The sequence below is a fragment of the Oceanobacillus sp. M65 genome (genome assembly GCF_052246275.1).
Lineage (GTDB): Bacteria > Bacillota > Bacilli > Bacillales > Amphibacillaceae > Oceanobacillus_B > Oceanobacillus_B jordanicus.
The window spans coordinates 807401-1038086 of the sequence record NZ_JBQQCJ010000001.1 but is presented as its reverse complement, the minus strand read 5'-3'; the positions used below and the strand labels follow the sequence as shown (position 1 = coordinate 1038086).

At 38.5% G+C, this 230686-nt stretch carries 224 protein-coding genes, 2 pseudogenes and 1 riboswitch (2 of these 227 cut by a window edge); of the genes and pseudogenes, 66 read left to right on the top strand and 160 right to left on the bottom strand.

Features of this window, described 5'->3' with window-relative positions:
* Positions 1–359, bottom strand: the 5' end (the start) of a protein-coding gene (locus ACTWPF_RS04925) for a hypothetical protein (protein ID WP_443148522.1). The gene continues 670 nt to the left of window position 1, outside the view; the window shows 359 of its 1029 coding nt (coding positions 1–359); the start codon lies at positions 357–359; the stop codon falls past the left edge of the window.
* Positions 360–540: 181 nt separating this feature from the next.
* Between ACTWPF_RS04925 and ytvI the strand changes: the two genes are divergently transcribed.
* Positions 541–1689 carry a sporulation integral membrane protein YtvI gene (ytvI, locus tag ACTWPF_RS04920; RefSeq protein WP_443148521.1) on the top strand — a complete coding sequence of 383 codons (1149 nt, stop codon included), beginning with the start codon at positions 541–543 and terminating at the stop codon, positions 1687–1689.
* Positions 1690–1799: 110 nt separating this feature from the next.
* Positions 1800–2999, top strand: coding sequence for a cytochrome P450 family protein (locus ACTWPF_RS04915; protein ID WP_443148520.1), 1200 nt, complete (start codon positions 1800–1802; stop codon positions 2997–2999).
* A gap of 189 nt (positions 3000–3188) precedes the next feature.
* Here ACTWPF_RS04915 and ACTWPF_RS04910 read toward each other — a convergent pair whose 3' ends face one another.
* The 6 genes from ACTWPF_RS04910 to ACTWPF_RS04885 all read right to left on the bottom strand — a co-directional run bounded on the left by ACTWPF_RS04910 (position 3189) and on the right by ACTWPF_RS04885 (position 11672).
* Entirely contained in the window at positions 3189–3932 is a 744-nt protein-coding gene (locus tag ACTWPF_RS04910) for a basic secretory protein-like protein (protein ID WP_443148519.1), read from the bottom strand.
* A gap of 41 nt (positions 3933–3973) precedes the next feature.
* The gene (locus ACTWPF_RS04905; RefSeq protein WP_443148518.1) at positions 3974–7129 is read right to left on the bottom strand and encodes an alpha-mannosidase; all 3156 of its coding nucleotides are present in this window, start codon (positions 7127–7129) and stop codon (positions 3974–3976) included.
* Between the two features lie 66 nt (positions 7130–7195).
* Positions 7196–8032 (bottom strand): carbohydrate ABC transporter permease, encoded by an 837-nt coding sequence (locus ACTWPF_RS04900; RefSeq protein ID WP_443148517.1) that lies wholly within the window; start codon positions 8030–8032, stop codon positions 7196–7198.
* 11 nt (positions 8033–8043) lie between these two features.
* Entirely contained in the window at positions 8044–8964 is a 921-nt protein-coding gene (locus tag ACTWPF_RS04895) for a carbohydrate ABC transporter permease (RefSeq protein ID WP_443148516.1), read from the bottom strand.
* 61 nt (positions 8965–9025) lie between these two features.
* Positions 9026–10321, bottom strand: coding sequence for an ABC transporter substrate-binding protein (locus ACTWPF_RS04890; protein WP_443148515.1), 1296 nt, complete (start codon positions 10319–10321; stop codon positions 9026–9028).
* 205 nt (positions 10322–10526) lie between these two features.
* Positions 10527–11672 carry a GntR family transcriptional regulator gene (locus ACTWPF_RS04885; RefSeq protein ID WP_443148514.1) on the bottom strand — a complete coding sequence of 382 codons (1146 nt, stop codon included), beginning with the start codon at positions 11670–11672 and terminating at the stop codon, positions 10527–10529.
* Between the two features lie 278 nt (positions 11673–11950).
* Between ACTWPF_RS04885 and ACTWPF_RS04880 the strand changes: the two genes are divergently transcribed.
* Entirely contained in the window at positions 11951–12133 is a 183-nt protein-coding gene (locus ACTWPF_RS04880) for a hypothetical protein (protein WP_443148513.1), read from the top strand.
* Between the two features lie 43 nt (positions 12134–12176).
* On the opposite strand, the gene ACTWPF_RS04875 is transcribed toward ACTWPF_RS04880, so the two are convergent.
* Both ACTWPF_RS04875 and ACTWPF_RS04870 read right to left on the bottom strand, forming a co-directional pair.
* Complete coding sequence (locus ACTWPF_RS04875; RefSeq protein ID WP_443148512.1) at positions 12177–13733, bottom strand: zinc ribbon domain-containing protein; 1557 nt, start codon at positions 13731–13733, stop codon at positions 12177–12179.
* Between the two features lie 312 nt (positions 13734–14045).
* The gene (locus ACTWPF_RS04870) at positions 14046–14636 is read right to left on the bottom strand and encodes a TetR/AcrR family transcriptional regulator (protein WP_106897648.1); all 591 of its coding nucleotides are present in this window, start codon (positions 14634–14636) and stop codon (positions 14046–14048) included.
* Between the two features lie 240 nt (positions 14637–14876).
* Between ACTWPF_RS04870 and ACTWPF_RS04865 the strand changes: the two genes are divergently transcribed.
* From ACTWPF_RS04865 to ACTWPF_RS04855, 3 genes are all read left to right on the top strand, one after another.
* Entirely contained in the window at positions 14877–14948 is a 72-nt protein-coding gene (locus ACTWPF_RS04865) for a putative holin-like toxin (RefSeq protein WP_443148856.1), read from the top strand.
* A gap of 504 nt (positions 14949–15452) precedes the next feature.
* Complete coding sequence (locus tag ACTWPF_RS04860) at positions 15453–15947, top strand: DUF2975 domain-containing protein (protein WP_443148511.1); 495 nt, start codon at positions 15453–15455, stop codon at positions 15945–15947.
* Between the two features lie 9 nt (positions 15948–15956).
* Entirely contained in the window at positions 15957–16172 is a 216-nt protein-coding gene (locus tag ACTWPF_RS04855; protein WP_036575782.1) for a helix-turn-helix domain-containing protein, read from the top strand.
* Positions 16173–16245: 73 nt separating this feature from the next.
* On the opposite strand, the gene ACTWPF_RS04850 is transcribed toward ACTWPF_RS04855, so the two are convergent.
* The 22 genes from ACTWPF_RS04850 to ACTWPF_RS04745 all read right to left on the bottom strand — a co-directional run bounded on the left by ACTWPF_RS04850 (position 16246) and on the right by ACTWPF_RS04745 (position 46617).
* Positions 16246–16938 (bottom strand): copper homeostasis protein CutC, encoded by a 693-nt coding sequence (locus tag ACTWPF_RS04850; RefSeq protein ID WP_443148510.1) that lies wholly within the window; start codon positions 16936–16938, stop codon positions 16246–16248.
* A 2-nt stretch (positions 16939–16940) separates the two neighbouring features.
* Positions 16941–18308, bottom strand: coding sequence for a M17 family metallopeptidase (locus ACTWPF_RS04845; RefSeq protein ID WP_443148509.1), 1368 nt, complete (start codon positions 18306–18308; stop codon positions 16941–16943).
* A 56-nt stretch (positions 18309–18364) separates the two neighbouring features.
* A complete protein-coding gene (locus tag ACTWPF_RS04840) occupies positions 18365–19357 on the bottom strand; it encodes an asparaginase (protein WP_161464754.1) in 993 nt (330 codons plus the stop codon).
* 248 nt (positions 19358–19605) lie between these two features.
* A complete protein-coding gene (locus tag ACTWPF_RS04835; RefSeq protein WP_443148508.1) occupies positions 19606–20673 on the bottom strand; it encodes a Gfo/Idh/MocA family protein in 1068 nt (355 codons plus the stop codon).
* 24 nt (positions 20674–20697) lie between these two features.
* Positions 20698–21564, bottom strand: a complete 867-nt coding sequence (locus ACTWPF_RS04830; protein WP_443148507.1) for a sugar phosphate isomerase/epimerase family protein — start codon at positions 21562–21564, stop codon at positions 20698–20700.
* Between the two features lie 24 nt (positions 21565–21588).
* The gene (locus ACTWPF_RS04825; protein WP_443148506.1) at positions 21589–22572 is read right to left on the bottom strand and encodes a Gfo/Idh/MocA family protein; all 984 of its coding nucleotides are present in this window, start codon (positions 22570–22572) and stop codon (positions 21589–21591) included.
* Positions 22553–23521, bottom strand: a complete 969-nt coding sequence (locus tag ACTWPF_RS04820; RefSeq protein ID WP_443148505.1) for a Gfo/Idh/MocA family protein — start codon at positions 23519–23521, stop codon at positions 22553–22555. The genes ACTWPF_RS04825 and ACTWPF_RS04820 overlap by 20 nt, the downstream gene beginning before the upstream one ends.
* A gap of 46 nt (positions 23522–23567) precedes the next feature.
* Complete coding sequence (locus ACTWPF_RS04815; RefSeq protein ID WP_443148504.1) at positions 23568–24869, bottom strand: glycoside hydrolase family 125 protein; 1302 nt, start codon at positions 24867–24869, stop codon at positions 23568–23570.
* Positions 24870–24951: 82 nt separating this feature from the next.
* Positions 24952–27666: an alpha-mannosidase gene (locus tag ACTWPF_RS04810; RefSeq protein ID WP_443148503.1), complete on the bottom strand. Its 2715-nt coding sequence runs from the start codon at positions 27664–27666 to the stop codon at positions 24952–24954.
* Between the two features lie 113 nt (positions 27667–27779).
* Complete coding sequence (locus ACTWPF_RS04805) at positions 27780–30908, bottom strand: alpha-mannosidase (protein ID WP_443148502.1); 3129 nt, start codon at positions 30906–30908, stop codon at positions 27780–27782.
* A gap of 101 nt (positions 30909–31009) precedes the next feature.
* Positions 31010–32602, bottom strand: a complete 1593-nt coding sequence (locus ACTWPF_RS04800; RefSeq protein WP_443148501.1) for an extracellular solute-binding protein — start codon at positions 32600–32602, stop codon at positions 31010–31012.
* Positions 32603–32698: 96 nt separating this feature from the next.
* Positions 32699–33604: a carbohydrate ABC transporter permease gene (locus ACTWPF_RS04795; protein WP_106897658.1), complete on the bottom strand. Its 906-nt coding sequence runs from the start codon at positions 33602–33604 to the stop codon at positions 32699–32701.
* A gap of 16 nt (positions 33605–33620) precedes the next feature.
* A complete protein-coding gene (locus tag ACTWPF_RS04790) occupies positions 33621–34625 on the bottom strand; it encodes an ABC transporter permease (protein WP_443148500.1) in 1005 nt (334 codons plus the stop codon).
* A 268-nt stretch (positions 34626–34893) separates the two neighbouring features.
* On the bottom strand, positions 34894–37149 hold the full coding sequence (locus ACTWPF_RS04785; protein ID WP_443148499.1) for a helix-turn-helix domain-containing protein: 2256 nt from the start codon (positions 37147–37149) through the stop codon (positions 34894–34896).
* Between the two features lie 34 nt (positions 37150–37183).
* Positions 37184–37804: a YesL family protein gene (locus tag ACTWPF_RS04780; RefSeq protein WP_106897661.1), complete on the bottom strand. Its 621-nt coding sequence runs from the start codon at positions 37802–37804 to the stop codon at positions 37184–37186.
* Positions 37805–38381: 577 nt separating this feature from the next.
* A complete protein-coding gene (locus ACTWPF_RS04775) occupies positions 38382–41459 on the bottom strand; it encodes a beta-galactosidase (protein ID WP_443148498.1) in 3078 nt (1025 codons plus the stop codon).
* Between the two features lie 30 nt (positions 41460–41489).
* Entirely contained in the window at positions 41490–42434 is a 945-nt protein-coding gene (locus ACTWPF_RS04770) for an ROK family protein (protein ID WP_443148497.1), read from the bottom strand.
* Between the two features lie 335 nt (positions 42435–42769).
* Positions 42770–43276, bottom strand: coding sequence for a DUF1648 domain-containing protein (locus ACTWPF_RS04765; RefSeq protein ID WP_443148496.1), 507 nt, complete (start codon positions 43274–43276; stop codon positions 42770–42772).
* 120 nt (positions 43277–43396) lie between these two features.
* Complete coding sequence (locus ACTWPF_RS04760; RefSeq protein ID WP_443148495.1) at positions 43397–43579, bottom strand: hypothetical protein; 183 nt, start codon at positions 43577–43579, stop codon at positions 43397–43399.
* Between the two features lie 71 nt (positions 43580–43650).
* On the bottom strand, positions 43651–44109 hold the full coding sequence (locus ACTWPF_RS04755; RefSeq protein WP_443148494.1) for a hypothetical protein: 459 nt from the start codon (positions 44107–44109) through the stop codon (positions 43651–43653).
* 868 nt (positions 44110–44977) lie between these two features.
* Positions 44978–45382, bottom strand: a complete 405-nt coding sequence (locus ACTWPF_RS04750; RefSeq protein ID WP_443148493.1) for a VOC family protein — start codon at positions 45380–45382, stop codon at positions 44978–44980.
* A 287-nt stretch (positions 45383–45669) separates the two neighbouring features.
* The gene (locus tag ACTWPF_RS04745; protein ID WP_443148492.1) at positions 45670–46617 is read right to left on the bottom strand and encodes a helix-turn-helix transcriptional regulator; all 948 of its coding nucleotides are present in this window, start codon (positions 46615–46617) and stop codon (positions 45670–45672) included.
* Positions 46618–47173: 556 nt separating this feature from the next.
* Here ACTWPF_RS04745 and ACTWPF_RS04740 point away from each other — a divergent pair.
* Positions 47174–48478 carry a S8 family peptidase gene (locus ACTWPF_RS04740; RefSeq protein ID WP_443148491.1) on the top strand — a complete coding sequence of 435 codons (1305 nt, stop codon included), beginning with the start codon at positions 47174–47176 and terminating at the stop codon, positions 48476–48478.
* A gap of 452 nt (positions 48479–48930) precedes the next feature.
* Here ACTWPF_RS04740 and ACTWPF_RS04735 read toward each other — a convergent pair whose 3' ends face one another.
* The 6 genes from ACTWPF_RS04735 to ACTWPF_RS04710 form a co-directional block, all read right to left on the bottom strand.
* A complete protein-coding gene (locus ACTWPF_RS04735) occupies positions 48931–49080 on the bottom strand; it encodes a hypothetical protein (protein WP_106897670.1) in 150 nt (49 codons plus the stop codon).
* An 832-nt stretch (positions 49081–49912) separates the two neighbouring features.
* A complete protein-coding gene (locus tag ACTWPF_RS04730; RefSeq protein WP_443148490.1) occupies positions 49913–50992 on the bottom strand; it encodes a DUF4030 domain-containing protein in 1080 nt (359 codons plus the stop codon).
* Entirely contained in the window at positions 50992–51564 is a 573-nt protein-coding gene (locus ACTWPF_RS04725) for a sigma-70 family RNA polymerase sigma factor (RefSeq protein ID WP_443148489.1), read from the bottom strand. Before ACTWPF_RS04725 ends, ACTWPF_RS04730 begins: the two co-directional genes overlap by 1 nt.
* Before the next feature lie 366 nt (positions 51565–51930).
* Positions 51931–52332 carry a hypothetical protein gene (locus ACTWPF_RS04720; protein ID WP_443148488.1) on the bottom strand — a complete coding sequence of 134 codons (402 nt, stop codon included), beginning with the start codon at positions 52330–52332 and terminating at the stop codon, positions 51931–51933.
* Between the two features lie 201 nt (positions 52333–52533).
* Positions 52534–53199 (bottom strand): N-acetylmannosamine-6-phosphate 2-epimerase, encoded by a 666-nt coding sequence (locus ACTWPF_RS04715; RefSeq protein WP_443148487.1) that lies wholly within the window; start codon positions 53197–53199, stop codon positions 52534–52536.
* 53 nt (positions 53200–53252) lie between these two features.
* A complete protein-coding gene (locus ACTWPF_RS04710) occupies positions 53253–53915 on the bottom strand; it encodes an HAD family hydrolase (protein ID WP_443148486.1) in 663 nt (220 codons plus the stop codon).
* 315 nt (positions 53916–54230) lie between these two features.
* Between ACTWPF_RS04710 and ACTWPF_RS04705 the strand changes: the two genes are divergently transcribed.
* The gene (locus ACTWPF_RS04705; protein ID WP_238018375.1) at positions 54231–55151 is read left to right on the top strand and encodes a DnaD domain-containing protein; all 921 of its coding nucleotides are present in this window, start codon (positions 54231–54233) and stop codon (positions 55149–55151) included.
* A 74-nt stretch (positions 55152–55225) separates the two neighbouring features.
* On the opposite strand, the gene ACTWPF_RS04700 is transcribed toward ACTWPF_RS04705, so the two are convergent.
* Complete coding sequence (locus ACTWPF_RS04700; RefSeq protein ID WP_443148485.1) at positions 55226–55885, bottom strand: hypothetical protein; 660 nt, start codon at positions 55883–55885, stop codon at positions 55226–55228.
* 43 nt (positions 55886–55928) lie between these two features.
* Positions 55929–56672 (bottom strand): alpha/beta fold hydrolase, encoded by a 744-nt coding sequence (locus ACTWPF_RS04695; RefSeq protein WP_443148484.1) that lies wholly within the window; start codon positions 56670–56672, stop codon positions 55929–55931.
* Between the two features lie 370 nt (positions 56673–57042).
* On the opposite strand from ACTWPF_RS04695, the gene ACTWPF_RS04690 reads away from it, so the two are divergent.
* A complete protein-coding gene (locus ACTWPF_RS04690; RefSeq protein WP_106897680.1) occupies positions 57043–57225 on the top strand; it encodes a hypothetical protein in 183 nt (60 codons plus the stop codon).
* A 415-nt stretch (positions 57226–57640) separates the two neighbouring features.
* On the opposite strand, the gene celB is transcribed toward ACTWPF_RS04690, so the two are convergent.
* The 8 genes from celB to ACTWPF_RS04650 are packed head-to-tail and all read right to left on the bottom strand — an operon-like array spanning position 57641 to position 67856.
* Positions 57641–58954 carry a PTS cellobiose transporter subunit IIC gene (gene celB, locus ACTWPF_RS04685; RefSeq protein ID WP_443148483.1) on the bottom strand — a complete coding sequence of 438 codons (1314 nt, stop codon included), beginning with the start codon at positions 58952–58954 and terminating at the stop codon, positions 57641–57643.
* A 29-nt stretch (positions 58955–58983) separates the two neighbouring features.
* Positions 58984–59904, bottom strand: a complete 921-nt coding sequence (locus ACTWPF_RS04680; protein WP_443148482.1) for an ROK family protein — start codon at positions 59902–59904, stop codon at positions 58984–58986.
* Between the two features lie 34 nt (positions 59905–59938).
* Entirely contained in the window at positions 59939–61378 is a 1440-nt protein-coding gene (locus ACTWPF_RS04675) for a glycoside hydrolase family 1 protein (protein WP_443148481.1), read from the bottom strand.
* Between the two features lie 31 nt (positions 61379–61409).
* Positions 61410–62972 (bottom strand): response regulator transcription factor, encoded by a 1563-nt coding sequence (locus ACTWPF_RS04670; RefSeq protein WP_443148480.1) that lies wholly within the window; start codon positions 62970–62972, stop codon positions 61410–61412.
* 3 nt (positions 62973–62975) lie between these two features.
* Complete coding sequence (locus ACTWPF_RS04665) at positions 62976–64712, bottom strand: sensor histidine kinase (RefSeq protein WP_443148479.1); 1737 nt, start codon at positions 64710–64712, stop codon at positions 62976–62978.
* A gap of 35 nt (positions 64713–64747) precedes the next feature.
* Complete coding sequence (locus tag ACTWPF_RS04660) at positions 64748–65626, bottom strand: carbohydrate ABC transporter permease (protein WP_443148478.1); 879 nt, start codon at positions 65624–65626, stop codon at positions 64748–64750.
* A gap of 13 nt (positions 65627–65639) precedes the next feature.
* Positions 65640–66515 carry a carbohydrate ABC transporter permease gene (locus tag ACTWPF_RS04655; protein ID WP_443148477.1) on the bottom strand — a complete coding sequence of 292 codons (876 nt, stop codon included), beginning with the start codon at positions 66513–66515 and terminating at the stop codon, positions 65640–65642.
* A 60-nt stretch (positions 66516–66575) separates the two neighbouring features.
* The gene (locus ACTWPF_RS04650) at positions 66576–67856 is read right to left on the bottom strand and encodes an extracellular solute-binding protein (RefSeq protein WP_443148476.1); all 1281 of its coding nucleotides are present in this window, start codon (positions 67854–67856) and stop codon (positions 66576–66578) included.
* A 366-nt stretch (positions 67857–68222) separates the two neighbouring features.
* Between ACTWPF_RS04650 and ACTWPF_RS04645 the strand changes: the two genes are divergently transcribed.
* A complete protein-coding gene (locus ACTWPF_RS04645) occupies positions 68223–68351 on the top strand; it encodes a hypothetical protein (protein ID WP_443148475.1) in 129 nt (42 codons plus the stop codon).
* Positions 68352–68483: 132 nt separating this feature from the next.
* Here ACTWPF_RS04645 and ACTWPF_RS04640 read toward each other — a convergent pair whose 3' ends face one another.
* The 6 genes from ACTWPF_RS04640 to ACTWPF_RS04615 form a co-directional block, all read right to left on the bottom strand.
* On the bottom strand, positions 68484–68927 hold the full coding sequence (locus ACTWPF_RS04640) for a carboxymuconolactone decarboxylase family protein (protein ID WP_443148474.1): 444 nt from the start codon (positions 68925–68927) through the stop codon (positions 68484–68486).
* Between the two features lie 188 nt (positions 68928–69115).
* Positions 69116–69346: a hypothetical protein gene (locus tag ACTWPF_RS04635; RefSeq protein WP_443148473.1), complete on the bottom strand. Its 231-nt coding sequence runs from the start codon at positions 69344–69346 to the stop codon at positions 69116–69118.
* A 359-nt stretch (positions 69347–69705) separates the two neighbouring features.
* Positions 69706–70128 (bottom strand): VOC family protein, encoded by a 423-nt coding sequence (locus tag ACTWPF_RS04630; protein WP_443148472.1) that lies wholly within the window; start codon positions 70126–70128, stop codon positions 69706–69708.
* Between the two features lie 120 nt (positions 70129–70248).
* The gene (locus ACTWPF_RS04625; RefSeq protein WP_443148471.1) at positions 70249–70671 is read right to left on the bottom strand and encodes a GNAT family N-acetyltransferase; all 423 of its coding nucleotides are present in this window, start codon (positions 70669–70671) and stop codon (positions 70249–70251) included.
* Between the two features lie 116 nt (positions 70672–70787).
* Positions 70788–71264, bottom strand: a complete 477-nt coding sequence (locus tag ACTWPF_RS04620) for a GNAT family N-acetyltransferase (RefSeq protein WP_443148470.1) — start codon at positions 71262–71264, stop codon at positions 70788–70790.
* A 243-nt stretch (positions 71265–71507) separates the two neighbouring features.
* Entirely contained in the window at positions 71508–71984 is a 477-nt protein-coding gene (locus tag ACTWPF_RS04615; RefSeq protein ID WP_443148469.1) for a DinB family protein, read from the bottom strand.
* 89 nt (positions 71985–72073) lie between these two features.
* Here ACTWPF_RS04615 and ACTWPF_RS04610 point away from each other — a divergent pair, with 89 nt between their 5' ends.
* Complete coding sequence (locus tag ACTWPF_RS04610) at positions 72074–72766, top strand: ArsR/SmtB family transcription factor (RefSeq protein WP_443148468.1); 693 nt, start codon at positions 72074–72076, stop codon at positions 72764–72766.
* A 120-nt stretch (positions 72767–72886) separates the two neighbouring features.
* Here the strand turns inward: ACTWPF_RS04610 and ACTWPF_RS04605 are convergent, their stop codons facing one another.
* From ACTWPF_RS04605 to ACTWPF_RS04555, 11 genes are all read right to left on the bottom strand, one after another.
* The gene (locus ACTWPF_RS04605; RefSeq protein ID WP_443148467.1) at positions 72887–74443 is read right to left on the bottom strand and encodes an ROK family protein; all 1557 of its coding nucleotides are present in this window, start codon (positions 74441–74443) and stop codon (positions 72887–72889) included.
* A gap of 2 nt (positions 74444–74445) precedes the next feature.
* Complete coding sequence (locus tag ACTWPF_RS04600; RefSeq protein ID WP_161464974.1) at positions 74446–75537, bottom strand: DUF917 domain-containing protein; 1092 nt, start codon at positions 75535–75537, stop codon at positions 74446–74448.
* The gene (locus ACTWPF_RS04595; RefSeq protein WP_443148466.1) at positions 75534–76850 is read right to left on the bottom strand and encodes a purine-cytosine permease family protein; all 1317 of its coding nucleotides are present in this window, start codon (positions 76848–76850) and stop codon (positions 75534–75536) included. The genes ACTWPF_RS04600 and ACTWPF_RS04595 overlap by 4 nt, the downstream gene beginning before the upstream one ends.
* Positions 76843–77439, bottom strand: a complete 597-nt coding sequence (locus ACTWPF_RS04590) for a TetR/AcrR family transcriptional regulator (protein ID WP_443148465.1) — start codon at positions 77437–77439, stop codon at positions 76843–76845. Before ACTWPF_RS04590 ends, ACTWPF_RS04595 begins: the two co-directional genes overlap by 8 nt.
* Before the next feature lie 448 nt (positions 77440–77887).
* The gene (locus tag ACTWPF_RS04585; protein ID WP_443148855.1) at positions 77888–79246 is read right to left on the bottom strand and encodes a glycoside hydrolase family 1 protein; all 1359 of its coding nucleotides are present in this window, start codon (positions 79244–79246) and stop codon (positions 77888–77890) included.
* 26 nt (positions 79247–79272) lie between these two features.
* Complete coding sequence (locus tag ACTWPF_RS04580; RefSeq protein ID WP_443148464.1) at positions 79273–80172, bottom strand: ROK family protein; 900 nt, start codon at positions 80170–80172, stop codon at positions 79273–79275.
* 92 nt (positions 80173–80264) lie between these two features.
* The gene (locus ACTWPF_RS04575; protein WP_443148463.1) at positions 80265–80987 is read right to left on the bottom strand and encodes a GntR family transcriptional regulator; all 723 of its coding nucleotides are present in this window, start codon (positions 80985–80987) and stop codon (positions 80265–80267) included.
* Between the two features lie 15 nt (positions 80988–81002).
* Entirely contained in the window at positions 81003–82016 is a 1014-nt protein-coding gene (locus ACTWPF_RS04570; protein ID WP_443148462.1) for a sugar kinase, read from the bottom strand.
* Positions 82009–82764, bottom strand: a complete 756-nt coding sequence (gene dagF / locus ACTWPF_RS04565; protein ID WP_443148854.1) for a 2-dehydro-3-deoxy-phosphogluconate aldolase — start codon at positions 82762–82764, stop codon at positions 82009–82011. The genes ACTWPF_RS04570 and dagF overlap by 8 nt, the downstream gene beginning before the upstream one ends.
* Positions 82761–83867 carry a DgaE family pyridoxal phosphate-dependent ammonia lyase gene (locus tag ACTWPF_RS04560; protein ID WP_443148461.1) on the bottom strand — a complete coding sequence of 369 codons (1107 nt, stop codon included), beginning with the start codon at positions 83865–83867 and terminating at the stop codon, positions 82761–82763. Before ACTWPF_RS04560 ends, dagF begins: the two co-directional genes overlap by 4 nt.
* Complete coding sequence (locus ACTWPF_RS04555) at positions 83845–84948, bottom strand: amidohydrolase/deacetylase family metallohydrolase (protein WP_443148460.1); 1104 nt, start codon at positions 84946–84948, stop codon at positions 83845–83847. Before ACTWPF_RS04555 ends, ACTWPF_RS04560 begins: the two co-directional genes overlap by 23 nt.
* 681 nt (positions 84949–85629) lie before the next feature.
* Between ACTWPF_RS04555 and ACTWPF_RS04550 the strand changes: the two genes are divergently transcribed.
* On the top strand, positions 85630–86841 hold the full coding sequence (locus ACTWPF_RS04550) for an MFS transporter (protein WP_443148459.1): 1212 nt from the start codon (positions 85630–85632) through the stop codon (positions 86839–86841).
* A 290-nt stretch (positions 86842–87131) separates the two neighbouring features.
* On the opposite strand, the gene ACTWPF_RS04545 is transcribed toward ACTWPF_RS04550, so the two are convergent.
* Complete coding sequence (locus ACTWPF_RS04545) at positions 87132–87806, bottom strand: lysozyme inhibitor LprI family protein (RefSeq protein WP_443148458.1); 675 nt, start codon at positions 87804–87806, stop codon at positions 87132–87134.
* Between the two features lie 264 nt (positions 87807–88070).
* Here ACTWPF_RS04545 and ACTWPF_RS04540 point away from each other — a divergent pair, with 264 nt between their 5' ends.
* From ACTWPF_RS04540 to solA, 3 genes are all read left to right on the top strand, one after another.
* Positions 88071–88820 carry a sulfite exporter TauE/SafE family protein gene (locus ACTWPF_RS04540; RefSeq protein ID WP_443148457.1) on the top strand — a complete coding sequence of 250 codons (750 nt, stop codon included), beginning with the start codon at positions 88071–88073 and terminating at the stop codon, positions 88818–88820.
* A gap of 30 nt (positions 88821–88850) precedes the next feature.
* Positions 88851–89600: a class I SAM-dependent methyltransferase gene (locus tag ACTWPF_RS04535; RefSeq protein WP_443148456.1), complete on the top strand. Its 750-nt coding sequence runs from the start codon at positions 88851–88853 to the stop codon at positions 89598–89600.
* Between the two features lie 145 nt (positions 89601–89745).
* Positions 89746–90900: an N-methyl-L-tryptophan oxidase gene (gene solA, locus ACTWPF_RS04530; protein ID WP_443148455.1), complete on the top strand. Its 1155-nt coding sequence runs from the start codon at positions 89746–89748 to the stop codon at positions 90898–90900.
* A 166-nt stretch (positions 90901–91066) separates the two neighbouring features.
* Here solA and ACTWPF_RS04525 read toward each other — a convergent pair whose 3' ends face one another.
* The 9 genes from ACTWPF_RS04525 to ACTWPF_RS04485 form a co-directional block, all read right to left on the bottom strand.
* The gene (locus ACTWPF_RS04525; RefSeq protein ID WP_443148454.1) at positions 91067–91900 is read right to left on the bottom strand and encodes an SDR family oxidoreductase; all 834 of its coding nucleotides are present in this window, start codon (positions 91898–91900) and stop codon (positions 91067–91069) included.
* The gene (uxuA, locus tag ACTWPF_RS04520) at positions 91884–92975 is read right to left on the bottom strand and encodes a mannonate dehydratase (protein WP_443148453.1); all 1092 of its coding nucleotides are present in this window, start codon (positions 92973–92975) and stop codon (positions 91884–91886) included. The genes ACTWPF_RS04525 and uxuA overlap by 17 nt, the downstream gene beginning before the upstream one ends.
* Positions 92972–93601, bottom strand: a complete 630-nt coding sequence (locus tag ACTWPF_RS04515) for a bifunctional 2-keto-4-hydroxyglutarate aldolase/2-keto-3-deoxy-6-phosphogluconate aldolase (RefSeq protein WP_238018339.1) — start codon at positions 93599–93601, stop codon at positions 92972–92974. Before ACTWPF_RS04515 ends, uxuA begins: the two co-directional genes overlap by 4 nt.
* Before the next feature lie 15 nt (positions 93602–93616).
* Positions 93617–94636 (bottom strand): zinc-binding alcohol dehydrogenase family protein, encoded by a 1020-nt coding sequence (locus ACTWPF_RS04510; RefSeq protein ID WP_443148452.1) that lies wholly within the window; start codon positions 94634–94636, stop codon positions 93617–93619.
* A 12-nt stretch (positions 94637–94648) separates the two neighbouring features.
* A complete protein-coding gene (locus ACTWPF_RS04505; protein ID WP_106897729.1) occupies positions 94649–95923 on the bottom strand; it encodes a TRAP transporter large permease in 1275 nt (424 codons plus the stop codon).
* On the bottom strand, positions 95923–96405 hold the full coding sequence (locus ACTWPF_RS04500) for a TRAP transporter small permease (RefSeq protein ID WP_238018338.1): 483 nt from the start codon (positions 96403–96405) through the stop codon (positions 95923–95925). The genes ACTWPF_RS04505 and ACTWPF_RS04500 overlap by 1 nt, the downstream gene beginning before the upstream one ends.
* A 144-nt stretch (positions 96406–96549) precedes the next feature.
* Positions 96550–97542 carry a DctP family TRAP transporter solute-binding subunit gene (locus tag ACTWPF_RS04495; RefSeq protein WP_443148451.1) on the bottom strand — a complete coding sequence of 331 codons (993 nt, stop codon included), beginning with the start codon at positions 97540–97542 and terminating at the stop codon, positions 96550–96552.
* Positions 97543–97561: 19 nt separating this feature from the next.
* A complete protein-coding gene (gene allD / locus ACTWPF_RS04490) occupies positions 97562–98572 on the bottom strand; it encodes an ureidoglycolate dehydrogenase (protein WP_443148450.1) in 1011 nt (336 codons plus the stop codon).
* A 117-nt stretch (positions 98573–98689) separates the two neighbouring features.
* Entirely contained in the window at positions 98690–99703 is a 1014-nt protein-coding gene (locus ACTWPF_RS04485) for a substrate-binding domain-containing protein (protein WP_443148449.1), read from the bottom strand.
* Positions 99704–99972: 269 nt separating this feature from the next.
* On the opposite strand from ACTWPF_RS04485, the gene ACTWPF_RS04480 reads away from it, so the two are divergent.
* From ACTWPF_RS04480 to ACTWPF_RS04460, 5 genes are all read left to right on the top strand, one after another.
* Complete coding sequence (locus ACTWPF_RS04480; RefSeq protein WP_443148853.1) at positions 99973–100935, top strand: TRM11 family SAM-dependent methyltransferase; 963 nt, start codon at positions 99973–99975, stop codon at positions 100933–100935.
* A gap of 164 nt (positions 100936–101099) precedes the next feature.
* Complete coding sequence (locus ACTWPF_RS04475; RefSeq protein WP_443148448.1) at positions 101100–101801, top strand: response regulator transcription factor; 702 nt, start codon at positions 101100–101102, stop codon at positions 101799–101801.
* A complete protein-coding gene (locus ACTWPF_RS04470) occupies positions 101798–102724 on the top strand; it encodes a sensor histidine kinase (RefSeq protein ID WP_443148447.1) in 927 nt (308 codons plus the stop codon). The genes ACTWPF_RS04475 and ACTWPF_RS04470 overlap by 4 nt, the downstream gene beginning before the upstream one ends.
* A gap of 84 nt (positions 102725–102808) precedes the next feature.
* On the top strand, positions 102809–103735 hold the full coding sequence (locus tag ACTWPF_RS04465) for an ABC transporter ATP-binding protein (protein WP_443148446.1): 927 nt from the start codon (positions 102809–102811) through the stop codon (positions 103733–103735).
* The gene (locus tag ACTWPF_RS04460) at positions 103728–104423 is read left to right on the top strand and encodes an ABC transporter permease (RefSeq protein ID WP_443148445.1); all 696 of its coding nucleotides are present in this window, start codon (positions 103728–103730) and stop codon (positions 104421–104423) included. The genes ACTWPF_RS04465 and ACTWPF_RS04460 overlap by 8 nt, the downstream gene beginning before the upstream one ends.
* A 231-nt stretch (positions 104424–104654) precedes the next feature.
* Here the strand turns inward: ACTWPF_RS04460 and ACTWPF_RS04455 are convergent, their stop codons facing one another.
* From ACTWPF_RS04455 to ACTWPF_RS04410, 10 genes are all read right to left on the bottom strand, one after another.
* Complete coding sequence (locus tag ACTWPF_RS04455) at positions 104655–105383, bottom strand: SIS domain-containing protein (protein ID WP_443148444.1); 729 nt, start codon at positions 105381–105383, stop codon at positions 104655–104657.
* Positions 105383–106099, bottom strand: a complete 717-nt coding sequence (locus tag ACTWPF_RS04450) for a KDGP aldolase (protein ID WP_443148443.1) — start codon at positions 106097–106099, stop codon at positions 105383–105385. Before ACTWPF_RS04450 ends, ACTWPF_RS04455 begins: the two co-directional genes overlap by 1 nt.
* A gap of 50 nt (positions 106100–106149) precedes the next feature.
* On the bottom strand, positions 106150–106869 hold the full coding sequence (locus ACTWPF_RS04445; protein WP_443148442.1) for a creatininase family protein: 720 nt from the start codon (positions 106867–106869) through the stop codon (positions 106150–106152).
* A gap of 69 nt (positions 106870–106938) precedes the next feature.
* Positions 106939–107931, bottom strand: coding sequence for a phosphotriesterase family protein (locus ACTWPF_RS04440; RefSeq protein ID WP_443148441.1), 993 nt, complete (start codon positions 107929–107931; stop codon positions 106939–106941).
* 71 nt (positions 107932–108002) lie between these two features.
* Positions 108003–109298, bottom strand: a complete 1296-nt coding sequence (locus tag ACTWPF_RS04435) for a PTS ascorbate transporter subunit IIC (RefSeq protein WP_443148440.1) — start codon at positions 109296–109298, stop codon at positions 108003–108005.
* Between the two features lie 22 nt (positions 109299–109320).
* Positions 109321–109590: a PTS sugar transporter subunit IIB gene (locus ACTWPF_RS04430; RefSeq protein ID WP_036576616.1), complete on the bottom strand. Its 270-nt coding sequence runs from the start codon at positions 109588–109590 to the stop codon at positions 109321–109323.
* Between the two features lie 6 nt (positions 109591–109596).
* Positions 109597–110037: a PTS sugar transporter subunit IIA gene (locus ACTWPF_RS04425; RefSeq protein WP_106897739.1), complete on the bottom strand. Its 441-nt coding sequence runs from the start codon at positions 110035–110037 to the stop codon at positions 109597–109599.
* Between the two features lie 27 nt (positions 110038–110064).
* The gene (locus ACTWPF_RS04420) at positions 110065–112185 is read right to left on the bottom strand and encodes a BglG family transcription antiterminator (RefSeq protein ID WP_443148439.1); all 2121 of its coding nucleotides are present in this window, start codon (positions 112183–112185) and stop codon (positions 110065–110067) included.
* 358 nt (positions 112186–112543) lie between these two features.
* The gene (locus tag ACTWPF_RS04415) at positions 112544–112924 is read right to left on the bottom strand and encodes a hypothetical protein (protein ID WP_443148438.1); all 381 of its coding nucleotides are present in this window, start codon (positions 112922–112924) and stop codon (positions 112544–112546) included.
* A 215-nt stretch (positions 112925–113139) separates the two neighbouring features.
* Entirely contained in the window at positions 113140–113610 is a 471-nt protein-coding gene (locus ACTWPF_RS04410; protein WP_106897743.1) for an SRPBCC family protein, read from the bottom strand.
* A gap of 252 nt (positions 113611–113862) precedes the next feature.
* Here ACTWPF_RS04410 and ACTWPF_RS04405 point away from each other — a divergent pair, with 252 nt between their 5' ends.
* Positions 113863–114726: an AraC family transcriptional regulator gene (locus ACTWPF_RS04405; protein ID WP_443148437.1), complete on the top strand. Its 864-nt coding sequence runs from the start codon at positions 113863–113865 to the stop codon at positions 114724–114726.
* Between the two features lie 137 nt (positions 114727–114863).
* Here ACTWPF_RS04405 and ACTWPF_RS04400 read toward each other — a convergent pair whose 3' ends face one another.
* A complete protein-coding gene (locus ACTWPF_RS04400; protein ID WP_443148436.1) occupies positions 114864–115130 on the bottom strand; it encodes a hypothetical protein in 267 nt (88 codons plus the stop codon).
* A gap of 17 nt (positions 115131–115147) precedes the next feature.
* A complete protein-coding gene (locus ACTWPF_RS04395; RefSeq protein ID WP_443148435.1) occupies positions 115148–115456 on the bottom strand; it encodes a hypothetical protein in 309 nt (102 codons plus the stop codon).
* Positions 115457–115753: 297 nt separating this feature from the next.
* Positions 115754–115855, top strand: a riboswitch (SAM riboswitch).
* A gap of 121 nt (positions 115856–115976) precedes the next feature.
* Between ACTWPF_RS04395 and ACTWPF_RS04390 the strand changes: the two genes are divergently transcribed.
* From ACTWPF_RS04390 to ACTWPF_RS04380, 3 genes are all read left to right on the top strand, one after another.
* Complete coding sequence (locus tag ACTWPF_RS04390; RefSeq protein ID WP_443148434.1) at positions 115977–116741, top strand: SDR family NAD(P)-dependent oxidoreductase; 765 nt, start codon at positions 115977–115979, stop codon at positions 116739–116741.
* Positions 116742–116793: 52 nt separating this feature from the next.
* Positions 116794–118116, top strand: coding sequence for a Na+/H+ antiporter NhaC family protein (locus tag ACTWPF_RS04385; protein ID WP_443148433.1), 1323 nt, complete (start codon positions 116794–116796; stop codon positions 118114–118116).
* A 257-nt stretch (positions 118117–118373) separates the two neighbouring features.
* The gene (locus ACTWPF_RS04380) at positions 118374–118844 is read left to right on the top strand and encodes an S-ribosylhomocysteine lyase (RefSeq protein ID WP_443148432.1); all 471 of its coding nucleotides are present in this window, start codon (positions 118374–118376) and stop codon (positions 118842–118844) included.
* Between the two features lie 119 nt (positions 118845–118963).
* On the opposite strand, the gene ACTWPF_RS04375 is transcribed toward ACTWPF_RS04380, so the two are convergent.
* Complete coding sequence (locus ACTWPF_RS04375) at positions 118964–119986, bottom strand: alpha/beta fold hydrolase (RefSeq protein WP_443148431.1); 1023 nt, start codon at positions 119984–119986, stop codon at positions 118964–118966.
* Between the two features lie 143 nt (positions 119987–120129).
* Between ACTWPF_RS04375 and ACTWPF_RS04370 the strand changes: the two genes are divergently transcribed.
* Positions 120130–121038 carry a LysR family transcriptional regulator gene (locus ACTWPF_RS04370; protein ID WP_443148430.1) on the top strand — a complete coding sequence of 303 codons (909 nt, stop codon included), beginning with the start codon at positions 120130–120132 and terminating at the stop codon, positions 121036–121038.
* Positions 121039–121087: 49 nt separating this feature from the next.
* On the opposite strand, the gene ACTWPF_RS04365 is transcribed toward ACTWPF_RS04370, so the two are convergent.
* The 4 genes from ACTWPF_RS04365 to ACTWPF_RS04350 all read right to left on the bottom strand — a co-directional run bounded on the left by ACTWPF_RS04365 (position 121088) and on the right by ACTWPF_RS04350 (position 123261).
* Positions 121088–121729: a chloramphenicol phosphotransferase CPT family protein gene (locus ACTWPF_RS04365; RefSeq protein WP_443148429.1), complete on the bottom strand. Its 642-nt coding sequence runs from the start codon at positions 121727–121729 to the stop codon at positions 121088–121090.
* Positions 121730–121784: 55 nt separating this feature from the next.
* Positions 121785–122306, bottom strand: coding sequence for an NUDIX hydrolase (locus tag ACTWPF_RS04360; RefSeq protein WP_443148428.1), 522 nt, complete (start codon positions 122304–122306; stop codon positions 121785–121787).
* Positions 122307–122401: 95 nt separating this feature from the next.
* Positions 122402–122542, bottom strand: coding sequence for a hypothetical protein (locus ACTWPF_RS04355; RefSeq protein ID WP_443148427.1), 141 nt, complete (start codon positions 122540–122542; stop codon positions 122402–122404).
* Between the two features lie 332 nt (positions 122543–122874).
* Complete coding sequence (locus tag ACTWPF_RS04350; RefSeq protein ID WP_443148426.1) at positions 122875–123261, bottom strand: DUF192 domain-containing protein; 387 nt, start codon at positions 123259–123261, stop codon at positions 122875–122877.
* Positions 123262–123524: 263 nt separating this feature from the next.
* On the opposite strand from ACTWPF_RS04350, the gene ACTWPF_RS04345 reads away from it, so the two are divergent.
* A complete protein-coding gene (locus tag ACTWPF_RS04345; RefSeq protein WP_443148425.1) occupies positions 123525–123695 on the top strand; it encodes a CBS domain-containing protein in 171 nt (56 codons plus the stop codon).
* A 136-nt stretch (positions 123696–123831) separates the two neighbouring features.
* Here ACTWPF_RS04345 and ACTWPF_RS04340 read toward each other — a convergent pair whose 3' ends face one another.
* From ACTWPF_RS04340 to ACTWPF_RS04330, 3 genes are all read right to left on the bottom strand, one after another.
* Entirely contained in the window at positions 123832–125004 is a 1173-nt protein-coding gene (locus tag ACTWPF_RS04340) for an MFS transporter (protein ID WP_443148424.1), read from the bottom strand.
* Positions 125005–125079: 75 nt separating this feature from the next.
* Positions 125080–125592, bottom strand: a complete 513-nt coding sequence (locus ACTWPF_RS04335; protein ID WP_443148423.1) for a GNAT family N-acetyltransferase — start codon at positions 125590–125592, stop codon at positions 125080–125082.
* Between the two features lie 147 nt (positions 125593–125739).
* Positions 125740–126501 carry an MBL fold metallo-hydrolase gene (locus ACTWPF_RS04330; protein WP_443148422.1) on the bottom strand — a complete coding sequence of 254 codons (762 nt, stop codon included), beginning with the start codon at positions 126499–126501 and terminating at the stop codon, positions 125740–125742.
* A 130-nt stretch (positions 126502–126631) separates the two neighbouring features.
* Here ACTWPF_RS04330 and ACTWPF_RS04325 point away from each other — a divergent pair, with 130 nt between their 5' ends.
* A complete protein-coding gene (locus ACTWPF_RS04325) occupies positions 126632–127054 on the top strand; it encodes an Lrp/AsnC family transcriptional regulator (RefSeq protein WP_443148421.1) in 423 nt (140 codons plus the stop codon).
* A gap of 802 nt (positions 127055–127856) precedes the next feature.
* On the opposite strand, the gene ACTWPF_RS04320 is transcribed toward ACTWPF_RS04325, so the two are convergent.
* Positions 127857–128519, bottom strand: coding sequence for a DNA alkylation repair protein (locus ACTWPF_RS04320; protein WP_443148420.1), 663 nt, complete (start codon positions 128517–128519; stop codon positions 127857–127859).
* Between the two features lie 168 nt (positions 128520–128687).
* The gene (locus ACTWPF_RS04315; protein ID WP_443148419.1) at positions 128688–129062 is read right to left on the bottom strand and encodes a VOC family protein; all 375 of its coding nucleotides are present in this window, start codon (positions 129060–129062) and stop codon (positions 128688–128690) included.
* A 229-nt stretch (positions 129063–129291) separates the two neighbouring features.
* On the opposite strand from ACTWPF_RS04315, the gene ACTWPF_RS04310 reads away from it, so the two are divergent.
* Both ACTWPF_RS04310 and ACTWPF_RS04305 read left to right on the top strand, forming a co-directional pair.
* Positions 129292–129609, top strand: a complete 318-nt coding sequence (locus tag ACTWPF_RS04310) for a PadR family transcriptional regulator (protein ID WP_443148418.1) — start codon at positions 129292–129294, stop codon at positions 129607–129609.
* Positions 129596–130162: a DUF2812 domain-containing protein gene (locus ACTWPF_RS04305; protein WP_443148417.1), complete on the top strand. Its 567-nt coding sequence runs from the start codon at positions 129596–129598 to the stop codon at positions 130160–130162. The genes ACTWPF_RS04310 and ACTWPF_RS04305 overlap by 14 nt, the downstream gene beginning before the upstream one ends.
* A gap of 112 nt (positions 130163–130274) precedes the next feature.
* Here the strand turns inward: ACTWPF_RS04305 and ACTWPF_RS04300 are convergent, their stop codons facing one another.
* From ACTWPF_RS04300 to ACTWPF_RS04285, 4 genes are all read right to left on the bottom strand, one after another.
* Entirely contained in the window at positions 130275–130817 is a 543-nt protein-coding gene (locus ACTWPF_RS04300; RefSeq protein ID WP_443148416.1) for a hypothetical protein, read from the bottom strand.
* A 46-nt stretch (positions 130818–130863) separates the two neighbouring features.
* Positions 130864–131247: a VOC family protein gene (locus tag ACTWPF_RS04295; protein ID WP_443148415.1), complete on the bottom strand. Its 384-nt coding sequence runs from the start codon at positions 131245–131247 to the stop codon at positions 130864–130866.
* A gap of 39 nt (positions 131248–131286) precedes the next feature.
* Complete coding sequence (locus tag ACTWPF_RS04290) at positions 131287–131565, bottom strand: ArsR/SmtB family transcription factor (RefSeq protein WP_036575890.1); 279 nt, start codon at positions 131563–131565, stop codon at positions 131287–131289.
* A 280-nt stretch (positions 131566–131845) separates the two neighbouring features.
* Positions 131846–132364, bottom strand: coding sequence for a YkvA family protein (locus ACTWPF_RS04285; protein WP_443148414.1), 519 nt, complete (start codon positions 132362–132364; stop codon positions 131846–131848).
* Positions 132365–132613: 249 nt separating this feature from the next.
* Between ACTWPF_RS04285 and ACTWPF_RS04280 the strand changes: the two genes are divergently transcribed.
* The 9 genes from ACTWPF_RS04280 (at position 132614) to ACTWPF_RS04240 (ending at position 136826) form a co-directional block, all read left to right on the top strand.
* Positions 132614–133018 (top strand): RDD family protein, encoded by a 405-nt coding sequence (locus tag ACTWPF_RS04280; RefSeq protein WP_443148413.1) that lies wholly within the window; start codon positions 132614–132616, stop codon positions 133016–133018.
* A 31-nt stretch (positions 133019–133049) separates the two neighbouring features.
* Complete coding sequence (locus ACTWPF_RS04275; protein ID WP_443148412.1) at positions 133050–133469, top strand: hypothetical protein; 420 nt, start codon at positions 133050–133052, stop codon at positions 133467–133469.
* 127 nt (positions 133470–133596) lie between these two features.
* On the top strand, positions 133597–133782 hold the full coding sequence (locus tag ACTWPF_RS04270; RefSeq protein WP_443148411.1) for a hypothetical protein: 186 nt from the start codon (positions 133597–133599) through the stop codon (positions 133780–133782).
* Between the two features lie 69 nt (positions 133783–133851).
* A complete protein-coding gene (locus ACTWPF_RS04265; RefSeq protein WP_379552638.1) occupies positions 133852–134019 on the top strand; it encodes a hypothetical protein in 168 nt (55 codons plus the stop codon).
* Between the two features lie 114 nt (positions 134020–134133).
* A complete protein-coding gene (locus ACTWPF_RS04260) occupies positions 134134–134388 on the top strand; it encodes a hypothetical protein (protein WP_443148410.1) in 255 nt (84 codons plus the stop codon).
* Between the two features lie 124 nt (positions 134389–134512).
* Positions 134513–135001 (top strand): hypothetical protein, encoded by a 489-nt coding sequence (locus tag ACTWPF_RS04255; protein ID WP_443148409.1) that lies wholly within the window; start codon positions 134513–134515, stop codon positions 134999–135001.
* 50 nt (positions 135002–135051) lie between these two features.
* Positions 135052–135351: a DNA-binding protein gene (locus ACTWPF_RS04250; protein ID WP_443148408.1), complete on the top strand. Its 300-nt coding sequence runs from the start codon at positions 135052–135054 to the stop codon at positions 135349–135351.
* A gap of 98 nt (positions 135352–135449) precedes the next feature.
* Complete coding sequence (locus ACTWPF_RS04245) at positions 135450–136271, top strand: hypothetical protein (protein ID WP_443148407.1); 822 nt, start codon at positions 135450–135452, stop codon at positions 136269–136271.
* A gap of 189 nt (positions 136272–136460) precedes the next feature.
* Positions 136461–136826: a hypothetical protein gene (locus ACTWPF_RS04240; RefSeq protein WP_443148406.1), complete on the top strand. Its 366-nt coding sequence runs from the start codon at positions 136461–136463 to the stop codon at positions 136824–136826.
* A gap of 711 nt (positions 136827–137537) precedes the next feature.
* Here ACTWPF_RS04240 and ACTWPF_RS04235 read toward each other — a convergent pair.
* From ACTWPF_RS04235 to bla, 10 genes and pseudogenes are all read right to left on the bottom strand, one after another.
* Positions 137538–138446, bottom strand: a complete 909-nt coding sequence (locus ACTWPF_RS04235; RefSeq protein WP_443148405.1) for an Mph(B) family macrolide 2'-phosphotransferase — start codon at positions 138444–138446, stop codon at positions 137538–137540.
* Between the two features lie 267 nt (positions 138447–138713).
* On the bottom strand, positions 138714–139403 hold the full coding sequence (locus tag ACTWPF_RS04230; protein ID WP_443148404.1) for an alpha/beta fold hydrolase: 690 nt from the start codon (positions 139401–139403) through the stop codon (positions 138714–138716).
* A gap of 165 nt (positions 139404–139568) precedes the next feature.
* Complete coding sequence (locus tag ACTWPF_RS04225) at positions 139569–140048, bottom strand: GNAT family N-acetyltransferase (protein ID WP_443148403.1); 480 nt, start codon at positions 140046–140048, stop codon at positions 139569–139571.
* Between the two features lie 52 nt (positions 140049–140100).
* Positions 140101–140415: a putative quinol monooxygenase gene (locus ACTWPF_RS04220; RefSeq protein WP_443148402.1), complete on the bottom strand. Its 315-nt coding sequence runs from the start codon at positions 140413–140415 to the stop codon at positions 140101–140103.
* A 356-nt stretch (positions 140416–140771) separates the two neighbouring features.
* Complete coding sequence (locus ACTWPF_RS04215) at positions 140772–141266, bottom strand: DinB family protein (protein ID WP_238018260.1); 495 nt, start codon at positions 141264–141266, stop codon at positions 140772–140774.
* A gap of 432 nt (positions 141267–141698) precedes the next feature.
* The gene (locus ACTWPF_RS04210; RefSeq protein WP_443148401.1) at positions 141699–143312 is read right to left on the bottom strand and encodes an ABC transporter permease; all 1614 of its coding nucleotides are present in this window, start codon (positions 143310–143312) and stop codon (positions 141699–141701) included.
* Between the two features lie 25 nt (positions 143313–143337).
* Positions 143338–144219 carry an ABC transporter ATP-binding protein gene (locus ACTWPF_RS04205; protein ID WP_443148400.1) on the bottom strand — a complete coding sequence of 294 codons (882 nt, stop codon included), beginning with the start codon at positions 144217–144219 and terminating at the stop codon, positions 143338–143340.
* Between the two features lie 156 nt (positions 144220–144375).
* On the bottom strand, positions 144376–144768 hold the full coding sequence (locus ACTWPF_RS04200; protein ID WP_443148399.1) for a hypothetical protein: 393 nt from the start codon (positions 144766–144768) through the stop codon (positions 144376–144378).
* A 114-nt stretch (positions 144769–144882) separates the two neighbouring features.
* Positions 144883–144954: pseudogene (locus ACTWPF_RS04195) on the bottom strand (TetR/AcrR family transcriptional regulator); the annotation flags it as partial.
* Between the two features lie 483 nt (positions 144955–145437).
* Positions 145438–146337 (bottom strand): class A beta-lactamase, encoded by a 900-nt coding sequence (gene bla / locus ACTWPF_RS04190; RefSeq protein ID WP_443148852.1) that lies wholly within the window; start codon positions 146335–146337, stop codon positions 145438–145440.
* Positions 146338–146699: 362 nt separating this feature from the next.
* On the opposite strand from bla, the gene ACTWPF_RS04185 reads away from it, so the two are divergent.
* The 4 genes from ACTWPF_RS04185 to ACTWPF_RS04170 all read left to right on the top strand — a co-directional run bounded on the left by ACTWPF_RS04185 (position 146700) and on the right by ACTWPF_RS04170 (position 150147).
* Complete coding sequence (locus ACTWPF_RS04185) at positions 146700–148487, top strand: BlaR1 family beta-lactam sensor/signal transducer (protein ID WP_443148398.1); 1788 nt, start codon at positions 146700–146702, stop codon at positions 148485–148487.
* 42 nt (positions 148488–148529) lie between these two features.
* On the top strand, positions 148530–148925 hold the full coding sequence (gene blaI, locus ACTWPF_RS04180) for a penicillinase repressor BlaI (protein WP_106897793.1): 396 nt from the start codon (positions 148530–148532) through the stop codon (positions 148923–148925).
* 257 nt (positions 148926–149182) lie between these two features.
* Positions 149183–149566, top strand: a complete 384-nt coding sequence (locus tag ACTWPF_RS04175) for a helix-turn-helix domain-containing protein (protein WP_443148397.1) — start codon at positions 149183–149185, stop codon at positions 149564–149566.
* A 74-nt stretch (positions 149567–149640) separates the two neighbouring features.
* Positions 149641–150147 (top strand): sigma-70 family RNA polymerase sigma factor, encoded by a 507-nt coding sequence (locus ACTWPF_RS04170; RefSeq protein ID WP_443148396.1) that lies wholly within the window; start codon positions 149641–149643, stop codon positions 150145–150147.
* 30 nt (positions 150148–150177) lie between these two features.
* Here the strand turns inward: ACTWPF_RS04170 and ACTWPF_RS04165 are convergent, their stop codons facing one another.
* The 8 genes from ACTWPF_RS04165 to ACTWPF_RS04130 form a co-directional block, all read right to left on the bottom strand.
* The gene (locus ACTWPF_RS04165) at positions 150178–151416 is read right to left on the bottom strand and encodes an MFS transporter (RefSeq protein WP_443148395.1); all 1239 of its coding nucleotides are present in this window, start codon (positions 151414–151416) and stop codon (positions 150178–150180) included.
* 487 nt (positions 151417–151903) lie between these two features.
* Entirely contained in the window at positions 151904–152353 is a 450-nt protein-coding gene (locus ACTWPF_RS04160) for an SgcJ/EcaC family oxidoreductase (RefSeq protein ID WP_443148394.1), read from the bottom strand.
* Between the two features lie 157 nt (positions 152354–152510).
* The gene (locus ACTWPF_RS04155; RefSeq protein WP_443148393.1) at positions 152511–153167 is read right to left on the bottom strand and encodes a Type 1 glutamine amidotransferase-like domain-containing protein; all 657 of its coding nucleotides are present in this window, start codon (positions 153165–153167) and stop codon (positions 152511–152513) included.
* A 35-nt stretch (positions 153168–153202) separates the two neighbouring features.
* A complete protein-coding gene (locus tag ACTWPF_RS04150) occupies positions 153203–153382 on the bottom strand; it encodes a hypothetical protein (RefSeq protein WP_443148392.1) in 180 nt (59 codons plus the stop codon).
* A gap of 212 nt (positions 153383–153594) precedes the next feature.
* Complete coding sequence (locus ACTWPF_RS04145; protein WP_379560307.1) at positions 153595–153678, bottom strand: putative holin-like toxin; 84 nt, start codon at positions 153676–153678, stop codon at positions 153595–153597.
* A 190-nt stretch (positions 153679–153868) separates the two neighbouring features.
* The gene (locus ACTWPF_RS04140) at positions 153869–155236 is read right to left on the bottom strand and encodes an FAD-dependent oxidoreductase (RefSeq protein WP_443148391.1); all 1368 of its coding nucleotides are present in this window, start codon (positions 155234–155236) and stop codon (positions 153869–153871) included.
* 363 nt (positions 155237–155599) lie between these two features.
* Positions 155600–156538, bottom strand: a complete 939-nt coding sequence (locus ACTWPF_RS04135; protein WP_443148390.1) for an ROK family protein — start codon at positions 156536–156538, stop codon at positions 155600–155602.
* A gap of 43 nt (positions 156539–156581) precedes the next feature.
* Positions 156582–157484 carry a helix-turn-helix domain-containing protein gene (locus ACTWPF_RS04130; protein ID WP_238018234.1) on the bottom strand — a complete coding sequence of 301 codons (903 nt, stop codon included), beginning with the start codon at positions 157482–157484 and terminating at the stop codon, positions 156582–156584.
* A 350-nt stretch (positions 157485–157834) separates the two neighbouring features.
* On the opposite strand from ACTWPF_RS04130, the gene ACTWPF_RS04125 reads away from it, so the two are divergent.
* The 6 genes from ACTWPF_RS04125 (at position 157835) to ACTWPF_RS04100 (ending at position 166419) form a co-directional block, all read left to right on the top strand.
* Positions 157835–158749, top strand: coding sequence for an ROK family protein (locus ACTWPF_RS04125; protein ID WP_443148389.1), 915 nt, complete (start codon positions 157835–157837; stop codon positions 158747–158749).
* A gap of 81 nt (positions 158750–158830) precedes the next feature.
* A complete protein-coding gene (locus ACTWPF_RS04120) occupies positions 158831–160066 on the top strand; it encodes an ABC transporter substrate-binding protein (protein WP_443148388.1) in 1236 nt (411 codons plus the stop codon).
* A 210-nt stretch (positions 160067–160276) separates the two neighbouring features.
* On the top strand, positions 160277–161167 hold the full coding sequence (locus ACTWPF_RS04115; RefSeq protein ID WP_443148387.1) for a carbohydrate ABC transporter permease: 891 nt from the start codon (positions 160277–160279) through the stop codon (positions 161165–161167).
* Between the two features lie 7 nt (positions 161168–161174).
* Positions 161175–162008, top strand: a complete 834-nt coding sequence (locus ACTWPF_RS04110) for a carbohydrate ABC transporter permease (RefSeq protein WP_443148386.1) — start codon at positions 161175–161177, stop codon at positions 162006–162008.
* A gap of 33 nt (positions 162009–162041) precedes the next feature.
* Positions 162042–164546 (top strand): glycoside hydrolase family 38 N-terminal domain-containing protein, encoded by a 2505-nt coding sequence (locus tag ACTWPF_RS04105; protein WP_443148385.1) that lies wholly within the window; start codon positions 162042–162044, stop codon positions 164544–164546.
* Between the two features lie 139 nt (positions 164547–164685).
* Entirely contained in the window at positions 164686–166419 is a 1734-nt protein-coding gene (locus ACTWPF_RS04100) for a class I mannose-6-phosphate isomerase (RefSeq protein ID WP_443148384.1), read from the top strand.
* A gap of 140 nt (positions 166420–166559) precedes the next feature.
* Here the strand turns inward: ACTWPF_RS04100 and ACTWPF_RS04095 are convergent, their stop codons facing one another.
* The 17 genes from ACTWPF_RS04095 to ACTWPF_RS04015 all read right to left on the bottom strand — a co-directional run bounded on the left by ACTWPF_RS04095 (position 166560) and on the right by ACTWPF_RS04015 (position 184174).
* A complete protein-coding gene (locus ACTWPF_RS04095; protein WP_443148851.1) occupies positions 166560–167099 on the bottom strand; it encodes a restriction endonuclease in 540 nt (179 codons plus the stop codon).
* Between the two features lie 123 nt (positions 167100–167222).
* Positions 167223–168389 carry a nucleotide sugar dehydrogenase gene (locus ACTWPF_RS04090; RefSeq protein WP_443148383.1) on the bottom strand — a complete coding sequence of 389 codons (1167 nt, stop codon included), beginning with the start codon at positions 168387–168389 and terminating at the stop codon, positions 167223–167225.
* A gap of 184 nt (positions 168390–168573) precedes the next feature.
* On the bottom strand, positions 168574–169986 hold the full coding sequence (locus ACTWPF_RS04085) for a lipopolysaccharide biosynthesis protein (RefSeq protein WP_443148382.1): 1413 nt from the start codon (positions 169984–169986) through the stop codon (positions 168574–168576).
* Entirely contained in the window at positions 169976–171211 is a 1236-nt protein-coding gene (locus tag ACTWPF_RS04080) for a polysaccharide pyruvyl transferase family protein (protein WP_443148381.1), read from the bottom strand. Before ACTWPF_RS04080 ends, ACTWPF_RS04085 begins: the two co-directional genes overlap by 11 nt.
* 181 nt (positions 171212–171392) lie before the next feature.
* A complete protein-coding gene (locus ACTWPF_RS04075; protein ID WP_443148380.1) occupies positions 171393–172568 on the bottom strand; it encodes an O-antigen polymerase in 1176 nt (391 codons plus the stop codon).
* 123 nt (positions 172569–172691) lie between these two features.
* Positions 172692–173486 carry a glycosyltransferase gene (locus ACTWPF_RS04070; protein WP_443148379.1) on the bottom strand — a complete coding sequence of 265 codons (795 nt, stop codon included), beginning with the start codon at positions 173484–173486 and terminating at the stop codon, positions 172692–172694.
* Positions 173487–173554: 68 nt separating this feature from the next.
* Entirely contained in the window at positions 173555–174721 is a 1167-nt protein-coding gene (locus tag ACTWPF_RS04065) for a glycosyltransferase family 2 protein (RefSeq protein ID WP_443148378.1), read from the bottom strand.
* A 23-nt stretch (positions 174722–174744) separates the two neighbouring features.
* The gene (locus ACTWPF_RS04060; protein WP_443148850.1) at positions 174745–175377 is read right to left on the bottom strand and encodes an acetyltransferase; all 633 of its coding nucleotides are present in this window, start codon (positions 175375–175377) and stop codon (positions 174745–174747) included.
* Positions 175370–176017, bottom strand: a complete 648-nt coding sequence (locus tag ACTWPF_RS04055; protein ID WP_443148377.1) for a sugar transferase — start codon at positions 176015–176017, stop codon at positions 175370–175372. Before ACTWPF_RS04055 ends, ACTWPF_RS04060 begins: the two co-directional genes overlap by 8 nt.
* Positions 176004–177131: a DegT/DnrJ/EryC1/StrS family aminotransferase gene (locus tag ACTWPF_RS04050; protein ID WP_443148376.1), complete on the bottom strand. Its 1128-nt coding sequence runs from the start codon at positions 177129–177131 to the stop codon at positions 176004–176006. The genes ACTWPF_RS04055 and ACTWPF_RS04050 overlap by 14 nt, the downstream gene beginning before the upstream one ends.
* A 165-nt stretch (positions 177132–177296) precedes the next feature.
* A complete protein-coding gene (gene galU / locus ACTWPF_RS04045; RefSeq protein ID WP_443148375.1) occupies positions 177297–178178 on the bottom strand; it encodes a UTP--glucose-1-phosphate uridylyltransferase GalU in 882 nt (293 codons plus the stop codon).
* 68 nt (positions 178179–178246) lie between these two features.
* Complete coding sequence (locus ACTWPF_RS04040) at positions 178247–180076, bottom strand: polysaccharide biosynthesis protein (RefSeq protein WP_443148374.1); 1830 nt, start codon at positions 180074–180076, stop codon at positions 178247–178249.
* Positions 180073–180723, bottom strand: a complete 651-nt coding sequence (locus ACTWPF_RS04035) for a response regulator transcription factor (RefSeq protein ID WP_443148373.1) — start codon at positions 180721–180723, stop codon at positions 180073–180075. The genes ACTWPF_RS04040 and ACTWPF_RS04035 overlap by 4 nt, the downstream gene beginning before the upstream one ends.
* Before the next feature lie 157 nt (positions 180724–180880).
* Complete coding sequence (locus ACTWPF_RS04030) at positions 180881–181546, bottom strand: response regulator (RefSeq protein ID WP_443148372.1); 666 nt, start codon at positions 181544–181546, stop codon at positions 180881–180883.
* 177 nt (positions 181547–181723) lie between these two features.
* Entirely contained in the window at positions 181724–182488 is a 765-nt protein-coding gene (locus tag ACTWPF_RS04025) for a tyrosine-protein phosphatase (protein ID WP_443148371.1), read from the bottom strand.
* A 245-nt stretch (positions 182489–182733) separates the two neighbouring features.
* Positions 182734–183435, bottom strand: a complete 702-nt coding sequence (locus tag ACTWPF_RS04020) for a CpsD/CapB family tyrosine-protein kinase (RefSeq protein ID WP_443148370.1) — start codon at positions 183433–183435, stop codon at positions 182734–182736.
* Entirely contained in the window at positions 183410–184174 is a 765-nt protein-coding gene (locus tag ACTWPF_RS04015; protein ID WP_443148369.1) for a YveK family protein, read from the bottom strand. The genes ACTWPF_RS04020 and ACTWPF_RS04015 overlap by 26 nt, the downstream gene beginning before the upstream one ends.
* A 350-nt stretch (positions 184175–184524) precedes the next feature.
* Between ACTWPF_RS04015 and ACTWPF_RS04010 the strand changes: the two genes are divergently transcribed.
* Together ACTWPF_RS04010 and ACTWPF_RS04005 are read left to right on the top strand one after the other, a co-directional pair.
* Positions 184525–185613, top strand: coding sequence for a LysM peptidoglycan-binding domain-containing protein (locus ACTWPF_RS04010; protein ID WP_443148368.1), 1089 nt, complete (start codon positions 184525–184527; stop codon positions 185611–185613).
* 15 nt (positions 185614–185628) lie between these two features.
* Complete coding sequence (locus ACTWPF_RS04005; protein ID WP_443148367.1) at positions 185629–185901, top strand: hypothetical protein; 273 nt, start codon at positions 185629–185631, stop codon at positions 185899–185901.
* 8 nt (positions 185902–185909) lie between these two features.
* On the opposite strand, the gene ACTWPF_RS04000 is transcribed toward ACTWPF_RS04005, so the two are convergent.
* Positions 185910–186860: an NERD domain-containing protein gene (locus ACTWPF_RS04000; RefSeq protein ID WP_443148366.1), complete on the bottom strand. Its 951-nt coding sequence runs from the start codon at positions 186858–186860 to the stop codon at positions 185910–185912.
* 266 nt (positions 186861–187126) lie between these two features.
* On the opposite strand from ACTWPF_RS04000, the gene ACTWPF_RS03995 reads away from it, so the two are divergent.
* Positions 187127–188062 carry a type II toxin-antitoxin system SpoIISA family toxin gene (locus ACTWPF_RS03995; protein ID WP_443148365.1) on the top strand — a complete coding sequence of 312 codons (936 nt, stop codon included), beginning with the start codon at positions 187127–187129 and terminating at the stop codon, positions 188060–188062.
* A gap of 114 nt (positions 188063–188176) precedes the next feature.
* On the opposite strand, the gene ACTWPF_RS03990 is transcribed toward ACTWPF_RS03995, so the two are convergent.
* Both ACTWPF_RS03990 and ACTWPF_RS03985 read right to left on the bottom strand, forming a co-directional pair.
* The gene (locus ACTWPF_RS03990) at positions 188177–188758 is read right to left on the bottom strand and encodes a class D sortase (RefSeq protein WP_443148849.1); all 582 of its coding nucleotides are present in this window, start codon (positions 188756–188758) and stop codon (positions 188177–188179) included.
* A 13-nt stretch (positions 188759–188771) separates the two neighbouring features.
* Positions 188772–190151, bottom strand: a complete 1380-nt coding sequence (locus ACTWPF_RS03985; protein WP_443148364.1) for a processed acidic surface protein — start codon at positions 190149–190151, stop codon at positions 188772–188774.
* Positions 190152–190294: 143 nt separating this feature from the next.
* Between ACTWPF_RS03985 and ACTWPF_RS03980 the strand changes: the two genes are divergently transcribed.
* Together ACTWPF_RS03980 and ACTWPF_RS03975 are read left to right on the top strand one after the other, a co-directional pair.
* A complete protein-coding gene (locus ACTWPF_RS03980) occupies positions 190295–190768 on the top strand; it encodes a hypothetical protein (protein WP_443148363.1) in 474 nt (157 codons plus the stop codon).
* A 6-nt stretch (positions 190769–190774) separates the two neighbouring features.
* Positions 190775–192019 (top strand): AGE family epimerase/isomerase, encoded by a 1245-nt coding sequence (locus ACTWPF_RS03975; protein WP_443148362.1) that lies wholly within the window; start codon positions 190775–190777, stop codon positions 192017–192019.
* A gap of 269 nt (positions 192020–192288) precedes the next feature.
* Here ACTWPF_RS03975 and ACTWPF_RS03970 read toward each other — a convergent pair whose 3' ends face one another.
* The 6 genes from ACTWPF_RS03970 to ACTWPF_RS03945 form a co-directional block, all read right to left on the bottom strand.
* On the bottom strand, positions 192289–193041 hold the full coding sequence (locus tag ACTWPF_RS03970) for a carbohydrate ABC transporter permease (protein ID WP_379553672.1): 753 nt from the start codon (positions 193039–193041) through the stop codon (positions 192289–192291).
* Between the two features lie 68 nt (positions 193042–193109).
* Positions 193110–194048 carry a carbohydrate ABC transporter permease gene (locus ACTWPF_RS03965; RefSeq protein ID WP_036576003.1) on the bottom strand — a complete coding sequence of 313 codons (939 nt, stop codon included), beginning with the start codon at positions 194046–194048 and terminating at the stop codon, positions 193110–193112.
* Positions 194049–194231: 183 nt separating this feature from the next.
* Entirely contained in the window at positions 194232–195524 is a 1293-nt protein-coding gene (locus tag ACTWPF_RS03960; RefSeq protein WP_443148361.1) for an ABC transporter substrate-binding protein, read from the bottom strand.
* Positions 195525–195628: 104 nt separating this feature from the next.
* Entirely contained in the window at positions 195629–197038 is a 1410-nt protein-coding gene (locus ACTWPF_RS03955; RefSeq protein WP_443148360.1) for a response regulator transcription factor, read from the bottom strand.
* A complete protein-coding gene (locus ACTWPF_RS03950; protein ID WP_443148359.1) occupies positions 197019–198464 on the bottom strand; it encodes a histidine kinase in 1446 nt (481 codons plus the stop codon). Before ACTWPF_RS03950 ends, ACTWPF_RS03955 begins: the two co-directional genes overlap by 20 nt.
* Positions 198461–199441: a sugar-binding protein gene (locus ACTWPF_RS03945; protein WP_443148358.1), complete on the bottom strand. Its 981-nt coding sequence runs from the start codon at positions 199439–199441 to the stop codon at positions 198461–198463. Before ACTWPF_RS03945 ends, ACTWPF_RS03950 begins: the two co-directional genes overlap by 4 nt.
* Positions 199442–199709: 268 nt before the next feature.
* Here ACTWPF_RS03945 and ACTWPF_RS03940 point away from each other — a divergent pair, with 268 nt between their 5' ends.
* The 7 genes and pseudogenes from ACTWPF_RS03940 (at position 199710) to ACTWPF_RS03910 (ending at position 203670) form a co-directional block, all read left to right on the top strand.
* Positions 199710–199925, top strand: a complete 216-nt coding sequence (locus tag ACTWPF_RS03940; protein WP_238018177.1) for a DUF4037 domain-containing protein — start codon at positions 199710–199712, stop codon at positions 199923–199925.
* A 336-nt stretch (positions 199926–200261) separates the two neighbouring features.
* The gene (locus tag ACTWPF_RS03935; RefSeq protein WP_443148357.1) at positions 200262–200462 is read left to right on the top strand and encodes a hypothetical protein; all 201 of its coding nucleotides are present in this window, start codon (positions 200262–200264) and stop codon (positions 200460–200462) included.
* A 251-nt stretch (positions 200463–200713) separates the two neighbouring features.
* Complete coding sequence (locus tag ACTWPF_RS03930) at positions 200714–201223, top strand: GNAT family N-acetyltransferase (RefSeq protein WP_106897844.1); 510 nt, start codon at positions 200714–200716, stop codon at positions 201221–201223.
* Between the two features lie 165 nt (positions 201224–201388).
* Positions 201389–201868 carry a DUF4306 domain-containing protein gene (locus ACTWPF_RS03925; protein ID WP_443148356.1) on the top strand — a complete coding sequence of 160 codons (480 nt, stop codon included), beginning with the start codon at positions 201389–201391 and terminating at the stop codon, positions 201866–201868.
* Between the two features lie 278 nt (positions 201869–202146).
* Positions 202147–202479: pseudogene (locus tag ACTWPF_RS03920) on the top strand (NIPSNAP family protein); the annotation flags it as partial.
* Between the two features lie 366 nt (positions 202480–202845).
* Positions 202846–203076: a hypothetical protein gene (locus ACTWPF_RS03915; protein WP_443148355.1), complete on the top strand. Its 231-nt coding sequence runs from the start codon at positions 202846–202848 to the stop codon at positions 203074–203076.
* Positions 203077–203115: 39 nt separating this feature from the next.
* Positions 203116–203670 (top strand): hypothetical protein, encoded by a 555-nt coding sequence (locus ACTWPF_RS03910; protein WP_443148354.1) that lies wholly within the window; start codon positions 203116–203118, stop codon positions 203668–203670.
* Between the two features lie 92 nt (positions 203671–203762).
* On the opposite strand, the gene ACTWPF_RS03905 is transcribed toward ACTWPF_RS03910, so the two are convergent.
* Complete coding sequence (locus ACTWPF_RS03905) at positions 203763–205031, bottom strand: S41 family peptidase (protein WP_443148353.1); 1269 nt, start codon at positions 205029–205031, stop codon at positions 203763–203765.
* Positions 205032–205268: 237 nt separating this feature from the next.
* Here ACTWPF_RS03905 and ACTWPF_RS03900 point away from each other — a divergent pair, with 237 nt between their 5' ends.
* The gene (locus tag ACTWPF_RS03900; protein ID WP_443148352.1) at positions 205269–205574 is read left to right on the top strand and encodes a GRAM domain-containing protein; all 306 of its coding nucleotides are present in this window, start codon (positions 205269–205271) and stop codon (positions 205572–205574) included.
* Positions 205575–205869: 295 nt separating this feature from the next.
* On the opposite strand, the gene ACTWPF_RS03895 is transcribed toward ACTWPF_RS03900, so the two are convergent.
* From ACTWPF_RS03895 to ACTWPF_RS03885, 3 genes are all read right to left on the bottom strand, one after another.
* A complete protein-coding gene (locus tag ACTWPF_RS03895; RefSeq protein WP_443148351.1) occupies positions 205870–206283 on the bottom strand; it encodes a MarR family winged helix-turn-helix transcriptional regulator in 414 nt (137 codons plus the stop codon).
* A gap of 43 nt (positions 206284–206326) precedes the next feature.
* Positions 206327–207373, bottom strand: coding sequence for an NADH:flavin oxidoreductase/NADH oxidase (locus tag ACTWPF_RS03890; RefSeq protein ID WP_443148350.1), 1047 nt, complete (start codon positions 207371–207373; stop codon positions 206327–206329).
* Between the two features lie 233 nt (positions 207374–207606).
* Complete coding sequence (locus tag ACTWPF_RS03885; RefSeq protein ID WP_443148349.1) at positions 207607–207822, bottom strand: DUF3888 domain-containing protein; 216 nt, start codon at positions 207820–207822, stop codon at positions 207607–207609.
* 361 nt (positions 207823–208183) lie between these two features.
* Here ACTWPF_RS03885 and ACTWPF_RS03880 point away from each other — a divergent pair, with 361 nt between their 5' ends.
* Together ACTWPF_RS03880 and ACTWPF_RS03875 are read left to right on the top strand one after the other, a co-directional pair.
* Complete coding sequence (locus ACTWPF_RS03880; protein WP_443148348.1) at positions 208184–209221, top strand: serine hydrolase domain-containing protein; 1038 nt, start codon at positions 208184–208186, stop codon at positions 209219–209221.
* A gap of 207 nt (positions 209222–209428) precedes the next feature.
* Positions 209429–209665, top strand: a complete 237-nt coding sequence (locus tag ACTWPF_RS03875; RefSeq protein WP_443148347.1) for a hypothetical protein — start codon at positions 209429–209431, stop codon at positions 209663–209665.
* Positions 209666–209893: 228 nt separating this feature from the next.
* Here the strand turns inward: ACTWPF_RS03875 and ACTWPF_RS03870 are convergent, their stop codons facing one another.
* On the bottom strand, positions 209894–210310 hold the full coding sequence (locus ACTWPF_RS03870; RefSeq protein ID WP_443148346.1) for a universal stress protein: 417 nt from the start codon (positions 210308–210310) through the stop codon (positions 209894–209896).
* A gap of 29 nt (positions 210311–210339) precedes the next feature.
* Entirely contained in the window at positions 210340–211800 is a 1461-nt protein-coding gene (locus ACTWPF_RS03865) for a SulP family inorganic anion transporter (RefSeq protein WP_443148345.1), read from the bottom strand.
* A gap of 301 nt (positions 211801–212101) precedes the next feature.
* On the opposite strand from ACTWPF_RS03865, the gene ACTWPF_RS03860 reads away from it, so the two are divergent.
* Complete coding sequence (locus ACTWPF_RS03860; RefSeq protein ID WP_443148344.1) at positions 212102–212293, top strand: helix-turn-helix domain-containing protein; 192 nt, start codon at positions 212102–212104, stop codon at positions 212291–212293.
* 38 nt (positions 212294–212331) lie between these two features.
* Here ACTWPF_RS03860 and ACTWPF_RS03855 read toward each other — a convergent pair whose 3' ends face one another.
* Entirely contained in the window at positions 212332–213558 is a 1227-nt protein-coding gene (locus ACTWPF_RS03855) for an MFS transporter (protein ID WP_443148848.1), read from the bottom strand.
* A gap of 168 nt (positions 213559–213726) precedes the next feature.
* On the opposite strand from ACTWPF_RS03855, the gene ACTWPF_RS03850 reads away from it, so the two are divergent.
* Positions 213727–213957, top strand: a complete 231-nt coding sequence (locus ACTWPF_RS03850) for a hypothetical protein (protein WP_443148343.1) — start codon at positions 213727–213729, stop codon at positions 213955–213957.
* Positions 213958–213993: 36 nt separating this feature from the next.
* Positions 213994–214869, top strand: coding sequence for an aldose 1-epimerase family protein (locus ACTWPF_RS03845; RefSeq protein ID WP_443148342.1), 876 nt, complete (start codon positions 213994–213996; stop codon positions 214867–214869).
* Positions 214870–215121: 252 nt separating this feature from the next.
* On the opposite strand, the gene ACTWPF_RS03840 is transcribed toward ACTWPF_RS03845, so the two are convergent.
* The 9 genes from ACTWPF_RS03840 to ACTWPF_RS03800 all read right to left on the bottom strand — a co-directional run.
* Entirely contained in the window at positions 215122–219342 is a 4221-nt protein-coding gene (locus tag ACTWPF_RS03840) for a GH92 family glycosyl hydrolase (RefSeq protein ID WP_443148341.1), read from the bottom strand.
* A gap of 291 nt (positions 219343–219633) precedes the next feature.
* Entirely contained in the window at positions 219634–221121 is a 1488-nt protein-coding gene (locus tag ACTWPF_RS03835; RefSeq protein ID WP_443148340.1) for a glycine betaine uptake BCCT transporter, read from the bottom strand.
* A 489-nt stretch (positions 221122–221610) separates the two neighbouring features.
* Complete coding sequence (locus tag ACTWPF_RS03830) at positions 221611–222585, bottom strand: LacI family DNA-binding transcriptional regulator (RefSeq protein ID WP_443148339.1); 975 nt, start codon at positions 222583–222585, stop codon at positions 221611–221613.
* Between the two features lie 50 nt (positions 222586–222635).
* Positions 222636–224591 (bottom strand): beta-galactosidase, encoded by a 1956-nt coding sequence (locus ACTWPF_RS03825; protein ID WP_443148338.1) that lies wholly within the window; start codon positions 224589–224591, stop codon positions 222636–222638.
* Complete coding sequence (locus ACTWPF_RS03820) at positions 224592–226847, bottom strand: alpha-galactosidase (RefSeq protein ID WP_443148337.1); 2256 nt, start codon at positions 226845–226847, stop codon at positions 224592–224594. It lies immediately after the preceding gene.
* Between the two features lie 11 nt (positions 226848–226858).
* Positions 226859–228583, bottom strand: a complete 1725-nt coding sequence (locus ACTWPF_RS03815) for a glycoside hydrolase family 35 protein (RefSeq protein WP_443148336.1) — start codon at positions 228581–228583, stop codon at positions 226859–226861.
* An 18-nt stretch (positions 228584–228601) separates the two neighbouring features.
* The gene (locus ACTWPF_RS03810; protein WP_106897860.1) at positions 228602–229438 is read right to left on the bottom strand and encodes a carbohydrate ABC transporter permease; all 837 of its coding nucleotides are present in this window, start codon (positions 229436–229438) and stop codon (positions 228602–228604) included.
* On the bottom strand, positions 229435–230289 hold the full coding sequence (locus ACTWPF_RS03805; protein ID WP_106897861.1) for a carbohydrate ABC transporter permease: 855 nt from the start codon (positions 230287–230289) through the stop codon (positions 229435–229437). The genes ACTWPF_RS03810 and ACTWPF_RS03805 overlap by 4 nt, the downstream gene beginning before the upstream one ends.
* 227 nt (positions 230290–230516) lie before the next feature.
* Positions 230517–230686, bottom strand: partial view of an ABC transporter substrate-binding protein gene (locus tag ACTWPF_RS03800; protein ID WP_443148335.1) — the 3' portion only. It continues 1108 nt past the right edge of the window; only the last 170 of its 1278 coding nucleotides appear in the window; the start codon falls outside the window, past its right edge — the gene reads right to left on this strand; its stop codon occupies positions 230517–230519.

Sequence of the window (230686 nt, the reverse complement as noted above, 5' to 3'; positions counted from 1 at the left end):
ACAAAGCATATCCATATTGCACTATTGATCACGGCAATAAGTTGCGTAATGAAATCAAATTTAGGGAAATACTTCATTACAACGTCACATATAATCGCAATTCCTGCTATCCAGGATCCAACTAAAAAGGAATTCACTGGATTATGTATAAAAGGGTAGAAAAATCCTTTACGAAAAATCTGTACGGTTAGCAATGTATAAATAACCATACCAAGCATAAAAAAAGCCATGACAAGTACTATTCGCAATCCTTCCTGCAACCCGAAGGCGTCCATAGCAGAAAAGAGAAAGATCCCGATCGCCATTACAATCGTGCCAGCTGCAGGATTTATAATTTTTAATTTATCTATAGATAACATGAATGACACCTAATTTCCTTTACTTGCAGAAATCATTTTATCACAAAAGCTTTTCGGGTATCTATTTTTCATATTTGGTATATCTTATTGTCGTAATTGCTTGTAATACTTTCTTCAGGCCATCTTTGATATGATAATAGAAATACTTAACCGAAGTTTAAAAGAAGTTGGAGGAGTAACCATGACAAAAAACCAAGCTATCATTATGGCAAGATTTATCGTAGTCCTCTTTTCTGTACTGGCATTATGTTGGGTAGCTGCTTGGGTATTTAAAATATCCTATCCTTTTTGGATTGCTGCCCTGCTCGTATGGATGTTTTATCCGCTCGTCCGCCTGATTCGATCGAAAATTCACCTCCCGAATGCGCTAGCTGTATTTGTTGTGTTATTAATTAGTCTCGCCGTACTAGGCGGAGCGATTACTGGGTTGGTCTTCTTAATTATTTGGGGAGTGAAGAGCCTTTCTAAAATTATACCGGATTGGATTCAAAGCACCACTGGCCAGGCTCAAGACTTTTTCAATAATTCCATTCTACCGATTTGGCAAAGACTTGGTGAATTTATGAATGTGTTTTCTAGTGAGCAACAGTCTGCACTTCAGGAGAGCATCTCTTCAATGGGTACACGACTAGCTTCTTCCATAGCTGAGATTGGGACTGGACTAGTTAATGGACTAACACAGCTATTTGTCATCGTTCCATCCTTTCTCCTTGCCTTTCTGTTTGTATTTATTGGCTTTTACTTCATCGGAAAAGACTGGGAGAAAATAGTAACGAGAGTCCGCACAAAAATGCCTGTAAGTGTTTGGGATAAAGCTAAATCCTTCCGAAACATACTGAGGTACCGTGTGTGGGGGCTAATTCGCGCGCAAATATTGCTTATGTTTATTGCCTCCATCATCGTATTTATCGGGTTACTCATACTGGGAACAGACCATACCTTGGCCGTCGCGATCGTAGTAGGGGCTGCAGAAATTCTCCCATATCTCGGCTCGGGAACCATTTTAGGGCCATGGGCCTTGTATATGTTTTTCACAGGAGATATTGGGATGGGCATCGGCCTTGCCATCTTATATGGTGTCACCGCTGGCGTTCGCCAAGCAATCGAGCCAAAGATCCTGTCCTCCAGCATGAACCTTGATGCACTGGCAGTCTTGATCTCCTTATTCGTCGGTTTACAGTTATTTGGAATGGTAGGCGTTTTTCTTGGTCCCATCATCCTTGTCATTTTTATCATATTTAAAGACATCGGAGTCGTTCGAGATCTCATGAATTTTATTAAATTCGGATTTAAAGAAGAACCAGATAGTGTGAAGGAACGTAGGAAGTAGGGCCAATTATAAAGATGCTACAGGCTTTTTAGTTCCGAGGAATCAGGCGTTAAAATGGTAGCGTATGTTATGCTGAAATAGATCGTTTTACCTGAAAGGGGACAATTGAAATGAGCTCCATAGAAACGGTAAAAAGTAACTTATTCACAAAAGCATTCACACCAAATCCCTATCCTGCATACACACAATTAAGAAATGAAGAACCGGTGGCACGAGTATTGTTGCCAGACGGTCAGTATGCCTGGATGATAACACGCTATGAAGACGCATTAGAAGCACTGAAGAACCAGAAGTTCATAAAAGATTATAGGAAGCTTTACGAGGAGGATGACTCCGATTATGGCAGCGTATTTAGCGAAAATATGCTTTTTGCTGATATGCCAGACCATCGCCGTTTGCGCGGCCTAGTTTCCAAAGCGTTCACCCCACAAATGATTGCATGCATGCGAGATCGTATTCAAGAGATTACAGATGAATTACTGGATGAAATCGCCGACAAGAAAACCGTTAATTTAATTGATGCGTTTGCTTTCCCACTGCCGATCATTGTCATTTGTGAAATGTTAGGTATTCCTACAAAGGATCGCGATGATTTTCGCATTTGGTCCAATTCGATGATCGAAGGATCCAATGGAGCATACGCCCAAGATATTCAGAAGCACATGCAAGATTTCATTCAATACCTCAGAGATCGCTTTGAAACGGTAAAGAAAAATCCGGGGGAAGACCTTATTAGTAAATTGATTGTCGCAGAGGAACAAGGCGACCAACTAACCGAGAAAGAGTTATACGGCGTCGTTTCCCTCCTCATTATTGCCGGCCATGAAACAACGGTGAATTTTATCGGGAACAGTATTATGGCGTTGATCGAAAACCCGGATCAACTTGCATTACTAAAGGACCAGCCTGACTTAATCAAATCAGCAATCGAAGAGACCCTTCGATTTAATGACCCTGTTGAATACAGTACATCTCGCTGGGCAAGCGAAGACATGGTGTTTAAAGATCAAGCCATGAAAAAAGGTGATTTAGTAATTGTCATCCTTAACGCAGCCAACCATGATCCCAGCCAATTTGAAAATCCTGATCAACTGGATATCACCCGAGAGAAAAGTAAACACCTCGCATTCGGCAAAGGAATTCATGCCTGCTTAGGCGCACCACTCGCTCGACTAGAAGGGGAAATTGTCATTGCTAGCTTTTTCAAACGATACCCGAATGCCCAGTTGAACATAAACAAAGAAGATTTAGAGTGGCGGACTGGCATGATTGTAAGAGGGGTAAGAGAATTACCGCTTTTATTGAATTAGACAAGTTGTTTATCTTGGAGAAGGTTGCGTAAGTTAAATGTTAGTGGTTTTCCTCACATTAGTTAGAAAAAGCGGATTAACTCCTTTAGAGAATTAATCCGCTTTTCTTATTAACAATTAGGGCATACTCACAGCAAGTATCGATAAAACAAATGGTTCTCCCTTTATAACTATGTTAGTTTATTTCCCTTAATAGTGGGTTCTCACGTTAGGGTTCTGAACGTACTCTTCCCATAAGTCCTCAATTGATTTCCCTGTTATTTCCTCAAACAGTTGAAGATCGAATGTGCCGTTTTGCATCTTCCTATTTACGATGTCAACAGCAAAATGATTCTTATGCTGGGTAATCCATAGGAAAAACCGCGCTGTTACACGATAGCCACTGTCATAGTTGTCAGTGTCTTCTACTTCTTCTGGCAACCTCCAACTCCCATTATGTGGTCCATAAATATATCTAGTATAATCTGCAATTCCCTCGGTAATCCACCATGTTTCATCATCATATGTTGGATACGCTTGAGCTAAATGAGTTAACTCATGTGTAAAAAGAGCCACGTCATCAGGGTTAGTAAGAATCCAATCAGTACTAACAACTATCTTGCCATTGTCTGCATATGCTACACCGTCATACTCAGGATCAAATTCAAGGATCACCTCTTTACTTGCTTCTTTTGGATTATATGCATACTTTTTTATCAATTTCGGATAAACTTTGAAGTACAGGTTAACAAACTCATCAATAATCGGTTCCATAGCTGGATCTGTTTCCCCATTTATAACTTGAAGACTGTAACCTCTTTTTTCATACTCATTTGTTGTCTGGATGGAATTGTTCAGCTCATTCGTTACCCCTTCTGCATGTACACTAGCGAAACCGCCAAAACCACACACCAATAGTCCAGTACAAATTAAACTGCTCACAATTTTCTTCATAAAACTACCTCCTATTTATTTAGTAAGGAATATATTTCTCCCTATTTTTCTAGCAAGGTTTGCTTTCCCCCCTCCTTTAATTCTACTAGAAACGTTTTAATCTCATAGGGAGTAATAGAAAATGTTAAGTTCTCATCCAGTGAAACTTCCCCTGTTGCTTCTTCCATCAAGTTACATTCTTGCCAACTTTTAATAGAGACTCCTGATGTTATCGTTACAGGACCTCTTCTTCCTGTATATTCATGTAGCCGAATTACTATTTTGTTGCTATCTTCTGCTTTCTTTACAGCGTCGACAATAACGTGATCAGTTGATAGCGAAAATAGACTTAAGTCACCCACTGTAGATTTACCTGGAAAATAGGACAAAGGTTGATTTAGATCTGAAGCTTCTTGAACCGTATTTCCTTCTATCCAATCCCCTTTATGTGGAAGTAAGGAATATGAAAAAGTATGCTCTCCCTGATCTTGTGTATAATCTGGGAAAGTTGCACCTTTCAATAGAGTCAACCTCATTGTTCCATCCTTAATGTCATAGCCATATTTGCAATCGTTCAACAAACTAACTCCATATCCCTCCTCGGCTAAATCAGCCCATTGATGACCTACTGTTTCAAATTTGGCTAGATCCCAGCTGGTATTCCAATGGGTTGGGCGCTTTACGTTACCAAACTGAATATCAAAGGTAGCTTCTGTTGAACGAATATCTACCGGGAATGCCACTTTAAGTAACTGGTTAACCTCATGCCACTGTACGCAAGTCTCAAAGTCTATTCGGCGCTTATCGCTATAAACTACCATTCTTTGTTTAATGAGAGACTGGTTGTACTTCCACGTAAATTGGACTACAGCCCGAAGTGAATTGACTTCTAGCACCTTTATTTCTTGCAGTTTCTCTATTTCCTTCATTTTTTCAAGATAGAAAATATCAATTTCCCATGCATCCCAGCGTGTTGGCTTATCTTCAAAAATTTGAAAGACATTTCCGTTTTGGCTGCCTTTTAAAACGTTGCGGTTGTTTTCTATATCAAAAATTCGCGTAAGGTGACCCGACTTATTCCATGCGATTTCATAATAAGGAGTTCTAACTCCATTACCTAATATTTCAATTGGGGTTATTGTCTCTTTACGTTTGTTATGGTTCGATTTGAAGTGTACCGTTGTGATCCCTAGTGAAGGTACCGTTACCTTTACCAACCAATACCCATCCAACTTTTCTGCAAGCAAAGGCTGCTGTGATCCATCAAACCAAGTTCCTGATTCTTCCCCTGGTTTAACTGGTATCTTAACTAGCGACTGGCGATTCCAAGAGGATTGGTTAATGATTGTATAGCAACCAGTCGCTTCGGCCACTACACCCTCTGTTGTTGTGTTTTTGATAGATAATGCTATGTCTTCAGCTTCCTTATATTCAAGTCTACTATCTTCATAAACTTCTTTAATGGATGATCCTGGGAGAATATCATGAAACTGATTTCTTAGAATAACTTTCCACCCTTGGTTTAGTTGTGTCAAAGGGTATTCTTCCCAGTTTTCCGTAATGGCACTCGATAGTACACTTTCTAATTCTACTTCCTTATACAAGAGTTCCAACTTGCGATTTGACTTCTTGTTATATGCTTGAGAGGTATAGGTTCCTCGATGGAATTCTAAATAAAGTTCCCCGTCCCACAAGTGGACATATCCCTCTGTTTCCTCTACATCCTTTTGCAGCTTTTTCAAATAATCCACCGCTTTACTTGGTACTACATTTGGCATCCCAGGCATAGCATCTAAGCGCCGGCGCATTTCTAACATGTCCCGCGTCACTCCGCCTCCTCCATCTCCGTGTCCATAGGTGATCATAATATCTTTTGTTACATTTTTATCACGAAAAGCCTCCCATGCCCCTAGCATTGTTTCAGCACTTATAGACGCATTGTAATCTGCTCCCCATCCTTTTCGTCCAGGATAAGGTGTAGTTATGAAGTAGGTTAGTATTTCTGTTCCATCTATACCGCGCCACTTAAACACATCGTGCGGCATTCGATTGTACTGATTCCAGCTGATTTTTGTTGTAACAAAAGATTGAATGCCTGACTTTTTCAATATTTGGGGCAACGCCCAGCTATAGCCAAACACGTCAGGCAACCAAAGATAGGTACACTCCACATTGAACTCTTCACGCAAAAAGCGGGTACCGTGTAATAATTGACGGACAAATGATTCCCCAGACGGAAGGTTACAATCTGGCTCTAGCCACATTCCTCCTTCAGGTTCCCAACGACCTTCCTTAACACGTTGCCTCATTTGTTCATAGATAAATGGGTAATCCTGTTTAATAAAATCATAAAGTTGGGGCTGTGCCTGTTGAAAGGTGTATTCCGGATATTTCTCCATTAAGCGAAGCACTGTAGAAAAGGAACGAGCAACCTTTTCTCGCGTATGTTTCAAACGCCATAACCAGGCAACATCAATATGTGTATGGCCCACCGCGTGTACGGTAACGGAATGGTGTTTTTTAATCTGCTCCAATCCAGCATGTAAACAATCGACCGCAACTTTAGTAGATTGATAAAATGAGTCCGACCCTGGTAAAACCCAATCCAATAGGTTAACTGCCCGGTTTAGAAATAATAACAGGTCCTCTCGAATCGGGTTGTGCTTATCTAGCATTTCTATGGTTTGCAGGACAGCTTTCCCTGTGTAATATAAATCATCGACATGTTTATCTAGCCAGGATATAAACGCCTTTTGTATTTGATGATCTTGTTTTTTCGGACGCCCTCCTCCCTCCAATCCCGACCATAGATGGAAAGCGAGCTGCACAGAATCTCCTACAAATTCATCTGGAAGGAAAACCTCTCTATGATTTCCATCCACACCCTGGTACGGCGAATTATTCACATATAACAGGGACTCAAAACCAGCATTCGTCCCCCCATCTGTTATTCCAAAGTCAAATACTCCTACTACCTCTTTTTGCTGCCATGTTTTCGGAATTTCCACTTCCGTTGTAAGCCAAGCATATAGATCTCTCCCAGACCACGTATCTCCTAGTTCGATTGTTGTCCATTCCCCTTCAATTGGTGGAGTGACTCCTATTACTCCTTCTGCATCTAACTGAAACCGGAAAATAGGAATCTCTATTTTCTCCCTATAACGATATTGGTTTAATTCAGTAATTCTTGCTAATAGCTTTTTCTCGGTTTGAAACAATTAATCTCCTCTTTTCCTTCTCATTTGTTGTTTATTTCGCCAATTCCATTATTCCATCCCATTTAATTAGCCCTTAATTCCACTAAACGTAATCCCTTTAATAAATGTCTTTTGTAGAAAGAAGAATAATAAAATAATTGGGATTGTCATTAACGTTGAGACAGCCATCATTAAACTCCATTCTGAACCTTGTTTGTTTTGAAATTGCTGCAAAGCAAGGGAGAGCGTATAGGAATCTTCATTTGTTAAATATAATAATGGCCCAAGAAAATCGGTCCAACTCGCCATTAATTGAAATAGCCCAACTGCAAGGACTGCTGGTTTGGCTAATGGCAGCATGATCTGCCAATAAACTCGAAGCTCGCTTGCACCATCCATTTTGGCTGCTTCCCTTAAGGAATCTGGTAATCCCATAAAAAATTGTCTTAACAAAAATATGTAAAATGGAACACCAAAGAACTGCGGAATAATGAGCGGCAGCGACGTCCCGACCCAACCTAATTTGTTAAACAGAAGAAATAAAGGAATCATCGTAACTTGAGCAGGAATCATCATAACAGCCAGCGTTAAAGCGAAAAGGACATTCCTCCCCCTCCACTTTAATTTAGAAAAACTGTAGGCAACGAGTGGACATGATAGAACGACTCCTAATGTACTTAATACCGTGATGACGGAGGTATTAAACAAATACTTCCAAAAAGGAATGTATTCAATTGCTCTACTATAGTTCTCCCATTCGAACGGTTTTGGAATCCATTCAGGCGGAAAGGTAAATACTTGATCAATTGGTTTTAATGATGTGGAAACTAACCAAATAAACGGCACTAAAAAAAATATAGAGGCAATAATTAAAAAGACATGTGCAACAGCGTTCTTTCCTTTTTTTACATGAGTAGGGTTCATTACTCTCCTCCTTATTTACCTTGATAGTGTACCCAGCGCTTGGAAGACCAGAATATTAGGACCGTTAACAGCATGATGACAACAAATAGAATCCACGCCATTGCGGAGGCATATCCCATCTTAAAATATTTGAACCCATTGTCATAAAGGTACATGACATAAAAGGTTAGGGAATTAGCTGGTTTTCCCTGCCCTTGTGTAAGGGTGTATGGCAAAGTAAACTGTTGAAATGCTCCAATTACACCCATTACAAGATTAAAGAATATAACTGGTGTAAGTAATGGAATGGTGATATGAAAGGTTTTTCGAAACCAGCTTGCTCCGTCGACTTCTGCAGCTTCATAATACTCATCTGAGATATCGCCAAGTCCCGCTAAATAAATCACAACAGCTTGCCCAATTCCCCAGAGCGACATAAAAATCAAGGATGGTTTTGACCACTCCTCACTTCCTAACCAGGCAGGTCCACTAATGCCAATCATATCGAGAAACCCATTGACAAGCCCGAACCCAGGGTTTAGAAGCCACATCCAAAGAACAGCAATAGCTACATGGGGAACCAAGGTCGGTAAAAAGAAGATGGTTCTATAAACTGTCATACCTTTGATTTTCAAATTCAACAGCATGGCTAAAGCTACACCTGAAATAATACTCAATGGGACAAAGAAAATAGCGAAATATACTGTATTATAGATAGATTTAAAGAATAGCTGGTCATTCATTAATTCTTTATAATTCTGGAAACCGATAAATTCACCAGGCTGTAGTATAGAATAAGAGGTAAAGCTAAAATAAATTGATACAACTAATGGTAGAATGTAAAACAAAAGTAGACCGATAATCCAAGGTGTTGCGAATAACCATCCACTTGTCTCCTTGTTTACTTGATTGCCTCTCCTTTTCTTATTTCCATTATTGGCTAACTGTCTCATTGTGTTCACCCCTTGCATTGTGAAGTGGGAGAAAGGAATAACCCCATCCCCCACTTTTCATTTATTCGAGTGCTGCATTTACCTTTTCATTAGCAGATTTTAAAAGATCTTTTGGGTTCTCATTTCCATGGATGGCATTATCTACCGCATTAGATAGTTCATTCCATAAAAGCTCACCCTCTGGAAGTACAGGGCGGTTGTGCGATTCGGGTAGAATGTTAATAAATTCACTGAATATCGGATCATCCTTATACCCTAGCTTCTCATTAACTGAATCAATAACAGACAACGTTTTATACTTACCGTTGTATATTTCTTGCCCTTCTTCTGAACCAAAGAATTTAACAAATTCCCATGCTTCATCTGGATGCTCTGCTCCCTTAGGAATTACCACAGCCATCCCTCCAGACCAAGAAGTAAAGTTTTCGCCTGTAGGTGTCGGGATTGGTGTAACACCGTAATTTAAATCAGGCTTGTACTTTAGATAACCGGAGATGCTCCAATTTCCACCAATGTGCATCGCAAGTTGACCAGTGAGAAAAGGATCCATCTCCCCAGAACCACTAGAATCGGTAAATCCAGTTATATCCTCCACACTGTATTCCTTGGCGTATTTTGTCATCCATTCTAGAGACTCCACAACTTTTGGATCATCGGCTGTTACTTTCCCAGCCTCTTCGTCATAGAAATTGCCTCCATATGCCCATCCCCAAGAATAAAGCCAACCTTGGTTGTACCAAGGAATAAATCCTACTCTTTTAAATCGATTTCCGTCCTTAATAGTTAATTTCTCAGCTGCTTCTTCTAATTCATCAATTGTTTTTGGGGGTTTTTCAGGATCTAACCCAGCATCTTTAAACGCATCCTTATTGTAAAATAATAGGCGTGCGTCTGTATCTACTGGCATAGCATAAAGCTTATCTTGGTATGTTGCTTCTTCCCAGGCAAATGGGTAATATTTGTCACCCGTTATGCCATCCTCTTCAGCGTAGGCAGTAAGATCAGTCAACGAACCCTGATCAGCCCATGACCCCACCTTAAAACGATCAAACCAAGATACATCGGGAGGATTCCCTCCTGCTACAGCTGCTAATAATTTTTCATTTTGCGATTCATTTGCAGCTGTATACACAGCATCTACTTTTATATCCTGATGCTTTTCATTAAAAGCATCCACTACCGCATTAATCGCTTCTTCCCCTACCCCTGAATTTTCATGCCAAAAAGTAATAGTTGTTACACCATCTTCATCTTCCCCTCCCGAAGTTTCGTCACTTGAACAGGCGGATAATGTAAGCGCAATCATAATAAAGACAGCTAAATAAACCTTTTTTAAATTATGGCTTTTCCATAACATCCCTTTCACCCTTTTTCTTTGAATTTGCCATGCTCTTTACTTCTTTCATCCTCCTCTGGCACGTTAAAGAAAACTGAAAAATCACACTCCTTTTTGATATATCAATATACTAACAATGACAATTACTAATGTCAATATATTTTTATTTTATTTTATTTTCTAAATTTAACCCATAAAAAAAGAAACCACATTATTCATGGTTTCCTTATAAATGATTTATCTTGGTTGAAATTCCTTGGATCAAACGATAGCCTACTTTACAATCATGTAATTCTCTCTCTCCATTCAATTGTTTAATCAGTAAGTCAGCCGCTTGATATCCCATTGCCTCTTGATCTTGCCTAATATGAGTGAAAAAGGGTTCATTAAGATAAAAAGTGGGTGAATCAAAACAAAGGATAGAAATATCATCCGGAACTTTTTTCCCCATCGATGTTAGCAATTCATTCAGTAGCATCGCTATTTCAAACTCACTACAAACGTATGCTGTAACCTCTGGATTGTATTGAATAAATTGAATAAGTCTTTCGCGATCCTTCTCATCAGATATATTGTGATTCTCACTGTATACATGGACCGGCATCGTACTATGTATTTCTGTTAAGACATGTTCTTGATTTATCGGTTTTCCTTTTGCCGAAAAGGCGGCCTGATATCCCCTATATCTTTCTTCCACAGAGGAAGTGCCATCAACTGACGGAGAAATAAATGCAATGTTGTCATGTCCATCGTCTAAAGATAAGGTAGTCAGATCCTGCATAGCTTTTCTATTATCTATAGAAACCGAAGTTGCGGGTATCCTCTTTAAATAGCGGTCGATCAGAACTAAAGGATATTCTTCTACTACCATTCGAAGTAATTCATTATTATAGTGAACCCCCTGAACTGGTAAAATGATAATGCCTTGTACTCCCATCTCCAGTAATGAATGAATCGCCTTTTTCTCCTCTTCCTCCAAACCAAAAGTTCGTTTTAGCACAAGGTTATAGTTTAGTTCTGCACACCTTTTTTCAATTGCCCTTACTAAATCTAAGCCATATGTATCAGTAAAATCGGGTATGATGAATCCAATCACTTTTCGATAAGCATCTGGTTTTATTTCGGTTGACTCACTCGATGGCGTAGAATCAAAATTAGGCAAGTTTTTTGAGACAAAAGATCCTTTGCCTTGAAAGCGTTGTATAATATCTCGTTGTGAAAGTAAATCAAGTGCTTTTTTAGAGGTAATCCTACTCACCTGAAATTGTTTGGCTAACTCCTCTTCTGTAGGTATTTTATCCCCGCTTTTTATATCTCCTTCTTTTATCATATTTAATATATAGTTATAAATTTGTTCATATAAGCTACTCATTCCAACCATCCTCAGTAAATTGTTATATTCATTATAACAATTTACTGAAAGTTGTTCAATTGAATCTAGTATTGGGTAGAAAGACATATTACCTATTGCCAATAAGTTAGGGCTTTACTTTCAGTATCGAAAGGCGATGTTCACGCGCTCTCAGCCGATGCTTCCTCGCTCGCGGCCGATATACTCTCCCTCTCAACCGATACTCCAAGCTCTCTTGATCATCCCCAACCCAACTGTTAAAATGTCCCATAAAGACTCACCAAATAAGGAGGCAAACCATGCAAAAACGACTCAATCCCGAGCAAGTTCTTTTCCTAGCAGTATTTGTCATGATCGTACTCGCAGCATACGAATTTCTACTCCCTGACTTTACATACAAATCCATCATCTTCATCGCCTTGGGCGGGATATCTGCCTATCTTGGGGGCATTCTTTCCATCAAATTAATTAAAAATAAATAAAAAAACGATACTTCCATGCCAGGCAAGGAAGTATCGCTGAACTTTATTCTTTTTCTTTTCCTTTATCAGAGGTATGGAAAACGGGTTCCTCTACAGTTACACGTTCCATGCGGTCTTCTTCCATCGATCCTGCATAATCTATTCCTCTGACCGCCCATGTTTCTTGCTGTTGGTCATAAGCTAATACATATCGCGTTTCGTCCTCTACTTGTTCTAATTCTGCATCGGTGCCTTTTTCATAAATTGCTTCTTCGTAATAGGTTATTGTATCGACGGTTAATTCCCAGAAGCCTTCATATGATTTTTCTAACGTAAAGGAATCCTGATAAAAATCCATCCCGTGAAAAGCACCATCATACATAATATCGTTTTCCAAATTGTACGCTGCTTCCTCTACGATCCGATCTTTTAAATCTGGTATTGCTGTCGTTAAGGCATCTGGATTTGCCGTTGAGTAGACTTCGCCAAATTCCTCATTATAAGTTACCAAGATATCTTGGATCTGTTGCTTAAACTCATCACTATCTCCTAGGTTAAACTCCACGTAACGTTCAGTAAGTGGCTGGTCATTCGTTCTTACCGTTCCCCATGGAAGTTCTGCTTCAAATGAGACATTCATTGATCCATCAATCAGTAGTGGTCCAACTTGATCTTGCTTTGATAAATCCACACCAGTATCTTTGCCATTAACAAATAATTTAATGGAACTTAGTTCATCATAGCCTTTCATCCCTAAATCAAACGTTACCATATCTCCATCTAAATAAAGATCCACATATGCTGGAAAGTTAGGATCACCTACAGCTGTTTCTTCCCTCTCTAAGTTAAAGAATCCGGTGTCAAGTGCTGCTCTAATCGTATGTTCGCCAGGTAAAAAGGGGCCGATTTCTAATTGGGCATTATCCTTATCAGCTGTTGCGACAACTTCATCGCCTACGATAATCTCTGTATCTTTATAATTCGTTGCCACTTCAAAGTAAACAGGATTTACTGTGATCTCGTAATCATCAAACAGGAGGAACTTCTTCCCGTCCTTTTGGAAATCAAGTGCGTATGTTCCAAACTGATCTACTTCGCCATCTGCTTGATACTCCAAATGATTCAGTACAACCTTAAATTCATTCTGCTTTGCGTTGTATAACGCTATCATCCCTTTTACAGATTCTTCCGTGATCTCTAAGTCATCGTCATCTGTTGTTAATAAGGATGCTAGTTTGCCCGCATCTTCCTCTTCAATTGCAGATTGAAATTCATCCAATACATGCTTTGGCGAAGTCATCGTGTTGCCTACAGCGTAAACCCCAATTAATAAAATGATAAGTGCAGCAGTAGAAAATAGAATGATTTTTGACTTCTTGTTCATTTTCTTCCTATTTTGATTTCCATTAGATCCAGTTGTTGCCTGTTCAACTTGAGGATCGTTATGTTGCTCCACCTCTAGCGACGGGGTGACGTTCTGTTCTTGTTCCTCGTTTTGACTAATATATGTATTCCCCGTATTTTCGTTAGGTTGCCCCCCATGCTCTAATGCTTTCCCGCAATGCTTACAAAATCGTGCATCTGGTGCTATTTCCCCACCACAATTTATACAGTATGCCATGTGCTTCCTCCTGCCCTATATTTAATTTACTTCCGCCAGCTCAGCATATAATAACCGATATAGGTTTAGTCCTTTTTACATGCTTTACTGCTGTAAATCATCATAAGTATACAACAAAAAAACCGCCATTTGGGGGCGGATTAGATTTATGGGGGTTCATTTTAAAAAACAGGAGGAAATACCTAAATAAATTTTGTATTGTACGAACTTTCTTTAGTTATAAATGACCAGTTCTATCTTACCGGTTTTCGTATGATGGGGAAAACAAACATAGGACAGTTCTAACTCCCAAGTGGGAAAGAACTGCCTTATTTAAGACTTTGTCGTCCCGTTCAAAATCAAATCGACAAGTAAACTATATTGTCCAGCTAACGTTTTGGGCTTTTGCTTCCATTGTGACATGGTTTGTCCCAATGTTAATAAGCAAAAACGGGCAGCATCCTCTGGCTGAATACTTTCCCTGAGCATTCCTTCTTCTTGCATTTCCTCAAAGATTTTAATAAACGGATCCAAATATGTTTCTTTCCACAAGGAAAAAATACGTTTGCGGTTTTCCTCTTTAAATTCAACTAAGATATCATGCACCATCATCATCATGCTTGTAGGATGCTCTGCAGACAGTACTTCTAACATTCCTTCAAGCCGCTCTGCAATTGTACCATCGCCGACAACACGTAACCTTTTTTGAATGTGGGAAACAAACCTTTCTAACATCGCTATGTAAAGGGATTGTTTGTCTGAATAATGGTAGTAAAGAGCTGGCTGTGTTATTTCGCATTGGGCCGCAATCTCTCTTGTTGTGACAGCTCGGTAGCCCTTTTCCATGAACAATTGCTGTGCCACACTTAATATTCGGCTCTTCGTCCATTCGGGATCTTTGCGATTTGCCTGTGATTTTTCCATCGTAGATCTTCCTTTATCTATATAATCTCCTCTATTTTAGCATGAAAAGGGCCGTCCATTTCCAATTATGTGTAAGTCTTAACTTACCGATTATTAATAGAGTAATATTTTAAATTTAATTATAAATACATAAGGAACTCACGTTCGTTTATGATATAATCGTAATACAATAGACTGGCTTCACATGAGGGTAAGGCACATTTCCTCCTGGGAATTTTCCCATGAAGGGGGGTGTTGCCTATGGATACGAAGGATGTGTTAACACTGATGATTTCATTCGGTATGTTAATCGCGTTTATCATGCCCGGTTAGAAAAACTCGCATTCCCTCGTCTTTTAGGGAATGTTTATGTTTTTCTTATACTTGGTGCTTCAAAATTTTAGCTGCATCGTAAATGCTTCCTAGTTAAAATTTTATACATTCCTAACGTGAAAAAATGAAAAATAACCCCTCATGTGCTTTAGCCAGGCCTTGAGGGATTATTTCCTAAAGTGTGCCACCCCTTACGTCGGGTTGGTCTATTGTACCGTTCCATGTGTCCAGCATGGAACGGTTTTTAATATTTTATATACTTCTTATTAGATTATACCATGAATTTGTTTCATGTACACTGTAATGTAACCATGAACACCTTTCAATGGTACATTCCTCTCACGACAATTTTTTTATGCTCTTACCTCTCAAATAGAAACACCCTCCTCACCTCTTAATCAAAGCTACACAACAATACAATATTAAAATTTAATAATTATTTATTGTAAAACGATAAATAATGTGGTAAATTAAATAAGACAAAAAATTAGTGAGGTGTTTCGAATGAAGCAAGGATCAACTACCTTTTTAAAAATAGCTGTTTTCCTAATGGGTATCCCTGTACTAGCTTTAGCTATTCTTTTATTACCTAAAATAGGATTGGAAGCAATGGATCAGGCTGCAAGTGGTGACACGCAGTTAGCATACATGGTCTTCGGGATTTTATTTATCATGTATATATCGATTATCCCGTTTTACTTTGCCTTGTATCAGGCTTTCAAGCTTCTAAGTTATATTGACAAGAACAAAGCGTTCTCTGATATATCGGTAATCGCGTTAAAGAAAATAAAACAATGCGCCATTACAATCAGCGGCTTGTATGTTATCGCGCTGCCACTTGTTTATATCATTGCCGAGTGGGATGATGCTCCGGGGCTTATCATCGTTGGCATGGTACCAATTGGCGCTTCCCTAGTGATAGCAGTCTTTGCTGCCGTTCTCCAAAGACTTCTAAAAGAAGCAATCAATATCAAATCTGAAAATGATTTAACGGTCTGAGGTGATAACATGGCGATTATAATTAATGTTGATGTGATGTTGGCAAAAAGAAAAATGAGCGTTACCGAACTGTCCGAAAGGGTTGGAATCACAATGGCTAACTTGTCTATTTTGAAAAATGGCAAGGCCAAAGCAATTCGCCTCACGACGTTAGATGCGATTTGCAAAGCATTGGATTGTCAGCCAGGAGATATTTTGGAATATCGAGATGATGAGGAAGAATAAGTACGTAGACTTGTCATACATTTTAAAAAACCGACCTATGCTCAGGTTCAAGCATAGGTCGGTTTTTTCTTCATCAACTTTTTAAATACCCTAAAATCTTCTCCACTTTCTCTTTAGAAAAGCCTTTCTCAAATGACTGATCGATCCTAACAGCTTTCCCAAAGTGAAACTGCGTACCGCCTGTTGCCTGCTTGATTTTTTCTATATTATTCGCGGAAAGTCCTGCTCCAGCCATAATAGTTGGACCTTCAAGCTCCCGCTCTATCTCAACCAATTTAATAAGCTGCTCTAGCCCCGCTTCGCAATTTGCCTTTCCACCAGAAGTCAAAATGCGTTTAACGTTCTTTTTATATTTAGACAACGTTTCATAGGCTTCTTCCTGTGATACCACCTCGTCAAACGCGCGATGAAATGTCATATCAAGATGAGGGAACAGAAGAAAAAGTTTGCTTAGCATCGCTTCATTTATGGTGTGATCTTCATTTAACGCCCCGAAGACAACCCGGTTGCCTCCAAGCTGCTGAATGGCCTCGATATCGTTACAGATCACCTTGAACTCCTCTTCCGTATAAAAGAAATGATGGCTATGAGGACGGATCATAATTTGCACGGGGATTTCCACACTCTCAAGTACTTGCTTCATCGTTCCGTAGCTTGGTGTAAGGCCACCTTCTGAGATAGCGGATACGAGCTCCACCCGGTCAGCTCCCAGCTCCTCTGCCTGAATTGCTTCCTGTTTATTTTGTACGATAACTTCTAGTTGCATGTTTATTCGCCCTCTCTACATACTATTTCTTTCAAGAGGCGCACCCCAAATCCAGTTGCCCCCTTTACATGATACCCATATTGCTTCCATGGACGCACTGTATTTGCCATATCAATGTGCACCCATTTGGTATCTTTTTCAACAAAGTTAGATAGGAAAATTGCTGCGGTAATCGCCCCGCCAAAGTTAGAGGAGCTCATATTGTTTAGATCTGCATAGTCACTTTTCATGTAATCTTGATAATCTTTTATTAACGGCATCGGCCATACATCATCACCCGTTTGTTCCCCAAGCTCCTTATAAGCCCACAAATCTTCTTCCCTGTTACTAAAGATCCCAGCCGTTTTTAATCCAAGCGCCTGACCAATCGCACCAGTAAGAGTCGCGGCATCAATTACCGTCGTAGCACCTATGGACTGTACATATAGCATACCATCAGCAAGGACAAGACGTCCCTCCGCATCCGTGTTCCCAACTTCGACATGTAACCCGTTCTTGTATTGAATCACATCTGATGGCAAATAAGCATTCGTTCCTGCCAGATTTTCCACTAACGGAATAACCGCTGTAACCTGTACTGGAGAATCCAAATCTGCAAGCAGCTTCATAGCGCCTACCACCGCAGCCGAGCCGCCCATGTCCATTTTCATTTCCCAAATGCCCTTGCCTATCTTCGTATTAATCCCCCCGGAATCAAAGGTAACGCCTTTCCCAACAAATCCAACATGTGTAGTATCGCTATTCTTCAATCTCAATACAGCCATTTTTGGTGGGTTAACACTGCCCTTTCCGACCATCTTGATCGCTTCAAGGCCATGTCTTGTTAAGTCTTCTGCTTCAAAGATTTCTACGGCTACGTTCGTATGTTGAAAAATCTCCGTTATCTTTTCAGCGTAACGTTGAGGGGTAAGCTTATTTGCTGGCTCATTACAAAGATCTCTGGCAATATTTACAGCATCTGATAGTACCTTCGCTTCCTGAAGTTGGTTTTTGTATAAAGAGAAGTCATAGCGTAGTGTGAATTCCACCTGGCTTTCTACGCGTTTGTATGTATCAAATGAATAGCTGGCAAGGAACCAACCCTCCATAAAAAACTGCACTGCCTTTTGTAGTGGCAATTCACGTAAGGCCTCAAATATCGGGTTCAGTTGAAGGGTAACTTTGCCGAACTTTTGACTTGCTACATATTTTCTCACTTCTCCACCTAATACACGTAGGTCTTCCATCTGAATCACTGGCTTGGCAATATTTATAAAAAGATAGACAGCGCCATCCTTTTGCATAAGTCTCATATCTCCGAACTCCGTATTGTTCGCACTAGCAAAATCCTCAGTTTCTCCCACTACCATTGGCTTTACAACGATCTCCATGACACCCACTCCTTTTAAAAGCCCTTCTATTCTCTAACAGCACTCACTTAAGATCCCTACAAATACACCTTTGTTTGACCAACAAGCTTTCCGTTATCGTTCATAATATCCATCGACCTTATTTTTAGTAGCCGCTCAATTGTATCCTGGTTTTGATAATTAATCTTTTTAAGTAATGCAGCAACTAATATTGGCCAAACGAGTTCAGAACCACTTAACACTTTAAGCGCAATACTCATTTTCTCTTTTCTTAATGCAAGGCAATAGACCCCTTGTGCTCCGCCTTTAGCGATAATGTTTTCATCTTCAAGAAGTGCCGTACAAATAAAATCATGGGATGCGACAATTTCAGGTTGTGCATTCATCACATCTCCAACTTTTCTTACGGCATCTGCTGTTTGCTTATTGGCTATTAGATCTGGACGAACAAACTTTAAAAATGATAGGGCCATATTTCTTAAAGGAACAGCATGTACAGGCACGCCACAGCCATCTATCGCGGTTTGAATTTTATTCTTTTCGATTTCAGCTAAATCCGCGACATACTCGAGGATTTCCTGCTGTAGCGGGTGACTTAATTGTTCATACCCGCTTACATCATACCCTTTTTCTTTTATATATCCTAAAAAACCTAAGTGTTTGCCTGAGCAATTATGTAATAGTCTGCGTCGAGGTTTATGGTCCCAAATATAGTTATCCTTTGGGGCATCGTTTAATGGGTAGCTTGGATTGCAAACAAGGGCATCTTCCTTTAACTGCAGCTTGTTCAATAAGCTTTCCAAAGCATCCTGATGGTATGCTTCTCCGCGTTGGGATGCGGTGAATAAAGCCGCCTCCTCAGGAGTTAGTCGATACTTCTCTACCATATTGGTCGTAAAAGCTGGAATTGCCTGTAATGGTTTCATCGCAGAACGGTAAAAAACATACTGGTCAATATCCCCTTTTTCGTAGATCACTTCCTTCTCCTCATTTAGGATGCAAATTAACCCTTGATGTGTATTTTCCAAGCTTTCGCCTCTAAACTCTTCTATAATAACGGGGTTTGACATTCCCTCACCTCTCTTATCCGTTTTCAGAAAAACTTTCACTACGTCGTTCCTGCTCTCTGACTAAAATTTTATACATTGCTAATGTGTTAAAAGGAGAAAACCCTTGCCACTAATCTGGTACAAGGGTTACTCCATGAAATGTAATCTTACATTTTTTTACTCTTAATTTAGAAAATCTGGCTTATCGCCACATCTCTATAGAGAAAGCCTTTCGTTACACTTATACAGTAAGGAAGTTATATCGTTTCCTATTTGTCAAAATGTATTTCTTTCCCTGTTTCACTAGACTCATAGACACCAGCCAACATTTTCATGATCTCTACCCCATCTTCAACTGGGCTGATCGTTTCTGCTTCTCCTTTAACACAGGTTACAAAGTGGTTAATTTCTTTCTGAAACCCTTTAACGAAGTCAAACGATAATTCATCAATTTGTGGCGTGGCGTTTAAAATCGTATTATTTCTTTCTGTTATGATTTCCAGTTCTGGTTCAATTTCTGCGCCACCCTTATCACCAAATACACTAACAGCCATAGTCTCTTTTTTTACATGAAGTGTGAAGCTGACATCGACCATTAACGAAGCGCCATTCTCGAAACGAATAATGGCATTTGCCATGTCTTCTACTGTGTTTGTATTGGGATCATAATCCGCTGCTTTGTAGAATGATTTATTTTTCACATTGGATCGGTTTCCCAAATTATAATAGGCGTTTCCACTAACCGATTTCACCTTTGGTTTGCCCATCAGATACCAGCACAGGTCTATCACATGCACACCTAAATCGATTAATGGGCCACCACCTGATCGTTCTTTATCCGCAAACCAGCCCCCAGGATTACCGAGCGCCCGCAGACAGGATGCCTTGGCATAGTAAATCTCCCCAAGTTCGCCTGCATCAATAAATTCCTTTAATACCTGGGTGTTTGTTCCAAATCGGCGAACGAAACCTACCTGGAGTGTTTTGCCCCCACTGTTTTTAACAGCCTTTTCAATTTCGAGTGCTTCTTCCACCGTTTTACATAATGGCTTTTCAACTAACACATGCTTTCCTGCATGTAATGCAGCAATTGCAATCTCAGCATGTGTGTTATTCCATGTACAAATACTCACAGCATCAATCTCTGTATCAGCCAGTAAATCATGATAGCTTTTGAAAAACTTTTCGGCACCATATTTCTCCGCTTTTTCCTTTGCTCTTTCCTCATTTATATCACAAACTGCATGGATTTCAACATCTTGATTATGTTTATAAGAGTCAAAATGCATTTCCGAAATGGAACCTGCACCAATGACCCCAACTTTTATTTTCCCCATCGTAGGTATCCTCCTTATTTAACCTTATAATGACTGCCAAATCCGCCGCACATTGTCTAGCCCAACCTTGGAAGCTTTCTTACATTCTTCAAGGCCCTCAAATTCAATGGAAAGATAGCCATCATAGCCAGCTTCCTTCACGACTTTTAAAACTTCCCGTAGATTAATGTCACCATGACCTGTTATTGCGCCTCTTAAGTAATTGCCGGTAGTGGATTGGAACCACCCTTCTCCCGGGTTGTAGGAGGACGCTGGGCGAACATAAAAATCCTTTGCATGGACCATCGATGCGTACCCAATGTTTTTACTAACGCCAACAAGTGGATCCTCATCAACACAGAGGAAATTCCCTGTATCGAGCGTTGTTTTAAAGTTTGGTCTGTCTACATTCTCGATGAGACGTTGCACACGGTCACTAGCCTGTACATAGAATCCGTGATTTTCGGTACTTGTTACAATGCCGTATTTCTTCGCATAGTCGGCAATTATTTGGCATGCCTCTGTCAGCTTAGGTAAATCTGCTTCAAATTGCTTTATTGATGCCTCTTTTGCTGGTCGAAAGGAGACATCATGCCGCATTAACTTCACACCTAATTGGTGCGCGATGTCTACTTCCTTTTTCACTCTTGCAATTTCCTGTTCAAATGCACCTTCACCTGGTTTAAGAAAATCTGCTCCAATCGCATAGTTGGAAATTTCGATTCCAACGTCTTTGGCTTTTTGCACGATCGACTTTATTAAATCAGGGTTGTCTTCCAGTGTGAAACCTAATGGCACTATTTCAATATGCTCACCGCCCTGGTCTGCCGTCCACTGGATGACATCTAAAATAGACATCTCCCCTGTTTTAATTGCTCCCAATAAACTGTATGAGCTCATACCAAGCTTCATATCTCACCCTCCTTTATCTGCAACTTAGCTTCGCTCTAATGTCACCGTTTCTTTTAATTCATTGGAGCGATAGGCTGCCTTCACAACTTCTAATGTCCGCAATCCGTCTATTCCAGTAATTGCAGGTTTTCTGCCTGTTTTAACACAATCAATAAAATCATGGACCAATCTTTCATCCATGTCTTCAGACCATGGTTTATGTTCTATTTTTCCTGTTTGATCATTGTACAGAACAGAATGCTGTTTAAAAGCGTCGACAATTAAGGACCCTTCCGTTCCAATAATCTCCAAGGTGACATCTCCCCAGATCGGAAACGTTTTTGGTCGTGACCAGCTTGGATCAATGGTAGCAATAATGCCTGATTCTAACTCCAACGTTACCAATCCCGCATCTTCCACTTTAATATCGTAGAAAAGCGTATCGAATTCTGCGTAAACGGATTTCACTTCATCCTTTAGCATCCAGCGAAGCAAATCCATAATATGGACAATATGATCTGTAGCAGCCCCACCGCCTGACAACGCTTTTTCAACAAACCAGCCACCTGGCATTTGTCCATGGTTTGTTGCATTAACTGCCATCACGTCACCAATCCGCCCTGACTCAATGATAGCTTTCACTTTTTGAATCGCAGGGACAAACCGGACAGCATATGCAACTTGTAAAATGACACCCTGTTGATCGCAGACCCGAATCATCTCTTGCGCGTCCTCCAGCTCTGTGGCTATCGGCTTTTCACATAAAATATGTTTTTTATAGGATGCAGCCTTCAGAACATGTTCTTTATGGTTTGCGTTTTCCGAACAAATCATGACCGCATCAATATCTGTGCTTAATAATTCATCTAGGTCAGGATAAAAGTCCGTTTCAAAATGTGTTGCCATTTCTTTGCCACGTTTAACGTCATCATCCCATATAGCCGCTATTTCTGCTTCAGGATGGTCCATCAGAAATGTTGCGTAACTATTTGCATGCATATGAGCAAAACTAATCATCCCTACTTTCATAAGACCACCTCGCTTCCTTGATCGAGACAGGTTGTCCTGTCTGAGCTGATTTCCTTGCAGCATCTACTAGTTGCATTGATTTTAATGCGTCATTTGCTAAATTTACCGGTTTATTTGGCCCTCTTGCCTGGTCTAGTACATACGCAAACTGCCTTTGTAAAACCGACTTGTCGAGAATCATTTCCTCTAGCTGATCCTCTTGTGAACTGGCCGTTACCTGTAAAGAAATGGGATTGCTATCTGCGCTGTTATGTGTGATCATTCCTTTGTCTCCGGTAAGCTCAAAGCTTGTTCCATTTTCCGTTTTAGCCCAGGATAATGCGACATGGGCGAATGACTTATCTATCATTCGGATGGATAGGAGAGCATACTCAACATGTGAACCGTTACGTCTCTTTCTTTTTATATGCTTTGCAATAACGCGCTCCACATCACCGAAGGTCCATAAAAGCCATTCAAATTCATCTATCCCAAGCTCGGAAAAGATATCCTTTTCTCCTCCAGGGTGAGGTGCTCCTCTCGACAGCCTGATAACCCCTGCTCTCCCTATATTTCCATTGCGTACCTGGTTATTCGCATCAACATATTCCGGAGAATATCTTCGCTTATTTCCAACATATAAATGGACTTGTTTCTCTTTGCATTCTGTAACGATGCTTGATGCCTCTTTCAGAGTGGAAGCAAGGGGGGAGGCACAAATAATATGTGTCCCTTGCTTCGAAAACTGTCGGATTAATTCCGGCCTTTCCTCCACAGGTACACAAAGATCGATCACATCTAAATTTAGTTCCTCCACATCTTCTACTCGTTCCCCACCGTTAACCTGAAACACAATCTTGCCTGGAGTCGTAGATTGTACTGGAACAATCGATAGAACTTCTGCCTCTTGCAGTTTCGACCAAGTTTTCAAATGCTGCTCATCATCTCCTACTACAGCTACTTTTACCAACTAATACACCTCACTTTTTCTATTAATCTACTAACCAAAATAACCTTTACTTTGCTAAGGGGCTCCCTTTCACATAGCGATCGGCTTTACTTATTAAAAATTCGCTGAACATGGAATTTGCCCAAGAAAACCATGGCCTCGTAAATTTCTCTGGTTGGTCCATATGAAAACCCTCATGCATGAATTGGGTGTCTGCATCCGTTGTTTTAAATAGATTTAGAATTTCTTCTTTTTCTTCACTTGTTTGTGCAGTCATCCCTTGAATTGCTAAAGCAATATGCCAAATATATTGCTCTGGTGTATGCGGGCTTCCCACCCCTTTCGCAACTTTTCCTTTGTAGAAATAAGGATTTTCATCACTTAAAACGAATTTTCTTGTATTTTGATAGATAGGATCATCCAACTTACAATAGCCTAGGTAGGGAAGGGCAAGAAGACTGGGAACATTGGCATCGTCCATTAAGTTATAGTTTCCATGTCCATCCGTCTCATAGGCATAAATTGTACCGAACTCAGGATGCTCTACCTTCCCGTACGTTTGAATACCGTTATCAATTTCATCTGCTAGATTCTTTGCAACAACAGCAAGGTCTGTATCTTGCAGCACTTTTTCAGCAATTTCTTCCAGCTGTCTTAGAGAAACTACTGCAAACATATTCGCAGGGATCAAATACCCATATTTACAGGCATCATCACTAGGACGGAAACCACTCCACGTCATGCCAGTATAGGCGACAGGTGCACCCTTCCCACCATGTGATAATGTATCCTGCGGTGGACAATTATCTCTTTCGAAATGATAAGTAGAATTCGCTTCATGATTTTGTTCCGTTTTCCAGGTGTCGATAATCAGGCTAACGGCCTGACGAAACGCGTCGTTAAACTGAGATGTTCGACCAGTGGATTTCCAAAAGAGATAGGCCAGCTGAATAGGATAGCATAACGAATCAATTTCATACTTCCGTTCCCAGAGCAGTGGTGTCATCTCGGTATTGTCATCATGGTACCGCTCTCCATTAGCTTCCTCATTAAAAGCATTGGCATATGGGTCATGAAGAATAAAAGAAAATTGTTTTCGGATGACACCTTCAATTAGGTTTGCCATTTCCTTGTCATGCTCTACCAGCATGAGATATGGTCGCACCTGTGCAGCGGAATCACGAAGCCACATTGCCGGTATATCACCGGTTATCACAAATGTGGTGCCATCTTCTTGTGGACGTATGGTTGTCTCATATGTATTGGAAAAACAATTCTCGAAAAGTGCCTGGGCTTTTTGGTCTTGCGCGTAAGCTGTTTTTACTTCTTCAATAAACGTCTTCATCGAGGCCGGTATGGATTTTTGCATCATGTTACACTCCCTTTTCATTGTATAAAGCAGTGTTCAAAAAGCTGCAGATTGCCTACTTTTTGAACACGCTATATGATTTCTATTTCTCAAAGCCAATTGTTACAATTTCATACGGCTTTACTGGCATTTGCACTTTGGAAGATTCATTGGACTGAAGTGTTTCTTGTTTTTCTTCTATCACATTACTCTTATAGGCGGAAGACGTACCATTTAGTGTGCGAACAAGTAAAGAATTATTTTCGTTTGTCATATTAAACCAACGTGTTAAAACATCTCCGGTCTGACCAGACACCTTCAGCGATGAAAATGCTAGATTAGGAGCATTCCATTCTAAAAATGACTTAGCTGCTGGCAGCTCACCATCGTGAATTCCTGTTTGTTTTACTGTCCATGGCACCTGAAATTGGTATGCATCTTGATATGCCTTGGTTGCATCCCCTTCCCCTGCATGTGGGTATATGCGAAGGGATACGGTGTGCTCCCCTAAACATTGGGCCTCCGGTGTTGGAAAATGGCCCCAATCCCCTAACTCCCCAACAGAGCGTAACAGCGTTATCGCAATCGTATTCCGACCATCACGTAACACCTCATATTCATTAAGTCCAAGATTCGCAACCGTCAATCCATCTTCTTCATTATGAACATCCACAAATGCCTGCTGGTGCTGGGAATTATCAGGGTTTGTCCACTCTTCTGAAGGCTGATTGGATCGTGTAGCCACTTCAAAAATGGAATCAACATGGTGCACATCTGTTTGAATAGCTGTTGGAAATAATGCGCGAAGTCGATGATCTTTTGCCTGGTTATTAAAGCTTGCTTCTACATTAATCCCTTTACTATTCTTTTCTAATGTAACGATAGTTGTAATCTTAAATGGAATGTTTTCCTCAGATCGTCCAGACTTCCTACCTTTAAATCCGACAAGCTCTTTTTGCTCCTGTTCAAGCAATTCAGAGGCACTTTTCGGAATCTCCCATTCGTGGGTAATTTCATATGCTGCTTGATAGGCGGTATCCTCCACCACTTTTACATTCGCGATAACATCTTTTGTTGTAAGTGTTTTTTGATCATGTGACTGTTTGTACATATACTCATTGCCAATATCACCAGTATCCTCATAAACACCTAACTCTTCAAAAGTTCTTCCATTCACTTTATTCGTTACAGTCAAGGAACCATTCTCATTAATATTTACATGCAAAAAGTCGTTTTCAAATTGGTTTTCGCCAGGAATCAAGGAATCCTGTTTCTGACTTGAGCTGGATTGAACTAAGGCAAATGTCTTGTAACCCATCGCCGGAACTTGCTCTGCCTCAAATGTAAGACGGACCCTTCTAGCCATATACGGTTGACGGAACTTTTCTTCCGGTAAGTCATAGTCAAAGGCTATGCCCAGATCTTCAACTGTAACGCTATATTCTGTTCCTGCCTCGTCCACGACGATTCTCTCTCCAAGCGGGAATTGTTTAAGTTCTTGCTTTTTGACCCCTTCTGAAAAGTAATCACGTCGAGCGTCTAGTGTAATGGAAACCGTGCCTGTACGGTCCCATCCCGTCGTATTATAAACGGTAAAGGCTAATGCATCCTCGCCCCATTTTTCAAATACGGTCGTATCAATCTTATTGGAAAGGGCTTCAAGGCTTTCATCAATAACTGCTTCGGCTACATGCTTACTCTTTTCAAAACGGGTCACCATTTCCCGATGTACTTCATCTACACTACAGCCGCAAATGCTGTCATGCGGGTGGTTTTGCATTAACGTTTTCCATGCATATTCCAAAAGATGGTGATTGTATTCCTCGCCATTAAGGTAGGCAAATGTAGCTAATGGTTCTGCTACTTTTTCTAATAATGCTTGGCCTAGCTGGTTCATTTGCTTAATATAAACACGGGCTGAAGCAGTGTTGACTAGCGTTCCCCATCCGTCTGTTTGCTGACTTCGCAGCTCCCCATCAATCACTTTTAAATCATTTGGAAGAGAGGCGGTTAGATTTTCAACATATTCATTAAAATTAGAATGGGTAAATGATATCTCTGGATAGAGCTTCTTCGCCGTTTCAATTGCTTCAGGCAAGTCTATTTGAATTGGCTGATGATCACAGCCATTCATCATAAGCCTATGAGGAGATGCCGCATACTTTTCTAAGGAAGAGAGATGCTGCTCCCAGTATTGCTTTGCTTGCTTTTCATCTACCGGTACTTCATTGCCGTTACAATACCAGTTGGCAAACAGGATGCCCAAGACAGAAGAACCGTCTGGTGAACGCCAAAGCATTTCCGAATATGGGGATTCGTATTGCTCTGCATCGCTCACCATATTATTAAATCCTGTAGGTTTTACCCCACGTCCAAAGACAGCGTTATTAATGCCAGCCTGGCTTAAAATTTGTGGTCCCTGTCCCATATTTCCGAATGAATCAGGGAAATAGCCAACCTTGGAAATCCCGCCCCATTGTATTGCATCCTTCATTCCGTACTGTAAATTACGTATGTTCGCTTCACTGCTTGTCAAAAACTCGTCCTGTAAGATATACCAAGGACCAATATGAAGCCTTCCTTCACGAATGTACTTCTCTAACTTTTCTCTCCTATTAGGACGGACCTGTAAATAATCGTCGAGGATAATCGTCTGTCCGTCCAAATGGAAGCTTTTAAATTCTGGATCCTTTTCCAATGTATCGAGTAAGCGATCCATCAGCTTGATTAATAAAACATGATGTTTCTCGTAAGGTAAATACCACTCTCTATCCCAATGCGTATGAGAAATAATATGGATATGCTTTTGATCTGTCACGTGTAACCCTCCAAGGTGATTCACTATTTTATTGATTCATTGTCAAAACGATTGCAGGTTTCCTCCACAACAAGTAAATCATCATGACATCAACCTGCATTCTTTTTATATCTTTACTTGGCAAATTCGACCAGGAATGTTTTTATTTCATAAGGTGTAACTTGAACACGAATCGAAGGGTCCTTGACTACCTCCCCGATCGGTTTTTCCATTAAATCGCATTCCTGCCAGGAGACTATGTTCAAATCACTGGAAAGCTCTACAGTGGAACGATTCCCTTCAAATTCGTGAAGACGCAATACCGTTTTATCACTATACTCAGCCTTCTTCACTGCATCAATCATGACATTTTCCTTGGAGCAATGAACCAATGATAATTGTTTCAGTCTTGCATTCCCTTGCTTAAAGGTTAAGGCATTATTCAATGACCATGCTTCTTTCACCGTTCCGCCTTCTTTCCAGCTTCCTTCATGTGGAAGGACGGAATAAGTAAATTGGTGTTCCCCCAAATCCGCCCATGGATCAGGGTGGATCGGTGATTTTAATAGGGATAACCGCATCAGGTTGTCTTTAATGTCGTAACCATACTTACAATCATTAAGAATACTTACGCCATATGCTCCTTCAGATAAATCTGCCCATTGGTGACCAACACTTTCGAAACGAGCATAGTCCCAGCTTGTATTCCAGTGAGTTGGCCGTTTTACATTTCCATATTGAATATCATAGGTCGCTTCTGTTGAGCGAATATCGACAGGAAATGCTACTTTCAATAATCGCTGCCGCTCCTGCCAGTCTACATGGGTGTCAAAATCAATTCGCCGGCTGTTCGCATATACAATCATGTGTTGTGTAATTACTGATTTGCCATATTTCCAGACAAACCGGATGGACGCTTGTAAGCTCCCAACTTCCAGAACTTCCACAGACTGAAGCTCTGTAATTTCTTCCATCTTTTGTTGGTAAAAAATATCAATATCCCACGCGTCAAACATAAGTGGTTTATCTTCAAACACCTGTAGCACATTCCCTCTCGTATTTTCAGCAAGTACTTCACGACCATGTTCTAAATCTGTAATACTTGTCAGCTGGCCGTTCTCATTCCATGTCAGGTCATAAAACGGCGTTTGGATGCGATTCGCTTCTAGAGTGAAAGCTTCTTTCGCCTCTTGCTGTGTTTTAGTAGATTTGAATTCAATCTGCTTGTACCCCATAGCAGGGAGAGATTCAACCCGTACATAACAGCCCTCATCTGTAGATTGTGTTTCGAACTCTTTACCGTCCGCATCGACCCAGCTTCCTGAAGCAGTATGTCCTGGGATGAACACGAGATCATTTCGCTCCCAAGAGGCAGAATTGAAAACCGTCCACACAGAGGAATCTTGCTCTTGTACAAGGGATGTTGCAGCATTGTCCCAAACTTCCTCGCCTAATTCCTTCGCCTGTTTGTATTCTTGTCTGGCATCATCATACACTTCTTTAATGGATGATCCCGGGATAATATCATGGAATTGGTTGCGTAAAATCGTCTTCCACCCATCTGTCAATTTAGCTAATGGGTAGTTTTCGAATGCGTTTTGCTCGATACTATCCAGCACACTTAACCATTCGCTTTCCCGGTAAAGCAATTCCAGCTTCCGGTTCATTCGCTTCATAAAGCTTTGCGACGTATAGGTGCCACGGTGGAATTCCAGATACAGCTCTCCATCCCATGTATGCACATATTCGTTTGTCTCATCTATCGTCTTATGTAACTTATTAAAATAGTTACCTGCCGTGGACGGTTTCACATTTGGCAAACCAGGAATCTTATCCATTTTGCGTCGCATTTCAAGCATTTCCCGGTTTACACCACCTCCACCATCGCCATATCCATAAGACAGCAATAAATCCTGGTTAATGTTTTTATCCTTGTATGCATCCCAAGATTCTTTTACTACCTGTGGCGTCATAAAACCGTTGTATGTGTAGTAACGGGACTCAGGCCAAGGCTCTGTCGTGGTAATAAAATGTGTTAAAATCTCACTACCATCAATGCCTCGCCAGTTAAAGGTATCGTGCGGCATACGGTTGAACTGACTCCAGCTGATTTTCGTCGTCATAAACGTCTTAATACCAGACTTTTTCAAGATTTGTGGTAAAGCCCAGCTATACCCAAATACATCGGGCAGCCATAAGTACTCGCTTTCTTTTCCAAATTCATCCCGGATAAATTTTGACCCTAACAATAGTTGGCGAACAAGCGACTCACCTGACGGAATATTACAATCCGCCTCCAGCCACATCCCCCCGTCTACTTCCCAGGTACCTTCGGAAATTTTCTTCTTCATTTTTTCATGGATTTCCGGGTAATCTTCTTTTATATATTCATACAACTGTGGTTGACTCTGTAGGAAAACATATTCTGGGTATTGCTCCATTAGTCGAAGCACCGTTGAAAAAGAACGTGCTGACTTTTCGCGTGTATGTTTTAATCGCCAGAGCCACGCTACATCGATGTGTGTATGTCCAATACTATGGAAGGTCACAGCATGATTTTTCTCCATGGAATCGAGTTGTTCTTGCAAATAACTTCCTGCGCGGTAGACAGATTCATAGAATTCTTCTGAGCCTGCGTTTAACCAGTTAATGAAATTCATAGATTGATTAAGCGCTTGAAGTAAGGCATACTTTTCAGGCTGATTATCTTCTAATACAAATACGGTTTCCAGTACGGCTTTAGCATTGTAATAGAAATCGTCAACCTGCTCATCAAGCCATGCCAGTTCAGCATATTTTAGTTTGTATTCCTGAATAACTGGCTTTCCGCCACCTTCAAGACCTGTCCATAATCTAAAATCTAGGGAAATGTCATTTCCAGCAGAGCTTCCGGAAAGAAACACTTCTTTGTGATTAGAATCTACTCCTTGGTATGGTTGCCCATTTAAAAATAATAGAGATTCAAACCCTGAATTATTCCCTCCACCTGTGTTTCCAAAGTCAAAAAGGCCAACAATTTTCTTATCAGCCCAGTCTGTTGGAATCGTCACATTTGTAGAGAGCCATGCGTATAAATCTCGTCCACGCCAATGTTCACCAATTGCGATAGTAGGAGAATTACGTTCACGTTTCGGCGGATATGTACCAATTTCTCCCTCTTCATCTTCAACAAACGACCATTTCGATAATGAAGTCGTGTCGCGATATCGGTAGGAAGACAGTTCATTTATTCTTGCTTTCAGCTTTTCTTCTGTGAGAAACATGCCCTAACGTCACCTCTTAAATTGTTTAGTTTGAAGGCTCGTATGAGTTTATCCCACTAAGGGATCATACGAGCCTTCATTTTGTTTTCAATTAATGGTTTTTAACTCTCTGACCAACGATCGTAAGCAGCTTGATGCACTTCAACATATTCGTCGATATTCATGTTTTGAATTGTTTCTACATACGAATCCCAGTTAGATAATGGTTCTACACCTGTGATGAATTTTGCTTCCATTTGCTCAACATAGGATGTCAGGTCAACCTCTATAGAGTTAATTTGCTTTTGTTCCTCAGCTGTTAAGTAAACGAGTGGGAATGGAACCTCTCCATAAGGAACAATTTTTTCATTCGTTTCCGAATCGATAAACTCCTCAAATTCGGACTTTGGCTTCCCTTCAATTGGTCCACTAACGGTAGGTGCAGGAATGCCGTAATCAGGTGTGATTGATCCACGATAGTCTTCCGAGCTATCATAGCCTTCTGGCGTATCTAAATAAACTCTTTCTCCATCTTGATCTTCCCACAGTAGGCCTTCAGGACCTTCATTTAAGAATGTAAAGCCTTCTTTCGAATAGAAGTAGTCAACCCAGCGAATAGATGCTTCCGGGTTCGGATTCTCACTTGTGATAGAGAATGCACCTCTGTTAATCCCTGGATTAAGTGGAATGATTACTTCTTCAGATACCGGACTTGTTAATGGCTGGAACATTGGGTTATTAAGTGCTTCTTCTTCAGATTCACCTGTTGTAAAGAAGGAGAACCAGTCAGGGAATATACCTAAGCGATTATCCTGTCCTTTTGCCTTTTTCTGTTCATCTGATTGAGAGAATGTTTCCGGATCTAGCAATTCTTCTTCATAAAGTTTATTCATGTAAGTTAGGTATTCTTTATAGTTGTCTGTGGTCGGAGTATATCTTACTTCCCCATCATTCTCTTCTATCCCCCATTCCTTCATGCCAAACGCAGCTAGGAACCATGCACGGGAACTATTCATTTTTACATCGAGTAATGGGATTTCATCTGCTTTTCCATTACCATTCGGATCTTCTGTTTTAAAACGAACCATTAAGTCGTAAAATTCTTCTGTTGTTTTAGGTAGCTCTTCCACACCAAGTGCATCTAGCCACTGCCCGTTAAACCATAGTGGTCCCTTATACCAATAAGATGATGAACCTTCAGATATCTTTGGCAACGAATAAATATGGCCATCTATCGTCGTAATAGACTTTTTAATATCTGGATTTTCCTCTAGCATTTTTTTTATGTTGGGAGCATGTTCTTCGATCAAATCTTCTAATGGCAATAAGACGCCTTGCTCTCCGTAATCTACTTCCATAGCAGGTGTGAGGTTATTAGACCCTGCACCGTAGATAATATCGGCCACATCACCACTGGCAAATGCTAGGTTTAATTTTGTTTGAAAGTCGCTTAATGGAGGGGTGGTATACTCCATTTTAATATTTGTCATCTCTGAGTATTCCTTTAGCGTAGCCATGTCTTCCCATTCTGCTATGCCAGTACCAGGGGCCATAACAGATAACTCGATTTCTTCATCCACAATAGGAAAACCTTCCTCATTCACTTCCACATTTGCGGAGGCTGATTCCCCGCTACTTTCTTTGTCGGATTTACATGCTGCAAGGGTGAACACCGCTAATAGTGCTGTTAATAATAAGATAATGCCTCTTTTCATTATTGAATCCCCTTTCAAATTTTTGATCTAGTTAAGGTTTCGTCATCAGGCAGATTATTTGGAATGGATAACCACCTCCTTAAATATTTATATCTACTATCCTTTAAGGGAGCCAATCATAACACCCTTCACAAAGAACCTTTGTAAGAATGGATACACGATAATGACTGGTAATGTGGAAACAATCATAACGCCATATTTAATGATTGCTGCAAGCTGCTGTTTACTATGCAATGCTTCGGCCATACTCCCACTCATATTGGAGTTTTGTGACGCCATTTCCTGAAGGACAAGTATTTCTCGTAACACAAGTTGAAGTGGGTACATATCTTTGTCCGATAAATAAATCAAGGCATTGAAGTATCCATTCCAGTGACCTACTCCATAAAATAATGCCATAACAGCTATAATTGGAGCAGATAATGGTAAGATTATCTTCATAAACATTTTGAAGTTAGATGCCCCATCGATAATAGCAGCCTCTTCCAAGCCTTTTGGAATAGAGGATTGGAAAAACACACGAGCAATGACGATATTCCACACGGCTGCTGCATTCGGTAAAACCATCGCCCAGACTGTGTCGATAAGTCCCAAGCTTTTTACTACTAAGTATGTCGGAATGAGTCCACCACTAAAGAACATGGTGAGGACAAACATCCCAGTGAAGAAATTCCTTCCAAAAAAATCCTTTCTGGATAAAGCATAAGCCGCTGGTATCGTTACTGCCAGGTTGATTAGTGTACCGAAAGCAGTATAAAAAATTGTATTAAGATACCCTCGCCAAATGGCATCGTTTTGAAAGATCATTTGGTATCCTTCAAATGTAATATCCTTTGGTAATAACCACATTTCTCCTGAATTTACCGCTGCTGGGTTACTGATCGATGCACTGATAATATAAATAAGTGGATATAAAACGATCAGCAGAGCAGTAGTAAGAAAAAGGAAAATAAACACTTTAAATACCTTATCTTTGTTTGTTTCCTTTATAGCTGTACTCATAGCCTTACAATCCTCCTTACCATAGACTTGTCTCACTGGTCTTTTTCGCTATTTGATTAACTGTAATTAATAAGATGGCATTAATCACGGCGTTGAATAGACCAACCGCTGCTGCAAAGCTATACTGTGCATCCAATAAACCAGCTTGATACACGAATGTCGCGATTACATTGGATGATTCCAAGTTAAGCGGGTTTTGAAGCAATAATATTTTTTCGAAGCCCATTGCCATGATATTCCCTACGTTCATGATTAGTAGAATAACCATTGTCGGGACAATTGCGGGTATGTTGATGTGCCAAATCCGCTGAAAACGGGAAGCTCCATCAACGATTGCTGCTTCATGGTGTTGCGGATCCACTCCAGCTAGTGCAGCAAGGTAAATAATCGTCCCCCAACCTGTACTCTGCCAGACGCCTGACATAACATATACCGTCTTAAACCAATCAGGATCACTCATAAAGGCAATTGGTTCAAACCCAACTAACTGAATAGCGTGATTGATAATCCCTGTTGCTGGAGAAAGGAAAGCAATAATCATCCCGGCCATTACGACAACGGAAATGAAATGTGGTGCATAGGTTACAGTTTGGACCGTTCTCTTATACAGACCATCCTTCGCCTCATTTAGCGCTAATGCTAGAATGATAGGTAGTGGGAAACCTACAGCTAATTCGTAGACACTAATTCCTAATGTGTTTTTAATGAGATCCCAAAAGTAATAGGATTCAAAAAATCTAGTGAAATGTTCAAGACCAACCCATTCACTTCCCCAGATTCCCAGTGTCGGAACAAAATTCTTAAATGCAATTTGCACCCCATACATCGGAATATAGTGGAAAATTAAAAAGTATAGAAATGCTGGCAATATAAATATGTATAGCTGCCAATTTTGAAGAATTTTTTTGTTGGTTTTTTTCTTTGGTAATTTCTTCGGTGAACGAACTATTTTCTTGTTCTTTTTATTAGTATGAGTAGAATCAATTTCCGGCTCCCTGGATGTTGCTGTGCTTGTATTCATCGCTTGTCCCTCCTTCTCGTTTGTTTATGTTGTAACTGCTTACATTTTATTATTTTCTGAAATTATTCACAATATGTCATTTATGTTACGACTTGTACGATAGTCACTTCACAAAGCCGAAAACGCTTACAATACAAGGCTTTTTTGTTACGGTACTATGTCAATTTTACGGACTATGTATTATTTACAATCGCTTTACAAAGCTCTTATTCTCGCAAAGTAAAAAAGAAAAAGAGACCAAGTCTCTCAACATGATCTCCTTCTTATTTCACCTATTTAGTTTGCGATACTGGCCTGGTGTTACGCCTACGATCTTCTTGAATTTTCGGGTGAAGTTAGCAACGTCCTTGTAGCCGACTTGAGCCACGATTTCCTTAATTGGAAGATCCGTTTCCTTCAATTGTTTCTTTACTTCATTTATTCGTAAATCCTGTACATATTGGGTGAACGTAACACCAGTTTGTTCTTTAATAAATCGACTAAGATTGGAAACAGACAACTTTACGTCAATGGCTATGCTCTCTAAGGAAAGTTCATATAAGTTGTAGTTGGCATTTATATACTCCAGGATATCGTTCCCCATCTTGTCATTACGACATTCTTTTTTACTATCCATTTCATCACATACGGCTACGATCAATGTGTGAAGTTCTTGATGTAACTGTTCGACTGAATTAAAATCAACAATTCGATTCATATCCTTCATATAATTTGTGGATCCCATCTCCGAAATTGTCTTAATCACCGTGTTAATAATATCGAAGCAAATACATTTTAGCACCTGGATGGAATGCTCCCTATTGACTAAGCTATGGAACATATTTTGTAGTGTTTCCGTCGCGACAGCCCTGTCTCCCTGTTTCAAACTTTGCACAAGCTTAATTTGTTCCTCCATCGGATATCCCAGAGATTGCTCTGAATGGGTACTAATTTCTTCGAAGAATATAAGGCTACCTTGAGGATTAGCGAATTTATAATCCATTGTTGCCACTGCCTCAATATAGGATCGATTGATTCGGGATTTTTGATCATACAGCCCTCCCACCCCAATTGTTGGTGTATGGCTGGATGTTTCCTCTATATATTGCTGAATATGGGTCACCAATGATTTTCGTCTCTCATCAACATTCAGATCTTTACTGTTCATACTTACAACCAAAGCCATCGTATCTTCATGGAATAAATCAATTCCATGGGCAACAGCATTCTCTAAAATGATGTCTGATAAGCTACTAAAAACCTTTTCTCTTTCCTGCAAATTTGTTTCGCCAAACGTTCCTTTTTCAAAATACACCATGGCCACAAAATAATGTCCACTTTCCATTTGAATATTTAAGGAATGCAATAAAGAATCGATCTCCTGATTTTGGATATCTCCTTTTAAGAGTCTAACCAAAAACTGTTCTCTAGCAAAAGGCCGCTGTAAGTACATCGTCTTATTCAAGATTTGCTGGTCTTCAAATACATCTGTTATTGTTTTACGAATCGTCTCTAATTCATTCGTATCTTCTAAATCTGTATTTTTCCTGCCATCTCTTTTTGTGATTTCAAATAAGTTCCGTATCGGTTTGTATTGATTTTTCCCAAGTATGATTGCCAGTATAAATCCTATAATTAAGATGATAACTAAAATAGCGGAGATCAAGATCGTACTATTATCTAGCCTCTTAAAGAATTGATCGGTATCCATTAAGGTAATAAATTTCCATCCACTTAAGTTTGATTCAATGGAGACAAGCGAATAATCCTTATTATTTAACTCAACGGTTGAAACGCCTTGCTTCTCATAGGACAAGCCATCCAATTGTTCTGTCTTTATCGTGTCATCACTAATGACAGAAGATATCACTTGATTATCTTCATTTAAAATATATACATTCCCCTCTGATTCACCAGAAATATTCTTAATTAGATCAGCGATGGTATCCTCTTCAATGAAAAACATTACGGTACCAAATGGGTTTGGATTATTGGGTGCTATCGGAAATAAATAGGCAACCATATTCCCACGTTGTTCATTATTGATGATCATATTATCAACCGGTTTGATAAATGGGAGTTTGGTATGTAAATCATGTAAAAGTGTCTCTTTGTCCCAATCCTGAAAGCTATACTTTTTTTCCAGCATCGCATCAATGGAATAAGAGCCACCTGTAGAATAGATCGTCTCCTCATCATGAAAATAGACAAATAATTCCTCAATGATAGAGCTGTTAGCCTTGTATTTACCTAATTCATCAATTGCCTCTTTACTGTAATAACCATGATTCATCATATAAGGCGTTAATCGTTGGTCATAGGAAATTCTTGCCGCTAGTGTTTCTAACTCGCTCATGCGTTCATTCGTAATACGTTCAACCTGCTCCAACTTATTAATATTGGATTGTTCAATCTCCTGCCTGAGACTTGATACAGAATTATAATAAATGATCGTGCTCATTATTAAAAAAGGAACTAGAAATACAAGCAGATAGGAAATAATATATTTATATAAAAGCCGAGACCTAATCCTATCGCGCCACATCTGCCCACCCCCACCTTAATAGAATGTTAAACCGCTAGCTTGCCTTCTTTTCTTCTATTTGCACACAGGCACGATAGGCGAACCACATAATGGGTAATGCAATCATAGAAGCCCCTATAAAGAATAGGAGGACAGGCAGATAGCTAAATAGATAATACAAAAGCAGCATACTAATTGCGATAGCGATTGTTTCTAAAGGTCTTGCTAACGCAACAAAAAACGCCTGTTTAAAATATAGGAAAAACGTAAGATTATATCTAACGAACACAGGAAATAGGTAGATGGTTGTAATCGAATACAAAAACGTTACGAATAATAATAGTAAATGTAATGGGAAGGATTCAATCATGTCTTTCGAAACATTCATATCGATATACAAAAAGGCCCCTAATCCCATAATAATAAGACCTAAGCCATTCGCTTTAAAAAATTGTGTTTTGTACACCGAGTAAAAATGCTGAAAGATTGGTATGTCAAAGTCATCATCAAACCACTTATGTAGTACGGAAAATAATCCAGCAGTTGCTGGAGATATGCCAAAGATCCCAAGACCTAGTACCGTAAAGATAATCCAAAGAAAGTGAAGGTACATCACTTTAGCTAACCAGTTGCCTAAATCATAAAACCACTTAAAAATCCCATTCATCGTTGTCATTGTTGTCACTTCCTTTTCTCAGGAAAACGCTTTCCAATTATTGCATTAAAAATTATGTACGAAAAAGTCTGAGAGGTCGAAGCTCTTTCACCCCCTACTTATCTCATTTAGTATCTATTATTCTTCTATTTTACCTAATTTTGATAGAATTTGTCGAATTTTTATGAATTTGTTTGTTTTTATGTGTAAAGAGGATGGGGGCAAAAGAATTTAGATACGATAAAAAGCCGAACAACAGCTTAAATTTCTAAGTAGAAATTTGACTTTGTCCGGCGATTGAAATTTATACCGGTGGAACCGTCCGTAAAACTCCCACTTCAAAACATGAAGTGAAACCGTGATATCTAAGTGGGAGTAAACGGACGCTAACACCCCGATTCGTTCAACTTTATAGATCGGAGTCGCCTTTCTGCAGCGAAGGTAAATGCGAAGACTCCAGTGGGAACAGCACGAGTCCGAAGACCCCGCAAGAAGCGTTATTTGCTTCTGAGGAGGCTGAGGCCGTGCCCACGGAAAGCGCAGTGTTTTCCGTAGCGACAATTATATACTACTCTTTATTTTGCTACTATAGTGTTTCCTACTCTGTAATCTCTACTTCTTCTGGTCGATATGTGGCAGTAATTTTTCCGTCCTTATCTGTTGTGAACATTACGGTTCTTTCTGCTTCGAGTGTGAAGGAGTAATCCTTATCTGTAACGGCATCTTTGACTGAAACCTGTGTATCCTCCGCACATTCTGATACAAAGATAAACAAGTTCCCATTTTTGAATTGTAGCTTCCTACCATAGTTACCTGGTAGATCTCCTTCAAGCCATTCTAGCTCTACCTTCACACCAGCTTTTTGCATCACGTACTCGTATAATGCTGTAATCGGTTCATTGCGTTCATTCAATTCGAGAGGTAATGGACACCAGATCAAATTCCCTTTCCCGTAAGAATATTCTTTTACCTCTGTAGGATGACTGTCGCCAACAACCTTTTCTTTCATTACCTCGGCAATGCGTTCTCCACCAAACGAGACGGGATACTGTTGTCCATTTAATCCTAGTAACTCCTCACGTGTAATATTTCCAACTTTGGTTTTGCCGATGATACTTTCTAGGCGTCCTGTATGCTGCCAATATTCATCAAGATTAACTGGCCCTGTAAAGAGCAGGCTGATACCTTGTTCTTTCACAGCCTCCAGTATGGTATCTAAAGCTTTGCCGCTGAAATTATGGGCACTTGGGATAACGACCAACTTTGGAGGAGCTGTTTCAAGTGCCTCAAGATGGTATTCACTAAGCGCACGAAATGGAACATTCATATCGTAAGCCAACGTCCGCGTTAGCTTCATTGTGGCACCTTGCGCTAGCTTGCGATTAGAGAAATCATTGGAATAAGGGAAGATGACCGCAATGTCTTCAAGCTCCCGCTCCTCAAATAAATCTCGTGTTTGCTCAACAAATGCTCCAAAGTCATAGGACACATTTGTTTCCGGCTTCTCTGTTCCATCAGCCCGAATAGCACCAATATTCGATTCATTAACATTGTTCATATAGTAATTCGTGTTCCAGAGCCATTGAACAGCTCCTGCCCCACCTGTAGAAAAAGAATAGGCATACTTTCTTTCGAGAATATTGCGTAACTCTTCTTCACTTCTCTTTGCCTGGTTATTCGGATTCTCTACATACATCAAGCCAGTCTCTTGAACCAGGTTTGGTTTTGTAGGTGATTTCGTAAAGATACCATCCCAAACCAATTGGTCCAACAACCACCACGTATGATTCGTCGTATAATCGACCGCATCACTATAGAATAATGGAGAAGGACGCTGTGAGCCAAGTGCTTCGTCCTGACCAACCGTAACAAGCTGTTTTGGCGAAAGATCCTTAATCGTTTTAGTTAGCTCCTCAGCCCAGCGGTTATGCATTGCCATTGTATATAGCGTATAATCCAGCCACTTTAAGCCTTTCTTACCAAATAACATATCTTTTATCCCAAAATTAATTTCACTAGCTTCAGGGGCTTCAATTGCATCAAAAGATGGTAATTCCTGAGCGGTCATATTCCACTTTTCCTGCAAGTCAACAATCGAGTGATGACGATTCTTTAACCACTCCCTGTATGCATGACGATCGTACTTGTCATGAGCCGAGCGCGGTCCTGCAAATGTACGTTCCGGATCAAACATGGATGGCTCATTAATCAAATCCCAGTTAATATTGGTTGTCTCGGTATGCCTTGAGACAACTGCCGTAATAAACCGCTTCTGTGCTTCCACGCTTCTTGGGTCAAGATACGGATTTTCCCCATCCCAGGTTTCTGGTGTGAAAGAAAAGAAGCAAAACGTCACTTCCAGGTCATGTTTTTTAGCACATAAAATAAAGGCATCGATTGAGCGCAGCACATTTTCATCCATGTGCCCATCAGCGAACATCATATTTCGCCAGGCAGTCCAAATCCCAGTCCGAATATAATTGATCCCTGCCCGTTTCATTTGCGCCATGTCTCGGTCCCACACCTGAGGGTTAGGTAGGAAGAGAAAATAACGCGCAACATCTGACGTCATATAGGTCATGCCCACAATCGGCATAGGACGACCATCTTTATAAAAATAATCACGATCACAGCTTAGCGGTTCTCCACTAGTTAAGAGCTTCCTATCCATCCCCCAGAAACCTTGATGCAGGGTACGAACTTCCCCGTTACTAGATTTGGCCTCACAGGTAATTTGATAGAATCCAGGCTCCAAATCGATCGCGATGAGAAAGGAATTCGTACTGAACTGTCTGGATGCCTCTACTTTCTCTGTTTTCGTGAAAATCGATTCCCCGCTTTTGTTGACAGTGTAGGTTAACGTCCATGGAATAACGCTATCGTTAAAGTTTTGGATTTGAAAAGTAACTCTCGGACGCTCCCCTTCTTCATAGGTAGCATAGTTTGTTTTTAAGGACATTTCGGTCACGCCATTTGCGGTATACTCGGCAAATTCCATGAGCGCTTTGCCACCGTCCTTGGTCCAGAATCGCTCCGTGACTTTCTGGTTAATAAACAACCAACGTCCACCAGTAAACTTCCCTTTCATATTTTCAAGCAATACTGCGGGCGCCGCTACTTCTCGACCGCTTTTGGAAATTCCCTTTAGCAATGGATATATGCGCGCATCCATTGGGCCCACTGAGCCCATTTCTGCTTCAATGGAACTTGTTTTGGTAACATGTAAAACAAAATTAAGCGTATCTTCAATCGTAAACAAGTCTTCTTTTCCACTGAACAATGGAATATCATCATTATGCTGTAAAGTCGTGATTGGCTTAGCTTGGACGGGTAATGTTTCGTGGATATTGAGTGCCTGATGATAGGCGGTCTGCTCCCGCTCTGTTCTCCATTCCCCATCTACTAGATTACACGGAATGCGGAAAGGACTACCTCCAATGTGTACGAAGCCCTTCCCTCTCTCCATATGCTGATAGATTGCTTGCCATGCGCTCTTTGGGAAATAGGATCCATGAAGGTTTATGAAACAATCTACCTCCTCATCCAGTAAAGTTCTTTCTAACGACGTTGTATCTACTATTGTAAGATTAGAACGGAGCGTTTCAAAAAAGTCGTCGCTTGGTCTGCTGCCATTTAGTGGAAAATTTGCATCATAGAATAGTACGGTTTTATTCATATTTGTTACCTCCAATATAGTTGGTGAATTTTATTTTTCTACTAAACTATTCGTCATATCATCATTTGTAGTGAAACATAATGCTGCTGCACCAACAACACCAGCGCTTTGTTCTAATTTTGCTGGTACAATTTCCGTTTGGCGCCCCGTTGGATTAAGTGCAAACTGTCCCACATATCCTTGGACAGATTGAAACAATGCATCCCCTACTTTGGAGACGCCGCCACCGATAATGATTTTCTCCGTATCGAAGGTGTTGATCATGCTAACACAAGCAACTCCTAAGACTCGGAAAACACGCTCAATTAAATCGGTAATTTCTTCATGCCCTTTTTCATAGAGAGCAAATACTTCTTCTGTAGTTAGATTCTCTCCCATAATTACTGATCCTCTTCTTGCAATCGCCGTGCCAGAAGCAATTGATTCGAGGCAGCCAGATTGCCCACAGGAACATGGCCCGAATGATGGGTCGACTACGGTATGCCCAATATCCCCCGCATTGCCTTTTTGACCATTAAGCAATCTACCATCTGCCACAATCCCGGCACCGATCCCTGTACTGACTGTTATGTAGATAAAATTCTCATTTTCCTGACCAGCTCCAATCCATTTTTCCGCAAGCGCTGCAGCATTTGCATCATTTTCCAACCGAACCGGATAAGGAAAAGCTTGCTGGATCCACTTTTGAATCGGAACATCCACCCATGTTTTTAAGTTTGGGGGACAGGTAATCATGCCGTTTTGATTATCAAGTGGCCCTGGTGCGCCTATCCCAATTCCGATTATTTCTTCCTCTGTGAGCGAGGATTTTTCAATTAATGCATGTGTTTCCTGAATAATTTCTGCGATCATGGCTTTTGGAGCTATAGTCAGGTCAGTAGGAATAATAGTTTGCTCCCTGACATTCCCATTTTCATCCACAATAGCAAGTGCTACTTTCGTTCCACCAATATCCATCCCGATCGAATAGTTCATCTTTCTGCTCCTTTTTCTAGTTCAGAATAAGTAAGTTTTTTGCAAACGCTATCATAATTCCTTGTTATTATCTATTAGATCTTTATAAACTGTAAATATGTCATTTTTTATTACTATGTAGACCTTACAAAAGGAGTATGTGAAGTAGCGTTAAACAGCGGTTTCACAGGGAATTTTTTGTCCAAAGACTGGAAAGGTTAGCAAACGCAGAGAGTCATAAAGGATGGGAAAACAGTAATGCTGGGGGAAGACCTTTGCGGAATCAGAAACAGATTAAAGGAGATTGAGGGGGCAATCATTTTCTTTATATAGAAATATAATCATATTGTACCCCTCTATTTAATTTTACGTTGCTTCAACAGACCAAACACAATGGGGATAAATGAGCTACCTATGATTACGGGTAAAACCCATGCTCCAAATCCGTTAGACCACCCGAGTGCTACTGTTATGGATTGGACTAAAATGACAGCAAAGATGATAAAGCAAATATTCTTTAATAGATTTACCATTTTTCGTCTATTTAAATAAAATGCGGCTGCATTCTCTTCATCTATTCTTTGCGGATAATTATGCGTTTCTGGGAATTTTTCAAACACCTGCATTAAAAATGCAGTAAACAACCCCACAATAGGTAGAATAAGTAATTCTAATTTGGACCCCCACCTATCAACCTCTCCAGAAGCATTGTAGTGTGCCGGCACTTCTTCTGGAAGCATTCCCCAACTAAAGATTAAAAAGACAACCGAGCCTAAAAAGGCGAGGTAGCCAATAATGTCGGCAACCCACTCCATTTTCGTTTTAGGTAAGTTAATTTTTGGCCTATTCCAAGATCCTGACATCTCTCACCCTCCTTTTTGTCTACGAGATTGCTATATAGACGGACATCGCGAAAATGACAAACGTCCCCAATAAGTGAAGCTTTTCTCTCTTTTTATTTACATCATGATAAACCATCATTTTTAGAACCTATACACAATAATGATAGCGGAAAGAAACATGATGGATAAACCAGTCGGATCAAATTTGCTTTGTATGTCCCAGAAAATCGTGAACAGCAATACTTGTGAAAGAAGCGCTAAAGTTAATTTAAGACTAGAGTATCTATCACTGAAAATAGCATATGCAACACATTTGTCTGACACGCGAGCACCTCCACACAAGGTTAAAATAGTGTAAGCCAGTGAAACCCCGTACTACTTTATGTATAAGCTTTCTACTTTATTATATCGGTATTCGTAATCTCTGACTCAGCTATTCGCCACTCGCCCTCTTCTCTCACAAAGGTTTGTTCTGACCTTGCTATATGGTCACGATAGGAAAGCCCTTCTGCGACATATGTAGCAGTTGCTCGTTGTTCAGCTTCTATGACAATACGCTCTTCTTCCTCTTCCAAAATCTCAAAGCCTAACAATTCATACTCAATATCATAGTCTTCAAAGAAACCTGCGATCTCATTCTTTGTGCTTTCCCTGCCACTTTCCACAAGTGTAGCTAGATAGGCATCCATGTCCTCTTCTTGTATGGCTTGGAGATTTCTTTTCAACACTTGCTTTACTTCGCTGGCATTCTCACTTAAATCCTCTGCCGGTGTATCTTTTACGGTAGGTCCACTATTGGAACATCCTACCAGCAATATAGGAAGCGCTATCATAATTAGTAAGCCTTTTTTCATCGTATGCCTTCTTTCTATGTATGGTTTCATATTATTTCCTACATTAAAATCGTACTATACACATTGCAAAATGGGAAGTACATATCAGCAATACTATATTTTTATGCCCACAGGACAATGAAGTTCAATGGCCATTATCTACCATATCCCTTTTTTGCAATGTCTTTGAATCTACTTTTTATTTCTAAACTATCCCCTTTCCTAAAATTTAGTGAAGGGGACAATGTTTCTACGTCCAGTGTAGCAGGTACGAATTGAAGCAAGTCCCTAAAAGAGAGGTTTTTCTTTGTTAAGAAGAAATAAACAAAGTTTTCTTTATACATATACTCGGATATCTATGAGTAGAAAGTAATATAATAATAAAAGCGGCTTGGAGCTTTGAGCACCAAACAATTATAAGTGCAATAGCCCTTCAAGGGGGGCAGCTCACAAATTAGAGCGAGAAAAATAACCACACTAATTGCTGGCTAGGCTATGGGTGGTTATTTTTTTGATTGAAAGACAGCACTGCGACAATCAAACTAGCAAACGTCACAGAAAGAACTTTATCAATACTTTTTTATAAAAAGCAAGAATTGAGCAGTGTTTTTTAAATGTAGATATGTATTTAACGAATAAATGTATACGTCCTGTTCCCTAATAATATTATAGGGCTATTGTGACTTCGTTATGCCACAATAGCTCCTAATGATTGAACACTATTGTTAGACGATCGCGCCCGTTGACTGAAGACTTGATTTTAAGATAATTTTATTAGAGGAGCACGGCAACGATTCCTGTTTTTTGCCATTTTAAACCAGCTAGGCCATATGTTTTACGAAGCGTTACCTACTCCCCAAATTGAGTTCTCACTCATTTCAACTGTCCATCAAACCCTACCACTGAATCGTTTGACCGCTTCCTCGGTCACCGGCGAGAAAAGGTTAACGAGGTTGCCGTCTGGATCACGGAACAGTATAGCACGGTTCCCCCACGGCATCGTGGTCGGTTCCTTTACCCACTCCTCGATAAACGGCATTAAACGTTCGTATTCGGCATCGACATCGTGGACACGGAACTCTATGATGACAGAGTGATTGGCGGCCGCTACTGCTGAACCTTCACCGAACAGTGGCACAGTCTGGGAGTGGCCGATCGCCAGGGTGCACGATGGGGCAACAAGTTCGGCAAAGACGGGCGCGGGACGCTCCGCTGATACACCTATGACTTTCTCATAGAACTTGACTAGACGATCCACGTCGTCTGTAATGATGCGTACAGAAGCAATATTCACAAGATTTCATCCTTCCAATAATAAATGATACAACAAACAATACCATATATACTTTATTTTGTTATAAACTTTCCTGTAAAACCAAATTCATTCAAAAACTGAACCACTTGGTTCTACGACCATCCTTCCATCCCTATCTACTCAATTGATCCATAGTGAATTGAATGATTTTCTTGGATGTGTATGGCGGTGTTCTCCTAATCGATACAAGCCATACTTCGCATTGATCTCTCACCCCTTTATGTTTACTGACTCCATTATAAAATAACGCTACTGACAACATTATGTCAGTAGCGTTTTATAATTTTTTGGGCTTCCTCACGAATCAAATTTCGAAATGAATCAGGCTCTAACACAATCACACTTGCTCCCCAGCCCAGCACCCATTGCAGCAATTCGTCCAGTTGACGAACGCGTAAGACCATATGCAATCCATCCTGATGCTCTTCCATATCCTCTATGTAATGATTGTTTGATTCCTTCACCTTATCTGCGATGTCTTGGTTAAATCGGAGACGAACTCGCAAATGCCGGTTGTCCGGAGGGGTATACTCCCTTAAGTTAAAATGCGCTGGTCTTTCAAACGGTTCTGCCAGATCAATCAATTCCGTCATTCGGGACAATCGGAAATGGCGAATATCTAGGCGCAGATCACACCGGGCCACGAGCATCCATGATCCTTGAACGAGCACCAATCCATAGGGGGCAACAGTACGAACACTATGGCGGTTCCCATCGGAATCTGCAAGTTTTTTTACATAATGAAAGCTCATCTTTCGCTCGTCTAATATCGCTCGACGGATCTTTTCTAGATATTCTTTTTCTTTTGATGGTGTGACCTGTTTATCATAAATGAGCAAACGCATAGCCTTGCGTACACGGGACGTTTCATTGCGAACGCTCTCCGGTAGAATGACCTCGATTTTGCCGCGGGCAACTTGTGCCCTGACACGATAATCATCATCAAATTGTTGTTCAATAAAGTCCGCTCCAATCAGCAAGCTTACGGCTTCTGGTACCGTGAAACTGATCGGCGGCAGAAAATAGCCTTCCATCAGGGAATATCCTGCCCCAGGAGTACCTATGATCGGCACGCCTGCTTCACTTAGCGCCTGAATGTCACGGTAGATGGTCCGAGCACTTGTTTCAAATCGAGTTGCCAAATCTTCGGCACGTACAACTTCTTTACGTTGTAACTCCAGCACGATGGCTAACAAACGGTCTGTTTTGTTCATTAGTTGCCCTCCTTGATGTTTATTATTTACTTTCTAGCAAACTAAACGGGTTTTTCTTCATACAGATAGAGGTTGTTCAAAAAATCCGGTGAAAATGACACGTCGAGAACAGAGGATCTTCGACTCACTTCCGACACGTCCTGTTCCTGGGGCAACGTAGAAGTCAGCACATCCTGTGCAAGCCCGGTAGGTACAGAGAGTTTCGACGCACAGGACGTGCGACTGTCGGCGTTGGAACAAATCATTTCGGTGGGACTATTATAGTATAGATAAACAAAAGAGTTTCAAACACTCTCATTCTCTCCCCCTTTCTTACAAGAAGGGAGTGAGCCATGAAAAGCCTTATGTACGTAATTACATAATAGTATAACAGTTGATCTTCTATAGAGATGTAAAATAGATAAAAAGGATAAGCTACATAAATAGTCCCTATTTTCTGACAAAAATAGATATGTTGGCGGATTGTCCTATTTCGAATAGGTTGTTAAATTTATAGTAGTTGGATGTTTTTTACATTCATTAAGATTGAAAAGAAAAAATAAGAGGAGGAGAAACGATGAGTAACCGTAAAAGAGTATGGTTTGAAGAAGCTGGAAAAAGGCTGGACCCTGGGTTAGTGGAACAACTGCAATTAAATCGAAAAGATGATCCATTAGAAACAGGTAATAGAGAAATCCCGGTAATTGTATACCTTAACTCCGATTGCGAACATGTTTCAAAAGATGACCTCCTTAAAACCTGCAACAAAGAATCCCATAATAAATTAGAAAAAGAGTTAGCAACTGTAAATGGAATCAGGGGATATTTAACACCTGGGAAGATTAAACAAATTAAGGATCATAATGCTGTGGACCGTATCTTTCATGATCGAATTGTAACAGCTTATCTTGATATAGCAAGTAATCATATTCGTGCTACGAATGTTTGGAAGGAACACAGCGTAAAGGGTAAAAATGTTTCCATCGCTGTTATTGATACAGGTGTGCACCCACATGAAGACTTGAAGAATCGAATTGTAGCTTTTAAAGACCTTGTTAATGACCGGGAGGATACCTATGACGATAATGGCCATGGAACACATTGCGCTGGAGATGCTGCGGGTAACGGCCAACTCTCCAATGGACAATATTCAGGTCCAGCTCCAGAAGCTACCATTGTAAGTGTGAAGGTTTTGGATGAACAAGGGAGCGGAAGGTTGTCCACTATCATTGAAGGGATAGAATGGTGTATAGACAAAAAAGACGAACTTAATATTAAAGTCATCTCCTTATCTCTTGGAGCGACAGCATATGAATCGTTTAGGGACGACCCATTAGCGATTGCTGCGCAGCAAGCATGGCATCATGGTATTGTTGTTTGTGCAGCTGCTGGTAACAGCGGACCAGCCCCCACAACGATTGGTACCCCTGCTATTGACCCGTTTATCATTACAGTCGGATCAGCCTATGACCAGGATACACTTGAACGATCCGATGATGTAATCGCAGACTACTCTAGCAGAGGACCGACCATTGATTCTTTTGTGAAACCTGATATTTATGCTCCAGGTACAGACATCATATCTCTTCTCTCTCCTGACTCTGCACTAGAGTACCAGCTTCCAGAACAGATTGTCGACGAAAACTACATTCAGTTATCCGGAACATCTATGGCAACACCAATTTGTGCAGGTGTTGTGGCATTAATGCTTGAAGCCAATCCGAATCTTAGTCCAAATGACGTGAAAAGCATTTTAAAAGCAACCTCTCATCCAATGTTCGATGACCTGTGGGGCTATATCGACGCAATAGACGCAGTGGAAATGGCAAAAAACTACTACAATGCACAACAAACGGTACAGGCAGCAAATACAAAAGGATAAGTATATCGTCCATAGGTAGAAATGATAAGGTGTGCTGATTTCCTGTAACGGGGTCCATTATGAGGTCCGCTAAGCTATACATCATAGTAAATCCAAAGGAAATCACAACTAAAATCGCAAAAAGGTCGCAATACAAAAGAAGGAGCTTGAATTAACAAGCTCCTTTGTTATTGGATAACCATTTTCTTCTTAAACTAAAGCACCAGTTACTTCAAGGTTGCTTCAACAACCTCCCTTATGGATGTAAAGCACTTATCCCCTGTCTTTCTTTGAGTGGGGTTGTTGAGAAAGTATCTTGCTGAAAAGGTCGAGACTTATTTTTTTATTCAGCTACCTAAGCCAAGTCACCGAATCTGAAATTTATGGAATAATAATCTCTATCATCAATTGAAAAAAGAACTTCGAATAAAAAAACATAGGGAGATTTTATTCTTCCTATGTTTTCATTCATATTATTTATCTGTTTGTTTTTGCTTCTTTTTCAAATACTCCGCACGTATTTTTTCAAGTTGCTTCTTTTTATCAAATTTGGCAGGCGTCTGTTTTTCATGAAACTTTGTCACAGCTGCCTGACCTTTGTAATCCAATTGATATTTCCCCACTTTGTTCACCTACTTTTCTTGTCTTTAAAGAGAATCTATTCAACAAATATAATATACCTTATTTTACTAAAGTAAACCTTATTACTTAATTAATGCACTGCTAACTTTGCATATTTCAGTAAAAACTTAGTAAAATTATTCATCGCCAAATGGTATTCATTTCATTGCTATAATCAAAATAACATGCCTTGACACTCTGCAGAAGCCTCAATAATTCTATTTCTTGTTTGTTCAGCTCTTTTCTAAAGGTCCAATTGTTCGTAAATAAGGTTTAATCCACCTTTTAAATAGTTTTTAATGTTAATAACCATTACGTTATCGATGATTTCGAATTTAGGTTTCTCAGGGGAAATATTGTTTTTTTGCAAAGTCTTTTTTACTACTTGTTAAAAAAAATCTACATCCAAAATACTTTTCTCCACAAAATGATCCCTTGTTATTAACTTTTCTACTTATATCTATCTTAATCCAAATATTACCTTCTTCAACTAACCTGCTTCGTTAATGTAAGTATATCTGTTCACATACTAATTCTAACATAAAATTCCAATGATTTTTCAAATACAAAAATAGCATCTCCATAAATGACGCTCCTTTGTTAAACTCTTGCACCCAACAGTGTAAGTATGATTATTTACACTGTTGGTTTTTTATAAGACGTTCAATACATAATTTTTCTGGTTAATCCAAGTAGTGTTTCCGATGACCTTACAAACTAATATTAGATACATTTGACTTACCAATTATAGTTTTGGGATGATGACACAATCCTTTCAACTACCAAAATAATAGATTGGCGATACTTCACAGGGGGGAAGTATCGCCTTGTTTTTTAATTAATATCTTTACTATCTTTATCTCGAACGACAACTTTATAAGGAGTGTCATCCACGATATCTTTTAAATCATCTGATTGTAGGAATTCGTGAATGGCTATTTCAATTTTTTTTGCTATTTCAGATGCTTCGTTGTCTGACTTATCTATAGTTGTTGTTATAAAAATGTTCATAGTGCCTTTCTTATAGGAGTACCCCACACCTTTTGTTTTGTACTCTTTTTTACTTAACATTCCCTCCCAAATGATTGGCAGTACATCACTGGTCCATTTATTCTCAATTTCCCTTTCTTGAACATTAAATGGATGAAATTGTATCGTAACTTCTTTTTCAATATTTTGCTTTTTAATACCTTCATGAATTGCTCCTTCAATTTCATCCGTACGTTTTTCTGTATCCTCGATGTCCAAATCCACCGTAATATCTTTAGCGTCTGGACCAGTATAACCAACACTGTAATTAGGCTCAATTTTATAGCCTTTTTGCTGTAATTTCGGCACAACCTCGTTTAATACATCAAACACAAGCTCGCTCTCTCGATATTTAGGATCATTTGCTGGATCACTATCAGACTCCATTATTTTCTCTTTATCCACTTCTACCGTAAAATCATTATATCCTCTTGAAGAAATGATATCTTTTGTAATTTCTTTAACTTCTTCCCTTACTTGGTTGTAATATTCCTCTGATCCCCTAACCTCCACAAAATATGTTTTATCACGGACACTGTAACCGCCTGCACCAATATCATAGCCTTTATCCCTAAGTTCCTCTAGGAGATTTTCGTAAATAGGCTCTTGTTCGAAAATCTTATTTAAAAATGGTATTTTGGAGGCTACTTCCGCCATTACTGGTGATATAAAGGCAGATCCGATGAAGAGGCCAAATAATACGATGCAGACAGCAGTAACATATAATAGTTTCTTTGCTATATTGAGTCGCTGCTTTTTCCCAGGTTGAATCTTATCCGCATTTTTAATATTCTGCTGAACACCATCTTTGATCCGATCAGCTATTTCTTCACTGTAATAATTTTCACGGTAATGTTCATGTATCTTTTCAAGCTTATCTTTCACTAAAATACCTCTCCTTCCTTGGCTTCCATTTTCCGTCTCAGTATGTTTCTCCCTCTTGAAAGCCTTGTTTTTACAGTATTCGTATTTAAATTCAATACCGAAGAAAGCTCATTAATTTTTAAATCATAAAAGTAATGGAGTATAATTACTGCACGATATTTTATTGGCAATGTTAAGATTGTTTGTAATAGCTGTTCATTGCGGTCAGCTTTAAGAAAAGAGGTTTCAGTACTTTCGGTTCTATTGAAATTTTCAAAGAAGCTACTCTCTAATATCAGTTGCTTCAAGCTATTTTTCTTTAAAAAATCTTTGGAAGTATTAACAGTGATGCGATATATCCAGGATTTTAAAGCAGCCTCTCCTCTAAAACTATCAAGATACTTATAAGCCTTTAGGAAAACCTCTTGTGAAATGTCCTCCGCTACACCTCTGTCCTTTACAAAGGAAAAAGCTAGCAGGAAAACCTTTTCGGCGTAAAGTTCCATTAGCTGCTCGATTACTATTTCTTTATCTTGATAATCGATATTAATTTCTTCATTTACGTTAATTGCATGCGAATCTTTCTCTCCCACTGTGTACCTCCTTTCTTTCACTCTTTAGACATCGTCATTTAATAATTGGTTTCATTTTTTATTTTTGAAATTTCAGAAAAACGGGACCACATTTTTTTACTCGCAATTATTCTACTAGTATATAAACAACATAAGGGGAATTATTTTGATTAGTCAAATTGGTAATACAAAGCAAAAGAGGTTTATCGGGAGGTATAGGTAAAATAGATTACATTTTTAAACAAAATCCAAACAAAAAAGCCGTTCTCCTCCATGTTAAGGAGCCGATTTTTCGCTAAATTATGTGCTACTAAATTGCACCGTTAATGAAAAAAGGTGCAAATCCTTACTCAAGAGAAGCACCTGTTACTCCAACAAGGAAACTTCTTAATGCCTTTCAATACTTATAACATCATTGGATGGAGTAAGGTGTCCCTTTTCCCTTATTGAAAAGTCAGAGCCTCGGCGTTCTATTTCAACATATTGAACTACTTTATCTCCGTCTAGGAAAACCAATAGGTATATATCATCTCTCATACTGATATTGCTTGTGTCTTTGAAGTCAGTACCTAATTCTTCTTCTATGGCTTCTTGTGTACTATAAGGTGTAAAAAGGAATGCTTTATCCCAATCGAAAGTCGTCAATGATTTCATACTTATCTCACTTTTATTTTTATCATCTACAATAGAATAAATAGAATCCTCTAAGTCTTTATTATGCTGAACATTACTTTGACTACATCCTACTAACAAAAACAAAAGAAAGATAAAAACTGTTATTTTCTTCAAATTAACACTCCTTTCCCTGATAAAAATATAATAAATTATTGCACTAACTTGCTGCATTAGTTTAACAAGTCACGCTTCAATGCTAACATAATATTCCATAAACAGACCGTAAAATTTTAGATTAGAAAAGGCGATCATTTAAGATCGCCTTTGTTTCATTAGATCACGCTTTAAAATCATCAGCCCTAATAAAGCTTTTTCCTATTCTTTCATCCCATCAACAAAGCTTTTGGTTATAAGCTGCGGTCGTGTTATTGCCCCTCCAACCACTACAAAAGCTGCACCAATTTCTAATGCTTTTTTCGCTTGCTCGGGACTACCGAAATTCCCTTCCGCCACTACTGGTGTGGAAACTTCTTTAATTAGCTCTTCTAAAAGAGAAAAATCTGGCTGTGCCCTGTCTTTGGTATAAGACGTATAACCCGATAAGGTTGTGCTAATATAGTCACATCCCAATTTGTGAGCATTTTTCCCTTCCTTCAGCGTGGAAATGTCTGCCATCACCTTCTTACCTAGTACATGCTGTATGTACTCAACCAATTCGTCTAGCTTTTGCGGCCTCGTCTGCTCGGTTGCATCTACTGCTATAATATCTGCTCCAGCTTCTGAAACGCTCCTTGCATCCTCGGTCGTTGGTGTAATAAATGCATCAAAGCCTTCATAATCCTTTTTCCATATGCCGATAATTGGCAAGTCTACCTTTTCTTTGATTTGTCTTATATCAGCAGGGCCGTTTGCACGAATGCCTACTGCCCCACCTTGCTTAGCTGCTAATGCCATTGCTGCCATATGTCCATTTCCATGAAGGGGTTCATGTTCTAGGGCTTGGCAAGAAACAACCAAGCCTCCCTTTAGTTCTTCCATCAAATCCTCCTCTTCCTGTCTGCTTTATTAAGCTCAACTTAACTAGTAATATACCGTTACTTTACTTCCTCTACTGACTTGATAATCTCCGTCAAACTCATCTCTTTCATGGAACCAATTTTTAAATGGTGCTCTTCAAAAGGAAGGTGTTCTGTAACTGGATTTGGCACAATAATTGTTTTTATATTCGCCTTCCGAGCAGCAATCAGCCCATTTAGAGAATCCTCGAACACAATGGCTTCCTCTGGTTTTACAGCCAATTCCTCAATAGCCTTTAAGAACAAGTCTGGCGCTGGTTTTATATTTTCCACATCATCTGAAGTAACAAAGTGATCAAAGTAAGAGATCAACCCAAGGTTTGTAAGGTGTGTGGTCACCCATTCGCGTTTTGAACTAGATGCGAGTGCAATTTGATAGCCAGCTTCTGAAGCTGCTTGTAAATAATCCTCTACTCCCTCTCTAGCTTTAGCTTCTTTTATTCGTTCAGCATGGATAGCATCCACTTTTTCTTGAAAACCCTCTAGTTGAAATTCCCCTTTTAATTCCTCATCTATGTAACTTAACAATGCGGTATCTTCCCCACCTACACCTTTAACAAATTCCGAAAGGGGGAGGTCAAAATCATATGTCTCTTTTAAAATTTGTTTATATGTATCATACCAAGCCGTTTCTGTATCCAAAATAAGTCCATCAAAATCAAAAATCACTGCTTTTATCATGTATATTCTTCCTCCTTATATTCAAACTATTCTATTAGGATAACACGAAAACAAGGATTGTTGAGAGCCAAAAGCTTGTCTCCTTCACTACATAGAGGCTCCCTTTCCAATAGCCCAACAAAGCGATAACAACCTTTATAACGGACAAATCCTTCCGGTTCACCCATAAAAACACCCAGATTGGGTTTTTTTACTTTTATCCTCCTTACCAAACTCAGGGTAAACATAAAAAAATTTAGGAAAGTACCCCCTGCCCCAACTTTTTTTCGATAGTAGTTATGGACACCTATATTATCGAAAAAGGAGTTTTTCAAAATGAATTATATTAAAGAAATCAACGGTTTTCACAAACGAAATATCTTTGAGCCGCTATCGAGTTCTGCTGTCTCTCTTTGGTTTTCCCTCATGCATTTCCAAAACCTTTGCGGGTGGAAAGAACAATTCTCCGTAGCAGCAAGCCAGCTCCAAGCCCAAAGTGGCCTTAAAAACACTAGTTTTAAATCTGCACGTAGAGAACTACAGGACAAAAATCGAATTATTGTCACCAATCGTGGCAGTAATCGATCCGCCATTTATCAAATGATTTCCCAGGTTGAAGATTACGAACAAACGCAAGGAGAAAATACGCCATCCAAAATTACACCGTCAAAACCACGACCTGCCAAAAAACCAAAAGAAGAATCAATCCTGACAAAAAGTGAAAGCCACTCTAATTCAGAAACAACCAACCAGAAAAACAACCACAAAACAGACTGCAGTTCCGACCACACTCCCGACCCATTCATTAAACAAAACGAAATAATAAACAAAAATAATAAACAAACCAATACAGCAGCAAGCCATTTCTACAGGACACACTTCAGTGAATTAACGCCATATATTTCCAAGGAAATAAAGGAGTGGGCCGCTGCTATGAACGAAGAACTTTTGGTTCATGCAATGAAAAAGGCATTGGAGAAAAATAAGATAACCTGGCGCTATGTACGAGGTATTTTAAAAGCCTGGGAAAAGAAAGGAATTCGGACTGTTGAGCAGGCGAGGAATGAAGAAATGCAATTTTCCCGGCAGCATACACGCTATACAGGAAACGTCCAAACAGAAATAGTGCCGGAATGGTTTTATGAGCAGAAGAAGAAGCGAAAAACAGTGCAACCTGTAGCTGTGGTAGATCCAGTAAAAGAAGCAGCAGAATTAAAAACATTGTTGGGTCAGTTTGCAAAGGGGGGGAATAAGTGAGGTTTCTATTTGCGTTATGCCTAAAAGCAAAAAAATTAGGAGCACCCCAATAAGCTGCAGGTGCTCCCAAACTACTAAGAACTTATTTTTTCATAATGCCTTTTCGTCACTACTAATAAAAGCATTAAAAGTAGCTCAAATCCGTTTGTGACAGCAGAACTCGCAAAATCAAATGGGATCACGTTTAACACAAGAATAATACATAGAGCACCAAACATCCATGGCCATTTCGTCAATTTCCAGAGGATAATACTCGTCACGAGCAACACGACCATAACCAATAAAATCATGATTGGTGGACCTGAAGAGGATTCTACTGTGTTATAGCGCAACACCCCGTATTCCCTCACTGGCTCTAACGTTTTATTAAGGATACCTGTTTGAATTTCATAAACGATTAGGCCAGCTGTAATGAGGAGGAAGCTACCTAAGGCAACCCTGCTTCTTCTCCATTTTGCATTCGTTAAACGTAATAATCCCAATGCATAAAGTACAAGGGTCGGCGTAATAAAGGCATGGAACCAATAGCGCATTTCATTTAAGAATGCCAGAAATTCCCCTTCCCCGATGAACTTGCCACTTGCGATCACGGCATTATCAAAAATAAGTCCAATAATCACAAGGTGAACAAAAGATCGTAAGGACCAGCGGAACCTTGCTGGTGTCTCGCTTAGACTCCAGGCAAGGAGTGCTACACAGGCGAGTGAATAAAATGTATATAAGAACGTATCCATTTTCCTCCTCCTTTTAGGCTGAATATAAAGAATACCTGCTACATTAGTTTTCTGGTGCGCCTTGTTGATCTAACCATTCTGTGATCACCTGCATAATTTCATCCTGCTGCTTTTCCACTGAGATCGAAGCTTCCTCATCCCCTTTTTGCTTCCCGTAAATGCCAAATTGAGCGTGATTCCCTCCCTTTATCTCATGCATGACTGCTTGTTCAGATAGAAGATGTTTCGCATCATCTATTTTATCTTGAGTTGATAAGCCATCGTACTCTGCCGAGATGGAAAGCATCGGCATGGCTACATCTGAGAAATCTGCACTGTCACTCGGGTAGGATCCTAGTAAGATAACACCATTCACTAAATCCTGGTTGTCCATAGCGAAGCTCGTTGCTCCGATCCCTCCTAATGAGTGTCCAGCTAGATACCAATGCTCCAGCTTAGGGTGCTCCTCCATTATTTGCTCGGCTTTGTTTAAATCAAGAATCGCGAGGTTTAAACGAAGGTTGGGAATGGCCACTAGGTAACCTTGCGCTGCTAATTGCTTTCCGTAATAGCTATAAGCTTCTGGCTCTACCTTGGCGCCCGGATACAGTATAACTCCGGTGTCGGCTTCTCCTTCAGGCTCGAATAATAGCCAATCTTCTTCAGATTGTATGTCCTCCTTGTTAACAAGTTCGTATAACGTATCGGAAGCATCATAGGTTTGTTGTGCCCAATAATAAAAACCGACTCCTCCAATTAGGAGTATTGCTAATAAAACTAAAAGTAAAACCTTCCATATTTTTTTCATTTTTCTTTCTCTCTCTTTCTTCTTAGTAGGCATACAACATGGATAAATGAAATTAATGAATTCCCTTTTGAAGATAGATGTATGCTTTTCTTTCTTTATTTATATCAAAGCTCAAGCTACTTATCAATTGATAAGTAGCTTGAGAAAAAAATACCTTTTTACAAAAGAGTAAATACATTTGGGATTCAGAGCAAACGCTTAAATACGCACAAAACGTTCAAGCCCTAATCCAAAATACCCGCCTCCTCTCCTCGAATAGCCAACTAGACTCAATTTTGCTTTATGTAGGGATAATTACATTTACTTAACAGTGGGTTAATGAATCTGCTTTATACTATAAGTGAATTAAACTTTTGTTAGGAAGGTGATTATGTTGAAAATGAAGAAATTAGCTACTGCATCTTTAACAGCAATCCTATCCACCGGTTTATTAATTGGTTGCTCTGACGATGAGGACAACCAAGAGGACCCAGCAACAGAAGATTCTACGGAACAAGAAGATCAAGAAACAGGCGAAGATACGGACACAGAAGAAAACGAAGATGAAGAATAGAAAATAAGAAATACAGAAGAAGCCCTCACATTATAGTGAAGGCTTCTTAATTTATTCGCTATGCTTATGGTGAGTGGGGAATATGTTCCATTTATCCTTAAAGCAAATGAATTATGGAATGACTTAGAGAATCTGGAAAGCAGAGTCTGTTTGCTCAAGAAGAGATTCTCCAAATACAATCGCAGCTAAAAAGCTCCCCCTTAAAGTTTTTATCAAATACATTTGTAAATCCTCCTTCATCCGTCATATCAAAAAAAGACTTTTCGGCGTTTCCGTCCAGATGATGTGTCTCTACAGAGGTAATGGTATTTTCATGATTACACCAGCACCATTAATTAAGGTATCGATTTTGTTCAGGTTTACTTCCTTCGCTTGAATTAGCGTATTTATGCCTTACTTTTTATAAAGGTTACTATTATTCCTTTTTACCGGCAGCCACTTCATTGTTCGCACCTACTAGTTCCTCTCCAAAATATCGCTTATCCAATAGTTTCAGAAATGGAATCCAAATTAAGGTCACAATTACTAAGTTAACTAATTGCATTATCCCTCCTGCTATCGAATTCGTCGTTAGCATTCCACCAATAAAGATGGGTGTTGTCCATGGAACATGAACACCTGTTGACACAGGGACTAGGCCAACCGACATGGAAAAATAAGTAACGATTGTAACGACCACTGGAGCTAATAGCCATGGAATTACAACGAGTGGATTAAGAATAATCGGCAACCCGAAGATAATTGGTTCATTTACATTAAAAACTGCTGGAGGAGCACCAAGTTTTCCAAGCTGCTTCAATTGCTTACTTTTGGCTACTAAAAATAGCCCTAAAATAACGGCCATTGTCATTCCTGAACCACCCATACCTACAATAAATGTATCGATAAATTGATTATTTACAATATGCAGTCTCTCTTCTCCAGCTTGGAACGCCTGATAATTTTCAAGAGATAAGGTCATCCAAATCGGATCCATCACAGAATTTACGATTATCTGTCCATGTAAGCCAAAGAACCAAAAAACTTGGATTAAGAGCACCGCAATCACTGCTGCAGGTAATCCACTTCCCAAAGCTGTTATCGGTTGTTGGATAACGGTATAAATAAAATTTTGCACCGTTTCAAATGAAGTAATGTTAAATAATACTCGTATCAATAAAAAGATGGATAGGGTCATGGTAATCGGAATTAAGGAACTAAACGATCTGGATACGGCCTCTGGTACACCAGGCGGCATTTTGATCATCCAATTTTTCTGCAAAAAGAAACGATAAAACTCTGCAGACATGAAAGCTGTTATAATTCCGAGAAATAGCCCTTCTGCTCCAAGACTCGATGTCGGAATTACGCCACTAACACCCTCAAGCATTTGCGGTGTTAGGATGAGAAATGAGGCAAGCGCTGTAACCCCTCCATAGATGGCTTCTCCTTCGTAATATTCTGTTAGTTTGTATGCAATACCGACTATGACAAACATTCCCATGATGGTTAAAGTTGCTGCTGAGGCTGGGCCAAGTGCATCCTTATATGCCGTGTATGCATCCTCGCTTAGTAGCCTATCCAAGAAAGGGAGATTTGCAATAACTACAAACATAGAGCCAAAGATTATAATTGGCAATGCTACCATAAACCCGTCACGCAAAGCACCTAAATATCGATTGTTATTTAGCTTATCTGCTATCGGTAAAAAAAAGCGCTCCAGAAACTGCATAAATTTACTGTTTTCCATTTTATCCTCCCTTTTAAAAATTTTAATATTCAGAGATTTAATTTCGTATTTATTCTTCTAATACAACCATCCCTTTCCTTTAGCCAGCCATACACTGCTCCAAGCAGATTGGCATCTTGCCGAAAGTGACATGATGCAATGGTAGGTTTAATTTTTGCGAGATCCACAGCTTCCATGATTCCGTCTAGCTTTTCATTAATGTTATCAATCAGATCTTCTCTTGCACTAATGCCTCCACCAATTAAAATTATCTCTGGATCATAAATGTATTGGAGATTGTAAATCCCAACTGCCAATATGTGATAAAACCTATCCAAAGCTTCCAAGCAAACTTTATCTCCAGCCTCTGCCATGCTAAAAACCTGCTCCCCAGAAAGGGATGCCATATCGATATTTTTTTGTCTGGCAACCTCTTTGACTAATGCCTTGGTTGACGCTCTCCTACTCCACACGTCATTACTATTCTGAACAGCAGTATTCAGAAGCATATAGCCAAATTCACCCCCATGCAAATTTGCCCCTTTATGCAGTACTCCATTTTTAAACACAGCGCCACCAATTCCTGTTCCAAGTACCATAACAAGTACGTCTTTTTTCCCTTTCGCATTTCCTTTCCAGAACTCGGCATAGCCTGCACAATGTGCATCATTCTCCATGAAAATGGGTACGTTTAGCTGTTCTTCCATCAATTGTTTTATATTGGGACCGTGTAAATAACGCAAAGCACATGAGCCTTTTATAAAGCCATCTTCAGAAACGGCACCGGGACTACTTACTGCCACCCCTTTAACATCCTTATACAACTGAGAAATTTCCCCCATGGCCGATAATAACCCCTCCAAGGAGTCTGGGGTCTTCACTTTATTTGTTTCCAAAACCCCCATTTCTTCTGAGACAACACCATATTTTAAAAAGGTCCCACCAATATCAAATGCTAAATATTTGTTCATTCAGTCACCTCACTTTTCAAACTTTCCATAGATTTCACTTATAAACCGCTTCATTCACTGCTTCAAATTCTTTTGATTCTATCAACTCTTTATACCAATAAGCAGACTTTTTCAGGTGACGGTTGCGATTATCCTCTAAATCTATTTCCACTAATCCATATCTATTTTTAAATGCATTCATTGGTGATACATTATCAGTGAATGCCCAAAGCATATATCCTATACAATTAACTCCTTCATCTACTGCCTTTAACAACCATTTTAAATGTTCACTAATAAACTCGATACGGTAATCATCTTGAATGATATTCGAATCATTCCTAAATCTTTTTTCATTTTCTACTCCCATCCCATTTTCAGCTATGAACCATTCGATATTGCCATATTCCTCTTTCATTCGAATGCCCATATCATACATGATTTTGGGGTAGATTTCCCAACCACGGTAAGGATTCATTTTCTTCCCAGGTAGTTCAAACATGTCATAGTAATACGAGGGATGAAAAGGAGCTTCTTCATTCCAAGCAGAAGTACGGGCCTTAACGCGATGGGGAAAATAAAGATTTAGACCAACATAATCTACTGTATTTTCCTTAATCAAAGTTAGTTCTTCCTCTGTATAATCAAAGGTGATAGCGTGTTTTTCCATTACATCAAATAATTCCTTTGGATATTCCCCTTTTATAGAAGGGTCAAGAAAGACGCGATTGAAAAACAAGTCATACATTTTCGCTGCCTGTTGGTCATGTTCAGCAGTTGAACGAGCATACGTCACTTCTGGATTAAGAATGACACCAATTTTTGCACCGTATTTTTCCTTGAGTTCCATTTCTTTAAATAACTTGACTGCCTTAGCTGTTGCCAAGCCTTTATTATAATTCCACTGCATCCACTTTTTTGTATTCTGTTCAAACGGCCAGCGAATGGCATCTAAATAGACACGTGTCTGAACAACAATTGGTTCATTAAAGGTAAACCAATGTTTGACACGGTCCCCATAACGTTCAAAAACTTTCTCTGCATACGCAATGAATAATTCAACTACATGTTTAGATCCCCAGCCGCCATATTCCTCAAATAATTCAGCTGGTACCTCATAATGTTCTAGACAAATCATTGGTTCAATACCGTTTTGAATGAGCTTATTAATGACATCATCCACATAGGAGGCATACTCCTCATCTACCACTGCATTCTTATAATCTACTAAAAACCGCGACCAGTTAATCGATGTCCGAAAATGTGTTAATCCAATTTCTTTCATGTTTTGAATATCTTCCTCATATCGTTCATAGAAGTTTGTTGCGATAGCTGGACCGAACCCATTATGCCAAACATGTTTATTATGTTTATACCAGAGATCTAAGTAAGAATCCTGAGATTCCTTCTTCCCTACCCATCCTTCAGTCTGCCAGGCTGAAACTGCGGCACCCAGCATAAAATCATTCGGGATCTTTACTTTTACATTTGTCATTACTATTACCTCCTTGTTTTTATACATGAAGTTACTCACTTACTGTCAACTTTCGGTAATTAGTTGGTGTCACCCCAGAGAATTTCTTGAATACATGCACAAAATATTTATACTCTCTAAAGCCAACCTGTTTCGATATTTCACTTACTTTAAACGGGGTATTTACAAGTAATGATTTTGCTTCCTCCACTCTTAAACGATTGACATATTCATTAAAGTTATCTCCCGTTTTCTGTTTAAACAACGTACTGAAATAGTTAGCGGATACATTAATGACATCTGCCACTTCTTGAACTTTTATTGCAGAACGGTAATAGGACCGAATATATTCTTCTGCTTGCTGGACAAGCCAATCTGCTTTCTCTACCTTTTTTAAATCCAGCTTTTCTCTTATTCGCTCAATATCTTGTTCAAACAAACGCTGTAACAAGGCGTATGAATTGAATAAAAGAAGGTCAATTGATTGTTGGTAATGAAAATCGGCATGTACGGCTTTTATACCTGGTAATCCTTCATATTCCTTCAACAAATTATTAAGGACCTGTGTGCACACGTCCTTTACCTCGTGAAGGAAGAATGTGTTTGTTTTAAAATAGCGAAATAGCTTCTCGACATGGGATTGTATCTGGTCACTTTCCTTCCATTCCACATGATAGAGTACTTCCATTAATTCTTTCTCGATGTCATGAGGATAATTCTGCGCCACTGGCCGTGTCAGTTTATGATTGGAAAAAAGTATTTCATTCTCCCCAACTAGCGGGAAATACTTACAAACCTTTAAGAGATCGCTATATTTATCCTTTATATCAGCAATAGCTATAACCGAATCACTCCATACAAAAGATAGGGAATAATAAGCGACTTGTTTCATCACGTCTTCTATGTGCTTTTCTAAATAGAACTCTCTATCACGGCTTTGTATGAGACAGGTGAACAGTAATCCTTTACTCATATACATCGATATCGTTTCAAATCCAAGCTCCTCCGCTACGCGCTCAATCGATTGCTTTATATTGTGGAGAAATATTTCCATATCTTGCTTCGAGTAATGCTGCGCTTGCTGGACATAATCCTTTACCAGACAAACAAATGGGTAAACCCTTACATTTAGCCCTACCTGAAGAGGTGAATTGTTATCAGTAGTATGGTAAATCTGTTGGAAAATAGCATTTTTGATTTCGCTTTTCTGTAATTCGTCTTTTATTTGTTGTTCTTCTTCTATTTCACTAATAAGTTTCTCTACTTTTAACTCTAGTTCACCAATATCAACTGGTTTCAGCAAGTAGTCCTTTACTCCTGATTGCATTGCTTTTTTGGCATACGCAAATTCGTCATAACCACTAATGAGCATTGTTTTCGTCTTAGGATAGTGCTGCTGTAAATATGAAGCCAGTTGCAGACCATCCATGTTCGGCATTCGGACATCTGACAAGACAAGATCGACACCACCCATATCGTTTATTTTATGGATGGCGTCCACCCCATCCATTGCCGTTTCAACAAATTCAATCTGGTGTTTTCCCCAATAAATTGTCTGCCTTAAGCCACGTCTGGTAATTGGTTCGTCATCGACAATGAGTAACTTGAATGGCATCAACTAATCACCTAATTCTTTGGATTTTTCCTCATTTAAAAGTGGCAGAAGCAATCGAACGGCTGCCCCTTCGTCTGTATCCAAAAGGATGAGACCATACGGTTTGCCAAATACGATCGATATGCGATCATGTAGATTTTTTAAAGCAAACCCAGCGTGCTCTTCACCATTCTTCTTTGCTTCACTAAATCCCCAACCATTATCCATTACATCGATCACAGCTTGATTGTTCCTTTGGTAACAATGAACTCGGATGATTCCTTGTCTCGGTAAGTTTTTTATACCATGTTGAATACTGTTTTCCATTAAAGGTTGGATCACCTGCTTCATCACATAATAATCTTTCAGATCATGATCGATCTCAATATGATAATCTAGTTGTTCACCTAACCGCTTTTTTTGCAGTTCAAGGTAGGCTTGACTATATTCGATCTCTTCTTTAAACCTTACCCATGTTTTCCCGTTATTCAGGTTCATCCTAAATATTTTGGAAAGGCGTTCAATTAGATGTCCGGTCTCCGGTGCATTTTCGAACCTTGCATTCCAGCGAATCATATCTAGCGTATTGTACAAAAAGTGTGGGTTAATTTGATTCTGTAATGCTTTTAACTCTGATTCTCTCTGCTTTATTTTTAACTTATACTCTGTTTCAATATGTCTTTGAATTCTTTTCACCATCTTATTAAAACGAAGTCCGAGTTTTCCAATCTCGTCGTCAGAGTCTACATACACACTGGCAGTAAAATCCCCATTCGCCACTTGCTTTGTCTGATTGGTCAATTCAATAACCCGTTTAATAGTAGAATGGTAAAATAAAAGAAAGAACAACATTCCTGCTAAGAGAAGAATACCAATTAAATAGCCAATCAATACCCGTACGTTCGTTAAATCTGCTACTAGTTTACCTTCATCTATTGCCGTTACAGAGAACCAGTCTGTATTAGCAAGTTGATTTTTAACAACGAGATAGTGGCTATCACCATCTTGATAACTGAAGAAATCTTCCTTTCCCTCTGTGACCCAGTCTGTGAGACCAGCATCCGGAAATTGCTTGCCAATTAAATCAGCATCTTGATGGAGGATGACTTCTCCTTGATCCGAAAAAATAAAATATTCACCGCGTTGAGAAGGAACTTCCATTTGGTTATACAAGGCTGTTGGATCAAGCCGTATACGAACTAAACCAATTTGTTCACTTATATTATTCATATCATTAATCAGTCTGGATAGACTGATTACATATTTATCATCATTCCAACTGCTCGTTACTTGATAGGGATCACTCCAGACCGCGCTGCCGTTTGCGTCCTTTGCAGCCTGATCAAGTTTTGACTCGTTTCCTTTTACTGGTTCACCATGTTCAACTAGATGACCGTCCTTACTAATTAATGAAATAGAATTAATGTAAGGGTTGGAGATAAGCTGAAATGTAAAATATCCTTTTATCACCTCCATTGCTTCCCTATATTCAGGTTGGTAGATTTCTTCCTCTGTAGCAGTAAACATCTCCCGAAAATTACGGTCGTAAATCATGTAGGAAGACATCGTTTCTACCGTTGAAAAGACATCTAACAGATTCTGCTCATTTCTATTTAACCTCTCCGTTGCCTCCTCTACTGCCTGTTTTTTCAATACAATTCCAGTTTGATAATAGATTAAGATACTAATAACCAGAATTGGTACAGTTAATGCTAAGAAAAATGTAATAAACTTCCTCTTCAAGCCCCATCTCTTTAACATGATTTAACCTATCCTTTAGCTTTTTATTGCTGCAATTAGCCCTTTACTGCTCCGGAGGTCATACCATTTACAATCTCTTTTTCTAATAACAGATAGAAAATCACAATTGGAACAAGTGACATCGTTAATCCTGCCATTTGTGCCCCATAGTTTGTTGTAAATTGCCCTGCAAAATTAGCCAGCCCCAGTGGTAATGTTTGCAATTCCGGATCATTAATCAGCACTAAAGCAAAAGAGAACTCATTCCAATTATATATGAAATTAAGAATGATAACCGTAGCAACTGCTGGTCGTGACATTGGTAGAATGATGGACCAAAAGATTCGGAATATCCCAGCACCATCCATAATGGCAGATTCCTCAATATCCTTAGGAAACGCCCTCATAAAGCTGGTTAAAATAAAAATGGTTATCGGCAAATGAAAAGCAATATAAGGAAATAACAATGTAATTTCGGTATTGAGCAGCCCAAGGTTTTTCATTAGGATAAACATCGGTACAAGTGTGGCATGAATCGGGATCAACAACCCAAAGATAAAAAACGTATATATTACCTTATTCAACTTAAAATGAAACCTGGCCAGGAAATAAGAGGCCAAAGCTCCTATAATCACGGTCACAACGGTTGCCGTGACACAGATAAAAATGCTGTTTTTAAATAACACACCGAGATTCGCTATTTCCCAAGCATTGGCATAGTTTTCAAAGTTGAATTTTGAAGGAAAACCAAACTGATTAACCGTAAACTCCTGTTCAGACTTAAACGAGTTTATCGCCATCCAAATGATGGGATAAACATTTATAAGTGCAAACAGGCTCAGTAATGTATAAATGATAATTCTTGTGACCCTTTTCTTGATTTTTGATTCATTTTGTTTGTTCTTATTTTTCTCAATAGGTAATGTAGAATTCATTCACACTCCCTCCTTAAATTAGTTTCCTTCCAAATAACTTCGTCACAATAAAAATTAATATAAGACTAAAGAAGAAGATGAATACAGAAACCGCACTACCATATCCATATTGCAGTTTATTGAATGTCTCATTGAACATATAGAGTGCCATTACATCAGAAGAATGAGCTGGCCCACCATTTGTCATGACATAAATAAGATCAAACGTCTTTAGACTCCCGGAGATGCATAGAATTACCGCGACAATAATCGTATGCCAGATCATTGGGATTGTAATTTTAAAGGTTGTCGTCCATTCAGAAGCTCCGTCCATTTTTGCTGCTTCTAAAACTTCTGTTGGTACATTCTGTAATGCAGCAAGAAAAATAATTAAGTAAAGCCCGATGAATTGCCAAATGACGGTAACCAAGACGGCGGCCATTACCCACTTCGTATCACCAAGCCAGTTTTGTGCCATCACACCAAGTCCAATGTTTCTCAGAATTTCGTTTAACATTCCATTCTGAGAATTATAAATCAAGCTCCAAGTTAATGAGATAACGACCGTTGAAAGTACCACCGGGAGAAAGCCAACCGTTCTAAAGAATTTAAGTCCTTTTATCTTACGATTGAGTAAAAGTGCAAAGAACAACGCAAGTGGTATCTGACCTAAAAGAGAGGCAAGCACAACGTAGATATTATTTTTAACCGAATTCCAAAACAAAGGATCTGCAAATAGATTCCGAAAGTTATCTAGACCAACAAAGGTCATATCAGTAAATCCATCCCATTCCATCAAGGAGTAATAAAAGGATTGCAAAATGGGATAAATGGCAAAGACAGCATAAATCAGAAAGGCGGGAAGTAAACCGATCATAATTGCTGCTTTACTTTTATGCGTTAGCTGCATCTTCTCGTCCTCCAATTTTCACAGGCTGCCGCAAAAGCCGGCAACCTGTGTATAAATTGATTATTCATTCGTTTTTTCCAATTCTGCTTGCATTTCTGCTGCAAGCTCTTCTGGTGTTGTATCCCCAATTGTAATGGATTGAAGCCCATTATTAATAATGTCCGTCAACTCCGGTGATAAGGTCGCATCATAAACAGGCGAGAGCCCATTTTGAGCTAAGCTGTTTGCCTCCTTAAACACTTCTGGTATACTATCGTCCATTTCTACATCAGCTGGAACGATAATATTTGCCTTGACTAATTCTTGGAACAGTTCTTCACTATAGTAAAATTTAAGAAACTCAAATGCTGCCTCCTGCTCTTCTTCGCTAAGTTGGCTATTAACGGCAATTCCACCACCGGCGACTCCAGAAATTTTAGATGCGTCTCCCTCTCCACCTTCAAAAGAAGGAAAAGGTGCAACACCAATATTCTCCAGATCATCTACACTATCCATGATTGGCCCAATAGCCCAGGAGCCTGCAAAATGCATCGCAGTTGACCCTTTAATAAATTCATTTCTAGATTGAGCTTCGTCAATCGTATTCATATCTTCATTAAATGCTCCAGATTTCGTCAAATCATCAATGACAGTTAGGGCATTAATAAATTGTTCATTTTCAAACGTTCCATCCTCATTCAATACATTGTGGAGGAAGTCACTACCTGTATAACGATCCGCAATTCCAGAAATAAAGACAGATTGTAATGGCCAAATCGCTTTATTCCCAACAGAGATCGGCGTAACATTATCGCTATTCAAGCTATCCACTAATTCCTTAAGTTCCTTATAGGTTGACGGAAATTCATCAAATCCTGCTTCACTTACAAGCTGTTTGTTATAGAAAATCAGACTTGTTTCACTAACATTCGATGGAATTGCATAGTTATTTTCTCCTAATGCATAATCCTGTAAGATCTCCTCGGGAATTGTCCCTTCCCAATGATCAATAATGGGGTTTAACGGTAACAGGGCATCCCCCTCGACGAATGGCTCTATTCTCGTTCCAGGCCATACGCGCATCAAATCTGGCAATTGATTCCCAGCAGCCTGTGTCCGCAATTTAATCTCATAGTCGTCATGAGGAGTACTTTCACTTATAATCTCAATATCATCGTGTTCCGCATTAAATTTTTCAATAATATCTTTGTAAACCGTATTTTCTGGACGGTCCTCTGTCCAGTCATTCCAAAGTGTTAATTCAATTACCCCTTCCTTAGACTGGGTTTCTTCACTATCTGCACATGCAGCTAAACCTAAAGTTACCACTACTCCTAGAAATAAAAATTTTAATGCTTTCATTTTGTTCCCCCTTTAGTTATTAAGCGCTTACATAAAGTGTAACAATTTCACTTTGTTCTTAATATCCTACAAATCTATAAAAATGTCCGAAAATTACGGATACTTAAAAGTACGTGCACTAAGAAGGGCTCAGCAACCTATATAGTTCCCCTCAACCCAAGATTTCCCCCGCTTACCCAAAAGGTTAACCCTAAATAAGCAGATGTTATCGACTTTACGTCCTCCTTACTAAATTTATCACCGTGAGAACCTATCTGACTAGTTTAACACGAGGCATTAACACAGCTTTTGGATTTCTAAGCATTAGATCTCGGGCAAATAATTTCTCCTACTCCACAGATAATAAACGAGAAAGGAGGGTCTGCTTTGAAAAACAAAGGTACTGGAGAAATGATTGAAGAAACCGCAGAGAACTTAATGAAAAAAGGGGTCCCTGCAAGAACAGCAGCATATGCCTCTTCCATGGGATATCTCAGGCAGCTGAAGAAGAAATAACTACAAAATAAAAGGAGCAAAATAGTTTGCTCCTTTTATATATGCCGGACGTTTGTATTAGAGGATGTGCCTTCAATAAATGGGTCTTACTTAATGTAAAAGTAAAAATCATAAAAAGTTCCTTGAGAGAAACTATTTCTCAGTTGGTGTATTTCCCATTGCAATAGAGATTCTGTTCAAATTGTTGATTTGATTAATAATGAGAACAAGGTCCACATATTGTTTCTCATCAAATTGCTTACGTACCCGTTTATAAAGTTCTTCAGGAACTCTTTTTGTAGGGATTAATGTAATATGCTCAGATAGTTCTAGAGCTACTCTTTCTTCAGGTGTATAAAAGTTACATTCCTTCCAAGCATCTAAACAATAAATTCTTTGCTCCGCTTCACCCATTTTACGAGCATCAGATGTATGCACATCTATGCAAAAAGCACAGCCGTTAATTTGGGAAACCCTGATTTTAATAAGTTCTCTTGTAGTACGACTAATCGAAGACTTTTTAGTGTATTTCTCCATATCCATCACAATCTTCATACCCTCAGGTGCCACATCATAGTAGGAAACTCTTTGACTCATAAAGCACAACTCCCTTAAATTTGTTTCTATCATTATAACTTTATGCGAATGTTTGTTCCAATTTGCTGTTTGTATAGAAAGTAAAATCAAGAAAAATTCAATTTTAAAAGCAACAATCAGCATGATGATTGATGTTCTTGAATTTAACCCATGTTCTTTCTTACGAAAAGTAGCGTTAATTGAACAAACTAATCATTTTCATTCCCTATTTCTCTTGTTACATCATGAACCAATTCTCCATCTTTCCGATAATACCATCCCAGATATTCAGTTGGGTCACCTTTAATGGTATATCTAACGAAAATGTATTCTTTTTCTTTGTAGTCCACTTCGTCTATAAATTCTACCGAAAACGTTTCATCTTGAACTTTTTCTTCAATCACGTCATAAACTTCATTAGCTAATTTGTTTTCCTGCACCTTTATAAAACCCCATATCATCAAAATAATTAAACATATTACGATTACTATCCAATCTCTAGCCGTTGTTTTGATGTTCTTTTTCTTGTTGTACCACGTTATTTGAAATACAGACAACACCAATGCAAAGACTAAAAGAGGTACGTAGACATCAATTATAGGAACTTCAAAAACATACGATATATATAAGGCAACTAAAAGTAACAAAATGGTAAGAAAGGCTCTCGCGAGTTTATACTTTTCTCCGTTAAATAAGAATTCAATAACTTTTGTCTTAATAAAAGACCCACTCCTTTGTGTTATTAAGTTACGCTCTTATAAAACAATTGCGCTCCATTAAATAGATAGTTTAAATTGAGTTATTCGTTGATCTCCAAATGTGGATTCCATACTACTTCCCACAAGTGGCCATCCGGGTCTTGAAAGTAACCAGCGTAACCACCCCAAAACGTGTCATGTGGTTCAACCGTTATAATTGCCCCAGCCTTCCTTGCCTGCTCCATTACTTTGTCAACTTCTTCTTTATTTTCCACATTATGACCAATGGTAAATTCAGTTGGACTAGGTATGGTCTGGTCAATTTGAGCATCCTGTGCAATGTTTTTGCGCTCAAAAATAGCAAGCTTTATGCCAGATAGAAAGTCAAAAAAGGCCACAGCACCATGCTCAAATTCTTTACCAACTATCCCTTCTGTTGGAAGCCCTAATCCGTCTTGATAGAACTTTAAAGATCTTTCCAAATCATCTACACCTAATGTAATTACTGTAATTCGTGGTTTCATAAACCATTTCAACTCCTAATTTTATATAATAAAAAAGTGTGGCTAGTAGTAAGATACGCTGCTAGTGCGGGACATTATGGACGATTTCCATATTCTTTTAAATAGCTTGTTACTTAATAACTATGCTTCCAATTTTTTATGTAAAAAATATTGATTAAACCCTTTTGGGTGATCTTCAAGCATACCAAAAACTTCATACCCATTCTTTTTATAGAATTCAGGGGCTTGGAAACTAAATGTATCAAGATAAATAAACCTGCTTCCTTTTTCTATTGCAAAGTCCTCCAATTTTTTTACTAATTTGCTCCCATACCCATTCTCCCTAAAATTCTCATCGACCCATAAAATATCAATATGTAAATGGTGCCAAAACATTTCCCCTGTAATACCGCCAACAATTTCTCCTTTATCATCTTTTATCACGAAACTAATGTTTTCATTCGGTGTTTTAAGTTCATCAGGGAGTTTCTCCATATTGTATTCTATTAATCTCTTCCTAATAAAGTCGGTTTCACTTTGATTCCATTGCTGAATTATTTCCAAACTACTCAATCCCCTTATTTACTAATGAGTGATAATTATGTTTTGACAAAACTGCCCATTTAGTTTTAAATACCTCTTCGAAAAGTAGCGTTAATTTTCCAAGATTAACGCACTAGTTAATTCAATTTAATTTCCATTTTTCTACCCTTTGTTGTCATTCCAATTGACCGATAAAATTCGATGGCAGATGTATTTTCCTCGGATACTCCCAATTCAATACTATCAACTTGGAGACTTCTTCCAAAATCAAAAACGTATTTAGTTAGTTTTTTTCCGATACCTTTCTTTCTATGAGTTTCAGCAACGCATAAACTCTTTATAAACAATACTTTCCTCTCTTTAACAAAAGTGTTTTCAGTTACTTCTTCTTCCATTGTCACTACAACGCCGACTATCTCATTGCTTTTAATAGCCACAAAAATGTGCTGTTTATCGTCAATTAACTGGCTTTCAAAAAACGCTTGTTCGACTGGAGTGGAATTCTCTTTGTACAAATCTGGTCTTACAAAAACGTGGAATTCATGAATCTGCCTAAATAGAGGCAACAAAGACACGTAATCACTTTGCTCGGCGTTTCGAATAGATATATCCATATTTAATTCTACCCCATTTCTCACTCTTGTCTCCGAAATGCTTTATTAAACTATTCTTCTACTTATACGCAGTATGGTTGCCGACCGTACTTAAAGAAAACAATTTTTCACTCGTTAGTTTTTTCATGAAATTCCCCCTAAACCTTTCCTTCCAGTTATATAATATTAAAAACCATGCCCCTAAGTACCCCCCTTATTGTAGATAAGTCTTCCTCAGGAAAAGTTTTGTTGATCATTTATAAACTAATCCCATATATTTGTTCTTTCCACACCAGCTGTGCGTAAATAGTCAAGAAGTTGGCCCATATGAACCGATTCATGATAAGCGATTCTAAGAAGCATGTCCCCAAGCGGTCGAATATAACCGGCATCAGATCGATCTATTTTTATGTTTGATAAATCATCATTACTGAGTGATTTAATGAAATTCAAGAATTTCTGTCTATAAGTACGAGCAAACTCTAATTCTTCCTCAACTGTAGTAAATACTTTTGATTCATATGGATTATAAATATCATGGAGATTTGAAGAACCATGATTCTCTAGTATTTGGTGGTAGAGGTACTCCCCCTCAATAACATGCCTGATCATTTCTTTGCATGACAAAGCTTCCAAATCTGGACGCCAATTTAGCATTTCATCAGGAATAGAAATCCATACCTTAATACTTCGACGACGAACCTCCTCAAAATTCAGGACAATTAAATCATTACTATTCATTAGTTTCTCTCCTCCTTATGTTTCTATTATATTATCATGTAGAAACTTCGGTTATAATCGAAGTATAAATGTTTTGAGGAGGAATGGTGATGGGAAGCAGACCAGATTTTGGATATGTCGCGAAGTTGATGGGAGATCCATCAAGAGCTGCTATGTTGGATGCACTTCTTGGATTAGACGGACTGCCAGCAACTGAATTATCAAAAAAAGCGAATATTTCGTTGCAAACCGCCAGCGGACACTTATCAAAACTAGTAGAGGGAAATCTCCTTTGTGTAGAAAAACACGGTCGGCATCGGTACTTTCGCCTTGCTAATGCTGATGTTGCCCGGGCTTTGGAAACGTTGACCGTTATAGCGCCACCAACACAAATTAGGTCTTTAAAGGATTCATCACGTGCCGAAAAGATTAAAATTGCCCGTACTTGTTATGATCATTTGGCCGGAAAGCTAGGGGTGAGATTGACCGAAGCCTTTATGGAAAAAGAATATCTGATTGAGGATCAAGATAATTTTCTTGTGACGGATAAGGGAGAGAAGTTCTTTTATGAGTTCGATATCGATCTGCAAGCTTTGAAACAAAAAAGAAGAGCGTTTGCCCGTAAGTGTTTGGATTGGAGCGAAAGGCGCTACCATCTTGCAGGTGCATTAGGGAATGCCGTTTTAGTGCGGTTACTGGAGCAACATTGGGTGGAAAAACTCCCCGACCGTGCAGTAAAGATTACAAAAAAAGGAGAAGCAGGATTATATAAAACATTGGCAATTGATGCTAGCCAGTTGTAGATACGAATAATTACATATAAATAGAATAAGAGATGGAAATAAAAAATAGTGCTGCCTGATGAACTGGTCTCCAGAGGGATAGAGGCGAACAAAAGGGGGCACTGCCCCCAGTATTCCCATCTATATCGCCAAGTCTCCAGCTGCTTTTATCTTCACTCTTGTTGCATCACCAGGTAGATAGGCAAGCGGTACACTTTCCATGTCTACTATTTCTACTTTTTTGCTATCAGCACCTGCTTTAATGGTTTCTGATATCGCAAGCTCTCTTGCTTGCTTTAATATCTCATCTCTATTTTCCTTATTAATTGAATAGATCTTTTCAATTTCACCACTGATTTGGGAAATAGCTGAACCAATTGCATTTGCAACCCCACCATTCTCTGGCTGGTAAACAAAGGATGCACCTTTGATTTCTTTCGGAAATAGGACACTTCCTCCTCCAACAAATACAACCGGCATATCATCTGCACTTGTTTTCACTTTATCAATAGCTTCTTCTATCATTTCCACCATTTGATTAAAAATCTTATTTAATAGATTTTTATCGAGGTGTGCGACATTTTCTGGGTTTCCTAGTTGTACTTTTCCTAATCCAACCACAACGTCTGTCGCGGTAAGGGTAGAACCACCAAAGACCAGTGCATCTTTAAGGATACGGTGCCCTACACTATCTGGTCCAATTTTAAATGTATTGTCCTCTGCGACGCGGATGACGGTGCCTCCGCCCAGTCCGATAGAATTGATATCCGGCATACGGAAGTTTGTACGAACTCCACCTAGGTCAACAGCAATGGAAGATTGACGCGGAAATCCTTTAACTAATACACCAACATCTGATGTTGTGCCGCCAACGTCGACGATAATAGCATCCTTATTATCCGAGAGGAAGGAGGCACCTCGTAAACTATTAGTAGGTCCACATGCTACGGTTAGAATTGGATATTTCAAGGTGTATGCTTTAGACATTAATGTACCATCATTTTGGCAGAAAAAGACTTTCGCATGTATTCCGTTCTGCTCCAGTGCCTTTTCAAACCCTTCTGCTGTTGTTTTTGCCACATTAATAATAGAAGCATTCAAAATGGTTGCATTCTCTCTTTCTAATAACCCGATGCTACCAACTTCACTCGAAAGAGAAATTGAAACATCGTTTCCTAATTCCTCACGCAAAATTTCTGCTGCCCTCGTTTCATGTGACTGATCGACAGGGGAAAAGATGGAGGTAATGGCAATGGAATCCACTTTCCCTTTCACTTCTTTCGCAATGGAACGGATCTTCTCTTCATTTAACGTGTTAATTTCCTTGCCGTTAAACTCATGTCCCCCTTCCACCATATAGGTATGACCATCAAGCATTTCTTTTAAATCTTCTGGTACACCAGCAAGCGGTTTTATGGATGTTCCAGCAGGAGCACCAATTCGGATGATTGCTACTCGGTTTAATTTCTTCCTTTCTACAATGGCATTGGTACATTGCGTTGTTCCTAGCATCGTAAATTCGATATTGTCCACCTTTACATTTGCTTCCTTCACCAATCGACTGATTGTATTGTAAATGCCTGTCTCTACATCCTCTGTGGTTGGTGTTTTCAAAGAATGAATTACCTTCATGTCCCGATCCAGGAGAACGCCATCTGTATTCGTACCACCTACATCAATGCCTAAACGATAGTTCATAATTATTTCCCTGCCTTTCTGATCAATTGTTCTACCGGAGTAAAGTCGTGGTCATATCCAAAGTATCGCGGCCCAGCAACTTCAATCCCTTTTTCTGTACGCCATTTTTCATCAGCAGGAATTCCAATCACCGTTGTCCTTGCCCCATACCTTAATCCCTCTGTTGTAAAAGGAAGCGCAGTATCCGTGTCCATGACACAAATTAAATCAGGCGTCATACAAAGAACCTCATGATCTGTTTTCGCCATTAAATTTTCATTTTGAAATTCCAAATAACATTGTTCCCCTTTGTTTTGGTCTAGCCCCTCAATTGTCGCTTTACCACGAACAAATCCCCCATCTGTTTTCCGTTCGATATCGGTAACTTTTCCAGTAAATAACTTGAAGCCACCTAAAAGCTGTAACACTTCCTCGATTGGATTTTGTTTATTGGCTTTTGCTTCCTTGATTACCTTCCCAATATTTTCTTCTAAGGTTAGAGAATGATAGATACTTGATGCTTTTACTTGTTTTCCTGACATTGGGTAAATAGCATTCATGACCGAGCCACCCATTACCATGGTTGCAGCTCGTGCGATGTCCTCTGCCCATTTTCCATTAACCGTATTTAATACCATGCTATTTCCTTTTTCATCGGCCAAAACCATAGGAGTGGTACTAACACCATGAAGATAAAAAGTAACCATTTGTAGTTCTGGAAAGGCTCGTCCCATCCCATCCGCATCGACTACAGGTAAACCGACTGATGCAGCTAATGCTAAAGGTAATAAGGAGTTTACACCACCGGCCTCAATTGGCATGGTTGCTTTAATTTTTTTATTTAGTACTTCTTCTAACGCATTAAAAGCTTTTAATGCTTCGTCACCACTTGCTAATTTCTCCACCAATACAGTTGGCGCACCCATCATGGCAGAGGGAACAATTAAATCCTCATCATCAATTTCATCCACACTAAGTAACTTCACAGGACCGTTTTCTTCGATTGCTTGTAGTGCCATCATTTTTCCAACGAATGGATCTCCACCGCCACCAGTACCTAATAAAGCCGCTCCAATAGCTATATTTTCTATTTCTTCTTTCCCAATCAATCTCATGCTGCATCCCCCTTCAAGGCTTCTTTATTATTTTTAATATAGGAATATCCAAGTATAGATTGGATGATGAAAGCTACTAAAAATGCATCAATCCCTGATGCTCCGGTAAGGCTAAATAATCCAAATCCAGTTGGACTTGGTGTGGTCATAAACGCGACCGCAGAAGCAACTACCCAGTTCAAAACACTTAGTACTCTAACATTTGAAACATTATGGATGTTGGAGAAATGATACTCGCGATGTCTAAATATAAAATCAGCTGTATAAATCCCCCCAATTGGTGGAATAAGGACACTTAGTACATTTAAGAATGGAATGAAATGATCGTAAATTCCCATGACAGCAAGTGCTGTACCAATAATCCCTGCAATAATGGTTAGAATATATTTTGGTACTTTTTTAAAGATAACGGAAAATCCTAGTGCGGATGAGTAAATGTTGGTGTTGTTTGTCGTCCATTGTGCAAAGATAAGCACAAGCATGCCACCTGTTCCCCATCCAATTCCAATCATAATCGCCACGACATCAACCTCACTGGTTGCTTTCGCTAATACGGCTGCAATAATTAATACAATACTATAGCCAATGAAATAGCTTAAAAATGCGGATATAGCTGCATCTTTCGCTGATTTTGCATAACGCGAAATATCTGGACCAATGATCGCGCCAACAGCCAGTGATCCAATTACCGAGGAGATACCCATACCAATTGTAAGCGGATCTGAAGTGATTGACATGTCATTTAGTTGATTAAAAGTAAAGCTCCTACTTGTCATATAAACAGAACCAATAAGTAAAATGGCAAGCAATGGAACTGCGATAATACTTAATTTTTCAATGGCTTTGTAGCCAATGCAGGCGGTAAATGTCATCAATATTCCGCCAATTATCATTAATATAGTAGGTGAGATATTTAACCCAAAAACATCGCTAATGACTTTATTTAAGCTTGAACCAAATAAATCCAGTTGAACACCAAACCAGCCGAATAAAGAAAGGGCAATGACGACCGATACAGCCATGGAACCATACCTACCTAATGCAAAGGAAGAAACCAATGCGGTAGATAAGCCTGTTTTAGCACCTACGATACAACATAACGCACTAAGCAGGGATAACAAGAAAGTACCAATAATAGAAACGATAATGGCTTGCTGTAAATCCATCCCACTCCCTAATGCTCCACCTAATGCAGTTGCAGATAAAGCAATGATTCCCGCAATCCAAACCATTGTCTGTTTCAGCCATCCCTGTCTTTTTTCGTCAGGTACTCGGTCAAGCTCATAATCTTCAATTAATTTTTTGTCACTCATCTTTATCACTTCCTAACAATGGGATTAAGTATTGATTCATTAAATTGGTAGCTTGATTTAAATTCTTCTGTATCTCGGAATTCTCATAAATGATAACTCCCCAAAATAAACCATTTCCAAGAAAAATAAAGTAATCGATGATCTCTTTAATCTCACTTGTATCTAGATGAGGATTTCTTGAAGCAATTTCTTCTGTCAATTGTTCTACCAACCAAACATTATAAGTAGCTAAATAGTTACGTACTTCATCTTTGATTTCAGGAATCGCAGAGTTCACCATCAATACATAAGCTTTTGTTTCTTCTTGATTCGAGGTATGGTGGCGCACAATATTATTGAATAGTTCTGAAAATATTGTGTGTAATTTTTCCGTTTGATACTGTTCAAACGTTCCTTTCATACTAGTAAAGTGGTGGTCTAGGATAACCTTTATTGCTTGGATAAATAAGTTCTGTTTGTTCTCAAAAAAGTAATAAATAGAAGCTGGTTTAATGTCGACCTCCTCCGCAATTTTCCGCATGGAAGCTCCCTCGTACCCATACTTAGCAAAATTCCTAATTGTCGCTTGGATAATTTTATCTTTTGTCATCATCTTCTCCCTAACTAACGTTTGTTAGGTATAATACCACCAGCTTTTTGTATAGTCAATTTTTTTTAAAAATTTACTCTAGATTGATAATTTATAAAGGGTTTCATGTTTAAAAATGGAAGGATAGAGCAATTTTGGGTGGAGGATACTTGATTTTTGTCCTGAAACTATAAATAAATTATTCTCTATTGATAAACATAAAGTGAACCTTCAATCAGTGGGGGGTTTTCATTCTTCCCCCACTGATTGTTAGTTGAACGAATCGGGTTGTTAGCGTCCGTTTACTCCCACTAAAAACTCATGGTTTCACTTCATGTTTTGAAGGGGGAGTCTTACGGACGGTTGCACTGCGATAAAAAAAGAACACTCCCGATTGGGAACGCTCTTTTAAAATCACTTCATTTCATATTGGAAAACCTGCCAAAGAATCTCAGCTCTACAGCCTTCCCTAAAGCTTTTCACCATTTGATTCAATCACCTTCTTAAACCAATGAAAGCTACTTTTTCTATATCGCTTTAAATCTCTCAAATCCTTTTCATCACGATTCACAAAAATATTCCCATAACGTTTGGACATTTGGCCTTTTGAGCTTAAGATATCCGTGGATCCCCATGTGAGATAGCCAATTACGTCTACCCCTTCTTGCATGGCGATTTTCATTTGTTTGAGGTGCTGATTAAGATAATCAATTCGATAGTGATCATCTACATGATTATTTTCATCAAGTTCCTCGTGTACCCCGATACCGTTTTCCGTGATAAAAATTGGCAATCTATATCGTGCATACATATCTTTTAAAGCAATCCTAAACCCAATTGGGTCGATTGCTGCTCCCCATTCGCTTGCTGATAAGTTGGGATTTTTCGTCATTCCTCCTGCGAAACCTTGTCCCTCTACATGCTCTACAATTCTACTTTGATAATAACTAATGGATAAGTAGTCTACTATATTTTCCTTTAATATGGATAAATCATCTTCTTCAAAGATTGGCATACTATTTTTCTCTTCTAGTTCTGCCGTAATATAGGTTGGATATTCTCCATTTGCAAAGACATCGAGATAAAGATCTATTAATTGCTCTTTTGCTTTGTAATTTGCAAGAACATCTTCAGGCTTTGACGTAGCTGGATATGTAGAGATATAGGAAATCATGCCACCCATCTCCCCATTTGGGATAATCTCACGCATTGCCTTTGTTGCTTTTGCATGTGCTACAAGAACATTATGGCAAAGTTGATATTTCAATTTCTCAGAAGGGTTCGGATCCGTAATACCAAAATAATCCGGGTTTAATAACACTAAATTAATCTCATTAAAGGTTATCCAATACTTTACTTTGTCCTTATACCGTGTAAAGACAGTTTGGGCATACTTTTCAAATAAATCAACTACCTCTCTTGATGCAAAACCATTGTATTTTTCTGCTAAGGAAAGTGGTAAATCAAAGTGATAAAGCGTCATAATGGGCTCTATTCCATTTGCTATCAATTCATCAATAAGGTCATCATAAAATTGGAGCCCTTCCTCATTAACTTCCCCTTCACAATCCGGGAAAATTCGTGACCAGGAGATGCTCGTCCGATACGCATTGTATCCCATCTCTTTAAATAAAGCGATATCTTCCTTATAACGATGATAGAAGTCTACAGCTACCTTCCAGTCAGAAAAAGCTTCAGGAACTTCTCTAGCATCGATGATGGATAATCCTTTCCCATACTGCTCAGAAGCACCTTCTGTTTGAAAGGAAGTAACCGCGCCTCCCCACATAAAGTCCTTTGGTATAATAGTCGTTTTTTCCATTTGAATGTACCCCTTTTCATTTTAAAGTAGCTTTACAACACATCACGCTCTATCCCTCTTATTAACCCGTACACTGCTCCTAGTAGATTCGCATTTTGCCTAAATTTGCACGTACCAATTTCAGGTCTTATGGTTGCCTTAGGATATGATGCTAGGATTCTATCAAGTTTGTCATAAATTCTCTCGCTTAGATCTTTCCTTGCACTTATGCCTCCACCTATTAAGATAATCTCTGGGTCATAGATATACTGTAAGTTAAATATTCCAATTGCTAACAGGTGGAAAAAGTCATCTATAGCCTCCATACAAAACCGATCTCCAGAGGCGGCTAAGGTAAAGATTTCCTCACCGGAGAGGGACTCCGGTTCAACATTTTTTCTTTTGGCTACTTTTCTAACCATGGACAACGTTGAATCCATTCGTACCCATTCCTCTTCTTTCATATCTTTGTTGTTGGCGTTTAATAGCATAGATCCAAATTCGCCACCATGGAGATTTGCACCTTTATGGACTTCACCATTTTTAATGATGGCGCCGCCAACTCCTGTTCCAATCGCCATGACTAAAACATCCTTTTTACCCTTCGCTGCCCCTGCCCAGACTTCAGCATAGCCTGCACAATTTGCATCATTTTCAATATAAACGGGTAACGATGTCCCACTTGCAATCAGTTGTTTCATGTTAGGGCCATGGATAAAAGGAATGGCACTTGAACCATACACCACTCCCTCATTTGATACAGCCCCTGGCAGACTTACTGCAATTCCTTGTACATCCTTATGTAGCGCAGCAAATGTATGGATGACTTTTAATAAACCATCCAGCGTCTTCGGCGTTTTTACTTTGTTATGTTCCAAAATAGTACTGTCAGCGCCAACCACCGCATATTTCAGGAAAGTACCACCTATGTCAAAAGCTATGTATTTATTCATTTGCTCGCCTCATTTTTTGACTTGTTCATCTTGTATTGACCATCTATGCGCCTCTTTTGATACATTAGGAAATAAAGCAATTTGAACGAATATTATTGATTTGAATCATTATATGAAACCACATAGTTTTGCTTTGCGGTGTTATAGTACCCCTCACTATATTCCACGAAATTTCCATCTTCATCACTAGAACGCCTTATTCTTTTTAAAACAGCAGAGCTTTCTTCTAAATTTAATGCTTCTTTAATAGAAGAAGGCGCAACCGAAACTTGGAACTCATCTCGAAATGATTCAGGGCGAATATGATGTTCTTCCAAAAAGCGATATAAAGAAGTGATTTGAACATCCTTTATCTCTTCTTCACTTAATTTCAGGGAAAGATAGTGGATAAAGTAAATGTACGGTTCATTATTCAATGAATAAACCCGCTCCATTTTAATACACTGATCACCAAGTATTGACCTAAGAGCATTGCAGTCTACTAATTCAACCTGCTTAATGCTTAATACATTCTTCGTAATACGGTGGCCTTCTTCAACTAGAATTTCGGTAAAGTGCTTTCCTTTTGCAAGCTTCGCAACGGAAACATTGGCAATCACCTTCGTCCCTCTCCCGCTTTTCTTTTCGAGATAACCTTCTTGGACGAGTTCTTTAATTGCATTTCGCACTGTGATTTTACTGACAGTAAATTCATTTTCTAATTGAGGTTCGGAGGGAATATATGTATGTAAAGCATACTCGCCATTTAAAATGCGATCTTTCATTATTTCTTTAATTTGTATATAGAGTGGACCTTTCGTTTTCTTCACCATCATTTCCATTCTCCTACCTTACCGTTTAATATCTTCAATCGTTCCCGCCATCGCGGACAGAATCTCCGTTTCAGTAGCGGTTGGGGTATCCCCAACAATCGTACAAGCAAGCATACCTGCAGTTGCAGCAAACTCCACTGTTTTCGTTTCAGGAAAAGCCGCAAGTTCTCCATGTAAAACCCCACTTGTAAAAGCATCCCCTGCGCCAATTCTATCCAATACAGAAAAGCGTAATAGCTTCGAGAATACAAATGTATTCTGTTTATAAATATAACCCCGAAGTGAATGTGTATTATCACCATTAATGGCTCGATGTGTACCAGCAATTATTTGGATATCGAACATCTTTGCTACCTCTGGAATAAGATCTTTCAATTGGGCCTCTCTTGATGTTTTGTTAGTTTCCATTTCTAAAATAAACTTGGCATCTTGTTCATTCATCATCACGATATCTGCTAAGGAGAGGAGATCTTCATAATGTCGTTTTGCTTGAGCATATCCTCCACTCCATAATGAAGGGCGATAGTTACAATCAAAGCAAACAAGGCCACCTTTTTCTTTCACTTTTTGAGCAAGTATCTTCATGTTTTCGCGGACCTGGTCTGTCATTGCAAGTGTAATGCCGCAAAAGTGAATAATGTCAGCAGTCTCAGCAATCAGGTCCAAATTATAATCGGAAAGCTGAGCTGTATTAAAACTACTTTCCAAACGATTCGTATAGGTCACTCGACTTGAGCGCTGACCAAAGCCATTTTCTAAAAAGTACATTCCGATATAGTTACCACCCTTGGAAATAAAGGTCCTCTCAACCCCTAAACGTTGTAGGGAAGCAACAGCAGCATCACCCAGAGGATTACTCGGTAATTTTGTGACAAGGTATCCATCATAGCCAAGCTTCGTCATAGCAGAAGCTACATTCACCCCTGTGCCTGAAAACGAGTATTGTAGGGTATTCGCTTGTGCAAGAAGCTCATAGCCTGGTGCCATCAAACGCATCATGACTTCCCCAAATGCGACTACTTTTTTAGGCATATTTTGCAACCAACTCTTTTGTGATGGTAAGCAGTTTTCTTACGTCTTCCTCATTCGTCTCTCCAGTTTCTTTGTTAATAATCGACGAATAGACATGTGGAATAATCTTCGGCACTTTTGCTTCTAATGCAATTTCCAAGATGGTCGAGAAGTTATCCAAATCAATCCCGCCAGTTGGTTCTAAAGCAAATCCTTCCTCTCCGCAAACTTTTGCGACGGTACGATACTCGTCTTCATGCTTTAGACCTTTCATCGGGAAATATTTCAAGGCATTACCTCCCATATCCCGTACAAGTGCAATGGCTGCTTTGATTGGAACAATAGCTACCTCCCCTACCTCGGCACTAAATGGACCTGTGGAAATATTAACGTAGCCAATTTTGCCTGATGGAGATACAAGGGCGTTGATCCAGCTATCTTTTTCTCCTAAATTTGCCCGTGTGGCCCCAACTGACGGGAATACTTGATTAATGTGGCTACCAGGATAATACGTAGCAATGTCAGCTACAACAGCAGCCTGTCTATTGTCACCGGCGCCTAAACCGATGGAAACACTGTTATCGATTGCTGCCCCATATTCCTTCATTGCCTTAACAGCTGTGTCTACTGTAGGATAATCCTTTGAAAGCACCCCAACTAAAGCATGGCCTTCTGCGGCTTCAAAAACATGTTTGGCGTTTTCGACACTATTGGCTAATACATTTAAGGCAACACGATTTTGATAAAAACGTTTTTCGATGTTCATTATGCTTTTCCTCCCAAAATTGCTTTTAATCTCTCTTCAATTATATATATTTCCTCGCCTTGTAATGGACGTGGATCAATATCGAAAAAGCCTTGACGTACCCCGTAATCCCTTGTATAAATTGCAATTTCTCCATTCTTTAGCCTGTCATTTACTTCCTTTGCTGTGGTATTGGAAGCAGTAGGGTCAATATGTATCCGTGCTCGATAGATTTCACGACCCGCTTCATCTTGTACAATCTCTACTTTTACTCCTTCTAATGACTGGAGTGAGGTTAGCACCTCAAGACTGGCTTTTTCCTTTTTACTGTTATCCTTTTTGACAAAAAATTCATCCAATGCTTGCAACAGGCCAAAGGTTGTTTCCTTCCCAACCTTCATACTACGGCCAATACAATGCAATTGTACTTTTAACCATTCTATGTACTTTTTCTTTCCAGCAACGATTCCAGATGTAGGCCCCTCGATGGATTTTGAACCGCTATAGATGGCTAAATCTGAAACTTGCACATATTTTTTAACATCTTCCTCCGCAGCTGCATCTACAATTAGGGGCACATTATGGGCTTTGGCAACTTCCCAAGCTTCTTCTACGGAAATCATATTTTTTTGCACAGCATGATGTGACTTAACGTATAGAATAGCGGCTGTATTTTCATTTATTGCCTCGGCAATATGCTCTGCTTTCCCTTCATTGGCATAACCTGCCTCTACAAGCTTGCCACCGCCAAGATACACCATTGTTTCAATTGGTGCACCATATTGTACGTTATGGCCTTTTAGTAAAACGATTTCATTTTTTGAGATCACATCTTGGTGAAGCCGTTCACTCTTGCGAAGATTTCCTTCCGTAACAAGGGCTGCGATGGATAAGGCAATTCCGCTTGATGCAGAGTTTACGACGATTGCAGCTTCCGATTCAAGCAGACCGGCAATATGCTCCCCTGCTTTATCTACCAAATCAGCAATTTCCACATAACTTTGTCCGCCGACTTTCATCGCTTCCATTACATTATTCGATGGCGCAGACACACCTAAAATACTCATTCGTCCACTTGCATTGATTACTCTTTTCAATCCATACTTAGCATTCAATGTATTCACCATTCATCACCACTCCTTTTACTACAATCTTTTTATCGTGTTTTCTTTCTTCCCCTTCAGAGTCTCTTAAGACCACCGACTGATCTTCAACTGAAAACAATGTGAGATTAGCAATATCTCCTGAAGCAATCCTTCCTAATTCAGGTTTCTTCAACCATCTGGCTGCATTAACGGTAACCGCATCGATTATCTCTTGCAGGGAATAACCTAAATATAAAAACTTTGTTAAAAGGTCAGCCATGCTGAACACTGGACCATGTAGCCTGTTCTTTCGATAGATGTCAGTGCTGATGGTGTCAAACTTGATTTCATGTTCTTTTGCCTGTTCAGCTGTACGAAAAGAAAAACTTGCATTTCCGTGGCCAACATCTAAATGAACGCCACGTTTTATCGCTTGAAGAAATGTAGGAAGAGGCTCCCCTAAATCCCCAAATAGATTATTGCTTTTCCCATTTAAATAATGCGTAATAATATCTTTTTCTTCCATTAATGCCAGGACTTCCTTAATATTTGGCGGACCAGAGCCAATGTGAACCATTAGTGGTAAATTGGTATTCTTAGAAAAATTACGTGCTACTTTTAAAGGTTCCACACCATTTTGGCCAACGACACTTTTGCTGATTCTCGCTTTAAGTCCAACGATAAAATCCTTATGATTCCCTACTGCTTTTAACAGTTTTTCTTCATTCAACCATGTAAGATTGGATAACTCATCAATTTGTTTTAAACCTATCTGTGAAATATTAAGCATGGCAAATACATTGGTTTTTGCCCTTTTCGAATAACTAAACAAGCTATGTATTTGATCTGCGCCTGTACTTCCTGCATCCACAATGGTGGTGACACCTAGCTTATAACCAATCTCGTCAATCTCATCTCCGTATGGATCAAAATCTGGGAAGGCGTGTACATGCATATCGATCCATCCACTGGAAACGTAAACATTATTTTTAAAGTCAATAACTTTTTCCCCGTTACCTGTATTTGGTGGAACAATGTCTACAATTCTACTATTTGCCAGGACAATATCTGAAGAACTTCCATCTATCCTTTTTACATTCCGTAAAACCAATGTAGCTGTCATATCTATCCTTCCTTTTGTTAAAGTGAGCTTTCAATCAGTGGAGGTTTTATCTCTTCCTCACTGATTGTTAGTTGAACGAATCGGGGGGTTAGCGTCCGTTTTCTCTCACTTGATGTTTTGAGGTGGGAGTCTTACAGACGCTTACTCCGGGATAAATCCAATTATTGTAAGCGGTTACTAATTTGTATTGACTTTTCTAACTTTTACAAAAGTAGAATAACACTAATACCCTTTTAGGTCAATATAACATTATAATGTCTACCGTGATTAGACCTAAATTTAACTCGGTAACTCAACATCTGGACGTGATGAACTGAAAATTCTCATCCTCCCACTCCTCTAGAATAAGTTGTGTGGTGGGATATGAAATTCACAAAGCCGCATTTTTCCGTCTTGGAAAAGCCAACTTTTCTATTTCATTGTTATAAAAAATTGAATATGGTATATTTTCAACATCATTTATAAAAGCGTTTTAATAATGCATAGGATGTAGGCCACTTAGAAGAGAATTGTTCTGCGTAAAATTCGCAAAACACTTTTAGAATTTAGTTTCAGACCAATAAATGATTGAAATTATTAGTAGATTAATAGCTTTACTGAGAGTGAAGTGGAGGAAATTTATTTAATCAGTCATTGCAGAAAACACAACGAAAAATAAAAGTTAGGAGAAACGGAGTAAACATGACATTATTACTTTTGCTTGTTATTTATTTGGCTTTTATTAGCTTAGGTTTACCTGATCCCTTATTAGGGGCTGCATGGCCCGTGATACAAGAGGATATCGGGGCTCCACTTGATGCAGCAGGATATCTTTTTATGATCATTTCTGTTGGCACCATCATTTCCAGTTTAGTAAGTGGAAAGGTCATCAAACGATACGGAACTGCGAAGGTTACCTTTGTTAGTGTCTTACTGACAGCTGGTGCTTTACTAGGGTTTTATTTTGCGCCGTCGATTATTTGGTTAGCTGTATGTGCTATTCCACTTGGATTAGGAGCGGGCGCTGTAGATACAGCACTAAACAACTATGTGGCACTACATTATAAAGCACACCATATGAGTTGGTTGCATAGTTTTTGGGGTGTGGGAGCAACCTTGGGACCCATCATCATGGCCCAATTTATTACAGGACAGCAGGCTTGGAGAAATGGTTATCTCACCATTGCTGGAATCCAGTTCGCATTAGCAGCTATCCTTTTACTTTCCTTCCCATTGTGGAAAAAAGTAGCGCAAAACAGGAATGTAGCACAAAATGAGGAAACAGAAGCGAATCAGGAGAAAGCGCAAGAACATGAGAAGCATGAAAAGCCTCTGAAAATAAGAGGAGTGAAGCTCGCATTGTTTTCCTTCCTGTTTTATTGTGGGGTGGAAACAACAGTGGGACTTTGGGGGAGTAGTTATCTCGTAGATGTTAAAGATCTGTCAGCGGCCACTGCTGCCAAGTGGGTTTCCCTTTATTGGGGTGGATTAACAGTTGCTAGATTTCTAACTGGCTTTGTCACCTTTAAATTAAGTAGCCGCATGCTGATTCGAGGTGGGCAACTCATCGCATTGGTTGGTGCTGCACTTCTTGTGCTTCCCTTTCCAACTATATTCTCACTCGTAGGGTTTATCATGATAGGTTTTGGTTTAGCGCCGATTTTTCCATCTATGTTACATGAAACACCTACACGCTTTGGGAAGAAACATTCTCAGACTATTATGGGCTATCAAATGGCGTTAGCGTACACAGGTAATACCTTTCTGCCACCTTTACTTGGATTGATTGCATCTCATTCAACAATTGCAATCTTCCCGTTTTTTATATGCGTATATATTGTAGGGATGCTTTTATGCTCAGAGCAATTGAATACACTACTACGTAAAAAGAATCTTAGAGCGTCTAGTTTATAGGTGATTGGGTGTTGGTTGTGAGAACGCGCGTTGGAGCTACTGAAAGTCGCGTGTCGGCAGCAGCAATTCGCGTGACAGCTGTTGAAAGTCGTGCAGGGCATCGGCTGTGAGCTTAGAACATCAGCCGTGAATAAGTGAACATCGCTCGTGAACCTGACATCATAAGCTGTGAGCGGGAGATCATCGGCCAAGAATGAGTGAACATCCTCCGAGAATAAGAAATTATCGCCCGTGAACGAGCTAACATCAGCCAAAATAAAGAGCACGCTCAACCGAGAGTGCTCTATTCATTACTTCATATACTCCTCAACCAATACAGTGCATCGTTCTATCGTAAGGTCGTTAAGGACTGTTCTATAAACTAGGTGTTCTGCAGTGCCCCCTTCATATTCCAGGGATGCCTCCTTTGCCTTGTTATCGCGGTGCTTAATCCATTCACGTTGTTCTACTCTCAGTTGCTCCATTTCTTCTGTAGAAAGTTGATCCTCCAGGACTCCATAAATTTCGTTTAACAATCCGTCCCACAGGTCGAATAAATTCCCTTCCACACTTTTTAACTCGATCGTTATGCCATCAGCTGACTCTTCCCGTTGCATACGTGTTTCTTTTTTTGCATCATTTAATTTCTGAAGGTACTCTTCTTTCTTGCTTACTGTACTCTTAGTCGGGGAATCCTCTTCTGCGGCATCATCATTAGCTGTTTCCACTTTTTCGGTAGTTTCCGCTTCTTCCGTTGTACTTTCCTCCGTGTTGCCTTGAGTCGGGTCGTCTGCATTTGAACCTGCATCTTTCTCCGCTTCCTCCTCTACAGCCTCTCCATTTTCATTTGCCGTTTGGGTTCCATTCCTATCTTCTGACTCGTTGTCTGTCGTAGCGCTAGACTCGGCAGAAGAATTCTCACATGCAGCTAAAAGGAGCAATCCGACTGTTAGCATTCCAATTAAAAAGTGACGATTAAAATTCATTAAAATCTACCTTTCTATGTAGTCTAGTTCTTATTAGATTTTAAATCATTTTATACAATTCTGCCAGTTCATGGAATTTATCCAATGATTTTTAGAAGGTAGGAAGGCTTTGGCCAAATGCTAGGTTTTTTCAAAAAAGATTCTTTAAAATCCCCACTCAATTAGCCCCAACTAAGCCATATTGTTTCACCACTATGATAAAATAAAGGTAGATAATGAATGTTATATTTTAAGCTGTAACTTTAGCTACTGGAGTTGTTTTATATGTCTACCACACTCATTCTATTAGTCATTGCCGTTGTTTTCATCGGCTCTTTGATGAGAGCTACGTTTGGTTTTGGAGAAGCTGTAGTAGGGATGCCCCTACTTGCACTGCTACCACTAGATTTACATACTTCCATATCGCTGATAGGATTAGCCGGGCTTACAGTGGCTTTGCTCGCTGTGTCTACAGGATGGCGTCACATTGATCGAGCCGCACTAATTCGATTAGCCATTACTACCCTGCTCGGCATTCCTGCTGGCCTGGTCTTAGTCCTTTATGCTCCTGCCATGGTGATCACGGTTGCACTTGGCGTATTTCTTGTTGCATATGGAGCGTATTCACTGGCCAAACCAATGATTACGAAGTCAGCACAACGTCCTTTGTTGGATAGTCCAGCTTGGGCGTTACCGTTCGGTTTTGCTGCCGGAACACTTGGAAGTGCTTATAACTTTAATGGTGTACCCGTTGTTATTTACGGCACAATGCGTCGGTGGAGTCCAGATCGCTTTCGAGGAACATTGCAAGCTCATTTTCTTATTTCTGGGATAATGGTGGTACTAGGCCAAGCACTTGGAGGTCTATGGACAAAGGATGTATTTACGCTCTTCGGCCTTTCCTTGCCTTTTATCATTGCCGCAACATTTTTAGGTGCGTATTTACATGGTCGTATCCCTAGTCATAAATTCGAGCGTTACGTCTTTATTCTTATCGTTCTGCTTGGGGCTGTGCTGCTGATTAACCCTACTTGATCATTTTTAAAATAGGAGGTGTATTTCACGATGAAACAAAATAAATATGATGACCCGAATTTCTTTTCTGCATACGAACTAATGCCCCGCTCCGTTCATGGGCTTGAAGGCGCTGGAGAGTGGCATATCCTAAAAGAACTACTACCAGACCTTAAGGATAAAACAGTTCTTGATTTAGGCTGCGGTTTCGGCTGGCATTGTCGATATGCACGGGAGCAGCTGGCACGCTTTGTCACAGGTGTAGATATTTCTGAAAAAATGATTCAACGAGCTCGTGAAATGACAAAAGATCCTTCCATTTCATATATTAAAACGCCTATCGAAGACATTGATTTTTCACGCTCTCCATTTGACGTGGTGATTAGTTCCCTTGCTTTTCATTATATTAAGTCATTTAAAACAATTTGTAAGAAGGTTTATGGTTCACTAAAACCTGGGGGAAGCTTTGTTTTTTCTGTGGAACATCCTATTTTCACCTCTCGAAAAGAACAAGACTGGTATTACGATGAACAAGGGAAGCGCCTGCACTGGCCAGTTGATTACTATCAAATCGAAGGCGCGCGTGAAACGTCCTTTTTAAATGAACATGTGACAAAATACCATCGCACCATTTCCACATATATCAACGGTCTGATTGACACTGGTTTTATGATAAAGGAAGTGAAGGAATCATATCCTACTGAGGAAATGGCAAAAAAGGACCCTTTGATGGCTGATGAAAATCGGAGACCAATGTTTCTAATCATTTCAGCGAACAAAAAAATAGAGGAACATCCATAAAAAACCACATAAGATCCGCTATGGATTTATGTGGTCCTTTTGTTAAGAGATATGAATTTTTTAGTAGCCAATAGATAAATGGCTCTAGATAAAAATTAATTGTGTTCACTATACGTTAGATATTTATTATTGGAGGTTAGATGGTATGAACTATGACGTAATCGTAATTGGTGCAGGTTCAATGGGCATGGCAGCAGGATATTATTTATCCAAGAGTGGGAAAAAAACGTTATTATTAGATTCTTTTAACCCACCACATAATAAAGGGAGTCATCATGGGGACACGAGAATTATTCGCTATGCTTATGGTGAAGGGGAGGAATATGTACCATTTATTCTTAGAGCGCGAGAGTTATGGTATGACTTAGAAAAGGCTACTGGAAAGCAGTTATTCACTCAAACTGGTGTACTTAATGTTGGAAATGCAGACTCCAATTTCATCCGAAATATTATCTCTAGTGCTAAAAAGTACGATTTGCCCCTTGATGTAATGGATGCTAATAAAGTGCAGAATCGTTGGGCTAACATTTCGTTACCGAACGACTTTATTGGTTGCTTTGAACCGACATCTGGCGTGCTAAAGAGTGAGGAAATTATTAAAGCATACCAAGCACTTGCTGAGCAGAATGGTGCAACAATCCACCCAAATAGTAGAGTAAGAGACATTTATATTCAAGAGGATAAAGTAACAATTAAGACAGACGAACAGACCCTTCACTCGGATGCGCTCGTGGTTTCGGCAGGAGCATGGTCAGGTGAACTCATTTCTATGTTGGGTTTGGAGCTTCCACTTACACCTGTGAGGAAAACATTTGCTTGGTTTGACGCTAATGAGACTACCTATAATCATAGCCGTTTTCCAGCCTTTGCATTTGATACACCCAAAGGAATTTATTATGGATTCCCGAGTATAGATGGGTCCGGTTTAAAAGTAGGGCGTCATGATGGCGGAAATCCCATCCACCCTGACGAGTCTCCGATAGGGTTTGGTGAACTAGCAGAAGATGAAGGAGATTTGGCACAATTTATGAATCAATACATCCCTGATATTTGGCAATTGAAGTATGGTAAAACCTGTATGTATACACACACACCTGATGATAAATTCATTATTGACCTCCACCCTAAGCACGCAAATGTTGCGATTGCAGCAGGATTTTCAGGACATGGGTTTAAATTTAGCAGTGCAGTTGGACAGGCATTAAGTAATTTGATCATCTCCGGTAAGAATGATGTAGATATTTCGCAGTTTTCGATTGGGAGGTTTAAGAAATCCCTTTTCTCTAAACCAACCAAATAACATTTCCCATTCCAAACTAAAATAAACTGGTTTGAGTTCAGTAACACACCGAGCTCAAACCAGCCATTCAACTTCAAAATAAACCTTTAAATCTATGGATCTCCTGACCTGCCCAGTCAGCGACCTTTATTATTATTTGATCCCCTATTGTTAAACCATGATCCTATTATACTCCGGAATAAGCCATAAATCCGCCGTCTACAGGAACCGTTACACCTGTTACGAAGCCAGAGTATTCAGGATCTACTAACCATAAAAGTGTACCAATTAGGTCGTTAGGATCGCCGAATTTTTCCATTGGTGTTCCGGTAATGATTTTTTCAGCTCTTGCTGTATGGTTGCCCTCTTTATCCAGTAAAAGATCTCGGTTTTGCGTAGTAAGGAAGAACCCTGGAGCTATTGCATTTACTCTTAACCCTGTGTTGGCAAAATGAACGGATAGCCACATCGTAAAGTTATTAATGGCAGCTTTTGCTGCAGAGTATGCAGGCACTTTTGTCATCGGTGCATATGCGCTCATGGAAGAGATATTAATTATGCTAGAGCCTTGTTGCTCAAGCAATGCTTCCCCAAATACTTTCGCAGCTAAAAAGCTTCCTTTAAAATTACGGTCAAATACGCTAGTAAACCCTTCAGCTTTTAAGTCAAAGAAAGATTTTTTTGCATCTTGGCTATGCTTCTCTTCTGAGGTAATCGCGTCCTCATGGTTGCCCCCAGCTCCGTTGATTAAGATATCAATCTTTCCGAATTTACTCAGAACTTCTTGCTTCGCCTCTAATAATGCATCCTCTTCCAATACGTTAGCACCAATTGCGATTGCTTCTCCATTAGCTTTGTTGATTTCGTCTGCTACCTTTTGGCCATTTTCTAACGTTCTGTTTAAAATGGCTACTTTAACCTTTTGTCTACCTAATTCCTTTGCCATTGCAGAACAGAGGACACCACTTCCACCTGTAATGACTGCTACCTTACCTTCAAGATTCTCATGTACTGGAAACATAGTTGGCCTCCTCCTTCTTGACTGATTGGAATGCATCCCATAGCCCATTCAAATACATTATTCCTAATGCTCTATCATAAAGCCCGTACCCTGGTCTGGAAACTTCATTCCAAATATGTCTACCATGGTCTGGCCGAATATAGCCATCATAGTTGATGTCACTTAGCTGCTTCATAATATTTTTAATATCAATATTGCCATCTGAAGATAAATGAGATGTCTCAATAAAGTTTCCATTCTCAAAAATCTTTACGTTACGCACATGTAGAAATGGCGATCTCTCTGCAACATCCTTTATAATTTCTACCGTATTATTTTCCCGATTTGCTCCTAGAGCACCTGAACAAAATGTTAGCGTGTTCGATGGTGAATCAGATAGAGAATATAAACGTTTTATATCCGCATCATTTTTCATGATTCGTGGTAGGTTAAACACAGACCATGGTGGATCATCCGGGTGAATCGCCAGTTTTACTCCATGGCTTTCCGCTACTGGTAATACTTCATCTAAAAAGTATGCGAGATTATCCCATAGATCATCCTCTGTGACAGACTCATACTCTTCCAAAAGTTCCTCTATTTTAGCTAGCCTTTCTGGTTCCCATCCTGGTAAGGTTAAATCACTTGAATTAATCACATCATTAGCCATTGTTTGTAGGTTTATATTTTCCACTATCTTTTTTTCAAAAAATAAAGCGGTTGATCCATCAGGTAATGGCTCTTTCATATTTGTTCTAACCCAGTCAAATACAGGCATGAAATTATAGCAAATAACCTTTACTCCATGCTTGGCTAAATTTTTAATTGTTTCTTTATAGTTAGCTATATAGCGATCTCTGTCTGCATTCCCTATTTTTATCGATTCGTGGATGTTCACACTTTCTACTACTTCTGCATGAAAGCCATGGGATTGAATATATTTCACTTCTTCTTCAATTGCTTCCTCGGTCCATACGTCTCCAGCTGGCACTTTATGGAGTGCCCACACAATTCCCTTTACACCTGGGATTTGTCTAATATCCTCTAAAGAGACCGTATCATTGTCCCTTCCAAACCAGCGAAAGGTAATATTCATTCTTTCACCCTCCTTAGTGTGTTTGTATAGTTTTGAGCTAATGCAGTAACGCCTTCTGCCCCGTTATTTCGATAAGCTTTTGTAAGATCACTGCCAATCCCGACAGCAACAGCCCCTGCTTGTATCCAATCCTTCATATTTTCTAAATTGATTCCACCTGTTGGCATAACGTCCACCTGTGGAATAGGCCCTTTAATCGATTTAATAAAGCTTGGGTCAAACCCATTAGCAGGAAATAGCTTCACAATGGTGCAGCCATATTCTAGTGCTGAAACAATTTCTTTTACCGTCATACAACCAGGCATATAAAGAACATTGTACCGATTACACAACTTTGCTATTTCTGAATCAAAATGAGGACTTACTACGAATTGCGCTCCATGCAAAATGGCGTCACGGGCTGTTTGCACATCTAATACCGTACCAGCTCCAATGGTAGCATCTGTAGAATGAAGGGCTTCAAAAGCTTTGCCGACAAAAGGGGTTGTGTACGTTAATTCAATATGAGTAATGCCACCTTTTATAGCTGCTTCAGCAATAGACTGTGCTTCTTCAGCACTATTTCCCCTGATTACGGCCACTAATTTTGATGCTTGTAGTTTTGCGATCATTTCTGTCAGTGCCATGCTCATCCTCCTTGCTTAGTCAAAAGCTATGACTGCTTTTCTTACTAATTGTGGATTTTCTTCTATGAATTTGAACGCTTCTTCTACTTCGTGAAGTTGAAATTTATGCGTAATCAAGCCATTATGCGTTAACTTTCTATCATTCATTAAATCTATTACATAAGGAAACTGGCCTGTCTGCAATCTTGATCCCACAATTGTGAGCTCTTTTTTTGTAATAGGCATTGCCGGAATAGAGGATGGCCTTGTATCAAATCCAAGTGTTACAACATAGCCAGAAGGGGATACAACTTCGACACTTAATTCAAATGTTTGTGGTGTACCAACTGCATCAATTACAACGTTTGCTCCTTCCCCTGCCGTAATTTCTTCGATTTTTGTGGCTACATTAATTTCAATAGGGTTGATCGTATAATCTGCGCCATTTTCCTTTGCAAAATCTAATCTTTCCTGTGTAATATCAGAAATAATAACCGTAGCGCCACGTAGCTTGGCCATTTTTAACACCGTAATTCCAATTGGCCCTGCTCCTTGAATAAAAACTGTGTGACCCTCTTGGACATTTCCTCTCCAGGTGGCCTGTGCCCCAATCGTATAAGGCTCTGCCATTACGGCTTCGTCCCAATCGATTGTTGGGTCAATTCTATGAACTTGATTCTCAGGAAGTACGGCGAATTCTCTCATACCACCGTCTTCATGCACCCCAAAGGCAGACAGCTCTTTACATACATTGGGACGTCCATTTTTACATGCGAAGCATTTCCCGCAATAACGGATCGGTTCTACAACAACACGATCACCAACTGCTACAGAGGATACTTGGGAGCCTACTTCCACGATTTCTCCAGTTACTTCATGACCTACTATTCTAGGATACGTGGCCATTGGATTTGTGCCATGGTAGATATGCATGTCTGATCCGCATATCCCTACCCTTTTAATCTTTAATAGAACTTGACTTTCCTTATCAATTTGTGGTTTATCTACATTTGTTATCTCGATTTTACGTGCTTCGGGCATTAATACTGCTTTCAAGTCAATCCACCTCTATTCAAAAAGATTTGGTAAAAATAACGTTATTTGTGGGACAAATGCGACAAGTAATAGCACGAGAAGGGCAATACCAAAGAATGGAACGAGCTCTCGTACCACTTTCCCCATGGTGACTCTACCTATTTGGGATGCAACAAAGAGACATACACCAACAGGCGGTGTCATTAAGCCAATTACTAATGTTAGAACCATCACTACACCAAATTGAATTGGGTCCATTCCAATTTGCGTTGCAACCGGTAATAATACTGGAAATAAGATTACAAGTGCTGCAATGGTTTCCATAAATGTACCCACGAATAATAGTAGTAAGATAATCAGTAATATCACGACGACAGAGTTAGTTGAAAATCCTAAAATGGAATCTGCTATTAGTTGGGGGATTTGCTCTCTTGTCATAATCCAACCAAATAGGTTAGCAAAACCTACTAATAACATGATAGAAGCCGCGCTTACCATTGACTTTAAGATGATTGATGGTAAATCTTTCACTTTCAACTCCTTATACACTAACAATCCGACCACAACAGCATAAAGAACTGCAATAATAGATGCTTCTGTTGGTGTGAAATAACCACCTAGAATTCCATACAAAATAATGATTGTCATAAAAAGAGCCCAAAATGCTCCACTAAAACTCGTCCAAATTTCTTTTAAAGTACTTCTTTTTCCTTTTGGATAACCTCTTTTTACGGAGATCAAGTAGGTTGGGATCATCAATCCGAGGCCTAGTAACAGACCTGGTATAATACCTGCTGCAAACAAATCACCAATGGAAAGTGCTGCTAGCGTACCGACCATAATCATCGGTAGAGACGGCGGGATAATTGGACCAACAACGGATGAAGAAGCTGTAACCGCCGCAGAGAATCCTGCGCCATACCCTTGCTTTTTCATAGACGGAATCATAACAGAACCAATACTCGCTGTATCAGCTAATGCCGTACCAGAAATCCCGGAAAACCCCATGGATGCACCAACATTTGCTAAACCTAGCCCACCACGGATATGGCCCAATATGCTATTTGCAAAATGTATAATCCTATCCGTAATACCTCCTGCGTTCATTAAATTACCAGCAAGAATAAAGCCTGGTATACAGAGGAGCGTAAAGGAATTTAAACCACCAAACATACGTTGAGGTATAATCGTTAATGGAATATCCCCTATAACTAAATAAAGAAGTGAGGCTAACCCTAAGCTGAAGGCAACAGGGATCCCTAGGAAGATTAAGACTATAAATGATCCAAATAATAATGCTGCCATAATTATTCCTCCTCGTAACCCTGTTCAAAATTATATTGATTCTTTAACAGGCGGATGATTTGAATGGTAGAAAAGTATGCCAAAAACACACCCAAAATGACAAACCCTGCATGTATATACGACATCGGGAAGTTCATCGTGGCAGATAATTGATTTGCACCAATTTCGGTGAATGTGAGGCCTTCCATCACTAAAACCACACTCAAAGCTAAAATAAGTAAATAGATGACAATCTCGTAATATTTACGGATTTTTAGTGGTATTCTTTTTAAAATAACGTCAACGTTTATATATTCTCCTTTTAACAACCCTAGTGGAGCACCAAAGCATATTGTAAAGATGAAGAAATATCGCGTTAATTCTTCTGTCCATACTGCGTTATATGGCAAATATCTAGCCATAATTTGGACAACCACTGCACTAATAACGCCTATAAAACTAACGATTGTTAGAAATCCGAGTAATCGCTCAATAAGCTTGGTCATTTCCTCCTGCACCGTCCCTTCATAAAAAAAGCCACCTCTTTTTTATACCCCTTTGTCAATAAAGCAATAAGAGCTGCCCGCTCTACCTCCTTAAGGTAAAGAAGGCCAGCCCTTCATTTTTTGATTGGGTCCGTCTATTAATGTCTACTCAACTTCTAAAATCCGATTATATAGATCTAGCTGTTCATCTGATAACGATTTTTCTACCGCTGGGATCATAACCTCTCTAAAGGCTTCTTGATCAACGTCAACAAATTCCATGCCATTGTCAGTTAATTCGCCTTCAATCTGTTCGATTTCTTCTTGGTAAAGCTCTTCTCCGATCTTCTGTGCCTCTTCGGCTGCCTCAAGAACTGCATCTCGTTGTTCATCATTCAACGCTTCAAGCTGCTCATTTCCTACTAATACATAAATCCATGAATGAACATGCTCCGTTCTATTTACATATTGCTGTACTTCATAAAGTCCACCGCTTTGGATTAAATCAACAGGGTTCTCTTGACCATCAATAACCCCTTGCTGAATTCCTGTGAAAACTTCATTAAAGTCCATTACTTGAGGGTTCGCTCCTGCAGCTTCCCATGTATCTAAAAATAATGGAACGTTTGGTACACGCATACTAAAGCCACTTAAGTCTGCAGGAGATTTAATTGGTTCTTTAGAAGTTAGGTTTCTCGGTGCACGTGTATGATAGTAAAGTGGAGTCAGCCCTGCTTCTTCTTTAATCTGATCTTCAATTTCCTGCCCAATCTCCCCTTCTACCACGGAAGTAACGTGATCTAAATCTCTAAAAGCATACGGTGCTGCCAATAGCGCGGCTTTTGGTGCCCAGTTTTGTAGAGTTTCCCCTGAGATAACTAAATCTGCTGTGCCCGCCTGAATGGAATTAATCGTATCTGTTTCGCCACCTAATGAATTATTCGGATAAATCTCTATTTCAATCTCACCATTGGTCTTTTCGTTTACTAGACTTGCAAATTCTTCGGCTGTTTTATGCCAAAAATGGTTTTCATCAGATAAATGGCCTAATTTCCACTCGATGGTATCCCCATTTCCACCACTAGCCTCATCTGACCCACATGCTGCCAGAAACAATACAATTGCAGATAATATGATCGTTAATTTCATCTTCTTCATGATAACTCTCTCCCCTTTTTTAATTTGCTAGATACTCATAAACAGATGCAGCAATCGTAACCCCTTCTTTTCGATTCTTTTCCTCATTAAGCTGTTCAATTTCTCCTGGGATAAGAACCTTATCAAATCCTTCTGCAGGACTTGCGTTATGCAGTTCATCAATCATTTGGTCCATATTTTCTAGAAAACTATCTTTATCCGTAAAATAGGATGGATTGATCACACAGAAATAATGCCCTAAATGTCGGTACTTATCTAAATCCCCGTACATTTTATTAACGTGTGGACCAAAAGCAGCACCCGCTAATAATCCAGAAAAGATATCAACAATTAAGGAAAGGCCATAGCCTTTAGGCCCGCCAAATGGGCTTAGTGCTTCTACTTTAGAAGGATCTGTAACAGTATTCCCCTCAGCATCAACGCCCCAGCCTGCCGGGATATCTTTGCCTTCTTCTTTAAATTGTAAAATCTTCCCTAGCGCTACTGTAGAAGTTGCCATATCTAGTATGAACGGCTTTTTCTTTTTTGCTGGAACTCCATAGGCTATTGGGTTTGTACCTAAGAAAGGCTTCTTCCCACCAAATGGAACAACAATTTTATCGGTATGTGTCATCGCAATCCCAATCAACTGTTCTTCAGCTGCCCTGTTTACAAAATAGCTTAAGGCCCCGCAATGGCTACTGTTCATTGCTGTAACCATTCCAACCCCATTTTCTTTTGCGGATTCAATCGCTACTTCCATTGCCTTATCTGCAATGACATGTCCAAACCCATTATCACCATCTACGACAGCAGTAACCGGACCCGTATTGTTGACTGAAATGTTCGGAGTTTTATTCAATCCACCTTCATTTAGTCTATTAATATAGTGTTCTGTTCTTAAGACACCATGAGAACTCACACCTCTTAGATCTGCATGGATTAAAATGCTAGCTACTTTTTCTGCATGGTCTTTCTCTAAACCTGTTTGTTCCAATTTAGCTACTACCAGACGTTTAACTTCTTCTGCTTGTACTGTTACTGTGCTCATCGATGCCTCCTAATCCAGATTACGGTTATAACCTTATATTTTTGTATTTCCTTTCCAAACCTTATTCGAGTGAAAGCCTATTACTATAATTGCAATCGCTTGCAAAAACAAGCAAGCTTACTTCTTTATCTGTTCGCTTTCTATGTGGGTAACTGGGGTGAATCTTCTTAATTCATATTCTTGTTTCCGTTCTTCTTCCTGAATCTCTTTCAGTAAACAACTTGCTGCTTCAACACCTATTTCTACAGTTGGTTGTTTTATTATCGTGATAGGTGGATTCAATAAATCCAAATAAACAGAGAAATCAATCGTGATCACATTTATATCACGTGGTATTTTTAAGCGCTTACTTTTTAGAAATTTTAGTAACTCTATTAAAGAAACATCATTCACTGTAAAGAACCCTTTAGGCAAATCATTCTTTCTATATAACGTTTTTAGATGCTCGGAGACTTTTTGGCTATTCCCTTCTACAATCCAATCTTCTTTGAGTTGAATACCTCTCCTGGCTAATGCTTTCCTAAATCCTTCTAGTCGTTCTTCACGTGGTGTCATGTTTTTCTTTAGAGGCGGTAATACAATACCTGCTTCTTGTATCCCATTTTGATAAAAGGACTCTACTGCAATTTCTGCTGCTGCATCATTATCTAACAAAAAGGTTGGATATATATTTCCATCTACCTTTCTATCTATGAAAACGACCGGGAATTGCAATTCCTTTAAATACTGATAGTAATCAAAATTGCCTGTAGTCGGAAAAATGATTAAACCATCTACTTGCTTAGCTAATAAAATATCAATGTACTTTCTTTCTTTTGCTGAATTGTCGTCTGCATTACAAACAATGAGTTGAAAATTGTTTCGCTCACATTCATCTTCTATAGCACGAATAACTTCCGTAGTGAAAGAATGTAAAATATTTGCGACGATAACACCGATCGTCCGAGTCTTCTTTTGTTTCAGACTTTTAGCGGTAAAGTTCGGCACATACTGGAGCTCTTCGATGGCAACCTTAATCCGTTCTTTTGTAGGCTCCGACATATATGTAAAACGATTATTTATATATTGTGATACCGTACTTTTAGAAATTCCTGCTAACTTTGCAACATCAGCCATCGTAGATTTTTTCATAAATGCCCCCTCCATGTATGTAGTAAACCGGTTTAGTAAATCGGTTTAAGTAAATTATATTTGAAACCCCTTACAATTTCAACCCCTTTTATCTGAAACTTCTATTTTATACGCTGGAAGCTGTCGGTAACTTTCATGCATTCGCAAACGAGTGGAGCGACATCTTTACATAACCTATTACTTTTTTCGTTATAATGGTTTATATAAGATATAATAGATTGAATAGTAATGGATTGATTATTGATCGAAGAAGGGCTAATACACAAATTATGACAAAACTTAACTCGCAAACATCCGAATACATATACACCTGCACACATGGTCTCGAAGAAAAATCTCTCAGTGCATTAGAACAAAGGGCTCTCTTTGGAGAAGAAGCTGATAACCTGATAAAAAGCACAAGAAACATCGATCCTAGCAGGAGTCCATTTATAAAGGGAAGACTCTCAATTCTTTTCTCTGGCAAATCTGTTCAGGAAATCGCTAAACAGGTTCACCAAATCGAGCTTAGTGACAAAACCTTTAAGGTACTCTACATAAAAATAAATGACCTATCCAATGAACAAAAAATAGAATATGCAGAACGGCGGATTATTGAAAAAGAGATTGGATGGAATATCATCGGAGAGGCGCAGATGAAAAATCCTGATATCCTTTTCGGTATTGTACCGTTTAAAGGGCGGTGGTACTTTGGGACTTACCAAGAAAGCGAGTCCGTATGGCTCCATCATGTGAAGAAACCTCAAGAATACTCGACTGCAATAAGCACACGTTTGGCCAGAGCTGTTGTAAATATAGCAGTTCCATACCCATCAGGTGTCCGCGTAATCGATCCTTGCTGTGGAATAGGAACGGTACTTGTCGAAGCACTCTCCATGGGGATCCAGATTGTTGGTTCTGACCGCAATCCATTAGTAGTAAAGGGATCCAGGGAAAATATCTCTTATTTTAACTATGACGGACTAGTGAAAGTACAAGATATTGCCGAGGAAGAAGGCCATTATGATGTGGCAATCATTGATATGCCTTACAACATTTACTCCAGTGCTACTCCGGAAGAGCAGTTCGCTATTATCAAGCACGCAAAAAGAATAGCGGATAGAGTCGTGATTCTTACAATCGAAGACATGGACGAGATGATATTGATGGCTGGTTTTAAGATAGTCGATCGATGTGTTGCTCATAAGGGGGTAAAGAAGCTTTTCTCACGGCAGGTAATCGTTTGTGAATAGCGGAAGGCGGTGAACACTAATGATAGGAGAACCTAAATCCGTACTCCTTCTGTATATTCCTCTAGATCATTTGCTTTTACTAGGCAATTGATTGCCCTTTAACTCTACCTCCCTTCTGCTCCGCTAATAGTAAACCATATCTCTATAAAGAAAGAAGTGAAGACATGGGCGAATCAATATTGCTCGTTGAAGATAATAAGCAAATCCATGAAATGGTTTTAAATCATTTAAAAAAAGAAGGGTTTAGGGTTACATCGGCATTTGATGGCGAAGAAGCAATGAAACTCTTTTCAGGAGAAGTTTTTGATTTGGTGATACTTGATTTAATGTTACCTTCTTCTAACGGCTTAGATATTTTACAGGGTATCAGGAAGTATAGCCTGCTCCCTATATTGATTATGTCTGCTAAAGATAGTGATCTAGATAAAGCCCTTGGTCTTGGTTTTGGGGCAGATGATTATATTGGAAAACCTTTTTCGCTTATAGAAATGACAGCCAGGGTTAAGGCTGCATTACGACGATCAACGCAATATAGTCAATCAAATCCTGATAATCAAAATCAGGTAGTGAAGGTGTCCAATCTTGAAATCAATCTGAATAACTTTTCCGTATTAAAAAATGGAGAGGAAATGAATTTGACTGCAAAGGAATTTCAGATATTGCGTTTACTAGCAACGAATCCAAACCAAGTATTTACGAAAGGTCAACTTTTTGAAAGTGTATGGAGGGAAACGTATTACGGAGATGATAACGTTATAAACGTCCATATTCGTAGACTTAGGGGAAAAATTGAAGATGATCCTTCTTCCCCTAAACACATAAAGACAATATGGGGGATTGGTTACAAAATGGAGATAAACCCATGATATATGCTTTATCTGTTCTTCTACTTCTCCTGTTATTAATAGTTTATCGGTTTTATAGAGTAAAGAAGCAAATCAACCAAAATCTCTCGTATATTTCTAAAAAGCTGAACAGTATTATTTCGGATGAGTCAGCTGAACGGTTGTTATTATTTACTGATAAAAAGCAGATAAGAGAGCTGTTAATTGAAATTAATTATTTGCTTGATTACCATCAGGAATACACGGCTGAAGTTGCTCGTGTGAGAACGTCAATGAATCGCATGCTTACAAATGTTTCACATGACTTAAAGACACCACTTACTGTTATTTTAGGATATATTGAGACAATACAGCATAATAAGGAGATCACTCCTGAAGAACGAGCTGCTCTTTTGGCCACGGTGAATGAAAAAGTAATTGAAGTAGCCAGTCTAATGAATAAATTTTTTGATTTAGCAAAGCTTGAATCAGATGACTGGCAGCTGGAAATGAGTAAGATACATATAAATGAGGTATGCAGAAAAACAATACTCGTCTATTATGATACGTTAACCACCAAAGGCTTTGACGTATTAATTGATATACCAAAGGAGTCTATTTTTCTTTATGCAGATGCAGATGCCATTACCCGTGTTTTGGAGAATTTATTATCAAATGCCATTCGATATGGGAAGGACGGAAAAGTAGTCGGCCTAACCTTGCGTCAAGATAGCGAGCATGTGTTTATCGACATTTTGGATAGAGGAAAAGGGATAAAAGAAACAGAAACGAACCAAATCTTTGAACGATTGTACACCTTGGAGGATTCAAGAAGCTCTTCCGCAGAAGGAAGTGGCCTAGGGCTAACCATTGCAAAACGATTAACGGAACGGATGCACGGGCATATTGAATTTTCCAGCGTTCCTTTTAAGCAGACGGTCTTCACAATTAAATTCAAAAAATAACTTAAGAAAATAGTAAGGATTCAGTAATAAAAACGACAGTTTCCTTTGATATAGTGAAGTTACGTTAAGAAAGGAAGTTGTTGTATGACCTATATTCTTAGAACCTACCAGTTAACAAAGGCTTATAAGAAGGAAGAAGTTGTTTCAGATATAAATATGAATGTCCGACGTGGTGAGATTTATGGTTTTCTTGGCCCAAACGGTGCAGGGAAAACAACGATTATGAAAATGATAACCAATCTTGTTAATCCAACAGGAGGAGAAATAGAGGTATTAGGAGAAAAATTACACTCCACCTCTTATGAACTATTAAAAAGAATGGGAAGCATTATTGAATACCCCATTTTTTATGAAAAACTCTCTGCTAAAAAAAACCTAGAGCTGCATTGCGAATACATGGGGTACTATAATAAAAAGGCTATTCCTGAGGCATTGAAGCTAGTAAATTTAGTCAACATTGAAGAAAAACCCGTTAAAGCGTTTTCGCTTGGTATGAAACAAAGGCTCGGTATTGCAAGAGCAATCATAACGAAACCAGATTTACTTATATTAGATGAACCAGTGAATGGATTAGACCCTGTTGGGATGCACGAATTACGCGATTTGTTTTTGAAGCTCAGCAGACAATACGGGATTACCCTGTTGATCTCTAGCCATATTCTTGGGGAAATCGAGCAAATTGCCGATACAATTGGTGTGATCCGTGAAGGCAAACTGATAGAAGAGGCTTCAATGGATGAGATTCGCAGCAAACATACAGATCATATGGAGTTATTTGTAACCAACTATTCAAAAGCTGCTTTTGTTCTGGAAAATGAATTGAAACTGGTTAACTTCCGAGTGATAGAAAAAGAGGGTTTAATAAAAATCTATGATCATCATCTTTCTCAAAATGACATTATCCAGGCTATGGTTCGCAACGAGATAGAAATTGGTGCTATAAAGAAGAAAAATCAATCACTTGAAGAATATTTCTTACAACGAATAGGAGGAGGCAATAACCATGCTTAATCTTATCAAGTTGGAAATAAGAAGAATGAATAGTGGTAGTGTCTTATTAAATTTTATGTTGATAAATGTGGGAATTATCGGGATTCTCTTATTGCTTGGTTTAGATTCAGAGGCTGCTACAGAGTTCCTTGCAAGCCCCGAAGATGTTATGAGGTTGATTGAATTATTAGTTGTAGCGGCATTTGTAATCAATGCATCTGTATTGCTTTCTAACTTGATAATCGAAGAGTTTAAGAATAAAACCATCTTGGTGTTATTCATGTATCCAATCAATAGGAAGAAGCTTCTTTTGGCAAAGGTACTAGTTATAAGTATGTTAACTTTTTTATTTGTTATCATGTCAGAGATCATTGTGTTTTCCAGTTTTTCTGCGATTAATAATATGTATGCCCATATTACGGTGCCTTTACCGACAGATCTCTTAGCTGATAAGATAATTCACTTAATTGTTACAGCAGTGGCATGTGCTGGAATGTCTTTAATTCCTTTATTTTTTGGGATGATTAAATATTCTGTTCCAGCAACGATTACTTCCTCTATTCTTATTATCGCAATCTTATCTTCCTCTTTTGAAAGTGGGATCGGAGCTAACCTGTTTTCTTATACCATAATACCAATTATGCTAGGGATCATTGGTTTTTTTGTAGCGAATCTAGTGATAAGTAGGGTAGTAAAAAGGGATTTTTAAGTCTGAGGAGGATATTAAGTGCGGTCGTAACTGATTAGAATAATATAATTATTTCTCAGTTTTCAATTTAGAGGTTTAAGTTAGCAATTTAAAGCTACCCAGGTGAGTTTTTACTTATTAAGTAGAATTAGAGCATATTCGTCATCCATCACTCTAATTCTACTTAATTACTCAATCAAACTTCTTTAGGTGTTTTTTCACACATAAAATGTTGTTACTCTAATGAGTCATCTAAAGCTTTACCCGATCCTTATATTTATCGATTAATAACTGATTATGTTCATCTGCACCTTCTATGTTGCCACTTAGAAAGACTGGTGGTTCAAAGTTATTGTCTGCCATTTGTTTAATAGATTCTGCAAAAATCGCATTTAATATAGTAGACCCAATTACCGTAGAGCTAGGAGAAAAGTTAACATCTACTTTGTCATGAGATAAGAGTGCATCTCCAACCGGAGCATGATTGTCAATTACTAGATCCACAGCATCGAATAAGTGCAGTTCACTAGTATGCCGCGAAGGTTGGCTAGAAGAATATGAAATCGAAGTTATACCAATAACAAAAGCTCCTTTACTTTTAGCAATTTTTGCTACGTCTACTGGGACCGGATTTCTTCCTGACGTAGAGATAACGATAATGAGATCACTGTTTCGAATATCCTGAGACTCCATAAATGTTTTTGCATAGTCATTCTTTCTTTCAAAAGCAGAAGAACGAACAGCACCTTCATGAAGCATTAAAGGTTCATGTAAAACAGGGTGAATTGGAACTAAACCACCTGCACGATAATAGACTTCTTCTGTTAAAATATGTGAATGGCCGCACCCAAATAAATGGACAACCCCACCATTTTGTATGACTTCCGCAACTTTTTTTGCAGCAAGAGACATTCCTTCCAGTTCTTCTTTTTCTACAATGGCGAGTAAATTCGCGATTTCACTGAAATATTTATCAATCATTATAATCCCTCCACTTCTGCTAGAATCTCCGATACTTTGGCTGGAATTGTAGCTCCAGTACTTTTGTCAATCGTTGATCCAAAGATATGTGGCATAAAGAAATCAATATCGATATCTTTAATTGCTGTAAAAATCGCTTTTATGTTGTTTACATCGATTCCACCTGCAGGTTCCACACCGCGAATCCCTTTTGCAGCAGCCACTCTCGTTAGATATACTAATTCTTCTAGGTGTTGCGTACCCTTAATTGGCATCATTTTTATACTCTCAATCCCATATCCTCTTGCTACTTCAATAAATTCCTCGACTTGCATTACTTGTTGTGAAACAGCTAATTTAATCTTCCCTACTTCTCCTGTTGGTTGAATAAGTGCATTGACTAATTGAGCTGGAGCACCTTTTCTATCAAGATAGCGTCTCGCATAGGATGCAGTTTCAAATGGCTGGTTGATATGGCCTGGGCTTGAGACAACCGCTATGTCTAAGACCTTTTTCCAATTAGCAGGATTTCCACCACCACCGAGGCCGATACTCACCGTATTCGTAATAGATTTTAATTCCTCTACCTTCTTTACAGCCGCGTCGACAGTATCAAATTTATCTGATACAATGCCTGGTACTACACAACCTGATCCAGCTTCTATTATTGCCTCAGCATTCTCTCGGTCATTCGCTAAAAAATTGAATAGAAATTTATCATAAAGTTTTTCTTTCATGGCGTGTCACACCTTTACTATTTCATACTAATTCCATATGTTATCTAATATTATTTTAGGTCTTTCATGATTTTGACCATATTCTCCAAAGCTGTATTAATAATATGTTCGCCTTTTTGTTTCGTAGCTAGGCTTGCATCTCCTAATACAGCTGTTTCTGTAAAATCCTCCCAAGGTGTAGGAGTGAAATCTGCATGCTGAGGAATAGTTGGTATATCTGTGAGTGCCTTTTCCATGTTTACCAATTCAGGTGCAAGGTAAAGCATGAAAGATGTTTCAATTTCACATGCGTGGAAGTAAGTATTGTGAGTTGAGCTTTTTTCTCTCACTTCAGCTGCAGCATTGTTCATACCAGGATAAAAGAAATAAATCACCCGCATTTCTGGGCACGATTCATACAATACACGTGCCGCTTCTTTTAATGCCGTTTGATTCCCTAAATGGCCATTTACCATAACAAATGTTTTGAAGCCTTGTTTATATAGACTTTCTCCAATATCAACGAGAAAAGCAATCATGGAATTATTTTTTATATTGATACTTCCAGGAAAATTGCGTAGGCTCCATACTTGTCCATAAGGTAAAGTTGGTAATACAAGAGCCTTTGTTCGTTCCGCCAATTTGTGGGAGAGCCGCTCCGCAAGAAAATTATCCGTCCCCAGTGGTAAATGCGGGCCATGTGCCTCTACCGCACCAACTGGTAAGATAGCAATTTTTGATTGATTAATTTTTTCTTTTACGTCAAACGAATTTTCATATTGGAATTCCATTTTATCACCATCCAATTTATTAAAAATTTTTCAAGGTAGAAATGTAAGGCCGTTACAATGCCTTTCAACCTATTTTTTAAATGTGAAGCAACGTGCAGGGTTTTGGATGAAAAACTTATTAATTAACTTTGCACCATCAAAGCCATTTTGATTTGCTTCATCAATGAATCGTGGAACCCATTTGCCAATAATATACTCCAAGCCTAATCCAAAGTCATAATGTTTATAGTAAGACTTTCTTGCTGTGTCACCACTTACTAAAATCTGATCCTCATATCCCTTTTTAACAAGTTCTAAGATACATTGAATTCGGGTGCTTTCTGGTGCATATTTAATTTTCGAAATACCATCAAAAGATAATAATGCACCAGTTTGGGCTACTTTCTCATGATAATAAGGATCGGGGTTCCGATCCATATGGCCGAAACTAATATATTCTAAATTTATACCTTCACTCTTTAGTAATTCAATTTGTTCAAGCCCCATTGTTCCTGCTTCTGTATGAGAGTGCAAAGGCGCCTTTGTTTCATGGTGTGCTCTTGCTACCGCGCGTAATGTTTTTTCCTCTAATGGTGTTATCCTGTTATAGCCTGTACCAAATTTCACCTGTCCTCCCCGTATAGTCGTACCTTCAAGTCCCTCTTCCACTTCACGGATTACGAAATCAGCTAGCTCGTTAATTGATTTTGCCTCTATCCATTCAGAATACCTAACATAGTCACCTGTTAGTCTTTTAACATTTTCAGGGATTGGGGCATCCCATAGAAAACTCTTGTTAAATCCTGCAGTCCCAATAATCGTAATGCCAGTTTCTTCTGCAATCTCTTTGACTGCTTGCACGTCACGCCCATAGTCGACTGCCGTGGCATCAACAATCGCCTGTCCGCCGAGATTTTTGAAATCTTGGACGTCCAGTTTGGATTTTTGTTTATCATCTAAAAGCAGGTCGTCTTTCTCTTGTTCAACCCAATACGGTGGACGACATACAATATGTTCGTGTGAATAGGTAAAACCTAATTTTGATGGCTCTATATCGCCGTGAAATGTTCTAATAAAACTCATTGAAATCACCCCTGATGTAATTTATTAATTAAACTTAAAAAAGGGGACATACATCCCCTAACCCTCTTAATCTAGAAAAACAATTGTGCTAAAAATCGGATGATTGGACCTAAGATGAACATATCGGAATCTGCTGCCCACATTGCTGTATCTGGTACTGTACCAGGTAAAAGCATCTTCACCATTACAAATTGTCCCCATGCTACGACAGTGGATGTAATGAAACCACCCATGATGGCACCTCTTACCCCACCTGTGGCATTTCCGAATACCCCTGCAGTAGCAGAGTGGAAGAATAGCACAATCATCGTTGGTACAAACACATAGCTAACTGTATTCCCTAATATCACCAACCAAATTATTGCCCCAACGAATGATCCCAAGAATCCTAGGATTACTGCGTTTGGTGCAAAAGGGAAGACAACTGGGCTATCTAGCGCTGGTTTCGCACCAGGTACAATTTTCGTTGCAATTCCCTTAAAGGCAGGAACCATCTCCCCAATGAACATACGCACACCTAGTAACACAACTGCAATACCTGCAGCAAATGTGAATGACTGTATGATAGAATAAACAATAAAGTTTTGATCTCCTGCAGCATCTACTAGCCCCTGAGCTCCTGGTGTGTCCTTAAAGGAAATAATAATTGCTCCGACTAAGAATAATAGTCCCATTGTCAATGCTGTAATAACGTTTGAATCTCTTAGAAATTCTAACCCTTTTGGTAGTTTGATTTTCTCAGAATCATTTTCTTTATTACCTAAATACTTACCAGCCAAAGCAGCTAATAAGGATACAGACGCTGATGTATGTCCAAGTGCGATATTATCATTTCCCATGATCTTCCTCATAAAAGGCTGGGTTATAGCAGGCTGAAGTGTCCAATATAACCCCATAAACACGGCTAAGAATATAACGAGTTTACCGAAGGAGACATCTCCAGCAGTTTGAACAACAATTCCAGCGAAAATGGTGGTTGTCCAGAACATCATATGACCAGTTAAATAAATATATTTAAATCTAGTAAACCTAGCTAGTAAAACATTAATAACAAATCCTAACGTCATTGCTAAAGTAACTGCACTACCATACTTCGCGTTAAATGCTTCTTGGCCCATGAAATCACCAAGCGGCTCTGCCGAAAGATTAAAAACTTCTTTCCACAACGGTTCAAAAACAGTCAAGGCTCCTGTGATTACGGTGGAACCAGCACTTATGATTAAGAAACCAATAATGGCTTTAAACGTACCGCTAATTACCTGACTCGCCGTTTTTTTCTGTAGTAGTAATCCTAATAGAACGATGAAACCTAGTAGAATCGCGGCTTGCCCAAAAATATTCGTTGCAACCCAAAATATAGCATCCATTTACGTTTCCCCCCTGGTTAATTTAACTTTCGATGTTCTCATCTATTGCATTGTTTATTTCTTCCATATCAAAATAGTTATTCACTATGAAGACTTTTGCGCTATGCTCCACAAGGCTTTCTGCTAATTCATTACTTGTAATGATATAATCCGCCTGCATTGTTGAAGCAGTCGAAACATCCATATGCTCCACCTCCGCACTAATTCCTTTATCTGCTAATGCTTGTTCAACATTCATTTTCAAGATTAAGCTTGTTCCCTGACCTAGTCCGCAAACAGTAAGTACTTTCATCATCACTTATCTCTCCATTTCTAAAATGTTTTTTATTTCTTCATAAGTTGTTGCCGAAGTTAATTTTTCAACATTGGCAGAGTCATTGAGTAGCCCAGTTAATTTTCGAAGTAAGGTGATATGTTCCTCACTCGAAGATGCCCCTAACCCAAACACAAGTCGTACCGGATCGTTTGAAGAATGACCAAACACTACAGGTTCCTTTAATTGCACAAATGAAACAGAAGCTTCATTTACCCCATCCTCTGGTCGTGCATGTGGAATGGCAATACTAGGGGCTAGTACAAAGTAAGGTCCGTTTTTTTGATAGGAAAACTTCATCGCTTCAATGTATGATTTTTCTACTAGTCCAGCTTGCCTCAGTAAGTCTCCCGCAATTTCAATAGCATCTTCTGCATCCGCTGCTTCTACACCAACTGATACAATGTCTTTTTCTAAAAATCTCATCTCTTTCACTCACCTATCCCTTGCTGTTTAATTAATCTCCGTTGAATATGTCTGTATGAATTTGTTTACTTCACGTCTATCCGCTGTTTGCAGCATATATTCCATAGTCGCTTTATCAGAAAATAATTTCGTTAGCTGCGCCAATGCCTTTAAATGCTGTTCGTTATCCCGTGAAGCCAAAACAACTATAATTTGTACAGGTTTCCCTAATATGTCAACAGCTTCTTCCAAATGGAGCATGCTCATCCCCGTTTTTATTACCCCATCATCTGGATTCGCATGGGGGAGGGCAAAATGGTGGGATATAACAATATAAGGACCAGACCTCTTAACATTTTTAATCATTTCTATAATATAACTCTCTTGGATATATCCTTGTGTCAACAAAGGTTCAGCGGCAACCTTTATTGCCTTCTCCCAGCCTTCTACTTGCTTCTTCATCAAAATTCTTTCAGGTGGTAAAAGTTCATTTAAGTTCGGTTTCTTATTTTCATTTTCTACATTAAGAGGTGCTTGGAAATACCTTCGAAGCTCCTTAGATAAGGATTCATTATCCTCGATAGTAGCGTATCTTTGAACAATATCCAGGACTGTTTCTACAGAGTAAACTTGTTTTCTTGATGTACGATCAAACAAACTGTTTACTTTTTTCAATAGCTGCTCTTTGTCCTTATTATCCAATACAGGATTCACAACAATGACCGGGATTCCTCTTTCGGTGAGCTGGATGGTCGACACAATAAAGTCGACATTTAGATCCATTTTTTCATACTCTCTTAAGGAGGTTACCCCTACCGTTTCTACATCAGTGAAAAGCCCCTCAAGTTGACTTTCTAATAACCTCGATGTACCCAGCCCATTCGTACAAACGATAAGCATTCTCTTCCTAGTTTGTTCGAGCATCACCCCTTCCTTACGAAGCCATCCTCCAAAGTGAATTGTAATATATGCAATTTCGTTTTCATTAATGGATTCACCAATCAAATCTTCAAAATGATGGACTACTTTTTTTGTTAGATGAAAGACCTCAAAATAATTTTGGCTAACCGAATCCCGCAAAACATTTTCTACTTCAATTCCGTATTTAATCCGGTAGTACGCAGGCTTTAAGTGTAGTAGCAAATTCTGGATCATCTGCTCTGGTTCTTGGAATTCAATGGCAGCATGTAACTGAAAAGAGGAGACCATCTTTTCTACCACCTGAAGAAGTGCTTTCATTTCCTCACTTTCCATTTGTGGCCTAAAGTTATAATTAACCTTTGCACTAAGGAGGTACTTGGCAAAATAATAAATTTCATCAGACGGCATCTCCGTATTTAACGAGTCGGATAAGTAGTTACAAAGAGACTTAACGCCTGCGTATTCATCAGTCGTTTTTATTACTTCCTTCTCAACTAAATCTACCTCAACAAATTTCCCTTGCTCTATTCGCTTTAAGAAAAAGTGAAACCAAACGACAATATTATTAAAAACTTCATCAGTAAACTCCACCCTAAAACGTTGCTCATGCTTCTGTAATAATTGCCTTAGGAGATGCACCAATGAGAAATCAAAGCTTAAATATGGTCTAAAAGCTTGGTCTTCTATGTTGAGAGAAGAACTTTGTAAATTATACAAAATGCTGTACCAGCTTTCTTTTGGTGTAACTAAAGATAGATAATAGATCAACAGCCTTCTGATATCGTTTTCATTTCCTTTTATCGAGTACCCAGTCTTGCGATCAGAATAAAAATATAACTGGTTCGTTTTCATTTCTTCTTTAAGTTTCTTAATATCATCTAGGACTGTATTTCGACTTACTTCAAAAATTTGCCTAATATCCTCTAAAAAGTAAGCCTTTTTCTCCCCAACTACATGTATATAAATCCAAGCCCTTCTTTCTACAGGAGAGAATTCGTAGTACGTTGCTCTTGATGAAGAATGTTTGGCAGTAATATCTTTTCTAGTTTGTTCATCGATATATATGCCTTGCCCTCTCACTTGCTTGATCTCTTCTAATCGATGGTCATTAAGCCAATTATTTATTTTGTCAAGGTCACTATAAATCGTGCGCCGTGATACATTTAACAAGGTTGCAAGTTCTTGAATGGTAATGTATGAATCTTGAATCAATAACTGATTTAATACTGCCATACTACGTTGATCCATCTTTATCCCCCTAATCAATAGTTCATAAGTAGTATGTTCTATACCTATATTTTATTAAAATATAGCCTACATAATAAGACCAAATGAACCACATTGTATTGTGCAAAGTTGTACTGTAGGTCGAGTAACCTACAACACTAATTATATTTGATTAACTGAAATTAAAATGTGATCTTTTGAAGAAATTCTATGTTAAGGGGGGAACACTTGAAAGGGGAGGAGTTTTGGTTTCAATTCAGGCGAATACTTCATCTCTCTGTTTCATTTAAGAATTTAATAATATGCCCTACTACAACAACAGGATCTTCCTCTTATGCTAAGTGACCTGCATATGGAATTGGTTTGAATTGGGAGCCAATTACCTTTTCGTGGAAGCGGACTTAATGCGATTCTCTAAAGATTCGATTGCCAGCTTAAGCGCAGTTAGGCGACGTTCATTTATAGTTTTTTGTGAACTTCCTTCTTTTGCATTTAATATTTGTTTCTCTATTGATGTCATGACATGTTCCAGTACATCTATAGAGAGCAAAATGATATCTTTATCATAAATAAACTCTCCCCCGTACCAAGTGCCTTTGAGGCTTTCTAAACCAATTTTTACTGCGTCATGTCTTTTTTTGACAAGAGTTGTATTTGTACCTTTTTCGGTCATGCTTTTATAAGCATTTGAAAGTTTGTTAAAAGTTGATTCCAAGGACTTAATGGACAGATCTTGGATATCTTGGCTAACATTCTCCATATACAACGCACCTTCTTTTTAATTTATTATGGATGACCTATTAATGTCATCAGTATCACAACTGTTGTGTTTCTCTATTTAATTGAAAAAGTATTAACAAGAGTCTCTGCAGCTTCTGTAAAACCACTTATTAGTCTACATGAAATTCCCACAATAAAAAACGACCAACATAGTTGATCGTCATAGTTATGGTGCATTCGATTACCAAAAAACCCTCATTCAAACTTTTCTTTGTAGTATTCACGTAATTCAGGTCCATTTTCATCCCATTCAATTGGCTGACCATGGATTAATTGACCAAGGGCATCCAAACATCTATGCCAACCTGCTGCTGTATATTTCGCCATTTCTCGATCATCAAACGTATGACTGAATGTCATGGTACAGCCTTGATCTGCTTCCTGTATGCTTATCTCTAAAAGGTCCTCCATTTCCTTAAAACAAAAGGAATACGGAGGGTGGAATTCGGTAATCACCGCTTCATAGGTTGATCCTTCCCCATCGTCGAACTTTATCTTTCCACCAACCTTAAGATCCATATCGCCAGTTGCAAATGGATACCACTGCGTGAAGTATTGAGGATCCGTTATAAATGGAAAGACAGTTTCAGGTGTGAATGGATATTGACGTTCAAATACTAAAACAGATCTTCCTTCTTTTTCATGGAGACTGCCATCGTTATGCATACTTTCCCTCCTCTTACCTAATGTTATTGTTTTACTGTTCCTAACATTATAACGTACATTCTACAACATGTTTAAGAATAGACAACTTATTACTAGTCTATGCAGTTGTCCATTATCCCACTATGAGGCCTCACCTAGACCGCTATATATTTACTACGAAAAATCATTAAGTAATTCGATATTTTTCCCATTAAACATGTCGAGTATTTACAATATTACTTTGCTATTATTTAAACAGAAAGGAGGGATAACGTGTTAAAGGAATTAAACCAAGTCATTGAATATATTGAAGAACGATTAACAGATGATCTATCGCTTGAAACTATTTCAGAATTTGCCGGGGTTTCCGATTATCACTTTCGGAAAATATTTTTTTACCTATCCGGAATGACACTAAATGAGTATATAAAAAACAGAAGGCTCTCCGAGGCAAATAAGGACTTGCTGCGAGGAGAAAAAGTAACAGATGTTGCTTTTAAATATGGGTACCAGTCAGTGGACGGTTTTACCAGAGCATTTAAAAAGTGGAATGGTTTTCTACCCTCGGAAGTAATTAAAAATGGAGTAAGCAAAACGTTTCCGAAGTTCACATTTGTCATAACAGTACGAGGAGGAACTACAATGGAATTTAGAATAGAAGATAAGCCAACATTTAATTTAGTTGGTGTAAGTAAACGTGTGCCGATGCAATTCGAAGGGGTTAATAACGCGATTGTGGAGCTTGTGAAGAGCATTACGGACGAACAAAAAGACGAAATGCATTCCTTGCAAAATATAGAACCCTATGAAATCGTGAATGCTTCCTATGATGCGGACGCTCAATTCCTAAAAGAGGAAGGCGATCTAACGCACTTGATCGGTGTATTAACAACGGAAGATAACGTCAGTGATCAATTAGATAAAGTAACTGTTGATGCCTGTACGTGGGCGATTTTCCCTAATGAAGGGCCGTTCCCATCAACACTACAAGAAACCATGGCAAAGACCTATTCAGAATGGCTCCCCTCTTCCGATTATGAAGTAATCCCTGCTCCTAGCTTTTCGTTTACAAAAATGGATGAAAAGAAAGTAGATTACGCGTATAGTGAAGTATGGATTCCTGTGAGGAAAAGATAAACGCTAGGACTTACAATGGATCAAGAGCAACGCTGATATGGTGGCGTTGCTCTTTTTAAAATGCTTGAAGAAATGATTATAAAAATCTTACCCCTTTGCACTACGATGATTACACCTAATAATTAACCGATAGCTATCTATGCAAACTGTTTTCTTAATTCTTCTATAAAGTTTTCAAGTACATCTAATCTATTTATAACTTCGGCCTTTTTTTCCTCGCTAAGTATTTCAGGGTTCTCTATGAACAGATTATTCTCAAGTTGCTTACAGCAGCTTTTGATTTTATCAAGATAGTCTTTGATTTGCTTTTCATCCACCGTTTGTATTGTAATTTCCTCCAGTAGCTTTTTAGTTTTTTCAATTTTTCCCTCACCTTCTTTTAAGTCTTTTCGCAGTTTATTCAATTCCTTTGTTATCTTTTCTAATTGCCCTGGGTGAGGTTATACTGCTTTTTATACTCCTCCAATTTCTTTTCAAGCTCCTTGTTATCTAAACGACTAATATAATCAATCTTGGTCTTTTTTACTTTCTGAATTGACAATCTGGAAAGGGAGTCTATCTCATGCCTTCCATCTGGGAGAATAATTAGCCCAGCTAAAAAAGTAGCCTCTGCCCCTGAACCCTGAAACTTATTTAAACTAAGCATTACCTCTTCTAAATCCTTTTGATCTTCTGGAGATAAATCCCCTGCTTTATCTATTAACCTATACTCTTTATTTGCCGTCCCCAAGCCCCTCCTTTTTACCCATGTCTATTGTGGCTGGGGATTGTCCTATTCGCCTTTCATAATAATTTATGAGAGTTGGCCTCTTTCAAATCGACGTTTCAGGTCATCGAACGGGTTATATAAAGATCCAGTAAACAACTCGCCTTAATAGAAATCCAGAATAATAATGTATTCTATAAATGAAGATTAGGAATAATAGCCCCCAGACACCAACTCTCTATTTCATAATTATCAAAAAAATAACTTGACGCTCATTTCATTTTGCTGTATCTTTAATCTACAAATTACATATCGCGAATTTTCTTATCCAGAGAGGTGGAGGGACTGGCCCTACGATACCTCGGCAGCAGCTCTTTTAGAGTAATGTGCCAATTCCAGAAGCGTAACGCTTGAAGATAAGAAGAGTATTTTAACGTTGACGTTTAAGGTCTCTTCTTGCTATAGAAGAGGCCTTTTTTGTTTGCGTCTAGACTTTCGCAAACTAAGGAATACAGCAGGGCAACAGGAAAGGAGTATGTTTTCTATGTATACGATGGATTTGACCGATAAAGTGGCCATTGTCACTGGTGGTGCACATGGCATTGGAAAGGCGATTGTGGAGGCATTTTTAGATTGCGGGGCAAAAGTTGCGGTTGTAGATATGGCTGAGACACATGATGAAACAACAGTTAATACGTTTCACGTTCAGGCAGATGTGTCCAATCCAGAACAAGTAACCGAGGTGGTTGATTCGGTTATTGATCATTTTGGCAGAGTTGACATTTTAGTCAATAATGCCGGGATTTCCACGATGGACTATTTTGTTGATATAAAAGAACAGGACTGGGATAAAACAATCGATGTGAATGCAAAAGGGGTCTACCTTTGCATGCAAGCCGTTGCGAAACAACTACAAGCTCAAGGCCAAGGTGGAAAAATCATTAACATTGCCTCACAAGCTGGGAAAAACGGCTACCAACTAATGGGTAGCTATGTTGCTTCAAAACACGCGGTTCTAGGGATGACAAAAGTAGCTGCACTAGAACTAGCCAAAGACAAAATTAATGTGAATGCCGTTTGCCCAGGAATCGTGGAAACAACGATGAAACAATCAGAAAGAGTGATTGGTGGAAACCTACGCGGTCTTCAAGCTGAAGATATTAAACACGAAGATAATTCACAAGTTCCCTTGGGAAGAACTGCTGTACCTGCAGACATTGCGAATGTCGTTGTTTTTCTTGCATCAACGTACTCAGATTACATGACTGGCCAAGGAATTAATGTTACGGGTGGGATGACAATGAACTAATCTCTTGTTACATGCTCACCCACTAAAAACTAAATTGAAGGAGGATATTTTGATGGCTAATGCGAAAAAAGGAAATGCACTTGCACTACTTCCGCTACTGATCTTTGTATTACTATTTATTGGCACTGGCGTTATTTCTGGAGACTTCTCCAATATGCCATTAAACGTTGCGATTATTATTGCGGCGGCTTTTGCTCTCGCCATGAACCGAAAAGAAAAGCTATCTAGAAAGATTGATATCTTTACGAAAGGCGCAGGACATCCGAATATTATCTTAATGGCGGTAATTTTTGTAATGGCCGGGGCATTCGCTCAAACAGCTAGAGACATGGGTGCTGTAGATTCCACCGTAAACTTAGGATTATCCGTTATTCCTCCTAATCTATTAATGGTTGGACTGTTTATTGTAGGTTGCTTCATCTCTGTTTCAATGGGAACATCCATGGGTACCGTGGCCGCACTAGCACCAATTGGCATTGGAATCGCAGAACAAACAGGGATACCAATGGCGCTTGCAATGGGAACTGTTATAGGTGGCGCAATGTTTGGAGATAATCTATCAATGATTTCCGATACAACCATTGCAGCTGTCCGGACCCAGAAAACAAAAATGAGTGATAAATTTAAAACCAACTTTTTCATTGTTCTACCTGGAGCAATTGTAACCGCGGTTCTTTTATGGATCGTGACTGCAGGAGCCGAAATTGACACCATTGGCGATTACGCATTTGATTTCGTGAAGGTTTTACCTTATATAGCAGTACTCATTGCAGCCTTAGCTGGCGTTAATGTCTTAGTCGTATTAATTGGCGGCATCGTGTTTGCTGGGATCATTGGCTTAATAGACGGTTCTTATACGTTATCTGGTTTCATTCAAGCAGTTTCACAGGGAATCATGAATATGGAAGATATTGCAATTGTTGCCCTATTAATTGGTGGTATGATTGGAATTATCCAGCATAACGGCGGGATTCAGTGGTTATTAAATTTTGTAACGCGTAGAATTAAAACGAAAAAAGGTGCGGAGCTTGGGATTGCAGGTTTAGTAAGTGCAACCGACATTGCAACGGCCAACAACACCATATCTATTATTGTGACAGGTCCATTAGCAAAAAATATTTCCGATGAATACAATATTGATCCTAGAAAATCAGCAAGTATTCTCGATATTTTTGCTGGCGGGTGGCAAGGTATCGTTCCATACGGTGGGCAAATGCTTGCCGCTGCCGGGTTAGCAGCTATATCGCCAATTAGCATCTTGCCATATTCCTTCTACCCAATTGCCATCATCCTGTGTGGAATTATTGCCATTCTCATTGGCTTCCCTAAACACCAGAAAAATAAAGCCGCTAAGGGAGATAAAAAAACAGCTTAACGAATCTAATCTGGTAAAATAGGAACAAAAGCGCAAGCGCCCGTTTAGAAACGTAGCGGGTGGAACGAATCAACTGAGATAAAGAAATCACGGTGAGGATACGAACCGATGATGACTTATCGTAGGGCGATTTCGTGAAGTCGCCTAGTTTCTGGGCGCTGGAGCTGGACGTGGCCATTTCTGCCATCGAACATTATGAAGACAAAATTTTATACTTTCTTTACTAGTAAAAAATAATAATTTTAGGAGTGGAATACATGGTTAAAAAAATGAACGTTGAAAGCTTTAATCTTGATCATACAAAAGTGAAAGCACCTTATATTCGTCTAGCGGGGACTACTACTGGGGCAAACGGCGACGTTGTTCACAAGTATGACCTTCGTCTCAAACAACCAAATCAGGAGTATATGGAAATGCCTGCACTCCATTCACTAGAACACTTAATGGCTGAAAATATCCGCAACCATCACAGTAGTGTCATTGATTTAGGTCCAATGGGTTGTCAAACAGGCTTTTACTTATCGGTTATAAACCATGATAACTATGACGAAGTATTAGATGCTGTGGAAGCAACATTAAAAGATATTCTAGTAGCAACAGAAGTTCCAGCATGTAATGAAGTACAATGTGGTTGGGCAGCAAGCCATAGCCTAAAAGGTGCAAAAGCATTAGCACAAGAATTTCTCGCTAAACGAGCAGATTGGGCGTTTGTATTTGGCGAGGAATAGGGATGAAAAAGGTGAACAGTTGATTGGGCTGTTCACCTTTTTATTTTGTGGATTACTAGTAATCAAATTCCCACACATTGCAAACACCAAGAGCAAAGCATCCCTATTGAGAAATTTACCTACCCCTTTGGACAAAGTGCCAATAAGCACTTTAAATTGTCATCAATAAATTTATTATCAGTACTGTTTATTCCACGACCGGCAAAATGGCCCCATACTGATTTAATAGGATGATATTCACTATTAGGTACTAGATTAGCCTCATATTCATTATTATCTGCAGTGCAAAATAGATCTGTACTTCCTGGCATAATATAAGTAGTCGCTTCTATACTTTTTAGTGCTTCCTCAAAATCTCCGTTATACAAGGAATTTTCACTAATGTCTGCATGTTGGCCTGTCCATAACATGGCTAGTACGTTGTGCGGATCCATATTCATAAAACTATTTTCCCAAACTCCTACCGCAAAATTTTCCAGAGAATCAAATCCCATTTCCCGAAAAAGTTCTTCTTTATAGAAGGTCTGCGATAATCCCCATCCTGCATAGACACGCCCGACAGCACGCATGGATTCAGAAGTTAATTGGTTTAACTTGGTTGAATCTGAGCCAATTGATCCCATAAGCGCAGCTTTTAGTCCATCTAGAACTACATACGTTTGCGGCCAAGTCTTTGCATTTCCACAGAATGAGGCTATTCGTTCCACCATGTCCGGATAAATTGCCCCCCATTGGAAGGACTGAAGCCCCCCCAGTGACCACCCAACTACAAGAGAAATCTTTTTAATACCGAATTTTTCTGTCACTAGTCTATACTGTAATTGAATGTTGTCATAGATAGTTACCTGAGGGAAATTACCCTTATCAAATGGTTCAGGCGTATTACTTGGAGATGAAGATAATCCATTCCCTAGCAAATTAGGAACAATAATGAAATATTTCTGTGGATCTAGTGCCATCTCCTCCCCAATTAACCATTCATTATTAACATGCTGATCGCCAAATGCCGTTGGATAAAGGATGACATTATCTTTCTTTTCATTCAAAGTTCCATAAGTCTTGTAAGCTAGAAAAGCATTTGGTAATATCACTCCGGACTGCAAGGTTACATCACCTAAATTATAAATCTCAAAATCCTCCATTGAGTAGTCACTCCTTTCAAATGAAACACAAACAGCTAGAATGTATTTCTTGTTATTAAGTATAATGCCGTGCTACATTCAATAAAAGTGAACAAAATTAATAGTAGTATTCAATAATATTGAAAGTTTAAGGAGGAATCATGATGGAATTGCGCCAACTTAACACATTCCAAACGGTTGCAACAACTTTAAATTTCAGTCGAGCTGCTGAAGCATTAAACTACGTACCGTCCAACGTCACCATGCAAATCAAAGCATTGGAGGAAGAACTTGATGTTCGTCTCTTTGATCGTTTAGGAAAGCAGCTCGTTCTTACAACTGCAGGTCAACGTTTTTTAACTCATGTCCAAGGCATTCTAAACAAATTAGACGAAGCCCGCAGTTCCGTTCATGACAATGAAATTCTAAGCGGTACGCTAACAATCAGTGCCAATGAGGTTGTTTGCGCCTATCGGCTTCCAGAGATCTTTAAACTTTTTCGTTTGCGTTATCCTGGAGTTCGCCTTATCTTTCGCTCTGTTCCAAACCAACAACTCAAACAATCACTATTTGATGGAAGCTCAGATGTCGCTTTTATATTGGACGAACCCATCAAATCAACAGGACTTGCAGTGGAAGCATTAACGAAGGAAACGTTTAGCTTTTTCGTCGCTCCAGATCATGCACTTGTGAAACGCACTACATTACAGCTTGAAGATTTTCAGGGAGAAGCTTTCCTCATTAATGAAAAGGGTTGTCCCTATCGAACGATGTTTGACCGAACATTTAAGAATGGAGACATTGATAGTATTTATCCTTTAGAGTTTCAAAGTGCAGAAGCCATTAAACAATGTGCAATCTCGGGAATTGGTATTGCGTTTCTTCCTGAAATAGTAACGGAAGTCGAGGTTAAACGTGGTGAACTAGTAGCTCTTCCTTGGCGAATGTCAGACTTGGATGTATATACACAGATGTCATGGCACAAAGACAAGTGGCTATCACCGATCATATTAGCTTTCATAGAAACAGCAAGAGAAGTTATGGGTATAAAAGAAGACAATATATCTACATAGTTTAAACTGTGTGGATATATTGTCTTTAAATCCTTTTCATTTAAATGTACTATCTATCAGGAAACTCCCCTCTACTCATATCTGCAATTCGTTTAAATGCCGTACCATATGGGCCTGTTTTTAATCGCAATCGGATTGCCTCTGCACATTCTTCAGAGCTTAAAACCGATGTATCAAGTTCCAAATCATAAATACCAGGCACATGAACGGAATCCTGCCAAAGAATCACGGGTTGCGGTACATTTCCGTCTTCTGTGTAACCAATGTTCCACGTTTCAATTCGCCGCTCCATGACAACATCTAAGGGACATCGGATACCTACAAATAACACAGGGAAGTCCTTTAAGAGGGTAGCACAATTAGAAAGAATACCCCTCGGAGCTGAATAGAAATCATGATGTCCAACATCAACCACAACGTTTAAGCCTAAACGGCTATGAGCTGCAATTGACTCGTACATGGCTTGATATAAAGTAACAATCAAAGGCTCCAAATCAGGCCGTTCTCCCCCAGGTCTTAGACCAATTCCTGGTTGATACTTTTTTGGAGTCATTTTCATAAACGTATCAACTCCCAGATTCATCCACACCCCATCAAAAGTATCCTGGACAACCGTTGCAATACTTGATTTCCCAGACCGAGGAGTCCCGTTTAGAATCACAATATTACCGAGTTTATTTATAGTTGACACTCGACATCCTCCCCTTGTCTTAATAGTACTCTAATAATAGTAAAACTCTTTAGATTTACAGACGAATAGAGCCATAATGATGTCGCCCCTCAAAAAGAAACGCGATGATACTCTCATAATATGGAATGAATTTCTTTAGTTCGATAAGCTTTAAAATCTCCTCTTTAGAAGCCCATTTGACTGCTTGCACCTCTTCAGCCTGTAACGTCAATCCATTTAAATCAACATCATATTTTTCAATTAAATAATAGTCATCAAAGCCGCGTTCAAAGTTAATAGTAAAGTGGGGACGAATCTTTTCAAAGTTATAATGAATTCCCAACTCCTCGAATAACTCTCTTGAAGCAGCCTGTTGACTTGTATCGCCTGTAACCGCACTACCTCCACAAGTAATATCCCAAAGATTCGACCATCCTTGCTTAAAGGGTTGACGCTGCTGAATGAGCATTTCCCCTTTTGAATTAAATATACAGACGTGTACTACTAAATGAAGCTCCTCTGATGTCATTTCATCTCCACGAGTTATTTGTTTCTCTATTCTATTACGATGTTTATCAAACAAATCCCACTTTTCCATTGAAAAACTCCTTATGTATACGGCAATTAGGAACATTTTTTACTTAGAGTTGAAAGGCAAAAAAAACTGACGATATCCTTATTGAACTACCCCCCTTAGGATAATAAGAACTGAATTAAATATCCGTTAGATTCCATTCCTCCTTTACCATAGATAACCCTATCGTGATATTCACCATTCAAGTATTCATAATTACGAATTATACCTTCCTGTGTAAAGTCGAGTCTTTCTAACATATCTTTTCCTCCTGTATTAATAATCTTTTCTATATGATTACACTTAGTTAAACTGCCCGTTCACTTAATAACTTCTAAATAAATACTAACATAGTATTCTAAAATTAAAGTTTTTATTTTAACCATAGAAAAGGTGATCATACGTGGATCACCTTTTTTCAACGGGTACCTAATAAAGTGGTTGGCCCCACCCAGTAGACACAAACTGGCTTGGAAAGAAACGATAAATTCTCTTCCGTTTGGAAACCACTCATTCCTTCACAATCTTTTCAGTAATATATAAATATCCAATAAAAAATCACCTTACCTTAGTTCTTAGAGGTAAGATGAATTCAATTAAACTTTACATAATCTCTTTCTTTGATTCGATTCTTTTCAAACCATCCTTTATTCACTTCAATTGCATAACGATAAGAAAGTTTCGGATCATAGATAGGACATTCATTCCCTTTACAAGGCTCCATATCTAGTATTTTTAGAATTTTCCCATCTGAATCAACAAAAGCAATAGATAAAGGGATTAATGTGTCTTTCATCCAAAAGCCACCATATATTTTTCTTGGAAACACAAATAACATCCCTTCGTATTCGGGTAATTTTCCAACAAACATTAAGCCCTTTTCTATTTTCCCTTGTGTATCTGCAACTTGAACGGTTAATTTAGTTTTCCTGTTTCCACTGATTATATATATCAATTTTGTTTTTATTCTATTATTCATGTTCACTCACCTTCGAGTACTAGTAAAAGCGTGAAAGAAATTTGTTTATAAAACAAGAAGAAAAAATAACTAGGTACGCTCCTTATCACTTTTAATACCTATTCTATGGTTTTAAATTTATTTAGTACTTTGTTTTCAATAATCACATCAAAAATAAAAAAAGGACAACCCTTCTTGTTGAAGAATCGCGCCCGTTAGTTTAAGTGTTGAGCTTAACAAACTTGTACTTTCTCATTTCTTTATTAGAGTAACCTACCCCTAGTATGCTGCCTGGTTTATCAGTTGATCCGGAGCATAAGCCCCGGACACCTGACATGGATATTCATCAAGCATCAAATTTAATGGTACAACAGCAAATTCGCAGGTTGCCGGTAGTTGAAAATAGACAAATAGTGGGAGTGGTAGCTTTAGGGGATCTAGCAGTACAAAATTAAAATGCAGACGAGGCAGAACAGGTGTTGCAAAGCATTTCACCCCCTTCTGCACAGTAAGAATAGTAATGAGTTCCTTAACTTTTTCAAAATAGAACAAAACAAATAGGGCACCATATCAGAATGTGCGACCCTTTTACTATTTTATAAAGAAAGATCGTTTATTTTTGTTTTTCCCAAGAAGAAAGTAGTACAAAATTAATGATAATAAAATAGTAACCGCTAGGATTTGATACATTCCACTATAGCCAGTTAAAGGTATTATCACACCAAGAAGGGTTGGGCCAAATCCATTTCCTAAATCATAAAAAATCATGAACGTGGCTGTTGCCATACCTACACGTTGTGGGGTAGCTTGACTAATGGCAACCGTTTGAGTTATTGAAGCTATATTACCAAAACCTAGCCCAACCAATACACCAGATAATAGCAAAGTCATACTACTCTCCGTAATGCTAAGCAGAATCATGCCAAGCCCAAAAAGAACGATAGCTGGATACATAATAATATTTGCTCCTTTCCTGTCAACCAATCGCCCTGTAAATGGACGCGATATCAGGACCGATGCTGTATATACCATAAAGAAAAAACTTGCTGTACTTACCAGATTCAGTTCCATTGCATACAGGTTAATATAAGAGAGAATGCTGGAAAATGAAAATGTCATTATAAAAAGGATAATAGCAATAGGTATTGTTTTGTAATCTATCAAACTAGAAAAAAATGATTTCTTTTCCTCGTTACTTTCTGTAGGCACTTGTGGAACATTTAAGATTAAAGATGTCCCTAATATAATACACCCAAGCACTAGACTAAATAAAAATATTAAATTGTAATTACCATTTTGGGTTAGGAGAAGACCAATAAAAGGACCTATACCTGTAGCAAGTGCGGTGCTTACTGCAAAATAACTAATTCCTTCTCCCCTCCGAGAGTTAGGAATAACAAGCGCTACAACTGTTCCAATTACAGTTGTAGCTATACCCACCGATATTCCGTTTAGAAATCTGGTTAGCATCAGAAAGTAAATTCCTAAGTTAAGGAAATAAAGTAATACAGTTAGCAAAAAGAAGAATAAACCAAACATCAATATCTTTTTAGATATAACTAAACGACCTGTAATTATCCTACCTACTAATGCCCCAATGATAAAGATACCTGCTATTAAACCAGACTCCCCTGCTGTAGCATCAAACTTATTAACTGCATAAGCTGTAATCGTAGCATTTAGAAGAAAATATACTAGTATTAAAAAGAAGTTCATTGCTGAAAGATTAATGAAATCTTTTGTCCAAATCTTATATATAGTCATTTTATTACCCTCCCTCCTTCCTTTATTTACAAACTTTAAATTAATGAATTTTATTACCATTTTATTAATTTAAAGCTATTTTATGGTTTTTAACTCATCAAATATCCCGCGAATTTCTTGAGGGATTACATCGCCGTTTATTACCATGGTTTCAAAGGTTACACCTTCATCATTTGAAATTAAATAATCCTGAGACACGAACCCGAAATATTTATAAAAGTTTTTTCTTTTAACTCGTTGATTATAGTTAAAGCTTTTAGGATTAACTTCCTCGATATTAAGACTAATACGATAGCTAGAATATTTCTTTAGTAACTCATTAATGGCCATTTTTCCGTACCCTTTATTTTGATATGAATTGCTGATTGCCAAATATAAGACGTAAAGCATGTCTTCTTTAATGATAAGATAGCTCATTCCAACAAGTGTAGAGTCATCAAACAATCCATAAAATAGGTGATCGGTACCATTACTAATAGCTACCAATTTATTAAAAGGAACCATCTCTTCTAGAGGGAACGAATCGTTATAAATTTTTTTAATCCCTTCCATATTCACATCATTAACTTTTTTAAAATTTAAAGCCATATTTTGTCTCTCCAATCTCTAATTATGCTCAAAGTCGTACACCCATAATTGTACTTTTTCTTTTATTTTTAAAGTACGAATAGCCCTTTATAAACTTAAAGGGCATAAAATCCTAATTATTCTAGGTAAACTATTCTTACTTTAGAATTAAAATGTAATTAATTCGCCATCATTAGGTACAAACACACTGGCAGAAATCCCTTTATCATTGATGAAATTTTTCAAATTCACTCTGGATAAGCCCCAATGATTAGCAGCTTCCATGTGAATACAAATAATCTCAGACCCTGGTGCAGCTTTATATACTTCATACACATCTTCTTTATCCATGACAATAGGTCCACCTTCAAAGAAATGATTAGCGCCTGCATTTAAGACAATAACCTCAGGTTTATGTTTTTCAATTTCTTCTTGTACACCTTCGTACCAAACAGTGTCTCCCGCTATATACAATGTTTTTTCATCTTGATGCTTTAAAACAACACCACTTACAAGACCGGTCATGTTGAGAATTTCCCCTCTTCCATGTTCACCTTTTGTCTTGCTCATCTGTATGCCATCGAAAATAGTCTCACCTGTAAGCACCTCTACGTTTTGGAAACCATCCTTACGAATCTGTTCGGCGTCTTCTTTGTTTTGCGCATACAATTTAATCTCTTTAGGCAATACCTCTTTTGCGACATCATCCCAATGGTCGATATGCAAATGTGTTACGATTACGGCATCAATATCCTTAATAATCTCTTCAACAGAAAATGGCAGTTCCAATGTTGGGTTATTTTGATCTTGTCTTGCAGCATTAGGAAATGGAGGATATGCTCCTTTTTCAGCTAGCATTGGATCAACCAAGATCTTTTTCCCTGCATATTCAACAACAATTGTTGCATTACGAATTAACTTTATATTCATATATATTAACTCCTCTTCTTTGAATTTTCCTTTCAACAATGTATAGTCTACACTATGACCCATTGACGTAAACATAGAAAAAATAAAGTCTTTTGGCCGTTTCACTTGATTTTTGAAAGGAGTTCAATAAATGTTAGATAGCACGGATATGCGAATTTTAGATGAACTATCCAAAAACAGTCGGACCACCATGAAAGAATTGGGGGAGAAAGTCCATTTGACTGGACAGGCAGCCGCATCTAGATTGGCTAAATTAGAAGATAATGGAGTTATTGAAGGTTATAGTATTAAAGTTAATCAAAATAAAATAGGGTGTTTTATACATGCTTTGATTAATATTTATACAAAAAGTGCGTATCATGAACCTTATCTGTCGTTCATAAAATCACAAGAACAATACATCATAAACAACTATAAAATCAGTGGAGATAGTTGTTACTTCCTTGAATGCAAATTTCCATCTAATGAAGTATTAGATGAGTTTTTGGTAAACTTAAATAAGCATGCAAACTATAAATTATCAATTGTTATTAATAAAATAGTGTATCAATAAAAATGGGTTATTTGCATCTATATTTCTATTTTCGTTGTTATTCCATTATAGGCGCTTCAATGGAGCAACCAAAAAGCCTAATTTCTCGATAAAGTGCTGAGAAATTAGGCTTTTTAAAATTGAAATTTCCTTAACGTTGTAAATCCGCATTTTCCTGACGTTACCCCTTATAGAAAATGAGTAATAATATTTTTCATTGCTCCCAAATATCTCTTCAATTCGTTGTTTAATTCGTTTTTCTGCTTTGTTACTATACTAAATTGCTAGATAATCTTCAGTAATCTCTTCTACTCCATCATTAACATTAATGCTAAAGGTAAGATTTTCTTTTCCTATAGGAAATGCTTTTGCATTTACAACAGATGGACCTCCTACATATTGTGAACCCCTAGAATTTCAAGTGATTTTTCATATTTAGTTTGCAAATAACTTGTAAACTTTTCTTCGTACTCTTTGAGCAATTGTTTTTCCTCTTTGATTACAGTACAGTCGCTTAAAAGGTACATTACCATTAGTATCAGAACAAATCCTGCTTTTTTGATTAGAACTCCCCTGCCTTATCAAAATTATTACTTACTATCTCAACTATCTCTTTCCGATTAAAGTAATTACATTCTTATTTGGCTAAACTGTCCCTTTAGTGCAGGATATATATGAATTTCTAATTAAACTAAACTGCCTCGTTACTTTAAGTACATCCTTTCACAAAATCATATGAAATTATTAATTTAGTGTACAGTAATAGTCTACTAAGAAAAACGACCACCCAAGTGATCGTATTCTAGATGTTTATATGAGGGAACTAATGTCGTTTGTTAACTTCGATCCTAATGAACTCCGGCAAATAGCTGGGAGTACATCCTTTTGCTACTTTCTCATCTTTGTAAAGACCCGTTTTCTCACCAATTTGAATACAACGTGCCCGATTCTGTTCATCATACACGCCTATCCAGCCTGCGGTGAAATTCATAGCCCATTGAACTTCCGGTTCTTCCTGCATAATATTAGTTTCTAATGCAGAGAGCAAGTCTGCGGTGTTATTAGGAGGTGTTTGTCCAGTCCATCTCAATCGACCTTGATAATACCAGTAAGTTCGTCTCTGTAGAGAAGAAGGACTATGTTCCCAGGACTCTATCAAGGCAATTTTCTTCTTGTCTTTGGTGAGCTGATTAGCCATTAACCAATCCATTAAGTTATTTCGCTCCTCAAAAGTGTGTGTCTGCATATCCTCATCAAGCTGATTTAGCACATCTTCTGAAAGAAGTTTTTTGTCCATAATTAAGATGGCTAATAGTCTGGGCAAATACGATTCAGTTGCCCAAAGTTCCATAGCTAGTTCGTGATCTTTTTTAATTTCCTTCGCGAATTTTCGTAAGTCGCCTAGCTTCGTTTTACTATTGATCTGAGATAGAATGTTTTCAGCTTTTGAAGAGCGATTTATTTCTGTATCTTTTTTTACATCCATTTTATACAACTCCTTTTATAATGCACTGTTTCATAATATGAATGTCTATATCCATGCCCCTTCAACTCCACTGCTTCGTTAATACTATTAATTCAACATAAAAGCAATAACCCTTCATTGGTTAACGACCTTGTCCCTATCAACCTACTTAAACCACCTAACCTCATCTTACCAGTGTACTTGAAGTTTATTACCATTTGGATCAAAAAAGTGGAAATAAGCATGTTCGTTATCTTCTATTATATCCTCAACTTTTACCCCATGATCAATAAGGTGTTGATGAAAACCAGATAAATTTGGGCTTGTAAAGCCAATGCTAAATGCTGATTCATTATTAATCGTAAAATGTGCAAATGTTTCATCTTCAGTAGGAACTAAGATAAGTAAAAAAGGCCCTTCGTTTACTTTTATAATCGCATATGGATCCTCCGTTATGGATAACAACTGAAGCCCCAATACATCGCTATACCAGTTTGCAGACTGCTTTAAATCTCTAACAGGGATTCGAATATAATGTACTTGATCTATAAATGATTTACTCATCATTATCTCTCCTTAATTTAATTGGATATAAAAACACCAGTTTGTTAAGTAAGTATTTCTATTTATTGCACATGATTTCCTGCAATCCTTCTGATATTCTCAAAAACTCTACTGGCAGGAAAATCTAACGATAGGTTTTTAATTTAATTAACTGTTGACTATTCAGTTGAACTGTATTACATTATTACTAAGTTGAAATGTATAGTTAAACTGAATAGTAGGTGCGAGTATGAAACATAAATTATTGCCGTTGTCTGAAACCATGCATTATATTTTATTAGCTCTACGCGAGCCACTTCACGGCTATGCAGTAATGCAGAAGATAGAAAAAATGAGTAATGGTACCGTTATTTTAGCGGCTGGTACATTATACGGAGCGATTGAAAACTTGAATAAACATGGTTGGATTGAACCTGTGGAAAATTCAGGACGAAAAAAAACGTATAGGATCACGACAGAAGGCAGCGCCGTTTTGAAAATGGAACAAGAAAGGCTTTTGCATATTTTATCTTTGTATGAAGGAAGTGAAGCAAATGAAGAGGTTTAAAGTATTCTTTAACATTGAGAAAGAAGAGCAATGGTTAGAAGAACAATTACAAAAAGGCTATCGCTGTACCAGTATTAGTGGATTAGGCATCTACACCTTTGAAAAAACAGATAAGCAATATGTTATGCGACTTGATTATCAAGATTACTTATCTAAACAAAAGTTCGCGGAGTACAAAGGAATATATGAAGATTTCGGTTGGACCCATATAAGGGGCTCACGGCTTAGTGGAATACAACGTTGGCAAAAAGAAGACGATGGCCAGAATGAAATCTTTTCGGATCGCCAATCTAGGGCTAGCTATTACAAAAGATTAATGAATTATTCATTATGGTTGGGTATGATGTGTTTGGCCTATTCATTTATGCTCTATAGCGATTCGACTTTATACCATGATGGACTTTGGAGTATGGAAGGTTCATTATTTTGGAAAGCACTGTTATTTGAAACGCCATTTGTCCTTTTGAAGTTGCTTCCCGCTCTTATGGCCATCGTTTTGGGTAGTAGTTACTACAAAGCGTATCAAAAGTATTCCATGTTAAAAAATTTATAAAAAGAATGCAATCAGGCGCTCTTCTTTAATAAGAAAGCGCCTTTTGTATAACTTTTTCAAACAAAAAGGCTGAAGACACCTCATCTCCAGCAAACTCCTTGCTATGGTTTTACTACTTCCATATCCCCATATATTTCTTCTTGTACTTTTTGTCTTCAACCGTTTCAATCAAATCTAAAGCTGTCTGTTTAATAGACTCCTCATTATAATGGTCATATAAATTACGCATGTTTTGCAGAATGTCATTTCGAATTAACGTATAATTTTTTTCATCTGTTCCTTTAAAACGTTCCACCATATATTCCATTACCATTTCTCTTTGCGGTGTTCCAGCAATGCCGACCTTCCATATGGATTGAAGGCTATGTCTGGCTGTCACGAACTTTTCATCCTTCGTTACCTCCCATAACATAGGAAAATCTTCCATCATTCTCATCTCTGGATCGCTTTTAGCTAGGTTGGCTAGATATTGTGCTGCACGAGAGCGTTGATGATTATCTTTATGGGTTAAGTCCTCTAAAAGTTGATCCCATACTTCATATGCCCAATCAACTTTTTGGTCTGTAGCCTCTAAAATGGTTTGATATGCTTCAAAACGTTCCTCTTTATCGCTTGATTTCGATTTTTCGAATTCCAATTCCATTTGACTATCCATAATATCTCACCTCATTTTTCAAGTAAGTTTCGTCTGTATGTGTATATTACTGCTGGATGATCTGGATCAAGTTCCCGCATGTATCATCGAAAACAGCGATCGTGACATTTCCCATTTCTGTCGGTTCCATCGTAAACTGCACGCCTTTTTCCACTAATTTTTTATACTCTTCATGGATATCTGCAACCCCAAACATGGTTACAGGAATACCTTCAGCAAATAACCGCTGTTGATAATCCTTTGCGGCCGGGTGTTCATTCGGCTCAAGTAAAAGCTCTGTTCCGTCTTGGTCATCTTGAGATACCAGTGTAATCCATCTATGTTCTCCTGTTGGAACGTCGTGTTTTTTTACAAATCCTAACGTTTCGGAATAAAATTCTAACGCCTTATCCTGGTCTTCTACAAATATACTATTCACAATAATTCTCAAAATGGGTTCCTCCCTTATTTTGTTGGTTCCTAAAACGTTCTACTCTACCCAGCCTTTCAGCAGGTCTTTAAGTGGTGCGTTGTTGAAAATAAGTACTCGATATTTCCCCTTTCTTTTCGATTCAACGAGCGCAGCATCCTCGAGTACTGCAAGGTGCTTGGCTATCGCTTGTCGTGAGATGGAAAGGTCATGCTTCATGATTAGTCGTGTTGTCAGTTCATACAACGTTAACTCATTGCGCTCGGCTAACTCGTCTAATATAAGTCTCCGTGTAGCGTCACTAAGTGCTTTGAATACCACATCTTTGTCCCAATTCATGTCCCTAGTATAAGCAACCTTATAGTTGCATGTCAAGAATAGGCAACTATATGGTTGCTTGATCTAACTACTTATATACACTTCTCATGTTGACGTTCTGACTATAATCCTTAGAAAAACTCGCATTCGCTTGCCCTTTAGCGAATGAGGAAGTTTTTCTTATACTTGGAACTTCAAAATTTCCACTACGTCGACTTTGCTTCCTTGCTGAAATTTTATGCTTACCTAACGTGCAACTAAAAAAGCCCGCTCCCCAAAACTCGGAAACAGACTCATCCTATTACGCTCTACCTAATTTACTATCAATCTCTGATGTATCTACATTCTCGCCAAATAAATCTTTTAATTTATTTTTGGCTTTCAATTTTGTTGCATCATCCACATATATAGCAACCTGAATTAAAGCGAAGAGTACCACACTTAAGTCATCAGCATATCCTGCACCAATGGCAAAGTCTGGAATCACATCGAGTGGTAAGATAAAGTAACCTAAAGCCCCTACAATGGTTGCTTTCACTTTCATTGGAACATCTGGCTTCTGAAGTGTGTAGTAAAGTAATAGCACAGCATAAACTACTGAAGTTCCAGCTTTCTTAGAAAACTTCTGTACCTTCTTCCAAAATCTCTCCTCTGAAAAATGCTCTTCGTGTTGGGTTATATCTTCAGCATCCATCTTTTCAGCTTCGTCCTTTAAATCATCTACTAGTTCTTCTTCTATTTCAATTTCGTTGGTTTCCTCAATATTAGAAGACGATAGTTCGTCTAGCTCTTTTTTCTTCTTAAATGGATTCTTAAACATGTAATCCCTCCAAGTGGATAAGTACATTATAAATCCATTTTACACCATAACTATCATTTAAAACACCGTTGCAAATAACTGTGTACATTTCTCCCTACTCTTTTTTCAGTAAAAAGGGTTCAGCAAGAAAGCTCTACTCATTTTTTTGTAAAAGTTTGCTTATATTTACTTTTCTGTTAACGATGTTTTTTCGAGTTAGAAAATGTTACCATTAATAGGAACTTTAGAGTTTTAAAGAGCTCCTGACAAATGGTAAAAACAGCCGGTTTTCAAGTTAGATTTATAGCATTATTTATTGACTTTATTATCTGTACCATTGGTATTGGCTTATTAAGCTTACTATTTTATGGACAGTTTTTTGCGTCTGAACAACACTTTATCACAGATTATCTAGGTGTTTTATACTCCATCCTCTTACCCTTAATATGGCAGGGGCGTACAGTAGGGAAACATTTCTATCATATCCGCATTATGAAAACCAATGGAGAGAAGGTGACACTAATAACGATGCTCATTAGAACGATTGTCGGCAATTTAATTTATTTATTATCTTTTGGAACCTGTTTTATTATAAGTGCTTTTATGGTAGGAATGCGCGAGGATAATCGTTCTGTTCATGATCTTATTGCCGGTACATATGTTACATATAAATAAGATCTTTTCTCAAGGGAAGGTAGTTGTTTTTATGAACAAGAAGTTAAAAGTAGTTTTATTGTGCACCCTTTTTGTTTTGCTGTTGTTTTTCTTAGTGCCCTGGTTGAGATTTGCCTCATTTATCTATGGTTCTGAAAGTCCGTTTCCAAAACAGGATATTATGATTTCCCCGTTGTATTTGGGTTACTTCATTACCCTGATAAGTTTACCTATTGCTTATATTTTCAATATGAGTAGATCAAAGAAAAGCAAATTCAAGATATGGGGAATTTTTCTCATGGTACCAATTTCTTTACCGTTAGCTTATTCGATTGGTCTAACCTACTCTTTAATCGTGAGAAACCCTTGGGCAACAATGCTGATGTTCTATATATTCCCTTTGATATTTATCGCAGGACTTATTCTGTTATGTGTTGGGGTTATTAAGAAAAATGAAGTAAGAAAATATTAACCGCGTGGTTGTAAAATAAGCGATTACTCTCATATCAGTATTATTATCCACTAATCAGGCGCCATTTGAATAAGAGCAATCTTTAAAATCGAGCCATTTTACTTAATAGGGATTGGAGGGATAAATTATGGAAGGTTCATTTATTGGTACTATCGTGTTCTGGATTATAGGTTTAGTTATTCTATATTTTGTGATTTATACTGCAGTAAAAGATGGAATTAACAAGTCTCTCGTTGGTCAATTTATCGAGAAGAATTACGATGTTAAAGAGGAAAAGAACTCATTCCTCGATAATGATTTAGATAGTGACTGAAAAACGGACTAAACTGTCGGGCGTGTTAATTGAAAAACTATCATTAAAAGTCGGAAAGGAGAGAAGAACTTGGAATTCTTTACAGCAATTGCACTTTTATTTATGAATATCGCAATACCGCTCGCTGTCATCTTCTTTTTAGTATGGATATATCAAATTAAAAAGAACAGCGAGTTAAGCACTAGACAAAACCAAAGAATCATTCGTTTACTAGAGGATATTAGCAAAAAGTCTTGATTGCTTCAAATGTATGATTATGCTAGTCATGCTAAAATCAGGCGTTTAACCGGAATAGAGCTCGGAAAAGAGTCCAGTTAATAGGATAATTATTAATGATGGTGAGGTTGGGATATGAGAAAAAAATTAAGAAATTTAGGATATGTTTTATTTATGTCGGGTACCGTTTTATTCGGTATCATGCATCTCGCAATCGCTTTATACATACCTAGTTTGGGAGGTTGGGGAGACCCACCCGGTCTGATTGCTACTGTTTTGTCTGAAATCGCTGGCTGGGTTCCGTATATTTTAAGCATCGTTTTAATGATTATTGGCGCATTTTTAATTGCTATTGATTTAAGTAATAACTCAGCTTGTGGCAAAGCCTAAATGCTGATATTAATGAGAAAAACCAGGAGTCTGGTGGAGAACAAAATACAGAAGAGTTAAAATAGTATTAGGTTATTAAATTGAATAATGCAGGGAGTGAAGGTTTATAATTTTCTCACGTTGGATGTTATTTCAAGGTATTATAATTGCGCTACTGGTCTTTCTAGGTTTTATAGCAGATATATTTAAGAAAGATACAGGCGTACCCGCTTCTTCAACAGCTGGACTAAATATACAGCCGATGATGACAGCTTTGTTTTTAGTTATCACAATTGGTCTACTGAGTCTTTTCATGTACTTTCAAATGAAAAAAAGTGACACATTCCTAAAGCACCGATTATGGGATAAAATGTATGTAGTTATGCCGGTAATCTTTTTTATCTCTTTGGTTATTGTTATGATTTTGTTTTTGACAGGTCCACTAAGTGAAGTAACACAGGGCAATCGATGGCTTATTTATGCAGTAATGTATTACATGTTATTTGTAATCAATATGACTGTTTTAGCATTTATACATAAAGTAAAAAAGAATACTATATCCAATGAGCTTAAAATCAGTTACTCATTTGTTATCACATCATTAGGTCTCTTACTCGTTATTTTTATACTGTAACTGTCTTACTAGTTATTTAGATAAATTCGGATTAGATATGGGGGATTAATATGGAATTTGATTCAATTTGGATTGCATTAGGTATTGCTGCTGCAGGATATTTTATAGGGAATGGGCTCAAGAACTTTAACAACCCGGATGCTACAGATAGTCTCAGTGATATCTTTAGCGATGACGATGAACACGAATTGATCAAGGAGAATGAAGTCCATTACTTTATAGGGATTTCCAAAGAGGATGCGAAGAGCTTGATACAAGAATATCCAGACATACCACACGTCACGATAAATAATAAAATATATTATCCTAAAGCGAAACTTCGTAAATGGTTATCTGATTTAGGGGCATAAGTTGTAAAACTCGGCGCTATTCCGGATTAAGGATTGGCGCCTCCTCCTTTTCTTACATATCAAGCAGAACGCTAATTAATTTTTTTAGGGGTGATAAATTGTACAGAACAAAAGAAACACCGAAATGGAATGGATCTACTGTCCAACCAAAAAGAAAAGTAATCATCAGCTTATTTATTATTCTATGTGGAGTGCTGCTTATGCAAGGTTGTAACATGGAAGATGCAGATAAGAAGGACATCGCAAGCGAAAAGGTAAGAGATTTGTTTCAAGATGGAGATTTTAAAAAAGTGAAAGAAGATGGATCGGGTAGGATAAAAGATTCAACAGACCAAGAACAAATTAATGAAGCATCAGAAGCAATAGAAGAGATTGATATAAGCGATGAGGAGAGAGAGACCATTGCATTTGTATTCGGCCTTCGGTCCGCTGTCCTTGTAGCGCAAAATCAATTAAATGAACGGGATGTTGTACCGAAATCATCTAAAAACACCGATTCACAAGACGAACAAATAGAAGAAGATTTACCTGACTATCAGCCAGATGAAAATGATGTTGTTTTGAAAAATAGTGAACTAAAGAATAAAGATATCCTTGAAGAATTTATGAAAGTCGCTGGAGAAAACGGCAAAAATAGTACAAGTGAAATTAGAGTAGTGAAAGATGAAGGCTCACAAGGTGTGCTGATTTATGATTTAAAATCCATGTACGATAAAAATGCGGACCAAAGTTGGATTCGGGTTAGGCCAGATGTGAGTCACTATCGGGCATTAGAAAATGAAGTACAAGATGTTTTTAATAATGCGCCTCAGCAATGTGGATATATGTCAAAAGATGAAACAGAAGGGTTTTATAAATTATTTGAATGTCGAACACATTGGGAATACCGGTTACTTCCTACTGTTGATGGTATGGAATAGTAAAACTCGTTAAGCCCAACTGCACATGATAACACTTGAACACTATGCAACTTTTCCTCCTTAAGATATTATCAGAAGCACTCAGTCGCAAACCCATTTTTTTCTAATCCAATTCTAATCTTCTTCACATGGGTATTTAACTTGGCGTGTTTAAGATAAAAGTATATGAAACTCAAAGGAGGAAAAAACATGAAAACATTCGTACTTAAAACAGCAAGTGCACTACTTCTAACAAGCGTAGGTGTTGGTTACGCTTTGCACGCAAATCAAGACAAAACACCGGTATCAGAGAATGACAATGAAATGAATCACCAAAAAGCTCAAGTGGACACAGAAAACATTGATGATTTCCTTGAATACGACACACTCGATGATGTAGCTGATGTTGATCATTTTAATTCCGAAGTTGTAGAGGACAACCCTCACAAACGGATCATTCTATTAAAAGACGACAACAATCAGCCACAGTTCAAGAGCATTTTTGTTAAGGACACAAACAGGCTGAAAATCATTAACCTTGATGAAGGACTTGAATATAACGAAATCATTAAGTAAAAATTTCCCCTTTCCATATCATAGATAAGATAAAAGCCCAATTTCTCAGCATTTTAATTGAGAAATTGAGCTTTTTCGTTATTCAAGAATACGAAGCGCCCTATTGCAGAATTGTTTTATGCATCGATATATCCGGAGCTAACAGTAAAATCAAAATCAAATCCAGCTATATCCCATGCTAATAAAATAAAAATAGATACTCCATAATGGGACTGCCAGCCCCTCTATATGTAAAATACCTTTTTAAAATAACCCACCCTATTCATCTTCATATATTCTAAAAGGCTATGGACCATCTACACTAATTCAACTAAATTATTACTAAATTCGTAACTAGTTATAGTCAGCGAACTACTTCCTTACCTGCTATCCAGTCATAAACATTTTTCCCTTTTTTATTAGTAAGGGGGATTATTAGATATAATAATATTGCAAGAATGGTAATCTCAGAAAAGTCAGTTGCAAGCATTAATTGCCATATACCAAAGTGAGCAGCCTCCCAAGGGAGAAACTTGATAGCTGTTCGAAAAGCTGAGCGCCCGATTCATGATTTTAGTTACTATTCAAGAAGAATGTTTCTCTATTTTCCAAAGGTATTTTAATAAGTAAAATCCTTCACAATATCGTTTTACTCCTCGTATATGAAAACCAATTTTACACTTTGCCAAAACAGAGATACGAAGAATCATACCAACGACAGTATCACACCACTTACGAACTTATCAATCCCAACGCTTCCTTTGCCATCTGTTCATATTCCTTTACGCCAGACACTAATGCATACTCAGCAATTGAAACTGGATATGCTGCCCCAAGTTCAATAATATGCTCTTTCATCTTAGGCCAGTAATATCCACCAGCTTCTTTATAAGCAAAAATTAGAGCCTCTAACCCTTCTTCTCCAAAAGCTTTATAGTTGAACACGAAGTCATTCGAAATATCTGTAACTTTAGCTTCAGTCCAGTCGATTAATCCAGTCACATTAGCATCTATATCAATCATAGTATGTCCGGCATGTACATCCCCATGAATCAGTCCTGTTTTCTTGGGCCACATCTCATCTTCATTTATCCATGCTTGCCATCTGTTCCATAGAATCTCCCCTACACCAAACTTTGCTCTTACAGCCTCCATACGTTTCTTCATTGACGCTCTTGCTTCTTCTGGTGTGTGTACTACTATATCAAGTTCTGCGGCTTTGTCACTCGATATGCTATGAAGCTCCGCTAACACTCTACCAAGAGATTTGTGAAACGATTCTGGAACATTATTAATATCGATTTCCCAAACATAGTTGCCTATATTATGATCGATAGTTCCTGCTGGCACACCATCTAACTTCCTGTAAGCGATTAGCTCATCTGTGTAAATAATCCAGTTTGGCGCTTGAAAATGTTCAACATACTGATTCACCAAATCTAATGCTTGTTTTTCTACCTTTGTTCTAGGCATCACATCTTTACGCCTAGGCAATCTTAGTGCCCACTCTGTTCCACTTTCATCTTGTGCAAAAACAACTTGAAAATCTAGCCCGGATTCATTAAACTGCATGGTTTCTTCCTTAAGAATAAGATTATGTTTTTTTGTTATGCTAATAACGTGTTTAGTATTTCTAGTCATTAAAATCACTCCTGTCCCAATTTGTATCTATCGCTTAGGAACCTGCTGTTTGCTTAGATACAGCATTGGGTATAATTTTAGCAAAATGAACTCCATGCTCGATTGATACAATTATTCGAGGCTGTTGCTGATCGAATTACTCGGTCCAAATTTAGTCTCGGAAATGTGAGATGAAAGTTATTATCTTAGTATGTTAGATTGTTTCAATTCAGCAATCGGGCCAGATTGTTTAATAGGAATTAGAATGCAGTGAGAGCGTTCGGAAATTCATGAATTAAGAAAGCTTTTAACGGCAGTCAAGTATGCTGGTAAATTATCATCATGCACAAAGTGTCCAGCATCCTCTATCGTTACTAGTTCACATTTTGGAATAAGCTCAGATACCTCATGCAATTTATTTTGAGGAATATGACTGGATCCACCGCCTATAATAAGCGTCGGCATGATAATGTCAGTAAGACGCGCCCACCATTCGGGATTGGGTTCATTAAGTTGCTGTAGAATCGAAGGCACAACCAGCCAATCAAACGGCAGGGGATCAGAAGGTTTGGTAGGAATTTCTATTAGCTTATCCGGAAAAGGAGGAGGAGTGTCTTCAACAATTAACCGTTCTACCCTTGATGGAAATGCTTCCGAGAAAAGATAGGATACTGTTCCTCCCATGGAATGACCAATTAGAGTAAACTGTTCTAGATTCATAGCATTTGCAAAATGAAGCAAGTCATCGCACATCAGTTCAAAAGAGTATGAATCAGTTCTCGCACTCCCACCATGCCCCCGCTGATCTAAAGCTAAAACGCGGTATTTTCCTTTTAATTCAGCGGCCACTTGATCCCATGATTCTGCACTTTTCCCCAACGCGTGAAGTGCAACGAGCGGTGGAGCAGAAGGGTCCCCACTCTCGCGATATTGAAAAGTTAGTCCATTCAATTCAATTTGATTCACCAGTGTTTCCATCTCCGATCATCTCCTGTGATAGGTTTTGACATTTGAAACCTGATTTATTTACTGTTCATAACTATTCAGAGAATGTGTGAATATTACCTTCTTAAACGTAGCTTTTAAATAAAGTTTGATCATTTGCTACCTGTATCTCTACAATTGCGGCCGTAGTTATATAAATTATTCGGATATTAACCTCTTAGACATTTTAAAATTAACTAACGTAATCCCTTTACGCTCTACTGTTTGGGGTTCAATTACCTGGTACCCGCGGCGTTCAAAGAATGGTTTTGCTGTGATACTTGCCTCTGTTTCCACTTTCGTAAGTCCAATTTTTCTTGCTTCAGACTCAAGTTTATTTATTAACGCCGTTGCAATTCCTTGTCCTTGAAAATTCTTATGAACGAAAAGCCGATCAAGGTATCCATTATGAGCCATGTCACCAAACCCAACAATTTCATCATTGGTTTCCGCGATATATGTGATGTTACGAACGAAAGAATCCTTCCATTTTATTAGCTTCGCATCCATCTCATCTTGTGGTGCCCAGGCATTAAGTTGTTCCTTTGTGTAATCTCGAGCGTTGACTGCATGTACTGTCTCATAAAATAAAGAAACCATCTGATTGATATCTGAACTTTGAAAAGCCCTCATTCGCATACGTTGTATCTCCTTGCCACTTTGTTCCGAATTTCGTGTCTCACTCTAATTTTTAGGCTCTTGCAATTCCCTTTCCGCCTATGGGTGACGATGTATTCATTTTTTCTACTCCCGCAATTATCGGTTTGGCTTTTTGGATTAATGTTTGAGATGCTTCCAATGATAAGGAAGCGCGATGGGCATTCTCGTCACTCCAAACCTCGTAAACATAAATGGAGTCCTTATTGTCATCATCTAAACTCACGACATATAACTCACAATTATCTAACTCCTCCATCGACTTCGCTGCCTCCAACAACATTTCTGCCAAAGCATCCCTTTTCCCTTCAACAGCAGTAAACTTGTTATACAACGCGAATTTATTCAATGTCATCCCTCCATTTAAAAAAGTGTGTAATATAAGGTAATTCCATTTAGCCTCCATAAAGTGAAACTTCAATCAGTGGGAATTTCTTTCTTCACCCACTGATTGTTAGTTGAACGAATCGGGGTGTTAGCGTCCGTTTACTCCTACTATAGACATCACTATTTCACTTCATGTTTTGAAGTGGGAATCTTACGGACGGTTGCACCGGGATAAATCCTTCTTTTACTCCCAATAAATTAATATGTTATTCCACGTACGAGCCCTCTGGTGGAAGCTCACTCTTAGAATGATATTCTTCAGCATTATTATAGAAAAGCCCCATATAAGGGGCTCACTGTAAAGCTAAGAAAACTTTGTTAAAAGCTGCGTTTCTCTGGCCAAGCCCCTTGCATTTTACTGAGGAGTACAATTTGACCAATATGATATGCGTCATGCATTGCTAAACTCTTCAGTTCAAGCACTAATGAATTATCTTCTCCAGGGACCTCTCTATACAAATCTTCATGTTCTGATACTGCTAATATTTTTCCGAGTTCACGATGAACATAAAAGTATTCCTGCTTTGTTTTCTTCCAATTTTCTAACGTCTCAGTTGGTAATCGAAATGTGGCATCATTATTTTCTGCCTGTGGTTCATTCGCTGTTTCACCAAGAAACCGCACCAAAAATCTCTTTTCAAAGAAAAGTAAATGACAAACTAATCCCCAAATAGAATTCATTGCCCCGTCAGCTGGTTTCCAAATGGCCTGTTCAAAAGTAATGTCCTCTAGCACTTTTTCAAGTGGTGGAAACCAATCTTCTTCATCCAAGCAGCTTGCCCATTGTTGTAACAAAAGTGTCTTTACATCCATTTTCTATTCCTCCTTTAACAGTTAATCCCTTTGGTTAAAATTCATTTTCAGCGTGTTATTCTGGCATTACTTATATTTTCAACATGAACCATCTAATTACCTTCCTTAATCCACAATCTGTCCCGTAGTAAATTACTCTACCCAAAATCCCTTGTTCTTTTATAACCTCTAATCCCCGCCATCATCACCTTTTATGTACAAGCACGCAGTTCCGTCCTCTAAAAATGCGCGCTCGTTAACGGAAGAGCGTTAGTGATAGATTAACCCTCCCCCAGATTAGCGCTATCCTGCACTATAGAATAAATATGAAAAGCCTAATTCCTTCTATATTGAAAGAGAATTAGGCTTTTGATTTTTAAACAATCAATATTCGTTTGCTTTATAAGATCTGGTAATAGGACTTGAATAAACTCCACTTATTTTTGGTCAATATTAGGCTCCTTCAATCATATCCCGTCTATTATAACCAAGATAACCAATGATCATCATGGCGATGCTAATCATGGTGATTGTAATAAAGATTGGTGCGTCAAAACCTTCCATTGGCATTCGAGGTATCCAGCTCTGAATGGCTGTTTTTGAAAACCATTCTGGTAAGTCTACTATACCTCCAAAGTAGTTAAGCAAAAAGGAGTAGGCAAGATAAATATACACCACTTTACCCAACTTCGGTGCCCAGCCGAGAGCTAAAGCTGCCAAACCAGTAAAGAATAATACGGAAGGCAAAAAGTTGAAGCCAGCAGCAAGAAAATCAAGTATATCCATGGTTGATTTATCCCCCACCGCTGTGATAGCTGTACCACCAAGACCGCCTGCAGCTAATAAAATCCCTACTAAACCTGCAAAAATGGCCAGACCAATACTGGTCCAATAAAGTTGGCTACGGGTCACTTTTGTAGCAAAAAGCTGACTTAAGTGTAACCGACTTTCTTCAGAGAAAAGTTTATTCACAATGGCAATTGGTAATATCGAAACCAAACCAATCATGACCATCATAATCGTTCCAGTGAATGACTCTTCAATGGAAATGCCTGATTGAGTGAACATTTGCCTCATCATTTCATTACTTCCAAGGAAGGACCGCATGTCTCCATAAATGGAACCATAGGCCGCCCCCATAATAACAAAAGCAATTAACCAACTAATCATTACGCCTTTGTTAATCTTGATAAATAAACCATGAACTGACAGCAATGATTTCTTTGCATTTTCTCGACCATCTCTTTCGGGAAGATAGCCAGCTCCCATATCGCGGGCCCCTTCAAGGGTAAAAGCAATGACCATCATGATTAAACTGAAAATCAAGACAAAAAGAAGTAGGATCCAGTTATTTTCCGTAAAGGGATAAGTTAAATATGTCCACCCCAAAGGATTAATTATGGATAAGTCAACATTGGAGACATCCGTCCCTGCACGAATAATATAAAGCAGTCCTATTATTCCTAAGGTTGAACCTGTTGCTCCGGAAGAAGTAGGCATAATTTGTGCCATAACGAGTGCAATTCCAGCACCCATAATACCAGCCATTCCAATGGAAGCCCCGAATAAAAAGGAACCTTCAATAGAGATTGTATCCGCACCAAAGCTCACCATTACCCCACCAATAATAAGGGATAATATAAGGTTGATGAAAACAATTTCCACCATTGCAGCCAGAGAGTTTGCTTGGCGACCTATTTGAAATGAGCGTACAAGCTCAGTCAGACCAAGATCCTCTTCTTTACGAGTATGACCTACCACATGTAAAGCCGCCATTATCATCGCAAATAAACCACAAAATAGTAACATTTCGTGCGTATACATGGCCCCTAACGTATAACTAGTTGCTGATTCAATTGGCGTAGGACCTACCATAGCTATCATAGCAGGGTTTTGCAATGTTTCGAACATCCCCAGAAATCCCTCGCCTTTTGCTATCTCTTCAAACGCTGGAACAAAAGCAGCTGAGAACAAACCAATTCCTAAAATCCAAACAATCATTTTTTTCCAATCACGTTTTAGATATAACAGGAACAGTATATCCCACCGCGCAAATTTTTCCTTCATTGTATTTCATCCTCCCTTCCGACAGTTATCCTTCATAATGACGCATAAACAAATCTTCAAGAGTTGGCGGTACGGATTCAAATTTCTTGACCCCCAATTTGCTTGCTTCCATTAAAATAAGATTGAGATGTTGATTATCAACAGAGAATGTGGCTTGATTATCTTTTTGTTTGAAATCAAAAACCCCACTTATATCAGCCATTTCAGCCACATCACCTTCTGTAGCCAACGTAACAGTGGAACGGGTCAAGTGACGCAATTCATCCAAGGAACCGGTTTCTACAATCTCACCTTGACGAATGATGACAACCTTATCAGCTAGACGTTCCACTTCACTCAAAATATGAGAGGACAACAGAATGGATTTACCTGATTCTTTGATTTTTTCTACTTCTTCCTGAAAAATTGCTTCCATTAAAGGATCGAGACCTGAAGTTGGTTCATCAAAAATGTATAAATCGGAATCAGCAGATAATGCGGCAATCAAACCCACCTTTTGACGATTTCCTTTAGAATAACCCTTGGCCTTTTTCTTAGGATCCAATTCAAAACGTTTAATTAAATAGTCACGTTTTTGCTTATCTCCTCCACCATGCAATTTAAGAAATAAATCAATAATCTCACCGCCTGTCAGATTTCCCCACAGCGTGACATCTCCCGGGACATAAGAAATACGTTTGTGAATTTCAATGCTCTCTTTCCAAACATCCTTACCGAAAATTTCAGCATTACCTGCATCCCGATTGATAATTCCAAGTAAAATACGGATTGTTGTAGATTTCCCAGCCCCATTGGGACCAATAAAACCGACAACCTCCCCAGCATTTACCGAGAATTCTACGTCTCTTAACGCCTGAAACTTACCGAATTTTTTTTGTAAACCTTGTACCTTTACAATTTTTGTCATAATCCTTACACCCCTTTTTCAAGAAAAAATTTGGATGAATATATGATTCGTATTGTCGTTTTTCAAACTTGTTTTTATTAATTCTGAGGTCATTCTAAACCCTTATATTAAGCCATCATCTTTCTGGTCTTCGCTAAATTTATAACCTCAATATGGTCAAATTTCTTCTTCGTATTTGTAAAAGCTATCCCTCAGTACTTTCGAATAACTCTCCCATTCTTTGATATATTGCTCTCCTACTTCTTCAAAGGTGTCTAATTGATTAACCGCTCTTTCCGCAAACCCGAGCATTGTCCAATTAAGAATGTCAATCGCCTTTTGAACATCAATCCCTTCACGAAATTTGGAGTAGTCTATATTCTGATATAGTTTTTCAATCCCTCTTTCAAAGATATAATTAATTTTATGCTGAACATCATCCTTCACTTCATCAGATTCCTCATGGGCTAATGAAGTAAGAAAATCAAATACCTGAGGAAATTTTCTTTGGATATGCAATTTCTTTAATCCCAACTTCTCGATTCTTTTAAATAGGTCGGTTTCATTCAAATCTATTTGCTCATAAATTTGCTCGACAACTTGAACCCCATACTCGATTAAATAAAAATAAAGTTCCTTCTTGCTATTAAAATAATTAAACAATGATCCTTTGGAAATATTTGCCTCTTTTACAATCTCATTCGTTGACGCCTTTTCAAATCCGCTTTTTACAAATTCTTTTGTTGCGGCATTTATAATAAGCTCTTGTTTTTCTGTTTTCAGGTTGTTAAATACGGAGTATATGATGGTTACCTCCTTTCTTCCATACCCAATTGACCGGTTTGGTCATTTGAATATACCACAAATGACCAAACTGGTCAATAAGATTCAGAAAATACAGGTATGGTTAAGAAATAAAGATTGATTAAAAACCACAACAAAAAACATCCATTTTGAATCAGAATGCAAAATAGATGTTTTTCTTGTGAATTAGCATATAGTGTTATTCAACAATATGGTCCGTTTGTAAAAAACAATAACGCAATCTATCCATAAAGTGAAACTTCAATCAGTGGGGATTTTCGTTCTTCCCCCACTGATTGTTAGTTGAACGAATCGGGGTGTTAGCGGCCGTTTACTCCCACTAAAAACTAACTGTTTCACTTCATGTTTTGAAGGGGGAGTCTTACGGACGGTTGCTCCGGAATAAATCCCTTGTTCTTTACCTACTCCCCACGATCACTTCAACGCATCAAAAACAACTTTAGCAGCCTCCGAGATCAGCGCATCGTCATAGTCAGCATCCTCGGTATCATGGCGGGACATTATTACAATGACGATTGGTTCTCTATCTTGCGGCCAAACTACTGCAATGTCATTTCTCGTTCCGTATGTTCCTGCCCCACTCTTATCACCGACCACCCAGCCTTCAGGTGCGCCGGCACGAATTAGCGTATCACCTGTTGCATTGCCTTGGAGCCAATCCGTGAATAGTTCACGCTTTTCATCTGTAAGCAAGTCGCCTACTGCAAACTTCTTAAGATTGGTGGCCAGGGCTTTAGGTGTGCTGGTGTCACGAGTATCTTCTGGATTGAACTCATTCAATTCTGTTTCATATCGGTCAGACTGTGTAACATCATCGCCGATTTGTCTTAGAGCTTCCTCAAATTTAGCTGGCCCTTCCAATGCATCAAATAAAAGGTTCCCCGCGGTGTTGTCACTTGTACGGACTGCCGCTTCCCCAATTTCTAAAAGAGTCATGCCCGTATCTACGTGCTTCTCCGTAACCGGCGAGTAGGTAACCAGGTCATCTTCCGTATATGTCATCACTTCGTTAAGCTCTTCTAACGTGTTCTGCTTTAGCACAAAGGCTGCGGCTAAAGCCTTATATGTAGACGAAAAGGCAAAACGCTCCTCAGCTCGATATGCGATCGTCTGATTCGACCCCGTATCAAGCGCATAAACACCAAGCTGTGCATCAAAATCATCCTCCAATACGGCGAACTGCTCATCTAGCTTAGCACTTTGTCCCTTTTCGTTCTCCTCTTTTGATGAAGTGTCGGTTGAACTGTCAGCATCCGCACAAGCTACGAGCGAAATCAGGGCTAGTAACAACATTAGCAATATTACTTTATTCATACTAAATCTAGCTTTATTTTCCATGTATATGACCTCTTTCTATATCTATTGAATAAATCTGGGTTTCTTAAACTAATTGAATAGTTCGCTCGGCGATTACCCTGTTGTCTAACATACATTCTAATTTCTCAGATTTCCCTCCTTCCTGAAACACGATTACGAATGTAGTCCAATATTACATCTGTAGTCTTACAATGTCAATACTTCGTTTATTTAGATGCCTCAATACCTCTGTATACAGTCAACATTAAAAGATTGGAAGTGATAAACTGGTCAGTAAATGTTAAAATAAAGGCTCTTCGATCATTTAATATTAAAGAATGTTAGGACTGTAAGTGGGGGCGAAAACGGAGGTGATCAGCTTGGTCTTAACTTACCTTGTAATAAGTTTGCTAGTTTCTTCTATTACGCTTGCGGTTATTAAGCTAGTTAAAAAAATATTTCAAAATCAGCTATCAGCTAAATGGCAATATAATCTATGGTTTTTATTTCTAATTGCATTAACGCTTCCTTTTTTGCCAAAACAGTTAATTGATTTTGGAAACTTTTTCACTTCATTAGACGTCAACCTAAACGATGAAATCAACCATTCTATAACCACCAGTGACACTGCAGTTGCGGGAAATCCCAGCTGGATGCAGGACTTTACACTATCCGTAAATCGATTTGATATGGAATTCCTAAATATACTACTAGCCAGTATATGGATTGCAGGAATGATAGTCATGGCTGTTCTGACTTTACAAGGGTGGTTCATGTTAAAGAAAATTAAAGCCACGTCAACTGCTCCCAAAAATAAAGAAGTTCTAAGATTATTTATACATTGTAAGCATCGTCTAAATATAACAGGACGTGTAATTGTAAGGGAATCAGACCTTGTGAAATCTCCTATGACATTTGGTCTATTTAAGACCTATGTGGTGCTACCCTCCCGTATTGAAGAATGGATGTCTATGAATGAGATACAGTACATTTTCTTGCATGAACTGAATCATTATAAATATAAAGACATTGTGTCAAATTACTTTATTATTGTTTATCAGATTTTGTACTGGTTTCATCCGCTTGTCTGGATGGCTTTTAAAGAAATGAAAGTGGATCGAGAGATAGCTTGTGATAATGCTGTTTTACACACTCTAGAGGAGCCCAGCTATCAAGAATATGGCAATACCATTATTAATTTTGTAGACAAAGCATCCAACCCGAAGAACATCGGGTTGGCAAATGAACTGAACGGTTCTAAAGGGCAAATAAAAAAACGCATTGAAAGAATTGCCTCCTTTACAACGGAATCAATGAGCTTGAAGCTGAAGAGCGTCTCCATCTTTCTCCTCGTCGGAGTATTTGTAGTAAGTCAGGCACCCTTGGTTTCTGTAATGGCTGATGACAGTAGTCGTTATGATTTTAATGAGGAACGCACGGTCTATGAGGATCTAAGCGAATATTTTACAGGATATGACGGGAGCTTTGTCTTATATGACATGCAAGCTGATACGTATCATATCCATAATCAAAGTAAGAGCACACGGAGAATTTCTCCAGATTCTACTTATAAGATTTATAGCGCGTTGCTCGGATTGGAGACGGATGTTATATCGAATGATAATTCACAAATCCCCTGGGATGGAACAGTGTATCCATATGAAGAATGGAATAGGAGTCAATCTTTATCTTCAGCAATGAAACATTCTGTTACCTGGTATTTTCAGAAATTGGATAAAAAAATACAACAAGATACCATTCAAGCTTACCTTAAACAACTTAGCTACGGTAATGGTGATCTTTCCGGTGGATTGGAAGAATATTGGCTCGAATCTTCATTAAAGATATCTCCAGTAGAACAGGTACAATTACTAAAGGCATTCTATACAAACGCGTTTGACTTTGATGAAAAGAATATCAAAACCGTTAAAGATATCATTAAATTAGAGGAACGTGATGGAGAAAAACTATCCGGTAAAACGGGGACAGGCACTGTGAATGGAAAGAATGTCAACGGATGGTTCATTGGGTATGTAGAGACCAAGGAAAAGACCTATTTTTTTGCAACAAATATTCAAAATGAAGATAATAGTGATGGAAGCAAAGCAGCAAACATTACCTTATCTATTTTGAGGGATAAAGAAATCATCCATGGAATAGAAGGATGAGTGGTCTGATTCAAGCGTCCATAGAAGGAGAGAGGAAAAAGGATGTCAAAGAAAATCCCCAATATTTCAGAATCAGAATGGGAAGTTATGCATGTGCTCTGGAAAAAGGCCCCCCAAACTGCCAGTGAGATTATCTCTTCCTTGCAGAAGCATACAGACTGGAAGAAGAAAACCGTACGCACACTCTTGGATCGTCTTACCCAAAAAAAGGTTGTCGGCGTCAATAAAGAGCAGAGGGTCTATACTTTTTTCCCTCTTTATTCGCAAGATGAGTGTCAACGTGCCGAAGCACAGTCTTTTGTTAAGCGAATTTATGGCGGAACGTTAAAGTCTATGCTGGTTCAGTTCATTCAGGAGGATTCTTTGTCAGAAGAGGACATTAAAGATTTACGTTCCATTTTGGATGAAAAGACACAAAAAAAGAGAACTAAAAAATGAAGTTAACTCGGGCGCTTTCTTTAATAAGAGGGCGTCTTTTTGCTTGGTATTTTCTAACATTCTATCGACCAGCTACTTTCTTAAATAATCTTCCTTTCCACAAAATAGCTAATTCATTGCGCTGATCTACAAAACGACACCGAACTCTATAACGCACAAAACACCCACCGACACCAACTAAAAACACCCAAATTGGGTGTTTTTCCTTTTATCAGAATTATTTGTGGTATTTTTTAGGCGATAGAGAGGTGTTCACAGTGGAAGGGTTCGGTTTACGATTAGAAAATCTTCGCGAAAAGGCCGGGTATACACAGCAAGAAATAAGCTTCAAATTGGGATATTCCCAAAATACATTTGGAAAATATGAAAGAGAAGAACGCAGGCCAAGCTATGAAGCGATCATGCAGATAGCCGATCTTTTTCAGGTACCGATTGATTCCCTGTTACGAGGAGAAGAACCTGTTTATCTAAAGAACTACCGCAAAATAAATGACGTTCTTAATCTCTTAGAAGACGCCGGTTATAAGCAGCCCTTTCTATTAGATGTAAACAGTTGGACCAGACTAGGGAAAAAGGAACTTCACGACCTCTCCCACTACTTCTATTGGCAAGTACAGCAAGCAGCAAAGAAAGAAGACTAGCATCCATGTTCTCCCCCTCTTCATCAAGACAGAAATGGCATCTCCCCTCTCCAATCCACTAAAGGAGGCATTTCATGTCAAAATCCTACACCTTTGAAGAAATTTACGAGCAGAACAAGCGACGCATTCATTACCACATCCACAAGCTTAACCTCCAAGACCCCCATAAGGAATACTACCAGGAAGGGCTCATCGCCATGTGGCAGGCCTATGAAAAGTACAACCCCGACAAAGGCCCAATGGCCACTTACTTCAATTACACCATCCGCCATAAACTCATCGACCTGCTTCGAAAGGAAACAAACGAATCTCTCAAGCAACAAAACTATCTCGAATGCCAAGCTCCCTTATTACCAAAAACCACTCCTCCTGTAACGTATAACGATATTCCACAACTACTAAAGGAAATAAAATCCCTACTTACCGAAAAACAGTGGAAATGGTTCTATCATGCCGTTCTATTGGACATGCCACTTAAGGATATTGCCGAAAAGGAAAATGTGAGTGTGGAAGCTGTAAAGAGTTGGGGGAAAGAAGCGAGAAAGAATTTAAGAATAACGCACGCGCTTTTTAATATCTAGTACAGTCAGCGTTTTATTAGTAAATGCATGTTACGTTTCGTTATCTTCTATTCTAGCATTTCGCATCGGGGATAGACTGAACCATATTCCGCATAAAGTTAGTCCTGCTATCGAAATCCATAAAGCCGTTGTGAAACCTAGTCCGTCAGCAAGAGCACCTCCTAGTGGAGCTCCGATAACGACTGCACTACGGTTGATGGATCGCAGTGTGGCATTCATGCGACCTTGCAAGTGAGATGGCGTGATATACTGCCGATACCCCATCTCAAGAGGTCCCTCGATTCCCATGGCAAAGCCGTAAAAGAGCTGCCCTACAACCATAAAAAGGAGAGCGAAGTAGTGTGAGTCGAAGCTATTAACTGCTGGAGCTAGAGCCACCAAGACAACTGCTGGGCCATAGAGAATTCGTGAAAAAGCCATTGCACGCCCTACACCAAAGCGCACACCGACTCGCGGAGATAGAGAGGTTCCTGCGACAGCACCAACACCTGCTGCGGCAAGGATATACCCAAGAAGGGAGGCATTAAAGCCAAGCTCAATTAAAACAATCGATACGAGGATCGTCATCGTCATGCTATGAAAGAGAAACCAGGCGTGCGTATTTAAAGCGAGGGTGCGAAGGTATTGGTGCTGGTAGACCCACCGCAAACCTTCCTTGATTTGCTGACCAAGTGGTCCAGTCGTCACCTTGTTTACAGGCTGATGTTTAATGGATGCCATTAATACACCTGAAAACAAATAGGAGAAGGCATCAAAAAGAAGGGCGAATGGTGCACCGATTAAGGAAACAAGTCCCCCTCCTATAGCTGGACCACTCGTTTCCGCAACAGCTGTGCTTTGTTCTAACCGTGCATTTGCACGTGTTAATAAAGGACGAGGAACTAATTGAGGCACAAAGGACTGGTAAGCACTATCATGAAAAAGAGACAACGCACCAAAAAGCACCAGCAGGAACATTAGCCAGCCAATACTGATTACACCTGTGATAGACAATAAGCAAATGCAGGCAAGGATAATGCCGCGCCCCATATCTGTTACTACTAATACAGTCTTGCGGTGAAAACGATCAATTAACACACCCGCTATTAACCCCAAAAGGACGTACGGAATCCATCTAGATGCGGAAACCCAGCCAACATCAACTGCACTGCCTCCCATATTACCAACAACCAGTACCTGAAGAGCCAGCGTTGTAATATATGTACCAAAGCTTGAAGTGGTCGATGCAATCCAAAAACGAACAAAGCTACTGTTCTCTCTTAATTTCATGGGGCTGCCCCCTCCTGTCGATTTATCCACCTTACAAATATAATAATCTATACTCGACAATCTAGTAATCTATACTTGGCTTTCAAAAAATGGAGACGGAAGAATTTGGAGGGGGCTTGTGGGTTTAGAAAGATGAATGCTTCATAGGTGTCATATTACCACTGTAAGGAAGTGTTATTAAAAAGATAATTTATTGCTAATTTAAACCTAAGCATTTCAAACCCAACTTGAAGCGGGATTGGAGTTTTAAGTGCGGGGGCTGTGATCAAAAAATCTCCAGTAAAACCGCAGAAAACTACTACGGTTTCAACTTCCCACCCATTCGTGATTTAGACCATTCATCCGAAAGAGCTTGCTCCAAGGTATGTGGCCAACATATATGGGAGGAGTTATTTAGAGATTGGATATAAAAAACTAATTAACAAGAAATGTTTGCGTTACATGTGTAATACCTGTTTTGCTGCATTTAACGAAGCTACGACATTCGTTATTTAATTAATTGGTTTAGCTCCTCTGTCATTTGCTCGACTAATTCAGGTCTCCCGTGAAATTGAGCTGGAGTATTTTGAAAGAGCACAATTTGCCATGCATTATCTTTCTTCACTGCAACAAGCGTTTGATGAGCATTTACCGAAGGCTCAATCTCTGTCTTTCCATGTGGAATCATCCCTGCAATAGCATGCAAAATTGCAGCATCCGTCCCCAATGTACGAATATCTTGCACTTTCGTTATGAAAGGAGCAGTAGGATGGTTTTCAAAGATGGGTTGGAGGTGCGATAAGATCTCCTCTCGCCCAATTAGCTTACTTCCATCGAAACCAATTTGGACTCCTTGTTCTGCAAATTGCTCAGCCATTCCTTCTGCATCTCGTTTGTTCCATGTATCTATTAATTGTTGGTAAAGACTTCTCACTTCATCTTGAAATGATGTTTTCATGTTCTGTGCCCCCTAAAATATTGTATTAGATTCTTTCCCGACACTTTCTTCCGTTTATCACAATTTACTTTTCTGTAATCACCGATATAACATGATGAGGTAATAATGGGCGTAAAGCTTATATAGCAACGCGCCCTAAAAAACGTTCTCCCTATACCTAAAGCGTTTCATCCAATTTTTGAATCGTTGAGCGTGAAAGTAAAAATACATCGCCTATTATATCGATTTGCTCTCCCTTCACACGTACAGAACAATCCTTGTTTGACACATAAACATCCATTTCTTCCGATAAGGGAGACAGTTCCCTTTGAACTAGTGGCATATTATTTTCAAGGTCAAAATGAGACAAAACCGAAAAATTGTCAAGACCGATTCCTTCATAGATAGAGCTTGTTTCTACATTAAATCCTAGGTTTGGAGAGCATAAGCCTTTAGCGGACATGTTGATCGCACCAGCGCTTGCTCCCATCACAACAGCTCCGCTTCTTTTAATTAAATCCGACAACTCATATTCTGCCAAAAATTCGTTTTGTTTAAGCGGATCTCCACCCAAAAAGAAAATGACGGAAGCCCTTTGGATTAAAGATTGAGCCTCTTCTTTCTGCATGCGATAATTAATCACATGATATTCTTCAAACATAATACTGGCCTGATCAAGCCATGAGCGTTCAGTAGAACCAATTTCATCATAAAGAGACGGATTTGAACTAATCATAACAAGCGATTTTCGTTCTGTTATATCCTCCTGTAACACTTTAACCAGCTTCTCTGGAAAAAAATGATTAAACCACCCTAAATAATAATGAATTTTCATATGTCTCCCCCGTAGCAAAGTATAAATAGCCTGGGCTAATCCCTTTTCCTATATAAATTCAAACCCAAGTTAAAAAGCAATAGTAAGAAAACAAACGGAGTAAAAAACCAGATTGGCCTCCAATCTATTTGTCCATCTCGAATTAGACTCGCAATCATAAGACCTATGACGACGCCCACAATTCCACCAAGAAATGACTTCCATCTTTTACTCAAATTATCCCTCCCTTATTTCGATTTAGACGTTATGCTTTATTAAAGGTTAGCGTGAGATTGCTTCACAGTCAAATCAACATGCATTAGAGAACGCATCCATTTTCCGAGAAAGGTTATAGCATTTTTGCCCATAAAAATACTCCCCTTAAGATAAACAGATTTTTTTTTAATCTGTCTACCTTAAGGGGAGCATATCATTAACTCAATGGGGGCTATTTTTTTTGGTTAGATGACAGTATAGCTACAATCAGCATTCCGAAAGTCAATGCTACCATCAATGCTTCGAATACTGTCATTGGCACCACCTCCCTTCTTTCGGAAGATGAATGCCAACCCACCCATGAGTTTATCAAACTATTGTTCTTTCTTTATAACATTTCAACCAGGTTAGTGGCTCTTTTAGTATTTATTTGGGCTTAGTTGACTACATGAAAACAGCTATTGGAATCCAATAGCTGTTGTTTTATCCCTATCAATAATTCTACTCTAAATCACAGCTTCTAGCTCTTTCCCTCTCTTCGCTTCCTTCGCCATTGCTTCCATTGCAACCTGGTTCAGGTAATTAACTGGTTTATTATAATGTGGTTGGAAAAAGAAATCCGTTAAAGCTAGTTGTTCAATCGTCATATTGTTGGAAATCCCAACACTGATTGTATTAATTGCCTGTGTAAAGTCAGCATCAGAAATGACTTGCGCACCAACAATACGATGTGTTTCTGTTTCATAGACTAGCTTCAATTGGATAACCGCATTCTCTGGCATAAATTCCGGACGATAATTATCTGTGATCAACGCACTCCCTACAGATAATCCTGCTATCTTGGCACTTGTTTCCGTTAATCCAGTTGAGGCAATGTTATGATTGTATATCTTCAACCCTGACGTACCTTGTGTGCCAGGGTGTGCTAATACAGGATTTACTAGGTTATGCGCTACAAGCGTTCCCATTCTAACCGCGTTGGTTGCTAATGGGATATAAGTCGGTTGTTGGGAAGCATTATTATATACCGCACAGCAATCCCCCGCTGCGTACACATCTTTCCTGCTTGTTTGCATATATACATCGACGATAATGGCACCATTACCTAACATATCCACTTGACCTTTAACTAGCTCTGTATTTGGTCTAAATCCAATACACATCACAACAAGGTCTGCGTTATATTCCCCTTTATCCGTGATTACCCTTTCTACTCCATTAGTACCTTCGAATTTTGCAACAGTTTGCCCAAGGGCTAAATCAATGCCACGGTGTTCAAAAGTCTCTTCTACTGGGGCTGTGAATTCCTTATCTAAATAACGATTTAATATTCGTTCTTCACTATCAATTAAGGTGACGTTCTTTCCATTTTCCTCAAATGCTTCTGCAAGCTCAATTCCAATGTAGCCTGCTCCGACAACTACCACATTGCGAACTGGTTCTGAACGTTTGATAATCTCTTTCGCATGATAGAAGTTCTTACATAACAACACGTTATCTAAATTGGAACCAGAGATTGGTGGTGTTACTGGCCAAGAGCCAGATGTAATGATCAACTTATCATAGCTATAGTTTGTTGTAGTATTTGTTTTCATATCTTTTGCTTGTAATTGTTTACGATCAATATCACAGGAGGTCACTTCATGATTCATATGCATCTGTACACCTTGTTTTTCAAATTGTTCTACAGAAGCATAAAACAGTCCATTCGGATCCTCTACCACTCCGCCTACATAGAGCGCAATTCCGCAAGATAAGAAGGAAACATTATCGTTCTTTTCAAAAACATCAATTTGTGCATCAGGGTAAAGATTCAATATATTATTAATCGCTGCCGTTCCCGCATGTGTACATCCAATAACTGCTACTCTCATTATTCAACACTTCCATTCAGTTTGTTTGTTCAGTGTTTCACATGTTACTTTATACTAGCTCCATGTGATTATGTTTTTATTATAATACATTGTTCAGTATTTCACAATATAAAATCACTAAACTTCACGGTTTTGACACAAGTGTCCTATCGTTACCTCCAAATTAGAATTCAACTAATGGAAGTATATCTTCCTCGCTGCAAGGCAGTCCGCTGCATTATTCTTCTTTCATTAGAGGGCATAACTTCCATGATGATCACCCCTTCATTAGATAATAATAGAAGCGTAAATAACATTGCTAAATAAAAACGTTTCAAACCAACGACTCATGTACTCGTTGGCCGAAACAATAAATAGCAAATACTAATTCATGATATGGTCATCATTATTGAAAGTTAAATCAATTCCTTTAAAAGTGTAATACTGTTCGTCTTTCAAGGCTACTGCATCAATATTATTCTGCTGAGCAATTTTTTGTAAAGGATATCCAAATAAGTCAAAGCTTTTTGAGATTTGCCCCCCTAACACAATTTTATCTGGTTGAAAGGATTCAATATAAGGTTTTAACATCTCAGCTAAGTTCTTTCCGAAAACCTCAAAAGTTTGGATAGCTGATTCCTCTTTTTCTATTGCAAGAAGAGAAATGCCTTTCACAGTACTGTAACGATTTGTATCAATTCCGTTAGACGAGGCTAATTTGAGAATGCCTCTTATCGAAAAATAATCATCTACGATTGATTCTTTATACGGAGCTTGATAGAGGTAACCTTCTAACGGAATGCCTTTTTGGTTTCTTATAATATTTCCTTCATCTAAAAAGGCAGACCCTAATCCTGTTCCAATTGTCAAACAGATTAATTTTTGCTCTGAAAGTTCCTCACTTACGCCGACCCCAAATAAACGGCAGTCATTCTCAAAACGAATTATAATTTGATCGTTTACCGGAAGACGAGCAGCGCGTAACCTTTTTAGTATTTCGTCGCGAATATTCATTTCGTATAATGTATCAAACTTCCCTATGCCTTTCATGTAACTAACACCATTTTGATAATCAAAAGGACCAGGAAAAGTCAATCCAATAACTAATTGGTTTATACTTTCTTTCTTGTAATGTCTTAGGTATTGGTAGAATAGATCTTCAATTACTATTTTAAAATTGTTGAGAATCGCATCTGCATCTAGATATGAATAAGTATGATATTTTTTTATGGTTGAAGTATTAATTCGATGATTTTCAATAATACATCCTTTTATGAAAGTTCCACCGACATCTAAGGCAAGCATTAAACGATGATTTGTCATAATTTATATCACCCTTCTCCTAAAGTTCACTTTTAAATTATTATTAATCCGATTTTAATCTCGATCTGAACTCTCCTGGTGGAATGTCCATTACTTTCTTAAATACACTTGAAAAATAGTGAACCGTATCATAGCCAACTTTTTGAGCAACTGTTTTAATGGGTAAATCTGTTGTAGCAAGTAATATAGCGGCTTTATTCATTTTTTCTGAACGTACATATTGCGAAAACGTGACGTCAAGATGCTTTGTAAATAGTCTTGAAAGATGACGATAAGAAACGTGAAGGTAGTCTGCTACATCATTTAACTTTAAAGAAGTGGCTAAATTGTCATTTATAAACAATTTAGCATTATAAATAATCGCATTTGATTCAAGCTCTCTAGACTTTTTGAGTTCACTATCTTCGAGAGCCATAAGTTGTTGGTAGAAATTTTGAATAATAATTTTAATGAGAGTACAGGCCAAAGGTTCGATGATTTCTTTTGTAAATATGGTTTGTTGATTACTCTGAATTAGGATTTCTTTCCATAACAACCCCAGATTAAATTGATCGTTTAATAATAAATGCTCAAAGTTCTCTACACTTTCTATTCGATCGAAGAATTTCATTAATTCCTCTGTCTTTGTTAACGAATAAGGTTCAAAAGCAAAAAATAACATATTCAAATTTGATTTATCTTTTAGTTGAAACTCTGTGTATGGTTTTAAAATAAATAAATCCCCAGGGATGATGTGATAATCCTGTTTGTTATAAATAAACGTACCTTCTCCGTTTAAAATATAGTACATTTCATAATATTTACTAGAGAAGTCATTTCGTAAAGAGTCTCCTCCACCCCAAAAATAAAGGTATAAATTCATTTTTTCACTTTCTACATAGTTGATATGGTGATTTAAGTAATGATTTCCTTGATTTATTGTCGTGCTCTCAATAAGAATGTCCATACTTAACATTCATCCTTTTGGCTTTTATTAGTTCTAAGTTATTACTTTCTTTAATTCAGATACCACATACAATTCCCTATGGTTAGATGAAAACTTACACTTATAAAGATGAAATGATATACATGATATTTAGCAAGATTGGTTTGGACATTCGTAACATTCAATTTACAAGAAACTTAAAGCGTATTACAGTCATAATTGTAACTTTATTGCTAATGATACTATACTATCTTTCAGAGGATATTCAATTCATTTTAAATGTAATGTCCGAATTTTATAAATATAAGGCTTAATATTACAAATACAAACTTTAATCACTACTATATATTTTAAGTTAGGTGAATGATATGATGAATAATTATTTTTTAGCGTTTGATGTAGGTGGACAATTTATAAAAGGAGGTGCTTTCGATCAACGAGGTGAGTTTATAAATTCTTCTTTTTCTTTTTATCCAGCTAAAAGTCGTAAGAGTGCGGAGGTGATTTTAGATAATTTAACAAATATAATCTGTAATCAAATTAATAGAATTTTAGATGAAAATTACTTAATTAAAGGAATAGGTTTTGCCTTCCCTGGGCCATTTGATTATGAAAATGGAATTTGTTATGTAAAAGGTGTCGATAAATATAACTCTATTTATGGAGTTAATATTCAAAAAGAAATCTTGGAGCGCTTATCGAAAAGAAGAATATTTAACCAAATTTCAAGAGATGCTATTTTCTTTTTCCAAAATAATGTAAGCATGTTTGCTATGGGAGAATGGAAAAATCGAGAACTTGACAGCATAATCAATCGAGGGCTTTTCTTGACTCTAGGAAATGGAGTAGGTTCAGCATTTTTAGAGAATAATACAATTATTACAGATCGCTATGATGTGCCTCCTAACGGTTGGATTTATAATCTTTCATTTCATGATTCGATTATTGATGATTATCTATCTCACAGAGGAATAATTAGAATGGCCAAAGAAATCGGTGTTGCCGAAAACATAGATGAGATTATAGAAAAGTATGAGTTAGGAGATTATAAAGCGATCGAGTTATTTAACAAGTTTGGGCACTATTTCAGTGAAGTACTTACCACTATAAATAAAGAATTTAAGCCAGATGTCATTGTTATTGGTGGTGAACTTGCTAAAATATTTAAATACTACGAAAGTGGCTTGATGGAAAATTATGATGATAAAAAAATGCCAATCATGTTGAGTAAACAAACAGAACTGTCTACGTTTAAAGGATTATTTGAGCATTATAAACGATTCTAGTTTATTTTTAGAACAAATTATCTGATTTTTAATTTTATACAAATAATTTAAAATAGTGGGTTCAGGAAGGAGTTTGTCAAGATGATGAAAAAGTTTATTTTTACACTTCTAATGGTGGCTAGCATAAGTATCCTTTTAGTCGCGTGTGAAGGAAGTAGTGAGGATAGTAAAAATACTGTCGATTATTATTCAGACTTAGCTGATGATGAACCAACTGTTAAAAAGATATCCGAAGAGATTGATTTACCTATAAAGTTTACAGGTTATTCCGATGGTCAAGCTTATCAAACTGCTGTTTCACAATCTTTAGGGAAAGAAAATTCACCTGGAATTTTTAAGTGGTGGAGTGGCTATCGATTGAAAGATTTAGCTACCACCGGGCAAATTGCAGATTTAACAGCTGAATGGGAAGATTATTATACCGAAGCAGGAATCAATCCTGAATTAGCTGATGCTTTCACAGTAGATGGAAAGGTATATGGAGCACCATTATCTGTTTTATATAATGTTGTCTTTTATAATAAGAAGGTTTTTGAAGAGTATAATCTATCTCCACCAGAGACATTTGATGATTTCTTAAATATTGCAGAAACGTTAAAAAATGAAGGAGTTATACCATTAGCAGTTAAGAATGATGGATGGGCAAGTTTTGTGTGGCTACAATTTTTCCTTGGCGCTTATGACCCTGATCTTTATACAGAGTTAGTGGAAGGAAATGTGTCTTATGAAGATGAACGGGTTGTAGAGGCGTTAAGTGCTTGGCAATCAATGATCGAAAAAGGGTATTTCGGCGAACCGGTAAAAGCTGTAGATCAAACTAAACAGTTTGCTAAAGGCGACGCTGCAATGACGTATGAACCACCTATTTTTATTAAAGGACTAGAAGATGATTATGGTATGGAAGCAAATGAAGATTACGGCATGTTTGTCATCCCTTCTATGGATGGATCTACCAAACCAGCTATTTTTTATGAAGCATCTCCTTTAGTAGTTTCAGAAGCAAGTTCTCAAAAAGAAGAAGCGAAAGAAGTATTGAGAGAATTGGAGACGAAAGATGCCTTTGAAATTTATGCAAAAGAATCTAAAGCTGCGTTTGTAGAAGGTGTTAAGACTGGAAATGAAATTAGTGATGAAATTAATGAAATTGCAAATAGTGATGATTACATTTTGAAATTACGCTATTACGAATCAACACCATCGGCAATTGTGAATTCTGCAACAGAGAATTTGTGGGAGTTTTTCTACAATCCAAGTGATGAAAGTCTTAAAAAAGCACTGGAAAATATTCAGAAAGTGGCAGACGAAGAAGAATTTTAATGTTAGTAATGATACAGCACATTTAGAAACAAATGAGTTTAATAGTTTTTGTGCCCATTATAATTAAAGCGTTTTCAAAACATACCATGCCTGTCTCCCTAAGGTTCAATAAATTTCATATAACCTAAATTTTTTAACTTTCAATGACAGGCATGTCATTTTTTCAGGTCACTATTAACGGTTACGTTGCTTAAAGAGGGAGGCAAAAAAATGGAAATTGCAAAGTCGAAACTTTCGATGAAAAGTAAAATAGGCAAAATAATACCATATTTATATTTGGCCCCTTCTGTAATACTGGTCGGTATTTTTTGTATCTACTCTGATGTCTTCTCTTTAATTGTAAGTTTTGCAGAGTGGGATGGATTAAATGAAATGAAATTCATCGGGTTTCAAAATTACATCAATATGTTTCAAGATCCGAATTTTTTATTATCATCTCTCAACACTTTAATTTGGGTTGTTGGTACATTGCTCATCCCTGTTGCGATCGCTTTACTTTTTGCGATTGCTATTACACACGTAAAAACACAATCCTTTTTTAAAACTGTATTTTATTTACCAAATGCATTGTCTCAAACCATTGCTGGTATTATTTTAACAACAATTCTAAGCACTTATGGTTTACCACATTTACTTGGAGTTATGGGCTTCGATAGTTTAGCTAACGATTGGCTCACAGTGCCGTATTTAAACACGTTAATTATGGTCGTTTCTAGCGGCTGGCAAGGAATTGGATTGAACTTAATTCTATTTATTGTGGGATTGAATCAGATTCCGAAAGAGCCGATTGAAGCAGCAAGAATTGAAGGTGCACAGGGGATTAAGTTATACAGGAAAGTTGTTCTCCCCCTATTAAAGCCAATCATGCTTATCGTACTACTCATGTCTTTAGTTAATAGCTTTAAGTCTTTTGATACAATCTGGGTTATGACAAACGGAGGCCCTTACAGAACTTCTGAAACATTAGCAGTAACGATGTACAAAGAAGCGTTCGTGAATAATCAGTTGGGCTATGGTTCAGCGATCGCAATGTTCTTGTCAGTCACTGTTTTAATCATCTCGTGGCTTTTATTGCGAGATACGTTTAAAGGGGAGGAGTGATATATTTATGAAAACCTATAATGATAGAAGTAGAAAAAACATAAGTATATTTCTTTCGATTTTTGCTTTTTTATGGTTTCTCCCATTTTTATATGTCGTGATAAACAGTGTTAAATCAAGAAAAGAATATAATTTAGGTGAGTTTTGGGACCTTCCCAAAAGTTTTTCAATTGCAGAAAATTTTGTATATGTAAATGATCGCATAGACTTTATGATGGGGTTTCTAAATAGTTTGTTTTACGGTGCAATTGCAACGACACTAGCAATCTTATTTGCTTCCTTAGCAGCTTATGCCATATCGTCGTTAAAAATAAAAGGGAAAATGTTCTGGTTTATGTTAATTTACAGTGGAACAATATTTCCATTTCAAATGTATATTATTCCTATCTTTCGTATGTATTCAAATGTAGATTTATATGATACCAAGATAGGCCTATTAGTTGTATACACAGCGCTTTGCATCCCTTTTTGTTTATTCGTATTAAGAAACTACTTTTATTCGATTCCTAAAGAATTAGTGGAGTCTGCAAAAATGGACGGTGCATCTGATTTTAAAATTTATTTAAGTATATTTATGAGAATGGCGAAGGCCCCAATAGCTGCTTGTTTCTTATTTCAATTTACATGGGTATGGAATGATCTTCTCTTTGGTCTAACTCTTTCTAAGTCAGCAGAAGCAAGGCCAATAATGAGTTCATTGTCTTTACTGAACGGAGCAGCTGGCACAAATGATGTACCTTCTGCTTTATTAGCGGCAATTATTGCGTCCATACCAACTTTATTTATATTCTTAATTTTAAATAAGAGCTTCAATTACGGTTTCCCAACTACTTCAAAGTAGTAAAAATTTAGTGAAGAAATAAGGAGGATATTTATGAAAAAGAAAATGAAACTTTTTGTTGTTCATCATTCCCATACAGATATTGGCTATACAGAACGTCAGGAAAAGATAGAACGATACCATGTTGATTTTATTAAGCAGGCTATTGATATTTTAAACCTTATTCATGAGGGAAATGCAGCGGAGTGGAAAGGATTTCGTTGGACATGCGAGAATACGTGGCAGGTTGAAAACTTTTTGAAGTCAGCAAATGATACGTATATTACCGATTTTAAAAAGTATATCCAAAACGGGGAAATTGACGTCTCGGGAAATTATTTAAATATGACAGAACTCGTTGACCAAGAAGTATTAAACCGAAAATTAAAAGCTGGGGTAGACCTGGTGGAGTCTTTGGGATATAAACCAACTAGTGCAATGACAGCTGACATCAATGGATATGCTTGGGGATACGCGGAATCATTGTATCAAAATGGAGTGGAAAATTTATTTTCTTGCATCCACCCTCATCATGGACTTTTCCCGCTTAATCAAAAGCAAACTCCTTTTTATTGGGACTCACCAGAAGGCAATAAAGTATTAGTTTGGGTGGGAGATCACTATCATGTAGGAAATGAATTAGGTTTAGTTCCTAATGGCGGGACGAGTTATACAATACGTGATGAACTATCATTGAAAGTGCATTCTGAACCTTTTCAAGTCGCAGAGAAAAGAATTTATAGATATATTGAAAACCTACTCGATGAAAATTACCCGTTTAATTTCGTTCCAATTATGGCTTCTGGAGTAATTAGTGACAATGCTCCTCCAAATGGAAGAATAATAGAATTTATTAATACATGGAATGAAAAACATCAAGCGAATATCGAGATTGAAATGGTAACCTTAAAAGAATTTTTTAATGTATTACGTGAGAACGACAAAGATATTCCAACTTATAAAGGAGATTGGAATGATTGGTGGGCTGATGGTGTAGGTTCTACCCCCCTTGGTGTGAAGCAATTCCGAGAAGCCCAAAGAAAATATAGATTGAGTCATAAATTAGATCCTAAACAAGAGATAAGTGATGATAAAAAAATAGAACAATATGTAGACAACAGTATGAGATACGCGGAACATACTTGGGGATATTCAACTTCTGTTTCTGAACCTTGGGATGGGCTAGTGAATAGCTTGCAACAACGAAAAGCAGGTTATGCTACTAAAGCGGATGAATTGATTTCTGAAAACCTAGATTTGATTCTAGCTGAAAAAGGAGAAGTCTCCCTTATTCCAGATCGTAAGAAAAAGTATAAGGTAATTAACCCCCATTCGGAAAAGGTTACAGATACAGCAAGTATTTTTATTGGTCATTGGGAAAAGTTTGATGAAATGCAGTTAAAAGATGAAGAACTCAACAGATTCCTAGAATTAATAGATTCCGATACAAAAGTAGCCCTTCCACATCAAATTGTTCCAACTGCAAGCAATGGCTATAATTGTGAATTTCTTATTACGCTTGAACCTAATGAAGAGAGAATTGTAGAGATTCGTCAAAAAGAAAATCCGACTTACTATACGGCTAAAAATCATGCGCATATCGGGGCAGAAGGAATACAAGATATTCAACTTGTAGATTTAGAAAGTCGTAAACACCATGTCTCATCGCATTATGTTGAAACGTTTCATTATAAAATTACGCTTGATGAAACAGTTGGCATTAAAAGTATTATAGACAAAAGTGATAATGCTGAATTGATTCGAAAAGATTTGAAATATAATCCTTTTATTGGGATTTATGAGCAAACAGAAATAAAAACGAACCCAATTGAAGAAAGAAGAAATATGGGGAGAAACAGAAAAAGTGTATCAACTAAAAGATATTCTGCAAAACTTACCGATATACAAGTACACGAAAAAGGAGATGTTTATTCATTAATTGAGCTTTATTATGAAATGGAAGGAACCAAGCACTATTCCGTTCAATTAAAAGTTTACAATGATTTACCAAAAATATCTGTGAAATTAAAAATCCATAAAGAAAGTTATTGGATGCCTGAAAACCTTTATGCATCTCTTCCGTTTACAACTGGGCAAAATGAACAATTGTATGTGGAAAAAACCGGAAGTATTGTCCGCCCAGGCATTGATCAACTTCCTTATACAAACCAAGAATTTTATTTATTACAGGATGGATTAGCTTACGTTAGTAAACAAAAAGGTGTAGCTATTGCTTTAAAAGACGCTCCTTTAATTAGTATGGGGAATCTAGAACATCATTTAATTAATCTGTCAGAATCAGAAAATGAAGAAAAGAATCAAGAGCCAGTCTACACTTGGATTATGAATAATTTCTGGGAAACAAATTTCAATGTGGATTTAGCAGGTTTTTATGAGTTCTCTTACCATATTGCGACCTCTTCTCATTACAATAATGCAGAGGATGCTATTAATGCTTGTCGACTTTTAAACGAAGGGTTAATCGCATTTAATATTAGTGATGATTCCACGAATATTCAACAAAAAGGAAAGAGGCTTCAAGAAGACGTGAAGTGCTAATTATAATACCTTTAAAGAATTAAACAAAAACTTGGAAGAAAAGTATACTAATCATTCTTCCAAGTTCTTTCGTTCTTTCAACATTAAAGAAACCGATTTATTCATCTAAATTTTACTAATAGGAGCGTGAAGGATTCGAATGACAACCTTTGATAAATACCCTACAACCATTGTTTCTGAGCGTAAACATGATGTATGGGAAGGGTCTAAGCATATTGTAGAACAATTAAAAACCATTGCTTTGGATAACAATCTTATTGCAATTGAATGTTATCCAGGGATAGATTTAGACAAATTATATCGTGATGTAATTCAACCTTTAAATGCTGATGAAACGATTTTTACTGATGATCTATTTTATAGTCATCATACAATTACTGATATGATAAAAAGTAATTTAACTGAAGATGATGTGTTTGGTACTTTTTCCCCGCATTCACTTAAGGAATTCTTGGATGATAAGAAAGTAAAAGCTGTCAAAGAGAAAATGAAAAACAATGATAAAAAAACTATCATTATTTATGGAATGGGAGCAAGCCTCTTCACAGAAGAATGTTCACTCATTTATGTAGATATATCCAGATGGGAAATCCAACAAAGATTTCAACAGGGTATGCCAAATTGGAAAGCGAATAATCAAAATGAACAAGTATCACGAAAAATGAAACGTTCTTATTTTTTTGAATGGCCATTAGCTGATCGTCTAAAAAAAACACTGTTATCTAAAGTTGATTTTTGGATAGACGGAAACGATATAGAAAATCTGAAATTGATTTCAAAAGAAAAGTATTTACAAGGATTAAAACAAATTGTTTCACAGCCGTTTCGACTCGTTCCATTTTTTGCTCCAGGAATTTGGGGAGGAGAATGGATGAGAGAGAAATTCGACCTGGATAAAGATCCAGTGAACTTTGCATGGTGCTTCAATGGAGTTCCTGAAGAGAACAGTATCTTTTTACAGTACGGTGATTGTATAATTCAAACACCAGCAAATAATGTAGTTTTTTACTATCCGACAGAATTATTAGGGAATAAAGTATATGGTCGATTTGGAAGTGAATTTCCAATTCGTTTTAACTTTTTAGATACTATAAAAGGGCAAAACTTAAGTTTACAAGTTCACCCCACTACCGAGTATATCCATGAGGAATTTGGGGCGCATTATACACAAGATGAAAGTTACTATATCTTACACTCAGAGGAAGATGCTGTTGTTTATTTAGGGCTGAAGGAAAATATAGAAAAGGAAGAAATGATTAAAGATCTAAAGGAGGCTAAGAAAGGAAATAAAGATTTTGACGACGAGAAATTTGTTAACCGTATGAGAATAAAAAAGCACGATCATTATTCAATTCCTGGGGGTACCATCCACTCACAAGGAAAAAACTCTGTAGTTCTTGAGATTAGTTCGACACCAAATATCTACACATTTAAACTATGGGACTGGGGAAGAGTTGATTTAGATGGTAGACCTAGACCTATCCACTTACATCATGGTTTAAATACTATTCAATGGACAAGAGATGAAAATTGGGTAAAAGAACATTTGACCTCTCCAAATCAATTAATAGCCGAGGGAGAAGGATGGTACGAAGAAAAAACAGGTTTACATGATTTAGAATTTATTGAAACTAGACGACATTGGTTTTCAAAAATCGTCTATCATGAAACACATGATAGCGTTAATGTGTTTAATTTGGTTGAAGGGGAAGAAGCAATCGTTGAAAGTATAAATGGTGAGTTCGAGCCTTTTATTGTTCATTATGCTGAAACGTTTATTATACCTGAGCATATAAAAGAATATTCCATTAGACCACATGGACCTTCAGTAGGAAAAACTATTGCTACTATTAAGGCGTTTGTTAGAGTGTAAGGTTTAATGTATACAAGACACTATTGATCCTTAAAGTTTAAATTAGTATCAATAGGGTAAAACCCTATTGATACTAATATTTCACTATGCTTGTCGTATTTGAGGCTTGCATTTAATAAGACTATGTTAATAGCTTATTATTAGCTAGCCCCTTTAACCTCCGCCAACATCCAGCCCATCAATTCCTTCCGATCAACCAACCGAACTTGATTGGAACTCGCTAACTTTTTAGCCTGCTCGGTAAAAAAGCTGTTGGTCACTACCCAGCATTCATCTACGCTATAATAACTTCTAGCAGACACGACTTCTTGTACGGCTCTCACGCCCACCTTCTCCTTATACCGTTTTGCCTGTACCGCAACTTTCTTCCCTTTCCCTGTTAAAAGAAGATCTGCCCCATAGTCCCCACTTGCAGGTGTTATTTTCACTGTATAACCTTTTCCTTTGAACAAGGCATATAAATACTCTTCAAACTTTCTACCAGACATGGTATCTACTTCTAGCATGCCAGATTTTCTTAGCTTGTTTTCTCGAATTGTGTTTACTATTATTCCAGCGATGGTAGAACCAATCACTAACAAGAAGCTACCGACTAGAATAAAAGGTACCGCAGGATGAGAATTAATGAGAAACCAAAGTAATCCCCACCCCTGTAGAAACCCATCAAAGAAACCTTCCATCACGAACTACTCCCCTATTATTATTAAAACGGCTGCCGAGTACTCTCGACAGCCAATGTTTTTCTGCTTAGCCCTACCTCACTTCAAAATAATTTAGCGTGGTCACTAGAACTACCTTAACGTCTAGTCCCTACTAAAGATATCCCTAGTATAAACTTTCTCTCTAACATCGTGTAAAGCCTCGTCTAACCGATTTGCTACTATGATATCAGCTATGTCTTTAAAAGTAGCAAAATCTTTTAAAACTTTTAAGCCTTCAAACTCTGCTTCATCTAAAGAAGGTTCAAAAATAACAACTTCAATTCCTTCATCTTTTATACGTTTGATTACCCCTTGAATAGCGGATTGGCGGAAGTTATCAGAATCCATCTTCATGGTGAGTCGGTAAATACCAACAACTCTAGGTTTTTGATTTCGAATCATTGATACCACATGATCTTTACGTGTATCATTTGCATCCACAATCGCTTTAATGATAGCATTAGGCACATTCTCAAAGTTAGCTAGTAACTGTTTTGTGTCCTTAGGTAAACAATAACCACCATATCCAAATGAAGGGTTATTATAGTGATCACCTATACGCGGATCTAATCCTATTCCTTCAATTATTTGTTTTGAATTTAAGCCATTTACTTCTGCATAGCTATCTAGTTCATTAAAGTATGAAACTCGCATTGCTAGATATGTATTAGCAAATAATTTAATTGCCTCTGCCTCTGTTGAGTCAGTGAATAGCATTGGGATATCTTCTTTGATGGCACCCTCAGCTAATAAGTCAGCAAATTTACGTGCACGTGCAGAGCGCTCTCCTACAACAATTCTTGATGGATATAAATTGTCATATAGTGCTCTACCTTCTCTTAAAAACTCTGGAGAAAAAATTATGTTCTCAGTCTTAAATTTCTCACGGACTGACTTCGTATATTTTACCGGAATTGTTGATTTGATAATTATAACGGCATTCGGGTTCACATCAATAACTGTTTCGATTACTGATTCAACTGAACTCGTATCAAAGTATTTTTTCTCTGAGTCATAGTTTGTTGGTGTTGATATGATAACATATTCAGCCTCTTTAAAGGCTGCTTTTGAATCAGTTGTAGCTGTTAAATTTAGTTCCTTTGTTTCTAAGAATGTCTGAATTTCTTCGTCAACAATCGGTGATTTTTTGTTATTAATCATGTCTACTTTTTCTTGGATAATATCTATCGCAGTTACTTCATTATTTTGTGCTAGAAGTACAGCGTTAGATAAGCCAACATATCCAGTGCCGGCTACGGTTAATTTCATTTTTATCCTCCTAAAACATATTAGTGCGGATGATAGATGTGTTTTAAGATATATATTCTTAAATTTTTAACATTACTCTCCATTAATTTATTTGCTTACTTCATTTTATTATTTCTACTGCATCTTATCATCCAAACTAATATTCTACTTTATCATGTCACCAATCTTACATTTCTCATCTTTTTTAATGCTTTTTATTAAATCTACCTCTTATAACTTTCATAATAGTGTTTAACAACATTCTATTATTAAATAGAATTAGAATAAGAACAACTAATTGAAATGTGAATTCAAAAAACCATTCTATATTTAGGTACATTATACCGATACTAATAAATATAAATGTTAAATTTATAATAATGTTCTTATAATTATATTCTATACGTATATATTTTTTTGTATCATGCCATCTCATAATACTCATTACTATAAAACTGATCATTGAGGAAATACTAGCCCCTAGGGCTCCCAATAAAGGGATTATTGTTAAATTTAGAATAACGTTTATAATTCCCCCAAAAACAGAAGATTTAAAAACTCCTATAGTCTCTTTAGAGGCAATATAATTTGTTCCTAAGAAGCTTGAAAAGCTTGAAAATAATACTGCAACCAATAAAAAAGGCACATATTGCCATGCATTATAAAATTCACTACCAATGGCAAACTCAAAAATAAACTTCAATAATAGTAAAATAACTCCAAGAGTTACAAACAAAAATTGCTGATAATAATTAAATACATTACTGAAAAAAGCTACTTTATTGCTTGATTCATACTCTTCTATTGCTGACAGCTGCCAAGCTTTAAAAAAAATAGAGTTAAATATGGACAGTACACTTGGGATCTTACTAGCTACAGCAAATAAACCATTAAAGGTTGTGCCAGCAAAAATCAAAATAAAGTATCTTGAGGACGCATTTATTATCCACCACATTATAGAATTAGGCATTAATGGTATGCTATATTTGAGTAGCATTCTACTATTCCTGATACTTACATTTGAAATCCTTACATATTTTAATGTGTTCACATTAAAATTCATGTATATAATTGAAACAATTAAACCTATAACAGTCGCTAACAAATAACCTTCAATTCCAAGCTTTAACCACGCAATAAAAATTACATTCATGAGAGCAACAGTAAATGCAATCAGTATACCGTTTATCGCAAATATTTTTACATGTCCAATCCCCCTCATAAATTGCGCAAATAAAGATTGAAACAATTGCAATATTATTATTACGCAAATATAAAATAATATATCATATTTGGTAATGTAATATAAAATAACGAAGCCTATTAGAGTTAACAATGAACTAATAAAAGTAATAAGAAAACAATTAGTAAAAACTGTAGAAGTGTCTTCTTCTTTATCCATAACATACCGTAATACAGACTCGAAAATACTTAATGATAAAATCGGAATCAATAGATTAATAGTAACCTGAATAATATCAATTGACCCATATTCACTTTGCGAAAGGTGAAAAGTATACAAAGGGACTAGTAATAATGTAACCCCTTTACTTCCTATATCACCAATACCAAATATTATTGAATTATTAAATAGTTTTTTGGAACTACTAGAAGACATTTTGATTATCCCTTTGACTTTTAGAAACACTCTCAATTAATTTATTCATTAATTTAATATTTATATCGAACTTTTCTTCATTTTCCTTCTTTAACCGCTGAAGTTGCTTTTTGGATTGGTTGTTATTTAATTTTTTATCAACTAGCTTAAGAATATGAGAAATATTAACACTAAATTCATTTATACTAAATACATCCTCAGATAGATTAATCATTTCAAACATCTCTTCAACTTTATCCTGCCACGAGAGTCCTATAACAGGTATAAATTGCGATAACCCTATTATCATTGAATGCATTCTAGTACCTATTATTAAATCTGTATGACTGTATAGTTTTATTAAACCTTCAAAATCATGAATGTTAACCAAATTTATATTATCATCATTATCACTTTTTTCTAATAAGTTATGTACATCTCGTACGGCTCGATAATCTCTTGGCTCAGTTGAAAATAAATTGATTTTATAGTTTTCATTGCTCAATAAGTTTATCAATTTCGCAAAATTGTAAACATATTCTTTATACTTTTTAGAGCTGTCTTTATTTAGGAGTAAATCTAATATACAGATTGATATCTCCGCTTTATAATTATCCACTTTTAAATTCTCATCTGTTTGTTTATCTAACAGAAAAACAGGATCAATCGATAAATTTACCTTATCGGATAAAGACTTTATATAATTAAATGATTTTTTATCTCTTACCGTAATATAGTCCGCATTATTTAATGTATTAATAGTATACTCTATTTGTTTTTTATTTTTAAAAGGTCCAATACCTACTGATGTAATAAAAGTTTTTTTATTATATAACTTTGCCAACTCAAATATTTTACTAAATTTATAAGCTGATAACGAGTGTTCTGTTAAATCAAATATCGCATTACCACCACCGACGACCAATAAGTCACAACTTTTTATGTCCTTTATTAATTTATTTAAATAGGGATTATTATCAACTCTTCTTTTCATTTTAACATGATGCATTCTATCAATGATGTCAATCTTCCTAAAGTAATTACCGTAAATATTTTTTAAAACTAATTTAAAATCATTGTCTTCAACCTTCTGGTCCCTTGCTGTATTAATATCCCTCTCTGGAATAAAATTGAAACTATATTTTACTACTTCTGTACCCCTCATTAATTTTTCTTCCAAAACCTTAGCTATTAAAAGATCTCCAATATTTTGACTATCTATAAAACCAATGAACACTATCTTCATAATTATCATCCTATTCAACTAAAATTCTTGAAAAAACTTTATTATACCTTCTTATATTTTCTACTCTAATTTTAAAAAGGGTAGATAAATATCTGCAAATTAATATTAACTTTATATAATTAGCCCTAGTCTACAGAAAGAGGGAAATAATAAACTTCAACCAATTAAAAATAATTCATTGTCATCTTTTTATTAACTCACTATTTTTTATTGATAAAATAACTCCTAAACAGAATAAAAAGATTACATCTGTTACGAAATGTGTTCCTGTTAAAGATCTCATTAAAAATGAGACCATTAATACTCCTAATAAATTAAACATTATACTATTTTCTTGATTATACCTAGCCTTGAACAAAGTAATTAGTTTCTTACCAAAAACTCCTAAAATTAAAATGAATCCAAATAACCCAAATATAAGCATTAACTCCATTAAAAAGTTATGAGAATGGTAGTATGCACCATTAGTTAAGTTACGTGCAACTCCAAATCCGGAAGGGAAAACACCTTTTTCAAGTAGATATTCAATTACTACAGGATATATAGAATCCCTACCGCTTAAGAACATCTCAAAATCATCATAACTACCACTTAATTGAGCAATAAACATGGATAAATTCCTAGAACGCAGCCCATAACTTGATATAGTATCATTAATGTAAATCAATATACTTATTAAATTTTGACTAATTAACAGTCCAAGCCCAAAAAAGATAATAGTATTAATATAGAATTTAATACTCCTCTTATTTGCAAGTAGAAAATATGTACATAGAGACGTAAATACTGTAGCTACTAAGACCATTCTAGAACCTAAAATAGCTAATACAAAGACATTCGTAATCAAGTAAAGGATCATTACAATATTTCTTCTCTTCTTAATTACTAATAAGCTATACAAAATAATTAATATATTTAAATGTGATAAGAATCCGATATCGTAGTATGAGATAAGTCCGTTTTGTCGATATATATAGTAAATGGGAAGAGAATATGTGAAAAAAATCGCTAATTTCAACCAAATACCTTTGAAATAAGTAAAAGAAACTATTCTTTGACTTAATAAATAAATAGGAGTAAAACTATATAAAATAAGGTTTACCCCATCTGCGAAAACAAAATCTTTATAAGAAACTGTTAACATATTTATTGTAATAAATAATATTAAAAGAACATAAAAGATTACTATTTTCCTAGTTATTCTTAAATTGTTTACAAATATGGTAAATATAATCAAACCAATTAAAAGAATATTTTTAGCTACAAAAACATTCATAACTGGTGCTAATAACAAACTTATAGATGTTATATATAAATATATAACTAATATAAATGTATTTATTTTAATAAGACTCACTAACGTTCACTCATTTCTAACAACATAGACTATTAAAACTTGTATTATTTCTTGGAAGCCAAAGATTCATTGTACCTTATTTTAATTCAATCAATATTTGAAATAATTAAGTATAAAGTTCCTCTAGAAAGTATTCTTAAAATAATCCTTACTACCATTCATCATAATTCCCAATGCTTCTAACATCCTAAAGTCATTATTATACTTTTTTCTATGCCTGAGAACGAATTGTAAATTAAGTAACAATGCTTTGTTACCACCAATTTTTTTATATAAAGCGCCTCTATCATATAAATATTTCTTATTAAAACCGTTAAACCAGGTTGAACCATCTTCATTAATCTCAGCAATAGTCTCAGTGGAAGAATATATTTTTAATTTATTTTTTAAAGCATCAGTAATGAAAATACTATCCTCCCCAGAACTATAACGAGTGCCTCCACCAAATAATAAAGAAAATAAAATATTTTTCTTCATTATTGCTTCTCTTTTAAAAGCAATATTTACGGTTCCATATTTTAGTGCATTTATAAATCTAATTCTACCATTTTTTTTTACTTTAACCTTAATTGAACCGTTTTTTTTATGAATAGGTACATTAAACATTATCATATCTGCATTTGGTTGTTTTTGGAAAGCCTTAATAACTTTTTGTTCATATTCGTCAACATACACCATATCGTCATCTGCCATCAGACAAATATCTGCTTTTGATCTCATTAATGCATTATTTCTACTTAACCCAACCCCTCTTTCATTAAATGAATACATTTTAATATTTTTCCCACAAAAAACATCTTCACAATAATCATTTTTGTTGGTTTGATTTATTATGATTGAATCAGATTGAATATTCATTTTTTCAACTATCGATAAGTTCTCTTGATTCATAGTTGAAACTAAAACTTCTATTTTCATAACTTCATCTCCAAGTTTTTTTACAATAATTGAGGAAAACAACTACCTATAAATAGAATTTGACCTTTTTATCTTGTAGATTCAGCTTTCTCCCAAAACGGTTTTGCTTTACCAGTTAAAATTCTATAAACCCCTACCCATTGGGCAAGAATAGTTACACAATAATAGTATATTAGCGTAAGATATTTATTATTTGAATTGGTAACCTTTTTTATAAACCCGAATAAATAGAATAAAAATTGCCCTATTAAAGCTATAATATAAAACAACGAATCTGTTACTAAAAGTGCGCTTGTTACAAAGAGAAATAAATGCGATATCCATAACATGTACCTGCAAGTTCGATGTCCAAAATAAAAATAAGTAAACCATCTATACTTAAAAACATTTAATAATCGTATATCTGGTAGTATGTATTTTAGAATAATACGATTCATTCTTACCTTTCTACCAAATTCATCATCAATTACTTCACCAGCCTTTTCATATGCTATGGCATCGTGATTAGCAATAGCTCTTTTTCCTTGTATCGCATAAAGTGTTGGCATAGCACTATCATGACATTCTATTGGATCAAAGTCATAATAATCCTTAGTACGGCAAGCATAAATCGCTCCATTACCTGCAGTTATTGTTTGTATTTTACTTTCAATATTACGAGTCATTAAATCTGCATCCCAATAGCTTGACTCCGCATTACTTACGTCACTTGAATGTTGATTTATAAAACTCAGACGTCCTGTAACATATGCAATATTTTCTGAAGTGAACGAAGCCATTAATTCTTTCACTGCATTTTTATCCATTATAGAGTTAGCATCTGTCATAACTAAATATTCAGTTGTCACAGTCTTATGTGCTTCATTTTGAGCATTAGTCTTTCCTTTTCTTGCTTCAACTTCATAAAGTCTTATATTAAAATCAGCGTTTTTTTCGATAAAAGATTTAACAATTTCATTTGTCTTATCTGTACTATTATCCGAGGAAACTAAAAATTCTATTTTACCTTTCGGATAGTTTAATTGAATAATATTTTCAAGCTTTTCTTGAATTACTTTTTCCTCATTATGGGCAACTACCATTACTGTAACAGTAGGTTGATAGTTGTAATCTTTTGTTTCTTTTCGTCTATTAAATAACTTACCTAATAATTTTAGCGACAATGGATAACCAATCATTGCCCAAATAATAATAAACCCACTTACATAGAACAATATTTTATAAACTATTTCCATGTTATGTTCTAACTCCCTTAGCACTAATCTGCTTTTATTCTTTCCGCAGGTACACCTATATAAGTTCCCGATTCTTTTAAATCTTTTATCACAACCGAGCCAGCACCAACAACACAATGGCTAACTAAATTCAGATTATTACTAATGACGCTACCAATTCCAACCCATGAAGCCTTACCAACATGCACTGTACCTGCTAAATGAGCCCCTGGAGATATATGAACAAAATCACCAATTAGATTATCATGATCTACTGTTGCACCTGTATTAATAATGCAGCCTTTTCCTATTTCCGTACAACTATTTACAACAGCTCCCGCCATGATTACTGAACCCATGCCAATTGTCACCTCACTGCCAATCGTTGCATTAGGATGTATTAACCTTGCTATCGAAGCTCCAAGTTCCTCTAAATGACCAAAAATCTGTTCTCTAACTTCATTATTGCCTATCGCTACAATCATTTGATAATTATCAATATGGCTAGAGATATCAGCAAATCTACCTATAACATGTAATTCCATTATTTCTTTTTTACTCTCATTGTCATCTAGAAAAGCTATCTCATTCCACCGATTCATTCTTAAAGCAATATCTGCTATAACTTTTCCATGACCGCTCGCACCGATTATTAATAGCTTGTTTTTATTATTCATAAATTGATTTTTCCTTCGTAGTTCCTTGAAATGGCTCCATGGTAGCTGCACTGTTAGAGTTAATTCCTTCACGAATAATAACTTTTTTTATCGTTAACAAAATAATCTTCCAATCCTGTAGAAAGCTTATATTATCAACATACTGAACATCTAAATTGAATTTGTCTTCCCAGGTAATTGCATTTCTTCCATTGACTTGAGCTAATCCAGATAGTCCTGGCCTAACTTCATGCCTTCTCTTTTGACGCTTATTGTATAGGGACAGATATTGAACTAATAGTGGCCTAGGTCCAATTATAGACATATCTCCTTTCACAATATTTAAAAGTCCCGGTAACTCATCTAATGATGTTGATCGCAAAAAATTACCAAACTTAGTTAATCTGACATTATCGGGAAGTAAATCACCGTTCTCATCTTTACCATCAGTCATTGTACGAAACTTATACATCGTAAATATATTTTCATTTAATCCTGGCCTTTCTTGTTTAAATAAGACAGGAGAACCTAATTTTAACCTAACTATAATACACACAACTATCAGTATTGGACTTAAGACAATGAGTGCTAACAAAGATAAAATAAAATCAAGGGTTCTTTTTATAAACCTCTGATAAATCCCTGCATTAGCATTTTTCATTTTTATTTACAACCCCTTTAATAACCTTAACTACTCTAGATAACTCTTCATCTGTCATTTTCGTATCACTAGGCAAACACACACCATATTCAAATAACTTTTCTGATACACCCTTGCCAATGAAATCATACTTTTCAAAGTAAGGCTGCATATGCATAGGCTTCCAGACAGGTCTAGACTCAATATTTTCTTTCTCAAGAGCTTCCATAATATCATTTGGACTTACATTACCAGTCATTATCATTGAACTTAACCAATAATTTGGTTCGTCCCATTCGTTACTAGGCATGAATTCAATACCGTCAAGTTCTCCGAGCTCTCTGCTATAAAAATCAAATATATATCTTTTCTTTTCAACTCGCTGATCTAAAACTTTAAGTTGACCTCTTCCTATTCCAGCAACAATATTGCTCATTCGATAATTAAACCCTAATTCACTATGCTGGTAATGCTTAGCTTGATCTCTAGATTGTGTTGCCCAAAATCTAGCTTTGGCTATCTTTTCTACATCATCTGAAACAAGCATACCCCCGCCAGAAGTTGTGATTATCTTATTTCCGTTAAATGAAAAAACACCATAATCTCCAAAAGTTCCCGTATGTTTCCCTTTATAATACGTTCCAAGTGATTCAGCTGCATCCTCGATCAGAGTAACGTTATGTTTTTTACAGAGTTCTACGATTCTATCCATATCAGCAGATAATCCATATAAATGAACTACAATTACTGCTTTCACATTAGGGTATTTTTCAAAAGCTTCTTCCAAAGCATTTGGACACATATTCCAAGTCTGATAGTCACTATCTATAAAGACAGGAGTTGCGTTTTGATAAATAATTGGGTTGGCTGTAGCCGAAAAAGTTAAAGTTGGACAGAATACAATATCTTCTTCTCCTACACCAGCGGCCTTTAATGCTAGATGAATCGCTGCAGTACCAGATGAAAGTGCTGCTGCATCTCTTGAACCAACCTTTAATGCTAGCTCCTTTTCAAACTGATTAACATTTTCACCAAGTGGTGCAATCCAGTTGGTATCAAAGGCTTCTTTTACATATTGTTGTTCGTACCCTTCTTCACTCATATGTGGTGAGGATAATAATATACGTTCTCCCATTCTTATTCTTCCCTTCTGCACTGCTAAATAATAGGATTTGTTTCTATTGAATTCAGGTATAAAGTATTACACACCTATACCTTTAGCTTAATAAAACTATAACTTGCATAAAAGGGAATGGATATACTGCATCCACCCCTCTTATTTAAGTCTACTATAAATAAGTTATACTTTTATATTCTTAGAATTAGCAATTTGCATAATATAAGCGAGCAGCTCATCTTTAATCTCGTCAGTCTGCAAAGCAATCTCAATGTTCGTTTTCACGAAGCCAAGCTTTTCACCAACATCATAACGTATACCTTCAAAATCGTACGCATAGACATTTTGCAAATCGTTTAACATCTGAATCGCATCAGTAAGCTGTATCTCGCCACCTGCACCGATTTGTTGTTTATCTAAGAAATCAAAGATCTCTGGAGTAAACACATAACGGCCCATAATAGCTAAATTGGAAGGTGCAGTACCTTGCTTTGGCTTTTCTACAAAGTTATTAACTTGATAACGTCTACCCTCTATTGTGCTAGGATCTACTATTCCATAACGATGTGTTTCATTGTCTGGTACCTGCTGTACACCTACGATAGATTGCTGTGTTTCTTCATATTGTTGAATTAACTGTCTAAGACCAGGAGTTTCAGCACGAACAATATCATCCCCTAATAATACCGCAAATGGCTCATTACCAATAAACTTACGTGCACACCATACAGCGTGCCCTAACCCTTTTGGATCTTTTTGACGAATATAGTGAATATCAACGTTAGATGCGTGATTTACTTTTTCTAAAAGAGCAAACTTCTCTTTTTTAACTAAGTTATCTTCTAACTCAAAGTTATGATCGAAGTGATCTTCAATTGCTCGCTTTCCTTTACCCGTAACAATGATAATATCTTCAATTCCAGATTCAATAGCTTCTTCCACGATATATTGAATTGTTGGCTTGTCCACAATTGGAAGCATTTCCTTTGGCATTGCCTTTGTTGCTGGTAAAAACCGTGTCCCTAACCCAGCCGCTGGAATAATTGCCTTTTTAACTGTTTTCATTACCCTTCCCCCATCCAATTAATTAATTAATTGATTACAATTCTAGTTTTATCCATGGAACTTAATGCTTAACTCCCTTTTACACTTAAATACGTCTTCTCCATAAAAACAATAGCCATAAGCTTCTCTTTTAAATCTGTTTTATCATAGCCTTCAAATCTATCGATTAAATCCAAGAACAAATCCTTATCAACCACGGCGGTACGACCAACATATATCTTTTCATAAACTTCCCCTGGATGGACTTCATCTTCTCCAAGTAGCTCTTCATACATCTTCTCACCTGGACGAATACCTGAAAATTCAATTGGAATTTCATCTTCTGTACAGCCTGATAGTTTGATAAGATTACGCGCTAGATCTACTATTTTCACAGGCTCCCCCATATCAAGGACAAAAATTTCTCCACCTTTAGCAAGTGTTCCTGCTTGAATAACAAGTCTTGACGCTTCTGGAATCGTCATAAAATATCTTGTCATTTCCGGATCCGTCACAGTAACCGGACCACCTTTTTCAATTTGTTTCTTAAACAGAGGAATAACACTTCCACGACTACCCAGTACATTACCAAAACGTACAGCGACAAATTTCGTTTTACTTTGCTGTGCCATATGCTGGACAACCATTTCCGCTACACGCTTCGTTGCTCCCATCACATTTGTCGGGTTTACCGCTTTATCCGTTGATACCATGACAAATGTTTGGACACCAAATGTATCTGCTGCTTCGGCTACGTTTTTTGTGCCAATAATATTGTTTTTCACAGCCTCATGCGGGTTGTATTCCATAAGTGGCACATGCTTATGGGCTGCTGCATGATAGATAATTGCCGGATTGTGTGTGTTTACGACCTCAAAAATGCGCTCTTTGTCCTGGACATCGGCAATAACCGGTACGATTTCTATTTCCTTTTCTCCGTATTGTTGCTTTAATTCCATATCAATTGTATAAATGCTAAATTCCCCGTGTCCGAGAAGGACTATTTTATTCGGTGTAAACTTCATAATCTGACGACAGATCTCTGATCCAATCGAGCCACCAGCTCCAGTTACCATTACCGTACGGCCAGTTACATATTCTGAGATTGCATTAATATCAAGTTTTACTGGTTCGCGACCAAGTAAATCCTCAACCTCAACGTTTTTTAAGTTGCTAACGGACACACGGCCTGTCATCAGATCCTCGATTTTTGGGATCATCTGTACCTTGGCTGTTGTTTTGTTAGCAGAAGCAACGATTTTTTCCAATTCCCCATTTTGCAAGGAAGGAATAGCAATTACGATATGCTCGATATCAAGCTCTTCTACCACTTCTGGGATATCTTTTACTCCACCTGCAACAGGTAAGTTGAATAATTGCATTTTCTGTTTATGTATATCGTCATCAACGAAGCCGACTGGCCATAACTCTGTGTTTTGCTGCTCGTTTCTTAGTTGACGAGCAATCATGGCCCCGGCAGATCCAGCACCAACAATGAGGGTACGTTTTTTGTTCTTGTCCTGTTTTATGTATCGATCACGGAAAATGCGCCACATAAAGCGAGATCCACCGATTAAGATAATATGTAACATCCAGGTTACAACCAGCGCTCTGCGGTAAAGAGCATAATCATTAAATAAATACATTACAATTCCTGATGCTAATACCGAAAAAGTGACAGCCTGTACAATTGCGACTAGCTCCCCGACACTGGCATAGGACCATACTTTGTTATAGAGCTTGTAAATAGAAGCAAATAAATGATGAAATAATAAAAGTGCTACTGCGCTAATAATAATAGCATCCATGTTAATAACAGAAGTAAATGGATAAACAACCCAAGAAGCAATGAAAATCGCGGTGCTTACAATAATGGAATCCAGTAAAATAAGTAGACCTAAGCGCGTACGATAGCTCATGAACGTGCCCCTTTCTCTTTGTATTTAAACTTTCTGAAATATTGAACAAGACTTCGTCGGCGTTTCATGCCGGTTTTTGTGTAAATATGACTAATATGTACTTTTACTGTGGTTTCTTTTGTATTTAGTAGATATGCTATATCACGGTTCTTTAATTCTTCTCCCAGAAGGTAGGCAATTTCAATTTCTTTCGGCGTGAGGTTAATGCCCGATTTTAACAGTTTATGTGCGAAGGCCTCTTTATCCAACTGACTCATTTCGACAATTTTCTCTCTAAGAAATTGTAACAAGGTTGGCGGAAGAATACTATGGTCCTTTTGTGCCAAATAGACCCCTTTAACTAACGAGGGTAAAGAATGATTTTCTATTAAACTTATAATCCCAGTTTGGACGAGGTGTAACAAATAACGAGGCTCTTCCTCCCCTTTAATTAACCCGATTACTTGTACATTTTTTTTCGCTAATTCTCTTGTGATGGCGATGCTATTTTGCGGGGGAAGTTTTTGAAGATCTAGAAAGACCAGACTACAACATCTAACAAGTACGTTAATTGATCCAATCATGACCGGAATGTCGTGTTGCTCTTCCATTTGTGTTACTATCTCTTTCACACTATCTCTTGGTTGATAAAAACCTACATAGAACATAACTGTCCCTTCATTCTCAGCTGATATTTCGTATGTAAAAATGTCGACTTGATTTTCCTCATTTAGGAAAATCAGTTACAAGATTCATCATACTAAAGACCCGGTCATAAATAAAGTGACTTTTGGAAATAAAAGTCACAGATATCCTAATTTCACCCTATTTCTTCCTGTTTAATACTTTTTGTAAGTACTGGATGAGATTCTTGCGATTTGGTATCGCAAATTTATGATAAAGTTCGCTAATGTAATTTTTTATGGTGCCTTCACTGAGGAATAGGTTTTCGGCAATTTGCTTGTTCGTGTGGTTTTGCATAAGTAAATAGGTAATATCCAGCTCTCTTTTAGACAGGGTAATGTTTCGGTTGCGTAGTTTTCGGTCGAGAATCTGTTTTTTGCTATACGTTTGATTACGGATTTTTTCTGCTAAGATACGAGCAGCAGGACCAGATAATACAATTTCATTTTCATAAACATCTCGAATACAGCGAATTAGACTGGTGGCACGGAGACTTTTCAACAAAAACCCATCTGCACCTGCATTGATCCCTGTCACGATCAAGTCTTCATCCGCATAAGTCGTAAGCAAAATCACCTTTGTTTCAGGCTGGCTTTCTTTTATCTTAATGGTCGCTTTTATTCCATCCAGCTCAGGCATATGTATATCCATCAAGACCACATCTGGTAGGCATTTCTTAAATGTATCTATCGCTTCCTTGCCATTCGATGCAATACCGACAACTCGAATATCTGCTGTATTGGTGATGAGCGCTTCAACCCCATCACTAAATAAGCGCTGATCCTCCACTAGCATAACGTTTATCATGTTTACTGCCCCTTTTACTACGTTGATTGTCTGTTCTGAAAATGTATACTTAATTCTCCATTAACCCCTTGTCATGGAGAGTAATCACTTTCTGTTGCATGTATGTTTTATGCTACCCAACCTTGCTAAAAAAGAGAGTACGCTAGTTGTACTCCCGCTCCTTTATTAATTCCACCATTAAAACAGGCCAAGAAACTTCTTCTTTTTAACCTTGAATGGTTCCATTTTATTTACATTGCTGTTATCAACCATTAATTGGCTGTTTTCCATTAACATATAAAAATACTCGCTACCATATTCCTGCTTAATCATGTGCATGGCTTCCTGCAAACAGAAGCCACGTGTTGTCGTATTATGAGCGTCTGTAGCCACAAAATGTGTGAGGTTTGATTCAATCAATTGGTGAGAGAACTTCTGAATGTTTTTCCCGAATTTACCGATGACACTCGCTGCTGTCACTTGTGTCAAGGCACCTTTGCGCACAAATTCATAGAGCTTACTAGGGTCCTGTATTAATTCTGAATTTCGTTCTGGATGAACAATAATCGGTGTATAGCCTGCTACTTGAATGTCGAACAGCATTTGGGCTGCATAGCGTGGCACACTGCTTGAAGGAAACTCTACAAACATATACTTCGTCTCATTAAGCGGAAGTATTTTCTTGTCCTGGATTTCCTCAATTATATCGCCGTTAATGCGCACTTCCTGTCCCGGCAGCACAGTTAAAGGGATATCCCGTCTGACAAACAGCTCACTTAAAATATCTACATGGCGCATGATCGTGTCGCGGTCATTGTCGTATTTTCCATTTCGGTGATGTGGTGTTGCAATGATAGTATGGATTCCCTGCTCCACAGCAGCTTTCGCCATTTCGATGCTGTCTGTTTCTGTCTGTGCCCCGTCATCGACACCAGGTAATATATGACTATGAATATCGATCATTAGATCACTTCCTATTTTTATTCTTTAGTTGCATTAGTTATTGGAATTGTTTAAATATTACTGCACATTATAGCAGATTATGTCAGTCACTAACAATTAATCTGTCTTTTAAAAAACATTTACAATGTACGAATTATTAACTATTGGCTTTCTTGAATAGTTAAAAGAGGTAAAAAATTGCTAGAAATAAGTACTAAACAGTAAAAAACTCCCTGCCACTTTGGCTGCAGGGAGTATCCGTTTATTTAGTTGGTACCATAGTAGTAATGATAATTGGATTCTTTCTTTTCTCGGTCATTAAGTACAGCACCAAGTAATTTTGCCCTTGCCGGCTCTAGAGCTTCCTTTGCTTTCTCTACTGCTTCATTTTCTGTATGCTTACTACGTACAACTAATAAGGCGCCATCCACAATGTTTGCCAAAATTTGTGCGTCTGTTACGGCAAGCACTGGTGGTGTATCAAAGATGACCATGTCATAAGACTGCCTTGCATCAATTAAGAATTGCTCCATTTTTCTAGATGCAAGCAATTCGGATGGGTTCGGTGGGATTGGCCCACAGGAAATGACATCAAGATTGTCGACGTCTGTCCGATTAACAGCTTCTTCTAATGTATTTTCCCCAACAAGTATATTACTTAAACCACGTAGATTATCAAGACGGAATGTATAATGGACCGTTGGTTTTCTTAGGTCAGCATCTATTAACAGCACTTTCTTTCCTTGCTGTGCATACACAACTGCTAAATTGGCCGTTGTCATGGACTTTCCTTCTCCTGGACCAGAGGAGGTGACTAGCATGGATCCTAGCGCCTCATCCACTGAAGCAAATTGCAGGTTCGTACGGATAGTACGATATTGCTCGGAAATCGGCGACTTCGGATTCAGCTTAGCAATCAGATGCCGCATTTTATTTGTTTGTCTAGCTTGATTTTTTCTGCGCGCCATCAAAGCCACCCCTTTGCTTAGATTTTACCTGGAAAGAAAACTGATCCCCATGCAGGTCATCTGTATCGATATGAGCGATCACACCAAGTACGGGTAGACCGTGTTTCTTTTCAAGATCATCTTCTGTTGTTACGGTGTTATCCAAGTATTCCAGTAAGAAGGCTAACCCTACACCAACCATCCCTCCAAGTACAATCGCAATCGCAATGTTGAGCATTGGATTTGGTGCTACTGGAGAAGGGTTTTCACTTAATTCTGCTTCAGACAGAACTTTCACATTATCGACATTCATAAATTCCGCGAGATTTTCTTGAAAGGTTGAAACCGTCGTATTGGCAATATCTACAGCCATTTCTGGACTTTCATCCGTTGCAGTAACAGAAACAACCTGTGAGTTTTCTGCATTGGAGACTTGAAGCTTTTCCCCAAGTGCTGAAGAACTATAAGGAAGGTTTAATTCCTCTACGACCTTATCTAAAATGGCAGGACTTTTAATAATAACATTGTATGTATTTATAATTTCAACATTGGCTCGAATATCATTGACGTTGTATTGTACTTCCGGATCCTGCTGTCCTTGGTTAACGATGAATTGTGAACTTGATTCATATGTCGGTGTCAGGACAAAGTAACTTACTGCTGCTGCGATCAACGCTGCGCCTAAAACAAAAGCGAGTATCATGAGCAAGCGCTTTTTAATAACCCCGAATATCTCCTTCAGGGAAATAGTTTCTTCCATGCTGGTACCCCCATCTTCTTATAATCTTAGTAGTTTTCTTCCGTATTTCGACATTACAATATGAAATTATATCATAGATGGTAGGTTTTAAAATGACTTTTTTATATTTTTTAACATTTCTAGAAGGAGACAGTTAGTGGGGATGGAAGTTATCTATTGTAGGGATATTGGTACGGTCGGGTTTTTCATTAGGGGTCAATATACCTAGGACTATGGTTTCTTGAGTTTATATTACAGTTATATTACAAAGCGGTTTGTTGTCTATCAATCTATTGTCGGAAAAGATATAATAAAAGTACTTTCTAGTAGATATTGGAAAGAAAACACAAATTATGCAGGGGGAAACGACTTTGGCCAATAAGAAAATGATCATGTCGGTTACTGCCGGTGCAGCTATAGCATCAGCCATCGTCGGTGCAGAAGAAGCAGACGCAGCATCTTATAAAGTAAAGAGTGGCGACTCGCTTTGGACCATCGCACAGAAATACAACACGAGTGTTTCAGATTTGAAATCAATCAACAAACTATCAGGAGATATCATCTTCCCGAACCAAGTTCTCGAAACATCGAAAAAGCAATCATCTAACTCTAATTCTAGTAATTCAAATTCTACTAATACATCTTCTTCAACTAAATCTACATACACCGTGAAAAGCGGCGACACATTGAGTGGCATCGCCTCGAAACACAACATCTCATTGAAGAATTTAATGGATTGGAATGGGTTGAATTCTACGCTCATCTTCCCAGGTAACAAATTCGTTGTTAGCAAAAATGGAGGATCTAGCTCAAGTTCTAGTGGTTCTAGTTCAAGTGGGTCAAGTTCTTCTGGTTCTAGTTCTAGCGGGGGCAGCTCTTCATCAACAGGGTCAGCTAAAGTTTATACCGTTAAATCAGGCGATTCCCTATCACGTATCGCTTCACAAAACGGCACTACTGTAGCTAACTTGAAAAAATGGAACAACTTGAAATCTGATTTAATCTTAATCGGACAGAAGCTAAACATTGGGGCAAGCAGTTCATCTAGCTCTAGCAATAGCTCAGCTAGTGAAAAGCCAACAGCTGACGTAAGCTACAATGTAAGCAAGCTTATCTCAACAGCGAAAAGCCAATACGGCGTACCATATGTATGGGGCGGATCCACTACTAGCGGCTTCGACTGCAGTGGTTTCATCTATTATGCATACAAAAAAGCAGGCATGAGCATCAGCCGCCTCTCAACAGACGGCTACTATAACCGCTCATTCTATGTCAGCAAACCACAAGTAGGCGACCTTGTATTCTTCTCAGGTACCTACCGTGCCGGCATCTCCCACATGGGAATTTATGCCGGAAACAATGAATTCATCCATGCAGGCTCGTCCACAGGAGTTACCAAAACAAGCTTGAGCAACTCCTACTGGAAGAAGCATTTCGAAGGATTTAAACGTTTTTACTAATATAGATTTTGGTTAATGGGAACTCCAGCGTGGCTGGAGTTCTTTTTTGGGTTGGTGGGGCTAGTTTCACTTTGGGGTGCTGTCGTTTCACTTTGCGATGCCGTGGTTTCACTTTGCGTGCTGTCGTTTCACTTTGGGGTGCCGTGGTTCCACTTTGCGATGCTGTGGTTTCACTTCGGGGTGCTGTCGTTTCACTTTTTGGGGCTGCGGTTTCACTTCGGGGTGCTGTCGTTTCACTTTTTGGGGCTGCGGTTTCACTTTGTGATGCTGTCGTTTCACTTTTTATAGATAATAACCTACTTTCGATTAGGTAGAGTCCAACTCCTCTTGGATTTGATATAGACTAGATTCATTGACCTAAATATTCTATTAGCAGTGGTTCTTGATTCAAGGCCTAGGAATCTTTTACACTCTTTTATATTTATTTTTAAATTTATCAGTAAGAAGTACTCAAGCAATGCTCTCTTATGCGCACCTTTACTTTTTCTATTACACTTAGGGCACAGCCACGTTCCATAGATTCGTTTCATACCGAGATATTTACATACTGGACAGTGAATACCTGGGAGTATGTCTTGAGATTGTATTCCGTATCTTAACATGGGAAGGTGGTACTCTTGTTTACATGCTCTCAACATTTTAGCACCCAGCTTTTGATGCTGGATTGGTTGTTGGTTGCTGCCTCGGGCCTCGTGTTGCTTGATTTTATTTGGTATATGAGCAGCGTGGGCCACGACTTTGGCTATCTCTTCTTTATTTCCCTCTACCTTAATGATGGTACTGGGGTCACTAATGGCGATAAAGTAATAGATTGGAATGGGAGGTAGGTTCATTTCCTGCAACCATGCTTGCAGTCGTTGCTTCTGTAGTTCGGCCTGCAGGATGGGGTGTCGGAACCCTCTCTCCTGTGTGCTCTCATCACGGGTGAATTGCTGCAACTCCGTGTCGAATGTGATAGATCCTGTGAAATTTTTAACTTCCACAATATACGCGGCATGCTGCGAGATAAGCAGATTATCAAGCTGCATATTCTTTCCCTCAACGGATAGGTTGAGATCTTGTAAGATTGTCATTTCGTTTGCTAGATCCTCTAAATAATAATCCACCTGTCGCTCACCAATATAGCCTTTCTTGCGTCGTACATAGTCGCTTTCTACCTCTCTGAATTTTGGGTGGTCAGGTCTCATCCTTGATAGCAGAGCCTCAAATTGATCCAGCTCATTTTTGTTTCTTTTTTTAATAATCATTTCGTTCTCCTTTTTACCTGCTATCTTACCCTCTATTCGAAGGCGTGAGAAATATATAAAATCGTATATTCACAAAGAAAATCACCCTCAAACTAGTCTTTTCTTTTAAAACGAAATTAAATTTCTCTGCGATTTAGGGGTAGGATAATTAATTTTTACTCCCTTTTATCGAGAAGCAATTCTGTTATAATAAAGAAAAGTTATAAGCAATTTGATCGTGGAAAAGCTTCTATTGTATCTATAGATATAAATGAGGAGGAGATAGGTTGGAGACTTTCGCACTCATTGGAATGTGGTTGGTGTTCGCCTTACTATTAATTTATACGGTAATTGCTTGGTTAAACAGAGGTTTGGAAAACTATACATCTGCAATAAGAAAGACATGGTATGTGATTTTTATTTTTGGTAGCTTGGTGTTTATAAGCGACAACCCAAGTCTGCTATTTTCAAATTGGAATAACTACCTAATAGTGCTTTTTATATTTGTTATCGTTGATTCTTTAGTATTTTTAAACCTTTATGTAAGTACGCTAGGTGGCCACCAATTAGAGAGTGTAAAAGTCCAGGTTGGAGTTACGCAGGAAGAATTGGAAGAAAACAATAGAAAAACAGGGCATATACCCGATATTTTGACCTCTTTTGATTTTCCGTTAAATACTTTAGATACAGATGAGTATATATTTCAGTTAGGAGAAATCTTGAACAAATATGCTCAAAGAGAGAATTTAGTCATTGACCTTCTGCCTTATGAAACGGAAGAAGAAAAGGAAAGTATTTTCGAAGGGTTAGGAAGGAACAAGAAAAGGGCTGAAAGGTTTCTAAGTCAACAACATAGTATTCTCTTAGAGAAAGACAATTTAGGTTTATACCCATATCATATATTGAAGAGATTCTATGTGGTACAAGTTCAAACTGTCAACGAAGGAAATAAAATCTCGAAAATAGATGGATTGGTTATTAATACGCTAATAATCACTTTTAGTTTAGCAGTTAGTGAATATCTTAACGATAGTGTAGAAGTAATGTCTGAGAATGTATCAGGATTTACTGGTAATAAGAAAGTCATTGACAAGCCGACTAAACGTGCAACCGTTACGATTCCGCAGATTACGGAAAGTAGCCACTCTACAAGGATGAGAGAAAAGAACAGAAGAATTGTATCCACTTTAAAAAAAGAACATCAAGAAAAGTTCAGGCTTTAATTTTGGAGTGCTTATGCGCTCTATTTTCGTATATTAACCTAATTTGCATCCTTGGCAGGACAGGAGACACTGAAAATAAACTCCAATTAAAAAACCCGGATTTCTCCAGGCTCTTTACTTCACCAAATATGCTTCTAAAATATAACGCTGTGGTGCACTACCAATAAAATCGAACGGATAGCATGTGCTGACAGTTAGGGTGGCCCGTGGTTTGGGCACAATGACGGTGCGATCATCTGCATCGACAATCCGCACTTTGCGCACCTTGTACGTGAACTCCCCTGCATCAGTTGTGACGATTAATTCGTCGCCAACACCTACTTCTCCTAGCTTACGAAATACGGTATCCCGGTGGCCGGAAAGGATGGAGTTGTCTTTCTCACCTGGAAGTACACTATCTGCGAAATGACCAACGCCTTTGGCTAATTCATCTTCATCTGTTCCATGGAAGATGGGCAAAACCGCCTTTAGCTTCGGAATGGCAAGCTCCCCTATCTCGTCACCGATTTCTGGGCGCACTGGATAAAGCACTTCTGATGCTGCTATCTTTTTTTCCTCGACAGCCTTGTTGCTTTCTGCAGAGACTTCAACCTGCTTGCTTTCCCCACCAAGATTATATCCTTTTAAAAAGGTCCATCCATTGGTTGCGGTTAACCAGAGACCACCCGCTACAAGCAGGATGGCACTGGTTAGCATGAGCCGTTGTTTTTTACTTTTCAAGGCTTGTTTCCCTTGTTTTACGGAATAAGAATATTCCTCCAGCGATGATGAACAATCCAGCAAGCGCCCCCATGCCATAGTTGGAAGCTGTTTTTGGCAGCTCTCCGCCTTTTACAGTAGCTGGAGCTGTTGTGTCAGATGAAACGGTCTTCTTGACTGGTGCTGGTGTTGGTTTTTCGGTTCCGTTTGAAAGTGCTTGTCCTGTGTCATGTAGGCTTTCCGAGTCAACCATCTCTCCTGTTATAATCAAGTCTGCCAGGAATTCGCCCTGTAAGTTATATAGTGAGATTTTCAAGTCTGCGTTCACAAGCTCTGTCATATTGAACAAGGCAGTTAAGGATAATGGTTTTTCTGTGCCATCTTGAATTAGGCTGAACTCTACTTTCAACTGGAAAATCGTGATGAATTCTTTGTAAATGGACAGTAATTCAGCTGCCTCTTTTGGTGTTAATTCTGTTGCTGTGTCGAAGTCTTCGAATGCCATCATGCGATCAGCCAAATTAAAAATGCGCTCTAGCGTTTCGTCATCCATGGTTTCAAAAATAGAAAGGAAATGGGCTTCCAATCGGTCAATTTCTTCCATGGTCAACCCATACTCTTCCATCAATACGCTTAATTCATCGATAAGGTACATGTCCTCAAAGAAACCATTTATATCCTGGTCAAGATCATCGATAAAAATATAGTCATTAATATCAAGTCCGTTCTCCTTCATAAGCGAAAGTAATTCATCTTTGTTTACATCATATACGTCAGTAAAATAATCAAGATTGCTTAAATCTTTCTTAATAATTTCACCTAAAAAGTCAAAAAGGCGATCTATTGTTTTAAAGTTGTCCAATGATTCTTCATATCTAGCTAGTGATGCTACTACATCCTCGCGAGTGACCGTAAATCCTCTTACTTTGCTAACTTCTTTTAAACGGATCTCTAAATTTTTATCAAAATCTGGATCACGTACAATCCTTGCTTCTAGATAAAAATCAACCGCTTGATAAAGATCGTCGACGAACACATAGTCATCCAATGTTTCGCCGTTTTCAGCTAATAATGCTCCCAGTTCCTCTTTGCTTATTTCGTAGTCTTCATAAAGATAACGTAAGTTCCGGCCATCTTTTTGAATAACTTCCCCTAAGAAAGCTTCTAAGTCCTCCACTGTTTCAAAGTTGTCTAATGTATCTTCATATAATGAGAGGGAATACTCGATATCTGCCTCTGTTACTGTAAGGCCTCGCTCTTTGCTGACCCTTTCCAAGTATTTGGCAAAATCCTTTTCAAATCCTGTGCTCTCCGCTGCACTTGCAAAGCCCGGCATTACAGTAAAAACGAGTAGTACAAAAGCTAATAAAGCAATTGCCCTTTTTTCCATTTCTTCTCCTCATTTCCTTAAATTGCAAATCTTTATGAAATGATTATAGCCTTGAACGGGTGTTCTGGCAATCTATTTTTTTATAAATTTTTGTAAAGATTCGAATGATGGAAAATGTTAGTATGGAAGTAAGGAGGTTGCCCATGAAACTATTTAACTCAAAAGCTGAACGGATTTATTACATTGTTTATACAATAATTATGTTCCTTCTCTATCTTGGCTATGTGGCTTTAGACAACGCTCGTCTTTCCAAAGGAGCAATCAGAGGAAATGGAACGATTACAGAATCGGAGTGGGAATCCATGTCACAAATGGCTGCTTGGACAGTAAACCTCGAATTTATCTTTCTTGGATTGTTTGTCGTCATGTTAAGTATTATGTATTTTCGTTCCTTTAAAAATAAATTGGTTATCAAGCCGTTTTTGGTTACGCATGCTGCTCTATTTACCGTTTTATTGGTGTTGGGTTTTGCTTTGTTGCCTGTAACAACTCTGCCGATCGGCAATTTACTCCAACCCCTTCTATCTCTTGCAATCATCACGCTCTTTCTCATTTCTCTATTCTTTGTGATTTTTATCTTGAGAACAATGAAAAAGAAAACGGAGCAGTCGTTTTAAAGTTGGATGTCGCCGGGAATAGTCCTATTACATACATTCCATTTAGGAGATGATTTTTTGGGACCGGAAACATACAACAAAGATTGGTTGTACGACCAAATTGACAGCACGTTAGCATTTTATTATCCGACCTGCATAGATGAAGAGAATGGCGGGTATCATCATAGTTTTTATGATAATGGCGAGCTTAGTTCTGACACGACGAAGCACTTAGTTGGGACCTCCCGCTTTATTTATAACTTTAGCATTGGCGCCATTATAGGCCATGGCGAGTTTTGCAAAGAAGCTGCTGAACATGGCCTGCGCTTTTTACAAGAATATCACCAAGATAAGATGAATGGTGGATATTTCTGGACATTGGATGGCCAGGAAGTTACCGAGGATAAAAAGTATGCCTATGGCCATGCTTTTGTATTGCTCGCAGCGTCCAAGGCCTATGAGGCAGGCATCGAGTGGGCGCGTGATGTGGTGGAATCTGTTTACGAGGTGCTAGAGGAGCACTTCTGGGAGGAGCCATATCATTTATATGCAGATGAACTGACTGCTGACTGGTCTGAAAATTCAGAGTATCGCGGCCAAAATGCCAACATGCATATGTGTGAAGCGATGATGGCGGCCTATGAAGCGACCTCTGATAGGAAATACTTGGAGCGTGCATATGAAATTGCCGACGCTGTTACAGGACGCCTTTCCGCACAGACAAAGGGGCTCATTTGGGAGCACTACACGCCAGATTGGCAGCCAGACTGGACGTTTGTCGAAACTGAAGAAAGCAAACAGGAATTCCGCCCACATGGCTTTGTGCCAGGGCATTCCATCGAGTGGAGCAAGCTGTTGCTGATGCTGGACCGACATATTAGTGAACCGTGGATGCTAGACAGAGCTGTCCACCTCTATCAGGAAGGCTATCAAATGGGCGCCGATACGGAATATGGCGGCATCATCTATTCTATCTCGGCCGATAAAATTATGATGGATACCGATAAATATTATTGGGTGCAGGCCGAAACATTCGGCGCCTCCGCCCTCTTAGCAGCGAAGTTGGATAATCCCTCGTACTGGCAACGCTATGAAGCTATGCTGGATTATTGTTCAGAGATTTTCATTGATCAGGAGCATGGCGGTGGCTGGTTTAACATGTTATTCCGCGATAACTTGCGCCAGAGCCCAATAAAAAGTGAAAAAGCAAAAGCCGATTACCATCCAATAGCGAATTATTATGAGACACTACGAGCAATGGGAGCGATTTGATAAGGAGTGGTGCATCACCTTGGGTGGTGCGCTTTTTTTGTGTGTGGGGGTGGTGTCACCTTGGCATGTTCTGGTTTCACAATGCCGCTCTGTGGTTTCACTTTGGGAGGCTTTGGTTTCACTCGGAGGTGATTTGGTTTCACTTTGAGGCGCTTTGGTTTCACTCGGACGTGCTTTGGTCTCACTTTGGCGCCAAACCCAATCCCCACTGAATGCTCAAAACCAAAACAAAAAAACCTTCCTGCCCGAAAACAGAAAGGTTTTTACTATTACCCTTTTACAGAACCTGCAAGCAATCCTCTAACAAAATATTTTCCAAGGAAAATATAAACGAGCAATGTCGGTAATGCTGCGAGTAATGCGCCGGCCATTTGGACGTTCCATTGCACAATTTGGCTACCTGATAGGTTTTGCAGGGCTACCATGATCGGCTGTTGGTCGGATGTCGTGATGGTGACGGCGAATAGGAATTCATTCCAGATGTTTGTAAACTGCCAGATTGCTACGACGACAAAGCCAGTAATCGATAACGGGACAATGATATGGCGGAAGATTCCCAGAAAGCTTGCGCCATCTATTTTGGCTGCTTCAATCATAGTATCCGGGATATTTGCGTAAAAGTTACGGAACATCAACGTTGTGATAGGCAGACCATAGACAACATGTACCAATATCAGTCCGGGGATCGTGTTATATAAATCTACCGTTCTCAGAAACTGAATTAATGGAATGAGAATACTTTGATAGGGGATAAACATCCCGAATAAGATAAAGGTAAAAATGGTGTTGGCACCCCGAAATCTCCACTTAGATAGGACATAGCCATTCATCGCTCCGAGGAGTGCTGAGATTAGGGTCGCGGGAATGACCAGATAGATACTGTTCATAAAGTTAGGTGCTAATTGTTGAAATGCCTCCGCGTACGAACTGAAATCGATTGCGGTCGGTAGCGCCCACATGCTTTCTAACGATACTTCACTTAGTGGCTTCAGGCTCGTGACAATAATGACGTAAATCGGCATTAAAAATATGATAGCCAGCACGGAAAGGATGAGATATTTAAATAGTTTTCCAATGTTAAATGTAGCCATTATTGTTCCCCCTTTCGATTGCTCCATAGATACGGAACAATGAATACTGCCACCAATAGAAGCATGATAATCGCAATTGCTGCTCCGTTGGCGTAATAGTTTCCACGGAAGGTTGTTTCAAACATGTAGACACCCGGAACATCTGTTACGAAGTTAGCTCCAGAGCCGGTCATGGCGTAAATCAGATCAAATATTTTCAAGGAGATATGTGCCATGATGATAACCACACTCACAGTGATTGGCATCAGCATCGGCAGCACCACTTTACGGTATACTTGAAATTCGCTTGCGCCGTCCATGCGCGCCGCTTCTCGCAGTTCATCGGGAATCCCCCGTAAGCCGGCAAGGTACATCGCCAAGGAGAAACCAGTCATTTGCCACACCGCTGCAATGACCACAGCGATGATGGCTACAGGTAATCCAAATTCAATGCTGCCCCACTCGAACCCTGCAAGGATGTTTGTGTCGGTATACCATTTAGGCTGGATTCCAAATACACTTAAAAATTGGTTGAAACCTGTTGATGGGTTAAGCAGCCATTGCCACACAACCCCTGTTACGACAAAGGATAAGGCCATTGGGAAGAGAAAAATGTTTCGGAAGATCGATTCTCCTTTGAGTTTTTGGTCGATAAGGACCGCAATCCCCATACCAAGTACAATTACGAGGCCAATAAATAAAATGGTGAAAAATAAGGTGTTCCGCAGATCTGCCTGAAAACGGAAATCCTGGAACAAATAGATGTAGTTTTTTAATCCTGCGAATGAAAAATCCGGAACGAGTGAATTATAATTGCTTAATGATACATATCCCGTCCAACCGATAAAACCATAAACGAATACGAGAATTAATAGAAATGACGGGATTAGAAATGCAATGGCTGTCCAATGATCCTTGGATAAGCGTTTCTTCGTTCGCACTTGCAGTTCCTTCGCCATAGAAATCCCTCCTTGCGTTTAAACAGCAAGAGGCCGCCTGCTTTCCTGAGGCAGCCTCTGCATTATAGTTTGGTGTTGATTCTTTTATTGGAGCACTGTCACCAATTTAGCGGAAGCCGTGCATCGCTATGCCAGATGCTCGCTCGACTTCACGCTGAGCTTGCGCCACTGCGCTAAATTAGTCTACATCTCACCTGCTGCATTGGTTAAAGCTTGAATGAGGTTGTCGACATCACGTTGGGTTACGAAAATGTTGACTGCTTGGTTTGCTTTTGTCAGGAATCCTTCTGATGCTGCGGATCCGTGAGCTAAGCTTGGTACAAGTCTGGAATTTTTGAAGTCTTCCATGGCGTCTGTGCCGTATTCATCATACTTGGATGGGTCTGCATCAACGCGCGCTGGAATAGATCCTTTTAATGGGTTGAATTCATCCTGCCCCTCTACTGAGCCAAGCACGGTTAAAAATTCTTTTACTTCGTCTGTGTTTTCTACACCTTTTGGCAAGCCAAATGTATCGGTGATGATGGTAAAGCTATCATCTGTAGCCGGGAATGGGAAATACCCGAAGTCTTCATTTGTTTTAAGATCTAAATCATTAGCAAAGTAACCTTTTGCCCAGTCACCCATGTTAATCATAGCCGCTTCGCCATTGGCTACAAGTTGAGCGGAATCCTGCCAGTTACGGGATGCATGATCTTCGTTTACGTAGTCAAGCATTTTGCCGAAGATCTCAGCTGCTTCTACGACACGCTCGTCATCAAAGCCAATTTCTCCTGCGAATAGTTTTTTATAATCATCTGGTCCAAGAACACCTAATAAAATGTTTTCAAAGACTTGTGTTGCTGTCCAAGATTCTTTATCCCCTAAAGCAACTGGTACGACGCCAGCTTCTTGCAGGGCATCTGCTGCTTCGAAGAACTCATCAAAGTTTGTTGGAACCTCGATTCCATGCTCTTCGAATACGGCCATATTATAGAAAAATACGTTACCGCGATGGATGTTTACCGGTACGGAATAAATATTGTCATCTTGGCTTACAAGGTCAATCAGTTCTTCTGGAAATTTATCCATCCATTCGTTTTCTTCATACAAATCATTTAATGGCTCCATCTTATCGGCAGCCACCCAACTTTTGTTCAATTCTTCTCCGCCATGTACTTGGAATGTAGATGGTGGATCATTCCCTTGCATCCGTGTGGCTAGAACGGCTTTCGCGTTCGTACCTGCTCCGCCAGCAACTGCTGCATTTTCTACTTCAATATCTGGATGTTTTTCTTCAAATAAATCAATTAATGCTAATAAACCATCTTCTTCTCCTGCCCCTGTCCACCAGCTAAAGATTTCGACTTTACCAGCATTCTCGCCGCCATCTCCTGATGAATCGCCTTCTGCTTCGCCTGATGTATCTGAATCTGAATTACAGGCAGCTAGTAAAAGTACAAGTGCTACAAAAAGTAAGTAAAATAATTTCTTCACATATAGTCCCCCTTTGTTTTTGTTACCGTTTTCAATGTTTAGTATATAGTAGGTTACTGGGTGAATGACCAATCAATTTCTATACTATTTTACGGTTTTCTTCATTATTTACAGATTTGGCGTTGGTACTGGGTAGGAGAAAGGTCGCAGTGTTTCTTAAACACCCTACTGAAATAATTTGGGTCTTTATAACCAATCATGAAACTAATCTCCTTGAGCGTGTACGCATTATCCTTCAGCAATTCTTTCGCCTTTTCCAGTCTTACATGGGTCACATAATCGATAAAGGTCTCGCCTACCTCTTGCTTAAATAAATTGGAGAGGTAATTCGGGCTTAATTGCACAACACCTGCTACTTCCTCTAATGTGAGCGGATCCCGAAAATGTTCCTGCACATATGCCTTTACCCGCATGATGGTTTGCCTTGAGCTAAGGTACTCCCCCATTTGTACACAGCAAAGATGGATGAATCGCTGCCAGGCTTCTTCTGTTTTTAATGTGGTGAACGAACCTTGTGGAAGTGGGGTATCGTATTTGGTTAGCAGTTGTTTTACCTGTATGTACAAATCCTCCCTTTCCCCATCGGATAGGACCTTATTGTTCTTTTTAAAAAGTAATACCGCCTCTGTCGCGTTTCCTGCTTCAATATGTGACGTAATTTGTTCCACTAATCGTTGATTGGGGATGGCTTTTTGCTCGGCTTGATAAAATCCGTAATGCCTGCCATCTGTCCCTTCTAACTGCATACACGCCGCATAGGCCTCCTGATAAGCGTCTGGCATTTTTTGTAGTGATGTGCATGGCTCACTTATCCCGATAAACAGGCCGGGCATCGTCTCCTGTAGCTGTTTGGCCGCACGTAAAAGCACTGATTTTTCCAAAAGTTTATCTGATATGGCACCCATAATCCAGGCATGCTGCTGTTCTAACAGAATGATTTCACAAGCTAGCAAGTCGGAAAGCTCTTGCTCCACCTCTGTTATGGAGGATGTCGCTTTTATCACAAAGAAGGCTGCACTTTTCATGGATGGAAAGCATTGTTTTTGTAGCCGTACGGCATCCTGGGCAATTGGCTGCTGCATCATTTTCATCAGCAACTGTTCTTTCAAAAGCGCATCTTCCCTGGCATGATGCTCCCTTTCTGCCTTAATCTCTTTTGCCACGCGGAGGAGCGTTTTGACAATTTCCTCCTTGCGGCCAGGTTTTAGAATATAATCCTTAATGCCAAATCGCATCGCCTCTTTGGCATAGGCAAACGAGTCATAGGCGGAAACAAGGATAAAACGAATCGCAGGGTTATGTGCTTGAATTTTTTCGATGGCTTCCAGTCCATTAAGGCCGGGCATCTGGATATCAACGAACATAATATCCGGCTGTTTTTCCAAAGCCATTTCCAACGCCATTCGGCCATTTGCCGCCTCCCCCACTACTTCCATGTTCTGAAAATTTTCCTGTAAAAATTTCACCATCGCTTTGCGCTCAATCAATTCATCTTCAGCTAAGAGGATGCGCATTTGCCTCGCCCTCCTTCTTTGGTAATGTTAAGCGGATTGTTGTGCCTTCTCCTGGGGTGGAGAGGATCTCGACAACATCTTCTTTCTGATAGTACAGCTGTAATCTGCGTATCACGTTCGCTAAGCCAATGCCTGTTGAATGGCCAACATGTTCTTTTTCTGCTTCCATTTCCTCTGTTAGGTCGCGGATTTGCTTCTCGCTCATCCCAACGCCATCGTCTGTAACTTCAACGATTACCTCGGGGCCGGCCTGATAGATGGTTAAGGATATCGTGCCACCCTCTTCCATTGACTCAATCCCATGGATAAAGGCATTTTCTACTAGCGGCTGTAACGTCAAGCTCGGTATCCGAATGTCTAAGCAGGATTCATCAATCGCCGTTTTAAAAGAAATCCGCTCTGAGAAGCGAACCTTTTGTATATGAAAATAATCGCGCACCACCGCTACCTCGTCTTGTAGTGCTACCTGTTTATCAAGCTGACCCAAGCTATGACGAAGCAGTGTTGCGATCGAATCAATCAATTTCGATGTTGATTTGGCATCCTCTAAATAAGCGAGCTTTGATACGGTGTTTAATGTATTAAATAAGAAATGTGGATTGATCTGGCTTTGCAGATGCTTTAATTCCATATCTTTTACAAGCCGATCAAGCTCAGACTGGTCCTTTATTTCTTCGACTAGTCCATGGATGTTGGAGCGCATGTTATTAAATGCGTCCCCTAACACTTTTAATTCATCATTGGACTCCACATGCACCGGTTCTCCTGTCAGCTTCCCTTTCGCCACATCCCTTGCAGCATGGGAAAGATGGGCAATTGGCCTTGTAATCCCTTTGGAAAACCACAGCGCAAAGAAGATCGCCAGAAGGATGGTTGTACTAAATAGCAAGAGAATAAACAGGAAAAAGTCCTCATTACGCTGTTGCATGTCAGTATAGAAGGATTGATAATCGGTGAGCTCCACATCTAAAATTTCCAGTGCAGCGGCCTGAATATACTCTGAGGCAACCCTCGCTTCCTCTAAGTGTAACGTGTATTGTTCAATATCATCCTTTATGACAAACCCAGCCGTCAATTCACTCTCATATATGAAAGTATCGATTAAATTGAGGTAATTCTTCATTTCGATTTCATCCGGGTTTTCAAATTTATGGCTAAGGCGTTCCTTTTCATTCTCTAATTTCCGCTTTGCCACATAATATGCCATTCCGTCCTTGGATTTCGTGCCGGATACAAGGGCCTTTGTTTCGGTATAAAGCACTTCGGATTGATGGGAGATCGAATTTAATAGTAAAAAGCGTTCAAAGCTATCATGGTAAATAGTCGTGAGCTGGTTTGAACTGACGAAAATAGAGATGGCTGTAATCTGAAATAACAGGACAAACACAAAGAAATAGATTAGTAGCTTTCCCCTGATCGTTTTCATGGTTGCCCCTCCCGAAGTGCAGGAAGATTATCCTTGTCGATGATCCCTGTCTCCGTGTAAATTAAATTTTCCAGTAAGTCCTTTTCCTGCAGCCGAAGCAGCGATATTACGGACTCCTTGCCCATTTCCTCAGGAAACTGGGCAATCGTAGCATGGATCTTCCCCTCTTCAATGGCGTCCAATGTCTCGGGGATGAGGTCAAATGCGGTGATATACACATCCTTTTCCGGGGCGATTTCCTCCAACCCTTCTACCATCCCTATACCATCAAGCGCACTTGTCCCGACCAGTGCGGTAATTTGAGGGTATTCTTTTAAAAGGGAATACGTTGCCTGGGTTGCACCAATTTCCGTGATACCGGATTCTTTCACACCGACAATCTGGATGCGCGGATTTCCTTCGAGTATATGTTTTAAACCAGCAATTCTTTCCTGCTGGTTTATCGCATCAAATCTCCCCGTTACGATCCCGACAAACTGTTCTCCCTCGGTATTTTCCAAGATGCTCTTGCCCGCAAGCTCCCCGGCATGATGATTATCCGTCCCAACATATGCCTTTCGCTCACTACTTTTCACATCGGTATCGACCGTGACTACTGGAATTCTCCGTTCTGTTGCTTTATGTACCAGGTCAACAAACCGCTTGCCTTCAATGCCCTGGACAATAATTCCATCCACCTTTGCGGCTATCATTCTATCAAACAGCTTAAGCAGCTCATCATTATCTGCTCTTTGTGGTGCCACATATTCCAAGTAAACATTCTGCTTCGCCGCTTCCTTCCTGGCCCCCTCCTCGATCAGCCGCCAGTACTCGTTATCTGTCTCCTCCGCTATTAAAGCAAAATGATAGCGATGTTCTTCCGAAGCAGCCAGCTCCTTTTCTATGTAGAAGGTCTTATACCCATAGATCAGCATGCCAACGAAACTAGTGAGAAATAGTAGTATGGCCGCTCCATATAAATATTTCCTTTTAATCATGACCGTCGCCCCTTTGTTTGTAAGCGCTTTATAGTATTGTAGCATGAACAGTTAGGTTGCGTAGATTTTTTTGGGCATAAGAAGGGCGCGGTGGCACGCGACTTTAATTAACTTCTTAAACTATCAAGTATGGACAACCAAACAAGAAGGAAATTGGCTATCCATGTCGAATTAATTATTAATGATTTTCTATAAAACCAATTATAATATTCTTTTAGATTAATTGTGATAAAGCAGTACACCTGACTAGAGAAAGAGGGAAATTAACTTGTTATTAGCAACGATACATAATGGGGTTACGCTTAGTGGTGATTCGATTATTAAAAGGATGAAAGAATCGGTAAATAAATATCCTAACGAATTAAGTGTAGCAATGATTAAAGAAAATATTTACTTAGGAAACAGGTGGAATAATCGTGAAGCGCTACTTAACCGCAAGGACTGGTTAATGCTCTATAAAGTAGGTGATCGATGTTCAAACTAAAATGGTGGGAATATTGTTTGGCTTGAACCGTCAGTACGTTCATCACCCTGCTTTCAAGTGACAAAAATACACACTACAATCAATGGCTATTATTCCAGAAAATTTTGATGATCGTTTAGAATCTATTTTTCTAGAGAATCCATCAACTTCCATAGGAGAATTAGAATTAATCATTCAAGAAGTATATGAACTCATACAACGTGAGCATCCTCAAATAGATTTATCTTCCGTTATTGAGAAATCAATATTTGTAAGATCGAAAAATATAATTAAATAGACTCTTCGTGAAGTATAAAGTGTAAGAGTTAATCAAGGCGAAGAAGATATAAAAAAGGAATGATAAAAATATTAGGAGTGATACAGTTAAGTAAGAAGGCATTTCATATTTATAACTTTTTTATTTTTCCTTTTGGTTTGTCGTTTAACGCATTAACCCTGTTTGAAGCTGGAATGAGTGAAGGTGGCGTACATCCATACATGTGGTTTGGCGTCGGGGCTTCGTTTGTGATTTTATACAGCCCAACAAGGCTTTACTAATTTCTAGGTTCCTCATTATGGTGATATTAATGTTTTTTTGGGAAACAGGCCTTGGTTCAACTATTGGTTTAATGTTAGTTGATTAAATTAGGGTTCATCTATTAAAGGTGAAGAAATGTACTTAAAGTATCGGGGCAGGATTGTTTAATAAGAAAAGGTATTGTTAGGTATTTTGTCTAATTAGTTCGCTAATCGAATACATAGGTTTCTATTAAATTAAGTAAGTTAATATATTTAGTGAGGTGATTCTGTTGGTTAATAATGTGCAGATTGAACAAGTGAAAATAATTGATAAACACGTTGATGAACTTTCCGAACTTCTGGTAAAGGTAGTAGAAGATGACGCATCCATTGGCTTTTTACCACCACTGCAATTTTCGGATGCTAATAGATATTGGTTGAATGTCTTAAATCCCGAAGTGCTTTTATTTGTCGCAAAAATAAACAATCAGATTGTTGGAAGCGTACAATTACAGCTATGTACTAATCAGAATGGTGGTCATAGAGCTGAAATTGCAAAGCTAATGACAGATCCTAATTATCGACGTAATGGCATTGGTCGTTCTCTTATGAACAAAGCTGAAGAACAAGCCAAGCAGGAGGGCAGGTCATTATTAATTCTCGATACAAGAGAAGGAGACCCTTCTAATCTTCTTTATTCATCTATTGGTTATATTCAGGCTGGTAAAATCCCTTATTATGCTAAATCGGCAAATGGACAACTACATTCTACCGTTCTCTATTATAAACGCTTAATATAAGCAGAGCCATTTTCAATTAAGTAGATACCTTTTTCTAATTCAGTAACGGGTGCTTTAACACATCTATAAGGTGGTCTATTTTATTGAAAACAGAATATCTTAATTGTTTAAAACTATCTCCAACAACTTTGTATTTCAGATATACTATCCATTGGAGGGATGAATATGAAATATACTGTACAGTACTTAGTGGCATTGATGATCTTGGTTATTTCCACATTTGCTGCTTGGTATGAGGGCAGTGCTATAAGAGAAAACTCATTTGAATGGAAGTACTCAGCAGTTTTTTCAAAATGGTTTAATGGCGAAGTCAAGAGTGTTGCCGACATCTCACAGCTGGACCATTTTATTTATGCAGCGAAATTCAGCCCTGTCTTTCCTGTGTTAATGGTATGTAGTGTCTCCTATCTTATAATTCTCGGCCTCTACACCTTATTAAGAAAGAACTCAAAGACTATGATTGTCATATCTTTAATGTTAGCAATATTGTATGTATTCTTGGGAGCTCTCATTTCAGAATCACCAACAATAGAAGGTTCTGTTTTCACCATTGTCTTTACAGCTATTGGTACTCTTCACCTTATTCTCTCGCTTCTCTTCTTTATTAAAATTAGGAAAGAGAAAGAAATAGTAGAATCCTATTAGGTTATTAGATCAATATTAAAAGAGTGATGAGGGCATAAGTTCAGACTGATTTTCTTACTTCATACTATTTTATACGCACCAATGAAACATCCTCCCGTCCCCTATTCGCCAAGCTAGGTTAAAACATCATTTCAAATAAGGGTTTAATATACGTCCCTTCCATCCTTTATCTCACTCCTAGGTTATTTCAGATAGCAACTCAAATGAGTTAATTGGAATATAAATTGAGCTACGTTTTTTGACCTCTTAAGATAAGTTTAAAATAGGATGTGATTAAATTGTTTTATAGAAGAAAATATTACATTGTAAAAAACGAATTTATTGATACTTTTAACAAACATTTCAATGAGACCAATTTACCTAATCAAACTAAATATGGTGCGAGATTAGTAGGAAGATGGATGGTTCCTAACGATGAAGCTACGACTGAAATCTTCGCGATCTGGGAGTATGACAGCCATGAAGCGTATGAGATGATTGAAAATCAAGTTAGAGGAGATGAGCAACACGTCAACCGTGTTCAAAAATGGTATGAAGAAAATGGTGGAAGAGAATATGTGCTTAGTGAATATATTTTAAAGGTAAAAAATGAACAGATAAACTCCACGTTATTGAATAAGGATAGGTATTCTTATCAAGATTTGGTTCGGGATATTCATATCGGACACGAGATTGAATTTACGTATAAAGGAAAAAGGTATATAACATTAAATGCAGAAGAAGGCTTTGGTTTATGTGAAAATAATAATGAATTTTCATATTATAAAAGTCCTGAAGAACTTATAAAAAATGGAGAAATCGACGGTAAAAGCCTAAAAGATATATGGAATGATGTTGAGGATATATCAATTTTTTAGCAGCCTCTTTTTTAAAGTAACAGGTATGTAATCCAAGAAAGATTCACCTATTATATATAGAAATTATTGGCCTAACGGAGCAGAATAATTGATTAATTTACAAAATAGGGAGGAATAAAGATGAACTTATTACTCTTGATAACTATTGTTATCATAATAACCGGATTTGTTGCTCTCGCTTCTATGAAAAAAGGAATGGAAAGTAAGGTCGCTTTTATAAAAGCAAATCCGGAAGACGAGGAAAATACAACAAAAGCCAATTCTGTCATTTGGTGGATCGTGAGTACGACAGCTTGGGGATCAGTGAGTATGATTCTTGTTGTTTGGTGGTTTAATTATTACTTTGGATAACGGTTGGCTTCAAATGTACTTTTTAAAGGGGGGAATTCGATGAAATCGCTGTTTAGTTATTTATCTCTAATCTGTATGATGATTCTCATGGTCGGATGTAGTGAGGTATCGGGTTATGATGACACTGATGTGGCAGCAACTGTAAGAGGCAATGAAATAACAGTTGGGGATTTACGGTTTTTATACCCAGATGATACTGCGTTAGATTACCTTGAAGGGGCAATAAGTGTAGAGTTGGTAAAACAAGAAGTAAAGGATATGAGTCTTGATATTTCCGATAATTTAAGTGACAACGACGACTGGTTTATGGAACTGCCTCCTAAAAACACAAAAGATGAAGATGGAAAGCAAATTCGCCAATTTGCCGAATCACAAGCTAAAAAGTTGGATATGGAACCTGAAGAATACCAACGAGAATATGCAAAAAAAATCGATGAACAAAATGCTTATATGGTTACTTATCTCGAAGAAAAGTTAGGGCCGGCAGCGTTTGATGATGAAAAGGCAATGGGCGCACTTAACGAGAAAGCCGACTATTTATTAGTTGAATTGGCAGAAGAGTATGAGGATGAAATTGAAGTGTTGATTGAGTAATTTAGACTGCTAGCCGGGTTTTCGTCCAAGAAGAATTAAATTTTCATTCTCAAAAAGAGCAACGTAGCCCCAACACGCTGCTCCTCTAAACTCTACTTTCCTTGGAGCAGTTTCATCGCTTCCTCCAGATCTATGTCTTTATTAATATGTTCTGGCGTCCAGGGAATATAAACATCAGGCTTAATTCCTTGTTCAGCATCCGGTTTACGCGTATCCAATTGATCTAACCGAGATGTCGCATACATCAATTCGAACTGATCCTCCCACTGCTTTACGGATAGGTTGGAATAATCGTTCACTCCCATTGTTGGTCTGCCAAGAACAGTTACTTTTGGTGACTGCTTACATAAGTATACAAATATATCACCTGCACTTCCGCAGTAATTATCCGCTAAAACAACTACATTCTTAGGGATATCAAGACCCGTTATTTCATATTCTTCGATAGCGTTTTCTTTATTTAAATTAACAAAACCCATTCCTCGATGTTTCTCCCAGGTCTCTTCTTTCCACTGCTTTAGTTCTTCTCGGTATTCAGAGTCCTCCATTTTTTGCAGTTCTTCTTCAATACTATGAATCATTAAATCAGCATTTGTGTTTGTGCAGTTCACTTTCATATTGTAATAGCTTAAGTCGATCTTGTTTACGCCGCTGGGAAAAAGGAACTTTTGTAAATTGTTAAAGGAATGATCGCTGCCACCTAAGTTTAGCCGGACATCAATGATAAGATTCTTCGTATTAGCTAAATCATCTCGATACTTTTCTAGTAGATCATCAATGGGGGCATGATCCCAGAAATCAGACAGCGTCATAAGTAAGGTGTTAGTGTCAATTCGCTCTATGGTATGTTGGGCTTTATATGCCGCTTTCTCATATTCCTTTAACTCTAGAGAACGGATATTTCCTTTTGTATCGATCACTTCAGCAACGTTATATTTTGAAATAACTTTTCTCCAATCTTCTCTCTCTGCTTTCGTCTCCATTAATTCACGCTGATGTTTTTCAACTAATTCTAAAACAGGGATCTCGTCCAATGATAAGATGGCGTCACCTTGTTTAAAGCGATTTTCATTTGTACGTGTCGTGACATACAACTTATCTTCATATCGTCTCAACCGGAACCCGTTATCGTATTCTTTCTGAGAGTCCCTGAGATTAAAAAATAAATGCGGGTCTTTAAAGTCTAGTAGATAGTCTTGCACGATTTCTGAAAATAACGTTGGTGTTAGTTCCCCTTTACTCTCAAATTCTTGTATCTTATCCTCATAATGCTTGGGATGATCCCAACCTTTTTTATCTATATATCCTGCGTAATCATAGTGCATGATGTTGACTATTTCTTGAAAAATTTTGGTGTGCATATTATTTCTCCCTTTTTAATAATATTCTAAATTGAGTTTATATTAAATGGGATGCCGATTCAATGTCCTTCAGATTGATATATACTAAGTCTAGCGACGGAGGTCAGTATAATATTTTACATGGAATTGCTAGAAATGGATTCTGCTTTAGTCATTTTAACTCAACTATTCCTTCTTCAAATAAAGTCCTTGCTGCGTTATATTTGAAATACAAAAATGCGGAGAGGAGATATTTTTATGGAGAATATAGTAAAACAGGGAATGGCAAATCTATTTAAAGGAAAGGAAGGCGTTGGGGGCAAGCTGTACTTAACTGATCAGCAATTAATACATAAGGCACATAAGATAAATATCCAAGGCGGAGAAGTTGAAATCCGCCTAGCTGATATTGACCATGTGGAGTTTTATACGAATAAAATTTTTGGTCTTTCGTTGATAAAAAACGGTTTAATGGTTGTGGTCAATGATGGCAATCAATATAAATTTGTAGTGAATAAAAGAGAAGATTGGAAAAGGGAGATTGAGAGATTACTGGAAAATTAGTTTGCTATAAATAAATGGAAACAAGGGCTGTGTGGACAACCCTTGTTTTTGTTGCTCTTATGGAACGTTAGAGGTTTCTCTTTCGTTTCCTTCCTTTTATTTCACTTAGCCCTGCCCCCGCCTCGCATTCTTTCAGCACTTCCCTCTCTTGGATCGCCCCAGATCATATTTCCACCTCGATACAGAATCCATATTCATCACAGGTTTGTTTAAGAAAGGGAACTACCTTAGTAATAAAAAAGTCATACCAAGGACCCGTATTGGGGGAACTTTGATATGACTTTTACAATTAAAATTAGTCTGTTAATGATTTTAAATTTACTATATCTTTAGTAGAAAGTGATTGTTCTAAAACAACGTTTATTTCCTTTATGATGTCCTCAATATACTGCTCACCACTTGGAGTTAGTACAGCATAGACACTACGTTTATCTTCAGCAAAGCTAGCTCGTTTTACTGCATGAAAATGGTGTTGCTCTAATCTTGATACTAAACGGGAAAGTGCGCTTTGACTTAGACTTATTCTTTTCTGAAGTTCGGATAGAAGTAACTTCTTTTCTTCTGCTTCACTTAAAAGTATCAATAAATAAAATTCATTTAAGCCCAGTTTATATTTTTGTTGGAGTACATGATCAAGCGCGCGTGTAATTCGATTATGGAATTTTGAAAAATTCATCCAAATATGGATTAATTGGTCTGGATTATTCATGGCCATCGCCTTTCAAAATTTACTTATCCAAGTGTACCATATCTTATCTTATGCCTCGAGCATATTGGATTGGCGGGGTAACTTTACGTGTTACGTCTTTAATTGCATGCAAACTCCAATAGGGATCATTTAACATGCCTCTTGCAATAGCGATTAAATCAGCATCGCCATTAGATAAAGTAGCCTCTGCTACGTGAGGATTATTAAGAATACCTACAGCAATTACAGGGATTCCGAATTTTTCTTTGAAGGTTCTCGCGAAAGGTACTTGATAGCCTGGATAATTGCCTGGCTTCAGAGAACCCGGTACGCCTTCACCACCAGTAGATATATGGAACATGTCGACACCTGCTTCTTTAAATTGCTCAGCTATTTGTAAGGAATGATCTAATCCGTAACCACCATCAATATACTCTATAGCAGATATTCTTAGTATTAAAGGCATATCCTCTGGCATAACCGATTTAACAGAACGAATTACTTCTGCACCAAATTTGGAGAGATCTTGGCCATATTCATCTGTTCGATTATTAATACTCGGGGACATAAATTGATGTAATAAATAACCATGTGCACCATGAAGCTCGATTGTATCAAAACCTGCAGTTACTGCTCTTCTGGCAGCTTCTGTAAATTGCTGGATAGTTTCTTTAATTTCAGCGTAGCTTAACGCACGCGGTTGCTTCAACGAACCATTTTTAGTTTCTTCAGGAAGTGCATTGCCTGCAATATTAGATGGTCCGACGGGCTGCATTGCATCCTCTGCCTTTCTACCTGCATGAGCAATTTGGATGCCAATCTTTGCCCCATGTTTATGAACTTCAGATACAATCCGCTGATATGCGGGAATCTGACTATCATCCCACAAACCTAAATCTTGATTCGTTATTCTACCATCAGGAGTTATACTCGTCATTTCCATAATGATTAATCCAGTTCCACCAACAGCTCTGGATACATAATGAACAAAGTGCCAATCGTTCGGTATGCCATCTTCTTTCTCTACAGAGTATTGACACATTGGTGCCATGACAGTTCGATTTTTAAGCGTTAAGCTTTTTACTTCAAAAGGAGTTCCGATTGTTTTCATAAATAAATTACCTCCGTCACTATTAAATGTATGCACATGCATATAATAATACAATAATACATTTACTTATCAATTACCAGAAAAAACGATTTGGATTTTAACAATCGAGGTATTGATTCTCTATAGCAAGTTTGTGAAGGATTATACTTAGCGTATGAGTGTAAGATTGAAAGATTAACTTACTCTACCACGTGACATGTTTGTTGAGTACGAAGGAGTGAAAAATCGACTATTTATGACTGATTTTTAAGATACCATTCTAATATTTCCTTTTTTTCTTTTGTAGGGGTATGTTTGTAATTAACTAATTTTAGCTTGTTAGGTGCTTCTGTTTCAAAAGTAAGTGTATCAGTGCCAATCGTGTTATGTGCACCTATAAATGCATCAAGTTGGATTGTGATCTCAAAATCAAGTGCGTTTTTCGTTTTTAAGTCTACTATTTTTTTCATCGTAAAATTGTACAATGAAGTTTTTTATAAATAACTGAATATCACCTAAGAGTTTTATTGATCATTTGGAATTATATACGAACAAAATTTTTGGGCTTCCGCTGATAAAAAACGGTTTAATGGTTGTTGCGAAAGATCGTAATCAATATAAATTTGTAATGAATAAAAGAGAAGATTGGAAGAATGAAATTGAAGATTACTCCGTCTGGTAGACAATATTAATTGGTAGCATTTCTGCTGCCCCCGCCTCGCATTCTACTAGCACCACTCTTGGCTCGTCCCAGATCATATTTCCACCTCGTAACAGAACTCACATTCGTGTTATAATTGTTTTAATATTATAAAATCATTGGAGGCTTATATGAGTTTAAAAGATATAGACATTCCAAAACGAATGAAGCACTATAACGTGCCGGGTTTAAGTCTTACCTTAATTGAAAATAATCACATTAGTATCACAGAAAATTACGGTGTCTTGGAGGCAAGAGAGAATAAAAATGTAAGTACAGACACTATTTTTAGTGCCTGTTCTATTAGTAAATTCCTTACAGCAATGCTGGTGACGAAATTAACGGAACAAGATCTCTTTGATTTAGAAGAGGATGTAAACGAAAAACTAGTATCGTGGAAAGTACCTCGTAACGCGTTTACTGAGAATAAAAAAGTTACATTACGAAACTTGCTTAGCCATCAATCAGGGATTATCGACCCTAAAGGTAGTTTTACAGAACTTGATTTAACTATCGGATCTCCTTCGATGTTTGATCTATTAGCGGGGAACACTCCTTATTGTAAAGAATCTATCGAGGTGACGTACGAACCTGAAAGTGAATTTCACTATTCAGATGCAGGTTACTGTATTATCCAGCAACTAATAGAGGATGTATCGGGAAAAACCTTTCAGCAAGTTGTTAACGAATTACTTTTTAAACCATTAGCAATGGAAAACAGCACACTAGACATGAAACGATTAGCAACGAACAGTGAAGGTTTTTCTTGCGGACATAACAAATACGGCGAAGTAGTAGATGGAAAATATCCTATATATCCTTACCCAGCCGCTTCAGGACTATGGACAACTTCTATCGATTTAGCAAAGTTGGCGATTGAATTAATGAATGCATTAAAGGGAGAAAGTAAAATCGGAATTTCTGCAAGGAGAGCAAAAGAAATAATCTCTCCACAGGGAGGAAAAGCTTGGAGTGGACTTGGTGTATTTTTGGAAGGATCGGAAAAAGAATTTGAAATAACATCACTCGGTTGGGGAATAGGCTTTCAATGTATGATGGTACTTTTTCCAAATATGGAGAAGGGCGCGATCATCATGACAAATGCAGAATTAGGTGTTCATCAAATGGAAGGCATTATTGGGGAAATATATACATCTCTGAAAATATAAGAGAGGTCTCTTTTACTATTCTCCTTTGTAAATAATAGGATACATAGTTAGTAATATTGTATGAAGGCAGATTATTTTTGGAAGAGGTGAAAGATGAACAAGTGAGGAAAGAAAAAAGTGGCGAGTAAGTATAATTTGCTATAGAGAGCTGATCGACAAAAGCGCAAACCAAGAGGAAGAAGATACTTAGATTACGCGCTTATCCCTATGGGGAAAACAGATAAATTACAATTTGATAAAGAAGGATATGGCCTCGACTATCCCTATGCCACCCATTGGTTTATTGAAATTGCTCCTCATGATCCATTTTATTATAAGCACCCTTACATCCTTTATGTTTACCCATGCACGAGTAAAGCGACGAGCGATACAAATCATTCTCTAGAAATAATATATGCAGGACAACTACATGAAGTAATGAAGGCATTAAAACACGGTAGATGATATGAAAAAGATCGACATGTAACGAATTTTTAGGATTCTAATTCGACTTTGATGCAGGTTTAGTTTTATAACACAAAACGCTTGGATGTATAAACTCACCCAAGCGTCTTGCATTTTACAAGGTTGTAAAAAGGAACTGCGAAATCATATGCCATTCGTGGTGTGGAAACAAGTTTTCTAAGCGGTAAGTGAAGCACTTTTACTCTGAAAGGCTCCTCTTTCACCTCACTATTTCACAATGAGTACTGGACATTCTACGCGTTTTGCTACTTTATGACTAACACTTCCTAAGACCATGGTTTGCAGTTTATTTAGTCCGCGACTTCCTACAATCACACAGTCAAATTCATGCTTATTCGCAAAGTCAACAATTGTCGGACCTGGCTCACCGTGCAAAATGTGTGCTTCACATTCGATATTTGCATCAGTAACCATTTGTTTGACTGCATTGATTTTTTCATTTCGCTTCTTTTCGATTGCATATTTATCTGCGGAGTTTAATACATCCGATTTTGCTGTCTGCCCATCCACGATATAGACGATATCAATGGTGCCGTCAAATTTTTCTGCTAGCTGCACGGCATGCTGGGTAGAACGGAAAGAATGCTCTGATCCATCCGTGGCGATTAATATTTTTTGAAACATAGTTGTCCCATCCTTTCAATATGGTAATCCTAGTGTCCAGAAGCCTGTGATAATCCGCCAATTCGATTTTTTAATTGCTCACTTGCTTCATTCAACCCGGAATAATGGACTTCGATATTGTTCTGGGCAAATTTCACTTCAATTTTATCTAACGCGCCAATAGCGGAATCATCCCAAAGATGCGCATTTGTTAAATCAATTTCTACTAATCTAATAGAATCCTCGTAATTAAATTTGCTAGGAAGGTCATTGACAGAAGCGAAGAATAATTGTCCTTGTACGTAATAGACTTTTTTCTCTTCTGACGTAACAAGCTCCTCTTTTACTTTGACAGATGAAATTTTCGCTGCAAAGAAAATGGCACTTAGTAAAACTCCAGCTAATACGCCAATTGCTAGATTGTGTGTTAATAACACGATGGCAACTGTTGCAACCATAACTACTGCATCTGTTTTTGGTATTTTGGCTAGGTTTTTCACGGAGGCCCAATCAAACGTACTGATCGCCACCATAATCATGACACCTGCTAGTGCAGCCATTGGAATTTGTACGACCAATCCGCCAAGTACGATAATCAAGAACATCAACACTGCCCCTGCGACAAGTAAGGAAAGACGCCCTTTACCACCTGATTTGACGTTGATAACAGATTGGCCAATCATGGCACAACCAGCCATTCCGCCAAAGAAACCTGCGGCGATATTCGCAATACCTTGACCACGGCTTTCTTTATCTTTTTTACTCTCTGTATCTGTCATATCATCTACAATGTTAGCGGTTAATAGAGATTCTACTAATCCCACAACTGCCAATGATAGAGAATAAGGTAAAATAATCATAAATGTTTCGAATGTTAAAGGAATCGATGGAAGCAAGAACACTGGTAATTGTTGTGTTAAGGCTCCCATATCTCCAACTGTTCCGACATGCAGATTAGCTGTAATCGCAATAAATGTAACAACCACGATCGCTACTAGTGTAGATGGAACGGCTTTTGTAAACCTCGGTAATAGATAAATAATAGCTAATGTTAATGCGACCAACGCATACATAACCCATGTTTCGCCGACGAAGTGATCAAGCTGTGACATGAAAATCATAATAGCTAATGCATTAACAAAACCGATCATAACGGAACGTGGTACAAACTTCATTACTTTCGCCATTTTAAAGACACCAAACAAGATTTGGATAACCCCTGTTAAAATGGTTGCAGCTAGTAAATACTGCAGCCCATGATCGGCGATTAAATTCACCATCAATAGCGCCATTGCACCTGTTGCTCCTGATATCATCCCCGGTCGTCCACCGACAAATGCTAGAACAATAGCGATACAAAATGAAGCATATAATCCAACCATTGGGTCAACACCAGCAATGATGGAAAAAGCAATCGCTTCTGGAATAAGCGCTAATGCGACAACAATACCGGCCATAACGTCACCGCGAATATTCCCAAACCACTCTTGTTGTAATTTTTGTATATTCATGTTTCTACTCCTTCTTAATATATTTTTTACTTTTGATCCTCTCAAAAGTTCATTCCGTTTTCAACAAGACGAATCATATCACAGAATCCCTCATCAACAAAACCGCAAGAAAGCGCAGTCATTAATAAATATCTCGTTTTTCCTTTTATTTTCTCGAAATACATACCCTAAACCACATTAAGACAAATTAAATATATTTTAATATAACCATTTATAATTGAGTATAATTTAGTTGTTGTTTTTTTACCTGTTATATATTTATGGTATGATAGGAGATAGTTTAGAGTTTGGAGGCGTCTTTATGACAAACGAAGCAAACGAGATTATGACGGTTTCACAGGTTGCAGAATATTTACAGTTAAGTGAAATGACAACATATAAATTAGTACAAGACGGAAAGATCCCAGCCTTTAAGATTGGAAGACATTGGCGTGTAAAAAGGGACGACCTAGATGAATTGATTGAGAGATTAAAGCAAGGGGAACGGATATAGTAGAAAGACTCCAAGGAAGAATTACCCTGGAGTCTTTTTTAGTTACTTATGAGTTGTGATTTATCTGGTTTCTTTGCGATCAAAGAGGAGATAACGCCTATAACAGGGAAGATTAAGGTAATCAGCAGAACCAATGTATAGTTATGAAATAGATCATACCCAATCCCAAAAGGAAGTGGTCCGAGAGATGATCCGATAACTACCACTGTAACGCCTACCCCGTTAATACTTCCAATATATTTGCGACCAAAATAATTTGGCCAGATGACATTGAGCGCAATCCGCTCTAATCCATTCGCAATGCCCCATACTGTTCCGAAAAGCACAGCGATAAAGAAATTTGTTGTGACAAGCAACATTAACAGCAAAATAACTTCAATAATAAAGATTGCTGTCAGCATATAGTTTGTCGGAATGCGGTCTGTTATAAAACCAGATACAAAGGACATTGGAATCCCTACTACTGCCATCAAGCTCAGTACCATGGCTGCGATTGCTGGTGATAATTCATTGGATCCGAAAATGGAAATGATATGGAATGTAATGCCTGTATTCACCATGGCGGGAATTCCTACACAGACCAGAATCGCCCAGAATGCCTTTGTCTTCTTCGCTTCATTCAACGTCCAATCCTCTGCCGCTTCTTTAACGGCTGATGCGCCTAATAAAGGCTTTTTGCTATTGTCCTTTTTCTCCTGAAACCCATCAGGTTCAAGTCCCATATCCTCTGGCTTGTTTCGTACCCCAAATAGAGCTACTGGTACAAACACAACAAGCAATAAGATTCCCCAAAACTGCCAAGCAAAGCGCCAGTCCCATGTGTTAATTAACCATGTGTTCACGATTGGAAACAGCATCGCACTTAGGAAACTACCTAAGGTCATGATACTAAACGCAAATCCTCTTTTTTTAATAAACCATTGCGCTACCAAGGTGTTGGGAATAAGCGACATGCTCCCCTGCCCGAGTAGCCGGATGAAGAAAAATCCTATTGCGAGCATCCAAATGCTTGAAACAACACTATTCCAAAAACAGGCTATCGCAAAGAGTGACCCGATTGTCACCATCATAATCCGCGGGCCAAACCGATCAATAAACCTCCCCACAAAGATCATGATAAGCCCCGCTACAAGCGTTGCACCAGAATAAATACCTGACACTTGGGAGCGTGACCAGCCAAAGTCCCCTATGTACGCATCAATAAAAGTCGAGTTTGAATATGTCTGACCAGGTCCAGAGAAAAACACCCCTAACCCAGCAATCATCACAATAAACCAACCATAATAAACCTTACCAAAAAGTTGCTTCGTCTTAGCCAAATGCTCACCCCATTGCTGAATTGATTTTAATTTTATATCTATAAATACAATTGAAAATATAACACTGTTGATATGATCGCGCAACGCGTGTGGGGGCGAGAGGGCGTTTTTAGGATGGCGCGTGAGTTTGCGAAATTGGCGCGCTACTTTGTTGGATGCTCGCTCGACTTTTTAGGTTTCCCGCGCGACTTCTTGGGATGCTCGCGCGACTTTCTGGAGTTCTCGCTCGACTTTTCAGGTTTCCCGCGCTACTTTACGGCATCCTCACGCGACTTAGAACGATTCACTTCCATCGCCTTTCATTCAATCTCCCCCAACAGCTTGCTGGGCGAAACTTTGCTATAATGTAAGCCATGACAACAACGGAAATGAGGTATAGCCATGCAAGTAATTGAAAATGAGCATTTAAAAGTGAGCATCAGCCCTGAGGGTGCGGAGCTTCGGGAAGTCTGGAGCAAACAAGAGGAAATGCAATATATGTGGGAGGGCGATCCTGCCTATTGGGGGCGCGTTTCGCCTGTGCTTTTTCCTATTGTGGGACGGTTGAAAGATGATCGCTATTTTGTTGACGGCAAGGAATATGCCATGAATCAGCACGGCTTTCTGCGTGACGTGACATTTGAGCTTTATGAACATCGCGCAGACCACGTAAGCTTTTCCTTTTCATCAAATGGGAAGTTTACGGCGCAATATCCTTATGAATTTCAGGCCATCATATCTTATACGTTAAAGAAGGACAGCCTCTCTGTCAGCTGGAAAATCATCAATGAAAATGAGGAGAACATGTACTTTTCCATTGGAGGGCATCCCGCTTTCCGGGTTCCTTTACTTGAAGGGGAGACACTTGCTGATTATCGGTTGGAACTCGTAGGAGATGGCAATGTGACGCAGTATGAGCTAGAAAATGCGCTGATACATGTGAAAGAAAGCAATCTGGAAACTCCAATCTCCCCTGTTCTTTCGGATAATCTATTCAAAAATGATGCGCTGATCTATAGTAATATCAAGCAAGTGAAGCTCCAATCCAAAAAGTCCGGCAAAGGTATCCAAGTTGATTGTGCAGGGTTCCCGTATCTCGGTATCTGGAGCAAATACAATGAAGAAACTGGCAAGATCGCCCCTTTCCTCTGCATTGAACCATGGCATGGGATTGCTGATATGCATGACACAACTGGTGAGCTAAAAGAAAAAGCTGGGATAAACAAGTTGCCTGCTGGCAAGGCATTTGAAAGTACGTACGAGATTACGTTTAAATAAAGCCAGTTAGACAAGGCGACTCGTAGCGTCGTTTTCATTCGTCTACAAACAACAAAAAAACCTAAATTGGTGCACAAGCACCAATTTAGGTTTTTCTTTTTTCCCCGGAGCAATCGTCCGTAAAACTTCCCCTTCAAAACATGAAGTGAAACCGTATGTTTAATTGGGAGTTAACGGACGCTAACACCCCGATTCGTTCAACTAACAATCAGGGGGGAAAGAAAGAAAACTCCCACTGATTGCAGTTTCACTTTATTCCCACCGTTGTAACATATAAGCTGCATTGCTTTTTAGTAGCTTGTAAGCATCCTCTGAGATCAATGCCGTTTTATGTTGCTGGTCAAGCAACTTTTGAAAGCTTTCCATATGTTTTACAACCTTGTCTTCATCTCCCTTTTCTTCAAATCGTTCGACTGCTGTGAGGTGCATCAATAGGGAACGACTTGCCCCATTATTTTTAAACTCCCCTTCTTCAGCTAGTTGGTCCACGACATCCTGCATGCCCACTGCCAGACCAATAAGCTGTTCGCCATATCCTAGCAATTCTACTTCAGCCAAAGCTGTTGTTTGGTGACCAGCGTTATCTGTTATTTCTAACTGATAGTAGGAGTAGGCTTCAGGATCCGCAATTTCAAATGCCCGGGTGTACTTTCTCCATTTGAAGGATTCATTTTCTCGTTCATCTAATACTGTCCAATTTTCTCCGTCGTCAGATCCCTTCAACACCCAGCTTTTCGGGTCAGCCGCTTGCGGATCTGAACCATCCAGCGCATTTGCAGAGGTTAGGGTATACATGTTTGCCTTCTTCTTTGCTCCTGTGAACTGGTACTGAATCCAAGGTGTTTCCCCTTCTAACTCCAGTTGGGTTCGCGACGTATTATCAAATAGTTTGCTTGTATCGCTGCCATCACTATCCGACGCGATGCCTACGTCCTCTTCTACTGCCTGATCTGTCACATCGCCCAATGATTCTGGTGCAAAGAGTCCATCGGTTGCCGCAGGGGTAATCGATTCAGGTAAATCGGTTAGCTTACTGCCCCAATCTGAAGGCTCTGGCCCCATATCAAAGTCCAGTGTGCCTCCTTCGGCTATGTCTTCATGTGTGATGTAATTTTTCGTATAAGCTTCTCCATTCACTTGAAGACCTTGGACATATTTATTTTCTTTACTATTATTTGGTGCGTTGATGACAAGATCTTTTCCATTTTCTAAATGAATTGTTGCCTTTTCAAATAATGGCGCGCCAATTGCATACTCTGGGCTGCCCATTTTAAGTGGATAAAACCCTAGTGCACTGAAAATGTACCAGGCAGACATCTCACCATTATCCTCATCTCCTGCATAGCCCTGGCCAATCTCACTGCCAATATACAGTCTATCTAAAATCTCACGTACTTTTTCCTGTGTTTTCCACGGCTCGCCCGCGTAATTATACATATATGCGATATGGTGAGCCGGTTGATTGCTATGTCCGTACATTCCCATTCTGACATCCCTGGCTTCCCGCATTTCATGAATCAGTCCGCCATAACTACCTGGATAAGCTGCCTTTTCTGGAGTGGCAAAGAATGTATCAAGCTTTTCAGAAAGCCCTTCTTTTCCACCATATAGGTTGGCTAGTCCTTGACCATCCTGTGGTGCGTGGAAGGCCATGTTCCATGCATTCGTTTCGGTATAGTCATGCCCCCATTCGGCTGGGTTGAAATCCTCTAACGTTGAGCGCCATTCTCCATCTGGAGTTTTTCCATTAAAGAACCCAAACTCTGAATTGAACATGTTGTCATAATGCTGTGCGCGACTTAAATAATAGTTATAATCCGCACTGTACTCGGATTGATAAGGGTCGTCTTCGTTTTCTTTTTCAGCTAGTGCTTTCGCCAAATTCGCAATTCCATAATCATTGATATACCCATCAAGTGCCCATGACATTCCTTCATGAGTCGATGTGTTTGTGTAGCCATCAAAGATTGACGTTTCCGTTCCCTTTCTGCCCACATTCGCATTTGGTGGTACAACGGAAGCATCCTTCACGGCAGATTGGTAAAAGCTTTCGACATCAAAATTGGTAACCCCTTTTAAATAAGCGTCAGAAAACGCAACATTGGCACTCGTCCCTGCCATTAAATTCGCATAGCCCGGGGATGACCATCTGGCAATCCAGCCTCCATCCTTATAATGCTGGACAAAGCCATCAATCATGTCACCAGCTTTAGAAGGTGTTAACAATGCATAGGCCGGCCAGGTTGTTCTGTAGGTATCCCAGAACCCATTATTCACATAAATTTCGCCGTCTTCTATTGAGGCACATGTTTCGGTCGCGGTACTATTCGTACATGGCGATAATTCGAGTTGGCTTGCATATTTATATTCCGGTTCTTCCACTGTACCAACATTTTCATAAGCCGAATTTGGATATAAGAACAAGCGGTACATATTGGAATAAAGGGTTGTCAGCTGCTCATCTGAAGCGCCCTCCACTTCAATAATTTCTAGTTTTTCATTCCATGCATTTTCTGCTCGATTTTTTACCGATTCAAATGTATCGTCAGCATTGATTTCTTGCTCCAAGTTTTTCTTGGCCTGATCAACACTGATGAGGGACGTGGCCATTTTCATCGTAACTTCCTTCGTTTCTTCTGTATCAAACTTGTAATAGGCAGAAACGTTATCTCTGCCTTCTCCTGTTAACATGCCACTATCGATAACAGGCTTATCAAATGTGGCATAAACGAACATACGGGTAGCACCTGTTGATAGGCCGCTTTTTTGATCGGTATAGCCTGAAATGATCCCATTTTCTGCATCAAGGGTAATGCCACCATCGTTACTGACATTGTCAAAAATAATATTCGCATGCTCGTCATCAAACGTGAAGCGCATCATCGAAGCATGATCTGTTGGTGTCATTTCTGTTTTGATGCCATTTTCAAATTCCACGCCATAGTAATGTGCTTTTGCCACTTCATTATCATGGTTGAAGGCTAGTGCACGCTCGTTGCGATCCGCACTGGGTTCCGCTTCTGCATTGGATGGCATGACTTGGAATGTCTGCCTATCTCCCATCCATGGGCTCGGTTCATGGCTTAAAGAGAAAGCCTGGAGCTCGGGGAGGTTCTCCTCGTTATTGCTTTCATTATAGGAATATAACCAATTCGAACCTGCATTGGTTACAGGCGCCCAAAAGTTAAAGCCATGCGGGACAGCAACTGCCGGGAAATTATTCCCCCTGGAAAAGCTTCCATTTGATTGCGTACCGCGCAGGATGTTTACGTAATCAGAAGGGTTTGTAAAGGTACTCTCCTCTGTCTGTTCTTTAATTTGAATATCATCAATGTGCCCCGTAAAAGTTGCTGGGCCAGTTGGGTTGTCATAGGCAATCAAGATTCTTTCAATTGTCTTTCCTTCTGCCACATCGCCAATCGCTGCCTTTTTAAGATTCCACTGATTAGCATAGAGTGTCTTTGAATCGCCTTGCGCTTGGGGATCCAGCTTAATGTCGTGCTGGTCATATGCTTCAAGGTCATGTAGATAGGTACCATCTGAAAATGCTAAATCAACTGATGCATACGTGCTTGCATAGTTCGTATGGTCTTTGTCTGTAAATGCTGGAAAAATATAATAGGATAGTTCAGTATGCTCTGTTACATCAATATCCACATCAAGAATTTTATTATAGGAATATGCCCTTCCCTCTTCAAGGTGAGAGCCTAAATAGGTTACCGTATTCAGTCCAGACCAGCCGACATTTGTTTTTGACGTGTACGCGCTTGTCGGACCATTCGTTACGGTTGTTTTCATATCGGATGCGGGCGGGGCTGGCTTGTCAATTCCATTAGAAATAGCAAGCTCTGCAAGTTGGATAATGGATTCCCCATGGTTTTGATTTATATTGAGGCGATAATACTGATAAGCTGTGTCGTTTTCAAACTCGTACAGCTTTCTTTCATAACGGTCCTCAAATGATTGCTCACTCCTATTGTCCAAGGCTGTCCAGTTCTCTCCATCATTGGAGCCAAATAACTCCCAATCCTGTGGGTCCCTGCCTGCATAATCATTTGCTGAGGTAAGTGCATATTTTACAACCGTATCTGCCTCTTCCAGCTCGAACTCAATAAAAGCAGTATCTTCAAAGGTTAGCCATTTTGAAGTCGAATCGCGGTCAATGAGCTTGTTTTTTGTCTCACTTGGCGGATTTTCACCTGACACCTCGATATTGACTATTCTTTCGGTAATATCACCTTGAATTCCGTCAAAGGGGATATTCCCATCAATACCGGAGGACATCTTATTTCCATCAGCATCTGTTTCCACTGTGTTTTCCCAATCAAGATCCGGATCATTCTCTTCAAAAGAGGTAGAAAAATCCTTTGCAGCTGCTGATACGGTTTGTTGCGGTGGGATTTTTACAAATGTCCCGATTAGCGCAACACAGCATAGAATAGGAAAAACCTTTTTCAATCGTTTTCTATTCACCAATTAAACCCTCCTTGTTTACTGTTTATTGGTAAGGAAAGCTGCCGGTCCACATCCTATCCCCCCTTCTCTTCTGCAAGTAAAAATACAAGACAGCATCTCCGACCTAGTAAACGCTTACATGCAGTATATAAAATATATTCTGATAATAATAACAGAAAATACAGCATTTGTTTACGATTTTCTGCATTATTTACAGATGTTTTTTTCATAACAAAAAAACTGTAGAAAAAGCACTAATACTCTTTTCCTACAGTTTTCATATACGCATTTTTAGGGGGAACTTTTCTCCTAGTGTACCTTATCTTTTCTCAAGGCTTTGTAAAAGGATAAGCACATTAAAATCAAAATGATGGAAAAGGGAAATGCTGCCGATATGAGCACATTTTGTAATGCCTGTAATCCACCAGTGTAAAGTAAAACTGCTGCAATTAGGGATTGCGCAATCCCCCATGTAAACTTAACCACAGTAGATGGTGACAAAGATCCGTCCGTTGTTTGCATGCCTAACACAAATGTTGCAGAGTCAGCCGATGTGATAAAGAAGGTAGATATTAACAAAATCCCCAATAAAGATAGGATCATACCTAAAGGTAGATTATCAAACATACCATATAGCATCTGCTCGTCAGGCAGACTCGCAATATCTGCACCGCTTTTTTGTACGTGAATTCCAGAACTCCCGAACGCTGCAAACCATAAAAGACACACAACAGTCGGGACTAGAATAACACCGGAGAGAAACTCCCTGATCGTACGTCCTCTCGATATCCGAGCAATAAAGATGCCGACAAATGGCGCCCAGGCGATCCACCAGGCCCAAAAGAACACCGTCCAATCCATGATCCATTGCCTTTCCGACTCATCATTGGGAGCAATACGCAGCCCCTCAACAGGCAGGCTCAAAATGTAAGTCCCCGCAGAATTCGTAAAGGTGTTCAGAATATACATGGTTGGCCCCAGTATTAATGTTGCAACAAACAATGCTGCTGCCAGAAACATATTCGTATTGCTTAAATATTTTATGCCTTTTCCTAAACCTGAATAGGTCGAGATCATAAATAACACCGTTACAATTACAATAATGAGGAGCTGTACCCAAAATTCACTTTTCACACCGAAAAGGTAGGTAAGCCCACCGTTAATCTGTGTTGCACCAAACCCAAGCGTCGTCGCAACCCCAATGACCGTTGCAAACACGGCTATCACATCGACAACCTTGCCCCAACCGCCCTTCATACTCTTCCCAAAAAGGGGCTCTAATGTGGAACTGACCAAGAATGGTCTTCCAAGTCGAAAAGTAAAATAGGCCAGGATCAATGCAATGATCGCATAAATGGCCCATGCGTGGACCCCGTAATGGAAGAATGTGATACGCATCGCGTCGCCAATTGCCTCCACAGAGCCCGGCTCTGCTATTGGTGGTGTTTTCATATAATGCGATACAGGCGAGGCCACACCATAAAACACAAGCCCTATTCCCATACCAGCACTAAACAACATCGCAAACCATGACATATAACTAAATTCAGGACGTTCCTTTGGTTTGCCGAGCCTTATTTTCCCAAACCGACTAAAGGTCAAATAAATACAAAATACAAGAAATAAAGTAACAACAAGTAAATAATACCAACCAAAATGAACAGATATAAAATTCATCAAATTACCTGAGTAACGTTCAAATATTTTAGGAGCGACAGTCCCCCAAATGGACATGGCAATCGTAATCGCTAATGTAATCCAGAATACTACCGTCACTTCATTGACTGCTTTTTTCATCTTCTACTTCCTCTCTCCATCCGCTAATACCATTGTCCTTTTAGTATTTAAAGTGAGGCTTAAAATATACAGGTTCATAATTTTACTTTCTGGTGGTGGGATTGGTGCGTCTCTTCGTGGAGGGGCTGCGTCACTTTGGGTGGATGGTGCGTCTCTTCTTGAGGTGTTGGCGTCACTTTGGGTGGATGATGCGTCACTTTTTGGGGTGTTGGCGTCACTTTGGGTGGATGAAGCGTCACTTTTTGGGGTGTTGGCGTCACTTCTGGTGAGTGGTGCGTCTCTTCTTGAGGTGTGGCGTCACTTCGGGTGGTTGGCATGCAACTTTACGTGGTTCGCACGCGATATTTCGAGGTTGACACGCGATTTCGCAAAGCTCGGACGCGACCTCGATTGGATACCACGCGACTCCACTCAGCTCACATTCTCAACATAAATACCCTACAGAAACAAAAAAGCAGCTATTCACAATGAATAGCTGCCTTCCAGGCCTTACGTTTGTCGTATAATTAATTTATTTGATAAATATACTTTCTTTGGCACTTCTCGTTTGTCGTCAATTCGCTCTAAAATTAGGTCTACTGCTGTTTCTCCCATTAATTCGGTATAAATTTTAACCGTGCTTAGAGAGGGGTAAACATACTTGGAAACACTGATATCATTGACACCGATGACGCTCACTCTGCCAGGTACAGGGATTCCTTCCTCATGAAGCGCTCGCAGGCCGCCGATTGCAAGGGGGTCATTTGCCATATAAAAGGCTGTCGGCAATTCCTCGCCCAGGTCGTGAATCGCTTGCTTCATGAGTTCATAACCATCGTTCACTGCAAAGCTATCGAGAAAAATAAACCGCTCATCAAGCATATTTCTTTCTTGTAAGTAGCTACGATAATGCTTTTCGCGCATGTCTTGAATAGGTGCAATCTTTTCTTTAAAGGTTTCATATCCACCGATAAATCCAATGGATGTATGACCTTTTGTAATAAAATGGTCCATTACGAGTTGGGTGACCCGTTCGAAATCGACTAGAACGGCATCAAACTCTGCTTCGTTTGGATTAGAATCGACGAATACGATCTGAGGAGAAATAGCTTTTAACTGACGTACTTGTTCTTCACTAAAGCGGCCAACAGCTATAATTCCATCGATATTTGTATCAATCGTTTCCCCTTCGACGTATTTTACAAGCTCAACGTCTAACGCCTCAGCACGCCGCTCAATCCCATAACGTATGCCCATATAATAAATATCATCTAATTCTTCTGCTTCTGTGACCCAATGCAGAAAGGCAATCTTTCTACTAATTGGTTTTCGGTGACGTCGCTTGTAGGATAGTTCTTCTGCGACTTCAAATATTTTCTTTTTTGTATCAGCTGCAACGGAAAGGCTTTGATCGTAATTTAATACCCTTGAAACGGTTGCGGCCGAAACGCCTGCTTTATCAGCAATGTCCTTTATTGTTGCCAACATGGCCACCTCTACTTTTTTCAATCATCTCTTTTAACTATACCATTTTCTTAGGCATTTTCATCACTCTTACGTACAATTTTACAAGCGTATGGCGCAAGCTGTACATCATTATAATGGCCTTCCTGACCGTTATGGTTCATGATGAATAAATAACTGCTTCCATCCTCTGTTGTTCGTTCCATGATTTCAATTCCAGTACTTGTTTGTGTAGTATTTAGTTCCCTTTCATCTGCCACACGATTTGCGATTTCCTGCATGACCTCTTTATCTGCACCTGTACCGATATAGTAGGCATTGCCTTTCCCAAATGTATTGACTGTCACTGCAGCATAGTCGCGATATGCGTCTGTATAATGGTAAAGCCCTGTAGCATCAAAAGGCTTGATCAGGTCCCGCCAAACCTTGCTCGATCCCTTTTTCCCTTTATCGGTTTGAAGTTCGATTTCTATGCCATCAGGCAGAGATTCCACCTCTTCCACCTGGACACCAAGTAACGGACTTAGCTTACCTGGTTGCTGTTCTCCTAGCACTAGATTGTTGTTACGGTCGCGAACGCCAGCCCGATAAGAGAAAATAACAGTCCCTCCGTTTGCTGTGAATGCTTCTAAGCGTTCCACCAGCTGCTCATCTATTATTTTCATTACAGGAAGCAGCAGCACACGATAGTTCCCGAAGTCCACATCCGCTCGTATAACATCGATCGATTGATTCTGGTTATAGAACGGTTCATACAAGCGCATTACTTCCTCTGTAAAGTCAAAGGCTGCACTTTCTTGTTGTATTTGCCACGACCAGATCGTATCAAAATCATAGACCAATGCGATATCCGATTTAATCGGAGAATCAACGACCTCTTTATAATTGGAAATATCCTTAAAAAAAGACTGCACTTCTTTGTACTTACGTGTAAGGCGATTATCTGTATCCAGAATGCCCAGACAGTTCTGCTCCGCTCCATGTGTCATGCCACGCCAGCGAAAGAATAGCATATCCGTTGTACCATGAGCAAAGGCGTGATATGCCCAGAATTTTGCCTGATTTGGCCTTGGTAAATAACCGATGACATCATGCCCCTGCGCTCCCATCAGTTGTTCCACAATCCAGAAGTTTTCCTGCTTCAGTCCCCGAACGAAATCAAGAGTCATAGAAAGCATTGCTGGCGACACCGGTTCAGCTAAACCGCCCCATACTGGGTAATTATCATAGGAAACAAAATCAAGGTCTCTTGAAAATTCATTATGGTCAAACTTCTTCTCGAAGAATCCACCAGGAATATTGGTGGTAACCGTTTGGTGTTCGCCTTTAAACTTTCTTATCTGTTCCATGTGCTTTTTTGCAAACTGACTAAGGGAGTAAGAACGAAACCGGAGCCATTCCAGTCGCATGCTCGGATTGTGAACCGTGATCGTGCGGGTTGGCATCGGGATCTGATCAAAGGATTGATAGGTTTGCCCCCAAAAAATGGTGCCCCACACCTCATTTAGTTCATCAATTGAGTCGTAGCGCTGCTTTAAGTATGTCGAAAAAGCCTCCTGGCAATTGGAACAATAACAATCATCGCTCCCCTCATGACCTAGCTCGTTATCCACTTGCCAGGCGAACACTTGGGTTTCATCCCTATAGTGTTGCACCAACTCTTTAACAATCCTTAACGAATAATCCAAATATGTAGCGGAGTTATAACAATATTGTCTTCTGCCACCGAAGGAAATACGTTGTCCATCTTCCGTCACATTAAAAATGCCTGGATGTTTCGTTGCAAGCCAAGCAGGAAATGTGGCTGTTGGTGTACCAAACATGACCGATAACTCATATTCCTTACACTTTTCAATCACCCTATCAAAAAAGGAAAAATCAAATTCTCCTTCTTCCTTCTCCATCATGTTCCATGCGAACTCGCCAATTCTTACAGTGTTGACTCCCATTTCCTTCATTCTCGTCAAATCTTCGTCCATTAAGCTAATATTCCAGTGTTCCGGGTAATAATCTACACCAAGATGCATTTAAACCTCTCCCTCTTCCTTGGAAATATAAAATATCTCGGATTGAAAATCGCCTATTTGCATCGGGATCGAGAGCCCACCATTTGCTCCATTAAATTCGGCTTTAAGTGGTATCCCCCTATACATCAATTCACTCCCATAGTAATGACGTACAACCCCTTCTGTATCCTGACAACGATAATACGCCTCCGAATCCAACCCTTTTAGGAGAAGAAATTTCATCTTACAAGGATTCGATTCAGCTAAAATTCGGTAATGACTGACAAGCGCTTCCTCTCCTGTCTCACTCACCATCATCCAGGCAGCCTCATTCCCATCAGCAGGGTTTATCAATCGAATGAAGTCCCCTGTCAGCATGAGATGCTGATGTTGTTTGTAAAGCGCAACCTGCTTTCGTATTTCCACTTTCTCTTCGGCCGAAAAGCCCAGTGGATTTAGTTCATATCCAAACGTGCCGAACAAGGCAACATGCGCCCGGAAGCTTAACGAGGTTGTTCTTCCTGTCTGATGATTCGGTGTTGCCGATACATGGGTACCAAAACTGCTTATCGGGTAGGCAATCGAGGTCCCGTATTGAATATGTAGGCGTTCGACTGGATCGGTATTATCACTAATCCACCCTTGTGGTGCATAGAAAAGCATCCCAGGGTCAAAGCGTCCGCCCCCACCTGCACAGGATTCAAACAGTACGTCCGGAAATTCACTTGTTAATTTTTCATAGAGCTGGTATACCCCGAGAATATAGCGATGGTAAAATTCCCCCTGCTGCGCTGCAGGCAATGTGGATGAATATGCTTCTGTTATGTTTCGGTTCATATCCCACTTTATATAGGAAAGCTGTGTTTCTTCGATCAATGCGCGCATCCTCTTATATAAATAAGTCACGACCTCTTTATTACTGAAATCTAATACCCATTGGTTACGGCCATACGAAGCTGACCTTCCAGGAGTTTTCACCACCCACTCTGGGTGTTCACGATAAAGGTCACTGTCTGGACTGACCATTTCTGGTTCAAACCAAAGGCCAAAATCAACTCCAAGTTCCCGGATGTTGTGTGCGAGTTTCCCAAGTCCATTCGGCAGTTTTTCCTTGTTGACAAACCAGTCTCCCAGTGATGTCGTGTCACTGTTCCGTTTACCAAACCAGCCATCATCAAGCACAAACAGATCTAGGTCCAAGTCTACTGCTTCTTTCGCAATTGCTAGTATTATTTCCTCATTAAAATCATGATAGGTCGCTTCCCAGTTATTGAGCATGACAGGGCGTGGTGAATCAAGCCATTTTTGATTAATTAAATGGTTGCGGTATACATCATGTAATTGCTTACTCAACCCATTTAGGCCGTTCGGTGAAAACGCCATGACAACTTCAGGCGCTTGGAACGACTCTCCTGGTTCCAGCTTCCATTGAAAGCCAAATGGGTGAATCCCCATAGAGACTCTTGTTTGCTCATAATGGTCTACTTCCACCTGTGCTAGAAAGTTGCTGCTATACACAAGGTTAAAACCATACACATCCCCTATGAATTCTGTCGCATCTGGTTCTTTTAATGCTAGAAATGGATTCTGACTATGAGAGCTGGAACCTCGTAAGCTAGAGATAGACTGGATTCCACTTTCAAGCTTACGTTCTTTTAGATGCCTTTCCCGTGACCATGCCCCTGAAAGCTGGAGCATGTCAAAATCAGCGTGTGGGAAATCAATGCTGCCACTCAGCAATCGATCCAATATCAAGGTGGCCTCTCCCCTGTTCGTAACCCGCGCATGACGGGTAATTACCGCTACATCTTTGAAAATCGTGTAGCTTAGTAAAAGTTCCATATCGGTTATCGCATCATACAGAGTAATTTCTACTGTTTCGGCTTCTTCTTCGCTCGTAACATAGGTAGCGGGCAAGCCTTCCAGCATGGGTTTCCCTTTCACTACACGGTATGAGTCAAACACGAAATTGCTTATATGACTCCCATTAGCCTGCTGAATTCCGAGAGCCGGTTCGCGAAAATCTGTTGCACCAAACACAGGGAATTCCTGCCTCGTTGTTTCCATTGTAAATGCCGGATCATTTGCCTCAAGATGGGTCGTATTTGGTGTCGGAATGTCATAGCGTTGGAAGTCTGCTATATGCCCTGCTGTCTTGATCGCTTTTCCATAATACAGATGGCCAAGCTGTCCATTTTTCATCACATGGAATAGGTAGCTTATTTTTCCGTTCGTTAAATGAAATTGTTTTCTGTTGTCGTCAATTGTAATCATCATCCTAATCCTTCCTATCCCAAGTCAGGCTTATTGGCAAATAGAACTTCCTGCTGTTTCGTTCCTTCAAGTTCTAAAATTTGGATCGTGTTTTCTCCTACATTTAAAAAGGGTGCAGGCAGGTAAAGTGTTTTCTGTGGTCCAATCTCCCAATATCGTCCCAGGTTAAATCCATTGATAAATACATTGCCTTTTTTCCAGCCTTCCATGTTAAGAAAAGTGTCACCTGTTTCGGACAATTCAAATGTACCTTCATAAAACTGCGGAAAACGCTCTGTAGTTGCCCTTGAAAAGTCTAGAACGACTTCGTCAAGTTCGATACTGAACATCTCCCAATGGAACATATATTGATTATCAATCCATAGATTTTCGATTATTCCTTTGCGATCCCTCAAATGCTTTCCATAATTAACCCGGCCCATATTTTCCACGAAAATCTCAAGCGTGTTTATCTCCTCAGGGAAGGAGAGGGTAATTTCTTTTTTCTCATCATTTCGGTAAACGGTTTGGACATATTCTCCGTTAATATAGAGGAATGCTCTGTCACGGATCATCGACGTATCCATTACCATATCGGCTTTTCGGTCAATCGTCGTGCGATACAATACATAGCCATATGCTTGATCCATTTCCTCCATGGACATCGGAACCACATTTTTATAGTGATTCGCTATCGTTGTTAACGTATCAAACAAGCTAACAGAACGATCAAGCTGCACCTTTTGCTCTGGCAGAATTGGTATATTCGGAGGTTCAACTGGCTCAGGTATGGTCACAAATTCCTTGAGAACCTTTTGGACTTCCCTGTATTTTTCCGTTATCTCACTAGACTCTGTTAGCAAGGAATCATAATCATAGCTGGTAATGGTTGGATCATATGTCTCGTATTGATTGGCACCATTATAAAACGCGAAATTCGTTCCACCATGGAACATATAGAAATTGACGGATCCACCCTTTTCTAGCATGGCACGCAATGTAGCTGCTGCATCTTTAGGATCTCTTGTGTGATGTTCCTTTCCCCAACTATCAAACCAACCAATCCAAAATTCCGCACACAGCTTCGGACTATCTGGCTTGTATGCATCCAGCATCGCATAAGAATCTTCCACACGAGAACCAAAGTTTAAGGTTGTAAGAACATCTGGTAAGGATCCGTCTTCAATCATATCTGGACCATCTGAGGTGAACAGTAACACATCAATGCCTTTTTCTTTATATATCTCTCTGGTTCGCTCCAAGTATTGCTTGTCATTCCCGTATGCACCATACTCATTTTCAATTTGCAAGGCAAAGACGTTTCCACCATTCGTTATTAAATGCGGTACGAGCTTAGGAAGAAGCACATCATAGTAATCTTCTATATGTTTAAGAAAGTTCGGATCTGCACAACGCAGCGCCATATTACGATCTTTAAGCAACCATGCCGGTAAGCCACCAAACTCCCACTCTGCACAAATATATGGAGCTGGCCTGAGGATGATATACAATCCTAGACTTTCTGCTGTTGCAATAAACTGCTCAATGTCCGCCATGCCTTCAAAATGAAATTGCCCTTTTTTCGGTTCATGAAAGTTCCATGGAATGTATGTCTCTACAGAGTTGAATCCACAGTTTTTTAATTTAATTAAGCGATCCTCCCAATATTCTTGGGGAACACGGAAGTAATGGATACTCCCTGATAAAATTTGAAACGGCTGTCCGTTTAATATAAATTTGTCGTCTTTCACTGTAAGCATATCGTTCACACACCTTTTCTATTTTATTGCACTGCCAAGCATTCCCGAGATGAAGTGGCGTTGTAAGACCAAGAAAAAGATCATAATTGGAATGGTTGCGATCGTAATTCCTACCATTACTTGCCCATAATCTGTAAAGGAAACGCCGTTTAAAGTAGATAATGCAACCGGGAAGGTATACATATCCTGTGATGTAATGGCAACGAGCGGCCACATAAAGTTATTCCATTGGAACATAAACAAAAAGATAGATGTTGCAGCTAGTGCAGGTTTCATAGAAGGTAGCACTATTTTCATGAAAATTTTCAGTTCACTTGCACCATCCAGTCGTGCAGATTCCATTAACTCAGTAGGGAATGCTGCAAAGTTTTGCCGCATTAAGAAAATGGCAAAGGGATAACAAAGCTGTGGTGCGATTAACGCAAAATATGTGTTTAATAGATTGTAACTAGACATCATTTGGAATAAAGGTATTAATGTCGCTTGATAGGGAATCATCATCGACAGAATAAATATTGTGAAAATCACATTTTTCCCTTTAAAGTCATATTTAGCAAAGGCATAGGCAGACGTCGCACTCACTGCCAGAGCAATCACGACATATAGTCCTGAAACAAGCAAGGAGTTAAACAACACCCGCCAAATCCCTACTGTCGCATCAAGATTGTTTAAGTTCGTCATAAACTCAGACCCTGGAAGCAAGGTTGGTGGGCTCGTAAACATCTTGTCAGACGTGTTAGTTGACCCAACTAACATCCAATAGAAAGGAAAAATGGAGATAACTAAAAACAGAAGCAACAACGCATACATGCCAACTTTGCCGAGTCCACGTTTCGATTTGTTTGTATTCATCATGATTTTTCCCCCGTAAACTTAAATTGAAAGTAAGATAGTATAGCCACAAGTACAACGACTACATAAGCAACCGCACTTCCGTAGCTAAAGTCAAAGTACTCAAACCCATTTTCATAAATGTATAATCCTAGTGTCATGGTAGAATCTGCGGGCCCACCCTGCGTCAGGTTAAATGGCTCATCAAACAACTGTAAGGTACCAATCGTTGATAGAATTCCGGCAAAAAGAATAATAGGTTTCAAGTTTGGAATCGTAATGGAAAAGAATTGACGTATCTTTCCGGCACCATCAATCGAAGCCGCTTCATACATGTGATCCGGGATGTTCTGCAATGCAGCAAGGAAAATGATCATGTTGTATCCTGTCCATCTCCACATCATCGCCATTACAATCGATATTTTTGCCCAAAATGGGTCGGAAAGCCAAGGAATATTCTCGATCCCAATCGCGTTTAATAACGTATTTAAAATTCCATTGTCCTGTAAAATAATCGAAAAAAGCAGGGAATAGGCAACAAGGGATGTTACCGCTGGTAAAAAGAAAGATACCCTAAAGAAGCCTTTTAATTTAAGCAATTGACTGTTCAATACGCTTGCAAGTGCCATCGCCATCAATAACATAATCGGGACCTGCAAAATGAAAATGATAAACGTGTTCCCTAACGCTTTCCAGAAAATCGAATCCTCTAATAAACGCGTATAATTACTTAACCCAGCAAAAGAATAACTTCCTCCTTCATAGGTCTGGAAGCTTAAATAGAGGGAAGCAATAATGGGGTAGGCCGTAAAAACAATAAATAGAATAACGGCTGGGGCTATGAATAAATAAGGAAATTTTTTAGACTGCTTCATGCGTTTTCCATCCTCTCTCCAGAATAGAGTGATTCTTTAAAATGACAGAATAAAGGGTGCATGTTTCCCCCCTTTATTCTTCATTTGTTTTAAACTATTTGTTTACTAGTACGTCGAGCTGTATGGACTCCTCATGGGTGACGTCTTCGCAAAAACAAACCAAGGACGCTTCCCATGATGATGGATCTATTAGACTGAAATCTATACTTCTCCAACGTTCGTAGTGTTTACTTATTTAATCTGTTTTCTAATTGTTTTGCGGCTTCTTCTAATGCCTCTGCTGGGTCGCTCCCATCAGCTGCTCGTGATTGCGCCTTAGTCGCTTCGTCTCTAGCAAGAGAATAATCTCCCGTATAGTTAGCATACGGAACGTCCTCAATTAGGTCTGCAAACATCG

Coding starts and splice junctions, on each gene's coding strand:
- ACTWPF_RS04285 (WP_443148414.1), bottom strand. CDS start 132,364: ATGTTTAAGAATCCATTTAAGAAGAAAAAAGAGCTAGACGAACTATCG.
- ACTWPF_RS03880 (WP_443148348.1), top strand. CDS start 208,184: ATGAGTTTAAAAGATATAGACATTCCAAAACGAATGAAGCACTATAAC.
- ACTWPF_RS04160 (WP_443148394.1), bottom strand. CDS start 152,353: ATGAAAACATCATTTCAAGATGAAGTGAGAAGTCTTTACCAACAATTA.
- ACTWPF_RS03985 (WP_443148364.1), bottom strand. CDS start 190,151: ATGGAAAAAAGGGCAATTGCTTTATTAGCTTTTGTACTACTCGTTTTT.
- ACTWPF_RS04250 (WP_443148408.1), top strand. CDS start 135,052: ATGGAATTTGATTCAATTTGGATTGCATTAGGTATTGCTGCTGCAGGA.
- ACTWPF_RS04575 (WP_443148463.1), bottom strand. CDS start 80,987: ATGATGGTGAAGAAAACGAAAGGTCCACTCTATATACAAATTAAAGAA.
- ACTWPF_RS04380 (WP_443148432.1), top strand. CDS start 118,374: ATGGTTAAAAAAATGAACGTTGAAAGCTTTAATCTTGATCATACAAAA.
- ACTWPF_RS04795 (WP_106897658.1), bottom strand. CDS start 33,604: ATGAGTACAGCTATAAAGGAAACAAACAAAGATAAGGTATTTAAAGTG.
- galU (WP_443148375.1), bottom strand. CDS start 178,178: ATGAAAACAGTTAAAAAGGCAATTATTCCAGCGGCTGGGTTAGGGACA.
- ACTWPF_RS04080 (WP_443148381.1), bottom strand. CDS start 171,211: ATGAAGATAGTGTTCATTGGTTTTATAGATAGTCAAAATATTGGAGAT.
- ACTWPF_RS04280 (WP_443148413.1), top strand. CDS start 132,614: ATGGTAAAAACAGCCGGTTTTCAAGTTAGATTTATAGCATTATTTATT.
- blaI (WP_106897793.1), top strand. CDS start 148,530: ATGTCAAAGAAAATCCCCAATATTTCAGAATCAGAATGGGAAGTTATG.
- ACTWPF_RS04255 (WP_443148409.1), top strand. CDS start 134,513: ATGTTATTTCAAGGTATTATAATTGCGCTACTGGTCTTTCTAGGTTTT.
- ACTWPF_RS04005 (WP_443148367.1), top strand. CDS start 185,629: ATGGGAACTCCAGCGTGGCTGGAGTTCTTTTTTGGGTTGGTGGGGCTA.
- ACTWPF_RS04240 (WP_443148406.1), top strand. CDS start 136,461: ATGAAAACATTCGTACTTAAAACAGCAAGTGCACTACTTCTAACAAGC.
- ACTWPF_RS03915 (WP_443148355.1), top strand. CDS start 202,846: ATGAACTTATTACTCTTGATAACTATTGTTATCATAATAACCGGATTT.
- ACTWPF_RS04425 (WP_106897739.1), bottom strand. CDS start 110,037: ATGAGATTTTTAGAAAAAGACATTGTATCAGTTGGTGTAGAAGCAGCG.
- ACTWPF_RS04845 (WP_443148509.1), bottom strand. CDS start 18,308: ATGGAGATCGTTGTAAAGCCAATGGTAGTGGGAGAAACTGAGGATTTT.
- ACTWPF_RS03825 (WP_443148338.1), bottom strand. CDS start 224,591: ATGCATCTTGGTGTAGATTATTACCCGGAACACTGGAATATTAGCTTA.
- ACTWPF_RS04355 (WP_443148427.1), bottom strand. CDS start 122,542: ATGTTAGAAAGACTCGACTTTACACAGGAAGGTATAATTCGTAATTAT.
- ACTWPF_RS04660 (WP_443148478.1), bottom strand. CDS start 65,626: ATGAATTCTACATTACCTATTGAGAAAAATAAGAACAAACAAAATGAA.
- ACTWPF_RS04540 (WP_443148457.1), top strand. CDS start 88,071: ATGTCTACCACACTCATTCTATTAGTCATTGCCGTTGTTTTCATCGGC.
- ACTWPF_RS03950 (WP_443148359.1), bottom strand. CDS start 198,464: ATGAAAACGATCAGGGGAAAGCTACTAATCTATTTCTTTGTGTTTGTC.
- ACTWPF_RS04000 (WP_443148366.1), bottom strand. CDS start 186,860: ATGATTATTAAAAAAAGAAACAAAAATGAGCTGGATCAATTTGAGGCT.
- ACTWPF_RS04560 (WP_443148461.1), bottom strand. CDS start 83,867: ATGGTGAATACATTGAATGCTAAGTATGGATTGAAAAGAGTAATCAAT.
- ACTWPF_RS04435 (WP_443148440.1), bottom strand. CDS start 109,298: ATGGATGCTATATTTTGGGTTGCAACGAATATTTTTGGGCAAGCCGCG.
- ACTWPF_RS04745 (WP_443148492.1), bottom strand. CDS start 46,617: ATGAACAAAACAGACCGTTTGTTAGCCATCGTGCTGGAGTTACAACGT.
- ACTWPF_RS04090 (WP_443148383.1), bottom strand. CDS start 168,389: ATGAAATTAACCGTAGCCGGCACTGGATATGTTGGCTTATCTAACGCT.
- ACTWPF_RS04550 (WP_443148459.1), top strand. CDS start 85,630: ATGACATTATTACTTTTGCTTGTTATTTATTTGGCTTTTATTAGCTTA.
- ACTWPF_RS03900 (WP_443148352.1), top strand. CDS start 205,269: ATGGAGAATATAGTAAAACAGGGAATGGCAAATCTATTTAAAGGAAAG.
- ACTWPF_RS04375 (WP_443148431.1), bottom strand. CDS start 119,986: ATGGAGGATTTTGAGATTTATAATTTAGGTGATGTAACCTTGCAGTCC.
- ACTWPF_RS04320 (WP_443148420.1), bottom strand. CDS start 128,519: ATGGATGTAAAAAAAGATACAGAAATAAATCGCTCTTCAAAAGCTGAA.
- ACTWPF_RS04115 (WP_443148387.1), top strand. CDS start 160,277: ATGGAAATTGCAAAGTCGAAACTTTCGATGAAAAGTAAAATAGGCAAA.
- ACTWPF_RS04765 (WP_443148496.1), bottom strand. CDS start 43,276: ATGTCAGGATCTTGGAATAGGCCAAAAATTAACTTACCTAAAACGAAA.
- ACTWPF_RS04600 (WP_161464974.1), bottom strand. CDS start 75,537: ATGAGATTGATTGGGAAAGAAGAAATAGAAAATATAGCTATTGGAGCG.
- ACTWPF_RS04900 (WP_443148517.1), bottom strand. CDS start 8,032: ATGAACCCTACTCATGTAAAAAAAGGAAAGAACGCTGTTGCACATGTC.
- ACTWPF_RS04135 (WP_443148390.1), bottom strand. CDS start 156,538: ATGACAAATCATCGTTTAATGCTTGCCTTAGATGTCGGTGGAACTTTC.
- ACTWPF_RS04800 (WP_443148501.1), bottom strand. CDS start 32,602: ATGAAAAGAGGCATTATCTTATTATTAACAGCACTATTAGCGGTGTTC.
- ACTWPF_RS04050 (WP_443148376.1), bottom strand. CDS start 177,131: ATGGGAGAACGTATATTATTATCCTCACCACATATGAGTGAAGAAGGG.
- ACTWPF_RS03885 (WP_443148349.1), bottom strand. CDS start 207,822: ATGAAAAAAATAGTAGACTTAAAAACGAAAAACGCACTTGATTTTGAG.
- ACTWPF_RS04165 (WP_443148395.1), bottom strand. CDS start 151,416: ATGAAATTAAGAGAGAACAGTAGCTTTGTTCGTTTTTGGATTGCATCG.
- ACTWPF_RS03820 (WP_443148337.1), bottom strand. CDS start 226,847: ATGATGATTACAATTGACGACAACAGAAAACAATTTCATTTAACGAAC.
- ACTWPF_RS04690 (WP_106897680.1), top strand. CDS start 57,043: ATGTTGAAAATGAAGAAATTAGCTACTGCATCTTTAACAGCAATCCTA.
- ACTWPF_RS04140 (WP_443148391.1), bottom strand. CDS start 155,236: ATGAGAGTAGCAGTTATTGGATGTACACATGCGGGAACGGCAGCGATT.
- ACTWPF_RS04535 (WP_443148456.1), top strand. CDS start 88,851: ATGAAACAAAATAAATATGATGACCCGAATTTCTTTTCTGCATACGAA.
- ACTWPF_RS04710 (WP_443148486.1), bottom strand. CDS start 53,915: ATGATAAAAGCAGTGATTTTTGATTTTGATGGACTTATTTTGGATACA.
- ACTWPF_RS04895 (WP_443148516.1), bottom strand. CDS start 8,964: ATGAGACAGTTAGCCAATAATGGAAATAAGAAAAGGAGAGGCAATCAA.
- ACTWPF_RS03815 (WP_443148336.1), bottom strand. CDS start 228,583: ATGCTTACAGTGAAAGACGACAAATTTATATTAAACGGACAGCCGTTT.
- ACTWPF_RS03895 (WP_443148351.1), bottom strand. CDS start 206,283: ATGAATAATCCAGACCAATTAATCCATATTTGGATGAATTTTTCAAAA.
- ACTWPF_RS04430 (WP_036576616.1), bottom strand. CDS start 109,590: ATGAAAGTACTTACTGTTTGCGGACTAGGTCAGGGAACAAGCTTAATC.
- ACTWPF_RS04475 (WP_443148448.1), top strand. CDS start 101,100: ATGGGCGAATCAATATTGCTCGTTGAAGATAATAAGCAAATCCATGAA.
- ACTWPF_RS04060 (WP_443148850.1), bottom strand. CDS start 175,377: ATGAATAATAAAAACAAGCTATTAATAATCGGTGCGAGCGGTCATGGA.
- ACTWPF_RS04860 (WP_443148511.1), top strand. CDS start 15,453: ATGAAGCAAGGATCAACTACCTTTTTAAAAATAGCTGTTTTCCTAATG.
- ACTWPF_RS04485 (WP_443148449.1), bottom strand. CDS start 99,703: ATGAAAAAATCTACGATGGCTGATGTTGCAAAGTTAGCAGGAATTTCT.
- ACTWPF_RS04675 (WP_443148481.1), bottom strand. CDS start 61,378: ATGACAAATGTAAAAGTAAAGATCCCGAATGATTTTATGCTGGGTGCC.
- ACTWPF_RS04775 (WP_443148498.1), bottom strand. CDS start 41,459: ATGAATAAAACCGTACTATTCTATGATGCAAATTTTCCACTAAATGGC.
- ACTWPF_RS04680 (WP_443148482.1), bottom strand. CDS start 59,904: ATGAACAAATATTTAGCATTTGATATTGGTGGGACCTTTTTAAAATAT.
- ACTWPF_RS04850 (WP_443148510.1), bottom strand. CDS start 16,938: ATGCAACTAGAAGTTATCGTACAAAATAAACAGGAAGCAATTCAGGCA.
- ACTWPF_RS04305 (WP_443148417.1), top strand. CDS start 129,596: ATGAAGAGGTTTAAAGTATTCTTTAACATTGAGAAAGAAGAGCAATGG.
- ACTWPF_RS04420 (WP_443148439.1), bottom strand. CDS start 112,185: ATGGATCAACGTAGTATGGCAGTATTAAATCAGTTATTGATTCAAGAT.
- ACTWPF_RS04100 (WP_443148384.1), top strand. CDS start 164,686: ATGACAACCTTTGATAAATACCCTACAACCATTGTTTCTGAGCGTAAA.
- ACTWPF_RS04610 (WP_443148468.1), top strand. CDS start 72,074: ATGGGAAGCAGACCAGATTTTGGATATGTCGCGAAGTTGATGGGAGAT.
- ACTWPF_RS04705 (WP_238018375.1), top strand. CDS start 54,231: ATGAATTATATTAAAGAAATCAACGGTTTTCACAAACGAAATATCTTT.
- ACTWPF_RS04385 (WP_443148433.1), top strand. CDS start 116,794: ATGGCTAATGCGAAAAAAGGAAATGCACTTGCACTACTTCCGCTACTG.
- ACTWPF_RS04655 (WP_443148477.1), bottom strand. CDS start 66,515: ATGCAGCTAACGCATAAAAGTAAAGCAGCAATTATGATCGGTTTACTT.
- ACTWPF_RS04085 (WP_443148382.1), bottom strand. CDS start 169,986: ATGTCTTCTAGTAGTTCCAAAAAACTATTTAATAATTCAATAATATTT.
- ACTWPF_RS03805 (WP_106897861.1), bottom strand. CDS start 230,289: ATGAAGCAGTCTAAAAAATTTCCTTATTTATTCATAGCCCCAGCCGTT.
- ACTWPF_RS04515 (WP_238018339.1), bottom strand. CDS start 93,601: ATGGCACTGACAGAAATGATCGCAAAACTACAAGCATCAAAATTAGTG.
- ACTWPF_RS04620 (WP_443148470.1), bottom strand. CDS start 71,264: ATGGATATATCTATTCGAAACGCCGAGCAAAGTGATTACGTGTCTTTG.
- ACTWPF_RS03835 (WP_443148340.1), bottom strand. CDS start 221,121: ATGAAAAAAGCAGTCAATGAAGTGACGGTAGTATTCTGGATTACATTA.
- ACTWPF_RS04440 (WP_443148441.1), bottom strand. CDS start 107,931: ATGAGTTTTATTAGAACATTTCACGGCGATATAGAGCCATCAAAATTA.
- ACTWPF_RS04215 (WP_238018260.1), bottom strand. CDS start 141,266: ATGGATGTAAAGACACTTTTGTTACAACAATGGGCAAGCTGCTTGGAT.
- ACTWPF_RS03970 (WP_379553672.1), bottom strand. CDS start 193,041: ATGCCGATTTACGTCATTATTGTCACGAGCCTGAAGCCACTAAGTGAA.
- ACTWPF_RS03845 (WP_443148342.1), top strand. CDS start 213,994: ATGCAAGTAATTGAAAATGAGCATTTAAAAGTGAGCATCAGCCCTGAG.
- ACTWPF_RS04835 (WP_443148508.1), bottom strand. CDS start 20,673: ATGGGGAAAATAAAAGTTGGGGTCATTGGTGCAGGTTCCATTTCGGAA.
- ACTWPF_RS04315 (WP_443148419.1), bottom strand. CDS start 129,062: ATGAGTAAATCATTTATAGATCAAGTACATTATATTCGAATCCCTGTT.
- ACTWPF_RS04020 (WP_443148370.1), bottom strand. CDS start 183,435: ATGGCGCGCAGAAAAAATCAAGCTAGACAAACAAATAAAATGCGGCAT.
- ACTWPF_RS04570 (WP_443148462.1), bottom strand. CDS start 82,016: ATGCCTAAAAAAGTAGTCGCATTTGGGGAAGTCATGATGCGTTTGATG.
- ACTWPF_RS03935 (WP_443148357.1), top strand. CDS start 200,262: ATGATAAAAATATTAGGAGTGATACAGTTAAGTAAGAAGGCATTTCAT.
- ACTWPF_RS04770 (WP_443148497.1), bottom strand. CDS start 42,434: ATGAACTATTCGATCGGGATGGATATTGGTGGAACGAAAGTAGCACTT.
- ACTWPF_RS04615 (WP_443148469.1), bottom strand. CDS start 71,984: ATGAATAGTAATGATTTAATTGTCCTGAATTTTGAGGAGGTTCGTCGT.
- ACTWPF_RS04465 (WP_443148446.1), top strand. CDS start 102,809: ATGACCTATATTCTTAGAACCTACCAGTTAACAAAGGCTTATAAGAAG.
- ACTWPF_RS03980 (WP_443148363.1), top strand. CDS start 190,295: ATGAAACTATTTAACTCAAAAGCTGAACGGATTTATTACATTGTTTAT.
- ACTWPF_RS03855 (WP_443148848.1), bottom strand. CDS start 213,558: ATGATTGCTGGGTTAGGGGTGTTTTTCTCTGGACCTGGTCAGACATAT.
- ACTWPF_RS04120 (WP_443148388.1), top strand. CDS start 158,831: ATGATGAAAAAGTTTATTTTTACACTTCTAATGGTGGCTAGCATAAGT.
- ACTWPF_RS04110 (WP_443148386.1), top strand. CDS start 161,175: ATGAAAACCTATAATGATAGAAGTAGAAAAAACATAAGTATATTTCTT.
- ACTWPF_RS03975 (WP_443148362.1), top strand. CDS start 190,775: ATGTCGCCGGGAATAGTCCTATTACATACATTCCATTTAGGAGATGAT.
- ACTWPF_RS04130 (WP_238018234.1), bottom strand. CDS start 157,484: ATGGACATTCTTATTGAGAGCACGACAATAAATCAAGGAAATCATTAC.
- ACTWPF_RS04330 (WP_443148422.1), bottom strand. CDS start 126,501: ATGAATATAAAGTTAATTCGTAATGCAACAATTGTTGTTGAATATGCA.
- ACTWPF_RS04785 (WP_443148499.1), bottom strand. CDS start 37,149: ATGTGGCGCGATAGGATTAGGTCTCGGCTTTTATATAAATATATTATT.
- ACTWPF_RS04910 (WP_443148519.1), bottom strand. CDS start 3,932: ATGAAGAAAATTGTGAGCAGTTTAATTTGTACTGGACTATTGGTGTGT.
- ACTWPF_RS04390 (WP_443148434.1), top strand. CDS start 115,977: ATGTATACGATGGATTTGACCGATAAAGTGGCCATTGTCACTGGTGGT.
- ACTWPF_RS04450 (WP_443148443.1), bottom strand. CDS start 106,099: ATGAAAGAAAAACTTTATGATAAATTTCTATTCAATTTTTTAGCGAAT.
- ACTWPF_RS04410 (WP_106897743.1), bottom strand. CDS start 113,610: ATGCATAACGATGGCAGTCTCCATGAAAAAGAAGGAAGATCTGTTTTA.
- ACTWPF_RS03910 (WP_443148354.1), top strand. CDS start 203,116: ATGAAATCGCTGTTTAGTTATTTATCTCTAATCTGTATGATGATTCTC.
- ACTWPF_RS04310 (WP_443148418.1), top strand. CDS start 129,292: ATGAAACATAAATTATTGCCGTTGTCTGAAACCATGCATTATATTTTA.
- ACTWPF_RS04270 (WP_443148411.1), top strand. CDS start 133,597: ATGGAAGGTTCATTTATTGGTACTATCGTGTTCTGGATTATAGGTTTA.
- ACTWPF_RS04415 (WP_443148438.1), bottom strand. CDS start 112,924: ATGGAGAATGTTAGCCAAGATATCCAAGATCTGTCCATTAAGTCCTTG.
- ACTWPF_RS04055 (WP_443148377.1), bottom strand. CDS start 176,017: ATGAAAAATGCTAATGCAGGGATTTATCAGAGGTTTATAAAAAGAACC.
- ACTWPF_RS04260 (WP_443148410.1), top strand. CDS start 134,134: ATGAGAAAAAAATTAAGAAATTTAGGATATGTTTTATTTATGTCGGGT.
- ACTWPF_RS03945 (WP_443148358.1), bottom strand. CDS start 199,441: ATGATTAAAAGGAAATATTTATATGGAGCGGCCATACTACTATTTCTC.
- ACTWPF_RS04105 (WP_443148385.1), top strand. CDS start 162,042: ATGAAAAAGAAAATGAAACTTTTTGTTGTTCATCATTCCCATACAGAT.
- ACTWPF_RS04470 (WP_443148447.1), top strand. CDS start 101,798: ATGATATATGCTTTATCTGTTCTTCTACTTCTCCTGTTATTAATAGTT.
- ACTWPF_RS04825 (WP_443148506.1), bottom strand. CDS start 22,572: ATGAAAGTAGGGATGATTAGTTTTGCTCATATGCATGCAAATAGTTAC.
- ACTWPF_RS03810 (WP_106897860.1), bottom strand. CDS start 229,438: ATGATGAATACAAACAAATCGAAACGTGGACTCGGCAAAGTTGGCATG.
- ACTWPF_RS04495 (WP_443148451.1), bottom strand. CDS start 97,542: ATGAAGAAGATGAAATTAACGATCATATTATCTGCAATTGTATTGTTT.
- ACTWPF_RS04630 (WP_443148472.1), bottom strand. CDS start 70,128: ATGAAACCACGAATTACAGTAATTACATTAGGTGTAGATGATTTGGAA.
- ACTWPF_RS04025 (WP_443148371.1), bottom strand. CDS start 182,488: ATGATCGATATTCATAGTCATATATTACCTGGTGTCGATGACGGGGCA.
- ACTWPF_RS04065 (WP_443148378.1), bottom strand. CDS start 174,721: ATGGAAATAGTTTATAAAATATTGTTCTATGTAAGTGGGTTTATTATT.
- ACTWPF_RS04205 (WP_443148400.1), bottom strand. CDS start 144,219: ATGACAAAAATTGTAAAGGTACAAGGTTTACAAAAAAAATTCGGTAAG.
- ACTWPF_RS04840 (WP_161464754.1), bottom strand. CDS start 19,357: ATGTCAAACCCCGTTATTATAGAAGAGTTTAGAGGCGAAAGCTTGGAA.
- ACTWPF_RS04700 (WP_443148485.1), bottom strand. CDS start 55,885: ATGGATACGTTCTTATATACATTTTATTCACTCGCCTGTGTAGCACTC.
- ACTWPF_RS04360 (WP_443148428.1), bottom strand. CDS start 122,306: ATGGAAAAGTGGGATTTGTTTGATAAACATCGTAATAGAATAGAGAAA.
- ACTWPF_RS03955 (WP_443148360.1), bottom strand. CDS start 197,038: ATGCGCATCCTCTTAGCTGAAGATGAATTGATTGAGCGCAAAGCGATG.
- ACTWPF_RS04015 (WP_443148369.1), bottom strand. CDS start 184,174: ATGGAAGAAACTATTTCCCTGAAGGAGATATTCGGGGTTATTAAAAAG.
- ACTWPF_RS04605 (WP_443148467.1), bottom strand. CDS start 74,443: ATGAACTATCGTTTAGGCATTGATGTAGGTGGTACGAATACAGATGGC.
- ACTWPF_RS04455 (WP_443148444.1), bottom strand. CDS start 105,383: ATGATTGATAAATATTTCAGTGAAATCGCGAATTTACTCGCCATTGTA.
- ACTWPF_RS04345 (WP_443148425.1), top strand. CDS start 123,525: ATGCTGCCTGGTTTATCAGTTGATCCGGAGCATAAGCCCCGGACACCT.
- uxuA (WP_443148453.1), bottom strand. CDS start 92,975: ATGAATATTACCTTTCGCTGGTTTGGAAGGGACAATGATACGGTCTCT.
- ACTWPF_RS03860 (WP_443148344.1), top strand. CDS start 212,102: ATGACAAACGAAGCAAACGAGATTATGACGGTTTCACAGGTTGCAGAA.
- ACTWPF_RS04890 (WP_443148515.1), bottom strand. CDS start 10,321: ATGTTATGGAAAAGCCATAATTTAAAAAAGGTTTATTTAGCTGTCTTT.
- celB (WP_443148483.1), bottom strand. CDS start 58,954: ATGGAAAACAGTAAATTTATGCAGTTTCTGGAGCGCTTTTTTTTACCG.
- ACTWPF_RS04500 (WP_238018338.1), bottom strand. CDS start 96,405: ATGACCAAGCTTATTGAGCGATTACTCGGATTTCTAACAATCGTTAGT.
- ACTWPF_RS04445 (WP_443148442.1), bottom strand. CDS start 106,869: ATGGAATTCCAATATGAAAATTCGTTTGACGTAAAAGAAAAAATTAAT.
- ACTWPF_RS04070 (WP_443148379.1), bottom strand. CDS start 173,486: ATGAAAATAGAAGTTTTAGTTTCAACTATGAATCAAGAGAACTTATCG.
- ACTWPF_RS04225 (WP_443148403.1), bottom strand. CDS start 140,048: ATGCGAATGAGGGCTTTTCAAAGTTCAGATATCAATCAGATGGTTTCT.
- ACTWPF_RS03870 (WP_443148346.1), bottom strand. CDS start 210,310: ATGTTTCAAAAAATATTAATCGCCACGGATGGATCAGAGCATTCTTTC.
- ACTWPF_RS04170 (WP_443148396.1), top strand. CDS start 149,641: ATGTCAAAATCCTACACCTTTGAAGAAATTTACGAGCAGAACAAGCGA.
- ACTWPF_RS04460 (WP_443148445.1), top strand. CDS start 103,728: ATGCTTAATCTTATCAAGTTGGAAATAAGAAGAATGAATAGTGGTAGT.
- ACTWPF_RS04740 (WP_443148491.1), top strand. CDS start 47,174: ATGAGTAACCGTAAAAGAGTATGGTTTGAAGAAGCTGGAAAAAGGCTG.
- ACTWPF_RS04125 (WP_443148389.1), top strand. CDS start 157,835: ATGAATAATTATTTTTTAGCGTTTGATGTAGGTGGACAATTTATAAAA.
- ACTWPF_RS04790 (WP_443148500.1), bottom strand. CDS start 34,625: ATGAATACAAGCACAGCAACATCCAGGGAGCCGGAAATTGATTCTACT.
- ytvI (WP_443148521.1), top strand. CDS start 541: ATGACAAAAAACCAAGCTATCATTATGGCAAGATTTATCGTAGTCCTC.
- ACTWPF_RS04525 (WP_443148454.1), bottom strand. CDS start 91,900: ATGTTTCCAGTACATGAGAATCTTGAAGGTAAGGTAGCAGTCATTACA.
- ACTWPF_RS04210 (WP_443148401.1), bottom strand. CDS start 143,312: ATGAAGGAAAAATTTGCGCGGTGGGATATACTGTTCCTGTTATATCTA.
- ACTWPF_RS04670 (WP_443148480.1), bottom strand. CDS start 62,972: ATGCCATTCAAGTTACTCATTGTCGATGACGAACCAATTACCAGACGT.
- ACTWPF_RS04815 (WP_443148504.1), bottom strand. CDS start 24,869: ATGCAAAAATCCATACCGGCCTCGATGAAGACGTTTATTGAAGAAGTA.
- ACTWPF_RS03890 (WP_443148350.1), bottom strand. CDS start 207,373: ATGAAAACAATCGGAACTCCTTTTGAAGTAAAAAGCTTAACGCTTAAA.
- ACTWPF_RS04555 (WP_443148460.1), bottom strand. CDS start 84,948: ATGACAGCTACATTGGTTTTACGGAATGTAAAAAGGATAGATGGAAGT.
- ACTWPF_RS04595 (WP_443148466.1), bottom strand. CDS start 76,850: ATGAGTGACAAAAAATTAATTGAAGATTATGAGCTTGACCGAGTACCT.
- ACTWPF_RS04030 (WP_443148372.1), bottom strand. CDS start 181,546: ATGATAAACGTTATGCTAGTGGAGGATCAGCGCTTATTTAGTGATGGG.
- ACTWPF_RS04545 (WP_443148458.1), bottom strand. CDS start 87,806: ATGAATTTTAATCGTCACTTTTTAATTGGAATGCTAACAGTCGGATTG.
- ACTWPF_RS03875 (WP_443148347.1), top strand. CDS start 209,429: ATGGGGAAAACAGATAAATTACAATTTGATAAAGAAGGATATGGCCTC.
- ACTWPF_RS04040 (WP_443148374.1), bottom strand. CDS start 180,076: ATGAGCTATCGTACGCGCTTAGGTCTACTTATTTTACTGGATTCCATT.
- ACTWPF_RS04875 (WP_443148512.1), bottom strand. CDS start 13,733: ATGGCATACTGTATAAATTGTGGTGGGGAAATAGCACCAGATGCACGA.
- ACTWPF_RS04695 (WP_443148484.1), bottom strand. CDS start 56,672: ATGAAAAAAATATGGAAGGTTTTACTTTTAGTTTTATTAGCAATACTC.
- ACTWPF_RS03865 (WP_443148345.1), bottom strand. CDS start 211,800: ATGAATATACAAAAATTACAACAAGAGTGGTTTGGGAATATTCGCGGT.
- solA (WP_443148455.1), top strand. CDS start 89,746: ATGAACTATGACGTAATCGTAATTGGTGCAGGTTCAATGGGCATGGCA.
- ACTWPF_RS04155 (WP_443148393.1), bottom strand. CDS start 153,167: ATGAAAATTCATTATTATTTAGGGTGGTTTAATCATTTTTTTCCAGAG.
- ACTWPF_RS04805 (WP_443148502.1), bottom strand. CDS start 30,908: ATGTTTCTCACAGAAGAAAAGCTGAAAGCAAGAATAAATGAACTGTCT.
- ACTWPF_RS04035 (WP_443148373.1), bottom strand. CDS start 180,723: ATGTTCTATGTAGGTTTTTATCAACCAAGAGATAGTGTGAAAGAGATA.
- ACTWPF_RS04830 (WP_443148507.1), bottom strand. CDS start 21,564: ATGAAGCTTGGTATGAGCTCATACAGTTTATTGGGAGCAATTAAAACA.
- ACTWPF_RS04665 (WP_443148479.1), bottom strand. CDS start 64,712: ATGTTAAAGAGATGGGGCTTGAAGAGGAAGTTTATTACATTTTTCTTA.
- ACTWPF_RS04230 (WP_443148404.1), bottom strand. CDS start 139,403: ATGGAAACACTGGTGAATCAAATTGAATTGAATGGACTAACTTTTCAA.
- ACTWPF_RS03990 (WP_443148849.1), bottom strand. CDS start 188,758: ATGCTAACCAGTGCCATCCTGCTTGTAGCGGGTGGTCTCTGGTTAACC.
- ACTWPF_RS04340 (WP_443148424.1), bottom strand. CDS start 125,004: ATGACTATATATAAGATTTGGACAAAAGATTTCATTAATCTTTCAGCA.
- ACTWPF_RS04095 (WP_443148851.1), bottom strand. CDS start 167,099: ATGGAAGGTTTCTTTGATGGGTTTCTACAGGGGTGGGGATTACTTTGG.
- ACTWPF_RS04235 (WP_443148405.1), bottom strand. CDS start 138,446: ATGACTAGAAATACTAAACACGTTATTAGCATAACAAAAAAACATAAT.
- ACTWPF_RS04855 (WP_036575782.1), top strand. CDS start 15,957: ATGGCGATTATAATTAATGTTGATGTGATGTTGGCAAAAAGAAAAATG.
- ACTWPF_RS04335 (WP_443148423.1), bottom strand. CDS start 125,592: ATGGCTTTAAATTTTAAAAAAGTTAATGATGTGAATATGGAAGGGATT.
- ACTWPF_RS04350 (WP_443148426.1), bottom strand. CDS start 123,261: ATGAATAATAGAATAAAAACAAAATTGATATATATAATCAGTGGAAAC.
- ACTWPF_RS04915 (WP_443148520.1), top strand. CDS start 1,800: ATGAGCTCCATAGAAACGGTAAAAAGTAACTTATTCACAAAAGCATTC.
- ACTWPF_RS04275 (WP_443148412.1), top strand. CDS start 133,050: ATGAACAAGAAGTTAAAAGTAGTTTTATTGTGCACCCTTTTTGTTTTG.
- ACTWPF_RS04755 (WP_443148494.1), bottom strand. CDS start 44,109: ATGAAAAAAGGCTTACTAATTATGATAGCGCTTCCTATATTGCTGGTA.
- ACTWPF_RS04640 (WP_443148474.1), bottom strand. CDS start 68,927: ATGAGTCAAAGAGTTTCCTACTATGATGTGGCACCTGAGGGTATGAAG.
- ACTWPF_RS04580 (WP_443148464.1), bottom strand. CDS start 80,172: ATGAATAAATACATAGCTTTTGACATAGGTGGTACTTTCCTGAAATAT.
- ACTWPF_RS04650 (WP_443148476.1), bottom strand. CDS start 67,856: ATGAAAGCATTAAAATTTTTATTTCTAGGAGTAGTGGTAACTTTAGGT.
- bla (WP_443148852.1), bottom strand. CDS start 146,337: ATGAATAAAGTAATATTGCTAATGTTGTTACTAGCCCTGATTTCGCTC.
- ACTWPF_RS03925 (WP_443148356.1), top strand. CDS start 201,389: ATGAAATATACTGTACAGTACTTAGTGGCATTGATGATCTTGGTTATT.
- ACTWPF_RS04145 (WP_379560307.1), bottom strand. CDS start 153,678: ATGACAGTATTCGAAGCATTGATGGTAGCATTGACTTTCGGAATGCTG.
- ACTWPF_RS03965 (WP_036576003.1), bottom strand. CDS start 194,048: ATGGCGAAGGAACTGCAAGTGCGAACGAAGAAACGCTTATCCAAGGAT.
- ACTWPF_RS04300 (WP_443148416.1), bottom strand. CDS start 130,817: ATGGATAGTCAAATGGAATTGGAATTCGAAAAATCGAAATCAAGCGAT.
- ACTWPF_RS04780 (WP_106897661.1), bottom strand. CDS start 37,804: ATGACAACGATGAATGGGATTTTTAAGTGGTTTTATGATTTAGGCAAC.
- ACTWPF_RS04870 (WP_106897648.1), bottom strand. CDS start 14,636: ATGGAAAAATCACAGGCAAATCGCAAAGATCCCGAATGGACGAAGAGC.
- ACTWPF_RS04590 (WP_443148465.1), bottom strand. CDS start 77,439: ATGACAAAAGATAAAATTATCCAAGCGACAATTAGGAATTTTGCTAAG.
- allD (WP_443148450.1), bottom strand. CDS start 98,572: ATGAGCACAGTAACAGTACAAGCAGAAGAAGTTAAACGTCTGGTAGTA.
- ACTWPF_RS03850 (WP_443148343.1), top strand. CDS start 213,727: ATGGCGCGTGAGTTTGCGAAATTGGCGCGCTACTTTGTTGGATGCTCG.
- ACTWPF_RS04370 (WP_443148430.1), top strand. CDS start 120,130: ATGGAATTGCGCCAACTTAACACATTCCAAACGGTTGCAACAACTTTA.
- ACTWPF_RS03905 (WP_443148353.1), bottom strand. CDS start 205,031: ATGCACACCAAAATTTTTCAAGAAATAGTCAACATCATGCACTATGAT.
- ACTWPF_RS04885 (WP_443148514.1), bottom strand. CDS start 11,672: ATGAGTAGCTTATATGAACAAATTTATAACTATATATTAAATATGATA.
- ACTWPF_RS04880 (WP_443148513.1), top strand. CDS start 11,951: ATGCAAAAACGACTCAATCCCGAGCAAGTTCTTTTCCTAGCAGTATTT.
- ACTWPF_RS04325 (WP_443148421.1), top strand. CDS start 126,632: ATGTTAGATAGCACGGATATGCGAATTTTAGATGAACTATCCAAAAAC.
- ACTWPF_RS04480 (WP_443148853.1), top strand. CDS start 99,973: ATGACAAAACTTAACTCGCAAACATCCGAATACATATACACCTGCACA.
- ACTWPF_RS04290 (WP_036575890.1), bottom strand. CDS start 131,565: ATGAATTGGGACAAAGATGTGGTATTCAAAGCACTTAGTGACGCTACA.